215 protein-coding genes, 4 tRNA genes, 4 pseudogenes and 2 riboswitches (2 of these 225 running past the window's edge) are annotated in these 225,016 nt (G+C 65.9%); of the genes and pseudogenes, 140 read left to right on the top strand and 83 right to left on the bottom strand.

Features of this window, described 5'->3' with window-relative positions:
- The 3 genes from pbN1_RS11235 to pbN1_RS11245 all read left to right on the top strand — a co-directional run.
- Nucleotides 1-867 carry the 3' portion of an acyl-CoA carboxylase subunit beta gene (locus pbN1_RS11235; protein ID WP_169201728.1) on the top strand. The gene continues 666 nt to the left of window position 1, outside the view, so the window shows 867 of its 1,533 coding nt (coding positions 667-1,533); its start codon lies beyond the left edge, outside the window; it ends in the stop codon at nt 865-867.
- 147 nt (nt 868-1,014) lie between these two features.
- The gene (gene accC / locus pbN1_RS11240) at nt 1,015-3,003 is read left to right on the top strand and encodes an acetyl-CoA carboxylase biotin carboxylase subunit (RefSeq protein ID WP_169201727.1); all 1,989 of its coding nucleotides are present in this window, start codon (nt 1,015-1,017) and stop codon (nt 3,001-3,003) included.
- A 458-nt stretch (nt 3,004-3,461) separates the two neighbouring features.
- Entirely contained in the window at nt 3,462-4,850 is a 1,389-nt protein-coding gene (locus tag pbN1_RS11245; RefSeq protein ID WP_169201726.1) for a KamA family radical SAM protein, read from the top strand.
- Nucleotides 4,851-4,939: 89 nt separating this feature from the next.
- Here pbN1_RS11245 and pbN1_RS11250 read toward each other — a convergent pair whose 3' ends face one another.
- Nucleotides 4,940-5,416, bottom strand: coding sequence for a VOC family protein (locus tag pbN1_RS11250; protein ID WP_169117398.1), 477 nt, complete (start codon nt 5,414-5,416; stop codon nt 4,940-4,942).
- 127 nt (nt 5,417-5,543) lie between these two features.
- Nucleotides 5,544-6,371 carry an AraC family transcriptional regulator gene (locus pbN1_RS11255; protein WP_169201725.1) on the bottom strand — a complete coding sequence of 276 codons (828 nt, stop codon included), beginning with the start codon at nt 6,369-6,371 and terminating at the stop codon, nt 5,544-5,546.
- 117 nt (nt 6,372-6,488) lie between these two features.
- Between pbN1_RS11255 and pbN1_RS11260 the strand changes: the two genes are divergently transcribed.
- Together pbN1_RS11260 and pbN1_RS11265 are read left to right on the top strand one after the other, a co-directional pair.
- Nucleotides 6,489-7,727 (top strand): CynX/NimT family MFS transporter, encoded by a 1,239-nt coding sequence (locus tag pbN1_RS11260; protein WP_169201724.1) that lies wholly within the window; start codon nt 6,489-6,491, stop codon nt 7,725-7,727.
- A gap of 212 nt (nt 7,728-7,939) precedes the next feature.
- The gene (locus pbN1_RS11265; protein ID WP_169201723.1) at nt 7,940-9,076 is read left to right on the top strand and encodes a hypothetical protein; all 1,137 of its coding nucleotides are present in this window, start codon (nt 7,940-7,942) and stop codon (nt 9,074-9,076) included.
- A 272-nt stretch (nt 9,077-9,348) separates the two neighbouring features.
- Here the strand turns inward: pbN1_RS11265 and pbN1_RS11270 are convergent, their stop codons facing one another.
- From pbN1_RS11270 to pbN1_RS11290, 5 genes are all read right to left on the bottom strand, one after another.
- On the bottom strand, nt 9,349-9,474 hold the full coding sequence (locus pbN1_RS11270; RefSeq protein ID WP_210147476.1) for an AbrB/MazE/SpoVT family DNA-binding domain-containing protein: 126 nt from the start codon (nt 9,472-9,474) through the stop codon (nt 9,349-9,351).
- A 156-nt stretch (nt 9,475-9,630) separates the two neighbouring features.
- Entirely contained in the window at nt 9,631-10,605 is a 975-nt protein-coding gene (locus tag pbN1_RS11275; protein ID WP_169201722.1) for a virulence RhuM family protein/type II toxin-antitoxin system death-on-curing family toxin, read from the bottom strand.
- A gap of 159 nt (nt 10,606-10,764) precedes the next feature.
- Complete coding sequence (locus pbN1_RS11280; protein ID WP_169201721.1) at nt 10,765-11,490, bottom strand: response regulator transcription factor; 726 nt, start codon at nt 11,488-11,490, stop codon at nt 10,765-10,767.
- Entirely contained in the window at nt 11,487-13,592 is a 2,106-nt protein-coding gene (locus pbN1_RS11285) for a PAS-domain containing protein (protein WP_169201777.1), read from the bottom strand. Before pbN1_RS11285 ends, pbN1_RS11280 begins: the two co-directional genes overlap by 4 nt.
- A gap of 77 nt (nt 13,593-13,669) precedes the next feature.
- Nucleotides 13,670-14,806 (bottom strand): AraC family transcriptional regulator, encoded by a 1,137-nt coding sequence (locus pbN1_RS11290; protein WP_169201720.1) that lies wholly within the window; start codon nt 14,804-14,806, stop codon nt 13,670-13,672.
- Between the two features lie 142 nt (nt 14,807-14,948).
- On the opposite strand from pbN1_RS11290, the gene icmF reads away from it, so the two are divergent.
- Together icmF and pbN1_RS11300 are read left to right on the top strand one after the other, a co-directional pair.
- Nucleotides 14,949-18,236, top strand: a complete 3,288-nt coding sequence (gene icmF / locus pbN1_RS11295) for a fused isobutyryl-CoA mutase/GTPase IcmF (protein WP_169201719.1) — start codon at nt 14,949-14,951, stop codon at nt 18,234-18,236.
- A 96-nt stretch (nt 18,237-18,332) separates the two neighbouring features.
- A complete protein-coding gene (locus pbN1_RS11300; RefSeq protein WP_169201718.1) occupies nt 18,333-19,532 on the top strand; it encodes a J domain-containing protein in 1,200 nt (399 codons plus the stop codon).
- 171 nt (nt 19,533-19,703) lie between these two features.
- On the opposite strand, the gene pbN1_RS11305 is transcribed toward pbN1_RS11300, so the two are convergent.
- The 3 genes from pbN1_RS11305 to pbN1_RS11315 all read right to left on the bottom strand — a co-directional run bounded on the left by pbN1_RS11305 (nt 19,704) and on the right by pbN1_RS11315 (nt 22,977).
- Nucleotides 19,704-21,584, bottom strand: coding sequence for a putative bifunctional diguanylate cyclase/phosphodiesterase (locus pbN1_RS11305; protein ID WP_169201717.1), 1,881 nt, complete (start codon nt 21,582-21,584; stop codon nt 19,704-19,706).
- A gap of 258 nt (nt 21,585-21,842) precedes the next feature.
- Entirely contained in the window at nt 21,843-22,481 is a 639-nt protein-coding gene (locus pbN1_RS11310) for a DedA family protein (protein ID WP_169201716.1), read from the bottom strand.
- A gap of 73 nt (nt 22,482-22,554) precedes the next feature.
- On the bottom strand, nt 22,555-22,977 hold the full coding sequence (locus tag pbN1_RS11315) for a DUF4124 domain-containing protein (RefSeq protein WP_169201715.1): 423 nt from the start codon (nt 22,975-22,977) through the stop codon (nt 22,555-22,557).
- A gap of 411 nt (nt 22,978-23,388) precedes the next feature.
- On the opposite strand from pbN1_RS11315, the gene pbN1_RS11320 reads away from it, so the two are divergent.
- The 9 genes from pbN1_RS11320 to pbN1_RS11360 all read left to right on the top strand — a co-directional run bounded on the left by pbN1_RS11320 (nt 23,389) and on the right by pbN1_RS11360 (nt 34,192).
- Entirely contained in the window at nt 23,389-25,365 is a 1,977-nt protein-coding gene (locus pbN1_RS11320) for an AMP-dependent synthetase/ligase (RefSeq protein WP_169201714.1), read from the top strand.
- Nucleotides 25,366-25,376: 11 nt separating this feature from the next.
- Nucleotides 25,377-26,201, top strand: coding sequence for an ABC transporter ATP-binding protein (locus pbN1_RS11325; RefSeq protein WP_425305738.1), 825 nt, complete (start codon nt 25,377-25,379; stop codon nt 26,199-26,201).
- A 31-nt stretch (nt 26,202-26,232) separates the two neighbouring features.
- A complete protein-coding gene (locus tag pbN1_RS11330) occupies nt 26,233-27,159 on the top strand; it encodes a branched-chain amino acid ABC transporter permease (RefSeq protein ID WP_169201712.1) in 927 nt (308 codons plus the stop codon).
- 64 nt (nt 27,160-27,223) lie between these two features.
- The gene (locus tag pbN1_RS11335; RefSeq protein ID WP_169201711.1) at nt 27,224-28,291 is read left to right on the top strand and encodes a branched-chain amino acid ABC transporter permease; all 1,068 of its coding nucleotides are present in this window, start codon (nt 27,224-27,226) and stop codon (nt 28,289-28,291) included.
- Between the two features lie 94 nt (nt 28,292-28,385).
- Nucleotides 28,386-29,708 carry an ABC transporter substrate-binding protein gene (locus tag pbN1_RS11340; protein ID WP_169201710.1) on the top strand — a complete coding sequence of 441 codons (1,323 nt, stop codon included), beginning with the start codon at nt 28,386-28,388 and terminating at the stop codon, nt 29,706-29,708.
- Between the two features lie 167 nt (nt 29,709-29,875).
- Nucleotides 29,876-30,718, top strand: coding sequence for an ABC transporter ATP-binding protein (locus pbN1_RS11345; RefSeq protein WP_169201709.1), 843 nt, complete (start codon nt 29,876-29,878; stop codon nt 30,716-30,718).
- 74 nt (nt 30,719-30,792) lie between these two features.
- Complete coding sequence (locus pbN1_RS11350; protein WP_169201776.1) at nt 30,793-32,025, top strand: phenylacetate--CoA ligase family protein; 1,233 nt, start codon at nt 30,793-30,795, stop codon at nt 32,023-32,025.
- Between the two features lie 74 nt (nt 32,026-32,099).
- A complete protein-coding gene (locus pbN1_RS11355; protein WP_169201708.1) occupies nt 32,100-33,266 on the top strand; it encodes a CaiB/BaiF CoA transferase family protein in 1,167 nt (388 codons plus the stop codon).
- 35 nt (nt 33,267-33,301) lie between these two features.
- On the top strand, nt 33,302-34,192 hold the full coding sequence (locus tag pbN1_RS11360) for an AEC family transporter (protein ID WP_210147477.1): 891 nt from the start codon (nt 33,302-33,304) through the stop codon (nt 34,190-34,192).
- Nucleotides 34,193-34,210: 18 nt separating this feature from the next.
- Here the strand turns inward: pbN1_RS11360 and pbN1_RS11365 are convergent, their stop codons facing one another.
- The 3 genes from pbN1_RS11365 to pbN1_RS11375 all read right to left on the bottom strand — a co-directional run bounded on the left by pbN1_RS11365 (nt 34,211) and on the right by pbN1_RS11375 (nt 37,570).
- Nucleotides 34,211-34,648, bottom strand: coding sequence for a PhaM family polyhydroxyalkanoate granule multifunctional regulatory protein (locus pbN1_RS11365; protein WP_169201699.1), 438 nt, complete (start codon nt 34,646-34,648; stop codon nt 34,211-34,213).
- 64 nt (nt 34,649-34,712) lie between these two features.
- Entirely contained in the window at nt 34,713-36,644 is a 1,932-nt protein-coding gene (locus pbN1_RS11370; protein WP_244856923.1) for a hybrid sensor histidine kinase/response regulator, read from the bottom strand.
- Nucleotides 36,641-37,570, bottom strand: a complete 930-nt coding sequence (locus pbN1_RS11375; RefSeq protein WP_169201698.1) for an ABC transporter substrate-binding protein — start codon at nt 37,568-37,570, stop codon at nt 36,641-36,643. Before pbN1_RS11375 ends, pbN1_RS11370 begins: the two co-directional genes overlap by 4 nt.
- 576 nt (nt 37,571-38,146) lie before the next feature.
- Here pbN1_RS11375 and pbN1_RS11380 point away from each other — a divergent pair.
- Nucleotides 38,147-38,773, top strand: coding sequence for a response regulator transcription factor (locus pbN1_RS11380; protein ID WP_169117420.1), 627 nt, complete (start codon nt 38,147-38,149; stop codon nt 38,771-38,773).
- 17 nt (nt 38,774-38,790) lie between these two features.
- Here the strand turns inward: pbN1_RS11380 and pbN1_RS11385 are convergent, their stop codons facing one another.
- The 3 genes from pbN1_RS11385 to pbN1_RS11395 all read right to left on the bottom strand — a co-directional run bounded on the left by pbN1_RS11385 (nt 38,791) and on the right by pbN1_RS11395 (nt 41,840).
- Nucleotides 38,791-39,504, bottom strand: coding sequence for a P-loop NTPase family protein (locus tag pbN1_RS11385; protein WP_169117421.1), 714 nt, complete (start codon nt 39,502-39,504; stop codon nt 38,791-38,793).
- Nucleotides 39,505-39,599: 95 nt separating this feature from the next.
- Nucleotides 39,600-40,355: a class I SAM-dependent methyltransferase gene (locus pbN1_RS11390; protein WP_169117422.1), complete on the bottom strand. Its 756-nt coding sequence runs from the start codon at nt 40,353-40,355 to the stop codon at nt 39,600-39,602.
- 78 nt (nt 40,356-40,433) lie between these two features.
- Nucleotides 40,434-41,840, bottom strand: a complete 1,407-nt coding sequence (locus pbN1_RS11395; protein ID WP_169201697.1) for an FAD-binding oxidoreductase — start codon at nt 41,838-41,840, stop codon at nt 40,434-40,436.
- A gap of 119 nt (nt 41,841-41,959) precedes the next feature.
- Here pbN1_RS11395 and pbN1_RS11400 point away from each other — a divergent pair, with 119 nt between their 5' ends.
- The 48 genes and pseudogenes from pbN1_RS11400 to galE all read left to right on the top strand — a co-directional run bounded on the left by pbN1_RS11400 (nt 41,960) and on the right by galE (nt 75,804).
- A complete protein-coding gene (locus pbN1_RS11400) occupies nt 41,960-42,439 on the top strand; it encodes an Lrp/AsnC family transcriptional regulator (RefSeq protein ID WP_169201696.1) in 480 nt (159 codons plus the stop codon).
- 74 nt (nt 42,440-42,513) lie between these two features.
- Nucleotides 42,514-42,598: transfer RNA gene (locus tag pbN1_RS11405), tRNA-Tyr, on the top strand.
- Between the two features lie 73 nt (nt 42,599-42,671).
- A tRNA-Gly gene (locus tag pbN1_RS11410) sits at nt 42,672-42,745 on the top strand.
- A gap of 24 nt (nt 42,746-42,769) precedes the next feature.
- Nucleotides 42,770-42,844, top strand: a tRNA-Thr gene (locus pbN1_RS11415).
- Nucleotides 42,845-42,915: 71 nt separating this feature from the next.
- Nucleotides 42,916-44,106, top strand: coding sequence for an elongation factor Tu (gene tuf / locus pbN1_RS11420; RefSeq protein WP_169201689.1), 1,191 nt, complete (start codon nt 42,916-42,918; stop codon nt 44,104-44,106).
- Nucleotides 44,107-44,180: 74 nt separating this feature from the next.
- Nucleotides 44,181-44,256 (top strand) — tRNA-Trp (locus pbN1_RS11425).
- 25 nt (nt 44,257-44,281) lie between these two features.
- Entirely contained in the window at nt 44,282-44,629 is a 348-nt protein-coding gene (secE, locus tag pbN1_RS11430; RefSeq protein WP_011237960.1) for a preprotein translocase subunit SecE, read from the top strand.
- 2 nt (nt 44,630-44,631) lie between these two features.
- Nucleotides 44,632-45,165 (top strand): transcription termination/antitermination protein NusG, encoded by a 534-nt coding sequence (nusG, locus tag pbN1_RS11435; protein ID WP_169201695.1) that lies wholly within the window; start codon nt 44,632-44,634, stop codon nt 45,163-45,165.
- A gap of 102 nt (nt 45,166-45,267) precedes the next feature.
- Nucleotides 45,268-45,699, top strand: coding sequence for a 50S ribosomal protein L11 (rplK, locus tag pbN1_RS11440; RefSeq protein WP_169201694.1), 432 nt, complete (start codon nt 45,268-45,270; stop codon nt 45,697-45,699).
- 2 nt (nt 45,700-45,701) lie between these two features.
- Entirely contained in the window at nt 45,702-46,400 is a 699-nt protein-coding gene (gene rplA / locus pbN1_RS11445) for a 50S ribosomal protein L1 (RefSeq protein ID WP_169201693.1), read from the top strand.
- A 236-nt stretch (nt 46,401-46,636) separates the two neighbouring features.
- Complete coding sequence (rplJ, locus tag pbN1_RS11450) at nt 46,637-47,137, top strand: 50S ribosomal protein L10 (protein ID WP_169118083.1); 501 nt, start codon at nt 46,637-46,639, stop codon at nt 47,135-47,137.
- Nucleotides 47,138-47,176: 39 nt separating this feature from the next.
- The gene (rplL, locus tag pbN1_RS11455) at nt 47,177-47,551 is read left to right on the top strand and encodes a 50S ribosomal protein L7/L12 (protein WP_169118082.1); all 375 of its coding nucleotides are present in this window, start codon (nt 47,177-47,179) and stop codon (nt 47,549-47,551) included.
- A gap of 177 nt (nt 47,552-47,728) precedes the next feature.
- Nucleotides 47,729-51,862: a DNA-directed RNA polymerase subunit beta gene (rpoB, locus tag pbN1_RS11460; RefSeq protein WP_169201692.1), complete on the top strand. Its 4,134-nt coding sequence runs from the start codon at nt 47,729-47,731 to the stop codon at nt 51,860-51,862.
- 42 nt (nt 51,863-51,904) lie between these two features.
- A complete protein-coding gene (gene rpoC, locus pbN1_RS11465; protein WP_169201691.1) occupies nt 51,905-56,134 on the top strand; it encodes a DNA-directed RNA polymerase subunit beta' in 4,230 nt (1,409 codons plus the stop codon).
- Between the two features lie 131 nt (nt 56,135-56,265).
- Nucleotides 56,266-56,643 (top strand): 30S ribosomal protein S12, encoded by a 378-nt coding sequence (gene rpsL, locus pbN1_RS11470; protein ID WP_011237968.1) that lies wholly within the window; start codon nt 56,266-56,268, stop codon nt 56,641-56,643.
- Nucleotides 56,644-56,675: 32 nt separating this feature from the next.
- On the top strand, nt 56,676-57,146 hold the full coding sequence (gene rpsG, locus pbN1_RS11475; protein ID WP_011237969.1) for a 30S ribosomal protein S7: 471 nt from the start codon (nt 56,676-56,678) through the stop codon (nt 57,144-57,146).
- Nucleotides 57,147-57,252: 106 nt separating this feature from the next.
- A complete protein-coding gene (gene fusA, locus pbN1_RS11480; protein ID WP_169201690.1) occupies nt 57,253-59,349 on the top strand; it encodes an elongation factor G in 2,097 nt (698 codons plus the stop codon).
- Nucleotides 59,350-59,377: 28 nt separating this feature from the next.
- Nucleotides 59,378-60,568, top strand: coding sequence for an elongation factor Tu (gene tuf, locus pbN1_RS11485; protein WP_169201689.1), 1,191 nt, complete (start codon nt 59,378-59,380; stop codon nt 60,566-60,568).
- A gap of 59 nt (nt 60,569-60,627) precedes the next feature.
- Complete coding sequence (rpsJ, locus tag pbN1_RS11490) at nt 60,628-60,939, top strand: 30S ribosomal protein S10 (protein ID WP_011237971.1); 312 nt, start codon at nt 60,628-60,630, stop codon at nt 60,937-60,939.
- Between the two features lie 113 nt (nt 60,940-61,052).
- Complete coding sequence (gene rplC, locus pbN1_RS11495) at nt 61,053-61,697, top strand: 50S ribosomal protein L3 (RefSeq protein ID WP_169118077.1); 645 nt, start codon at nt 61,053-61,055, stop codon at nt 61,695-61,697.
- An 11-nt stretch (nt 61,698-61,708) separates the two neighbouring features.
- Complete coding sequence (gene rplD / locus pbN1_RS11500; protein ID WP_169118076.1) at nt 61,709-62,329, top strand: 50S ribosomal protein L4; 621 nt, start codon at nt 61,709-61,711, stop codon at nt 62,327-62,329.
- Nucleotides 62,326-62,631 carry a 50S ribosomal protein L23 gene (gene rplW / locus pbN1_RS11505; RefSeq protein ID WP_011237974.1) on the top strand — a complete coding sequence of 102 codons (306 nt, stop codon included), beginning with the start codon at nt 62,326-62,328 and terminating at the stop codon, nt 62,629-62,631. Before rplD ends, rplW begins: the two co-directional genes overlap by 4 nt.
- A 6-nt stretch (nt 62,632-62,637) precedes the next feature.
- On the top strand, nt 62,638-63,465 hold the full coding sequence (rplB, locus tag pbN1_RS11510; RefSeq protein WP_169118075.1) for a 50S ribosomal protein L2: 828 nt from the start codon (nt 62,638-62,640) through the stop codon (nt 63,463-63,465).
- Between the two features lie 10 nt (nt 63,466-63,475).
- The gene (gene rpsS, locus pbN1_RS11515; protein ID WP_053420931.1) at nt 63,476-63,751 is read left to right on the top strand and encodes a 30S ribosomal protein S19; all 276 of its coding nucleotides are present in this window, start codon (nt 63,476-63,478) and stop codon (nt 63,749-63,751) included.
- A gap of 9 nt (nt 63,752-63,760) precedes the next feature.
- On the top strand, nt 63,761-64,090 hold the full coding sequence (rplV, locus tag pbN1_RS11520) for a 50S ribosomal protein L22 (protein WP_169118074.1): 330 nt from the start codon (nt 63,761-63,763) through the stop codon (nt 64,088-64,090).
- Between the two features lie 9 nt (nt 64,091-64,099).
- Entirely contained in the window at nt 64,100-64,936 is an 837-nt protein-coding gene (rpsC, locus tag pbN1_RS11525) for a 30S ribosomal protein S3 (RefSeq protein WP_169118073.1), read from the top strand.
- Complete coding sequence (gene rplP / locus pbN1_RS11530) at nt 64,905-65,318, top strand: 50S ribosomal protein L16 (protein ID WP_053420934.1); 414 nt, start codon at nt 64,905-64,907, stop codon at nt 65,316-65,318. Before rpsC ends, rplP begins: the two co-directional genes overlap by 32 nt.
- A 2-nt stretch (nt 65,319-65,320) precedes the next feature.
- The gene (gene rpmC, locus pbN1_RS11535) at nt 65,321-65,515 is read left to right on the top strand and encodes a 50S ribosomal protein L29 (protein ID WP_053420935.1); all 195 of its coding nucleotides are present in this window, start codon (nt 65,321-65,323) and stop codon (nt 65,513-65,515) included.
- On the top strand, nt 65,512-65,781 hold the full coding sequence (rpsQ, locus tag pbN1_RS11540) for a 30S ribosomal protein S17 (protein ID WP_011237981.1): 270 nt from the start codon (nt 65,512-65,514) through the stop codon (nt 65,779-65,781). The genes rpmC and rpsQ overlap by 4 nt, the downstream gene beginning before the upstream one ends.
- A 142-nt stretch (nt 65,782-65,923) precedes the next feature.
- A complete protein-coding gene (rplN, locus tag pbN1_RS11545; RefSeq protein WP_053420937.1) occupies nt 65,924-66,292 on the top strand; it encodes a 50S ribosomal protein L14 in 369 nt (122 codons plus the stop codon).
- Nucleotides 66,293-66,304: 12 nt separating this feature from the next.
- Nucleotides 66,305-66,622 (top strand): 50S ribosomal protein L24, encoded by a 318-nt coding sequence (rplX, locus tag pbN1_RS11550; protein WP_169118071.1) that lies wholly within the window; start codon nt 66,305-66,307, stop codon nt 66,620-66,622.
- A gap of 9 nt (nt 66,623-66,631) precedes the next feature.
- The gene (rplE, locus tag pbN1_RS11555) at nt 66,632-67,171 is read left to right on the top strand and encodes a 50S ribosomal protein L5 (protein WP_011237984.1); all 540 of its coding nucleotides are present in this window, start codon (nt 66,632-66,634) and stop codon (nt 67,169-67,171) included.
- Between the two features lie 7 nt (nt 67,172-67,178).
- Entirely contained in the window at nt 67,179-67,484 is a 306-nt protein-coding gene (rpsN, locus tag pbN1_RS11560; RefSeq protein WP_053420940.1) for a 30S ribosomal protein S14, read from the top strand.
- A gap of 12 nt (nt 67,485-67,496) precedes the next feature.
- Nucleotides 67,497-67,892 (top strand): 30S ribosomal protein S8, encoded by a 396-nt coding sequence (gene rpsH / locus pbN1_RS11565; RefSeq protein ID WP_011237986.1) that lies wholly within the window; start codon nt 67,497-67,499, stop codon nt 67,890-67,892.
- A gap of 9 nt (nt 67,893-67,901) precedes the next feature.
- Nucleotides 67,902-68,435: a 50S ribosomal protein L6 gene (gene rplF, locus pbN1_RS11570; protein WP_169201688.1), complete on the top strand. Its 534-nt coding sequence runs from the start codon at nt 67,902-67,904 to the stop codon at nt 68,433-68,435.
- A 12-nt stretch (nt 68,436-68,447) separates the two neighbouring features.
- The gene (rplR, locus tag pbN1_RS11575; RefSeq protein WP_169201687.1) at nt 68,448-68,801 is read left to right on the top strand and encodes a 50S ribosomal protein L18; all 354 of its coding nucleotides are present in this window, start codon (nt 68,448-68,450) and stop codon (nt 68,799-68,801) included.
- A gap of 12 nt (nt 68,802-68,813) precedes the next feature.
- A complete protein-coding gene (gene rpsE / locus pbN1_RS11580) occupies nt 68,814-69,338 on the top strand; it encodes a 30S ribosomal protein S5 (RefSeq protein WP_053420944.1) in 525 nt (174 codons plus the stop codon).
- 3 nt (nt 69,339-69,341) lie between these two features.
- Entirely contained in the window at nt 69,342-69,524 is a 183-nt protein-coding gene (rpmD, locus tag pbN1_RS11585) for a 50S ribosomal protein L30 (protein ID WP_169118069.1), read from the top strand.
- A gap of 1 nt (nt 69,525) precedes the next feature.
- Entirely contained in the window at nt 69,526-69,963 is a 438-nt protein-coding gene (rplO, locus tag pbN1_RS11590) for a 50S ribosomal protein L15 (RefSeq protein ID WP_169201686.1), read from the top strand.
- Between the two features lie 15 nt (nt 69,964-69,978).
- Nucleotides 69,979-71,304: a preprotein translocase subunit SecY gene (gene secY, locus pbN1_RS11595; RefSeq protein WP_169118068.1), complete on the top strand. Its 1,326-nt coding sequence runs from the start codon at nt 69,979-69,981 to the stop codon at nt 71,302-71,304.
- A gap of 26 nt (nt 71,305-71,330) precedes the next feature.
- Nucleotides 71,331-71,525: pseudogene (gene infA, locus pbN1_RS11600) on the top strand (translation initiation factor IF-1).
- Between the two features lie 21 nt (nt 71,526-71,546).
- A complete protein-coding gene (gene rpmJ / locus pbN1_RS11605; protein ID WP_079432668.1) occupies nt 71,547-71,660 on the top strand; it encodes a 50S ribosomal protein L36 in 114 nt (37 codons plus the stop codon).
- A gap of 53 nt (nt 71,661-71,713) precedes the next feature.
- Nucleotides 71,714-72,076, top strand: a complete 363-nt coding sequence (rpsM, locus tag pbN1_RS11610) for a 30S ribosomal protein S13 (RefSeq protein WP_011237994.1) — start codon at nt 71,714-71,716, stop codon at nt 72,074-72,076.
- Between the two features lie 12 nt (nt 72,077-72,088).
- Nucleotides 72,089-72,478, top strand: a complete 390-nt coding sequence (gene rpsK, locus pbN1_RS11615; RefSeq protein WP_011237995.1) for a 30S ribosomal protein S11 — start codon at nt 72,089-72,091, stop codon at nt 72,476-72,478.
- Between the two features lie 14 nt (nt 72,479-72,492).
- Nucleotides 72,493-73,122, top strand: coding sequence for a 30S ribosomal protein S4 (gene rpsD, locus pbN1_RS11620; protein WP_169118067.1), 630 nt, complete (start codon nt 72,493-72,495; stop codon nt 73,120-73,122).
- A 39-nt stretch (nt 73,123-73,161) separates the two neighbouring features.
- Nucleotides 73,162-74,142, top strand: coding sequence for a DNA-directed RNA polymerase subunit alpha (locus tag pbN1_RS11625; protein ID WP_011237997.1), 981 nt, complete (start codon nt 73,162-73,164; stop codon nt 74,140-74,142).
- A 27-nt stretch (nt 74,143-74,169) separates the two neighbouring features.
- On the top strand, nt 74,170-74,574 hold the full coding sequence (gene rplQ, locus pbN1_RS11630) for a 50S ribosomal protein L17 (protein WP_169118066.1): 405 nt from the start codon (nt 74,170-74,172) through the stop codon (nt 74,572-74,574).
- A 210-nt stretch (nt 74,575-74,784) separates the two neighbouring features.
- Nucleotides 74,785-75,804, top strand: a complete 1,020-nt coding sequence (gene galE / locus pbN1_RS11635; RefSeq protein ID WP_169201685.1) for a UDP-glucose 4-epimerase GalE — start codon at nt 74,785-74,787, stop codon at nt 75,802-75,804.
- Nucleotides 75,805-75,894: 90 nt separating this feature from the next.
- On the opposite strand, the gene uvrA is transcribed toward galE, so the two are convergent.
- A complete protein-coding gene (uvrA, locus tag pbN1_RS11640) occupies nt 75,895-78,765 on the bottom strand; it encodes an excinuclease ABC subunit UvrA (protein ID WP_169118064.1) in 2,871 nt (956 codons plus the stop codon).
- Between the two features lie 139 nt (nt 78,766-78,904).
- On the opposite strand from uvrA, the gene pbN1_RS11645 reads away from it, so the two are divergent.
- Nucleotides 78,905-80,089, top strand: coding sequence for an MFS transporter (locus pbN1_RS11645; protein ID WP_169118063.1), 1,185 nt, complete (start codon nt 78,905-78,907; stop codon nt 80,087-80,089).
- A gap of 21 nt (nt 80,090-80,110) precedes the next feature.
- Nucleotides 80,111-80,608 carry a single-stranded DNA-binding protein gene (gene ssb / locus pbN1_RS11650; protein WP_169201684.1) on the top strand — a complete coding sequence of 166 codons (498 nt, stop codon included), beginning with the start codon at nt 80,111-80,113 and terminating at the stop codon, nt 80,606-80,608.
- Between the two features lie 53 nt (nt 80,609-80,661).
- On the opposite strand, the gene pbN1_RS11655 is transcribed toward ssb, so the two are convergent.
- Nucleotides 80,662-81,807, bottom strand: coding sequence for a MalY/PatB family protein (locus pbN1_RS11655; protein WP_169201683.1), 1,146 nt, complete (start codon nt 81,805-81,807; stop codon nt 80,662-80,664).
- A 114-nt stretch (nt 81,808-81,921) separates the two neighbouring features.
- Between pbN1_RS11655 and pbN1_RS11660 the strand changes: the two genes are divergently transcribed.
- The gene (locus pbN1_RS11660) at nt 81,922-82,890 is read left to right on the top strand and encodes an MBL fold metallo-hydrolase (protein WP_169201682.1); all 969 of its coding nucleotides are present in this window, start codon (nt 81,922-81,924) and stop codon (nt 82,888-82,890) included.
- A gap of 22 nt (nt 82,891-82,912) precedes the next feature.
- Here pbN1_RS11660 and pbN1_RS11665 read toward each other — a convergent pair whose 3' ends face one another.
- Nucleotides 82,913-83,578 (bottom strand): tetratricopeptide repeat protein, encoded by a 666-nt coding sequence (locus pbN1_RS11665; protein WP_169201681.1) that lies wholly within the window; start codon nt 83,576-83,578, stop codon nt 82,913-82,915.
- 103 nt (nt 83,579-83,681) lie between these two features.
- Here pbN1_RS11665 and pbN1_RS11670 point away from each other — a divergent pair, with 103 nt between their 5' ends.
- From pbN1_RS11670 to pbN1_RS11690, 5 genes are all read left to right on the top strand, one after another.
- A complete protein-coding gene (locus pbN1_RS11670; RefSeq protein WP_169201680.1) occupies nt 83,682-84,503 on the top strand; it encodes a tRNA threonylcarbamoyladenosine dehydratase in 822 nt (273 codons plus the stop codon).
- Entirely contained in the window at nt 84,500-84,886 is a 387-nt protein-coding gene (locus pbN1_RS11675; RefSeq protein ID WP_169201679.1) for a sirohydrochlorin chelatase, read from the top strand. Before pbN1_RS11670 ends, pbN1_RS11675 begins: the two co-directional genes overlap by 4 nt.
- Before the next feature lie 89 nt (nt 84,887-84,975).
- On the top strand, nt 84,976-86,025 hold the full coding sequence (locus tag pbN1_RS11680; RefSeq protein ID WP_169201678.1) for an efflux RND transporter periplasmic adaptor subunit: 1,050 nt from the start codon (nt 84,976-84,978) through the stop codon (nt 86,023-86,025).
- Between the two features lie 13 nt (nt 86,026-86,038).
- Complete coding sequence (locus pbN1_RS11685) at nt 86,039-89,293, top strand: efflux RND transporter permease subunit (RefSeq protein ID WP_169201677.1); 3,255 nt, start codon at nt 86,039-86,041, stop codon at nt 89,291-89,293.
- Nucleotides 89,290-89,514 carry a YgaP family membrane protein gene (locus pbN1_RS11690; RefSeq protein ID WP_210147478.1) on the top strand — a complete coding sequence of 75 codons (225 nt, stop codon included), beginning with the start codon at nt 89,290-89,292 and terminating at the stop codon, nt 89,512-89,514. Before pbN1_RS11685 ends, pbN1_RS11690 begins: the two co-directional genes overlap by 4 nt.
- Before the next feature lie 21 nt (nt 89,515-89,535).
- On the opposite strand, the gene pbN1_RS11695 is transcribed toward pbN1_RS11690, so the two are convergent.
- Complete coding sequence (locus pbN1_RS11695; protein ID WP_169201676.1) at nt 89,536-90,036, bottom strand: disulfide bond formation protein B; 501 nt, start codon at nt 90,034-90,036, stop codon at nt 89,536-89,538.
- 93 nt (nt 90,037-90,129) lie between these two features.
- Nucleotides 90,130-91,758: a methyl-accepting chemotaxis protein gene (locus pbN1_RS11700; RefSeq protein ID WP_169201675.1), complete on the bottom strand. Its 1,629-nt coding sequence runs from the start codon at nt 91,756-91,758 to the stop codon at nt 90,130-90,132.
- A 244-nt stretch (nt 91,759-92,002) separates the two neighbouring features.
- Here pbN1_RS11700 and pbN1_RS11705 point away from each other — a divergent pair, with 244 nt between their 5' ends.
- From pbN1_RS11705 to pbN1_RS11715, 3 genes are all read left to right on the top strand, one after another.
- A complete protein-coding gene (locus pbN1_RS11705; protein ID WP_169201674.1) occupies nt 92,003-92,602 on the top strand; it encodes an FMN-dependent NADH-azoreductase in 600 nt (199 codons plus the stop codon).
- A gap of 348 nt (nt 92,603-92,950) precedes the next feature.
- Nucleotides 92,951-93,976 (top strand): IS110 family RNA-guided transposase, encoded by a 1,026-nt coding sequence (locus pbN1_RS11710; protein ID WP_169201673.1) that lies wholly within the window; start codon nt 92,951-92,953, stop codon nt 93,974-93,976.
- A gap of 287 nt (nt 93,977-94,263) precedes the next feature.
- Entirely contained in the window at nt 94,264-95,151 is an 888-nt protein-coding gene (locus tag pbN1_RS11715; protein WP_169201672.1) for a pirin family protein, read from the top strand.
- 7 nt (nt 95,152-95,158) lie between these two features.
- On the opposite strand, the gene ybiB is transcribed toward pbN1_RS11715, so the two are convergent.
- Nucleotides 95,159-96,079: a DNA-binding protein YbiB gene (ybiB, locus tag pbN1_RS11720; RefSeq protein ID WP_169201671.1), complete on the bottom strand. Its 921-nt coding sequence runs from the start codon at nt 96,077-96,079 to the stop codon at nt 95,159-95,161.
- Nucleotides 96,080-96,129: 50 nt separating this feature from the next.
- On the opposite strand from ybiB, the gene pbN1_RS11725 reads away from it, so the two are divergent.
- Both pbN1_RS11725 and pbN1_RS11730 read left to right on the top strand, forming a co-directional pair.
- Nucleotides 96,130-97,023 carry a 2-hydroxy-3-oxopropionate reductase gene (locus pbN1_RS11725; protein WP_169201670.1) on the top strand — a complete coding sequence of 298 codons (894 nt, stop codon included), beginning with the start codon at nt 96,130-96,132 and terminating at the stop codon, nt 97,021-97,023.
- Complete coding sequence (locus pbN1_RS11730; RefSeq protein WP_169201704.1) at nt 97,023-97,910, top strand: NAD(P)-dependent oxidoreductase; 888 nt, start codon at nt 97,023-97,025, stop codon at nt 97,908-97,910. Before pbN1_RS11725 ends, pbN1_RS11730 begins: the two co-directional genes overlap by 1 nt.
- Nucleotides 97,911-98,008: 98 nt before the next feature.
- Here the strand turns inward: pbN1_RS11730 and pbN1_RS11735 are convergent, their stop codons facing one another.
- Complete coding sequence (locus tag pbN1_RS11735) at nt 98,009-98,674, bottom strand: class II aldolase/adducin family protein (RefSeq protein WP_169201669.1); 666 nt, start codon at nt 98,672-98,674, stop codon at nt 98,009-98,011.
- Nucleotides 98,671-99,759: an S-methyl-5-thioribose-1-phosphate isomerase gene (gene mtnA, locus pbN1_RS11740; protein ID WP_211161377.1), complete on the bottom strand. Its 1,089-nt coding sequence runs from the start codon at nt 99,757-99,759 to the stop codon at nt 98,671-98,673. Before mtnA ends, pbN1_RS11735 begins: the two co-directional genes overlap by 4 nt.
- A gap of 115 nt (nt 99,760-99,874) precedes the next feature.
- On the opposite strand from mtnA, the gene pbN1_RS11745 reads away from it, so the two are divergent.
- From pbN1_RS11745 to pbN1_RS11765, 5 genes are all read left to right on the top strand, one after another.
- The gene (locus pbN1_RS11745) at nt 99,875-101,032 is read left to right on the top strand and encodes a pyridoxal phosphate-dependent aminotransferase (protein ID WP_169201702.1); all 1,158 of its coding nucleotides are present in this window, start codon (nt 99,875-99,877) and stop codon (nt 101,030-101,032) included.
- A 50-nt stretch (nt 101,033-101,082) separates the two neighbouring features.
- Nucleotides 101,083-101,328 carry a PP0621 family protein gene (locus tag pbN1_RS11750; protein WP_169201668.1) on the top strand — a complete coding sequence of 82 codons (246 nt, stop codon included), beginning with the start codon at nt 101,083-101,085 and terminating at the stop codon, nt 101,326-101,328.
- Between the two features lie 15 nt (nt 101,329-101,343).
- Nucleotides 101,344-102,912, top strand: coding sequence for a sensor histidine kinase (locus pbN1_RS11755; protein WP_169201667.1), 1,569 nt, complete (start codon nt 101,344-101,346; stop codon nt 102,910-102,912).
- Complete coding sequence (locus tag pbN1_RS11760) at nt 102,909-104,276, top strand: sigma-54-dependent transcriptional regulator (protein WP_169201666.1); 1,368 nt, start codon at nt 102,909-102,911, stop codon at nt 104,274-104,276. Before pbN1_RS11755 ends, pbN1_RS11760 begins: the two co-directional genes overlap by 4 nt.
- Before the next feature lie 75 nt (nt 104,277-104,351).
- Nucleotides 104,352-105,161 (top strand): DUF3014 domain-containing protein, encoded by an 810-nt coding sequence (locus pbN1_RS11765; protein WP_169201665.1) that lies wholly within the window; start codon nt 104,352-104,354, stop codon nt 105,159-105,161.
- A gap of 29 nt (nt 105,162-105,190) precedes the next feature.
- On the opposite strand, the gene pbN1_RS11770 is transcribed toward pbN1_RS11765, so the two are convergent.
- On the bottom strand, nt 105,191-105,577 hold the full coding sequence (locus pbN1_RS11770) for a type II toxin-antitoxin system VapC family toxin (RefSeq protein ID WP_169201664.1): 387 nt from the start codon (nt 105,575-105,577) through the stop codon (nt 105,191-105,193).
- Nucleotides 105,574-105,807 carry a type II toxin-antitoxin system Phd/YefM family antitoxin gene (locus pbN1_RS11775; RefSeq protein WP_169201663.1) on the bottom strand — a complete coding sequence of 78 codons (234 nt, stop codon included), beginning with the start codon at nt 105,805-105,807 and terminating at the stop codon, nt 105,574-105,576. The genes pbN1_RS11770 and pbN1_RS11775 overlap by 4 nt, the downstream gene beginning before the upstream one ends.
- Nucleotides 105,808-105,939: 132 nt before the next feature.
- On the opposite strand from pbN1_RS11775, the gene pbN1_RS11780 reads away from it, so the two are divergent.
- A complete protein-coding gene (locus pbN1_RS11780) occupies nt 105,940-106,218 on the top strand; it encodes a toxin-antitoxin system TumE family protein (protein ID WP_244856926.1) in 279 nt (92 codons plus the stop codon).
- Complete coding sequence (locus tag pbN1_RS11785; RefSeq protein WP_169201661.1) at nt 106,215-106,592, top strand: HVO_A0114 family putative DNA-binding protein; 378 nt, start codon at nt 106,215-106,217, stop codon at nt 106,590-106,592. Before pbN1_RS11780 ends, pbN1_RS11785 begins: the two co-directional genes overlap by 4 nt.
- A 653-nt stretch (nt 106,593-107,245) precedes the next feature.
- Here pbN1_RS11785 and pbN1_RS11790 read toward each other — a convergent pair.
- The 4 genes from pbN1_RS11790 to pbN1_RS11805 form a co-directional block, all read right to left on the bottom strand.
- Nucleotides 107,246-107,893: a class I SAM-dependent methyltransferase gene (locus pbN1_RS11790; protein WP_169201660.1), complete on the bottom strand. Its 648-nt coding sequence runs from the start codon at nt 107,891-107,893 to the stop codon at nt 107,246-107,248.
- Nucleotides 107,890-110,838 (bottom strand): O-linked N-acetylglucosamine transferase, SPINDLY family protein, encoded by a 2,949-nt coding sequence (locus pbN1_RS11795; RefSeq protein WP_169201659.1) that lies wholly within the window; start codon nt 110,836-110,838, stop codon nt 107,890-107,892. Before pbN1_RS11795 ends, pbN1_RS11790 begins: the two co-directional genes overlap by 4 nt.
- Nucleotides 110,839-110,901: 63 nt before the next feature.
- The gene (locus tag pbN1_RS11800; protein WP_169201658.1) at nt 110,902-111,237 is read right to left on the bottom strand and encodes a hypothetical protein; all 336 of its coding nucleotides are present in this window, start codon (nt 111,235-111,237) and stop codon (nt 110,902-110,904) included.
- A gap of 62 nt (nt 111,238-111,299) precedes the next feature.
- On the bottom strand, nt 111,300-111,725 hold the full coding sequence (locus tag pbN1_RS11805) for a pilin (protein WP_169201657.1): 426 nt from the start codon (nt 111,723-111,725) through the stop codon (nt 111,300-111,302).
- Between the two features lie 200 nt (nt 111,726-111,925).
- On the opposite strand from pbN1_RS11805, the gene pbN1_RS11810 reads away from it, so the two are divergent.
- From pbN1_RS11810 to ampD, 3 genes are all read left to right on the top strand, one after another.
- Nucleotides 111,926-112,297: a nucleotidyltransferase family protein gene (locus tag pbN1_RS11810; protein WP_210147479.1), complete on the top strand. Its 372-nt coding sequence runs from the start codon at nt 111,926-111,928 to the stop codon at nt 112,295-112,297.
- Nucleotides 112,294-112,773, top strand: a complete 480-nt coding sequence (locus pbN1_RS11815) for a hypothetical protein (protein WP_169201656.1) — start codon at nt 112,294-112,296, stop codon at nt 112,771-112,773. The genes pbN1_RS11810 and pbN1_RS11815 overlap by 4 nt, the downstream gene beginning before the upstream one ends.
- Before the next feature lie 89 nt (nt 112,774-112,862).
- Nucleotides 112,863-113,450 carry a 1,6-anhydro-N-acetylmuramyl-L-alanine amidase AmpD gene (ampD, locus tag pbN1_RS11820; RefSeq protein WP_169201655.1) on the top strand — a complete coding sequence of 196 codons (588 nt, stop codon included), beginning with the start codon at nt 112,863-112,865 and terminating at the stop codon, nt 113,448-113,450.
- Nucleotides 113,451-113,454: 4 nt separating this feature from the next.
- Here the strand turns inward: ampD and pbN1_RS11825 are convergent, their stop codons facing one another.
- From pbN1_RS11825 to pbN1_RS11840, 4 genes are all read right to left on the bottom strand, one after another.
- Nucleotides 113,455-113,805, bottom strand: coding sequence for a hypothetical protein (locus pbN1_RS11825; protein ID WP_169201654.1), 351 nt, complete (start codon nt 113,803-113,805; stop codon nt 113,455-113,457).
- A gap of 124 nt (nt 113,806-113,929) precedes the next feature.
- Nucleotides 113,930-114,574, bottom strand: a complete 645-nt coding sequence (locus tag pbN1_RS11830) for a LutC/YkgG family protein (protein WP_169201653.1) — start codon at nt 114,572-114,574, stop codon at nt 113,930-113,932.
- On the bottom strand, nt 114,571-115,977 hold the full coding sequence (locus tag pbN1_RS11835; protein WP_169201652.1) for a LutB/LldF family L-lactate oxidation iron-sulfur protein: 1,407 nt from the start codon (nt 115,975-115,977) through the stop codon (nt 114,571-114,573). The genes pbN1_RS11830 and pbN1_RS11835 overlap by 4 nt, the downstream gene beginning before the upstream one ends.
- Nucleotides 115,977-116,765 (bottom strand): (Fe-S)-binding protein, encoded by a 789-nt coding sequence (locus pbN1_RS11840; RefSeq protein ID WP_169201651.1) that lies wholly within the window; start codon nt 116,763-116,765, stop codon nt 115,977-115,979. Before pbN1_RS11840 ends, pbN1_RS11835 begins: the two co-directional genes overlap by 1 nt.
- Nucleotides 116,766-117,103: 338 nt before the next feature.
- On the opposite strand from pbN1_RS11840, the gene pbN1_RS11845 reads away from it, so the two are divergent.
- From pbN1_RS11845 to pbN1_RS11870, 6 genes are all read left to right on the top strand, one after another.
- The gene (locus pbN1_RS11845) at nt 117,104-118,108 is read left to right on the top strand and encodes an efflux RND transporter periplasmic adaptor subunit (RefSeq protein WP_169201650.1); all 1,005 of its coding nucleotides are present in this window, start codon (nt 117,104-117,106) and stop codon (nt 118,106-118,108) included.
- Nucleotides 118,105-121,239: an efflux RND transporter permease subunit gene (locus pbN1_RS11850; RefSeq protein ID WP_169201649.1), complete on the top strand. Its 3,135-nt coding sequence runs from the start codon at nt 118,105-118,107 to the stop codon at nt 121,237-121,239. The genes pbN1_RS11845 and pbN1_RS11850 overlap by 4 nt, the downstream gene beginning before the upstream one ends.
- Nucleotides 121,240-121,284: 45 nt before the next feature.
- A complete protein-coding gene (locus tag pbN1_RS11855) occupies nt 121,285-121,695 on the top strand; it encodes a DUF2784 domain-containing protein (protein WP_169201648.1) in 411 nt (136 codons plus the stop codon).
- A 121-nt stretch (nt 121,696-121,816) separates the two neighbouring features.
- Complete coding sequence (locus tag pbN1_RS11860; RefSeq protein ID WP_169201700.1) at nt 121,817-123,943, top strand: YgiQ family radical SAM protein; 2,127 nt, start codon at nt 121,817-121,819, stop codon at nt 123,941-123,943.
- A gap of 163 nt (nt 123,944-124,106) precedes the next feature.
- On the top strand, nt 124,107-124,562 hold the full coding sequence (locus tag pbN1_RS11865; protein ID WP_169201647.1) for a DUF411 domain-containing protein: 456 nt from the start codon (nt 124,107-124,109) through the stop codon (nt 124,560-124,562).
- Nucleotides 124,563-124,595: 33 nt separating this feature from the next.
- Complete coding sequence (locus pbN1_RS11870) at nt 124,596-124,922, top strand: hypothetical protein (RefSeq protein WP_169201646.1); 327 nt, start codon at nt 124,596-124,598, stop codon at nt 124,920-124,922.
- 27 nt (nt 124,923-124,949) lie between these two features.
- Here pbN1_RS11870 and pbN1_RS11875 read toward each other — a convergent pair whose 3' ends face one another.
- Entirely contained in the window at nt 124,950-125,861 is a 912-nt protein-coding gene (locus tag pbN1_RS11875; protein ID WP_169201645.1) for a bestrophin family protein, read from the bottom strand.
- A 300-nt stretch (nt 125,862-126,161) separates the two neighbouring features.
- Entirely contained in the window at nt 126,162-127,328 is a 1,167-nt protein-coding gene (metK, locus tag pbN1_RS11880; protein ID WP_169203047.1) for a methionine adenosyltransferase, read from the bottom strand.
- 285 nt (nt 127,329-127,613) lie between these two features.
- On the opposite strand from metK, the gene pbN1_RS11885 reads away from it, so the two are divergent.
- From pbN1_RS11885 to pbN1_RS11910, 7 genes and pseudogenes are all read left to right on the top strand, one after another.
- Nucleotides 127,614-128,486 (top strand): lysophospholipid acyltransferase family protein, encoded by an 873-nt coding sequence (locus tag pbN1_RS11885; protein WP_169203046.1) that lies wholly within the window; start codon nt 127,614-127,616, stop codon nt 128,484-128,486.
- Nucleotides 128,480-129,379: a lysophospholipid acyltransferase family protein gene (locus pbN1_RS11890; RefSeq protein WP_169203045.1), complete on the top strand. Its 900-nt coding sequence runs from the start codon at nt 128,480-128,482 to the stop codon at nt 129,377-129,379. The genes pbN1_RS11885 and pbN1_RS11890 overlap by 7 nt, the downstream gene beginning before the upstream one ends.
- A 99-nt stretch (nt 129,380-129,478) precedes the next feature.
- Entirely contained in the window at nt 129,479-130,312 is an 834-nt protein-coding gene (gene dapF, locus pbN1_RS11895; protein ID WP_169203044.1) for a diaminopimelate epimerase, read from the top strand.
- A gap of 93 nt (nt 130,313-130,405) precedes the next feature.
- Nucleotides 130,406-131,056 carry a DUF484 family protein gene (locus pbN1_RS11900; protein WP_169203043.1) on the top strand — a complete coding sequence of 217 codons (651 nt, stop codon included), beginning with the start codon at nt 130,406-130,408 and terminating at the stop codon, nt 131,054-131,056.
- 28 nt (nt 131,057-131,084) lie between these two features.
- A pseudogene (gene xerC, locus pbN1_RS20800) lies at nt 131,085-131,186 on the top strand (tyrosine recombinase XerC); the annotation flags it as partial.
- 197 nt (nt 131,187-131,383) lie between these two features.
- Entirely contained in the window at nt 131,384-131,935 is a 552-nt protein-coding gene (locus pbN1_RS11905; RefSeq protein ID WP_244856928.1) for a helix-turn-helix domain-containing protein, read from the top strand.
- Nucleotides 131,936-132,032: 97 nt separating this feature from the next.
- On the top strand, nt 132,033-133,223 hold the full coding sequence (locus pbN1_RS11910; protein WP_169203042.1) for a class I SAM-dependent rRNA methyltransferase: 1,191 nt from the start codon (nt 132,033-132,035) through the stop codon (nt 133,221-133,223).
- On the opposite strand, the gene pbN1_RS11915 is transcribed toward pbN1_RS11910, so the two are convergent.
- From pbN1_RS11915 to pbN1_RS11985, 15 genes are all read right to left on the bottom strand, one after another.
- A complete protein-coding gene (locus pbN1_RS11915) occupies nt 133,211-133,567 on the bottom strand; it encodes a hypothetical protein (protein ID WP_169203041.1) in 357 nt (118 codons plus the stop codon). The genes pbN1_RS11910 and pbN1_RS11915 overlap by 13 nt on opposite strands.
- Nucleotides 133,568-133,576: 9 nt before the next feature.
- Nucleotides 133,577-134,638, bottom strand: coding sequence for a Holliday junction branch migration DNA helicase RuvB (gene ruvB, locus pbN1_RS11920; protein WP_169203040.1), 1,062 nt, complete (start codon nt 134,636-134,638; stop codon nt 133,577-133,579).
- A gap of 54 nt (nt 134,639-134,692) precedes the next feature.
- Complete coding sequence (gene ruvA, locus pbN1_RS11925; protein WP_169119599.1) at nt 134,693-135,292, bottom strand: Holliday junction branch migration protein RuvA; 600 nt, start codon at nt 135,290-135,292, stop codon at nt 134,693-134,695.
- A 32-nt stretch (nt 135,293-135,324) separates the two neighbouring features.
- Nucleotides 135,325-136,269, bottom strand: a complete 945-nt coding sequence (locus tag pbN1_RS11930; RefSeq protein WP_169119600.1) for a prenyltransferase — start codon at nt 136,267-136,269, stop codon at nt 135,325-135,327.
- Nucleotides 136,270-136,492: 223 nt separating this feature from the next.
- Nucleotides 136,493-137,542: a Fic family protein gene (locus tag pbN1_RS11935; RefSeq protein WP_169203039.1), complete on the bottom strand. Its 1,050-nt coding sequence runs from the start codon at nt 137,540-137,542 to the stop codon at nt 136,493-136,495.
- A 204-nt stretch (nt 137,543-137,746) separates the two neighbouring features.
- Nucleotides 137,747-139,201, bottom strand: coding sequence for a ribonuclease G (rng, locus tag pbN1_RS11940; RefSeq protein ID WP_169203038.1), 1,455 nt, complete (start codon nt 139,199-139,201; stop codon nt 137,747-137,749).
- 95 nt (nt 139,202-139,296) lie between these two features.
- A complete protein-coding gene (locus tag pbN1_RS11945) occupies nt 139,297-139,917 on the bottom strand; it encodes a Maf family protein (protein WP_169203037.1) in 621 nt (206 codons plus the stop codon).
- 65 nt (nt 139,918-139,982) lie between these two features.
- Entirely contained in the window at nt 139,983-140,453 is a 471-nt protein-coding gene (gene rlmH / locus pbN1_RS11950) for a 23S rRNA (pseudouridine(1915)-N(3))-methyltransferase RlmH (RefSeq protein WP_169119604.1), read from the bottom strand.
- Nucleotides 140,454-140,502: 49 nt separating this feature from the next.
- The gene (rsfS, locus tag pbN1_RS11955) at nt 140,503-140,874 is read right to left on the bottom strand and encodes a ribosome silencing factor (RefSeq protein ID WP_169203036.1); all 372 of its coding nucleotides are present in this window, start codon (nt 140,872-140,874) and stop codon (nt 140,503-140,505) included.
- Nucleotides 140,874-141,557, bottom strand: a complete 684-nt coding sequence (gene nadD / locus pbN1_RS11960; protein ID WP_169203035.1) for a nicotinate-nucleotide adenylyltransferase — start codon at nt 141,555-141,557, stop codon at nt 140,874-140,876. Before nadD ends, rsfS begins: the two co-directional genes overlap by 1 nt.
- The gene (locus tag pbN1_RS11965; RefSeq protein ID WP_169119607.1) at nt 141,538-142,314 is read right to left on the bottom strand and encodes a BPSS1780 family membrane protein; all 777 of its coding nucleotides are present in this window, start codon (nt 142,312-142,314) and stop codon (nt 141,538-141,540) included. Before pbN1_RS11965 ends, nadD begins: the two co-directional genes overlap by 20 nt.
- Before the next feature lie 5 nt (nt 142,315-142,319).
- Nucleotides 142,320-143,144 (bottom strand): BPSS1780 family membrane protein, encoded by an 825-nt coding sequence (locus pbN1_RS11970; RefSeq protein ID WP_169203034.1) that lies wholly within the window; start codon nt 143,142-143,144, stop codon nt 142,320-142,322.
- 3 nt (nt 143,145-143,147) lie between these two features.
- Nucleotides 143,148-144,089 (bottom strand): homoserine kinase, encoded by a 942-nt coding sequence (locus pbN1_RS11975; protein WP_169203033.1) that lies wholly within the window; start codon nt 144,087-144,089, stop codon nt 143,148-143,150.
- A gap of 33 nt (nt 144,090-144,122) precedes the next feature.
- Nucleotides 144,123-144,449, bottom strand: coding sequence for a DUF2782 domain-containing protein (locus pbN1_RS11980; RefSeq protein ID WP_169119429.1), 327 nt, complete (start codon nt 144,447-144,449; stop codon nt 144,123-144,125).
- Nucleotides 144,450-144,616: 167 nt separating this feature from the next.
- Nucleotides 144,617-145,342 (bottom strand): LOG family protein, encoded by a 726-nt coding sequence (locus pbN1_RS11985; RefSeq protein ID WP_169203032.1) that lies wholly within the window; start codon nt 145,340-145,342, stop codon nt 144,617-144,619.
- Between the two features lie 90 nt (nt 145,343-145,432).
- Here pbN1_RS11985 and polA point away from each other — a divergent pair, with 90 nt between their 5' ends.
- The 7 genes from polA to msbA all read left to right on the top strand — a co-directional run bounded on the left by polA (nt 145,433) and on the right by msbA (nt 156,699).
- A complete protein-coding gene (polA, locus tag pbN1_RS11990) occupies nt 145,433-148,159 on the top strand; it encodes a DNA polymerase I (protein ID WP_169203031.1) in 2,727 nt (908 codons plus the stop codon).
- A 171-nt stretch (nt 148,160-148,330) separates the two neighbouring features.
- Nucleotides 148,331-150,094 carry a carbamoyltransferase family protein gene (locus pbN1_RS11995; RefSeq protein ID WP_169203030.1) on the top strand — a complete coding sequence of 588 codons (1,764 nt, stop codon included), beginning with the start codon at nt 148,331-148,333 and terminating at the stop codon, nt 150,092-150,094.
- Complete coding sequence (locus pbN1_RS12000) at nt 150,087-151,247, top strand: glycosyltransferase (RefSeq protein WP_169203029.1); 1,161 nt, start codon at nt 150,087-150,089, stop codon at nt 151,245-151,247. Before pbN1_RS11995 ends, pbN1_RS12000 begins: the two co-directional genes overlap by 8 nt.
- Before the next feature lie 229 nt (nt 151,248-151,476).
- Nucleotides 151,477-152,433: a glycosyltransferase family protein gene (locus pbN1_RS12005; protein WP_169203028.1), complete on the top strand. Its 957-nt coding sequence runs from the start codon at nt 151,477-151,479 to the stop codon at nt 152,431-152,433.
- 5 nt (nt 152,434-152,438) lie between these two features.
- On the top strand, nt 152,439-153,308 hold the full coding sequence (locus pbN1_RS12010; protein ID WP_342343968.1) for a DUF6625 family protein: 870 nt from the start codon (nt 152,439-152,441) through the stop codon (nt 153,306-153,308).
- A gap of 161 nt (nt 153,309-153,469) precedes the next feature.
- Nucleotides 153,470-154,627: an O-antigen ligase family protein gene (locus tag pbN1_RS12015; protein WP_210147480.1), complete on the top strand. Its 1,158-nt coding sequence runs from the start codon at nt 153,470-153,472 to the stop codon at nt 154,625-154,627.
- Nucleotides 154,628-154,887: 260 nt separating this feature from the next.
- A complete protein-coding gene (gene msbA / locus pbN1_RS12020) occupies nt 154,888-156,699 on the top strand; it encodes a lipid A export permease/ATP-binding protein MsbA (protein WP_169203025.1) in 1,812 nt (603 codons plus the stop codon).
- On the opposite strand, the gene pbN1_RS12025 is transcribed toward msbA, so the two are convergent.
- The 9 genes from pbN1_RS12025 to pbN1_RS12065 all read right to left on the bottom strand — a co-directional run bounded on the left by pbN1_RS12025 (nt 156,696) and on the right by pbN1_RS12065 (nt 165,787).
- Nucleotides 156,696-158,132 carry a lipopolysaccharide kinase InaA family protein gene (locus tag pbN1_RS12025; RefSeq protein WP_244856931.1) on the bottom strand — a complete coding sequence of 479 codons (1,437 nt, stop codon included), beginning with the start codon at nt 158,130-158,132 and terminating at the stop codon, nt 156,696-156,698. The two genes, msbA and pbN1_RS12025, sit on opposite strands and share 4 nt — an antisense overlap.
- A gap of 35 nt (nt 158,133-158,167) precedes the next feature.
- A complete protein-coding gene (rfaP, locus tag pbN1_RS12030) occupies nt 158,168-158,995 on the bottom strand; it encodes a lipopolysaccharide core heptose(I) kinase RfaP (protein WP_169203023.1) in 828 nt (275 codons plus the stop codon).
- Nucleotides 158,992-160,113 (bottom strand): glycosyltransferase family 4 protein, encoded by a 1,122-nt coding sequence (locus tag pbN1_RS12035; protein WP_169203022.1) that lies wholly within the window; start codon nt 160,111-160,113, stop codon nt 158,992-158,994. The genes rfaP and pbN1_RS12035 overlap by 4 nt, the downstream gene beginning before the upstream one ends.
- The gene (waaC, locus tag pbN1_RS12040; protein WP_169203021.1) at nt 160,113-161,282 is read right to left on the bottom strand and encodes a lipopolysaccharide heptosyltransferase I; all 1,170 of its coding nucleotides are present in this window, start codon (nt 161,280-161,282) and stop codon (nt 160,113-160,115) included. Before waaC ends, pbN1_RS12035 begins: the two co-directional genes overlap by 1 nt.
- Nucleotides 161,282-162,337, bottom strand: a complete 1,056-nt coding sequence (gene waaF, locus pbN1_RS12045; protein WP_169203020.1) for a lipopolysaccharide heptosyltransferase II — start codon at nt 162,335-162,337, stop codon at nt 161,282-161,284. The genes waaC and waaF overlap by 1 nt, the downstream gene beginning before the upstream one ends.
- Nucleotides 162,337-163,296, bottom strand: coding sequence for an ADP-glyceromanno-heptose 6-epimerase (gene rfaD, locus pbN1_RS12050; RefSeq protein WP_169203019.1), 960 nt, complete (start codon nt 163,294-163,296; stop codon nt 162,337-162,339). The genes waaF and rfaD overlap by 1 nt, the downstream gene beginning before the upstream one ends.
- Before the next feature lie 21 nt (nt 163,297-163,317).
- Nucleotides 163,318-164,298, bottom strand: coding sequence for a D-glycero-beta-D-manno-heptose-7-phosphate kinase (rfaE1, locus tag pbN1_RS12055; protein WP_169203018.1), 981 nt, complete (start codon nt 164,296-164,298; stop codon nt 163,318-163,320).
- A 182-nt stretch (nt 164,299-164,480) separates the two neighbouring features.
- On the bottom strand, nt 164,481-165,032 hold the full coding sequence (cobC, locus tag pbN1_RS12060; RefSeq protein WP_169202514.1) for an alpha-ribazole phosphatase family protein: 552 nt from the start codon (nt 165,030-165,032) through the stop codon (nt 164,481-164,483).
- Nucleotides 165,017-165,787, bottom strand: coding sequence for an adenosylcobinamide-GDP ribazoletransferase (locus pbN1_RS12065; RefSeq protein ID WP_169202554.1), 771 nt, complete (start codon nt 165,785-165,787; stop codon nt 165,017-165,019). Before pbN1_RS12065 ends, cobC begins: the two co-directional genes overlap by 16 nt.
- A gap of 83 nt (nt 165,788-165,870) precedes the next feature.
- Between pbN1_RS12065 and pbN1_RS12070 the strand changes: the two genes are divergently transcribed.
- Complete coding sequence (locus tag pbN1_RS12070; RefSeq protein ID WP_244856933.1) at nt 165,871-166,110, top strand: type II toxin-antitoxin system CcdA family antitoxin; 240 nt, start codon at nt 165,871-165,873, stop codon at nt 166,108-166,110.
- A 1-nt stretch (nt 166,111) separates the two neighbouring features.
- Nucleotides 166,112-166,429 carry a CcdB family protein gene (locus pbN1_RS12075; protein ID WP_169202516.1) on the top strand — a complete coding sequence of 106 codons (318 nt, stop codon included), beginning with the start codon at nt 166,112-166,114 and terminating at the stop codon, nt 166,427-166,429.
- 6 nt (nt 166,430-166,435) lie between these two features.
- Here the strand turns inward: pbN1_RS12075 and cobT are convergent, their stop codons facing one another.
- The 3 genes from cobT to cobU form a co-directional block, all read right to left on the bottom strand.
- Nucleotides 166,436-167,470: a nicotinate-nucleotide--dimethylbenzimidazole phosphoribosyltransferase gene (cobT, locus tag pbN1_RS12080; RefSeq protein ID WP_169202517.1), complete on the bottom strand. Its 1,035-nt coding sequence runs from the start codon at nt 167,468-167,470 to the stop codon at nt 166,436-166,438.
- Nucleotides 167,471-167,550: 80 nt separating this feature from the next.
- A complete protein-coding gene (locus pbN1_RS12085; protein ID WP_169202518.1) occupies nt 167,551-168,477 on the bottom strand; it encodes a diguanylate cyclase domain-containing protein in 927 nt (308 codons plus the stop codon).
- A gap of 156 nt (nt 168,478-168,633) precedes the next feature.
- Nucleotides 168,634-169,179 (bottom strand): bifunctional adenosylcobinamide kinase/adenosylcobinamide-phosphate guanylyltransferase, encoded by a 546-nt coding sequence (gene cobU / locus pbN1_RS12090; protein ID WP_169202519.1) that lies wholly within the window; start codon nt 169,177-169,179, stop codon nt 168,634-168,636.
- A gap of 70 nt (nt 169,180-169,249) precedes the next feature.
- Nucleotides 169,250-169,501, top strand: a riboswitch (cobalamin riboswitch).
- A 128-nt stretch (nt 169,502-169,629) separates the two neighbouring features.
- On the opposite strand from cobU, the gene pbN1_RS12095 reads away from it, so the two are divergent.
- Genes pbN1_RS12095 through pbN1_RS12105 form a run of 3 tightly spaced genes read left to right on the top strand, consistent with a single transcriptional unit; the run spans nt 169,630 to nt 173,367 of the window.
- Nucleotides 169,630-171,570 (top strand): TonB-dependent receptor, encoded by a 1,941-nt coding sequence (locus pbN1_RS12095; protein WP_169202520.1) that lies wholly within the window; start codon nt 169,630-169,632, stop codon nt 171,568-171,570.
- 40 nt (nt 171,571-171,610) lie between these two features.
- Nucleotides 171,611-172,591 carry a FecCD family ABC transporter permease gene (locus pbN1_RS12100; RefSeq protein ID WP_169202521.1) on the top strand — a complete coding sequence of 327 codons (981 nt, stop codon included), beginning with the start codon at nt 171,611-171,613 and terminating at the stop codon, nt 172,589-172,591.
- Nucleotides 172,588-173,367 (top strand): ABC transporter ATP-binding protein, encoded by a 780-nt coding sequence (locus pbN1_RS12105; RefSeq protein ID WP_169202522.1) that lies wholly within the window; start codon nt 172,588-172,590, stop codon nt 173,365-173,367. Before pbN1_RS12100 ends, pbN1_RS12105 begins: the two co-directional genes overlap by 4 nt.
- Before the next feature lie 179 nt (nt 173,368-173,546).
- On the opposite strand, the gene pbN1_RS12110 is transcribed toward pbN1_RS12105, so the two are convergent.
- Nucleotides 173,547-174,728 (bottom strand): hypothetical protein, encoded by a 1,182-nt coding sequence (locus pbN1_RS12110; protein ID WP_169202523.1) that lies wholly within the window; start codon nt 174,726-174,728, stop codon nt 173,547-173,549.
- A gap of 59 nt (nt 174,729-174,787) precedes the next feature.
- Complete coding sequence (locus tag pbN1_RS12115) at nt 174,788-176,293, bottom strand: S8 family peptidase (protein WP_169202524.1); 1,506 nt, start codon at nt 176,291-176,293, stop codon at nt 174,788-174,790.
- Nucleotides 176,294-176,609: 316 nt separating this feature from the next.
- Here pbN1_RS12115 and pbN1_RS12120 point away from each other — a divergent pair, with 316 nt between their 5' ends.
- From pbN1_RS12120 to pbN1_RS20960, 10 genes and pseudogenes are all read left to right on the top strand, one after another.
- Nucleotides 176,610-177,224: an RNA-guided endonuclease InsQ/TnpB family protein gene (locus pbN1_RS12120; protein WP_211161452.1), complete on the top strand. Its 615-nt coding sequence runs from the start codon at nt 176,610-176,612 to the stop codon at nt 177,222-177,224.
- A gap of 59 nt (nt 177,225-177,283) precedes the next feature.
- Nucleotides 177,284-178,165 carry a uroporphyrinogen-III C-methyltransferase gene (cobA, locus tag pbN1_RS12125; RefSeq protein ID WP_211161449.1) on the top strand — a complete coding sequence of 294 codons (882 nt, stop codon included), beginning with the start codon at nt 177,284-177,286 and terminating at the stop codon, nt 178,163-178,165.
- Nucleotides 178,166-178,267: 102 nt separating this feature from the next.
- Entirely contained in the window at nt 178,268-179,020 is a 753-nt protein-coding gene (gene bluB / locus pbN1_RS12130; protein ID WP_169202525.1) for a 5,6-dimethylbenzimidazole synthase, read from the top strand.
- A gap of 320 nt (nt 179,021-179,340) precedes the next feature.
- Nucleotides 179,341-181,833, top strand: coding sequence for a sensor domain-containing diguanylate cyclase (locus pbN1_RS12135; protein WP_169202526.1), 2,493 nt, complete (start codon nt 179,341-179,343; stop codon nt 181,831-181,833).
- 64 nt (nt 181,834-181,897) lie between these two features.
- Nucleotides 181,898-182,488 carry an ANTAR domain-containing response regulator gene (locus pbN1_RS12140; RefSeq protein WP_210147481.1) on the top strand — a complete coding sequence of 197 codons (591 nt, stop codon included), beginning with the start codon at nt 181,898-181,900 and terminating at the stop codon, nt 182,486-182,488.
- Between the two features lie 67 nt (nt 182,489-182,555).
- A complete protein-coding gene (locus pbN1_RS12145) occupies nt 182,556-184,409 on the top strand; it encodes a PAS domain S-box protein (RefSeq protein ID WP_169202528.1) in 1,854 nt (617 codons plus the stop codon).
- A gap of 210 nt (nt 184,410-184,619) precedes the next feature.
- Nucleotides 184,620-187,541 (top strand): EAL domain-containing protein, encoded by a 2,922-nt coding sequence (locus tag pbN1_RS12150; protein ID WP_169202529.1) that lies wholly within the window; start codon nt 184,620-184,622, stop codon nt 187,539-187,541.
- 282 nt (nt 187,542-187,823) lie between these two features.
- Nucleotides 187,824-188,702 (top strand): LysR substrate-binding domain-containing protein, encoded by an 879-nt coding sequence (locus pbN1_RS12155; RefSeq protein WP_169202530.1) that lies wholly within the window; start codon nt 187,824-187,826, stop codon nt 188,700-188,702.
- Between the two features lie 12 nt (nt 188,703-188,714).
- A pseudogene (locus tag pbN1_RS21155) lies at nt 188,715-189,086 on the top strand (acyl carrier protein phosphodiesterase); the annotation flags it as partial.
- Complete coding sequence (locus tag pbN1_RS20960; protein WP_280516152.1) at nt 189,086-189,298, top strand: acyl carrier protein phosphodiesterase; 213 nt, start codon at nt 189,086-189,088, stop codon at nt 189,296-189,298. The pseudogene pbN1_RS21155 and the gene pbN1_RS20960, both read left to right, overlap by 1 nt.
- 68 nt (nt 189,299-189,366) lie before the next feature.
- Here the strand turns inward: pbN1_RS20960 and pbN1_RS12165 are convergent, their stop codons facing one another.
- Together pbN1_RS12165 and pbN1_RS12170 are read right to left on the bottom strand one after the other, a co-directional pair.
- Nucleotides 189,367-190,527 carry a mechanosensitive ion channel family protein gene (locus pbN1_RS12165; RefSeq protein ID WP_169202531.1) on the bottom strand — a complete coding sequence of 387 codons (1,161 nt, stop codon included), beginning with the start codon at nt 190,525-190,527 and terminating at the stop codon, nt 189,367-189,369.
- 90 nt (nt 190,528-190,617) lie between these two features.
- Nucleotides 190,618-190,767, bottom strand: coding sequence for a hypothetical protein (locus pbN1_RS12170; RefSeq protein WP_169202513.1), 150 nt, complete (start codon nt 190,765-190,767; stop codon nt 190,618-190,620).
- 584 nt (nt 190,768-191,351) lie between these two features.
- Between pbN1_RS12170 and pbN1_RS12175 the strand changes: the two genes are divergently transcribed.
- The 5 genes and pseudogenes from pbN1_RS12175 (at nt 191,352) to pbN1_RS12195 (ending at nt 196,178) form a co-directional block, all read left to right on the top strand.
- Nucleotides 191,352-192,071, top strand: coding sequence for a transglycosylase SLT domain-containing protein (locus tag pbN1_RS12175; RefSeq protein ID WP_169202532.1), 720 nt, complete (start codon nt 191,352-191,354; stop codon nt 192,069-192,071).
- 301 nt (nt 192,072-192,372) lie between these two features.
- Nucleotides 192,373-193,341, top strand: a pseudogene (locus pbN1_RS12180) (IS110-like element ISAzo28 family transposase); the annotation flags it as partial.
- Nucleotides 193,316-194,080 (top strand): 2-hydroxycyclohexanecarboxyl-CoA dehydrogenase, encoded by a 765-nt coding sequence (badH, locus tag pbN1_RS12185; protein ID WP_211161450.1) that lies wholly within the window; start codon nt 193,316-193,318, stop codon nt 194,078-194,080. The pseudogene pbN1_RS12180 and the gene badH, both read left to right, overlap by 26 nt.
- Nucleotides 194,081-194,124: 44 nt before the next feature.
- Nucleotides 194,125-194,907 (top strand): 2-ketocyclohexanecarboxyl-CoA hydrolase, encoded by a 783-nt coding sequence (badI, locus tag pbN1_RS12190; RefSeq protein ID WP_169202533.1) that lies wholly within the window; start codon nt 194,125-194,127, stop codon nt 194,905-194,907.
- 116 nt (nt 194,908-195,023) lie between these two features.
- Nucleotides 195,024-196,178, top strand: coding sequence for an acyl-CoA dehydrogenase family protein (locus pbN1_RS12195; RefSeq protein WP_169202534.1), 1,155 nt, complete (start codon nt 195,024-195,026; stop codon nt 196,176-196,178).
- A gap of 232 nt (nt 196,179-196,410) precedes the next feature.
- Here the strand turns inward: pbN1_RS12195 and pbN1_RS12200 are convergent, their stop codons facing one another.
- The 5 genes from pbN1_RS12200 to pbN1_RS12220 all read right to left on the bottom strand — a co-directional run bounded on the left by pbN1_RS12200 (nt 196,411) and on the right by pbN1_RS12220 (nt 200,239).
- On the bottom strand, nt 196,411-196,695 hold the full coding sequence (locus tag pbN1_RS12200) for a type II toxin-antitoxin system RelE/ParE family toxin (protein WP_169202535.1): 285 nt from the start codon (nt 196,693-196,695) through the stop codon (nt 196,411-196,413).
- Nucleotides 196,692-196,925, bottom strand: a complete 234-nt coding sequence (locus pbN1_RS12205) for a ParD-like family protein (RefSeq protein WP_169202536.1) — start codon at nt 196,923-196,925, stop codon at nt 196,692-196,694. Before pbN1_RS12205 ends, pbN1_RS12200 begins: the two co-directional genes overlap by 4 nt.
- Nucleotides 196,926-196,996: 71 nt before the next feature.
- A complete protein-coding gene (locus tag pbN1_RS12210; RefSeq protein WP_210147482.1) occupies nt 196,997-197,611 on the bottom strand; it encodes a phenylacetic acid degradation protein PaaY in 615 nt (204 codons plus the stop codon).
- A gap of 94 nt (nt 197,612-197,705) precedes the next feature.
- The gene (locus pbN1_RS12215) at nt 197,706-199,358 is read right to left on the bottom strand and encodes an electron transfer flavoprotein-ubiquinone oxidoreductase (protein ID WP_169202537.1); all 1,653 of its coding nucleotides are present in this window, start codon (nt 199,356-199,358) and stop codon (nt 197,706-197,708) included.
- A 77-nt stretch (nt 199,359-199,435) separates the two neighbouring features.
- Nucleotides 199,436-200,239, bottom strand: coding sequence for an IclR family transcriptional regulator (locus tag pbN1_RS12220; RefSeq protein ID WP_169202538.1), 804 nt, complete (start codon nt 200,237-200,239; stop codon nt 199,436-199,438).
- Between the two features lie 241 nt (nt 200,240-200,480).
- Between pbN1_RS12220 and pbN1_RS12225 the strand changes: the two genes are divergently transcribed.
- From pbN1_RS12225 to pbN1_RS12245, 5 genes are all read left to right on the top strand, one after another.
- Complete coding sequence (locus pbN1_RS12225; protein WP_169202539.1) at nt 200,481-201,251, top strand: enoyl-CoA hydratase; 771 nt, start codon at nt 200,481-200,483, stop codon at nt 201,249-201,251.
- 3 nt (nt 201,252-201,254) lie between these two features.
- Nucleotides 201,255-202,775 (top strand): 3-hydroxyacyl-CoA dehydrogenase, encoded by a 1,521-nt coding sequence (locus pbN1_RS12230; protein ID WP_169202540.1) that lies wholly within the window; start codon nt 201,255-201,257, stop codon nt 202,773-202,775.
- 26 nt (nt 202,776-202,801) lie between these two features.
- Nucleotides 202,802-204,010 (top strand): 3-oxoadipyl-CoA thiolase, encoded by a 1,209-nt coding sequence (locus pbN1_RS12235; RefSeq protein ID WP_169202541.1) that lies wholly within the window; start codon nt 202,802-202,804, stop codon nt 204,008-204,010.
- Between the two features lie 76 nt (nt 204,011-204,086).
- Entirely contained in the window at nt 204,087-205,613 is a 1,527-nt protein-coding gene (locus pbN1_RS12240; RefSeq protein WP_169202542.1) for a helicase HerA-like domain-containing protein, read from the top strand.
- Between the two features lie 104 nt (nt 205,614-205,717).
- Nucleotides 205,718-206,014: a hypothetical protein gene (locus tag pbN1_RS12245; RefSeq protein ID WP_169202543.1), complete on the top strand. Its 297-nt coding sequence runs from the start codon at nt 205,718-205,720 to the stop codon at nt 206,012-206,014.
- A 10-nt stretch (nt 206,015-206,024) separates the two neighbouring features.
- Here pbN1_RS12245 and pbN1_RS12250 read toward each other — a convergent pair whose 3' ends face one another.
- From pbN1_RS12250 to ahcY, 4 genes are all read right to left on the bottom strand, one after another.
- On the bottom strand, nt 206,025-206,807 hold the full coding sequence (locus pbN1_RS12250; RefSeq protein WP_169202544.1) for a DUF2182 domain-containing protein: 783 nt from the start codon (nt 206,805-206,807) through the stop codon (nt 206,025-206,027).
- Between the two features lie 79 nt (nt 206,808-206,886).
- Nucleotides 206,887-207,489: a DUF1326 domain-containing protein gene (locus tag pbN1_RS12255; protein ID WP_169202545.1), complete on the bottom strand. Its 603-nt coding sequence runs from the start codon at nt 207,487-207,489 to the stop codon at nt 206,887-206,889.
- 169 nt (nt 207,490-207,658) lie between these two features.
- Nucleotides 207,659-208,492, bottom strand: a complete 834-nt coding sequence (gene metF, locus pbN1_RS12260) for a methylenetetrahydrofolate reductase [NAD(P)H] (protein WP_169202546.1) — start codon at nt 208,490-208,492, stop codon at nt 207,659-207,661.
- A 12-nt stretch (nt 208,493-208,504) separates the two neighbouring features.
- Nucleotides 208,505-209,917 (bottom strand): adenosylhomocysteinase, encoded by a 1,413-nt coding sequence (ahcY, locus tag pbN1_RS12265; RefSeq protein ID WP_169202547.1) that lies wholly within the window; start codon nt 209,915-209,917, stop codon nt 208,505-208,507.
- A 74-nt stretch (nt 209,918-209,991) separates the two neighbouring features.
- Nucleotides 209,992-210,064: riboswitch (S-adenosyl-L-homocysteine riboswitch) on the bottom strand.
- 317 nt (nt 210,065-210,381) lie between these two features.
- Between ahcY and pbN1_RS12270 the strand changes: the two genes are divergently transcribed.
- Nucleotides 210,382-210,588: a cold-shock protein gene (locus pbN1_RS12270; RefSeq protein WP_041645847.1), complete on the top strand. Its 207-nt coding sequence runs from the start codon at nt 210,382-210,384 to the stop codon at nt 210,586-210,588.
- A 148-nt stretch (nt 210,589-210,736) separates the two neighbouring features.
- A complete protein-coding gene (infA, locus tag pbN1_RS12275; protein ID WP_053421334.1) occupies nt 210,737-210,997 on the top strand; it encodes a translation initiation factor IF-1 in 261 nt (86 codons plus the stop codon).
- A gap of 75 nt (nt 210,998-211,072) precedes the next feature.
- On the opposite strand, the gene pbN1_RS12280 is transcribed toward infA (pbN1_RS12275), so the two are convergent.
- The 5 genes from pbN1_RS12280 to pbN1_RS12300 form a co-directional block, all read right to left on the bottom strand.
- Nucleotides 211,073-212,458 (bottom strand): 4Fe-4S binding protein, encoded by a 1,386-nt coding sequence (locus pbN1_RS12280; RefSeq protein WP_169202548.1) that lies wholly within the window; start codon nt 212,456-212,458, stop codon nt 211,073-211,075.
- Between the two features lie 2 nt (nt 212,459-212,460).
- Entirely contained in the window at nt 212,461-213,273 is an 813-nt protein-coding gene (locus tag pbN1_RS12285) for an FTR1 family iron permease (protein ID WP_169202549.1), read from the bottom strand.
- Nucleotides 213,274-213,293: 20 nt separating this feature from the next.
- Nucleotides 213,294-213,632 (bottom strand): cupredoxin domain-containing protein, encoded by a 339-nt coding sequence (locus tag pbN1_RS12290; protein ID WP_169199668.1) that lies wholly within the window; start codon nt 213,630-213,632, stop codon nt 213,294-213,296.
- Between the two features lie 78 nt (nt 213,633-213,710).
- Complete coding sequence (locus tag pbN1_RS12295) at nt 213,711-215,198, bottom strand: carbohydrate porin (RefSeq protein WP_169202550.1); 1,488 nt, start codon at nt 215,196-215,198, stop codon at nt 213,711-213,713.
- Between the two features lies 1 nt (nt 215,199).
- Nucleotides 215,200-215,748 (bottom strand): iron transporter, encoded by a 549-nt coding sequence (locus pbN1_RS12300; RefSeq protein WP_169202551.1) that lies wholly within the window; start codon nt 215,746-215,748, stop codon nt 215,200-215,202.
- A 267-nt stretch (nt 215,749-216,015) separates the two neighbouring features.
- On the opposite strand from pbN1_RS12300, the gene pbN1_RS12305 reads away from it, so the two are divergent.
- The 3 genes from pbN1_RS12305 (at nt 216,016) to pbN1_RS12315 (ending at nt 221,550) form a co-directional block, all read left to right on the top strand.
- Nucleotides 216,016-218,778 carry a class I SAM-dependent DNA methyltransferase gene (locus tag pbN1_RS12305; RefSeq protein ID WP_169202552.1) on the top strand — a complete coding sequence of 921 codons (2,763 nt, stop codon included), beginning with the start codon at nt 216,016-216,018 and terminating at the stop codon, nt 218,776-218,778.
- A complete protein-coding gene (locus pbN1_RS12310; RefSeq protein WP_169202553.1) occupies nt 218,775-219,794 on the top strand; it encodes a virulence RhuM family protein in 1,020 nt (339 codons plus the stop codon). Before pbN1_RS12305 ends, pbN1_RS12310 begins: the two co-directional genes overlap by 4 nt.
- Before the next feature lie 328 nt (nt 219,795-220,122).
- Nucleotides 220,123-221,550, top strand: a complete 1,428-nt coding sequence (locus pbN1_RS12315) for a DEAD/DEAH box helicase (protein ID WP_244856936.1) — start codon at nt 220,123-220,125, stop codon at nt 221,548-221,550.
- 33 nt (nt 221,551-221,583) lie between these two features.
- Here pbN1_RS12315 and pbN1_RS12320 read toward each other — a convergent pair whose 3' ends face one another.
- On the bottom strand, nt 221,584-222,801 hold the full coding sequence (locus tag pbN1_RS12320; protein ID WP_169204317.1) for an IS256 family transposase: 1,218 nt from the start codon (nt 222,799-222,801) through the stop codon (nt 221,584-221,586).
- 125 nt (nt 222,802-222,926) lie between these two features.
- On the opposite strand from pbN1_RS12320, the gene pbN1_RS12325 reads away from it, so the two are divergent.
- Together pbN1_RS12325 and pbN1_RS12330 are read left to right on the top strand one after the other, a co-directional pair.
- Nucleotides 222,927-223,631, top strand: coding sequence for a hypothetical protein (locus pbN1_RS12325; RefSeq protein WP_210147483.1), 705 nt, complete (start codon nt 222,927-222,929; stop codon nt 223,629-223,631).
- The gene (locus pbN1_RS12330) at nt 223,624-224,820 is read left to right on the top strand and encodes a GIY-YIG nuclease family protein (protein ID WP_169204233.1); all 1,197 of its coding nucleotides are present in this window, start codon (nt 223,624-223,626) and stop codon (nt 224,818-224,820) included. Before pbN1_RS12325 ends, pbN1_RS12330 begins: the two co-directional genes overlap by 8 nt.
- Before the next feature lie 46 nt (nt 224,821-224,866).
- Here pbN1_RS12330 and pbN1_RS12335 read toward each other — a convergent pair whose 3' ends face one another.
- On the bottom strand, nt 224,867-225,016 hold the end of the coding sequence (locus pbN1_RS12335) for an efflux transporter outer membrane subunit (protein WP_244856938.1). The gene runs 1,326 nt beyond the window's last position; only the last 150 of its 1,476 coding nucleotides appear in the window; the start codon falls outside the window, past its right edge; it ends in the stop codon at nt 224,867-224,869.

Below are 225,016 nucleotides of genomic sequence, written 5' to 3' on the forward strand. Positions count from 1 at the left end.
GTCGCCGACCTCGCGTTCGAGGACGACGTCGAAGCGCTCGCCGGCTTGCGTCGCTTCATCGACTTCCTGCCGCTGTCGAACCGCGAGAAGCCGCCGGTCAAGCCGACCGCCGACCCGGCCGACCGCGTCGACGAGTCGCTCGACACGCTGGTGCCGGCAAACGCGAACCAGCCGTACGACATGAAGGAACTGATCGCGAAGATCGTCGACGAAGGCGACTTCTTCGAGCTGCAGCCGGACTACGCGAAGAACATCCTGATCGGCTTCGGCCGCATGGAAGGCCAGACAGTCGGCATCGTCGCGAATCAGCCGCTGGTGCTCGCCGGCTGCCTCGACATCAAGAGCTCGATCAAGGCGGCGCGCTTCGTGCGCTTTTGCGACGCGTTCAACATTCCGGTCGTGACGTTCGTCGACGTCCCCGGCTTCATGCCCGGCACCAGCCAGGAGTACGGCGGCATCATCAAGCACGGCGCGAAGCTGCTGTACGCGTACGCCGAATGCACCGTGCCGAAGATCACCCTGATCACGCGCAAGGCCTACGGCGGCGCCTACGACGTCATGAGCTCGAAGCACCTGCGCGGCGACGTGAACCTCGCCTGGCCGACGGCCGAGATCGCGGTGATGGGGCCGAAGGGCGCGGTCGAGATCATCTTCCGCGAGGAAAAGAATGACCCGGCGAAAATCTCCGCGCGCGAAGCCGAGTACAAGGAAAAGTTCGCGAACCCGTTCGTCGCGGCCCACCGTGGCTTCATCGACGACGTCATCATGCCGCACAACACGCGCAAGCGGATCTGCCGCTCGCTGGCGATGCTGCGCGACAAGCAGCTCGACAACCCGTGGCGCAAGCACGGCAACATCCCGCTCTGACCGTTCATCGCTCTGAATTGAGGTAAGAAATGTTCAAGAAGATTCTGATCGCGAACCGGGGTGACCAGCCGCGCAGCGGCGCAGCGACGAAGTCACATTGCCTTGCACGCGCAGCGTGCCGAGGCGATTTCACCGCGGAGACCGCCAATGTTTAAGAAGATCCTGATCGCAAACCGCGGTGAAATCGCCTGCCGCGTCATCAAGACCGCCCGCAAAATGGGCATCAAGACCGTTGCCGTGTATTCCGAGGCCGACCGCGACGCGCTGTTCGTCGACCTGGCCGACGAAGGCGTGTGCATCGGACCGGCGGCGTCCAAAGAGTCGTATCTGGTCATCGACAAGATCATCGCCGCGTGCAAGCAGACCGGCGCGGAAGCGGTACACCCGGGTTACGGCTTCCTGTCCGAGAACGCCGAGTTCTCGCGCCGGCTCGAGGAAGAAGGTATCGTTTTCATCGGGCCGAAGCACTACTCGGTCGGCCAGATGGGCGACAAGATCGCGTCGAAGAAGCTCGCCAAGGAAGCCAAGGTCAACACGATTCCGGGCTACGCCGACGCGATCGACACCGCCGAGCAGGCGGTCGAGATCGCCAAGGGCATCGGCTACCCGGTGATGATCAAGGCTTCGGCAGGCGGCGGTGGCAAAGGTCTGCGCGTCGCATTCAACGACCAGGAGTGCTTCGAAGGCTTCACGTCGTGCCGCAACGAAGCGAAGACCGCGTTCGGCGACGACCGCATCCTGATCGAGAAATACGTGCTCGAGCCGCGCCACATCGAGATCCAGGTGCTGGGCGACGCGCACGGCAACGTCGTGTACCTGCACGAGCGCGAGTGCTCGATCCAGCGCCGCCACCAGAAAGTCATCGAAGAGGCGCCGAGTCCGTTCCTCGACGCGGCGACCCGGCGCGCGATGGGCGAGCAGGCGGTCGCGCTCGCGAAGGCGGTGCAATACCAGTCGGCCGGCACGGTGGAATTCGTCGTCGGCGCCGACAAGTCGTTCTACTTCCTCGAGATGAACACCCGGCTGCAGGTCGAGCACCCGGTCACCGAGATGATCACGGGGCTCGATCTCGTCGAGCAGATGATTCGCGTCGCCGCCGGCGAGAAGCTCGCGTTCTGCCAGGAAGACATCCCGCTCAACGGCTGGGCGATGGAGTGCCGCATCAACGCCGAAGACCCGTTCCGCGGCTTCCTGCCGTCGACCGGGCGGCTCGTGAAATTCCAGCCGCCTGTTTCGGTCGAGGGCCAGGTGCGCGTCGATACCGGCGTGTATGAAGGCGGCGAGATCTCGATGTTCTACGATTCGATGATCGCGAAGCTGATCACGCACGGCGCGAACCGCGACCAGGCGATCGAGCGGATGCGCGACGCGCTCAACGCGTTCGTGATCCGCGGCATCAGTTCGAACATCCCGTTCCAGGCCGCGCTGATGCAGCATCCGCGCTTCGTCTCGGGGCACTTCAACACGGGGTTCATCGCCGAGGAGTACCCGAAGGGCTTCGACGCTTCGATGGTGCCGCACGACGACCCGACGCTGTTCATCGCGGCCGCCGCCGCGCTGCACCGCCATTTCGAGGACCGCGACGCGCAGATCTCCGGGCAGATGCCGGGCCACGAGCGGATCGTCAGCGACAAATACACGGTGATGCGCGGTGATGAACGCAGCCTTGTGACGGTCGTGCCGGCTGTGGGTGGCTACGACGTGAAGCTCGCCGGCGAGACGTTCGCGGTGCGCACCGACTGGAAGTTCGGCGACGCGCTGATGAACGGTACGCTCAACGGCAAGCCGTTCACGATCCAGGTCGCCCGCACCGGCCTGCGCTATCGCCTGTCGCACAACGGTACGCACGCGGTGCTGCTGGTGATGAGCGCCCGGTGGGCGGAATTGCAGGCGCTGATGCCGACCAAAGTGCCGCCGGACCTGTCGCGTTTCCTGCTGTCGCCGATGCCGGGGCTGCTGCGCGAGATCGCGGTGCGCGAAGGTCAGGAGGTCAAGGCGGGCGAGAAGCTTGCGGTCATCGAGGCAATGAAGATGGAGAACGTCCTCAAGGCCGAGCAGGACGGCAAGGTGAAGAAGATCGTCGCCACGGCTGGCGCCAGCCTCGCGGTGGACGAGGTGATCGTCGAGTTCGAGTAACGGCGGTTCCGCTGCGATAACCCGGCCGCGCGATCCTGGTGGGGGCGGTCTGGGAAAAGGGCTCCTCGAGGTGAGCCCTTTTCTTTTTCCTTTTTTCTTTTCCCTTTCCGCCTTTCTCTCTTTCCGCATCCGCGCCACACTCTTCTCGTTGACGTGATCATGATCGATGTGGCCGGAGAGTGATCCCGGGCAATCTCTTGGCAGCGCGGCGCCTGGTCGTGGCGTCGATGCTCGCATTTCAATATTTGCCCAAATATAAATTGTGAGATATTATGGCTGCGCTTCACGAACGCCTGCTGCGTGCCGGCGTTCGTTCCTGAACGGCAGCGGGTCGCTCACTTCTTCGCGACGTCCTGTACCGCCGCCACAAGACCAACGTTCGACGGACCGCGCATTACCCCTTGATCGCCTTCGCGGGGACTTCGCGTGCCGGTCCGGAACGAGATCAGGAGACATCCATGACGGCCCAAGCCCAGTCCCTTACCCGCCCGATCACTTTCAACGCCGCGCGCTTCGAGCCGGTGCCGTTCAAAGTCTACACGCAGCGCGACTTCGACCAGATCGTGCCGCTCGCGAAGCTCTCGGAGGCGCAGCGCTTCGAGATGAAAGTCGTGTCGTCGGTGCTGCCGTTTCGCGTCAACCAGTACGTCATCGACGAACTGATCGACTGGGACAACATCCCTGCCGATCCGATGTTCCAGCTGACGTTCCCGCAGCGCGGCATGCTCGCGCCGGAACATTTCGACCGCATCGCCACTTTGCTCGAGCGCGGCGCGGACAAGAAGGATGTCGACGCGGCGGTCGACGCAGTGCGCCACGAGCTGAACCCGCACCCCGCCGACCAGATGGAAATGAACATGCCGCGCGACGAGCACGGCAACCGCCTCGAGGGCATTCAGCACAAGTACCGCGAGACCGTGCTGTTCTTCCCGAGCCAGGGCCAGACCTGCCACAGCTATTGCACGTTCTGCTTCCGCTGGGCGCAGTTCGTCGGCGACAAGGAGCTGCGCATCGCGTCGTCCGAAGCCGAGACGCTGCACGCCTATCTGCGCCATCATCGCGAAGTCACCGACCTCTTGTTCACCGGCGGCGACCCGATGGTGATGAAAACGCGCCACCTGCGGGATTACCTCGAGCCGCTGCTCAAGCCGGAATTCGACCACATCCAGACGATCCGCATCGGCACCAAGGCGCTGACGTTCTGGCCGCACCGCTTCCTCGGCGCCGATGATGCCGACGAGCTGATCGCGCTGCTCGAACGCCTCACGGAGGCGGGCAAGCACGTCGCGCTGATGACGCATTTCAACCATTGGAAGGAACTCGACACCGAGGCGACGCAGGCCGCGGTGCGGCGGCTGCGCAAGGCCGGCGTCGTGATCCGTGGGCAGGGGCCGCTGATCGCCCACCTCAACGACGATCCCGACGTGTGGGCGCGGATGTGGAAGACGCAGGTGCGGCTCGGCATCGTGCCCTACTACATGTTCGTCGAGCGCGACACCGGCGCGCGCAACTACTTCGAAGTGCCGCTCGTGCGTGCGTGGGAGATTTACCGCGATGCGATGCAGCAGGTATCGGGCTTGGGGCGTACGGCCCGTGGCCCGAGCATGAGCGCGAGCCCCGGCAAGGTCGAGATCCAGGGCGTGACGGAAGTCGCCGGCGAGAAAGTCTTCGTGCTGCGCTTCATCCAGGGACGAAACCCGGACTGGGTGCAGCGGCCGTTCTTCGCGAAGTTCGACGCGCAGGCGACGTGGTTCGACCACCTGAAGCCGGCGTTCGGCGACGAAAAATGGTTCTGGGAGGACGAGTACGAGGCGATCCGCGACGACAAGCTGTCGGCCGCCTGCTGAAGTCTGCCTGCGTCGCGGGTCGTACATTCGCCGGCGTTCGGGTCAAACCGAAGGCCGGCGCCGTCTCGTCAAAGCGACGATCCTGCCGGTCAGCCCGCAAGGCGCGCGAATGCGTCGACGACTTCCGGCGGCGCCTGCACCAGTTCGACGAGCACGCCTTCGCCGCCGATCGGGAATTCGTCATTGCCTTTCGGATGCAGGAAAGTGATGTCGAAGCCCGCCGCGCCGCGGCGGATGCCGCCGGGCGCGAACCGCACGCCCTGCGCCGTGAGCCACTCGACCGCGACCGGCAGATCATCGACCCACAGGCCGACGTGGTTGAGCGGCGTCGCGTGCACCGCGGGCTTCTTTTCGGCATCGAGCGGCTGCATCAGGTCGACTTCGACCTTGAACGGCCCCTTGCCCATTGCGCAGATGTCCTCGTCGACGTTCTCGCGCTCGCTGACGAAGTTGCCGGTGACTTCCAGCCCGAGCATGTCCACCCACAGGGTCTTGAGCCGCTCCTTGCTCGGGCCGCCGATGGCGATCTGCTGGATGCCGAGGATCTTGAACGGGCGGTGGGTCATTTGGGGAATCTCCTGAATTCGGGCGAGGGAAGGAAACCAAAGCCGGAATTGTAGCGAACGGACGAGGGCGGTGCATGAGCCCCGTACCGGGCCGTCCGGTCCCGCACCGCCGTCCTGCTCCCCCATGTCACGGCCGGGACTCGCTCGTTGCGCGCCGCAGCCGCAGCGATTCCCCGCGTTCGACGAGATAGCGCGCCGGCGGCTTGCCGAGCACTTTCTTGAACATCGTGATGAAGGCGCTAACGGATTCGTAGCCGAGATCCTGCGCGACCACCTGCACCGTCATCCCCGCCGACAGGCGCTGCAGCGCGATGACGATGTGGAGCTGCTGGCGCCAGCGGCCGAAGGTCATGCCGGTCTCACCGACGATCAGGCGCGCCAGCGTGCGCTCGCCGATCGACACGCGCCGTGCCCATTCGGCCATCGTGCTGCGGTCGGACGGATCGTCCATCAGCGCGTCGGCGATGCGGCGCAGGCGCGGGTCGGCCATGATCGGCAGATGAAGCTGTTCGGCCGGCATCTGCACGAGCTCGTCGAGCAGCACCGCGACGAGGCGACCGGTCGGGCTGTCGGCCGAATAGCTGCGAGGCAGTTCGACGAGGCGCTGGATCAGCTCCCGCAGCAGGGGGCTCACCGACAGCGTGCAGCAACCTGCCGGCAACGCCGCCGCGTCGGGCTCGACGAACAGCAGGCAGATGCGGCCATTCAGCGACACCCGGTTGGTGTGCGGCATGCCGCCCGGGATCCACACCGCGCCGTGCGGTGGCACGATCCACAGGCCGGAGGGTACTTCGCACGTCACCGAACCGCGCGCCGCCAGGACGAGCTGCCCCTTGCGGTGCCGGTGCACCGGCAGCTCGCGGCTGTTGTCGCGGATGTCGACGGTCAGCGCCACGGCCGGGCTGTACAGCTCGTCCGGGTCGAAGCGCGCCAGGCTGTCAAGAAGGTCGGACATGAAGGGAAGGCTCGTGTGGAGGCAGGATCAAGATATTAACCGTCAAGATATCGAGATTCAGATAACCGGCCACCCTCTAGAATCGAATCCATCTCCCATTCTTCCACGTGGATTCGCATGAAACCGCACACCTCCGTCACGCCGCCTGCCGCCCAGGGCCTCCTCATCGTCGGCATCCTGCTGATCGCCGCGAACCTGCGCGCGCCGGTCACCGGCGTCGGCCCGGTGCTCGCCGATATCCAGCGCAGCTTCGGTTTCAACGCCACGCAGGCCGGCGTGCTGGCGACGCTGCCGCTGCTCGCGTTCGCGCTCGTCTCGCCGCTCGCCGCCGGCCTCGCGCGCCGGCACGGGCTCGAGCGCACGCTGTTCGGGGCGCTGCTGCTGCTGACGATGGGCATCGTCGTCCGTTCGTCGAATACCGCGTGGGGGCTGTTTGGTGGCACGGTGATACTGGGCAGCGCGATCGCGCTGTGCAATGTCCTGCTGCCGAGCCTGCTGAAGCGGGACTTCGCCGCGAAGGTCTCGACGATGACGTCGCTTTACGCGGTGACGATGAGCGTGACCGCCGCCTTGTGTTCGGCGGTGATGATTCCGCTGGCCGGCCTGTCGTCGTACGGCTGGACTTTCGCGCTGGGAATCTGGGCTGTTCTTGCCGCGTTCAGTGCGGTGGTGTGGCTGCCGCAACTGCGCAGCGCGACGCGCCCGGTGCAGCAGGCCGCGGCGTCGCCCGCCATCCCGATATGGCGCTCGCCGCTGGCGTGGCAGGTGACGGCCTTCATGGGGCTCAATTCGTTCGTCTACTACGTCGTCATCAGCTGGCTGCCCGCGATCCTGCAGCAAAACGGCTATTCCGCGGCGTCCGCCGGCTCGCTGCACGGGCTGCTGCAGCTCGCCACGGTGGTCCCCGGCGTGCTCGCGGTGCCGCTGATCCATCGCCTGACCGATCAGCGCGCCGCCGCGTTCCTGAGTTCGGCCCTCGCCGTGGCCGGCCTCGCCGGCTTCATCGCGCTGCCGGGCTGGAGCGTCGTGTGGTGCATCGTCTATGGCTTCGGCAGCAGCGCCTGCCTGATCCTCGCGCTGACCTTCATGAGCCTGCGCGCGGGCAGCGTGCACCAGGCGGCGGCGCTGTCGGGCATGGCGCAGGCGGTGGGCTACCTGCTCGCCGCGGTCGGCCCGACCCTCGTCGGCGCGCTCTACGACACCTTCGGCGGCTGGTCCGCCGCGCTGCTGCTGTGCGCGACGATATCCGCGATCCAGGCCGTGTTCGGACTGTACGCCGGCCGCCCGACGCAGATCGGCGCGCTGTCGCCGGGGGCGGTGGAGCCGGCGTCGGAACTGGCGGTGAGGCGGCGCTGACGAGGACTGCTGGTTACAGAGAATGGCTTCGCCGAGGAAAAGCCTTGATCCCTTGATTTCAGGGCATCAGTTACCACTTGCACGGATGCCTGAAATTCTGGTGGACGTTCTATCGATATGCATAAAAACACGGTTTCGTTGCGGACAATTTTACCGTCAGATATAATCTTTTTGGAATATTCGAACCGATTTATCATACTTGGAATAAAAGCGTGAAAATAAGTCCTCTGCTTGCTATTTTCTTGCCGCTCGCTGCTTCCGCGCAAGGCTATCTTGAGAATCCACAACCGGGGGCTAATGAATCTGGAATCTCCTTGGTGTCTGGATGGCATTGTAGTGCAAGCGAAGTCACCGTTTTCATTGACGGAGTATCTCTCGGGAAGTCAGGGGTCGGAAGCATTAGAAATGACACAGTGGACATTTGCGGTCACGCAGGTACCGGGTTCTCTCTTCTCTATAACTACAATATTCCAGAGCCAGGAGTTCACGAGATTTCCGTATTTTCGGATGGCGCTCTCATGGAGCGCAGAACGTTCAACACGGTACGATCAGGAGGAACTCCATTCCTAAGCGGTGCGACCAAAACTATTCAGGTCGAAAATTTCCCATCAGTGGGTCAGGCGGCGATCCTTGAGTGGAGCCAAGCAAAGCAAAGTTTTGTCGTTACGAATATAGAAGGCGGGGATGGCGCTTCGGGTCCCAACACTGCGGAGGGCATGTGGACTGGGGTATCTGAGGATAATCGGCGCATGACCGGCTTTGTCCTTGATGATGGTGCGTACTACGTCTTCTACACGTTATCTAATAATCATAGTTTTATGGGCGGAGTGGTTCAGGGCTCTGGTAATTCGGCTAACGGTACTTTCTCGTCGACGAACCTCCGTGACTTTAGCTTGGAAGAGTTAGATGTTTTTTCAGGATCCTTTTCAGCGAGCTATGATCCTCAGAACACAATGAATGGAACTGGGAGTTACAGTAACGGTGCGCAGTCGAAATTTTCTGCTACATATTCAACCGCTTGGGAGACACCAAGCAGCCTCGCCGGTATTGCGGGCCACTATGCTGGCTCGGTTGCGACAGAATTCGGCATCGAAGGGGCGACAGTCAGAATTTCGTCCTCAGGCCTTATAGCCGCTGCTGCTTCGGGCTGTCAGCTATCAGGCAATCTCACCCCGAGGTCACGAGGAAACGTCTTTAACATGACCCTGAAATTTGGATCCTCTCCGTGCGCCTATGCTGGGCAGACATTCCGCGGGATCGCAACTCTTGCAGGGTCCAGCGATACGTTGGTCGCGGCCGCACTAAATGGTGCGCGTACCGAAGGCGTCATGTTCATAGGGCAAAAATAGGAATTCGTTTATGACAATGGGGCACCTCGAAAAGCTCGGCTCGCCCGCCCTTGGTAAAATTACAGCATTCTGAATCTTGCTCTAGCCCGCAGCGCGGCGCCGAACTGCCCGCGCAGCAGCGATCCGGCGTAGTCGGGCAGATGCAGCGGGTTGGCCTGGCGGAAGGTGAAGTGGTAACGGGCGAGGGGGGAAGGTCATGAGGCGGACTTCGGGCGACCGCGAATATTCGATGTGTCAGATGCCCGCGAGCGACTCGAACTCGGGGATGGGCATCAGCATACCCCCTTGCCTTTCGGAATGAAGACGAATTCCTGCCCGGCTTGCCAGTGCTGTTCTTCGCGCACTGCCTTCGGGATGGAGATCTGGAACTTGTTTGACAGGGTGGCTGCAGCTTGCATGATGACCTCGGTGATCGATGAGGATTTGGTAAGAATTATAGGGATTGGCTGGATCAGGGGCGCATCCAGGCAAGCAGGGTCTGCTTGAGGTCGGGCAGTTCCCTCGCCTTGATCACGCGTACCGGGTATTGGCGAGCCCGCTCGGCTGGGAAGTAGTCATGTGCCGTTCCCGGCGAGCATGTTCATGAGCAGGCGGATCAGCACGTCCCGGTCGTCGGGGCGGGACTGGGCGACGAGGAGCGACAGGGCGGCGAGGCCGACGTCATTGATCACCGGGCTGCCGTCGGTGTCGAACAGGCGGCCGTTGCGATGCAGGAAGCCGGCGAAGAGGAAGGCGCCGATGCGCTTGTTGCCGTCGGTAAAGGGGTGGTTCTTGACGATGAAATACAGCAGGTGGGCGGCGCGCGACTCCAGCGTGGGGTAGGCCGGTTCGCCGAAGGCGGTCTGGTCCAGGTTGCCGAGGAGGGCGGCGAGGCCGTCTTCACGCTCGATGCCGAACAGCGCACTGGCCTGCCCCTTGGCCATCAGGTCGGTCTTGAGATTGGAGATCCCGGCACGCGCCTCGGTCACCGAAGGCAGCTCGCCGCCGGGATGGCCGCGCGGCTCGGTGAGCAGGCCCTCGTCATAGCGCTGCAGCCACAGGAAGGTCTGGGTGTAGCGCACGACGATTTCCGCCAGGCCGCGCCCGGCTTCCTGCCCCAGTTCGGGGTGGGCGAGGGTCCGGCGCACGAGCTGCAGCGCGGCTTCGAGTTCGCGGGCGTTGTGTTCCAGGCGCTGGCGGTCGAGGGCGTAGCCGCGGGTGAGGTACTCCTTGAGTACGCGGCTGGCCCATTGGCGGAACTGGGTGCCGCGCCTGGAGTTGACGCGGTAGCCCACGGACAGGATGGCATCGAGGTTGAAGAAGCGCGTCTGGTAGGTTTTTCCGTCGGAAGCAGTACGTGCAAAATTTGCACATACTGCCGCCTCGTCCAGTTCGCCTTCCCTGAACACGTTGCGCAGGTGCTTGGTAATCACCGAGCGGTCGCGTTCGAACAGTCGTGCGATCTGCTCCTGCGACAGCCAGACCGTTTCCTGCTCGATACGCACCTGGATGGATTCACCTTCGGCTTCGAAAAAGACCAACTCGTTCATCTGTGGCATTCCGTTGTGGCGGGCAGGTAGCTGAAGTTTATTTTTATGGCATTGAGAGGGCGTGCTTGCGTGACGAGGCAGTTCCTTCATGCAAGAAAACGCGTGACCCGTTGGGTTTTCTGGGACGGCTCGTCCTTGCCTGCACCCGTCGTCGTGCCGTCATTCCCATCGCACCTGCGCCGAGAATAGATAGCCCGCGCCATACACCGTCTTGATCAGCTTCGGCTGCTGCGGGTCGTCGTCGAGTTTGCGGCGCAGGCGCGAGATGCGCACGTCGATGCTGCGGTCGAACGGGTCGACGTCGCGCTCGCCGAGCAGCTGTTCGCGGCTCAGGATCTTGTTCGGCCGGCGCAGCAGCGTGAGCAGCAGCGCCGCTTCGGCAGCCGAAAGGCTGACTTCGGGTTCGCCGGGGCGGGCCAGCGCGAGCCGTCCGGTATCGAAGCGCCAGTTTGCGAAGACCGCGACATTGCGTTCGTCGGCGCCCGGATCGGGCGACGCGGCGCGCTGGTAGCGGCGCAGGATCGAGCGCACACGGGCGACGAGTTCGCGCGGTTCGAACGGCTTGACGAGGTAGTCGTCGGCGCCGAGCTCGAGTCCGAGGACGCGGTCGGTGACGTCGTTGCGGCCGGTGAGGATCAGCACCGCGCACGGGCTGCCGTCCTGCAGTTCGCGCACGACCTGCATGCCGTCCATGTCCGGCAGGCCGAGGTCGACGATCACCAGGTCGGGGGAAGCCTTCCGCGCGCGGGCGAGCAGTTCGCGACCGGTCGCGACGTGTTCGCTGCGGAAGCCGTAGTCGGCGAGCGCGCCGCAGATCAGGCGGGCGATGTCCGCTTCGTCCTCGAGAACCAGGATAAGCGGCGGCACAGACGCGTTGTCGGTCATCGGGGGGGCAGGTCCTCAGTGGTTGCCGGAACATCCAGGATCGCGGCGAGGCTCGTCGCGAGCGTGTCCTGGTCGAAAGGCTTGCGCAGCACCGGTACGTCGAGCTGCGCCGTGCCGGCGAGCGCATTGTCGCTGGCGTAACCGGTGATCATCAGGATCGGCAGCCGCGGACGCAGCGCGCGGGTACGTGCGACCAGTTCGCGACCGCCGATCGCGCCGGGCATCACGGTGTCGGTGACGAGGACCGCGATCTCCGGGACCGACTCGATCAGGCTCCACGCTTCGACGCCGTCGGCGGCCTCGATGACGGGGTGGCCGAGCGCGGTCAGCTGCAGCCGGATGACGCGGCGTACTTCGGGGTCGTCCTCGACGAGCAGCACCGGTCCGGCCACCTTGCGCTCGCGCTGCACCGGGGATGGGCGTTTATCCGTCGTCGGCGGCGTCGCGCCGACGGCGCGCGGCAGCACGAACGTCACTGTCGTTCCCGAGCCCGGCGTGCTGCGGATGCGGATGTTGCCGCCCGACTGGCGCACGAAGCCATACACCATCGCGAGCCCGAGGCCGCTGCCCTGGCCGAACGGCTTGGTCGTGAAGAATGGCTCGAACAGCCGCGGCAGCAGTTTCGCGTCGATGCCGCTGCCGGTGTCGGTGACGTCGATCTGCACGTAGTCGCCGGCCGGCAGCTCGATGAGCATCGCCAGGCTCGCGGGGATGTGGCGCTCGCTGATCGCGATCGTCAGCTCGCCGCCGTCCGGCATCGCGTCGCGCGCGTTGAGCGCGAGGTTCAGCAGCGCGTTCTCGAGCTGGTGCGGATCGACGAAGGCGTACAGCGGCGCCGGCGGCAGGCGCGTCTGCAGGCGGATGTTCTCGGTCAGCGAGCGTGACAGCAGTTGCGCCATGTTGAGCACCAGCGCGCCGACCTCGACCGCGGCCGGTTCGAGTCCCTGGCCGCGCGAGAACGTCAGCAGCCGCTTGATCAGGTCGGCGCCGCGCCGCGCCGCGTGCAGCGCCGGGTCGAGGTGCTCGCCGGCGGGGCCGCCCGGCGGCAGCTTCGATTTCAGTTCCGACAAGTTGCCGATGATGATCGTCAGCAGGTTGTTGAAGTCGTGTGCGAGACCGCCGGTGAGCTGGCCGACGGCTTCCATCTTCTGCGCCTGCACGAGCGCGGCCTGGCTCGCCTTCTGTTCGGTGATGTCGCTCGACAGCACGAAATAGCCGACCACCTCGCCCTGCGCGGATACTTCCGGCACGACGACGCTGCGCGCGTGCACGGTGCGCCCGTTGTCGAGCTTGCGCGAATATTCGTAGCTGACGCGCTCGCCGGTCGCAGCGACCTTCAACTGCTCGACGACCAGCGGGTACAGCGCGGCGCCGAACACGCTCTCGATGCTGCGGCCGACGATCGCGTCCTTGGTCAGGCCGAACCATTCGGCGTAGCCGCGGTTCGCGAACTGGTAGATCTCGCCGCGATCGACGTACGCGATCAGCGCCGGGATCGAGTCGATGATCAGCTTCAGCCGCTCTTCAGAGCGCCGCAGCGCGCCGGCGATCTCGTCGACCTCGGCGTGCGCCTGCGCGAGCCGCGCGTTTGCGCCCTCGAGTTCGGTCGTGCGCGCCTTGACGCGCGCCTCGAGTTCGGCGTTCTGCCGCTGGATGACGTCCTCGTAGCGGCGCTGCTCGGTGATGTCGGTCCATAGCGAGACGAAGCCGAGATTGGGGATCGGCACGCCGCGGATCGCGAGGATCTTGCCGTTCGGCCGCGCGCGCTCGGCGTAGTGCGGCAGGAACGCCCGCGCGGCCGCCATGCGTTCGGCGACGAGCTGGTCGACGTCGCCTTCGCCGTATTCGCCGCGTTCGGCATTGAACCGCGCGAACTCCTCGAACGGCGTGCCAACGTGGACCATCTTCTCGGGGAAGTCGAGCAGCCGCAGCATCGCCTTGTTCCACGTCACGAGCTTCGGCGTCGCATCGAAGACGGCGATCGCCTGGTCGAGCAGGTCGAGGCCGGCGAGCAGGAGATCGTAGCGGCGCAGCTCGTGGGACGACGGCTTCGGCGGCGGCGGGCCGCCTTTTGCAGGCGGAGTCGGCGTGTTGCGCAACATCAGGCGTGCATCCCCCGGGTCGGCTGGGTTGTAGGGCTTGCCCATTCTAGTCATCTCCGCTGGCGAGCACGCGCCGACTACCTCACGGGACGCACCGCAGGGCGCGGCGGCGCCGGAGCCTGGAGGTCCGCCCCCGCGCCCTGATTCAGCAACTGCTTCCGAAACCGCTCCGGCGACATCCCGGTCCAGGCGACCACGGCACGATAGAACGCCGAGGGATCGGCGTAGCCGAGCTCGGTGGCGATCTGCGCGATCGGCAGGGCGGTTTTCGTCAGCCGGGACAGCGCGATGTCGCGGCGCAGGGCGTCCTTGATCGTGCGAAAGCTCGAGCCTTCCTCCTCGAGCCGGCGGTGCAGCGTGCGCGGTGACAGGTGCAGCCGGTCGGTGACGGCCTCGAGCGACAGGTTGTCGGGCAGGGCGTCGCGCAGCAGGTCGCGCACGCGATACACCATGTCGCGGTCGCGCCGGTAAAGCATCGTGATCTTGCCCGGCGCGCCGTCGAGGAAGGTGGCGAGCGCGGCGTCGTCGCGGCGGACTGGCAGGTCGAGCAGGTTGTCGCGCAGCCGCGCGACGAGCGTGCCGGCGTCGAAGAACGAATGTTCCGTATAGACCAGTGTGTAGTCGTCGGCGTGCGGCGGGCGGGGGTAGGGGAAATGCACCGAGTCGAGCGCGAGCTCGCGGCTGACGAGCCAGCACGAAACCGCGTGGATCAGCCGCAGCAGCCACTCGAACGCGAACACGCGGGCCGGATCGCCGCGCCGATCCGCGAGCCGGCGCGTCTCCGAAATGCGCAGTTCGGCGCGCTCGTCGCCGTCGCCGCGCCGCACGCTCACCGCAAGATCGGGCAGCACGATGCGCAGGAAGCGCGCGGCGCGATCGAGCGCGTCGCCGAGCGTCGCCGCACCGAGCATGCTGCGGCACAGGAACTCGAAGCTGCCCGAGCGCATCGGCTGCGCGAACAGGCCAAAGCCCTCGTCGTCCATCTCGCGCCCGATCAGGTTGTACAGCGCCGCGTAGCGGTCGATCGGGATGCGTCTGGCAGCGTCTGCAAGGTCCACCCCCGTCTCGGCGAGCAACGGCGCGGGATCCCGCCCCTGCCGGACCATTCCCGACAGCATTCCCGTGACGAAGCCTCGCGCAACCGTCGCGCGGCGGCTGCGAGCGGGGCGCGGCGAGGCGGCGGCAAATGCGTCACCAGCGGAACGGGCGGGCATGTTCGGACTCGTGCAGCGCAAGGCGCGAGGTTGATCGGAAGGTTGGCGGATTTTGCACGATGGACGTCCGGCCGGGCAATGGCAATCGGTCGGTCGGCCCCCTAAGATGCAGGGCATCAGCGAACATCACGTGGAAAACGACATGACCAACCTCAGCGAAGCCAGGAAGCTCGTCAACTACAAGCCGAAGAACAAAGTCCGCTTCGTGACCGCGGCGGCACTGTTCGACGGTCACGACGCGTCGATCAACATCATGCGGCGGATCCTGCAATCGACCGGCGCCGAAGTGATCCATCTCGGGCACAACCGCTCGGTCGGCGAAATTGTCAACGCGGCGCTGCAGGAAGACGTGCAGGGTATCGCGATCACGAGCTACCAGGGCGGACACGTCGAGTTCTTCAAGTACATGATCGACCTTTTGCGCGCGAACGGCGGCGAGAACATCAAGGTGTTCGGTGGCGGCGGCGGCGTGATCGTGCCGTCCGAGATCCGCGAGCTGCACGACTACGGCGTCACGCGCGTGTATTCGCCCGAAGACGGCGCGATGATGGGGCTGCAGGGCATGATCAACGACCTTGTCGAGAATTCCGATTTCGACCTCACCGCGGTTGCGCCGCAGACTGCCGACGATATCGTCAGGCAGCTCACGACGGGCGAGCGCGCGGACCGCCAGCGCGTGCTGTCGCGTGTCATCACCGCGCTCGAGAACGGCGCCTATGGCGATGACGTCAGGAAGGCGATCATCGACGCGGCGGCGAAAGTCAGGACGCCGGCGCTCGGCATCACCGGCACCGGCGGCGCGGGCAAGAGCTCGCTGACCGATGAACTCGTGCGTCGTTTCCGCCTCGACCAGGCTGACCGCCTCAAGCTCGCGATCGTGTCGATCGACCCGTCGCGCAAGCGCACCGGCGGTGCGCTGCTCGGCGACCGCATTCGCATGAACGCGATCGAGCACGTCAACATCTACATGCGCTCGCTGGCGACGCGCGACACCGGCTCGGAGATCTCCGCGGCGCTGCCCGAAGTCATCGCCGCGACGAAGCTCGTCGGCTTCGACCTCGTCATCGTCGAGACTTCCGGCATCGGCCAGGGCAACGCCGCGATCGTGCCGTACGTCGACCTGTCGCTGTACGTGATGACGCCGGAATTCGGCGCGGCGAGCCAGCTGGAGAAGATCGACATGCTCGACTTCGCCGATTTCGTCGCGATCAACAAGTTCGACCGCAAGGGCGCCGACGACGCGCTGCGCGACGTGAGGAAGCAGTACCAGAGGAACCGCGAGCTCTTCAGCCAGCCGACCGACGCGATGCCGGTGTTCGGCACGATGGCGGCGCGCTTCAACGACGACGGCGTGACCGCCTTGTACCAGGCGATGTTCCCGAAGCTCGTCGAGAAGGGCCTCAAGGCCAAGCCTGGCGTGCTCCCGGCCGTGGTGACAAAGGCGTCCTCCCACGGCCGCGCGATCGTGCCGGCCGAGCGCACTCGCTATCTCGCGGAAATCGCCGACACCGTGCGCGACTACCACAGGCACGTGCAGCAGCAGGCGCGCGTCGCCCGCGAGCGTCAGTCGCTTCGAACCGCGAAGGCGCTGTTCGAGCAGTGCGGCAAGGACGCGGGCTCGCAGGTGACGTTCGACGAACTGATCGGCTGGAAGGACGGCGAGCTGACGCCCACGGCGAAGAAGCTGCTCGAGATGTGGCCGAAGACGAAGGAGCTCTACGCCGCCGACGAATACGTCGTGAAGATCCGCGACAAGGAGATCCGCACCAAGCTGACGAGCGAATCGCTGTCGGGCAGCAAGATCCGCAAGGTCGCGCTGCCCGCGTTCGACGACGACGGCGAATCGCTGAAATTCCTCATGAAGGAGAACGTGCCCGGCTCGTTCCCCTACACCGCCGGCGTGTTCGCGTTCAAGCGCGAAGGCGAGGACCCGACGCGGATGTTCGCCGGCGAAGGCGACGCGTTCCGCACGAACCGCCGCTTCAAGAAGGTCTCCGAAGGCATGCCGGCGCACCGGTTGTCGACCGCCTTCGACTCGGTGACGCTGTACGGCTGCGACCCGGATCTGCGCCCCGACATCTACGGCAAGATCGGCAACTCCGGTGTGTCGATCGCGACGCTCGACGACATGAAGGTGCTGTACGACGGCTTCGACCTCGTGGCGCCTTCGACCTCGGTGTCGATGACGATCAACGGGCCGGCGCCGATCATCCTCGCGTTCTTCTTCAACACCGCGCTCGATCAGCAGGTTGCGAAGTTCAAGGCGGACAACGGCCGCGAACCGACCGAGACCGAATTCCAGAAGATCAAGGAATGGACGCTGTCGTCGGTGCGCGGCACCGTGCAGGCCGACATCCTGAAGGAAGACCAGGGCCAGAACACCTGCATCTTCTCGACCGAGTTCGCGCTGAAGATGATGGGCGACATCCAGGAATACTTCGTCCATCACCAGGTGCAGAACTTCTACTCGGTGTCGATCTCCGGCTACCACATCGCCGAAGCCGGCGCGAACCCGATCTCGCAGCTCGCCTTCACGCTGTCGAACGGCTTCACCTACGTCGAGTCGTATCTCGCGCGCGGCATGCACATCGACGACTTTGCGCCGAACCTGTCGTTCTTCTTCTCGAATGGCATGGACCCGGAATACTCGGTGATCGGCCGTGTCGCACGCCGCATCTGGGCGGTGGCGATGAAGAACAAGTACGGCGCGAACGAGCGCAGCCAGAAGCTGAAGTACCACGTGCAGACTTCCGGGCGCTCGCTGCACGCGCAGGAGATGGACTTCAACGACATCCGCACGACGCTGCAGGCCTTGATCGCGATCTACGACAACTGCAACTCGCTGCACACCAACGCGTACGATGAGGCGATCACGACGCCGACCGAGGAATCGGTGCGCCGCGCGATGGCGATCCAACTCATCATCAACCGCGAGTGGGGCCTGGCGAAGAATGAGAACCCGAACCAGGGCGCCTTCATCATCGAGGAACTCACCGACCTGGTCGAAGAGGCGGTGCTGCAGGAGTTCGAGGCCATCTCCAGCCGCGGCGGCGTGCTCGGCGCGATGGAGACCGGCTACCAGCGCGGCAAGATCCAGGAGGAGTCGCTCTACTACGAGCACAAGAAGCACGACGGCTCGTACCCGATCATCGGCGTCAATACCTTCCTGAACCCCAAGGGCAGCGCGCAGCCGGAAATCGAGCTCGCGCGCTCGACCGAGGAGGAGAAGCAGGGGCAGTTGAAGCGCCTCGCCGACTTCCAGGCGCGCAATGCCGCGGAAGCGCCGAAGTGGCTCGCGAAGCTGCGCCAGGCCGTCATCGACGACGGCAACGTGTTCGAGGTGCTCGTCGACGCGGTGCGCTACTGCTCGCTCGGGCAGATCACGTCGGCGCTGTACGAGGTCGGCGGGCAGTACCGGCGCAGCATGTGACCCACCTAACGCCGACTCCGGCTCCCCGCATTTCAGGGCGGGGAGCCGGGGCACCGGTCTGAAGGCCGGCTCCGGGAAGTTGCTGCGAAATGGTCGATGCTGCCGCGACGCCCACATGTTGACCGGCGCGATGTGCGGCGCCAGACTTCAGAGTTTTATCGGCCCTCCGGATTCCAGACCATGCTTTTCGACTCGTCCAAGCCTTCGATCGTCATCGCTGGCGACAAGGGCGTATCAGGAACCTTGACTCGCAACCAGAAAACTTTCAACCGCCTGATCAAGCAGATCGAACAGAAGCGTCAACGCCTGGCGGCATGGGAAATACTCCTGCCGCGCTACCAGAAGAAGTACGCGGAAGAGCTTTTGCCCATTGAAGCCGAACTCGAAGGCCTGCAGTTGCAGATGGTGCGAAAGCTGGACCAGGCATATGGGCAGAAAGGCCTGACGCGCACCGAGCGCAAGGTCCTGGCCGAATTTATCGCCAATCTGGTGGCTCCGCTTCTCGAGAAGTCGGACGATCCGGAACTCAAGGAAATCTACAACCGGCACAGCGGGTCGGATTACGACGAGGATCTTGCGGCGGAAAAGCAGCAGCTCAAGGAAATGTTCGAGGGCATGATGGGCGTCGGGCTGGACGACGATATCGATTTCAACGACCCCGAATCCTTCCTGCGTCAGGCACATGAGAAAATGACCGAGCAGGCGGAAAAGGCGAGTGCCGAGCAGGCCTCACGCGCGGCGCGGCGCAAGAAAACGGCGAAGCAACTGGCCCGCGAACAGGCGCAGGAAACCGAGGAAAAGGAGATCAGCGCCTCGATTCGCGACGTTTACCGCAAGCTCGCCAGCGCGCTGCACCCCGATCGTGAGCCGGACCTGGCCGAGCGCGAGCGCAAGAACCTGCTCATGCAGCGCGTCAATCGCGCTTATGAAAGCCGGAATCTGCTGCAGCTTCTCGAACTGCAGCTGGAACTGGAGCACATTGACCCGGCCGATCTGGCCCAGATGAGCGAAGATCGTCTGAAGCGCTTCAATGCGATCCTGAAGGACCAGTCGAAGGAACTCGACATGGAGATCACGGGTATCGAACATGCGTTCACCCTGCGCTTCCAGGTCGATCCGCGGCAACGCCTGTCTCCCGAGAGCATGTTGTCCTTGCTCGACGTTCAGATCGTGCGGAAGAAGCAGACGTTCAGGTCCATGGAAGAGGATCTTGCGAAGTTCGACGACATCAAGGAAATCAAAGCGCTGCTCAAGGATCTGAAGTCCATGCGGTTTGACGAAGGGATGATGTTCTGAGCGGGTGGGGGCGCCAGTAAAGCATTGCCGGCGTCCCGTCGTGTCAGCCGACTGACGGCCCGATCCGGGCGGGCTGTGGGCAGACGCCGGGGTTTCCCGCTACGGCAGAGAGTTTCGGTTTCCTTGGCGGCGGAGCTGCGAACTTTCCGCCCGGGCCCGGCTCACGAACCGTCAGTGAGCAGTTGCCAGCGTTGTGTCCCCGGCCGGGGGGCGGTGCCTCCACTGGCAATGCGCCTCCCAGTCGACGAACTGTTCGGTCGGAATCGGAAAGCCGACGAAATGGCCCTGGGCGGTGTCGCAGCCGAGTGCCCGCAGGCTGTCCCACTGCGCCTCGCTTTCGACGCCTTCGGCGACGACGCCGAGCCCGAGGTTGTGGCCGAGTTCGACGGTCGAGCGCACGATGACCGCGGAGCCGGCGTTTGTCAGCATGCTTGCGACGAACGACTGGTCGATCTTCAGCGAGTCGACGGGCAGCTTCTGCAGGTAGCTCAGGCTCGAGTAGCCGGTACCGAAATCGTCGATGAAGAGATCGACACCCAGCGCCTTCAAGCGCTGGAGCGTCTTGAGCGCGCCGACCGGGTCTTCCATCAGCGCGCTTTCGGTCAGTTCGAACTGCATCATCTCGGGCGGCATCGCCCAGGTGGCGAACAGGCTCGAGATCCGGTCGACGAGGTGCGGATCGCGCAGGTCCTGTGCCGACAGATTGACCGACAGCGGCTGGCGGATGCCCTGTTCGAACCACGTGTGGCTCTGACGGAACGCGGTTTCGAGCACCCAGCGCGTCAGCGGCATGATCAGGCCGGCACGTTCGGCGAGCGCGATGAATTCGCCGGTCGCGATCATGCCGTGCTGCGCGTGCTGCCAGCGCACCAGCGCTTCCGCGCCGCATACTTCGCCGGACGAGATCGATACTTTCGGCTGGCAGTACAGCAGCAGTTCGTTCTTGTCGATCGCGCTGCGCAGGTCGCTCATCAGCGCGAGGCGGCGCGTGCATTCCTGATCGGCGGTGCCCTGGTAGAGCGCGAATTTCGCGGCGGTGCGTTTTGCCTGGACGGCGGCGATCTTCGCGCGGCGCAGGATCGCATCAGCAGTGTTGCCGTGGCCGGGAAACATCGCGACGCCGATGTAAGCGTGCGGGTCGACGGTCAGCGGGCCGAGCGGCACCGGGTCGCAGACTTCGCGCATGATCCGCTGCGCCAACCGGATCGCGACTTCGGCGCTGGTGTTCGGCAGGGCAAGCGCGAATTCGTCTTCACCGGCGCGCGCGACCGACTGACCTTCGCCGGCGAGTTGCGACAGACGCCTCGCCATCTCCCGCACCAGGAGGTCCGCCTCCTCGTAGCCCAGCGTGTCGCTGATCTCCTGGAAGTGCCCGATCTTGATGATCAGCAGCGCGAGCGGATTGTGCGCGGCGTGCACCGCCTCGATCGCGCTCGTCAGCTCCTGCTGCAGCGACGTGCGGTTCGGCAGCCCGGTGAGCGTGTCGAAGTAGGCCATGTGGCGGATCGTTTCTTCCGCCTCGCGGTGGCGCGCGCGCATCCGCAACGTGCCGATGCCGAAGCCCAGGTCATCGGCCATCTCGCCGAGCAGCGCGCATTCCTGTTCGTTGAAGGCGTCGGGCTCGGCGGCGAAAATCGTCAGGTTGCCTGCCACCCGGCCTTCGACCAGCAACGGAAAGGCCGCGACCGAACCATAGCCGCGATCGATGGCTTCGGTGATCGCGATCGGCAGGTGGGGCGCGGCCACCGTCTTGATGTCCTGCACCACAGCCGGTTTGCCGGTTCGCACCGCCTGCGCGGTCGGGCCGCCTTCCCCTTCGGCCCAGGTGAAATGCGCGATGTCGAAAAAGCCGTCTTCGAATCCTCGATGAGCGACCGGGCGCAATGTCTTCCCTTCATCCTGCTCGGCAAAGCCAACCCATGCCATGCGGTAGCGGCCGAGTTCGACGATGACCCTGCACATCTCCTGCAGCAGGCTCGTTTCGTCCTCGGCCCGCAGCAGTGTCCGGTTTCCGGCGCTCAACGTGCGCAATGCACGTTCGGCATAGTTCATGATCTTCCTTTTGTACCCCGCGCCCCGGGGGGCGCGCGGTCTCGCTGGATTCGATCGTGGCTGTCCTGCACGACGTGGCGATGGTTTGCCGGCGCGTCGCCCGATAAACAATAAGACCAGAGCTCTCGCAGATCGTGCCACCCTCCTGCCTTCAGGGTAGTGTCCGGAATGTTCTGGTGCAACGACGGTAGGTTGCCGGGTGGGCGGCGGCGCGAAACCGCTGTGCGAGGGCGATCCGCATGATCACCGGCCCCCATCTTACGCAGTCGAGCGTGATTTCCACGCGCCGAGCGCGACCGGCACCAGCGACAGGACGATGATCGCGACGATGACGAGCGTGAGGTTCTGCTTGATCCACGGCATGTTGCCGAACCAGTAGCCGGCGAACGTCAGCGACACGACCCATGACAGCGCGCCGATGACGTTGAAAAGCGTGAAACGTGCATACGTCATGTTGCCGATGCCGGCGACAAACGGGGCGAAGGTGCGGAACAGCGGCAAAAAACGCGAGATCACGAGCGTCTTGCCGCCGTGCTTCTCGTAGAAAAGGTGCGTCTTCATCAGCGCCGCCTTGTTGAAGAGGCGCGAGTTCTCCCACTGGAACACCTTCGGCCCGAAGTAGCGGCCGATGGCGTAGTTGACGGTGTTGCCGAGTACCGCGGCGATCGTCAGCACGGTGATCAGCAGGCCGATGTCCATGCCGCCCACCGCCGCGAGCGCGCCGGCGACGAACAGCAGCGAGTCGCCCGGCAGGAATGGCGTGACGACGAAACCCGTCTCGCTGAAGATCACCGCGAACAGGATCGCGTAGATCCATATCCCGTAAGCCTGGACGAGCGCCTCGAGGTGCTTGTCGAGGTGCATGACGATGTCGATGAGGAGATTGATGATTTCCATGGGCGGGGGCGCGTGCGCCGGTCGGCGAAGTTGGGGATTTTACCCGACGGCGTCCGCCCCGCCCTGCGGTGTTTCACCGGAGTCGCTCGGCGCGCCGGCACTCGAAAAACTCCCGCTCCGACAGCTTTTCCGCGGTTTCCCCTTCGCGCCGGGCATTGTCCGGGTGCCGCCGCGTTTTCGCCAGGCGCTGCGCCCTGGCCCTGTCTTCGCGGATCTGCAGGCAGCGGTCCGATTCGGCCTTCCGCTGCACCGCGTTCTCGACGGCGGCCTCGCGGCGCCGGGCCGCCCGCTCGTCGTCAATGCGCCTCAGTTCGACCCGGCCGGTCTCGGTTCGCGAGCGCGCCCGCAGGTCGTCGAGCCGGTCGTAGTCGCCTGCCGCCGGCTTCACTTCCAGCGGCGCTGAATCGGCGTCGCAGGGGGTGCCGGAAAACACCGTCCTGCCGCCTTCCCGGCATTTGTAGACCTGCCCGTGCGCGGGTGGATGGAGCGCCAGCACGGCGGCGCCGATGCATAGCGAAAGGAGGCGGAGGGTGAATGGACGTTCCTGCACGGTCGCTCCGTTTGAGGGGCCGCGTTCCGCCGGCTTCGTCCGCCCGCAGACGTGGTCGCCCTTCTGTGAAGCCCGATTCTAACGAATGGCGAAAACCATTCGGGTTATTCCATGTGGTTTTGTTTTTGGGCGGTGTGACGTTGTGCACTACCTCGCGGCGCCATTGCAATAATTGACTACATTTCCCAAACAGTTGCGCAAACATCGCTTGCGACACTACCCATCAACACGTTCCGCCCGGTCTCTCTGACCGGGCCGGGGCCCCGGCGCCAGCGCTGCGCCATCCCGCAGGCCTGCAGCGAACAGCAGGGTTCGGGCACATAAGCGAAAGGTATCGAACCGAAGGAGGAGGTGGGTATGTCCGAATCGACCGGGCAAGCCGTGCACTTGGCCGCGCTGGACACGTTCCCGCGGCTGCTGATGCACCACGCCAGCGTGCGGCCAAACCGGCCGGCGATGCGCGAGAAGGAATACGGCATCTGGCAGACCCATAGCTGGGCGGCCGTGGCGCAGAACGTCCGCGCGATCGCGTGCGGGCTCGCCGAACTGGGCTTCAAGCGCGGTGACCGGCTCGCGATCATCGGCGACAACCGGCCGCGGCTGTACTGGTCGGTCGCTGCGTGCCAGTGCCTCGGCGGCATTCCGGTGATGCTGTATCAGGATGCGGTCGCGCAGGAGATGATCTATGTGCTGCAGGATGCCGAGATCCAGTTCGCCGTCGTCGAGGACCAGGAGCAGGTCGACAAGATGCTCGAGATCCAGGCGGAAGTGCCGTTGCTGCGCCATGTCATCTACGACGACCCGCGTGGGATGCGGCATTACACGCAGACGCTCTTGATGGGGCTCGATGCGTTGCAGGAGATGGGGCGCATCCACGACCGCAACCACCCCGATTTCCTCGACGCCGAGATCGACAAAGGCGCCTCCGACGACATCTCGGTGATGCTGTACACGTCCGGCACGACCGGCAAGCCGAAAGGCGTGTGCCAGACGCATGGCGCATTCATCGCCGCGGCGACCGGCGGCATGGAGTTCGACCGGCTGACCGACCGGGAGGACATCCTGTCGTACCTGCCGATGGCGTGGGTCGGCGACCACCTGTTCTCGTTCGCGCAGGCGATGGTCGCGGGCTTCACGATCAACTGCCCCGAGTCGGGCGACACGGTCATGACCGACCTGCGCGAAATCGGTCCGACCTACTATTTCGCGCCGCCGCGCGTGTTCGAGAACCTGCTCACCCAGGTAATGATCCGCATGGAGGACGCGGGCGCGGTGAAGCGCAAGCTCTTCCACCATTTCATGGACGTCGCGCGCCGCTGCGGTGCCGACATCCTCGACGGCAAGCCGGTGCCGGTGGCCGACCGCGTGCAGTACGCGCTCGGCAACTTCCTCGTGTACGGGCCGCTGAAGAACGTTCTCGGCATGAGCCGCATCCGCGTCGCCTACACGGCGGGCGCGGCGATCGGGCCCGATCTGTTCCGCTTCTATCGCTCGATCGGCGTGAACCTGAAGCAGCTCTACGGCCAGACCGAGACCTGCGCCTACGTGTGCCTGCAGCCGGATGGCCAGATCAAGCTCGATTCGGTCGGCAAACCGGCGCCGTTCGTCGAAGTCAGGCTCGACGACAAGGGCGAGATCCTGGTCAAGGGACCGATGCTGCTGAAGGCCTACTACAAGCGCCCGGACGCGACCGCGGAATCGATCAACGCCGAGGGCTATTTCATGACCGGCGACGCCGGCTTCTTCGACGAGGACGGCCACCTGAAAATCATCGACCGCGCCAAGGACGTCGGCAAGCTCAACGACGGGTCGATGTTCGCGCCGAACTACATCGAGAACAAGCTGAAGTTCTTCCCGTACGTGAAGGAGGCGGTCACGTTCGGCAATCACCGCGAGTGCGTCACCGCGTTCATCAACATCGACCTCGAGGCGGTCGGCAACTGGGCCGAGAGGAAGGGCATGGCGTATTCGGGCTACACCGACCTCGCGTCGCAGCCGGCGGTGTATGAGCTGATTCGCGACTGCATCGAGAAAGTCAATGCCGACCTCGCTGCCGATCCGAAAATGAGTGGCTCGCAGATCCGCCGCTTCCTGATCCTGCATAAGGAGCTCGACGCCGACGACGGCGAGCTGACGCGCACGCGCAAGGTCCGCCGCAACTTCATCGCGGAACGCTACGGCGTACTGATCGAGGCGCTGTTCGAAGGACGGAAGAGCCAGCACATCGAGACGCTGGTGAAGTACGAGGATGGTCGCGAGGGCCGCATCAGCGCCGACCTGCGCATCGAGGAAACGAAGACTTTCGCGCCGCACGCGGCGACCCGCGCCGCGTGAGGAGAGGAGCGATGATGATGAACGACCTGATTCACGTGGCTCCCGTTGCGCAGGCCGAGCGGCACATCGGCGACGTGATCCTCGATCTGCAGGGCATCTCGCTGTCGTTCGGCGGCGTCAAGGCGCTGACGAACATCAGCTTCGACGTGCGCGAGCACGAGATCCGCTCGATCATCGGCCCGAACGGCGCGGGAAAAAGCTCGATGCTGAACGTCATCAACGGCGTCTATCACCCACAGGAAGGCCGCATCATGTTCCGCGGCGAGCTGCGCCAGAAGATGGAGCCGCACGTCGCCGCCGCGCAGGGCATCGCGCGCACCTTCCAGAACATCGCGCTGTTCAAGGGCATGAGCGTGCTCGACAACATCATGACCGGGCGCAACCTGAAGATGAAATGCAACCTCTTCCAGCACGCGCTGTACTGGGGCCGCGCGCAGAAGGAGGAGATCGAGCACCGCCTGAAAGTCGAGGAAGTCATCGATTTCCTCGAGATCCAGGGCATCCGCAAGACGCCGGTCGGGCGGCTGCCGTACGGCCTGCAGAAGCGCGTCGAGCTCGGTCGCGCGCTCGCCGCCGAGCCGTCGCTGCTGTTGCTCGACGAGCCGATGGCCGGCATGAACGTCGAGGAGAAACAGGACATGTGCCGCTTCATCCTCGATGTGAACGACCAGTTCGGCACGACGATCGTGCTGATCGAGCACGACATGGGGGTCGTCATGGACATCTCGGATCGCGTCGTCGTGCTCGACTACGGCAAGAAGATCGGCGACGGCGCGCCGGACGAGGTCAAGAACAATCCGGAAGTGATCGCCGCCTACCTCGGCACCTCGCATTGAGCGCGGACAAAAAAGAGATCGGGAGACAAGGATGGGATTCTTTTTCGAAGTGCTGATCGGTGGCCTGCTGTCGGGCGTGCTGTACGCGCTGGTCGCGCTTGGCTTTGTGCTGATCTACAAGGCGTCGGGGGTGTTCAACTTCGCCCAGGGCGCGATGGTGTTCTTCGCCGCGCTGACCTTCGTCGGCTTCCAGGAAGTGCTGCCGGGCTGGACCGGGCTCGACGCGGACAGCAATGTCGTGTTCTGGCTCGCGTTCGTGCTCGCGCTCGCGGCGATGGTCGTGCTCGGGATCCTGACCGAGAAGGTCGTGCTGCGCCCGCTCGTGAACCAGCCGCACATCACGCTGTTCATGGCGACGATCGGTCTGACCTTCCTCATCGAGGGGATCGCGCAAGCTTTGTGGGGTGCGAACGTGCGGGGGCTCAGCTTAGGCATCGCCGACGAGCCGGTCGGATGGATCATGGAGAGCGCCGACATCCTGGTGTCGAAGTTCGATCTCTTCGCCGCGACGCTCGCCGGTGCGCTCGTCGCGTCGCTCGCGCTGTTCTTCCAATACACGAAGGTCGGCCGCGCACTGCGGGCGGTCGCCGACGACCACCAGGCGGCGCTGTCGATCGGCATCCCGCTGCAGCACATCTGGGCGATCGTCTGGGCGGTGGCCGGTTTCGTCGCGCTCGTCGCCGGGCTGATCTGGGGCGCGCGGAGCGGCGTGCAGTTCGCGCTGACCTTCACCGCGCTGAAGGCGCTGCCGGTGCTGATCCTCGGCGGCTTCACGTCGGTGCCCGGGGCGATCGTCGGCGGGCTGATCATCGGCGCGTCGGAAAAGCTCGCCGAGGTGTATATCGGTCCGTTCGTCGGCGGCGGCATCGAAGGCTGGTTCCCGTACGTGCTCGCGCTCGGCTTTCTGCTGATCCGCCCCGAAGGGCTGTTCGGCGAGCGCCACATCGACAGAGTGTGAGCCCCCACGCTTGGGGCGGCCCGGCGGCGGGCGGGTTCCGACTAATGAAATTTGGAGACAATGCATGCTTTATCGTGAAGCGGGCCAGTTCAAGGTCAGTTACCAGGAGGATCAGCAGATCTTCCCGATCCGCCAGGACAGGGTCGGGTTCATCGCGATCCTCGGCTTCTTCTTCCTCGTCCTGCCGTTTCTCGCCAGCGAGTACTGGCTTCAGGCGATCCTCATCCCGGTGCTGATCTTCTCGCTCGCCGCGATCGGTCTGAATATCCTCACCGGCTATGCCGGCCAGCTGTCGCTCGGTTCGGCGGCGTTCATGGCGGTCGGCGCGTTCGGCGCGTACAACTTCATGCTGCGCGTCGACGGCATGCCGTTCCTCGTCGCGCTGGCGATCGGCGGGCTGTGCGCGGCGGTGGTCGGCGTCGCGTTCGGCCTGCCGAGCCTGCGCATCAAGGGTTTCTACCTCGCGGTGGCGACGCTCGCGGCGCAGTTCTTCATCGTCTGGGCGCTGGTGAAGTTCCCGTGGTTCTCGAACAACTCGTCCTCGGGCGTGATTTCCGCGCAGCAGATCGAGATCCTCGGCTTCGCGTTCGATACGCCGGTGTCGAAATACCTGCTGACGCTCGGCATCGTCGCGGTGCTCGCGCTCGCCGCGAAGAATCTCGTGCGCAGCACAACGGGGCGCTCATGGATGGCGGTGCGCGACATGGACGTGGCGGCCGAAGTCATCGGCATCCGGCCGATGTTCGCGAAGCTGTCGGCATTCGCGGTGTCGTCGTTCTATTGCGGCGTCGCCGGCGCGCTGTACGCGTACGCCTACCTCGGCACGGTCGAGCCGGAAGGCTTCAACCTCGACCTATCGTTCAAGATCCTGTTCATGATCATCATCGGTGGTGTCGGTTCGATCATGGGCTCCTTCCTCGGTGCGGCGTTCATCGTGCTGCTGCCGATCTTCCTGAACGTCACGATGCACTCGCTGTTTGCCGGCTCGATGCCGGCGGGGCTCGGCTCAAACCTCGAACTGATCATCTTCGGTGGCCTGATCATCTTTTTCCTCATCGTCGAGCCGCACGGACTCGCGCGGCTGTGGCAGATCGGCAAGGAAAAGCTGCGGCTGTGGCCATTCCCGCACTGAGTATCGAACCCTCGAATACCGGCCCGCAAGGGGGGGCGCCGGCCGGCGGTCAAGGTAGAACGCAGCACCATTACACACAAGAAGAGGAGGCAACATGAAACTGAAGCACACCGCACTGATCGGCGCCGCTGTCGCCGGATTGCTCGCCACCGGCTATGCCGCGGCCCAGGAACAGTTCATCGGCCTGCCGAGCTACCGCGTCGGCCCGTTCGGCGCGAATGGCGCGTCGCTGTATGGTGGCTGGATCGACTACATGGCGATGATCAACGCGCGCGACGGCGGCATCAACGGCGTCAAGCTGACGTGGGAAGAGTGCGAAACCGAATACAACAACGCGCGCGGCGTCGAATGCTACGAGCGGCTGAAGACGAAGGGCGCGACCGGCAACACGGTGTTCCAGCCGCTGTCGACGGGCATCACCTACTCGGTGCTCGAGAAAGTCGCGCAGGACAAGATCCCGATGGTGACGATCGGCTACGGCCGTACCGACGCCGCCGACGGGCGCGTCTTCCCGTGGGTCTTCCCGATGATCTCGACGTACTGGACGCAGGCGTCCGCGATCATCAACTACCTCGGCACCAGGGAAGGCGGCATCGACAAGCTGAAGGGCAAGAAGATCGGCCTGCTGTACCACGACTCGGCGTACGGCAAGGAGTCGCACGCGATCCTCGACAAGCTCGCGGCGAAGCACGGCTTCACGGTCGAGAAGATCGCGGTGGCGAACCCTGGCAACGAGCAGCAGGCGCAGTGGCTGCAGATCCGCCAGATGAAGCCGGACTACGTGATCCTGTGGGGCTGGGGCGTGATGAACCCGACCGCGCTGCGCACCGCGGCCAAGACCGGCTATTCGCGCGAGAAGATCGTCGGCGTATGGTGGTCGGGCTCCGAGGAGGACACGATCCCCGCGGGCGACGCGGCAAAAGGCTACACCGCGGCCGGCTTCAACGTCGCCGGGACGAACTATCCGGTCGTGCAGGAGATCCAGAAGCACGTCTATGCGAAGAACGCCGGCAACATGGCCGACAAGGACCGCGTCGGCTCGGTGCTCTACAACCGCGGCGTGGTGCACGGCATCATCACCGTCGAGGCGATCCGCAAGGCGCAGGAAAAATACGGCAAGGGCAAGCCGGTGACGGGCGAGCAGGTGCGCTGGGGTTTCGAGAACCTGGACATCGACAACGCGCGGCTGACCCAACTCGGCGCCGCCGGCTTCATGCCGGATCTGAAGATCACCTGCGCCGATCATGAAGGCGCGGGAAAAGTGAAGTTCCAGCAGTGGGACGGCACGAAATGGAAAGTCGTCACCGACTGGATCCAGGGCGACCAGTCCGTCGTGCGCCCGATGATCGAGGAGTCGGCCGCGGCCTACGCGAAGGAAAAGGGCATCACGCCGCGCGACTGCTCGAAGGAGAACTGAGCGCCCCCAGGAAACGGCTTTGCCGTTTCCGCCCCCCGCGGGGGACAAGAAAACTTGGGGGTGGCCCGGCGTTTTCTTGAGAGCGCAACGGACGGCGGGCGGGGTTTCTCCACTCGTCGCCGGTTCAGGCGCCCCGGGGCGCAGACCACAACAGGCGAAGACACAGCATGCAGACGAATACAGCCGCGGCCCCTGCCGTGCCGGCAGCAGCGCCGTACCTTAGCATCAACAACGTCGAGGTCATCTACGACCACGTGATCCTCGTGCTCAAGGGTGTGTCGCTCGACGTGCCGAAAGGCCGCATCGTCGCGCTGCTCGGCGCGAACGGTGCGGGCAAATCGACGACGCTGAAGTCGATCTCGAACCTGCTCGGCGCCGAGCGCGGCGACGTGACGAAAGGCAGCATCGAATTCAAGGGCGCGCGCATCGACCAGATGACGCCCAACGACCTCGTCCGGCGCGGCGTGATCCAGGTCATGGAAGGCCGCCACTGCTTCGGCCACCTGACGATCGAGGAGAACCTGCTGACCGGGGCCTATACGCGCTCGATCTCGCGCACCGAGCTGAAGGACAGCCTCGAGAAGGTTTACCACTACTTTCCGCGGCTGAAACAGCGGCGCATGTCGCAGGCCGGCTATACGTCGGGCGGTGAGCAGCAGATGTGCGCGATCGGCCGCGCGCTGATGGCCAAGCCCGAGATGATCCTGCTCGACGAGCCGTCGATGGGCCTTGCGCCGCAGATCGTCGAGGAGATCTTCGAGATCGTGAAGGACCTGAACGTGAAGGAGCAGGTGAGCTTCCTGCTCGCCGAGCAGAACACGATGGTTGCGCTGCGTTACGCCGACTATGGCTACATCATGGAAAACGGCCGCATCGTGATGGAAGGCGAAGCCAAGGGCCTGGCCGACAACGAGGACGTCAAGGAGTTCTACCTCGGCCTGTCGGGCGAGGGGAGGAAGAGCTTCCGCGATGTGAAGCATTACCGCCGGCGCAAGCGCTGGCTTTCTTGAGCGCGGACGGCCGAGGAGCCAGCGTGACGGCCGCGCGCCTGATCCGGTCGTCTTTCCGTACCAAGGACTTAATGATGAACTTCTACGACGCCCGAGAAACCCGTGATCCCGCCGCGCGCGAACGCGAGCTGTTCGCTCGCCTGCCGGCGCAGCTCGCCCATGCGAAGGCAAATGCGCCGGCTTTCGCGAAGCTGCTCGACGGGGTCAACGCGGACGCGGTGACGAGCCGCGAAGCGCTCGCGAAGCTGCCGGTGACCCGCAAGTCCGAACTACTCGAACGCCAGAAGGCGGCGCGCCCGTTCGGCGGCTTCGCGACGACGCGCTGGGGCGCCGGCTGCCGCCGCGTGTTCGCGTCGCCCGGTCCGCTGTACGAGCCGGAGGGCGCGCGGCCCGACTATTACCGCATCGCGCGGGCGTTGTTCGCAGCCGGTTTCGGTGAAGGCGACCTCGTGCACAACACGTTCTCGTACCATTTCACGCCGGCCGGCTCGATGATGGAAACCGCCGCGCACGCGCTCGGCTGCACGGTGTTCCCGGCCGGCACCGGTCAGACCGAGCAGCAGGTGGCGGCGCTCGCGGATTTGCGGCCGAACGCGTATGTCGGCACGCCGTCTTTCCTGCGCATCATCCTCGAGCGCGCCGATGAACTCGGCGTCGCCCACAGTTTCACGAAAGCTCTCGTCTCCGGCGAGGCCTTTCCGCCGAGCCTGCGTGAGGCGTTCGCGGCGCGCGGCATTCCGGCATTCCAGGCCTACGCGACGGCCGACGTCGGGCTGATCGCATACGAGACGCCGGCGCGCGACGGCATGGTCGTCGACGAGGACGTCGTGCTCGAGATCGTCCGCCCCGGTACCGGCGACCCGGTCGCCCCCGGCGAAGTCGGTGAAGTCGTCGTCACGACCTTCAACCCGGACTATCCGCTGATCCGTTTCGGCACCGGCGACCTCTCCGCGCTGTGGCCGGGGACGTCGCCATGCGGACGCACAAACGTGCGGATCCGGGGTTGGATGGGGCGCGCCGACCAGACGACCAAAGTGAAGGGCATGTTCGTGCATCCGGGCCAGATCGCCGACGTCGTGCGGCGCCATCCCGAAGTCAGGCGCGCGCGCCTCGTCGTCGACAACCCGGATCTGACCGACCGCATGATCCTGCATTGCGAGGTCGAGCAGGCCCAAGCGGGCCTCGACGCGGCGCTCGCGGCGAGCATCCGCGAGCTGACAAAGCTGCGCGGCGAAGTGAGCTTCTGCGCGCCCGGCAGCCTGGCCAACGACGGCAAGGTCATCGACGACGTGCGCACGTATGAGTGAGCGTCATGGTGCGGGACGCGCGCCGCGGCCGGCTAGAATGACGCCTCCGATCCCTTTCCGGTAATCCGCAAAGCATGCGACCGAAACCCCTGCACGGCCTGCGCGTCCTCGATCTCACACGCCTTCTGCCCGGCCCGCTCGCGACCCAGCACCTGGCCGATTACGGCGCCGAAGTCATCAAGATCGAAGACACCGGCGCCGGCGACTACGCGCGCACGATGGGTGCGATGAACGGCGCGACGAGCTATTTCTACCAGGTCGTCAATCGCGGCAAGAAGAGCCTGCGCCTCGACCTCAAGAACCAGGCGGGACGCGCGCTGTTCCTGCGCCTCGTTGCAACCGCCGACGTCGTCGTCGAAGGCTTCCGCCCCGGCGTCATGGACAAGCTCGGCCTCGGCTACGATACGCTCGCCGAGGCAAAACCGGCGATCGTCTACTGCAGCATCTCCGGCTACGGCCAGACCGGCCCGTACGCGCAGCGCGCCGGCCATGACATCAACTATCTCGGCTATTCCGGCGTGCTCGACCAGATCGGCGTGGCTGGAGGGCCGCCAGCGATCCCCAACCTGCAGATCGGCGACCTGCTCGGCGGCAGCCTGTCCGCGCTGCTCGGTCTGCTCGTTGCGGTCATCGATGCGAAGGCGACCGGGCGTGGTCGCCATGTGGACGTCGCGATGACCGACGCGGCGCTCGCGCATGCAATCTTTCCGCTCGTCGAGGTGCTCGCGCATGGCGGCGTGCGCCCGCGCGGCAAGGACCTGCTGACGGGCGGCGTGCCGTGCTACGGCGTGTATGAGACCGCCGACGGACGCCACATGGCGGTCGGCGCGCTCGAGGAGAAATTCTGGCTGCTGGTGTGCGACACGCTCGGCCGGCCCGATCTGAAGGCCGCCCACCTGGCGACCGGTGCGGACGGGACGCGTGCGCGCAATGAGATCGCGGCGATCTTTCGCGGCCGCACACAGGCCGAATGGGTGGCGATCTTCGACGCCGTCGATTGCTGCGTGACGCCGGTGCTGCGACTCGAGGAGAGCCTGGCGAACGCACACATCGCCGCGCGCGGCATGGTCGTCGAAGTCGGCGGCGTGCGCCAGTTCGCGCCGCCGGTCCGCCTGTCGGAGTTCGAGCCGGGGGCGGCGACGCCAGCGCCGGAGGCGGGCGGGAATGGCGACGAAATCCTTGCGGGACTCGGGCTCGATGCGGCGCAGATTGCGCGACTGCGTGCCGATGCGGTGATCTGACGCGGCCCGCCGTGCCGATCGGGTAAGCTCGGGGCATGCAAAGCCTGCTCCTGCTCCTGCCCGATTTCTCGCTGATTCTCCTCGGCGCGGGCCTGCGCCGGCGCCTCGTCCCTGACGGGGCGTTCTGGGCGGGCGTCGAGAGACTTGTCTATTTCATCCTGTTCCCGGCGCTGCTCTTCAACGCGATGGCGGGCGCAGACCTCGATCCCGGCAAGGCGCTGCCGCTGTTTCTCGCCGGGCTGGGCGTGATGGTCGCGGGTTTCGTCCTCGGCTGGCTCGGGCGCCCGCTGATGGGCCTGGACGCGATCGGCTTCGCGTCGCGGCTGCAGTGTGCGTATCGCTTCAATACCTATATCGGCATCGCCGTCGCGGGGAAGCTCCACGGCGCGGCGGGCGTGGCGATGATGGGCGCACTGTGCGGCGCGATGGTGCCGTTCGCGAACATCATGGCGGTCGGCATGCTCGCCCGACACGGCCAGGGCGGCCTGTTGCGCGAGCTGATGCGCAATCCGCTGGTGCTCGCGACCCTCGCCGGCCTGGCGGTCAACCTGTCCGGCGTGGCGCTCGCCGAGCCATTTCAGTTCTTCCTCAAGCGCCTTGGCGATGCGGCCGTCGCGCTCGGCCTGCTCGCGGTTGGGTCGGCCCTGCGCTGGGGCGAGGCGGGCGGGCGGTGGGCCGGCTCGGCATGGCTGGTCAGCGTGAAACTGATGCTGCTGCCGGCGCTCGCGTGGGCGCTCGGGCGCCAGTTCGGGCTCGCCGGCATCGCGTTCGACACGCTGGTGATGTTTGCCGCGCTGCCGTCGGCGAGTTCGGCGTACATCCTCGCGATGCGGATGGGCGGGGATGGGCCGGGCGTGGCATGGCTGATCTCCGTGACGACGCTGCTCGCGGTCGCGTCGCTGACGTTCTGGCTGCAGCTGCTCTAGTTCGTCGGTGCCGGCTGCTTACTTCGGCTGCGTCGTCGACTTGGCCGCCGCGGCGCCGGAAGGCTTCGGTTCGGCCTGCTTCTGGTCAGGCGCCGGGGGCGGCTCGCCGGCTGCAGGCGGCGAGCCGCCCATCAGATTCCATGGCCACATCGCCGCAGCGGCAAACGGGTTGTCCCCCTGCTGTGCGGGATTTTCCGTGGCCTCGCGCGCATGCTGGGTCATGGCCTGCACGGTGGCGATCGCGACGCGCTGCATCTCCAGCCCCTGGATCGTCATCTGCAGCATGTTCAGGTTCATCTTGAGCCAGTTTTCGACCGCCTTCATGTCGGCGATCCGCTTGTCGAGTTCATCGACGTCGAGCGTTGGCGTGACCATCCCGGGCAGCGAAAACCCCATGCTGCTCCACATGCCGCGCACGAACTCGAGGGGATCCTTGGATGACGTTTCTTTCGACACGGGAGTCTCCTGCGACGGATCGACAAGCACCGATCTTACCCTACTCCGTGCGGGCCGCGCGGCGTCAGAAGTCCCGCTCCGGGTCGGACAGGCGGTTGAGCAGCGCCCGCAGGCGCGCCGGACGGACCGGCTTGTGGAGCAGCGCCAGGCCTTCGCTCTGCGCCTGGCGCAGGGTCTCGGGGCCGGTGTCGCCGCTGATCAACGTTGCCGGGAGGCTTTCGCCGTATCGTGTGCGCGCCATGCGGATCGCATCGATGCCGTTCGAGGTGCCGTGCAGGCGGTAATCACTGATGACCAGCTGCGGTTCGTGGCCGGATCGCGCGAGTGCCGCCAGCACGCTTTCGATGTCGCTGCCCGCGCTGACTTCGCACCCCCAGGACGTCAGCAGGCTGCGCATGCCCGCTTGCGCGAGCGGATCGTCATCGACGAGCGCCACGCGTACGCCGAGCAGGTCTCCGGGCTGCCTGCGGGTCTCGCCGGGCTCGGCGTATTCGACCGGCTGCGCGGCCGGCACTTCGATCGCGAACACCGATCCCCTGCCCGGACGGGAGCGGACCGCGAGGCGATGACCGAGCAGGTCGGTGAGGCGCCGCACGATCGCGAGCCCGAGCCCAAGCCCCTTGTCGCGCGAGCGCGCCGGATTGTCGAGCTGGATGAACTCCTGGAAGATGATTTCCTGCGCCTCGGCGGCGATGCCGACGCCGTTGTCGCGCACTTCGATCCGCACCCGCTCGCCGCGCCGCCGGCACGCGATCAGGATGCGGCCCTTGCGCGTATAGCGCACCGCGTTGCTGACGAGGTTGCCGATGATGCGCTCGAACAGCACCGGGTCGCTCTCGACCCACAGCGGCGTCGGCCGGGTCCTGAGCAGCAGGTCCTGCGTGTCCGCGCGCGGACGCTGCTCGATGGCGATGCGGTCGAGGACCGGTTGCAGCGGAAAGATGCTGATGTGCGGCTCCAGCACGCCGGCGTCGAGTTTCGAGATGTCGAGCAGGCTGTCGAGCAGGTTCTCCATCGCTTCGGCAGAGGCCGCGATGCGCTCGACGAGGCGGCGCGACGCCGGCGCGTGCGTGTGTTGCGACAGCTCGGCGATGAACAGGCCCAGCGCATGCATCGGTTGGCGCAGATCGTGACTGGCGGCGGCGAGGAAGCGTGACTTCGACAGGGTCGCGCGTTCGGCTTCGTCCTTGCGGGCCCGCAGCTCCGCCGTGGCGTCCGCGATCTGGCGGCTCATGTCGTCGTGCGCACTCGCGAGCTTTGCCGCCATCTGGTTGACGCCTTCGGCGAGCGTGCGCAGGGTGCCGCCGCCGATGCCGGACAGCCGCGCGGAAAACTGGCCCCGCCCGATGCGTTCGACCGCCGACGCGACGCGCCGGATCGGCCCGGTGACGCCGCGGCTCATGTAGTGCGCGAGCACGAGGCTGCCGATCAGCACCATGAGGATCGCCGCGCTCCCGGTGATCAACAATTCATTCTGCCGCGCGTTGAGCTGCGCGCGCGAGATGTCGACGACGACCGTGCCCAGCACCGGCGGAGTCCCGGCGCCGGACAGCGTGTCGAGGGCCGCTTCGTCGAAACCGTCGTCGAGATCGAGCGACGTCGGCAGTACCGGCTCGATGACCCGCAGCGTCTCGCTCGCGGTGACGAGGCCCGGCGTCCACACCGCGCGCGGCGGCAACGGCAGCGTCGCATCGAGCCGTCCGCTTTGCGCGAGCGCGTCGCCGTTGCGGTCGCTGATCATCACGCCAAGGACGTCGGTCTCCGCGAGCATCGCCCCGGCAAGGCGCCGCAGCGATTCCCGGTTGCCGGAGAACACGGCATATTCGCTCGCTGCCGCGAGCTGCCGCGCAAACGCCTGGCCCCGGGCGAGGTGGGCTTCGCGGTGATCGGTGACCCGCGAGCCGGTGTAGAACGCGGTGAGCACGATCGCCAGCACGAGCGTCGGCAGCACTGCGACCAGCATCACGCGCGACCGGATGCCCCAGTTCCTGATCATGGCCTGGCGTCCCTGCGGATCATCCGCGCGGCGATGTCCTCCGCCGGTTCGAGCGTGATGCCCAGCGAGCGCGCGACGTTCTGGTTGATGCGGACCTCGAACTGCCGCGGCGCCTGTGGCGGCGGCAGCGCTCCGCCGGCGAGCACTGCACGGATCGCCTCCGCGGCCTGTTCGCTGATTTGCGCCGGTGTCGAAAACAGGCCGAGCAGCGCGCCCGCGCGAACGTAGGCGGGCGAAAAGCCGATCAGCGGCGAGCGGTGGCGGTAGCTCGTGAGCAAAATGTTCTGGATCGTGTAGCTGTTGAACACGACGCGATCGGGCAGCGCAAGCAGGATCGCACGCTCGGCCAGCAGACGCTCCAGCGCCGGATAGATTTCGCGGTCGGTGGCAATGTTCTCGATCGTCACCACCATCTGCTGCTCGCGCGCAGCAGCCGCTAACCGGGCGGCGAGAGGCTGGCTGCGGGGACCGACGAGCAGCGCGAGCTGGCGCCACTCGGGAAGGGCCTCGACAAGCAGCGCGATCTGCCGCTGCACCGGCTGGTCGAGGAACACCGCGGAGCGTCGGCCGGCTCCCGGCGGGGCAGGCAGGTTCTCGAAGCTCTCGCGAGGCAACAGCGTGTGCAGCACCGGCTGGCGCGGCGCCTGTTCGGCCACCGCCTGCGCCGCTTCGGCCCCGACTGTGACAATGATCCGGCTGCCGGCGAGCGCGCCCGGGGTCACCTGTTGCGTCTCCACGACCGCGATGTCGGCAGCGGCGACGCCCGGAGCAAGCGCTGTGCTGATCGCCGCGATCGTCTCTTCGTATGCTCCGCTGCGTTCGCTGCTTACGAACAGCACGCCCGCAGCCGCGACGGCTTCTCCCCGGCCGAGGGTGGCGGCGAGGAAAAGCAGGGTGGCAAGGAAAACGCGGGGGCCGCGGGGCATGATCGGTATCGGGTCGAAATTCAGGCACGCCCCCTGGGCACGGCCGAGTGGTTAAAGTAACGGGCTGCCGGGCCGCCCTGACGGCGGCGCTGTCGCAACGCGCCCCCGGACGGGCGCGCGGGCCGGTCCCGGGTTCCGGATGCAGACGCCGGCCTCGACGCTTGCGTCCGGACGGAGAGCGGAAGCGGGGCGAGATGGTGCCCGAAAAATCCTCTCGTGCCTTCCTCATGGGGCATGCGTGCCGGTTTTTTGTTGCGGACGGGGGGGCGAGCACATTTCGTCGTCGAAGGGTGCATCTTATGCATGAGGAATCGCTCGCGATGGATGTCTGCGGATTCGTCATAGCATGCCTCGGCGCACGGCGCCATGCATCGACCCTGGAGGGATGGGGCCCGCCGTCGCGGTTTCCACCGCTGGCGCTGTAACGTCATCACGGGCGGTCGTGCCGTAATCCGGTGTTTCCGCCTCCCGGAGCGCTGCTGCCCATGGCCGTCCCGGGTCGGGGGGTGCAAAACGTTTCGTTACATTTGCGCGTGCTATGCTTTCCGCCTATCGCCGCCTCCTCCGGAGCACGCAGTGACCCGAATACTCATCGTCGAAGACCATGCGCTCGTGCGCGAGGCGCTGGCGCAGACTCTCGCCCGACTCGGGGAAGACGTGGAATGCGTCGAGGCGAAAGGCTCGGAAGAGGCGCTTGCCAGACTCGAGGAGACCGCGGACTGGGATCTCGCGGTGATCGACCTGATGCTGCCCGACCTCAACGGTTTTGGTTTGCTTGCAGTGCTCGCGCGGCGTTTTCCCGACGTGCCGGCGATCGTCGTGTCGGCGCTTGACGATTCGGTGACGATCCGTCGCGCGATGAAAGGCGGAGCTTCGGGCTTCGTGTCGAAGGCGAGTTCGGGCGAAGTGCTGAGAAGTGCAGTCAGATGCGTGCTCGAAGGCGGCATCTATGCGCCCAGTGAGCCCGAGGGCGCAGGAAAGCGCTCCGGCGCGTCGGCCAGCGAGCGTTTCGGGCTCACTGCCGGGCAGACGCGGGTCATGGAATTGCTGGCGCAAGGAAAATCCAATCGCGAGATCGCCGATCTGCTCGGATTGTCGGAAGGGACCGTCAAGGTGCATATGTCGGCGATCTTCCGCGCATTGAACGTCAGCAGCCGGGCGCAGGCGCTGATCGTGATCGCCCGCTACGGGCCGCGGCTGTAGCCTGCGCCATCGATCCTTCAGTACGAGCGGCGGCTCGCCTGGCTCAGGCGCATCGGCATCTCGGCGGGCGAGAGCCGGCCGCCAAGCTGGTCCGTGTCGCCGCACACGGCTTCGGCCGGTTCTGCGCAGTCGATCTCCATGATCTCGAGCACCTGGCGAGCGAGTGAGCGGCAGGCATTGGCCAGCGGGGTCGGCAATTGTTCCGGCACTTTCTTGTGCACCAGCAGCTTCGACGCGGAAAGGGCGCAGACGGGATTCAGGATCCGCTCGCGATACGCTCCCATCAGCTGCGACACGCTGCGGTCTGCGGCATCGCGCTGCCAGGCGTTTGTCGGCCACTGGGCCGGCACCGCGTAGGCGCGCGGGAACATTTCGAGATCGCGCAGCACGGTGCGAATGTCTTCATGGGACTCGCGGAACGGCAGCAGCACGATGTCCGATAGCGCGTACAACTGGCGATCCATCTCGGTGCGGTTGCCGCCGCCGTCGATGATGCCGATCCATTCGTCGAGGGTGCGCAGCTTGTCCACGACTTTGGTCAGCGCGTCACGCGTGCGGGCGTCGGCGGTGATGTAGCGCCGCCCTTCCGGGCTCAGGGGCTCGCGCGTGGTGTCGGTCAGCACGCACGCCGAACGATGCCCGAGCAAGCCCAGTCCTTGCGAAAGCATGTGGGAAAGCGTCGTCTTGCCGGTTCCGCCCTTGTTGCCGATGACGCAGATGATTTCAGCCATTGCGGTGTTCCTCGTTCGCGGCCCCTTTTGGCACCCTGCCATTATCGGGGCTCGTTTCGGCTGCCGAGCGGGGAAAAAGGACGGGGAATCGGCCGCTATTCCGTCTGGAGCGCGGTCGATCCGAAGCGGTAGATGTAGAGGACGGTCGCGCGTGCGTCCGGTACCTGGACAATCCGCTCCGGGGCCTCTCCGGGCACCGGGAAACTATTGCTGATCAGCAGGCCGGTGCGGAGTTCCTCGCGCGCCTTGGCCCACACCTTGGCCATCGGCACCGGCGACAAAAAGGCGTAGACCACATCAAAATCAGACCATGAGCGGGCAAAGAAATCCCCGCGCTCGAAGCGCAGATTGAGTTGGTCCCGCGCCCGCAGGCGGCTCAGCAACCAGGGGCCGGGTGCAGCCTCGATGCCCCTGAAGCGGCAGTCCGGGCGCAACCGCGCGAGGGGGCAAAGCAGCGACCCGGTGCCGCTGCCGAGGTCGAGCAGCCGTGAGCGCCGGCCGGGCGGCAGCAGGTCGGCGACCGCGGCGACCGTTGCCCGGTTCGTCGGATACAGCGGGACCTGGGTGCGGAAGCTCGTCCAATACACCGCGAGCAGCAACCCGAATGCCGCGAGATACCAGCCCGGATCGGCGTCGAGCCGCCCGGCGAGCACCAGCAGCGGGACGAAGCCGAGATGGATCGGCAGCCACCACCGGGCGCTGCGAAGAACCGTCCCGGTTGCCGCGGCGCTGATCGCCTGGACGGCCACGAGCGGCCAGATGCCCGCGCCCAGCGGGGCGCTGCGGACAAGGGTGGCGGCGACGATGCAGCCGGCGAGCTGGGCAAACAGGGCCTTGAGGGCAGGAGGCATGAATCGTCGGCTCGGGCGGGAGCCGCCGATGATAACCGGTTGGCCCGGCACGATCACTTTGCATGAGCCATGGAGGCTTTATCCCGCAGGCACGATTTTCCCCGGATTCAGCAGGCCGTCCGGGTCGAGCGCCCGCTTGAGGGCGCGCATCGCATCGACCGCGTCGCGGCCATGCTCGGCGACGAGGAAATCCTGCTTGCCGAAGCCGATGCCGTGCTCGCCGGTGCAGGTGCCGCCCATCGCCAGCGCGCGCTCGACGATCCTGCGGTTGAGCGCCTCGGCGCGCTGGATCTCCGCGCCGTCGTCCGGGTCGACGAGGACGACGGTATGAAAGTTGCCGTCCCCGACGTGGCCGACGATCGGCGCGATCAGCCCGCTCGCGGCAATATCCTCGCGCGCACCGGCAATGCAGTCGGCGAGCCGCGAGATCGGCACGCATACGTCGGTCGTCAGTCCGCGGCAGCCCGGGCGCAGCGCGATGCACGAGAAATAGACGTCGTGGCGCGCTGCCCACAGGCGCGTGCGGTCCTCCGGATGCGTCGCCCATTCGAAGTCCTGGCCGCTGTTGTCGCGGGCGATTTCCTGGACCGTCTGCGCCTGCTCCTCGACGCTCGCCTTTGATCCGTGGAACTCGAAGAACAGCATCGGCGACTCGCGCAGCGTCGTCTTGCTGTAGCGGTTGATCGCCTGCACCGTGAGTTCGTCGAGCAGTTCGATGCGTGCGACCGGTACGCCGAGCTGGATCGTCTGGATCACGGTGCGCACCGCGCTGGCGACGTCCGGGAACGCGCAGACCGCCGCCGACACCGCTTCGGGCAGCGGATGCAGCCGCACGATCAGTTCGGTGATCAGTCCGAGCGTGCCTTCGGAGCCGATCATCAGGCGCGTCAGGTCGTAGCCGGATGAGGATTTTCGCGCGCGTCCGCCGGTGCGTATGACGCGGCCGTCGGCAAGCACCACCTCCATGCCGAGCACATTGTCGCGCATCGTCCCGTAGCGTACCGCGTTGGTTCCTGAAGCGCGGGTCGCGGCCATTCCGCCGAGGCTCGCATCCGCCCCCGGATCGACCGGAAAGAAGAGCCCGCTGCCGTGCAGCGCAGTGTTGAGCTGCTTGCGCGTGATCCCCGGCTGCACGACTGCGTCCATGTCTTCGCCATGAACCGCGAGCACCTTGTTCATTTCGGAGAAGTCGACGCTGATGCCGCCATGGAGCGGCAGGATGTGTCCTTCGAGCGAACTGCCGGCGCCGAACGGCACGATCGGCACGCGGTGCCTGCAGCAGGCTTCGACGATCGCGACGACTTCGGCGGTGTCGTGGGGCCAGACGACGGCATCGGGCAGCATGTCCGGGAAATGCGATTCGTCGTGGCCGTGATGCGCGCGAACCGCTTCGGTGGTCGAAAAGCGTGCACCGAAGCGGGCGCCGAGTTCGTCCGCGAATGCGGGGGGCAATGGCCGGCGCGCCGGGACGTGGGGCAGATTCATGCAGGTCTCCTTGTGATCGGGCGGCTCGTGCCGTACGCAATTATTACTCTCGTGACGGATCCGTCCAATCTGCGCGATCATCCGCTCCATTTCAGCCGGCACGCGGCGCGGAGCAGTTCATGAACGAATCGATCGACCGGACCGACCTGCGCATTCTCGAGCTGTTGCAGCGCGACGGCCGCCTTTCCAACGCGGACCTGGCGCAACAGGTTGCGCTGTCGCCGTCGCCGTGCCTGCGGCGCGTGCGCCAGCTCGAGCAGTCGGGAGTGATCCGTGGCTACGCCGCGCTGCTCGACCCGCGGCGCCTCGGGCTGGGCCTGCAGGCCTTCGTCACGGTGACCCTCGAGAAGCGGCGCGACACGCCGATGCATGCGTTTCACGCCGCGGTGCAATCAGCGCCCGAAGTGCTGTCGTGCTTCGCGCTGACCGGCGAGATGGACTACCTGCTGCACGTCGTCGCCGAGGATCTGGAGCATTTTTCGCGTTTCCTCATGGATCGCCTGCTCAAGCTCGACGGTATCGCGAACGTGAAATCCTCGTTCGTCCTCCAGTCGATCAAGGACACGACCGAGATGCCGCTCGCGCAGGTCGCACGTTGAACGAATCCTCGAGGAATTCTCGAAAAAAGATTTGACAGGGGCGTTTTGACCCTCTATAGTCCAGCGCTTCGCTTGGAGGGGTTCCCGAGCGGTCAAAGGGATCAGACTGTAAATCTGACGGCACTGCCTTCGAAGGTTCGAATCCTTCCCCCTCCACCAGCAAGTTTTGTTGCCGGCTTCAGTTCGGTCTGATGACTGGCATCGGGTGTAATGCGGTTCGTCTGCGTTGTATGCGGGTGTAGCTCAATGGTAGAGCAGAAGCCTTCCAAGCTTATGACGAGGGTTCGATTCCCTTCACCCGCTCCAGGTTCGGCGGTTGGTTGTTTCGGAGCCCATGTAGCTCAGTGGTAGAGCACTCCCTTGGTAAGGGAGAGGCCACGTGTTCAATCCACGTCATGGGCACCACAGCTTTTCTGCTGGTCTGGCGTAGCGGTCGATCGGTCCGGTTTTTCTGATTCTGAATATGAGGTGGCGGCATGGCGAAAGGCAAGTTTGAGCGGACGAAACCGCACGTAAACGTCGGGACGATCGGTCACGTCGACCACGGCAAGACCACCCTGACGGCGGCAATCACGACGATCCTGTCGAAGAAGTTCGGCGGCGAGGCGAAGGCCTACGACCAGATCGACGCGGCGCCCGAAGAGAAGGCGCGCGGCATCACGATCAACACCGCTCACGTCGAGTACGAGACCGCCAACCGTCACTACGCGCACGTCGACTGCCCGGGTCACGCCGACTACGTCAAGAACATGATCACCGGTGCGGCGCAGATGGACGGCGCGATCCTGGTGTGCTCGGCCGCGGACGGCCCGATGCCGCAGACGCGCGAGCACATCCTGCTTGCCCGTCAGGTCGGCGTGCCGTACATCATCGTGTTCCTGAACAAGTGCGACATGGTCGACGACGAGGAGCTGCTCGAGCTCGTCGAGATGGAAGTGCGCGAGCTGCTGTCGAAGTACGATTTTCCGGGCGACGACGTGCCGATCATCAAGGGCTCGGCGCTCAAGGCGCTCGAAGGCGACCAGAGCGACATCGGCGAGCCCGCCATCATGCGTCTGGCCGACGCGCTCGACAGCTACATCCCGACGCCGGAGCGCGCGATCGACCGCCCGTTCCTGCTGCCGATCGAAGATGTGTTCTCGATCTCGGGCCGCGGCACCGTCGTCACGGGGCGCGTCGAGCGCGGCATCGTCAAGGTCGGCGAGGAAGTCGAGATCGTCGGCATCAAGCCGACCGTCAAGACCACCTGCACCGGCGTCGAGATGTTCCGCAAGCTGCTCGACCAGGGCCAGGCGGGCGACAACGTCGGCGTGCTGCTGCGCGGCACCAAGCGCGAAGACGTCGAGCGCGGCCAGGTGCTGTGCAAGCCCGGTTCGATCAAGCCGCACACCCACTTCACCGGTGAAGTGTACGTGCTGTCGAAGGAAGAAGGCGGTCGCCACACGCCGTTCTTCAATAACTATCGTCCGCAGTTCTACTTCCGCACGACCGATGTGACCGGTTCGATCGAGCTGCCCGAAGGCACCGAGATGGTCATGCCGGGCGACAACGTCTCGATCACCGTCAAGCTGATGGCGCCGATCGCGATGGAAGAAGGTCTGCGTTTCGCGATCCGCGAAGGCGGTCGTACCGTCGGCGCCGGTGTCGTCGCCAAGATCATCGAGTAATTGCGTAGTGTCCTCATAGCGATTGCTTGATCGGCAGGCGTCTCGGAAGAGAGACGCCTCGTAGTCTCTGCTGCAGGGGCATAGCTCAATTGGCAGAGCGTCGGTCTCCAAAACCGAAGGTTGGGGGTTCGATTCCCTCTGCCCCTGCCACTCCTTTCCGGGTATTCATATTTCGATGGCCGATAAGTTGAAGGTTGCGCTGGCTCTCGCGCTGATTGCGGCCGGTGTGGTCGGCTTTTACCTGCTTTCCGAGCAGGCGCTGGTTCTCCGCGTGCTGTCGGTTCTTGCCGGTGTCGCCGCCGGGGTGGCGGTCGCCTGGCAGTCGGAGCCTGGGCGGCGTTTCGTCGCGTTCGCGCGCGAGTCGATCACCGAAACGAAGAAGGTCGTCTGGCCGTCGCGCAAGGAAACGGTGCAGACCACGGGTCTGGTGTTCGCCTTCGTTGTCGTGATGGCGGTTTTTTTGTGGGTCACGGATAAGAGTCTGGAATGGGTGCTGTACGACCTGATCCTGGGGTGGAAGTAATCATGACGAAGCGCTGGTACGTGGTACATGCCTATTCGGGCTTCGAGAAGTCTGTCCAACGCGCCTTGGTGGATCGGATCAATCGTTCCGGGATGCAGGATCTTTTCGGCCAGATTCTGGTGCCGGTCGAAGAAGTCGTCGAAATGAAGAGCGGCCAGAAGAGTATTTCCGAGCGGAAATTCTTCCCCGGCTACGTTCTCGTCGAGATGGAAATGAACGACGAGAGCTGGCACCTCGTGAAGTCGACGCCGAAGGTCACCGGCTTCGTCGGCGGTACGGCAAACAAGCCCTCCCCGATTTCTGAAAAGGAAGTCGAGAAAATCATGCAGCAGATGCAGGAGGGCGTGGAGAAGCCGCGCCCGAAAGTGCTGTGGGAGCTGGGCGAAGTCGTGCGCGTCAAGGAAGGCCCGTTCACCGACTTCCACGGTGCGGTGGAAGACGTCAATTACGACAAGAGCAAGCTGCGGGTGTCCGTGACGATTTTCGGACGTGCGACCCCCGTGGAGCTGGATTTCAGTCAGGTCGAAAAGACCTGACGCAGGCGGGCCTCCGGGCCCGGGCGTGCCCGATGAACCGGGCGTAGCGAGGAGCACCGGCCGCGGCTGGTGCGTTTGTACTCAAGACAGGAGCTAGCCGCAATGGCGAAGAAAATCACCGGCTATATCAAGCTGCAGGTGCCAGCTGGTAAAGCCAACCCCAGCCCCCCGATCGGTCCCGCACTCGGTCAGCGCGGCCTGAACATCATGGAATTCTGCAAGGCGTTCAACGCCCGGACCCAGGGTCTCGAGCCCGGTCTGCCGATTCCGGTGGTGATCACGGCGTTCGCGGACAAGAGCTTCACCTTCATCATGAAGACGCCGCCGGCGACGATCCTGATCAAGAAGGCTGCGAAGATCGCGAAGGGTTCGCCGAAGCCGCACACCGACAAGGTCGGTTCGATCACGCGTGCCCAGGTCGAGGAAATCGCCAAGGCCAAGATGGCCGACCTGACTGCTGCCGACATGGAAGCCGCGGTGCGCACCATCGCCGGTTCCGCCCGCAGCATGGGCATCACCGTGGAGGGGCTGTAATCATGGCGAAGCTTTCCAAGCGCGTTCAGGCGCTGCGTACCAAAGTTGATCGCAACCGCAGCTATCCCGTGACCGAAGCGCTGGCGCTGGTCAAGGAATGCGCGACGGCCAAGTTCGACGAGTCGATCGACATCGCCGTGAATCTCGGCATCGATGCGCGCAAGTCGGACCAGCTGGTTCGCGGTTCCGTCGTGCTGCCCGCCGGTACCGGCAAGAGCGTCCGCGTTGCGGTCTTCGCGCAGGGCGACAAGGCCGAAGCGGCGCGTGCAGCCGGGGCCGACGTGGTCGGTTTCGAAGATCTCGCCGAGCAGGTCAAGGCCGGCAACATCGATTTCGATTTGTGCATCGCCACGCCGGACGCGATGCGCGTCGTCGGCCAGTTGGGCCAGATTCTCGGCCCCCGCGGGCTGATGCCGAACCCGAAGGTCGGTACCGTGACGATGGACGTGACGACCGCGGTGAAGAATGCGAAGGCCGGTCAGGTGCAGTACCGCACCGACAAGGGCGGCATCATCCACGCGACGATCGGCCGTGCGTCGTTCAGCGCCGAGGCCCTGCAGCAGAACCTCGGCGCGCTGATCGATGCGCTCGTGAAGGCCAAACCGGCCGCGTCGAAAGGTATCTATCTGCGTCGAGTCGCGCTGTCGAGCACGATGGGTTCGGGCGTTCGCGTCGAGCCGTCGAGTATCAACGCCGCCTGACGAGGCTGGAACTAGAACTTTGGGTCGTCCCGGCGCCACGGTGCCGGGACGAATCGTCAAAGACCGCAGGTGTGGTCACTCCGGTGACCGCTTAAGCATTCAACAATGGCCTGCGCAGACGGTGTGCCCAGAACAGGATTCTGGCTGATTCTTCAGCCGCGCTCCTGATCCAGGTCGCCGTGGGTGCGAATCGCAGTTTTGCGGTTCGCGTGTGGACTTGAAAGGAGGAAAGGCCTGTGGGTCTCAATCTCGATGACAAGAAAGCCGTAGTGGCAGAGGTGTCGGCACAAGTGGCCAACGCACAGACCATCGCGGTGGCCGAGTATCGCGGCATAGCGGTGGGCGATCTCACCGGGCTGCGTGCCAAGGCCCGCGAATCTGGCGTTTACCTGCGTGTGTTGAAAAACACCCTGGTGCGCCGCGCGATCGCCGAAACGCCGTTTGCCGGGCTGTCGGACCAGCTGGTCGGTCCGCTGATCTACGGTATCTCGGAAGATCCGGTCGCTGCAGCCAAGGTGCTCAACGACTTTGCGAAGGGTAACGACAAGCTGGTGCTGAAAGCCGGTTCCTATGCGGGCAATACGCTCGACAAGGCCGGCGTGCAGGCGCTCGCGTCAATCCCGGGTCGCGAAGAGTTGCTCGCCAGGCTGTTGGGCGTGATGCAGGCGCCGGTGACCGGTTTCGCTTGCACGCTGGCTGCCCTCGCGAAGAAACGCGAGGAAGAAGTGGCCGCCTGAGCGTTTTCCGAATAGTTTTCGATTTAGGAGTGTTTTGAAATGGCAATCAGCAAAGAAGACATCCTCGAAGCCGTTGGCTCGATGACGGTGATGGAACTGAACGATCTGGTCAAGGCGTTCGAAGAGAAATTCGGCGTTTCCGCCGCCTCGATGGCCGTGGCCGCTCCGGGTGCCGGCGCTGCCGCTGCCGTGGTCGAGGAAAAGACCGAGTTCGACGTGATCCTGCTTGCCGCGGGTGAGAAGAAGGTCGAGGCGATCAAGGTTGTCCGTGCCGCCACCGGCCTGGGCCTGAAGGAAGCGAAGGACCTGGTCGACGGCGCGCCGAAGGCCGTCAAGGAAGGCATCTCGAAGGCCGACGCCGAAGCGATCAAGAAGCAGCTGGAAGACGCCGGCGCCAAGGTCGAGATCAAGTAATACCTGTTTGTTTTTCAGGGCTGGCGCTCTCCGGAGCGCCGGCCCTTTCGTGCTTTGTAACGCCAAGAAGCCAGAACCCAGTGCGAGCGCAGGTGTCTACTCGCCTCCCGCCCGGCCCGCACCCAACGGGGCGCTGCGTTCTGTCTCTTTGACGTCCGACCTCTACCCGGAGCATCCATGGCGTATTCCTACACCGAAAAGAAACGTATCCGCAAGAGCTTCGCCAAACGCGCGGCAGTGTTGAACGTACCTTTCCTGCTCGCAACCCAGATCGAATCGTTCGCCTCTTTCCTGCAGGCCGATACGCCTCCGCCGTCACGCCTGAACCATGGCCTGCAGGCCGCGTTCACGTCGATCTTTCCGATTTCCAGTCACAGCGGCAACGCGCGACTGGAATTCGTGCAGTACATGCTCGGCGAACCTGCTTTCGACGTCAAGGAGTGCCAGCAGCGCGGGCTGACTTTTGCGTCGCCGTTGCGCGCGCGCGTGCGGCTGGTGATTCTCGATCGCGATGCGCCGAAGGAGACGGTCAAGGAAGTCAAGGAGCAGGAAGTGTACATGGGCGAGATCCCGCTCATGACCACCACCGGGTCGTTCGTCATCAACGGGACCGAGCGCGTCATCGTCTCGCAGCTGCACCGCTCGCCCGGCGTGTTTTTCGAGCACGACCGCGGCAAGACGCATTCGTCGGGCAAGCTGCTGTTTTCGGCGCGCATCATCCCGTATCGCGGTTCGTGGCTCGATTTCGAGTTCGATCCGAAGGATGCGCTGTACTTCCGCGTCGACCGCCGCCGCAAGATGCCGGCGACGATCCTGCTGCGCGCGATCGGCATGGGGCCGGAGGAAATCCTCGCGACTTTCCATGACTTCGACGCGTTCCACCTCAAGGGCAACGAGGCGGCGTTCGAACTGGTGCCCGATCGCCTGCGCGGCGATGTGGCGAAGTTCGACATCACCGACGGCGCGGGCAACGTGATTGTAGCGCGCGACAAGCGCATCACCGCCAAGCACATCCGCGAGCTCGACCAGGCGGGCGTGAAGATGATTTCCGTTCCCGACGAGTTCCTGCTCGGCCGCATCATCGCGCGTAATATCGTCGACGCGGAAACCGGCGAGATCGTCGCGCGGGCGAACGACGAGATCACCGAAGACTTGCTCGACAAGCTGCGCGACGCGGGCGTCAAGGACATCGAAACGCTCTACGTCAACGATCTCGACCGCGGGGCGTACATCTCCCAGACGCTGCGCATCGACGAGACTGCCGACCAGTGGGCGGCGCGCGTCGCGATCTACCGCATGATGCGCCCGGGCGAACCGCCGACGGAAGACGCCGTCGAAGCCCTGTTCCAGGGCCTGTTCTATTCCGAGGAACGCTACGACCTGTCGTCCGTGGGCCGCATGAAGTTCAACCGCCGCGCCTATCCCGAGAAGATCGAGGACAAGGCGCCGGGCTGGCTGAAGCGCTTCTACGAGACCGTCGGTTCGCGTGGCGAGGAAGGGCCGGCGACGCTGTCGAACGAAGATATTCTCGCCGTCATCGGCGTGCTCGTCGAACTGCGCAACGGCCGTGGCGAGATCGACGACATCGACCACCTCGGCAACCGCCGCGTGCGGTCCGTCGGTGAACTCGCGGAAAACCAGTTCCGTGCCGGTCTGGTGCGCGTCGAGCGGGCGGTCAAGGAGCGGTTGAGCCAGGCCGAGTCCGACAACCTGATGCCGCACGACCTGATCAACGCCAAGCCGATTTCGGCGGCGATCAAGGAGTTCTTCGGCTCGAGCCAGCTGTCGCAGTTCATGGACCAGACCAACCCGTTGTCCGAGATCACGCACAAGCGTCGCGTCTCGGCCCTTGGCCCGGGCGGCCTGACACGCGAGCGCGCCGGCTTCGAAGTCCGCGACGTGCATCCGACCCACTACGGCCGGGTGTGCCCGATCGAGACGCCGGAAGGTCCGAACATCGGCCTGATCAACTCGCTCGCCGTCTATGCGCAGACGAACCGCCACGGTTTTCTCGAGACGCCGTACCGCAAGGTCGTCGATAGCAAGGTCACCGACCAGATCGACTTCCTGTCGGCGATCGAGGAAGGCCAGTACGTGATCGCGCAGGCGAACGCCGAGATCGGCGCCGACGGCATGCTGGAAGGCGACCTCGTGTCGTGCCGCCACAAAGGTGAGTTCGCGCTGTCGACGGCCGATCAGGTGCAGTACATGGACGTTGCGCCGGGCCAGATCGTGTCGGTCGCCGCGTCCCTGATCCCGTTCCTCGAGCACGACGACGCGAACCGCGCGCTGATGGGCGCGAACATGCAGCGGCAGGCCGTGCCCTGCCTGCGACCCGAGAAGCCGCTCGTCGGCACCGGCATCGAGCGCACCGTCGCGGTCGACTCCGGCACCGCGGTGCAGGCGATGCGCGGCGGCATCGTCGACTATGTCGATGCGAACCGGATCGTGGTGCGGGTCAACGACGACGAAACCCTCGCGGGCGAAGTCGGCGTCGACATCTACAACATGATCAAGTACACGCGCTCGAACCAGAACACGAACATCAACCAGCGTCCGGTGGTCAAGGTCGGCGATCATATCGGCAAGGGCGACGTCATCGCCGACGGCGCGTCGACCGATCTCGGCGAACTCGCGCTCGGCCAGAACATGCTGGTCGCGTTCATGCCGTGGAACGGCTACAACTTCGAGGACTCGATCCTGATCTCGGAGCGCGTCGTCGCCGAAGACCGCTTCACGTCGATCCACATCGAGGAACTGACGGTCGTCGCCCGTGACACCAAGCTCGGACCCGAGGAGATCACCCGCGACATCGCGTCGCTCGGCGAAGCGCAGCTCTCCCGTCTGGACGAGTCCGGCATCGTCTATATCGGCGCTGAAGTCGACGCCGGCGACGTGCTCGTCGGCAAGGTCACGCCGAAGGGCGAGACTCAGCTGACGCCGGAAGAAAAGCTGCTGCGCGCGATCTTCGGCGAGAAGGCCTCGGACGTGAAGGACACGTCGCTGCGCGTGTCGTCCGGCATGAACGGCACGGTCATCGACGTGCAGGTGTTCACGCGTGAAGGGATCGAGCGCGACAAGCGCGCGCAGAGCATCATCGACGACATGCTGCGCAGCTTCAAGACCGACCTCGCCGATCAGATGCGCATCGTCGAACGTGACGCGTTCGCGCGGATCCGCCGCCTGATCGTCGGCCAGAAAGCCAACGGCGGGCCGAAGAAGCTCGCCAAGGGGACCGCGATCACCGGCGAATATCTCGATTCGCTCGAGTTCTACCACTGGTTCGACATCCGCATGGCCGACGAGGAACTCGCCGGCCAGCTCGAAGCGATCCGCGAGGGTCTGGAAAAGACGCGCAAGGACTTCGACCAGGCTTTCGAGATCAAGAAGAAGAAGCTCACGCAGGGCGACGAACTGCCGCCGGGCGTGCAGAAGATGGTCAAGGTCTATCTGGCGGTGAAGCGCCGCCTGCAGCCCGGCGACAAGATGGCCGGTCGCCACGGGAACAAGGGCGTGGTGTCGCGGATCGTACCGGTCGAGGACATGCCGCACATGGCGGACGGCACGCCGGTCGACATCGTGCTCAACCCGCTCGGCGTGCCGTCGCGGATGAACATCGGCCAGATCCTCGAAACCCACCTGGGCTGGGCGGCGAAGGCGCTCGGCAACAAGATCGGCGCGATGCTGCGGGCGAACGCGGCCGCCGCGGAGGTGCGCGAGCTGCTCGAGCACATCTACAACGACAACGGCCGCCCGGAGGACATGGGGTCGCTGAAGGACGACGAGATCATCGAGCTGGCGTCGAACCTCACGAAGGGCGTGCCGTTCGCGACGCCGGTGTTCGACGGCGCGAAGGAAGAAGAGATCGAAGCGATGTTCGAACTGGCCGGCCTCGCTCCCGGCGGACAGGTGACGCTGTATGACGGGCGCACCGGCGAAGCGTTCGACCGCCAGGTGACCGTCGGCTACAAGCACGTGCTGAAGCTGCATCACCTCGTCGATGACAAGATGCACGCCCGCTCGACCGGCCCGTACTCACTCGTCACACAGCAGCCGCTCGGCGGCAAGGCGCAGTTCGGCGGCCAGCGGTTCGGGGAAATGGAAGTGTGGGCGCTTGAAGCGTACGGCGCGGCCTACACGCTGCAGGAAATGCTGACGGTGAAATCCGACGACGTCACCGGCCGGACGAAGGTGTACGAAAGCATCGTCAAGGGCGAACACAAGATCGATGCGGGCATGCCCGAGTCCTTCAACGTGCTGGTGAAGGAAATCCGCTCGCTCGCGATCGACATCGATCTGGACAGCATCTGAACCGGGGCTATGCCCAAAACGCATGCCTCGATGGAGTGATTTATGAAAAGCCTGCTCGCTGACCTGTTCAAACAAACCCTGCCGAACGAAGACCAGTTCGACGCGATCACGATCGGCCTCGCGTCGCCGGACAAAATCCGCTCGTGGTCGTACGGCGAAGTCAAGAAACCCGAGACGATCAACTACCGCACGTTCAAGCCCGAACGCGACGGCCTGTTCTGCGCGAAGATCTTCGGCCCGGTCAAGGACTATGAGTGCCTGTGCGGCAAGTACAAGCGCCTCAAGCACCGTGGCGTGATCTGCGAGAAGTGCGGCGTCGAGGTGACGCTGTCGAAGGTGCGCCGCGAGCGCATGGCGCACATCGAACTCGCAAGCCCGACCGCGCACATCTGGTTCCTGAAGAGCTTGCCGAGCCGTCTCGGCATGGTGCTCGACATGACGCTGCGCGACATCGAGCGCGTGCTGTACTTCGAAGCCTTCGTCGTCGTTGAACCGGGCATGACGCCGCTCAACCGCGGCCAGCTGCTGACCGAGGACGACTACCTCGCGAAGGTCGAAGAGTACGGTGACGACTTCGATGCGCTGATGGGCGCCGAGGGCATCCGCGGTCTGCTGCGCACGCTCGACGTCAAGCTCGAGATCGAGAAGCTGCGCGGCGACCTCGAGACGACCGGCTCCGAAGCGAAGATCAAGAAGTTCTCGAAGCGCCTGAAAGTGCTCGAGGCGTTCATGCAGTCGGGCATCAAGCCCGAGTGGATGATCCTCGAAGTGCTGCCGGTGCTGCCGCCGGACCTGCGTCCGCTGGTGCCGCTCGACGGCGGCCGCTTCGCGACGTCGGACCTCAACGACCTCTACCGCCGCGTTATCAACCGCAACAACCGCCTCAAGCGTCTGCTCGAGCTGAAGGCGCCCGAGATCATCGTGCGCAACGAAAAGCGCATGCTGCAGGAGTCGGTGGATTCGCTCCTGGACAACGGCCGTCGCGGCAAGGCGATGACCGGCGCGAACAAGCGTCCGCTGAAGTCGCTCGCCGACATGATCAAGGGCAAGGGCGGCCGCTTCCGCCAGAACCTGCTCGGCAAGCGCGTCGACTACTCGGGCCGTTCGGTCATTGTCGTCGGCCCGCAGCTCAAGCTTCACCAGTGCGGCCTGCCGAAGCTGATGGCGCTCGAGCTCTTCAAGCCGTTCATCTTCAACAAGCTCGAACTGATGGGGTTGGCGACGACGATCAAGCAGGCGAAGAAGATGGTCGAGAGCCAGGAACCCGTCGTCTGGGACATCCTGGAAGAAGTCATCCGCGAACATCCGGTGATGCTGAACCGCGCGCCGACGCTGCACCGCCTCGGTATCCAAGCCTTCGAGCCGGTGCTGATCGAAGGCAAGGCGATCCAGCTGCATCCGCTCGTCTGCGTCGCGTTCAACGCCGACTTCGACGGCGACCAGATGGCCGTCCACGTGCCGCTGTCGCTCGAAGCGCAGATGGAAGCACGCACGCTGATGCTGGCGTCGAATAACGTGCTGTCGCCGGCGAACGGCGAGCCGATCATCGTGCCGTCGCAGGACATCGTGCTGGGTCTGTACTACGCGACGCGCGAAGGCGTGAACGTTGCTGGCGAAGGCATGGCGTTCTCCGACGTCGGCGAGCTCAAGCGCGCGTACGAGTCGAAGCAGCTGTCACTGCACGCCCGCGTGTCGGTGCGCCTGAAGGAAGTCGAAGTGTCGGCCGACGGCGAGCGGCGCGACAAGATCACGCGCTACAACACCACCGCCGGTCGCGCGATGCTGTCCGAGATCCTGCCGCCGGGACTGCCGTTCAGCGTGCTCGACAAGCCGATGAAGAAGAAGGAAATCTCGAAGCTGATCAACGCTTCGTTCCGTCGCTGCGGTCTGAAGGAAACGGTCGTGTTCGCCGACCGGCTGATGCAGTTCGGCTTCCGTCTGGCAACGCGCGCTGGCATCTCGATCGCGGTCAAGGACATGCTCGTGCCGAAGCAGAAGGACGTGCTGATCCATGCCGCCGAGCAGGAAGTGAAGGAAATCGCGCGGCAATACACATCCGGTCTCGTGACCGACGGCGAACGCTACAACAAGGTCGTCGATATCTGGGGTCGCGCCGGCGACCAGGTCGCGAAGGCGATGATGGACCAGCTCGGCCAGGAAGACGTCGTCAATCGCCACGGCGACACGGTGAAACAGGAGTCCTTCAACTCGATCTACATGATGGCGGACTCGGGCGCGCGCGGTTCCGCAGCGCAGATCCGCCAGCTCGCCGGCATGCGCGGCCTGATGGCGAAGCCGGATGGTTCGATCATCGAGACGCCGATCACGACGAACTTCCGCGAAGGTCTGAACGTCCTGCAGTACTTCATCTCGACGCACGGTGCGCGTAAGGGTCTGGCCGATACCGCGCTGAAGACCGCGAACTCGGGTTACCTGACGCGCCGCCTCGTCGACGTGACGCAGGATCTGGTCGTCACCGAGGACGATTGCGGCACGCGCGACGGCTTCGTGATGAAGGCGCTGATCGAGGGTGGCGAGGTCATCGAGCCGCTGCGCGACCGGATCCTCGGCCGCGTTTGTGCCGAGGATGTCGTGAACCCGGAGTCGCAGGAAACGGTCATCGAGGCCGGCTCGCTGCTCGACGAGGATGCGGTGGACCTGATCGAGAGCCTGGGTATCGACGAAGTCAAGGTGCGTACTGCATTGACGTGCGAAACCCGCTACGGCCTGTGCGGCAAGTGCTACGGTCGTGATCTCGGCCGCGGCTCGCAGGTGAACGTCGGCGAAGCGGTCGGTGTCATCGCCGCCCAGTCGATCGGTGAGCCGGGCACGCAGCTGACGATGCGGACGTTCCACGTCGGCGGCGCGGCGTCGCGGGCTGCCGCCGCGAGCGGCGTCGAGTCGAAGTCCGCCGGTACGGTGCGCTTCGCCGGCAACATGCGTTACGTCTCGAATGCGAAGGGTGAGAAAGTCATCATTGCGCGCTCGGCCGAGATTGTCGTCGCCGATGACATGGGCCGCGAGCGCGAGCGCCACAAGCTGCCGTACGGCGCGACGCTGCTGGTCGACGACGGCGCGCCGGTCAAGGCCGGGGTGCTGCTGGCGACGTGGGACCCGCACACCCGCCCGATCGTCACCGAATATTCCGGTACGGTGAAGTTCGAGAATGTCGAAGAGGGCGCGACCGTCGCGAAGCAGATCGACGAAGTGACCGGTTTGTCGACACTGGTCGTCATCGACGGCAAGCGGCGCACGAGCGGCGCGTCGTCGAAGGGTGTGCGTCCGCAGGTCAAGCTGCTCGACGAGCGGGGCGAGGAAGTCAAGATCGCCGGCACCGACCATTCGGTGGCGATCACCTTCCAGGTCGGCTCGCTGATCACCGTCAAGGACGGCCAGGAAGCGAGCGTCGGCGACGTGCTCGCGCGGATTCCGCAGGAATCGGCAAAGACCCGCGACATCACCGGTGGTCTGCCGCGCGTGGCGGAGCTCTTCGAGGCGCGCCCGCCGAAGGACGCTGGCGTGCTGGCGGAATACACCGGCACGGTGTCGTTCGGCAAGGACACCAAGGGCAAGCAGCGTCTCGTCATTACCGAAGCCGACGGGACGGCGCACGAATTCCTGATCCCAAAGGACAAGCACGTCATGGTCCATGACGGGCAGGTCGTCAACAAGGGTGAGCTGATCGTCGATGGACCGGCCGACCCGCACGACATCCTGCGTCTGCAGGGAATCGAGGCGCTGGCGCGCTACATCATCGACGAGGTGCAGGACGTCTATCGCCTGCAGGGTGTGAAGATCAACGACAAGCACATCGAAGTGATCGTTCGCCAGATGCTGCGCCGCGTGGTCATCAACGACGCGGGCAACTCGCGCTTCATTCGCGAGGAGCAGGTCGAGCGTTCCGAAGTGCTCGACGAGAACGACCGCATCGAGGCCGAGGGCAAGCTGCCGGCACAGTACCAGAATGTCCTGCTGGGTATCACGAAGGCGTCGCTGTCCACCGATTCGTTCATCTCGGCGGCATCCTTCCAGGAAACGACGCGTGTTCTGACCGAAGCGGCAATCATGGGCAAACGCGACGATCTGCGCGGACTGAAGGAAAACGTCATCGTCGGCCGCCTGATTCCGGCGGGTACCGGCATGGCATATCACCGCAACCGCAAGGCGCAGAACGCAGGGGAGGACCTGGGCCCCGAGCACGCATGGGCGGAAATGCAGGAAGTACCGCCGGAGGTGCCGACCGACGTCTCGCAGGGCGTGCAGGCCGGTTGACGCAGAACCATATTTCAGGATAACATCCGGCCTCTTTTTGTGGGCTGACCAATCGTAGTCAGTCGCAGCCGGAATCAACCGCCCGAGGCGGCCCGTGGGGGCGCCTCGGTATAATGGAAAATTCTCAAGCTATGCCAACAATTAATCAGCTCGTCCGCAAGCCGCGGCAACTGGCCGTCATCAAAAGCAAGGTGCCGGCACTCGATGCATGTCCGCAAAAACGCGGCGTATGCACGCGGGTCTATACGACCACGCCGAAGAAGCCGAACTCCGCGCTCCGGAAGGTCGCCAAGGTGCGCCTGACCAACGGCTTCGAGGTCATCTCCTATATCGGTGGTGAAGGCCACAACCTGCAGGAGCACTCGGTGGTCCTGATTCGTGGTGGCCGGGTCAAGGACTTGCCGGGTGTGCGTTACCACATCGTGCGCGGTTCGCTTGACTTGCAGGGCGTCAAGGATCGTAAGCAGTCCCGCTCGAAGTACGGCGCGAAGCGCCCGAAGAAAGCCTAATTGTCGGCATTCAGAAATAGCTAGAGGTTGTCATGCCCCGTCGTCGCGAAGTACCGAAGCGTGAAATCCTGCCCGATCCGAAATTCGGCTCGCAGGACGTATCCAAGTTCATCAATGTGATCATGCAGGCCGGCAAGAAGTCCGTCGCCGAGCGTATCGTCTATGGCGCGTTTGCGCAGATTTCCGGCAAGGCTGGCAAGGATCCGCTCGAGGTGTTCTCGTCGGCTGTTGCCAACGTCAAGCCGGTTGTCGAAGTCAAGAGCCGCCGCGTCGGCGGTGCGAACTACCAAGTGCCGGTCGAGGTGCGTCCGTCGCGCCGCATGGCCCTGTCGATGCGCTGGCTGCGTGAAGCCGCCCGCAAGCGCGCCGAGAAGTCGATGGCCCAGCGCCTCGCCGGCGAACTGCTCGAGGCCGCTGAAGGGCGCGGTTCGGCGATGAAGAAGCGCGAAGAAGTGCACCGCATGGCCGAGGCGAACAAGGCGTTCTCTCACTACCGTTTCTAAGTTTCCGGAACGGTGGTTAATCGGGCCCTGGCAAGGGCTCGATTGTTTTGTGACAAGACAAATGGATTTTCGCGCAGCGCGCGAATTCTCGAAGGCAGGATAGATCGTGGCTCGCAAGACTCCCATTGAGCGTTACCGCAACATCGGTATTTCGGCTCACATTGACGCCGGCAAGACAACGACGACCGAGCGCATCCTTTTTTATACCGGCGTGAACCACAAGATTGGTGAAGTTCACGACGGCGCCGCGACGATGGACTGGATGGAGCAGGAGCAGGAGCGGGGGATCACGATCACCTCGGCCGCGACCACCTGCTTCTGGAAAGGCATGGAATTGTCTTATCCGGAGCATCGATTCAACATCATCGATACGCCGGGACACGTCGATTTCACGATCGAAGTCGAACGTTCGATGCGTGTTCTCGATGGCGCATGCATGGTGTACTGCGCGGTCGGTGGCGTGCAGCCGCAGTCCGAAACCGTGTGGCGTCAGGCGACGAAGTACAAGGTGCCGCGTCTCGCGTTCGTCAACAAGATGGACCGCCAGGGGGCAAACTTCTTCAAGGTCGTCGACCAGATGAAGCAGCGCCTCAAGGCCAATCCGGTGCCGATCGTGATTCCGATCGGGGCGGAGGAGAATTTCGTTGGCGTCGTCGACCTGATCCGCATGAAGGCCATCTATTGGGACGAAGCTTCCCAGGGCATGAAGTTCGACTACCGCGAGATTCCGGCCGAACTTCAGGCGTCGGCCGAGGAGTGGCGCGAGAAGATGCTCGAGGCCGCTGCGGAAGCCAGTGAAGAGCTGATGAACGAATATCTCGAGAACGGCGACCTGTCGCACGAGAAGATCGTTGCCGGCCTGCGTCAGCGCACGATCGCCTGCGAAATCCAGCCGATGTTGTGCGGTACGGCGTTCAAGAACAAGGGCGTTCAGCGGATGCTCGACGCTGTCATCGAATTGCTTCCGTCGCCGGTCGATATTCCCCCGGTTTCCGGCGTCGATGACTACGAAAAGCACGTCGAGCGGCGTGCGGACGATTCCGAGAAGTTCGCCGCGCTCGCGTTCAAGCTGATGACCGACCCGTTCGTCGGCCAGTTGACCTTCGTGCGTGTGTATTCGGGCGTGTTGAAATCCGGCGAGACGGTGCTGAACTCGGTCAAGGGCAAGAAGGAGCGCATCGGCCGGATCCTGCAGATGCACGCAAACGAACGGCAGGAAATCAAGGAAGTGCTGGCCGGCGACATCGCGGCGTGTGTCGGCCTGAAGGAAGTGACTACGGGTGAAACGCTGTGTGATCCGTCGGCGCCGATCATCCTCGAGCGCATGATCTTCCCGGAGCCGGTGATCCACGTCGCCGTCGAGCCGAAGACCAAGGCGGACCAGGAAAAGATGGGTATCGCGCTCGGCCGCCTGGCGGCGGAAGATCCGTCGTTCCGTGTCCGGACCGACGAGGAGTCGGGCCAGACGATCATCTCCGGCATGGGCGAATTGCACCTCGAAATTCTCGTTGACCGGATGAAGCGCGAATTCAACGTCGAAGCGACGGTCGGCGCACCGCAGGTGGCGTACCGCGAAGCGATCCGCAAGCCGGTCGAGCAGGAAGGCAAGTTCGTCAAGCAGTCCGGCGGTCGCGGCCAGTTCGGTCACGTGTGGATCAAGCTCGAGCCGAACGAAACCGGCAAGGGCTACGAGTTCATCGACGCGATCAAGGGCGGTGTCGTCCCGCGCGAGTACATCCCGGCGGTCGACAAGGGTCTGCAGGAGACGCTGCCGAATGGCGTGTTGGCCGGCTTCCCGGTCGTCGACGTCAAGGTCACGCTGTTCGACGGTTCGTACCACGATGTGGATTCGAACGAAAACGCGTTCAAGATGGCCGCTTCGATGGCGTTCAAAGACGCGATGCGCAAGGCGAGCCCCGTGCTGCTCGAGCCGATGATGGCAGTGGTCGTCGAAACCCCCGAGGACTACATGGGCAACGTCATGGGAGATCTTTCCGGTCGTCGCGGCATCGTCCAGGGTATGGACGATCTGCCCGGGGGTATGAAAGAGGTCAAGGCCGAAGTGCCGCTCGCCGAGATGTTCGGCTACGCGACGCAGCTGCGGTCGCTGACGCAGGGCCGCGCGACGTACTCGATGGAATTCAAGCACTATTCCGAGGCGCCGAAGAGCGTTGCGGAAGCGGTGATCAACAATCGCAAGTAATCAACGAACTGAAGCGAGGAATTGAGCAATGGCGAAAGGCAAGTTTGAGCGGACGAAACCGCACGTAAACGTCGGGACGATCGGTCACGTCGACCACGGCAAGACCACCCTGACGGCGGCAATCACGACGATCCTGTCGAAGAAGTTCGGCGGCGAGGCGAAGGCCTACGACCAGATCGACGCGGCGCCCGAAGAGAAGGCGCGCGGCATCACGATCAACACCGCTCACGTCGAGTACGAGACCGCCAACCGTCACTACGCGCACGTCGACTGCCCGGGTCACGCCGACTACGTCAAGAACATGATCACCGGTGCGGCGCAGATGGACGGCGCGATCCTGGTGTGTTCGGCCGCGGACGGCCCGATGCCGCAGACGCGCGAGCACATCCTGCTCGCCCGTCAGGTCGGCGTGCCGTACATCATCGTGTTCCTGAACAAGTGCGACATGGTCGACGACGAGGAGCTGCTCGAGCTCGTCGAGATGGAAGTGCGCGAGCTGCTGTCGAAGTACGATTTTCCGGGCGACGACGTGCCGATCATCAAGGGCTCGGCGCTCAAGGCGCTCGAAGGCGACCAGAGCGACATCGGCGAGCCCGCCATCATGCGTCTGGCCGATGCGCTCGACAGCTACATCCCGACGCCGGAGCGCGCGATCGACCGCCCGTTCCTGCTGCCGATCGAAGACGTGTTCTCGATCTCGGGCCGCGGCACCGTCGTGACCGGGCGCGTCGAGCGCGGCATCGTCAAGGTCGGCGAGGAAGTCGAGATCGTCGGCATCAAGCCGACCGTCAAGACCACCTGCACCGGCGTCGAAATGTTCCGCAAGCTGCTCGACCAGGGTCAGGCGGGCGACAACGTCGGCGTGCTGCTGCGCGGCACCAAGCGCGAAGACGTCGAGCGCGGCCAGGTGCTGTGCAAGCCCGGTTCGATCAAGCCGCACACCCACTTCACCGGTGAAGTGTACGTGCTGTCGAAGGAAGAAGGCGGTCGCCACACGCCGTTCTTCAACAACTATCGTCCGCAGTTCTATTTCCGCACGACCGACGTGACCGGTTCGATCGAGCTGCCCGAAGGCACCGAGATGGTCATGCCGGGCGACAACGTCTCGATCACCGTCAAGCTGATGGCGCCGATCGCGATGGAAGAAGGCCTGCGTTTCGCGATCCGCGAAGGCGGTCGTACCGTCGGCGCCGGTGTCGTCGCCAAGATCATCGAGTAATTGTTCGTATCCGCCCGGGGCTCGTTGCCCCGGGTTTTCGCTCTTTCAGGATTTCATCCATGCAAAACCAGAAGATTCGCATCCGTTTGAAGGCGTTCGACTACCGGCTGATCGATCAGTCCGCCCTCGAGATCGTCGATACCGCCAAGCGTACGGGTGCGGTGGTTCGCGGCCCGGTGCCGCTGCCGACCCGTATCGAGCGTTTCGACCTGCTGCGCTCGCCGCACGTCAACAAGGCGTCGCGCGACCAGTTCGAGATCCGCACTCACCAGCGCCTGATGGACATCATCGATCCGACCGACAAGACGGTCGATGCGCTGATGAAACTGGATCTCCCCGCCGGGGTTGATGTCGAGATCAAGTTGCAGTAAGCCGCTCTAGTTGCGGAGCTTTGCGAAAGGCCGGTATAATCCGGCCTTTGCGCCTTTGGGCGCAATTTACGTGATAGGGCCCGGTCAATCGTAACCGGGGACAGGAGAAGAAGATGAGTCTAGGCCTTGTGGGACGCAAGGTTGGCATGACTCGCATCTTCGCCGAGGACGGCAGGAGTGTCCCGGTGACGGTGCTTGACGTGTCCAACAATCGTGTGACCCAAATCAAGACGCCTGAAAACGACGGTTATGCCGCCGTGCAGGTGACTTTCGGCAAACGCCGCGCGAGTCGGGTTGGAAAGCCCCTTGCCGGGCACCTTGCCAAGGCCGGCGTCGAAGCCGGTCACATGCTCAAGGAATTCCGTGTCGAAACCGAGCAGGTCGCTGGCTTCAAGGCCGGTGACGTCGTCGGGGTCGACCTCTTTGCGGTCGGGCAGAAGGTGGATGTCACCGGTACGTCGATCGGCAAGGGTTTTTCCGGGGTGATCAAGCGGCACAACTTCTCGTCGAACCGCGCGTCGCACGGCAACTCCGTGTCGCATAACGCGCCGGGCTCGATCGGCATGGCTCAGGATCCGGGTCGGGTCTTTCCCGGCAAGCGGATGGCCGGACAGTACGGCAACACCACGTGCACCACTCAGGGTCTCGAAGTGGTCCGCGTCGATGTTGAGCGTCAGTTGCTCCTGGTAAAGGGGGCTGTACCCGGCTCGAAGGGCGGCGACGTGATCGTCCGCCCGGCGGTCAAGGCCCGTGGCTGAGCGAGGGCGTAATGGAACTTAAATTATTGAATGATCAGGGCGCGCAGGCGGCAACGCTGCAGGCCTCTGATGCGCTGTTCGGGCGCGACTACAACGAAGCCCTGATCCATCAGGTCGTCGTGGCGTACATGGCCAATGCCCGCTCGGGTAACCGCGCGCAGAAAGGCCGTTCGGAAGTTTCCAAGTCGACGCGCAAGCCGTGGCGCCAGAAAGGCACCGGCCGCGCTCGTGCCGGTATGGCGTCGAGCCCGCTGTGGCGCGGAGGCGGCCGGATTTTCCCGAATTCGCCCGAAGACAACTTCTCGCAGAAGCTGAACCGCAAGATGTACCGCGCCGGTGTGGCGTCGATCCTTTCGCAGCTCGCGCGTGAAGATCGCCTCGCGGTCGTCGAGAACTTCAGCGTCGAGGCGCCGAAGACCCGCCTGCTGTCGCAGAAGCTGAAAGGCATGGGGCTCGATTCGGTGCTGGTCATTACCGACGAGTTCGATGAAAACCTGTTCCTGTCGTCACGGAACCTGCACAAGGTGCTGGTTCTCGAGGTCAGCGAGACGGATCCGGTGTCGCTTGTGCACTACGACCGGGTCATCGTGACCAAGGGTGCGCTGGCCAAGATGGAGGAGGCCTGGCAATGAGCGGATTTAGCCAAGAGCGTCTGATGCAGGTGCTGCTCGCGCCCCAGATCTCCGAAAAGGCGACGTATGTCGCCGACAAGAACGAGCAGGTTGTGTTCAAGGTTGCGTCGACCGCGACCAAGCCCGAAGTCAAGGCGGCTGTCGAATTGCTCTTCAAAGTTGAAGTGAAGTCGGTGCAGATTGCGAACGTGAAAGGCAAGGTCAAGCGTTTCGGCAAGATGACCGGCCGCCGCAAGGACTGGAAGAAGGCGTTCGTTTGCCTCAAGCCGGGCCAGGAAATCAATTTCGCGGCCGGGGAGTGAGGAATCATGGCACTGGTAAAACTTAAGCCTACGTCTGCCGGCCGTCGCGCGATGGTCAAGGTCGTCAATGCGGATCTCTACAAGGGACGTCCGCATGCCGCACTGGTCGAGAAGCAGTCGAAGAACGCCGGCCGCAACAACAGCGGCCGCATCACCGTCCGCCATCAGGGCGGCGGGCACAAGCAACATTACCGTCTGGTGGATTTCCGTCGCAACAAGGACGGCATCGCAGCACGCGTGGAGCGCGTCGAGTACGACCCGAACCGTTCCGCGAACATTGCGCTGATCTGCTATGCCGACGGCGAACGCGCCTACATCATCGCGCCGAAGGGGCTCGAAGTGGGTCAGACGGTTCTCAGCGGGCCGGAAGCGCCGATCAAGGCGGGCAATGTGCTGCCGATCCGGAATATTCCGGTTGGTTCGACGATCCACTGCGTCGAGCTGATGCCGGGCAAGGGGGCGCAGATCGCGCGTGCCGCAGGCACCTCGGCGCAGCTGCTCGCCCGTGAAGGCGCGTATGCCCAGATCCGGCTGCGCTCCGGCGAAGTTCGCCGGGTGCACGTCGAGTGCCGTGCCGCCATCGGCGTGGTCGGCAACGAAGAGCATGGCTTGCGCAAGATCGGCAAGGCGGGTGCGAACCGCTGGCGCGGTATTCGTCCGACCGTGCGCGGCGTGGCGATGAACCCGGTCGATCACCCGCACGGCGGCGGTGAAGGCCGCACCGGCGAAGGTGGTGTGCCGCGCAGTCCGTGGGGCCAGCCTGCCAAGGGCTACCGCACGCGCAGCAACAAGCGCACCGACACGATGATCGTGCAGCGTCGTCACAAGCGTTAAGGGGTAACAAATGGCACGTTCTATTAAAAAAGGCCCGTTTGTCGACGCGCACCTGCTCAAGAAGGTCGACGCCGTGCGGGCGAGCAACGACAAGCGTCCGATCAAGACCTGGTCCCGTCGCTCGACGGTGTTGCCGGACTTCGTCGGCCTGACGATTGCGGTCCATAACGGTCGCCAGCATGTTCCGGTCTTCGTGTCGGAAAACATGGTCGGCCACAAGCTCGGCGAGTTTGCCCTGACCCGTACGTTCAAGGGTCACGCGGCGAGCAAGAAGGCGAAGAGGTAAGGAGTCATCATGGAAACCAGAGCAATTCTCCGCGGCGTTCGCCTGTCTGCCCAGAAGGGGCGGCTGGTGGCGGACCAAGTGCGGGGCAGGCCGGTTGATCAGGCACTCAACATCCTTGCCTTCTCGCCGAAAAAGGGCGCGCAGATCATCCGCAAAGTGGTGGAGTCGGCGATTGCCAACGCAGAACACAACGATGGCGCAGATATCGACGCCCTCAAGGTCAAGACGATCTACGTCGAGGAAGGCACGTCGCTGAAGCGCTTCGCGGCGCGGGCAAAGGGACGCGGGGCCCGCATTCTCAAGCCGACCTGCCACATCTACGTGACCGTCGGGGAATAAGGGGTACATATGGGTCAGAAAATTCATCCGACCGGGTTCCGCCTTGCGGTCACCCGTGATTGGAGTTCCCGTTGGTTCGCATCGAGCGGCGATTACTCGAGAATGTTGCACGAGGACCTGAAGGTCCGCGATTTTCTCAAGAAGCGTCTTGCTCACGCATCGGTGGGGCGCATCGTCATCGAGCGCCCGGCGAAGAACGCACGGATCACCCTTTTCAGCGCACGTCCTGGTGTCGTGATCGGCAAGAAGGGCGAGGACATCGAGCTGCTCAAGCGCGAGCTTCAGAAGATCATGGGCGTGCCGGTGCACGTCAATATCGAAGAAGTGCGCAAGCCGGAAATCGATGCCAAGCTGATCGCAGATTCGATCGCCCAGCAGCTCGAAAAGCGGATCATGTTCCGTCGCGCAATGAAGCGCGCGATGCAGAACGCAATGCGGCTCGGTGCGCAGGGTATCAAGATCATGAGCGCCGGACGACTGAACGGCGCGGAAATCGCGCGCACCGAATGGTACCGCGAAGGCCGCGTTCCGCTGCACACGCTGCGTGCCGATATCGACTATGGCGTATCCGAAGCGAAGACCACTTACGGCATCATCGGTATCAAGGTGTGGGTGTACAAGGGTGAGATGCTCGGGCGCAACGAGCGGCCTGCGGTCGTCGAGAACGAGAACGAGGCTCGTCGCGGTCGCCGCGCGCCTCGCAATGATGCCGGTGACAACCGCGGCGCCAAGCGCCCCGCACGTCGCACCGGTGCCGAACAAGCGGGTGCTGGCGACAAGGCCGGCATCCGGACCAGGAAAGCGGGAGTAGACGATGCTGCAGCCGTCGAGAAGGAAGTATCGTAAGGAGCAGAAGGGCCGAAACACCGGGGTCGCGACACGCGGTGCCAAGGTCAGCTTCGGCGAGTTCGGGCTCAAGGCGATCGGCCGCGGTCGTCTGACCGCCCGTCAGATCGAGTCCGCACGGCGGGCGATGACCCGGCACATCAAGCGGGGCGGCCGCATCTGGATCCGGATTTTCCCGGACAAGCCGATCTCGAAGAAGCCGGCTGAGGTGCGGATGGGTAACGGCAAAGGGAACCCGGAATACTGGGTCGCCGAGATACAGCCCGGCAAGGTGTTGTATGAGATGGACGGTGTCGACGAGACGCTCGCCCGCGAAGCGTTCCGGCTTGCCGCTGCGAAGCTTCCGCTCGAGACGGTCTTTGTTCATCGTCAGATGGGGTGAGCATGAAAGCGAGTGAACTCCGCGCGAAGAGCGCCGGTGAATTGAATCAAGAATTGCTTGAACTGCTGAAAGCGCAGTTTTCGTTGCGCATGCAACTTGCGACCCAGCAGCTCGGCAATACGAGCCAACTCGGGAAAGTGCGCCGCGACATCGCGCGCGTCCGTACTCTCCTGCGGGAAAAGGCGGTGCAGAAATGACCGAACAGATCGAAAAGGTTAGGCGCGCGCTTGTTGGACGTGTGGTCAGCGACAAGATGCAGAACACGGTGACCGTTCTCGTTGAACGTCGTGTGAAGCACGAGCTCTACGGCAAGGTGATTACGCGGTCCGCGAAATATCACGCGCACGTCGAAGACGGTGGTGCTGCAGCTGGCGATCTGGTTGAAATCGAGGAATGCCGTCCGATTTCAAAGACCAAGTCGTGGCGTGTGGCCAAGGTGCTCGAGAAGGCTCGGGTCATCTGAGCGTAATGTAGGTCTTCGGACAGCTTGGCAATACAACGCCAAGCTGTTATAGTTTTTATCTTTGCTTTTCGCTCTTCGGGGCTTTCTACCCGTACGGGTTCCAAGACTGACCGCTGTAGCGGGGCAAGTTGGAGATAAATTCATGATTCAAATGCAGTCCAGGCTGGACGTTGCCGACAATACCGGCGCACGTTCAGTGATGTGCATCAAGGTTCTTGGTGGTTCCAAGCGCCGCTACGCGAGTATCGGCGACATCATCAAGGTCACCATCAAGGATGCGGCGCCCCGTGGGCGTGTAAAAAAGGGCGATATCTACAGCGCCGTCGTTGTGCGCACCGCAAAGGGCGTGCGTCGTCCCGACGGTTCGCTCGTCAAGTTCGATGGCAATGCCGCAGTGCTGCTCAACAACAAGCTCGAGCCGATCGGCACGCGCATCTTCGGACCGGTGACGCGCGAGCTGCGCACCGAGCGGTTCATGAAGATTGTTTCGCTGGCGCCTGAAGTGCTCTAAGGGGGGCGTGAGATGAACAAGATCCGCAAGGGTGATGAAGTGGTGGTTCTGGCCGGCAAGGATCGCGGCCGGCGCGGCGTCGTGCTGGGTCGCGTCGATGACGAGCGGCTGGTTGTCGAAGGCGTGAATCGGGTCAAGAAGCACGTGCGTCCGAACCCGCTCAAGGGTGAAGTGGGCGGCATCGTCGAGAAAGAGATGCCTCTGCATATTTCCAACGTCGCATTGTTCAATCCCGCGGCCCAGAAGGGCGATCGCGTGGGAATCCGGGTGCTTGAGGATGGTCGCAAGGTGCGCTTCTTCAAGTCGAATGGCGAACTGGTGGACGCGTAAGGAGTGGCAATGGCGCGCTTGCAGGAATTTTACAAAGAAACGGTGGCTCCGGACTTGCTCAAGCAGTTCGGATACAAATCCGTGATGGAAGTGCCTCGTATCACCAAGATCACCTTGAACATGGGTGTCGGTGAGGCTGTCGGCGACAAGAAGATTCTCGAACATGCGGTTGGCGACATGGTCAAGATTGCCGGGCAGAAGCCGGTGGTGACGAAAGCTCGCAAATCGATTGCAGGGTTCAAGATTCGTGACGGCTACCCGATCGGCTGCATGGTGACGTTGCGTGGCGCAAAGATGTTCGAGTTCCTCGATCGCCTGGTGACGGTAGCGATGCCGCGGATCCGCGACTTTCGCGGCATTGGTGGCAAGGGTTTCGACGGTCGTGGCAACTACAACCTCGGCGTCAAGGAACAGATCATTTTTCCCGAAATCGAGTACGACAAGATCGATGCCCTTCGGGGAATGAACATCAGCATCACGACGACCGCCAAGAGCGATCAGGAAGCTCGGGCCCTGCTCGTCGCGTTCAAGTTCCCGTTCAAGAATTGAGGATGTTATGGCGAAACTGTCCCTGATCAATCGAGAAGAGAAGCGCCGCAAGACGGTCGAGAAATTTGCCGCCAAGCGGACCGCGCTGATCGCTCAGATCAACGATTTCAAGCTGCCGGAAGAGGAGCGCATGGCTGCTCGTCTGAAGCTGCAGCAGTTGCCGCGTAATGCAAGTCCGGTTCGGGAGCGTAATCGCTGTGCCTTGACCGGGCGTCCGCGCGGTGTGTTCCGCAAGTTCGGCTTGTGCCGTAACAAGCTGCGCGACCTGGCGTTCCGCGGCGAGGTGCCCGGCATGACCAAGGCGAGCTGGTAAGGAGATTATCGTATGAGTATGTCCGATCCTATCGCCGACATGCTGACCCGTATCCGTAACGGTCAGCAGGCTCAGAAAGTGAGCGTGTCGATGCCTTGCTCGAAGCTGAAGGTCGCGATCGCGAAAGTCCTGCAGGACGAAGGCTATATCGACGGCTATTCCATTCGCGAAGCGGGTGGCAAGCCGGAACTGGATGTTGCGCTCAAATACTACGCTGGCCGTCCGGTCATCGAGCGGATCGAGCGCGTCAGCCGCCCCGGTCTGCGCGTGTACAAGGGCAGCGGCGATCTTCCCCGTGTCATGAACGGACTGGGTGTCGCGATCGTGTCGACGCCGCGTGGCGTCATGACGGACCGTGCGGCGCGAGCCGGCCGGGTCGGCGGCGAAGTCATTTGTTACGTCGCATAAGGGGGGATCATGTCTCGTGTAGCTAAGAATCCGGTGGCAATCCCCCAGGGCGTCGAGGTCACGATCGGGGCCGATGAAGTTTCCGTCAAGGGACCGCTGGGTGTCGTGAAACAGTACATCGGCAACGCGGTGACGCTCGAGCGCGACGGTGATGCGCTGCTGTGCAAGGCGCGCGAAGGTGTCGCAAACAGCCGGGCGATGTCCGGCACGGTGCGCGCCCTCGTCAACAACATGGTCACCGGGGTGACGAAAGGCTTCGAGCGCAAGCTCACGCTCGTCGGCGTCGGCTATCGGGCCCAGGCACAGGGCGACAAGCTCAACCTGACGCTCGGTTTCTCTCACCCGGTGGTGCATCAGATGCCAGCCGGCGTGAAGGTGGAAACTCCGACTCAGACCGAGATCGTCATCAAGGGCATCGACAAGCAGCAGGTCGGTCAGGTCGCAGCCGAGGTGCGTGCATACCGCGAACCCGAGCCGTACAAGGGCAAGGGCGTCCGTTATTCGGACGAAGTGGTTGTGCTTAAGGAAACCAAGAAGAAGTAAGGGCGGTTCGTCATGAACAAGAAAGAAGTTCGTCTGCGTCGTGCTCGTAAAACCCGAGCCAAAATCGCGGAGCTGAAGTCGGTGCGCCTAACCGTGTTCCGTACCAACTCCCATATCTACGCCCAAGTCATTGACGGTAGCGGTTCGCGGGTGTTGGCGGCGGCATCGACCGTCGAGGCCGACGTGCGCTCGCAACTGGCAAACGGCGGCAACAAGCAGGCCGCGCAAGTCGTCGGCAAGCTCATCGCCGAGCGGGCGAAGGCCGCCGGAATCGAAGCGGTGGCGTTCGACCGTGCCGGCTTCCAGTATCACGGTCGCGTCAAGGCGCTGGCCGAGGCCGCCCGCGAAGGCGGACTCAAGTTCTAAGCGAGGTTTCGAATGGCTAAGCAACAAAGCAAGCGACCGCAAGCGGCGGATGAGCGCGACGACGGCCTGCGGGAGAAAATGGTCGCGATCAATCGCGTGACCAAGGTTGTCAAGGGCGGCCGCATCCTCGGTTTTGCGGCGCTTACGGTTGTCGGTGATGGTGACGGCGGCGTCGGAATGGGCAAGGGCAAGTCGCGCGAAGTTCCTGTGGCTGTGCAGAAGGCGATGGACGAAGCGCGTCGCAAGCTCAAGAAGATTTCGCTCAAGAACGGCACGTTGCAGCACTCGGTTGTTGGCAAGCACGGCGCGGCCTCCGTACTGATGCAGCCGGCTCCGAGCGGCACCGGCATCATCGCTGGCGGTCCGATGCGGGCGGTGTTCGAAGTGATGGGCGTAACCGACGTGACCTGCAAGTGCCTCGGCTCCGCCAACCCTTACAACGTCGTGCGTGCGACGCTCAACGGTCTTCTGGCGATCAACACGCCGGCCGAGATCGCTGCCAAGCGTGGCAAGTCGGTCGAAGAGATTCTGGGGTAAGCGATGTCCGAGAAAACGATCAAGGTCACGCTCGTGAAGAGCGTGATCGGCACCAAGCAGTCGCACCGTGCAACCGTTCGCGGTCTCGGCCTGCGGCGCATGAACCACTGTGTCGAACTGCAGGACACGCCTGAAGTTCGCGGCATGGTGAACAAGGTGTCGTACCTGGTGAAGTGTGAGGGTTGATATGCGACTCAATACGATAAAGCCCGGCGCCGGCTCGAAATCGGCGGCGAAGCGCGTGGGCCGCGGCATTGGCAGCGGCTTGGGCAAGACCTGCGGGCGCGGTCACAAGGGCCAGAAGTCTCGTGCCGGTGGTTTCCATAAAGTCGGTTTCGAGGGCGGGCAGATGCCGCTGCAGCGCCGGCTTCCGAAGCGCGGCTTCGTGTCGCTGACGGCCGCGCGCAAGGTCGAGGTACGCCTGTCGGAACTCGACAAACTGCCCGTCGACGACATCGATCTGCTGGTGCTGATGCAGGCCGGCGTCGTTCCTGCCGATGCGCTGTCCGCAAAAATCGTGCTGTCGGGGACGATCGGACGCAAGATCACGCTGCGCGGCATCGGCGCGACCAAAGGCGCGCTGGCGGCGATCGAGGCTGCCGGCGGCTCGGTAGCGACCGCGTAACCAAGGGAAAGCGAAGTGGCCAATCCTGCTGCCACGCTGGGGACGTCCGGGCGTTTCGGGGATCTGAAACGCCGTGTCCTGTTCCTGCTCGGTGCACTCATCGTGTACCGGATCGGCGCGCACATTCCCGTTCCCGGTATCGACCCGGCGCGACTGTCCGAGCTTTTCCAATCGCAGGCGGGCGGCATCCTCGGCGTATTCAACCTGTTTTCCGGTGGTGCGCTGTCACGGTTCACGATTTTCGCGCTCGGCATCATGCCGTATATCTCGGCGTCGATCATCATGCAGCTGATGACGGTCGCGGTGCCGCAGATGGAAGCGCTGAAGAAAGAGGGTGAGGCAGGGCGGCGCAAGATCACACAATACACGCGCTACGGGACGGTCGCGCTGTCTCTCGCGCAATCGCTGGGCATTGCGATCGCGCTCGAGAGCCAGCCCGGACTCGTGCTCGATCCGGGGCTCACGTTCCGTTTCGTGACCGTCGCGACGCTGGTTACGGGCACGATGTTCCTGATGTGGCTGGGCGAACAGATCACCGAACGCGGCATCGGCAATGGCATTTCGCTGATCATTTTCGGTGGTATCGCGGCAGGCTTGCCGAGCGCCATCGGCGGGCTGTTCGAGCTGGTGCGCACCGGAGCGATGCATCCTTTCACGGCATTGCTGATCTGTGTACTCGTGGTGCTGGTGACCGGCTTTGTCGTGTTCGTCGAACGCGGTCAGCGCAAGATCTTGGTGAATTACGCAAAACGCCAGGTCGGGAACAAGATCTATGGAGGGCAGAGTTCGCATTTGCCATTGAAGCTCAACATGGCAGGGGTCATACCGCCGATTTTTGCTTCGAGCATCATCTTGTTTCCTGCGACGCTGGGGCAATGGTTCGGCGCCACCGAAGGCATGGGCTGGCTTCGCGATATCTCCTCGACGCTGGCGCCAGGACAGCCGATCTACGTGATGCTTTATGCGGCAGCCATCATGTTTTTCTGTTTCTTCTACACGGCGCTGGTGTTCAATGCCCGGGAGACGGCGGACAACCTGAAGAAGAGCGGTGCTTTCGTTCCGGGGATTCGGCCCGGCGATCAGACCTCGCGCTATATCGACAAGATTCTTACGCGGCTGACCCTCGTGGGAGCGGTGTACATCACTCTGGTGTGCCTGCTGCCCGAGTTTCTGATCCTTCGATGGAATGTTCCGTTCTACTTCGGCGGGACGTCGCTGCTGATCATCGTCGTCGTGACGATGGATTTCATGACGCAGGTACAGGCTTACGTGATGTCCCATCAATATGAGAGTTTGCTGAAGAAGGCGAACTTCAAGGGTGCGGGCCTTCCCACCAGGTAAGTCATGGCGAGGGGGGCGTAATCGAGATGCAGGGCGAGGTGACCGAGAACCTGCCCAACGCAATGTTCCGTGTCCGGCTCGAAAACGGACACGTGGTTCTCGGATACATCTGAGGAAGAATGCGGATGCACTACATCCGCATTCTTCCTGGCGGCAAGGTCACTGTGCAACTGACGCCCTACGACCTGACGAAGGCCCGGATTGTTTTCCGGACCAGGTAATCAAGAAACTGGAGTAACAAAATGAGAGTTCAGGCTTCGGTAAAGCGGCTTTGCCGCAACTGCAAAATCGTGCGTCGTAAAGGCGTGGTTCGCGTGATCTGCACCGACCCGCGTCACAAGCAGCGTCAGGGTTGATTCTCTGACGTTCACGTATTATTATTTAATGTTTCGCTTTTTGGGGTAATCGAATGGCCCGTATTGCTGGGGTAAACATTCCCAACCACAAGCATGCCGAGATCGCGCTGACCGCCATCTATGGAATTGGCCGTTCGCGTGCTCAGAAGATTTGCGATGCTGCCAACGTCGTGCGTTCCGTCAAGATGAAGGATCTCACCGAGTCCGACATGGAACGGTTGCGTGACGAAGTGGCGAAATTCATTGTCGAGGGTGATCTTCGTCGTGAGACGACGATGAACATCAAGCGACTGATGGATCTTGGTTGCTACCGTGGTGTTCGTCATCGTCGCGGCCTGCCGCTTCGTGGCCAGCGCACCCGCACCAATGCGCGTACCCGGAAAGGGCCGCGCAAGGCAATCGCCGGCAAGAAGTGATAGGAATAGATAATGGCTAAAACTGCTGCGAAAGTTCGCAAGAAGGTCAAGAAGAACGTCGCCGAGGGTATCGCCCACGTGCACGCGAGCTTCAACAACACGATCATCACTATCACCGACCGTCAGGGCAATGCGCTGTCCTGGGCGACCTCTGGTGGTGCCGGCTTCAAGGGCTCGCGGAAGAGCACCCCGTTTGCCGCCCAGGTCGCGGCCGAAGCTGCCGGCAAAGCTGCACAGGAATGTGGCGTCAAGAACCTGGAAGTTCGCATCAAGGGCCCGGGGCCCGGGCGCGAATCTGCTGTCCGCGCGCTCAATGCGCTGGGCATGAAGATCTCCAGCATTACCGACATCACGCCGATCCCGCATAACGGCTGCCGTCCGCCGAAAAAGCGCCGCATCTGACAAGGAGTTGAAACGTGGCTCGTAATCTGGATCCCAAGTGCCGTCAGTGCCGTCGCGAGGGCGAAAAGCTGTTTCTGAAGGCCGAGAAGTGCTTCACCGATAAATGTGCCATCGAGCGCCGTGCGTATGCGCCCGGCCAGCACGGCCAGCGTTCCGGCCAACGGATGTCCGGCTACGGCGTGCAGTTGCGCGAAAAGCAGAAGATCCGTCGCCTGTACGGCGTGCTCGAAGCGCAGTTCCGCAAAGTCTACGCCGAGGCCGAGCGCCGTCGTGGCCAGACCGGCGAGAACCTGCTGCAACTGCTCGAAGGGCGCCTGGACTCGGTCGTCTATCGCATGGGCTTTGGCGGTTCGCGTGCCGAATCGCGCCAGCTCGTGCGGCACAACGGCATCCTCGTGAACGGCAAGCGGGTGAACATCCCGTCGTACGTCGTTCGTCCGGGCGATGTCGTCGAACTCACCGAAGGATCGCGCGCTCAGCTGCGCGTCAAGGCCGCGCTCGAGGCAGCTGCTTCCCGTGGTTTCCCCGAATGGCTGGATGTCGATGCAAAGGCTGGCAAGGGCACCTTCAAGGCATATCCGCAGCGCGCTGAACTGCCGCCGACGATCAATGAAGGCCTGGTCGTCGAACTGTATTCCCGCTAACGGGTTCGCCTGAAGAATCAAAGATCCGAGGAACTGCTGATGCAAAGCAATTCGCTGCTGAAACCCCGCATCATCGACGTCCAGAGTGTGTCGCCGGTCCAGGCCCGCGTCACGATGGAGCCGTTCGAACGCGGTTTCGGCCATACCCTGGGGAATGCGCTGCGGCGCATTCTCCTGTCCTCGTTGCCGGGCTATGCGCCGACCGAAGTGTCCATCGAAGGCGTGCTGCATGAGTATTCGACTCTTGACGGCGTGCGCGAGGATATCGTCGATCTGCTGTTGAACCTCAAGGGCGTGGTGCTCAAGCTCCATAGCCGCAGCGAGGCGACCCTGCGCCTGGCGAAGTCTGGCGATGGTGTGGTCACCGCTCGCGACATCGAGGTTGGGCACGACGTGGAAATCATCAACCCGGATCATGTGATTGCGCACCTCGCGCCGGGGGGAAAGCTCGACATGCAGATCAAGGTCGAGGAAGGCCGCGGTTACGTGCCGGGCAACGTTCGTCCGGCTGCCGGCGACACCAAAACCATCGGCCGCGTCGTGCTCGACGCGTCCTTCAGCCCGGTGCGACGCGTGAGCTACCTGGTCGAGAGCGCCCGGGTGGAACAGCGGACCGACCTCGACCGGCTGGTGATCGACATCGAAACGAACGGCGCAGTGGATCCCGAGGAGGCCATCCGCTACGCGGCGCGCGTCCTCATGGATCAGCTGTCGGTGTTTGCCGATCTCGAAGGCACGGCGCCGGTCGTCGAACAGTCGGCGGCGCAGACGATCGACCCGGTGCTGCTGCGCCCGGTGGATGATCTGGAGTTGACGGTTCGGTCGGCCAACTGCCTGAAGGCGGAGAACATTTACTACATCGGCGACCTGATCCAGCGCACTGAGACGGAGTTGCTGAAGACTCCGAATCTGGGCCGCAAGTCGTTGAATGAAATCAAGGAAGTGTTGGCCTCCCGTGGGCTGACTCTCGGGATGAAACTGGAAAACTGGCCGCCGGCCGGGCTCGAAAAGCTCGGTTGAGGCGCGTCAGTGGAGTGAGGAAGAAAAATGCGTCACCGCAACGGTCTTCGCAAACTTAACCGTACCAGCAGCCACCGCCAGGCGATGTTTCGCAACATGGCCAATTCGCTGCTGCGTCACGAAGTCATCAAGACGACTCTGCCCAAGGCCAAGGAATTGCGCCGCGTGGTCGAGCCGCTGATCACCCTCGGCAAAAAGCCGAGCCTGTCGAATCGGCGTCTGGCATTCAACCGGATGCGCGACCGCGAGATGGTGGTCAAGCTGTTCGACGTGCTGGGTCCGCGTTTTGCCGAGCGTAATGGCGGCTATCTGCGCATCCTGAAGTTCGGTTTCCGCGACGGCGACAATGCGCCGATGGCGTTGATCGAACTGCTCGACCGGCCGGCTGAAGGCGAGGAAGGGGCGAATGTGAGCGAGGCGGCTGCGGCCTGAGTCGGGTCGCCGTAACGTTTTGCAGGTGAATGGGCCGGGAAACCGGCCCATTTTTTTGCCTCGGCCCCCATTCCTTGGCTCAGCAGCGAACAGCGCCGTTCGGATCCCCGTGCACCGGGCTGCGGAGGTGTCGCGATCGATCCGGGTCGGTCAGGAACCGCTCGGCAACGGCTCATCTCGGGATGGCGGAAGACAAGACAGGAGAAGGCGATGGGCTTGGTGCTGGTGACCGGCGGGGCTGGATATATCGGCTCCCATACTTGCGTGGAATTGCTGCAGAGCGGCCATGACGTCGTGGTCGTCGACAACCTGTGCAACAGCAAGTCCGAGGCGCTCGCGAGGGTCGAGCAGATCGCCGGGCGCAAGCTTGCGGGTTTCCACGAGATCGATGTCCGCGAACCCGGTGGTCTGAGGGCCATTTTCGGCGCTTATCGGGTTGATGCGGTGATCCACTTCGCCGCTCTGAAAGCGGTCGGGGAATCGGTGCGCGAGCCGCTGGAGTACTACGACAACAACATCGGCGGGACGATCGCGTTGACGCGGGCGATGGCGGAAGCCGGCGTGCGCCGGCTCGTGTTCAGTTCCTCGGCGACAGTGTACGGCGATCCGCAAAGCGTGCCGATCGCGGAAAACGCCCCCGCTGCGCCGACCAACCCGTACGGCCGGACAAAGTGGATGACCGAGCAGGTCCTGTCGGACGTTGCCGCGGCCGATCCGCGCTGGCAGGTGGTGCTGCTCCGCTACTTCAACCCGGTCGGCGCCCATCGGAGCGGTCGAATCGGGGAAGATCCCAACGGAATACCGAACAACCTGATGCCCTATATCAGCCAGGTCGCGGTGGGACGCCTGCCGCTGCTGCAGGTATTCGGCGGCGATTATGCGACGCCGGACGGGACAGGCGTTCGCGACTACATCCACGTCGTGGACCTCGCGCGCGGCCACGTGCAGGCGGTCGAACGCATCGAAGGGCTGCCGGGCGTGACGTGCCTGAATCTCGGGACGGGGCGGGGATACAGCGTGCTCGAAGTCATTCGCAGCTTCGAGGCTGCGTCCGGTCGCCCGGTCCCGTACCGCATCGTCGACCGCCGTCCTGGCGACATCGCCGCCTGCTGGGCGGATGCCGGCCGGGCGGAAAAGATGCTGGGTTGGAGTCCGGAGCACGACCTCGAGGCGATGTGCCGGGATGCCTGGCACTGGCAGACGAGCAATCCGGATGGCTATCCGGGCTGACGGCAACGGGGTGGGGGCGATGCACAAGGTGCGACTTGGCGGCAGAACTGGTCGCCTGTGGCGATCTGCGACGCAATCACCCCGATCGTGTCACGAACTGGATTGGGCTGCCATCCTCGCCGAGGCCGGTCGCGCCTCGTCCCGCGCCATCGCGTTCTTCAGGTAGTGGCCGGTGTGGCTTGCCGGGTGGGCGGCGATAGCTTCCGGGGGCCCGCTGCAAAGGATTTCACCGCCACGCCCGCCTCCTTCCGGGCCGAGGTCGATCAGCCAGTCGGCGGTCTTGATGACGTCGAGGTTGTGCTCGATGACGACGATGGTGTTGCCATGGTCGCGCAGGCGATGCAGCACGCCGAGCAGCAGTTCGATGTCGCGAAAGTGCAGGCCGGTCGTGGGCTCGTCGAGGATGTATAGGGTACGGCCGGTGTCGCGTTTCGACAGTTCGAGCGCCAGCTTGACCCGCTGCGCTTCCCCGCCGGAAAGCGTCGTCGCGCTCTGGCCGAGGCGAATGTAGCCGAGGCCGACGTCCACGAGCGTTTCGAGTTTGCGCGCGACGGCCGGAACGGCGCGGAAGAACTCCAGCGCGTTTTCGACCGTCATGTCGAGCACCTCGAAGACCGTCTTGCCCTTGTAGCGGATCTCCAGCGTTTCACGGTTGTAGCGCTTGCCGTGGCAGACGTCGCACGGCACGTACATGTCGGGCAGGAAGTGCATCTCGACCTTGATCAGCCCGTCACCCTGGCAGGCTTCGCAGCGCCCGCCCTTGACGTTGAACGAGAAGCGCCCCGGGCCGTAGCCGCGCGCGCGCGCCTCGGGCACGCCGGCAAAAAGTTCGCGCACGGGGGTCAGCAGGCCCGTGTATGTCGCCGGATTCGAGCGCGGCGTTCGGCCGATCGGCGACTGGTCGACGTTGATGACCTTGTCGAAGAACTCCAGCCCGTCAACTGACGTATAGGGGGCGGGCTCGGCGTTCGATCCGTAAAGATGCTTCGCCGCGATCGCATACAGCGTGTCGTTGATCAGCGTCGATTTGCCCGAGCCTGAAACGCCCGTCACGCACGTGAGCAGGCCGACCGGCAGCTCCAGGACGACATCCTTGAGGTTGTTCCCGCTGCAGCCGCGAAGTCTGAGCATGCGTTCCAGATCGGGGGCGGTGCGCCGTCGCGGGCTCGGGATGGCAAGGCGTCCCGCGAGATACGCGCCGGTCAGCGACGTCTCGCTGGCGATGATTTCCGCCGGCGTGCCGCGGGCGACGATCTCGCCGCCGTGCACGCCGGCGCCCGGGCCCATGTCGACGACGTAGTCCGCCGACCGGATCGCGTCCTCGTCATGCTCGACGACGATCACCGTGTTGCCGAGGTCGCGAAGCTGGCGCAGCGTGCCGAGCAGCCGGTCGTTGTCGCGCTGGTGCAGGCCGATCGACGGCTCGTCGAGCACGTACATGACGCCGGTCAGGCCCGAACCGATCTGGCTCGCGAGGCGGATGCGCTGGGCCTCGCCGCCCGACAGCGTGTCGGCCGAGCGGTCGAGCGACAGGTAGTCGAGCCCGACGTTGATCAGAAAGCTCAGGCGGTCCGAGATTTCCTTGACGATCTTGCCGGCGACGAGTCCGCGGTGGCCGCTCAGCGCGAGCCCGTCGAAAAAGCGCTTGCAGTCGCCGAGCGGCATCCGGCCCACGGCGTGGATCGGCTGCCCGCCGATCAGCACATTGCGGGCTTCAGTGCGCAGCCGCGTGCCGCCGCAGCTTGGGCACGGGTGCGTCGCGCGGTACTTGGCGAGTTCCTCGCGCACTGCCGTCGAGTCGGTTTCGCGATAGCGCCGCTCGAGGTTCGGGATGATGCCTTCGAACGGATGTTCCTTCGCGACCATGCGCCCGCTGTCGGAGAGATAGCGAAACGTGATCTTGCGCCGCCCGGAACCGTGCAGCACGACGTCGCGCACCTCTTCCGGCAACTCGCTGAACGGCGTATCGACGTCGAAATCGTAATGCGTCGCGAGGCTCGCAAGCATCTGGAAGTAGAACTGGTTGCGCCGGTCCCAGCCGCGGATCGCCCCGGCCGACAGCGACAGATCGGGATGCGCGACGACGCGGGCAGGATCGAAGAAATCGACCTGGCCCAGACCGTCGCACTTCGGGCACGCGCCGGCAGGATTATTGAACGAAAACAGGCGGGGTTCGAGTTCGGCGAGCGCATAGCTGCAGACCGGACACGCGAAGCGGGCGGAAAACAGGTGCTCGGTGCCGTTATCGATCTCGACCGCGATCGCGCGACCGTCGGCATGGGTCAGCGCCGTCTCGAAGGATTCGGCGATGCGCCCGCGCTGGTCGCCGCGCACCTTGAGCCGGTCGATGACCACCTCGACCGTGTGCCGCCGGCCTTTCTCGAGCGCGGGCAGGGCGTCGAGTTCGCTGACGGCGCCATCGACTCGCACGCGCACGAAGCCCTGCGCGCGCAGTTCGGCGAACAGGTCGTGCTGCTCGCCCTTGCGGTACGCGACGACCGGCGCGAGGATCATCAGCCGCGTGTCCTGCGGCAGCGCCAGCACGTGATCGACCATCTGCGAGACCGTCTGCGCCTCGAGCGCCTGGTCCGGGTGGTCCGGGCAGTGTGGCGTGCCGGCCCGCGCATACAGCAGGCGCAGGTAGTCGTGGATCTCGGTGACGGTGCCGACCGTCGAACGCGGATTGTGGCTGGTCGCCTTCTGCTCGATCGAGATCGCTGGCGAAAGCCCCTCGATCAGGTCGACGTCGGGCTTCTCCATCAACTGCAGGAACTGCCTCGCGTACGCCGACAGCGACTCGACGTAGCGGCGCTGGCCTTCGGCGTACAGCGTGTCGAACGCGAGCGAGGACTTGCCCGACCCCGACAGGCCGGTGATCACGGTCAGCCGGTTGCGCGGCAGGTCGAGGCTGATGTTCTTCAGATTATGGGTGCGGGCGCCGCGGATGCGGATTTCGTCCATGGGGCGGGGGAATTGCCGGAGGGGGAACGCGCCACTATACGAGAGAACACCGGTCGATCCAAACCGGATGACGGCGAATGCTAGAATCGCCGCTTTGATCCGCCGCCTCCCCCTAATGTCCCGATTCGAGCACGATTCCATGACCCCCGCGGAGAAGCGGGCCGGCATGAGCCTCGCGGCGATCTTCGCGCTGCGCATGCTCGGCCTGTTCCTGATCCTGCCGGTGTTCGCGGTTCATGCCCACGAGATTCCCGGCGGGGATGACCTGACGCTGGTCGGGCTGGCGATCGGCGCGTACGGGCTGACGCAGGCATTCCTGCAGATCGCCTACGGCGCCGCATCCGACCGCTTCGGGCGCAAGCCGGTAATCGTATTCGGCCTGCTGCTGTTCGTCATCGGCAGTGCCGTCGCCGCGCTGGCCGACAGCATCTACATCGTGATCGTCGGCCGGGTCCTGCAGGGCGCCGGCGCGATTTCCGCCGCAGTGACCGCGCTCGCCGCGGACCTCACGCGCGACCAGCACCGCACCAAGGTGATGGCGATGATCGGGTCGAGCATCGGCCTGGTGTTCGCGATTTCGATGGTCGCGGCGCCGCTGCTCTACACGATGGTCGGCATGAGCGGGATTTTCTGGTTGACCGCGGTACTGGCCTTCCTTGCGATCGGCGTCGTCATCTACGTCGTGCCGACGGTACCGGTCATTCCGCGCGCCGCCGGCGGCAGGCTCGTCGATGTCCTGCGCGACGGGCAGCTGATGCGGCTGAACGTCGGCGTGTTCGCGCTGCACCTGATCCAGACCGCGATGTGGGTGCTCGTGCCCGCCGCGATCGTCGCCGGCGGCGCATTGCCGCTGCCCGAGCACTGGAAGGTGTATCTTCCCGCAGTGCTGCTGTCGTTCGCGTTGATGGTGCCGGCGGTGATCGTCGCCGAGCGCCGCGGCATGATGAAGGTGATCTTCAATGCGGCGATCGCGCTGCTCGTCGTCGTGCAGGTCGGCCTGTATGCGTTCGGCGAGAGCCTGCTGGCGCTCGGCTTGTGGCTGACGCTGTTTTTCGTCGCCTTCAACGTGCTCGAGGCGGTCCTGCCGTCGTGGATATCGAGGATCGCGCCGCCCCATGCCCGGGGCTCCGCGCTCGGCGTCTACAACACGCTGCAATCCGTCGGCCTGTTTCTCGGCGGAATGGTCGGCGGCTGGATCGCGCAGAACTACGGACCGTCGGCCGTCAACCTGGCCTGCGGGTTGCTCGCGCTGGTCTGGCTGATGGTGGCGGCGACAATGAACTCACCTCCCCGCCGCGTCGTGGCGGCCCCGGCGGCACGTTAACCCCTACATGAGGAGAATCGCATGGCATCCCTGAACAAAGTGATCCTGATCGGCAATCTCGGCAAGGATCCCGAAACACGCTATGCCCCCAGCGGCGATGCGATCTGCAACATCACGGTGGCGACGAGCGAGACCTGGAAGGACAAGGCGACCGGCGAAAAGAAAGAGCAGACTGAATGGCACCGCGTCGTGTTCTTCGGCCGGCTCGCCGAGATCGCGGCGCAGTACCTGCGCAAGGGCAGCCAGATCTATGTCGAAGGCCGGCTGCAGACCCGCAAGTGGCAGGACAAGGAAGGGCAGGACCGCTACACGACCGAGATCCGTGGCGACGAGATGAAGATGCTCGGTTCGCGCCAGGGCGCGGGCGAAGCATCCGGCCGCCAGTACGACGCAGGCGGCTACGACGCGCCCGCCGCGTCGCGCCCGAGCCCGCAGCCGGCCGCGCCGGCGAAGGCTCCGACGAAGAGCGGCGGCGGCGGTGCCGGTTTCGGCGATTTCGACGACGACATTCCGTTCTGACGGGCTGCTTTGACGCGATGCCGACCGCCTGCAAGGGCGGTTTTTTCTTTCGCTCAGCCGCCCAGTGCCTGTCGCATGCGCGCGAGGGCTTTGCCGAGCAGTGCGCGTGTGCAGCCGAAATTCAGGCGCACGAACCCGGGCATCCCGAACGGTGCGCCGTCGGACAGCCCGACGCCGGCGGCTTCGAAGAACTTCGCCGGTTCTTCGAGCCCGGCGCCGCGGCAGTCGATCCACGCGAGGTAGGTCGCCTGCGGGCGGGCGGCCGTGAGCCCGGGCATCGTGTCGATCGCGGCCATCACGAGGTCGCGGTTGCCGCGCAGGTAGTCGAGCAGCGCCGTGCGCCACGGGTCACCGTCCCGGTAGGCCGCTTCGGCGGCGACCATCCCGAGGACGTTGGGGTGCGGCACGATGCCGCGCATCGCGTGACAAAAGCGCCGCCTCAGGCTGCTGTCGGAAATGACGGCGAAGGCACAGTACAGCGCCGGAATGTTCCACGTCTTCGACGGCGCCATCAGCGTGATCGTGCGTTGTGCGACCGACGCATCGAGCGCGGCGATCGGGAGGTGCGGGGCGTCGTCGTCGAGCACCAGGCCGCAGTGGATTTCGTCGGAACAGATCGTCAGGTCGTGCCGCTCGGCGAGGTCCGCGAGCCAGCGCAATTCATCCCGGTCGAACACGCGGCCGACCGGATTGTGCGGGTTGCACAGCATCAGCAGGCGGCTACGCGGTGTCAGCGCGGCTTCGAACGCGTCGCGATCCCAGTTCCAGCGGCCGTCGGCAAAGGCGAGCGGACGCGTCACGAGGCGACGATCGCTGTTGCCGGGCGCAGCGAGGAAAGGCGGATAGACGGGGGTCGCGGTCAGCACCTCGTCGCCGGCTTCGCCAGTGATGCGGCAGGCGAGATTGAAGCCGGTCACCACTCCGGGCAGCCACACCAGCCAGTCGGGTTCGATCCGCCACGCGTGGTCGCGCGCAATGCCTTCGATCACCGCTTCGGCCAGGCCGGGCCATGCGTCGGTGTAGCCGAAGACGCGGTGATCGAGGCGACGCCGGAGCGCTTCGACGACCGGCGGCGGCGCGGCGAAATCCATGTCGGCGACCCATAGCGGAAGGATGTCGCGGCCTTCATAGCGTCCCCATTTTTCGCCGGGAACGCGCCGCCGGTCTATCTCCGTGTCAAAGTCGAAAATCGGATTCATCGTCGTCAGTCCTGTTGCGATGCAATAAAAGCTTGCGGTTCGATGCCGGGTCTTTATCCCGTGCAGCGGATACAATTGCGGAAAACTAACCGACTGTGCAGGAGGAAGACAATCGTGCAGCACGTCACCGCCCACCCCGACGGCATTCTTGCGGTCGATGCCGGCTACGGCCGGCCCGGCGTCGCGGCGATCCACCTGGTCATCCATCAGGGGCACGCGGCGGTCGTCGACACCGGCACGAACGCGTCCGCCCCGCGCGTGCTGGGCGCCCTCGTCGCCGCCGGCATCGCGCCCGAAAACGTCGACTGGGTCATCCTCACCCACATTCACCTCGACCACGCGGGCGGCGCCGGCAGCCTGATGTGCGCGTTTCCGAACGCCAAGCTGGTCGTCCATCCGCGCGGCGTGCGCCACATGGTCGACCCGGCGAAACTGTGGGAAGGCACCTCTGCGGTGTACGGCGCGGAGCGGGCGTTCGCGCTATACGGGCGGCTCGCACCGGTGCCGCCGGAGCGCATCGTGGCCGCCGCAGATGGCACGGAAATCGATCTCGCGGGGCGCCGCTTCCTCGTCCTCGAGACACCGGGACATGCGCGGCATCATATCTGCGTGTGGGACGAGACGGCCCGCGCCTTCTTCACCGGCGACACGTTCGGGCTTTCCTACCGCGAACTCGACGTCGACGGCCGCGCTTCGATTTTCCCGACAACGACGCCGACGCAGTTCGATCCGGACGCGTTGCATGCGTCGATCGACCGCCTGCTGAGTTTCCTCCCCGAGGCGATGTATCTCACCCACTACAGCCGCGTGACCGACGTCGAACGCCTCGCCGCGGACCTGCACCGGCTGATCGGCGCCCATGTCGCGGTCGCGCAGGCGGCGCGGGGCGAGGGCGTCGCACGCCACGTCGAGATCCTTGCCGGGCTGGAGCAGATCGTGCGCGAGGAGGCCGAGCGCCAGGGCTGGACGCACCCCGAAGCGGAAGTGCTCGATCTGTTCCGGCAGGATCTGGAACTCAATGCGCAAGGGCTCGGAATATGGCTCGATTTCACCGCCGGGAAGGAGCCGGCGCCGACGCAGTAGTGTCGCCTGCGCCGGGGCCTGCTCACGGCGTGGTGGCATCGATCTGCGACATCAGCGCGGTGTGCTTCTCCCGCGCGGCCGCGTCGCCCTGCTGCGCCGCCTGCAGGTACCAGTGCGCCGCCAGCCGCCGATCCGCAGCGACGCCGTTGCCGGTCTCGTACAGGCTTGCGATGATGTGTTGCGCGCCGACGTGACCGGCGCGCGCGGCGGCAAGATACCAGCGTGCCGCAGTCGCAGCATCGAGCGGGACGCCGTGGCCGACGGAATACATCGACGCCAGGCTCACCTGCGCCTCGACGTGTCCCTGTCCGGCGGCCCGCCGATACCACTCCGCCGCGGTCGGCAGCGACTTCGGGACGCCGTCGCCGCGTTCGTATAATCGCGCCAGCGTGAACTGCGCCTGCGGCAAACCGGCCCCCGCAGCCCGTCGCAGCCAGCGCCACGCGGCGTTCGCGTCGCGCGACTGCGCCTCGTTGCGGTACAGCATCATGGCGTAATTGAACTGGGCGAGGCGGTTGCCGGCGCGCGCGGCGCGCTCGAACAGTCGGGCAGCTTCGTCGTGGCGCCCCGCCTCGTAGGCGCCGATCGCGTTCTGGGCGAGGGCCGCTGCCGGAGTGTCCGCAACCGCATGCGCGCACCCGAACGCCAGCGTGATGCAGAACAGTGCCCGGCATAGCGGTCGATGCATGATCGTTCCCCCTGTCGCCGGTTGGAGCAAGACAGGCGCGATTCAGTTCAGGCGGACGCCCGCTGAGGTAACATCGGCGCTCCCCCATCCGCTTGCAGGTTTCATGTCGGCTTCGATCACTTCCACCTTTCCGGACGTCGACCGGGAACGACGCTTCGGTGGCATCGCCCGCCTTTATGGCAACGATGCGCTGCCGCGGCTCCATCGCGCGCGCGTCTGCGTCGTGGGCATCGGCGGAGTCGGTTCCTGGGCGGTCGAGGCGTTCGCGCGCAGCGGCGTCGGCCACCTCACGTTGATCGACCTCGACCACGTCGCCGAATCGAACATCAACCGGCAGAGCCACGCGCTCGACGCCACGCTCGGACAGGCGAAGGTCGTCGCGATGGCCGAGCGCCTGCGCGCGATCAATCCGCTCGTGAACGTCGCCGTCGTCGAGGACTTCATCGGCGAGGACAACGCGGCGGCGCTGCTGCGGGATTTCGACGTCGTCATCGACGCGATCGACAACGTGCGGGCCAAGGTCGCGATCGTGCTGGCGTGCCGCGCGCGCCGCATTCCACTGATCGTCGCCGGCGGCGCGGGCGGCAAGGCCGACCCTTTGATGATCCGCGTCGACGACCTGTCGCGCACCGAACAGGATCCGCTGCTGGCAAAAGTGCGCAAGCGGCTGCGCAGCGAGCACGGCTTTCCGCGCAACCCGAAGCGGCCGTTCGGCATCGAGGCCGTGTATTCGAGCGAAGCGCTGCGCCTCGACGGGGCGGCGTGCGACCTGCCGCATGGGCCGCAGGGGCTCGCCTGTGCCGGCTATGGGTCAAGCATGATGATGACGGCCAGCGTCGGCCTGTTCGCCGCGGCACGCGCGCTCGAACGGCTCCTGGCGTGCCCGGCCGGCGACGCGCCCGATGCGCAGGAGGAACAGGCATGACTCATGACAGGGCAGTAGTGCTGTTTGGCCACGGCGCGCGCGATCCGGCGTGGGCGCAGCCGATGGAGCGCGTTCGCGACACGCTGCGCGCGCTGGCGCCGGAGCTCGGGGTCGAGCTCGCGTTCCTCGAGTTCCTCGCGCCGACGCTCGACGAGGCGATCGATGCGCAGGTCGCCAGGGGCGCGCGGCGGATTGTCATCGTGCCGATGTTCATCGCCCGTGGCGGCCACTTGAAAAACGATCTGCCGAAGCTCGTCGCCGCGGCCTGCGAACGCCATCCCGGGTGCGAGATCGTCCAGACGCTCGCCGTCGGCGAGGCGGAACCCGTCGTCGCGGCGATGGCAAGCTACGCCTGGCAATGCGCGATCGAAGGCGATGGCTGAACGCTGACGCACCTTTCCGCACCTTTGCAGGGAGTATGCGCAGAGGTGGCAGTGTTGACTTGCCTAAATATTAGAATAAACTAATATTCATGATCAATCAGCTCCTCGCCCGCCTCCTGCTGATTCCGCTGGTGCTCGCCGCTGCCGGAATCGCGCACGCCGAATTGTCCACAGTCCGGGTCGAGGCTCGCGTCGTGGCGCGCTCCCACCCGGCCGAAGCGACGCTCGAAGCGGTTCACCAGGTTGCGCTCGCGGCGCAGGTGCCGGGCCGCATCGTCGCCTTGAACGTCGATGCCGGTGACCGGATCGCGAAGGGCGAGATGCTGTTGCGCATCGATGCCGTCGAGGCGGCGCAGGCCGTTGCCGGCGCGGAAGCCGGCATCGCCGAGGCGCAGGCGAACCTGATCAATGCGAAAGCGGCATTTGAGCGCACCGCCCGCCTGGTCGAGCGCCGCTTCGTCAGCTCCGCCGCGCTCGACCAGGCGAAAGCAGCATACGACTCGGCCGAGGCGCAGTTGCGCGCGGCACGTGCCGGGCGCGGCCAGGCGGGCGCGGTGCAGGGCTACACGACGATCGTCTCGCCCTTGACGGGGCTGGTCGCGGCGCGGCACGTCGAACCGGGCGACATGGCGCAGCCCGGGCGCGTGCTGCTGACCGTCTATGACCCGGCCGCGATGCGCGCGATCGTCGACGTGCCGCAATACCGCATCGCCGGCGTCACCGGGGAGCATCTGACGGCGCGCATCGAACTGCCGGAATCGGGGCGCTGGTTCGACGCGGCCGGCGTCACCGTGCTGCCCGCGGCCGACCCGCGCACGCATACCGTCCGGGTGCGTGTCGATCTGCCACCGCAGGCGACCGGGCTGGTGCCGGGAATGTTCGCGCGCGTCCATTTCACGAGCGGCGAGGAGCGGCGCATCGCGGTTCCGGCCGAGGCGATCCTGCGGCGCGGCGAGATCACCGGCGTATATGTCGCCGACGGCAGGGGCGGTTTCGGCCTGCGGCAGATTCGCGCCGGCGAGGCGTTGGCGGACGGCAGCGTCGAAGTGCTCGCCGGGCTCGCCGGCGGCGAGGAGGTGGCGCTCGATCCGGTGCAGGCAAGCATCGCCGGCCGCGCCACGCGCGCCGCGAGCCGCTGACGGGAACGCGACGATGAGCACCCCGCTCGGGATCTCCGGCCGCATCGCCGGCGCGTTCCAGCGCAACGCGCTGACTCCGCTGCTGGCGCTGATCCTGTTGCTGATGGGCGTGTTCGCGACGCTCGTCACGCCGAAGGAAGAAGAACCGCAGATCGACGTGACGATGGCGAACGTCCTCGTGCCGTTTCCAGGCGCCTCCGCCCGCGACGTCGAGGCGCTCGTCGCGCGCCCGGCCGAGCAGGTGCTGTCGCGCATGGCGGGCGTCGAGCACGTGTATTCGGTGTCGCGCCCCGGCATGGCAGTCATTACCGTGCAGTTCGAGGTCGGCGTGCCGAACCAGGACGCGCTCGTGAAGCTCTACGACACGATCCATTCGAACCGCGACTGGCTCAGCCCGCAGCTCGGCGTCGGCGAACCGGTCGTCAAGCCGAAGGGCATCGATGACGTGCCGATCGTCGCGCTGACCTTCTGGACCGCCGACCCGGCCCGGGCCGGCTTCGACGTGCAGCAGGTGTCGCGCGCGGTCGAACTCGAATTGAAGCGCGTCGCCGGCACGCGCGACGTCGCGACGATCGGCGGTCCCGGCCACGTCGTGCGCGTGCTGATGGACGCCGAGCGGATGAATGCGCACGCGGTCACGGCGCAGGACGTGCGCGCCGCGCTGCAGCTCGCGAACGCGTCGCAACCGGCCGGCAACCTCGTCGCCGCGAACCGCGAAGTGCTGGTGCAGACGGGCACGTATCTCGAATCCGCCGACGACGTGCGCGCCCTCGTCGTCGGTGTCGCCGGCGGCCGGCCGGTGTTCATGAGGGATGTCGCGACGATCGAGGACGGTCCGGACCAGGCGACGCAATACGTGTGGTTCGGCACCGGTGCGGCGGCCGCGCGGGCAGGCGTCGCCGAATCCGGCGTGTTCCCCGCGGTGACGCTCGCGGTGTCGAAGAAGCCCGGCGCGAACGCCGCCGATGTTGCCGAGGACGTCCTCGCGCGCGCCGAATCGCTACGCGGCGAGATCATCCCGGAAGGCGTCGAATTCACGGTCACGCGCAACTACGGCCAGACCGCGAACGACAAGGCGAATACGCTGATCGGCAAGCTCGTTTTCGCGACCGCCGCGGTGGTGCTGCTGGTGTTCTTCGCGCTGGGGCTCCGCGAGGCGCTGATCGTCGGCGTCGCAGTCGGCCTGACGCTCGCGGCGACGCTGTTCGCGTCGTGGGCGTGGGGCTTCACGTTGAACCGCGTGAGCCTGTTCGCGCTGATCTTCTCGATCGGCATCCTCGTCGATGACGCGATCGTCGTCGTCGAGAACATCCACCGCTGGCACGCGCTCGAGCCCGACACGCCGCTGTGGCAGCTGATCCCGCGCGCCGTCGACGAGGTCGGCGGGCCGACGATCCTCGCAACTTTCACCGTGATCGCCGCGCTCCTGCCGATGGCCTTCGTCACCGGGCTGATGGGGCCGTACATGAGCCCGATTCCGATCAACGCGTCGATGGGGATGTTCATCTCGCTCGCGGTCGCGTTCGTCGTCACGCCGTGGCTCGCGCAGCGGCTGCTGAAGTCGGTCGACGCGCACCATCACGAAGGCGAGGATAAGCTCACTGCGCGGCTCGACCGCTTCTTCCGTCGCGTCATGACGCCGATGCTCGATCCGGTCAAGGGCGGGCGTGCGCGGCTCAGGCTGTGGCTGGTCGTCGGCGCGCTGATCGTCGCGTCGGTCGCGCTGCCCGCGGTGCAACTTGTCGTCATGAAGATGCTGCCGTTCGACAACAAGAGCGAGTTCCAGGTCGTGCTCGACATGCCGGTCGGCACGCCGGTCGAGGAGACCGCGCGCGTGCTGCGCGAGATCGGCGAGCACGTCGGCGATGTCGCGGAAGTCAGCGACTGGCAGGCGTATGCCGGCACTGCGAGCCCGATCAACTTCAACGGCCTGGTGCGCCAGTATTACCTCCGCAGCGCGCCGGAGCAGGGCGACGTGCAGGTCAATCTCGTCGACAAGGCGCACCGTTCGCGCAAGAGCCACGAGATCGCGGTGTCGGTGCGCGACGAGGTGACGCGGATCGCCCGCGCAGCGGGAGGCAACGCAAAAGTCGTCGAAGTGCCGCCGGGCCCGCCGGTGCTGTCACCGATCGTCGCCGAAGTGTATGGGCCGGACTACGCCGGCCAGGTCGCGGTCGCCGGCCGCGTGCGCGCGGCGTTCGAGGGTGCGGCCGACATCGTCGGCGTCGACGACACCGTGGACGAAGCGGCGCCGAAGCTCGTGCTGCGCGTCGACCAGGCGAAGGCTGCGCGCATGGGCGTCGCGCAGGCGGACATCGTCGAAGTCGTGCGCCTGGGGCTCGCCGGAGAAGATGTCACGCCGATCCACGGCGGCGACAACAAGTACGAGATTCCAGTGCGCATCCAGCTGCCGTCCGAACGGCAGTCGAGCGTCGATCCGCTCTTGGCGATGAAAGTGCGGGCGCGCGACGGCACGCTGGTATCGGTATCGGAACTCGTGCGGGCGCAGGAGACGGTGCGCGAACAGGTGATCCACCGCAAGGACCTGCTGCCGGTTGTGTATGTCACCGGCGACATGGGCGGACGGCTCGACTCGCCGCTGTACGGCATGTTCGACATCCGCTCGAAAGTGAAGGACCTCGCGCTCGACGGGGCGCCGGGGCTCGGCGGCACGCTCGGCGAATGGTTCATCCGCGCGCCGGCCGACCCGTACGCGGGCTACAGCCTGAAGTGGGACGGCGAATGGCAGGTCACGTACGAGACGTTCCGCGACATGGGCGCCGCCTACGCGGTCGGCCTGATCCTGATCTACCTGCTCGTCGTCGCGCAGTTCCGCAGCTATCTCGTGCCGCTCGTCATCATGGCGCCGATCCCGCTGACGATCATCGGCGTGATGCCCGGGCACGCGCTGCTCGGCGCGCAATTCACCGCGACGTCGATGATCGGCATGATCGCGCTCGCCGGCATCATCGTGCGCAACTCGATCCTGCTCGTCGATTTCGTCAATCAGCAGGTGCGCGCAGGCATGGATCTGGGCGAAGCGGTGATCCGCGCTGCGGCGGTGCGCGCGAAGCCGATCGGGCTCACTGCGCTCGCGGCGATGATCGGCGCGCTGTTCATCCTCGACGACCCGATCTTCAACGGGCTGGCGATCAGCCTGATCTTCGGCATCTTCGTCTCCACCGTGCTGACGCTGGTCGTCATCCCGGTGCTGTATTTCGCCGCGATGCGCAGCCGCGTCGCCCAACTGCAAGGAGAAATGCCATGAACCTGACCGTCAACCAGTTCGTCCGCATCTTCGCTGGTGCCTTTGTGCTGATCTCGCTCGCGCTCGGTGCCGAAGCCTCGCCGCTGTTCGTCAGCGCGAATTTCCTGTGGTTCACCGCCTTCGTCGGAGCGAACCTGTTCCAGAGCGGCTTCACCGGCATCTGCCCGCTGGAAACCATCCTTCGCAAGTTCGGCGTCAGGGACGCGGTCGCCTGCCGGTGAGCGGCTGGGCAGCAGGGCGTTTCAGCCGCCGCGTTTGCGCGCCATCATCGCGATCGCGAACACCGCGACGAGCGTCAGGCATACCAGCGACCAGTTCGCGATCGACAGGCCGAGGAAAGCCCAGTCGACTTTCGAGCAATCGCCGGCCCCCTGGAAGATCATCGGCAGCGCATCGGCCAGCGGAAAGCTGCCGAGCATGAATTCGAGGTCGGGCCCGCATTCGGCGAATTCCGGCGGGTAGAGCTGCATCCACGTCTGGCGCAGCGCCACGCCGCCTCCGGCGAGCGCCAGCAGCAGGATCACGGCCGCGTAGGCGCGCGTGCCGCTGCGTCGCGGCGCATGCAGCCCGGCGACCAGCGCCGTCAGCGCGATCGCGACGAAGGCATAGCGCTGCATGATGCACATCGGGCAGGGTTCGAGCCCGACGGCGTGCTGCAGGTACAGGCCGAAGCCGAGCAGCCCGGCGCATACCGCGAAGAGGCCGAGGAACAGCGCGCGGGAGGAAAAGGCGAAAGCTTGCATGTTCGGCACGCGAGTGGTTGGGCAGGGCCGGATTGTAGGTCAGGACCGGCTTTCGTCGCCGCGTCGCATGAAAAGTTCGTCGCGCGCCGCCGCTCAGACCTTGAAGCGCCCGACGGACCCTTCCAGCGCGCGCGACAGTTCCGCGAGTTCCCGTGCATGGCTGGCGGATTCGACCGCCGCGGCGTGGTTGCGCGAGGCCATGTCCGCGACTTGCTCGACGTTGCGCGCGATGTCTTGGCCGGCGGTGTTCTGTTCGTCGAGGGCGTGCGTGATCTCGCCCACTGCCCGCGCGGCGCTGCCCGCGACGTCGGCGACCTGGCGTATCGCTTCGCCCGCGGCCTGAGCCAGTCCGACGCCGCTTTTCACTCGTTCGACCCCGTCTTCCATGCTGCTGACGGTGTTCCGCGTGCCGCTCTGGATCTGCGTGACGATGCCGATGATCTCCTGCGTGGACTGGGTCGTGCGTTCGGCCAGTTTGCGCACCTCGTCGGCCACGACGGCGAATCCCCGCCCCTGTTCGCCGGCGCGCGCCGCTTCGATTGCGGCGTTGAGGGCCAACAGGTTGGTCTGGTCGGCGATGTCCTTGATCGCCTGGACGATGCTCGAAATCGCCTCCGCGTCCTTGCCGAGGGCCGTGATCGACGCCGCGGCACTGCTGACTGCCGCCGAAATGCGCTGGATCGCGTCCGACGCGTCGCCCGCGACCGATACGCCGTCGCGCGACAGGCGCCCGGACTCGGTCGCCGCGCTCGCCACTTCGCGCGCATGCTCGGAGATCTGGCGAATGCTCACGGTGAGCTCTTCGACCGTCGCGGCCATCGCGCCGGCCGCCTCGTTCTGGCTGGAACTCGTGTCGAGCGCGATGCCCGAAACATCGACGAGGCGTGCGCTGCGCTCGGCGATGCGGCTGCCGCTCGCGCGCACGTCGCGGACGATGCCCTGCAGGTTTTCGAGCAGGTCATTGAAGGCTTCGACCGCATGCCCGATTTCGTTGTCGCCGGCCGACGGCGCGCGCAGCGTCAGATCGCCGCTTGCGCGGATGCCGTTTGCCGTACGCGCGAGCGCGCTCAGCGGCGGGACGATGTGGCGATAGGTCAACGTGCACAGCGTTGCGGTCAACAACGCCGCCAGGAGCACTGCGGCGGCGATCGCCCACTGGCTGAACCGCATCGTGTCGTGCGCGGCGGCGCGCGTGCTGGCGGCTTCGGCCTCGATGCGGGCGGCGAGCCCGTTCATCTCGGTCTCGAGCGCGCTGAAGTCCTTCATGAATTCGATCTGCAGCAAAGTGATGTTGTCGTAGTCGCCGACCAGCTTGCCGACGATCCGCTTGGCGTTCGTCGCGTAGCGCTCGAGCGCTGGGCGCATCGACTCGATTGCGGCCCCGACTGCCGGGCCGAGTTCCTGCCCGGCGTTGCCGGCGAACGCTTCTTCGAGCGCGCCAACGTTGGCATGCAGCCGGCGGCCGGCCTCCTCGATCGCCGCGTAATCGCTCTGTTCGGCGGCTAGCAACGCGGCGAGGACATCGCTGCGAATCGTGCCGCGCAGCACGTCGGCTTCCACCTGCCGCCGCGCGGCCGCTGCGGCTTCGTAACTGCTCGTGACCGATCCTTCCAGGCTCGTGACGCTGCGCAATCCGATTCCGCCCACTGCGAGCAGCATCGCCAGCACCACCAGCGACAGCGCAATCAACGCCGCCCTTATCGATAGAGCCTTCGGTTTCATGTCTCCTCCAGGTGTTCCGATCGTCGTGATACATTTTTTCGACCGGTTTTTTCGGTCTTGTAATGATTGATTAGCGTCCCGAAGGCGCCGAACTTGAGGAAAATCTTGCTGGGCGGCGAATGGGGGTCGGGAGCACAGCGCAATTCGTGCAATAACAGGAACAGTGTTGTCAGGTTTCGTGGCTTTCCAGGCAACAGTTCAGCCAATAAAGTAGAGCCCGCAAAACACTCACATGGAGAACGCAATGAACATCCTGCAAGTCAATTCGAGCGCCCGCAGCGACGCCTCCAACTCCACCCGCGTCGCGAACAGCATCGTCGAGCGGCTGCGCGCGTCGCACCCGGGCGCCGCGGTCGTCGTTCGCAGCCTCGCGCACAACCCGCATCCGGTGCTCGACGAAGCGGCGCTCGGCGCGCTGTTCACGCCGGCCAACAAGCGCACGCCCGAGCAGGCGGCTCGCGTCGCGCTTGACGACGCGCTGATCGCCGAGATCCAGGCCGCCGACGCCGTCGTCATCGGCGTGCCGATGTACAACTTCGGCGTGCCGGCGCAACTGAAGCACTGGATCGACGCAATCACGCGAGTGAAGGTCACGTTCCGCTACACCGCGAACGGTCCCGAAGGCCTGCTGAAGGGCAAGAAGGTGTACGTCGCGTTCGCCCGCGGCGGCCGCTATCGCGACACCGCGGCCGATTCGCAAGTGCCGTATCTGAAGACGATCCTCGGTTTCCTCGGCATGACCGACGTGCATTTCATCTTCGCCGAAGGGCTCGCGATGGGCGCCGACGCCGAACAGCAGGCTTTCGCCGAAGCCGAGCGCGATATCGAGGCGGCGCTCGCCTGACGCACCCTCGCAGTGCGCCGGCCTGAACCCGGCGCTGCGGCCTCGCGCCGCACCTCTACTGATCGCTTCCGCAAAGACGGACGCCGCCCGCAGCCCGTGCGGGCGGCACAAGCGAACCCCCCGACCCCGCCAGGAGAATGAAATGGACGCCTCCCGCCCCGTGAGCGCTGAACCCGAGTTATGCACCGCGCCGGTCGCCTGCGGTGATAGAGGGACCTCCGGCGCCCGGCGCGGTGGATAACTCTGCGGAGGTGGTCGATTGAGAGGTGGACCCTCACGGGCCGACGGCATCGAAGTGCCCAAGGTGGAAGATACGAAGATCTCCACAGGCAAACCGGAGGGTCCGAAATGAATGTTAGCAAAAGCGTGCTCGGCGTCGATATCGCCAAGCGGGTGTTCCAGTTGCACTGGATCGACAGGGAGACCGGAGAGATCGTGAGTCTGCAGCTCAAGCGCGAGCAGTTTCTCGAGCACTTTGCCAACCGGCAGCCGTGCCTGATCGGCATGGAGGCCTGCGGCGGGGCGCAGCACTGGGCGCGCCAGCTCACGGCGCTGGGGCACCGGGTCAAGCTCATGCCGGCCAAGGCGGTCAAGCCCTTCGTGACGGGCAACAAGAACGACCGGCACGATGCGCGGGCGATCTGGACGGCGGTGCAGCAACCGCACGTCAAGGCCGTCGCGATCAAGACCGAGGAACAGCAGGCGATCCTGGCCCTGCACCGGATGCGTAGCCAGCTGGTCAAGTTCCGCACCGCCCAGATCAACGGCCTGCGGGGCTTGCTGACCGAATACGGCGAAGTGATGGCGCAGGGCAAAGCAGCCGTCAGCAAGGGCATCACGCAAGCCCTGGCACGGCTGTCGGATCGGTTGCCGGCGATGGTCATCGACACCCTGCGCGAGCAGTGGGCCCGCATCGAGAAGATGGATGCCGAGATCGCCACCATCGAGCGGCGCATCAAGGACTGGCTCAAGCAAGACGCCGCCTGCCGGCGGATTGCCGAGATTCCCGGCGTGGGGCCGCTGACCGCCACCGCGGCGGTCGCCATCATGGGTGATGCCAAGGCGTTCAAGTCCGGGCGGGAGTTCGCCGCTTTCGCAGGACTGGTGCCACGACAGACGGGCACGGGCGGGCGCATCAAGCTCCTGGGCATCAGCAAGCGCGGTGACACCTATCTTCGAACGCTGCTGATCCACGGCGCCCGGGCGGTCCTGACAACCGCGAAGGATCCGGGCGCGTGGGTGACCGAATTACGCCAGCGCCGACCGCTGAACGTCGCGGTGGTGGCCTTGGCCAACAAGATGGCGCGCACGATCTGGGCCCTTCTTGCCCATGAGCGGACGTACCAGAGGGAGTTTGTGAGTCAGCCGGCATGACGCTGACCCACAACATGTATCCACCACTTTGAAAAAGGAGTGGCCGCCGTAAAGGTTGCGCAAGGTCGATAAAAGTGTGATGGCAAACAGGTCAGACCGTGACCCGCCAAGCCTGTATCGCGGGATGGACTTCGAGTCCTTCAGGAGAATGAGGCGCGGGTCAGCGGATTCCATCAGGGCCAGCAGGTCTATTCCTGCACCACAGGCCGGATATAGAACTGCAGCCTATCTGCTCCAGCACACCAAAACCGATCTTGGCAAACGGGAGGCGTCCATATAGAACCGCGATGCCTACCGAACTCCATGAAGCGACCGCCGAACACGTCACACAGAGCCGCGCCGTCGAGCGCCTCGTTGCCGGACAGGCGACGTCCGATGGTGCCGGCGTGAAGCTGACCCGTGTGCTGGCACAGCCGCTGCAGCGTCGCCTCGATCCGTTCCTGATGCTCGATGCGTTCGGCAACGAGAACCCCGATGATTACCTCGCCGGTTTCCCCGACCATCCGCATCGCGGCTTCGAGACCGTGACCTACATGATCGCCGGACGCATGCGCCACCGCGACAGCGCGGGCCACGAAGGGCTGCTCGAGAACGGCGGCGTGCAGTGGATGACCGCCGGCCGTGGCGTGATCCACTCCGAAATGCCGGAGCAGGAAGAGGGCGTCATGGAGGGCTTCCAGCTGTGGCTGAACCTGCCGGCGCGCGACAAGCTCTGCGAGCCGTGGTACCGCGACTTCGCCGCCGCCGAACTGCCGCGGTTCACGACGGCGGACGGCATCGAGGTTCGCGTGATCGCCGGCGCGAGCCACGGCATCGCCGGTGCGGTGACACGTGACACGACCGCGCCGCTGTACCTCGACGTCCACCTGCCGGCCGGGACGCGCTTCGCCCAGACGCTGCCGCCGGCGCACAACGCGTTCCTGTACGTTTATCGCGGCGAGGTCGCGGTCGGTGGCACGGCGGTCGCCGAACAGCGCATGGCGATCCTCGCCAACGCGCCGCAGGCCGACGGCGTCGTCGTCGAGGCGGGCGCGGCGCCCGCGCGCATGCTGCTGATCGCCGGTCGGCCGCTGAACGAGCCGATCGCGCAGTACGGCCCGTTCGTCATGAACACGCAGGACGAGATCCACGCGGCGCTCGCCGACTACCGCGACGGGCGCTTCGCGGCACGCTGACGGCCGGTCAGTCTTCCCGCGCGAGCTGCACGAGCGCCGCAACCTGGTCGAGGATGGGCTGCGGCGTCGCGACGTTGCCGGCGAGCATCGCGCGGATCAGCACCGCATTGGCGACGATGCCGGGCGCGTCGGCGACTCCTTCGAGCGGCGGCGCGCCACCGCCTTCGGCCGGCCACGCGAGGCTGGCGACGCCTTCACGGAACGCTTCCATCGCCGGACGCCGGCGCGGATTCGCGTAAGCTTCGCCTTCGGTGCCGCGCATCAGCATCGCCCGGCCGCCATCGACGAGCAGGAATTCGTGCATCCGTTCGAGATATTCGGGGTGCGTGACCGCGACGACGCGCACGCTGCGGCCGACGCACGGGTCGATCAGCTTCGCCATCGTGTGGCCGCTGCCACGCACGCCGAGGCGTAGCCGCAGGCTGAGCAGGCGATCGAGGCCGGGCAGCAGCTGCGGCAGCGTCAGGCACGCGAGGTGGCGGTCGGCGAGCGCGCGGGCCGCGTCGTCGGCGTTCGCCGCCGGGACGATGTCGAGCGCGGCGAGGAGCTCGAACGGGCTGACGCGCGACTCGAAGTCGTGCCGCCCCTGGATCAGCACCGGCACGCCTTCGCGCGCGACGAGCAGCGCGACGAGCGGCATCAGGTTCGCCTGGCGACGTGCGCCGTTGTAGGTCGGCAGCACGACGCAGCGCGGGCCGGGCGGCACCATGATCTGCGGGCAGCGCACATCCATCGCGCGCTTGAAGCCGAGCAGCTCGTCGAGCGACTCGCTCTTGATCCGCAGCGCGATCAGCATCGCGCCGAGTTCGAGGTCCGGCACCTTGCCGTCGAGAATGTCGCCGAACAGCGCTTCGGCCAGCGGCCTGTCGAGGGAGCGCGCGCCCTTGGCGCCGCGTCCGATTTCCTTGATGATCGGGGCGTAGGTCATGGCGCGATTATCCGTCGCCGTGCGCATTCCAGCCAGCCAGGAGTACAAGAATGGAAGTCGGATTTATCGGACTCGGCCTGATGGGCCGTCCCATGGCGCTGAACCTGATTCGCGCCGGTCACCGCGTGCACGTCTGGAGCCGGCGCCGCGAATCGATGCAGCCGCTGCTCGACGCCGGCGCGGGCGACTGCGCGAGCGCGGCGGACGCGGCGTCGCGCGCCGAGGTCGTCATCAGCATGGTCGCCGATGCGCCCGACGTCGAGCAGGTCGCGCTCGGCCCGCAGGGCGTCGCCGACGGCGCTCGGCCGGGACTGATCTTCGTCGACATGAGCACGATCGCGCCGGCCGCCGCGCAGGCGATCGCGGCGCGCCTGCAGGAGCGCGACATCGCGATGCTCGATGCGCCGGTGTCCGGCGGCGAAGTCGGCGCGATCAACGCGACGCTGACGATCATGGTCGGCGGCGACGCCGCGGCGTTCGAGCGGGTGAAGCCGCTGTTCGAGGCGATGGGCAAGACGGTGTCGCTGATCGGTGCGAGCGGTGCCGGGCAGGTCGCGAAAGCGTGCAACCAGATCCTCACCGGCGTCGGCGTCGCGGCGGTCGCCGAAGCGATGAACTTCGCGCACAGGAGCGGCGTCGATGCGGCGAAGGTGCGCGAAGCGCTGCTCGGCGGCTTCGCGTATTCGCGCATCCTCGAAAACCACGGCCAGCGGATGCTGGACCGCAACTTCAAGCCCGGCTTCAAGGCGTGGATGCACCAGAAGGACATGCGCATCGTCATGGAAGAGGCGCACCGCCTCGGCCTCGCGCTGCCGTCGGCGGCGGCGACCGCGCAGATGTTCAACGCGATGGTCGGCAGCGGGCTCGGCGACGACGACTCGGTCGCGATGCTGAAGCTCCTCGAACGCATGAGCGGCGGCGAGACCGGGCAGGAGGGGAAATGATGGATGTCGGCTTCGTCGGCCTCGGCGTGATGGGCCTGCCGATGGCGCGGCATCTGCAGCATGCCGGCCATCGCCTGCACCTGTGGGCGCGGCGACCGCAGAGTGTCGCGCCGTTCGCGGGCAGCGATGCGGTGGTGCACGACAGTCCGGCTGCGCTCGCTGCGGCGACCGACGTCGCGTTCTCGGTCGTCACCGGGAGCGCGGACGTCGAACGGCTCGCGCTCGGTGCGGACGGCCTGATCCACGGCGCGCGCCCCGGCTGGGTGCAGGTCGACATGAGCACGATCGCTCCGGCCAGCGCGCGCCGCATCGCGGCAGCCCTCGAGGCGCGCGGCGCGGCGATGCTCGATGCGCCGGTGTCCGGTGGCGCACAGGGGGCGCAGGACGCGACGCTCGCGATCATGGTCGGCGGCAGCGCCGACGTGCTCGAACGGCTGCGCCCGCTGCTCACGTGCCTCGGGCGGACGATCGTGCATGTCGGCGACAGCGGTGCCGGCCAGGTTGCGAAAGCGTGCAACCAGATGATCATGGTCGCCGCGATCGAGGCCTGCGCTGAAGCGATGCACCTGGCGAACGCGCACGGTGTCGACCTCGCGGCGGTGCGCAGCGCGCTGCTCGGCGGCTCGGCGGCGTCGCGGGTGCTGGAAGTGATGGGCGAGCGGATGGTGCGGCGCGACTTCACCGCCGGCATCGAGTCGCGCCTGCATCACAAGGATTTCGGCATCCTCATGGACGAGGCGGCGAGGCTCGGCGCGCCGCTGCCGATCGCCGCGCAGGTGTGGCAGCAGTTGAACGCGCTGATGGCGGGCGGCGGCGGGCGGGACGACACGTCGAGTTTGTTGCGCGTGCTGGAAGCGAGCACCACCGAGCAGAGCGCACGATCGTAGGGCGGATGAGCCGAAGGCGTTATCCGCCACGTCTTGCCGCGATGCGTGTCCCGGCGTCGAAGTGGCGGAAGGCGCTGCGCTTTTCCGCCCTACGGCCGCTACGGCTGCTGTTCCGCCGGCCTGCCGTACCAGCGGAAGCGCTCGACGGCTTCTTGCATCTCTTCGTCCGACAGCAGCACCGGTTCGCCGAGCTGCCGCGTGCGCCAGTATTGCTCGCACAGGCTCTCGAACTCGAGCGCGAGCGCGAGCGCGTTGGCGAGGTTGCGGCCGAACACGAGCATGCCGTGGTTCGCCATCAGGCACGCGCTGCGTCCTTCCATCGCCACCGAGATGTTGTCCGACAGCGCCTGCGTGCCGAACGTCGCGTACGCGGCGCAGCGCACGGTAGGGCCGCCGAAGCGCGCGATCATGTAGTGGAACGGCGGGATCTCGAGCCGCTGGCACGCCAGCGCCGTCGCGAACGGCGCGTGGGCGTGGATGATCGCGCCGGCTTCCGGCCGCAGCGCGTAGAGGTCGTGATGCAGCCGCCATTCGCTCGATGGTGCGAGGCGGCCGGTCGGCGTGCCGTCGGCGGCGACGACGACCATGTCGTCGGCGCTGCATGATTCGGGCGCCAGCCCGCTCGGCGTGATCAGCATGCCGCCGCGCGTGCGCACGCTCGCATTGCCGGAGCTGCCGGTGTTCAGGCGCGCGGCACTCGTCGCCAGCGCGGTCGCGAGCAGTTCGGCGCGCAGGTCGGCGCCGTGGGCATCCGGCGGGCTCATGGCGCCTCCGGGAACAGGTCGCGCAGTCGTCCCGGCGCGCTCGATCCGCGCTCGGTGACGATGCTCGTGATCAGGCGGGCCGGCGTCACGTCGAACGCCGGGTTCGCGGCGCCGGTGGTGTCCGGCACGAGCGCGACGTCCTGCACGCTGCCGTCGGATGCGACGCCCTGCACGCTGCGCACTTCGGCCGGGCCGCGGTCTTCGATCGGGATCGCGGCGCCGTCCGGGCAGGCGAAATCGATCGTCGACAGCGGCGCGGCGATATGGAACGGCACGCCGTGTTCGCGCGCCGCGAGCGCTTTCAGGTACGTCCCGACCTTGTTCGCCGAGTCGCCGTTCGCCGCGACGCGGTCGGCGCCGGTGATCACGAGGTCGACTTCGCCGCGCGCGAGCAGGATTCCCGCGGCATTGTCCGCGATCACGCTGTGCGGCACGCCCGCTTCGCGCAGTTCCCAGGCGGTCAGCAGCCCCTGGTTGCGCGGCCGCGTCTCGCTGACCCATACATGCACTGCGATGCCGCACGCATGGGCCGCGTAGACCGGCGCGAGCGCGGTGCCGGCGCCGCAGGTCGCGAGCCAGCCGGCATTGCAGTGGGTCATGACGCGTACCGGCCCGTTGCGCCGCGCGACGACGGCTTCGAGCAGTGCGACGCCGTGGGCACCGATCGCGGCACAGGTCGCGGCGTCGCCGGCCCGGATCGTTTCGGCTTCGGCCCACGCCGCGTCGAGCCGCGCCGAGGCGGGCAGCGGGCGCAGCCGCGCCGCCATGCGGCCGAGCGCCCAGTGCAGGTTCACGGCGGTCGGGCGCGTCGCGGCGAGCGTCCTCAGCGCAATGTCGAGCTGCGCGTCGCTGGCGTCGCCGCCCAGCGCGATCGCGACGCCGAACGCGGCGGTCGCGCCGATCAGCGGCGCGCCGCGCACCTGCATCGAATGGATCGCGGTGGCGACCTCGGCGAGGGTGGCCAGCCGGCGCTGTTCGCTGCGGTATGGCAGCCGCGTCTGGTCGAGGACCACGATCGCGTCGCCGTCGCGGGCCAGCGTCGGCACGGGTTGAGTGAAGATCGGAAGGGTAGGCATGACGCGCATTTTAACGCTTCGCGGCGCCGCCGCCGCGCACGGGTTCCCGCGCTGGCCCCGCATTGGCCCTTCTGGCGCACTCTGCCAGAATGCGGCGATCCAGTTCTCGCGCGCGCCGCCCACCATGCCCACTTTCCCCGCCCGCATCGACTCCCGCCTGCCGGATGTCGGCACGACGATCTTTACGGTGATGTCCCGGCTCGCGCAGGAATGCGGCGCGATCAACCTGTCGCAGGGCTTCCCCGACTTCAACGCCGAGGACGTGCTGTTCGAGCGCGTCGCGCACTGGATGCGCGCCGGATTCAACCAGTACGCGCCGATGGCAGGGGTCGCGCCGCTGCGCGAGGCGATCGCGCACAAGGTCGCGGCGCTGTACGGCACCGCGTACGACCCGGAAACCGAGATCACGGTCACTGCCGGGGCGACGCAGGCGCTCTTCACTGCGGTCGCGGCGCTCGTGCATCCGGGCGACGAGGTCATCGTGTTCGAGCCGGTGTACGACTCGTACGCGCCGGCGATCGAACTGCAGGGCGGACGCGTCGTGCGGCTGCAGCTTGCCGCCCCCGGCTACCGGCCCGACTGGGACGCGGTCGCCGCCGCGATCACGCCGCGCACGCGGATGATCATGATCAACAGCCCGCACAACCCGACCGCGACAGTGTGGTCGGCCGACGACTTGGCGCGGCTGGCGGCGCTGACGCGCGGCACCGGCATCGTCGTCGTGTCCGACGAGGTCTATGAGCACATCGTCTTCGACGGCAGGCGGCACGAGAGCTGCGCGCGCGACGCCGAACTCGCTGCGCGCAGCGTCATCGTGTCGAGCTTCGGCAAGACGTATCACATCACCGGCTGGAAAGTCGGCTACGTCGTCGCGCCGCGCGAGTTGATGGCCGAGTTCCGCAAGGTGCACCAGTTCAACGTGTTCACCGTCAACACGCCGGTGCAGCTCGCGCTCGCCGACTATATGGCCGACGCATCGCGACACGAAGGGCTCGCAGCGTTCTATCAGGCCAAGCGCGATTTCTTCCGCGCCGCGCTCAGCGGCTCGCGCTTCGAACTGCTGCCGTCGGCCGGCACGTATTTCCAGCTCGCCCGTTATCGCGCCATCTGCGACGAGCCCGACACCGCTTTCGTCGAACGCCTGACGCGCGACAGCGGCGTCGCCGCGATTCCGGTCTCCGCGTTCTTCGCCGACGGTCGCGACGAGCGCGTGATCCGCTTCTGTTTCGCCAAGAACGAGGCGACGCTCGCCGCGGCCTGCGAGCGGCTGTGCCGGGTGTAGCGCGGGCTGCGTGCTAAACTCGCCGCGCTTCATTCCTGATAGATCCGCTCGTGCGAAACCTGCTCATCTTCATTCTCGTCCTCGTCGTCATCTGGTGGGTGCGCCGCGCGTTGAGCAAGCCCGGTGGAGGCGATGCGCGCTCGGCCGGCGGCCGGCGGGCCGGGCCGAAGAACGCGCCGGAACCGATGCTCGCGTGCGACCAGTGCGGCGTGCATGTGCCGGAGAGCGAAGGCGTGCGCGACGGCGACGCGTTTTTCTGCTGCGAGGAACACCGGCGCCTCGGCGTGCGGCGCTGACGGCGTGTGCGCCCGATGCCTGTGGCGGCATTCCCCGATCCCGATCTGGACCCGTCGCGCTGGGTTCCGCTGCGCTACCTGAACTTTTTCCGGCTCGTCATCGCCGGGCTGTTCCTCGTCGCCGGCAGCGAGCTGCAGCTCGGCCATGAAGCGCCGAAAATCCTCGTCGCGGTCGCGTTCGCCTATATCGCCGCGGTCCTGACGCTGGGGTTCCCGGACGCTGCGCGGCGCATCGGCCTGGACCGGCTGATCATGCTGCAGGTCGTCATCGACATCGCCGTGCTCGCGACGATCATGTGGGCGAGCGGCGGCTACCGCAGCGGCATCCCGGTGCTGATGATGGTGATCCTCGCCGGCGCCGGGCTGGTCGCCCAGGGGCGGGCAGTGCTGTTCTTCGCCTCACTCGCGACCGTCGTCGTGCTCGCCGAGAACAGCTGGCGGTTCTTCAGCGGACGCTCCCCGGCGGATTTCCTGCAGGTCGGCTTCGTCTGCATCGGGTTCTTCGGCATTGCGATCGTCGCGCGCCTGCTCGCGCTGCGCGCCAAGGCCAACGAATCGCTCGCGACGCTGCGCGGCGAAGCGCTGGTGAAGCAGCAGGCCGTCAATGAACGCATCATCCGCGACATGCAGGACGGCGTATTGGTGCTCGGCGCCGACGGCCGGGTGCGCCAGGCCAACCCGAGCGCCGCGCTGCTGCTCGGCGTCGATTCGCTCGAAGGCCGGCTGCTCGCCGAACTCGACGAGAGCTTTTCCGATTTCCGCGTCCGCTGCGCGAGCGCAGACGGCGCGCTGCAGCGGATGCGCGCGTCCGGCAAGTTGCTGCGCTGCCGCGCCGTCGGCGCCGGGGAAGATGGCGAAGGCGGCGGAGGCGAAGGCGCCACGCTGGTCTATCTGACCGATTTCGAAGAGATCCTGCAGCGCATGCAGCAGATGAAGCTCGCCGCGCTGGGGCGCCTGACGGCGAGCATGGCGCACGAGATCCGCAACCCGCTGTCCGCGGTGATGCAGGCGGCCGAGCTGCTGACCGAGGAAAAGCGCGCCGACGTCCAGGTCCGGCTGGTGCGCATCATCAACGACAATGCGCGACGCATCGAGCGCATGGTGCGCGACGTGCTGGCGCTCGGCCGGCGCGAGGAAGCGCTGCCCGAGGCGCTCGTCCTTGCGCCTTTCGTCGCCGGCGTGATCGACGAATCGACGCTCGGCGGCGGTGCGGAACGGGACGTTTTCCGCGTCGAAATCCCGGCGCGGGCGACGCTCGGCATCGACCGCGCGCATCTGCACCAGATCCTCGACAACCTCGTCGCGAACGCGCGGCGCTATTGCTCCGGCCAGCCCGGCGCGGTGCGCGTGTTCGCCGTCGACGCGGGCGGGCGTACCGCGCTCCACGTGCTCGACGACGGACCCGGTATCGGCGCCAGTGAGCGGCTGCGCGTCTTCGAACCCTTTTTCACGACGCATCCGAAAGGCACCGGCCTCGGGCTCTATATCGCGCGCGAACTCGCCGAAGCCAACGGCGCGACGCTCGAGCTGGCGGACAACGCCCCCGGCGCCCACTTCGTGCTCACTGGACGTACCCAGCCATGAACTACCCCGAACGACGCCAACGCCCCCGCACCGACGTCCTCGTCGTCGACGACGAGGAAGACATCCGCGAAGTGCTCGAACTGTCGCTGATGCGCATGGGCCTCGGGTGCGACACCGCCGGCACGATCGCCGATGCGCGCCGGTTGCTCGGCGACCGGGCTTATCGGCTGTGTCTCACCGACATGCGCCTGCCCGATGGCGACGGCATCGAGCTCGTCGCCCACATCCAGGCCCACCAGCCCGGCCTGCCGGTCGCCGTCGTGACCGCCTACGGCAGCATCGAAACTGCGATTCGCGCGCTCAAGGCCGGCGCTTTCGACTTCGTCACCAAGCCCGTCGAGCTGAAGGCGCTGCGCGAACTCGTGAGTCATGCGCTCAGGCTCGACGCGCCGGCCACCGCCGCGCCGGCCGCGAGCGGCCGCAGTCTGATCGGGCGCTCGGCGGCGCTCGCGCATTTGCGCGTCCAGGTCGAAAAGCTCGCCCGCAACCAGGCTCCGGTGTTCATCCACGGCGAATCCGGCACCGGCAAGGAAGTCACCGCGTGCCTGATCCACGAGCTCGGCCCGCGCGTCGCCGGACCGTTCGTGCCGGTCAACTGCGGCGCGATCTCGCCGGAGCTGATGGAAAGCGAGTTCTTCGGCCATCGCAAAGGCAGCTTCACCGGCGCGGTGTCGGACAAGGACGGCCTGTTCCAGGCGGCGCGCGGCGGTACGCTGTTCCTCGACGAAGTCGCCGATCTGCCGCTGGCGATGCAGGTGAAGCTTTTGCGCGCGATCCAGGAGCGCGCGGTGCGCCCGGTCGGCGCGCACGCCGAAGAGTCGGTCGATGTGCGCATCCTGTCGGCGTCGCATCGCGACCTCGCGCAGCTCGTCGCCGCAGGCAAGTTCCGCCAGGATCTGTACTTCCGCATCAACGTCATCACGCTGCGCGTGCCGCCGCTGCGCGAACGCCCGGAAGATATCCCGGAGCTTGCCGCGCACATCCTCGCCCGGCTCGCCGAGCGCGAAGGCGGCGCGCCCCGCCGTCTGAGCGCGGATGCGGCCGCCGAACTGCGCCAGCACGCTTTCCCCGGCAACGTGCGGGAGCTCGAAAATCTTCTCGAACGCGCCTGCGCGTTGTGCGACGGCGACGAGATCGGCGTCGAGGACGTCAAGCTGCACGCGACGACAGGCATCGGTCAGCCGCTGCGCTTCGACTTTGGCGACCACCCCGATGACGAGCACGCCGGCGACGGCGACGACGAGCGCCTGCGCGTGCTGCGCATGCTCGACGAGACCCGCTGGAACCGCTCGGAGGCCGCACGCCGGCTCGGCATGACGCTGCGGAAGCTGCGTTACCAGCTGCAGAAATGGGGAATGGAGTAACGGGAAACGGGCGTACGGAACGGATTCGCCGGCACCGACTCACACCCCACGTCCGGGCAACGACAGGGGGATTCCATGAACGCATCGAAAAGCTGGGGGCTTGCCGCGGTGATCACGCTCGTCGCCGTGGCCGGGTATTTCGCCCTGCGGGGAGCAGGCTCGCAGCCCGATCCGCAGGTCGCGGTCGAAGAGCCGTCCGCGCCCGCGCCGCTCACCGCCGAGCCGTCGATCCGCTACCCGATCGAGGCCGCCATCGACCCGGCCGCTGAGGTGCCCGACGCCGGGCCGCTGCCGGCACTGGACGAAAGCGACGCAGCCATCGGCGCCTCGCTCGACGCGCTTCTTGCCGGAGGCGCCCGGCCGGACCTGCTGCTGCTCCAGGACGTCATCCGCCGCATCGTCGTCACCGTCGACAACCTCCCCCGCGAGCGCTTCGCGCGGCGCCTGTCGCCGGTGAAATCGGTCGAGGGCAGACTGCTCGTGAGCGGAGACGGCGACGAGCTGGTGATCAGCGCAGACAACCGGGAGCGCTACGCGCCCTACGTGACGCTGGCCGAAGCCGTCGACATCCGCTATCTCGCGGCGCTCTACGCGCGCTTCTATCCGCTTTTCCAGCAGGCGTACCAGGAACTCGGCTATCCGCAGGGGTATTTCAACGACCGCCTCGTCGCAGTCCTCGACCACCTGCTCGCGACGCCCGAACCCGCCGGGCCGCTGCGCGTCGTCCAGCCGAAGGTGCTCTACCAGTTCGCCGACCCCGAACTCGAACGGCTGTCGGCCGGGCAGAAGATCCTGGTGCGCATGGGGCCGGACAATGCGGCGCGGGTCAAGGCGCGGCTGCGGGAATTGCGGCGGCGGGTCGCGGGAGGAGTGGGCGCGCCGTGAAAACGGTCTGACTCGAATGCACTCGTTTGTTACCAGAGCGTCGCAGTGCCGAATAAGGCGAAAGCCGGGTCGCAGGTAATCAGCTGCACGGACTCCAGTTCGCTCTGTGCCGCGAGCATCCGGTCGAACGGGTCGCGGTGTTCGACCGGGTAGCCGCCCGCTTTGAGGGCGTGAAAATGACAAACGGGTAGATGCTGGAATCCGTCGAGCGCAACCAGTTCGTCGAAACGGCGGACCGCGTCGGCCGCTTCGTTCAACTTGCCGAGGCGATGTTTGGTGGCGATTTCCCATGCGCTTGCTGCGCTGACGAGGACCACATTCGCGTCGTCCGCGATCGCCTCGCGTGCGACCGGCGACAGTCGCGGGTCGTCGGTGAACCACCAAAGCAAAGCGTGGGTATCGAGCAGATATCTCATCGCCCCTCCCACGCGTCGAGTTCGCTGTCGGGCAGCGGCTCGAAGAATTCGTCCCCGATGTGCCCCGCAAGGCGTCCCGGCCGGCGGACCGAAGTTGCCGGAGCGAGAGGCATCAGCCGCGCATACGGCTTTCCCGCCTTGGCCAGAATGATCTCCTGCCCCGCGTGGGCCTGTTCGAGCAATCGGGAAAAGTGCGTCTTGGCTTCATGGACGTTGACGACAACCGGCATCGGGTACTCCGTTTAATGGTTGAGCTACTGGACTAAGTCTAGAACGAAAACGTGGCCTGTCCCCGGTTTTTCTCCCCGGTTTTCCACGTATGGCGCTTGAAACCATAGCGAGGCCATGGCAGCATGCCTCTCATGCAAGCGACACTCGTCAGGAAGACCAGGGAGCGGTATGGCATCGGCATCGTGGAGGTCGTGATCTGGCTGGTGCCCGAGCCGGTGCCGCCTTCGATGCATCATTACAAATACCGGCTGGTCTATGTCGTCGAGGGGCTGCGTGTCGTGGGCTACGACAACGAGCGCGGCAAGGGCGACCACCGTCACTTGGGCGCGCGTGAGGAGCCCTACCGTTTCGCCGGTCCGGACGAGCTGATCGCTGATTTCTGGCGCGACGTGAAAGGAGCCATGCCATGAGCGAATCGATTCTGCACGTGCGAGTCGGGGTACCGGTCGAGGAAAGTCTCGGCGCGGCGGCCGAGACGATGAAGGCCCTCGACCGGGGCGAAGCGCCCGAGCCCTATTTCGGGGTGGGGTTCGAGGATATGAGCCAAATGCTGGCGGTCTTCACGCCCAAGCGCTGGGAACTCATCGGGGCGCTGCGGGCCGCCGGGCCGCTGACCGTGGCCGAGCTCGCCCGCCGGCTGCGGCGCAACTACAAGAACGTGCACGGCGACATCGCGGAGCTCATGGAATGGATGGCCGTGGAGCGCGACGAGGCCGGAAAGGTGTTCGTGCCCTGGTCGGAGATTGTGGTGGACATGCGTCTGCCGCATCAGGCAGCCGCGTAGCCCGGATACAGCGCAGCGGAATCCGGGAACGGCCGCCATCAGTGGCCACGGGCTTCCCCGGATTCCGGCCTGCGGCCTTCATCCGGGCTACGCGGCTGTTCGGCCAGTTGTTCGAGGTAATAGCGGAAGTTGTCCTCGCAGAAGAAGCAGGCGGAGCGATTGTTACCGCGCTGGATCAAGTGTAGCGGCACCCCAGGGATAAGAATTCGGTGGCGTCGTGGCATAGTCTGGCTGAAGGTGAACCGGGACGTTCGAACATACCACCATATCGCCTGAAAATGCTGAAAGCATTATAGGGGGCTTCGAGAGAGGCGGAAAACGAAGAAGACCGCCGGGGCGGTCTTCTTCGATGCAGCGTGGGTCAGGAGAAAAACATGTCCCCGGTTTCCAACCGGAGGCGCCCATTGAACACGCGCATGGAGATCGGCGCGCGTGATTGACGCCAGAGCCTCAAAAGGTCGCCCGACTGTCGTTCCTGTCACGCGTCGTGCACCGAGAGTGCGAACATCTCGTAGCCACGGATGGGAGCCTGTTACAGGCGCCACGCGGCGACGGGCAAGAGGCAAACTTGACCCTCATCGCCCGTAATCACCTCGTGACCCCGTCACATCCTCCTACGGATTTGCGCGGCGGGCCATCCAGCAGTTTGGTTGTCACACCGACGGGGTATAACAACCGAAACGCAGCCGCTCCAGTACGTACTCGTCCGCGGGGTGCAACGCATCTATCAGGTTCTTGATCAAAGCCTCGTCCCAAGCGTTTTTCGTCGCGACCGAATAAAGGCCAAAGCCGCGATCGCGCGCCACTGCGGAACCCGCAAAGCCTCCCGCCGCCAACGCAGCGGCCAAGGTCTGCGCGGTGAACGCCGTCTTGTGCGCCATGAATAGGTTGCCCTTTTCGATGTCGTGTTGAAACCCGTACATGATGTCGATGGCGGAAATCGGCCCCGCCGGCGACATGTAAAGGGTTTGTCCCAGAAACCCTTTCGTGATGGCCTGTGCCACCGAAAGAATATCGGGGCACAGCACCACGGCGAAACCGTCCGGTTTCAGCACGCGCATGAATTCGGCCAGCACCTGAGGTACTTCGAAGGACCATACGTGTTCAATATTGTGCGACGAGTAAATCGCGTCGATCGTGCCGTCCTCGATCATCGACATGTCCTGCAGCGTCCCGATCAGGTCGGGCTCGACCGCTTCGTTGATGTCGTAGCGCAACTCGTCCCAGCTTCCATCCTGGAAATAAGCCGGCAGATGCCGAATATCGAACGAACCGCAGCCCACATGCAGCAGCACTTTCATACAGAGTCCTCGAAAAAAAGCTGTTGAACCGCAACGCCCTCGTCCGGTGATCCAACCGGGACCGAGATTATCGTACGGTCCTCGTCCCGCAGGGTCAGCGGGTCGAAGCCATAGTGCTGTGTCAGCTGCCAGCGCACTTCGCCGAGGTGCTGGTTTCGCAAGGCTAGCCGCCAGTCCATGACCACCCCCAGGCTCTGGTGGACCGCCAGGCGAAGTCCCGCCAGATGCGCGCGATGGCTCAGGTCCTCCTCCATCAGCGCGGCGCCGTCCTCGAGCAGGGGGTCAAACTCGCCGAGCCCGGCAATGCCGGCCAGCCGGGCGCGATTGAGGGCAAGCACGGAGCCGTCCAGCACGCTCAGCCCGTGGACTGCGGCGCTGCGCTCCAGCCCCATCTGTTGCATCTCGAAGCACCCCTCCTTTTCGCCCGAGGGGACCATGAAGCTTGCGGCCTTGTTATCGGCCGGGGAGTGCCGCCAGTCGAGCCGGTCCCAGCTCCGTGCCCCTGCGATGCCGAGCAGGTCGCAGTGCGCCAGCGTCGAAACCACATCCCGGAAAAAACTCGCGGAGTGAATATCGATGTTCTTATGAACGATCACCACGATGTCTGCGCTGGGCTCGCGCAAGACGGCGCTGTAGACCCGGGTCTTGTGCTGCTCGGAACAGCGCAGAAAGTCGAGCCCGACCCCGGCGGGAAGCTCGCACCGGCTTGCGATGTCGTCGCGCTTGCGTTCGAAGGCCGCCGGGTCATCGACGACGATCAGGACCATGATGCGCATCGCGGCGACCGAGGGCTGGCGTGCGCCGGCGACCGCACGATTGCCTGCGCGCACCTTCAGGCAAGTCTCGAGCATGCGCAGCTGAGCCCGGTCGCTAGCGTCCTCGCCGACGGCCGTCGCCGCCAGCGCGACGACTTTTCTGCATTCCTCGTCGCGGCCCAGCAGCAGCTGGAAGCGCGCGATGTTGACCCAGACCGCAAACCGGTCACCCGCGTCGAAACCCTCGACCCGCTCGAGCAGGTAAGCGGCCGCTTCGTCGTACTTGCCGTCGGCGGTCAGGCGCTGGGTGTTCAGGATGTGGGCGGTGCCGCACGCCGGGTACGCCCGCAGGCAGTAGTCGACGATCCGCTGCGCCGCCTCGTACTGGCCGAAACGCAGCACACCATAGGCTCTCCTGACCAGTTCCTGCGCCGGCAGTGGCGCGACTGCGTCCTCGTGGCACGGCACGCCGTCGCGCTTTGCCTGCAGCAGCTCGGTGCAGCTGTGTTCGAGTTGCTCCGCGAACAGCTTTCCGTTGCCGAGCGCGGTCCGCGAAAAGCGCTCGCGCGCCTCGACGCGGAAGCGGGCAAGAAACGACACGTCGGCAGCGCCGGCTACCGCACGCTCGACGTAAGCCGCGGCATCGTCCACCACCCAGTCCGCCAGATCGAGATTGTTCAGGATCGATCTGCCCATCCGCGAGATCAGCGATTTGCCGGCCAGGCTGACGATGGGTACACCCATGTAGGTCGCAAAGCACGAAGTCGTGCCGCCGTTGAACGGATAAGTGTCGAGAACGATGTCCACGTCGTTGTACGACGCGAAAAAATCGGCACCGCCGGCGGGGCCGCGGAAATCGACGCGTTCGAGCGCAATGCCGGCGTTCCCGACTCGCTCGCGCATCGCGTCCAGCGCCGCCGGATCGTTGAAGCTGATCGAGCGCAGCAGCAACCTGGCGTCGGGCACGCGGTGCAGGATTTCCGCCCAGCAGGCCAGCGTCCGGTCGCCGATTTTTGCAATGTTTCCGATACATGCAAACGTCGGATAGCCGTTACGCACCGCGGCAGGCACGGGCTCGATCGGGGCTTCCTCCATCGGATCGAAGCACCAGAAAGAATTCGGCAGCACCAGCGGCATTTCCGCGTAGTAGCGGGCGCTGTCGGCGTCCGCAAGGTGGATGTCGAGGAATTTTCCGTCGATTGTGCCCAGCCCGGTCGTCGGCGGATAGCCGAGGCCGCTCAGCTGCACCGTGGCCAGGCACTCCTGCAGCAGATTCACGCGGTTGTTCGAGGTGTGTCCGGCGAGCTCGATCAGCACGTCCAGCTGATGCGATCGAATCAGCGCCACGAAACGGGCATCGGGCAGGTCGCTGACGTCGATAAAGTGATCGGCTTTTTCCCGGATCCGCGCCGTGTATTCGTCGGACTTCGGAATGTCGTGGTAGAGAACGATTTCGAAGCGGTCGCGGTCGTGATTCTCGAGCAGCGGCCTGAAGAAGTAGCGAACCGAGTGATTGCGAAAATCCGGCGACCAGTACCCGATGCGGATCTTCGAGCTGCGTTCCGGCAAAGCCGTCAGCGACGCGTCGCAGGTTTCGGCGTCGTCGGCCTGCGCGCGGGGGGCGAGGGTCTCGGCCCAGAAGCGGTGCTCGGCCGCGAGCTGCGCTTCATCGATGTCGTGATAGGCGCAGTTCAGCAGGTAGCAATTGGCCAGACGCAGATTGTCGAAGGATGCGAGCCACGCGCGCTTGGCGCGCTGACAGGCGAGTTCCGCGTTGCCCATCGCCAGGGCAATCGCGCCGAGCACCGCGTCGGACGCATAGAAGTCAGCATCGTAGACTTTCGCCTGCCGCAGATAGGGCAGGGCTTCGCCACTCATCTGGCGGTCTGCGATCGCTTTCGCATGGTTGACGACGACCGGCAGGTAGGCGTCGTCGAGGGAGAACGCCTGATCGAACACCGCCGCCGCACCGGCGTCGTCTCCGGTATTGGCAAGGCAGCAACCGAGGTCGTTCAGGGCGAGGACGTCGTGTGGAAATTCTTCCAGGTAGCTGCGGTACGCCAGGATCGCGGAGCGGAAGTCGCCGCGGTGAAACAGGGTCTGGGCTTGCTCCTGCGTGGAAATCGGCTTTGAACTGTGCGCGCTCGTCGCGGGACGCGCAAAAAGATTTTTAACGAGACGTAGCAGCATCGGCGGCGGGAAATCCGGGCAGGGTTGCGGTTCGAGGCGGGCTTGCGCGCAGGCCGCCGCGACTCACTTGGCGTTTCGCGACTGCCGTGCTTTCGACAACTCGACCACCAGCCCCTCAGTGGCGACATTGATGAAGTCCTTGGGGTAGCCTTTGGCCTGGAGTTCCCACTTGAAGCTGTTCGCAAGGATGGCGCGTTTCATGAAGCCCATGCCGGTTTGCAGTTGATGCTCTTTCGCGGTTTCGAAAGCCTGCTCGAGCAGACGCGACACCCGGTTTGCCGACAACACCTGGCGGCCCTTGTCCATCAGCTTCGGCGGGATGTTCTTGGCCAGGTGCTCCGCCAGCTTGCGCGCCAGCGCTTTTTCCGGCGCGCTCGTAAATAGCCCGAATAGGCTCATGCCCTCACCCCATTAAAAATAAAAAGCCCCTCTCACAGAGGGGCCTGACTTGAGTGCCCTTTTTAGGCGCGGCAGGATGCGGGGACGTACTTGGTGTCGGAGCCGGTGCATTTCCAGGTCAGCGTACCGGCAGCCGACTGGACCGCCGGCGTTAGTGTAACTGTGACGGCGGCGCCGACGGAAGTCGTAGCGGTGCTGCCGGCCACCGAGACGACGCCGCCGTCCGTCACCGTTGCGCCGGTTACCTTTCCAGTGGCGGTGATAGCGCAGTCGGCTGCAACGGTCGTCGGGACCGACGCGCCGCCGACCGATTGATAGACCTCGGTGATGCAGGTGCGCGCGCTACTGGCAGCCAGCACCAATTCCGAGACCTTGGCGCGAATCGTGTAGTTCTGGTATGCAGGCAATGCGACTGCCGCAAGAATGCCGATGATTGCCACAACAATCATCAGTTCGATCAGCGTAAAACCCTGTTGAACCTTCTTCATGATGTTCCCCTTTGAACAGCGGAAAGCCCGCTTGGCAGGGATAAGGCAACGGCCGTGCCAGAAGTCCTGAGGCCGGAATTACAGGGGCATGCCCCCGAAAAGCCGGTCTGGAGCGTCAAGGTGTGACGAGAGGGCGTAACGGATTGTCAAAAAGTGACAAAACTAGAATCGCGACGGAAACCGGGGGGACGGACCACAACTTGGAAGCGATCCATGTCCGGCCCCTGCTCCTTGTCCCCCGCGCGGCGGAACCGGCACCTATAATTTCCACTATGCGACTCACCGACACTCAAGCGACGACGATTCGGCAATTGACTGCGGAACTGGCCGGCCCGTCTGCCAGCGTCCGCCTTTTCGGCTCGCGGCTCGACGACGGAGCGCGGGGGGGCGACGTAGACCTTTTTCTCGAGGTGCCGACGCCGGTCGATGAACCGGCATTGCTCGCTGCAAGGCTTGCCGCCCGTGTGTCGCGCGCTCTGGACGATCGCCGCGTCGACGTGCTGATCAGCGCGCCGAACCTCGCTCGTTTGCCGATCCATGAACTCGCATCGAAAACGGGGCAGAGCTTATGACGATCGATCCGGGTCGTTTGCTTCGGCTGCAGTTTCTCGTCCGCGTGGTGCGCCGCGAATGTGCCCATCTCGCGACGACCGACCATCGTCTTTTTGATCAGCCGTTTACGCCGGACCGCGCACGGCAGCTCGCTACCGACCCGGACCTTGCGGAACGGGTGGATGCTTTCGTAGGACGCTTTGCCCGGCTTCAGGACACACTCGGCGACAAGTTGCTGCCGCAGATTCTTGTCGCCCTCGATGAAAAGCCGGGTGCCGCGATCGATAACCTGGATCGTGCGGAGCGTTTGGGTTTTATCGAGTCTACCGACGAATGGATCACCATTCGAAAGCTCAGAAACCAGATGGTCCACGAGTATGTGGAGGACATGCTCGTCCTGTCGGACGCATTGCAGGCCGGCCACCGGTTCGTTCCGGTGTTGATCGGCGCAGCCGACGCGATGGAGGCTGAAGCGCAGCGTCGCGGGTGGGTCTGATTGCGGAAAGTCAGGGGGGAGCGATTCGGCTGAATCAATGGAATGACCAGCGACCGGTTTCTGCAGGCTTTTCGGAGGCGCATGAAAACGTGAAACACCTCACCGACGGTTGGCTCGCGGGCGCCGAGTGCTGCGCGTCGCCGAATTTCGACGTGCGGCCCGACTGCTGCGACGTGCGGCTCGTCGTCGTGCATGCGATCAGCCTGCCGCCCGAGGAGTTCGGCGGGCCGGGCGTGTCACAGCTCTTCACGAACGCGCTCGACCCGGCTGCGCACCCGTACTTTGCGACGATCTGCGACCTGCGGGTGTCGGCGCATTTCTTCATCCGCCGCGACGGCCTTGTCATGCAGTTCGTGTCGACGGACATGCGCGCGTGGCATGCAGGCGTGTCGAACTGGCGCGGGCGCGAACGCTGTAACGATTTCTCGATCGGCATCGAGCTCGAAGGCTCGGACACGCAGCCGTTCGAGCCGGTGCAGTACGAGCGGCTCGCGGCGCTCGTGAAGGTGCTGCGTGCGCATTACCCGATCGACGACGTCGTCGGGCATTCGGACATCGCCCCGGAGCGCAAGACCGATCCGGGGCCGTTCTTCGACTGGGAGAGGCTGCGGGGGCTGCTCGCAGCCCCCCTGGGTGCACCGCCGCGACCGGACGCAGGCGGTGGAGTGCCCGGCTGAGCGCTCAGCGGATCGGGATGACGATCGGCGGGACGCTGACGCCGATGACGATCGCGGGATCGCGCGAATATACCGGTGCCGGCGGCACGTAGTACGACGGGCGCTCGTAGTAGCGGTATTCGCGCACCACCGGGCGGCGTTCGACGATGCGTTCGCGGATCACGACGCGCTCGTGGTCGTGCTTCCAGTGCTTCTTGTAGTGACCGTGGCGGTGGCCGCGATCATGGTCGCGCCATTCCCGGTCATGGTCGCGCCATTCGCGGTGGTCGCCGCGGTCGGCGTGGGCCGGTAACGCGGTGAGCATTGCGCCGCCGGCGACGAGTGCGGCGAGCAGTTTGAGCGTGTGCGATTTCATGGCTGTCTCCTTGTTGGGCCGGATACGAGCAGCCGGCGCGTGTCGCACCGGGATCCTCTTGCCAATTAAACGCGAGCCGCAGACGAAAGGTTGGCGTGGAGTTGTAAGTGAATATGGGTATGGCTCAGCCGACGAGGATCACATGCACGCGGCGCGGGCCGTGCGCGCCGAGCTGGATCGTCTGCTCGACGTCGGCGGTGCGCGACGGGCCGGAGATGAGGTTCGTCGCGCGCGGCATGCCTTGCGGGCGGGCGCGCAGCAGGTCCCACGCGTCCTCGAAGTGGTCGACGATGCGAGCGGTTTCGAGCACGACGACGTGGTCGTCGGGGACGAAGTTGTGCGTCGTCGGGCTGTCCGGGCCCGACGCGAGCATCAGGCTGCCGGTCTCGGCGATGCCGCACAATGCGGGCGACACCGCGAGCGCCTCGGTGATGCCGGCTGCTTCATGATGGATCAGCCAGCCCTCGGGCCACGCGAGATCCTTCAGCGCGGCGCCCACTGCGGCGCGCTGCGGCAGGCGGTGCGCGAGCCGGTAGGCTTCGACCGCGGCGGGAACCGCGTCGCGGGAGGCGACGTGCTCGACCGTGCCGGCGCGGCTTTCGAACTTGCGCATGAAGCGGGCGACGAGGTCTTCGTCGTGCGCCGGACGGGTGTGCCGCGGCACGCGTGCGTCGAGCGCGGCAACCTGCGTGGCGTCGAGCGGACCGCGCCGCAGCGCGTCGCGGACGGACTGGAGGATGGCCGCTCTTGCGTTCTCTCTTGCGTTCATTTCTGGCCTCGCTTTCCTTGCCACAGTTCGAGAAAAGTGCGTCCGGGCGGCGCCGGCAGGTCGCGCGAGTCGGTCCAGCCGCCCGCGAGCGGCAGGCGGCGGATGCGGCCGCGGCGACTGAGGGCCGACAGCGCGCGCGCGGCGACCTGCTCGATCGCGTGGTACAGCTTCGGCCGCGTCGCGACCCAGCGCCAGACATTGAGCGCGCGCTTCTGCATCACCGGCGTGATGTTCTGTTGGTGCTGCAGGTGGCGCAGCTCGCGCAGCAGTTCCGGCAGCGGGATCTTGACCGGGCACACCGACTGGCAGCGGCCGTTCAGCGTGCAGGCGTTCGGCAGGTCGTACGCGGCGTCGAGGCCCTTGATCAGCGGCGTCAGCACCGAGCCCATCGGCCCCGGGTAGACCCAGCCATAGGCGTGACCGCCGACCGCGCCATACACCGGGCAGTGGTTCATGCACGCGCCGCAGCGGATGCAGCGCAGCATGTCGCGGAAGCGCCCGGCGAGCATCTTCGAGCGGCCGTTGTCGACCAGCACGACGTGGTATTCCTCGGGCCCGTCGAGGTCGTCGGCGCGGCGTGGGCCGGTCGAGATCGTCGTATAGGTCTCGGTCTCCTGGCCGGTCGCGCTCCTCGCCAGAAGGCGCAGGAACAGCGTCGCGTCGTCGAGCGTCGGCACGACGCGCTCGATGCCGGACGTGACGATATGCACTTTCGCCAGCGTCTGCGTGAGGTCGCCGTTGCCTTCGTTGGTGACGATGATCGACGAGCCGGTCTCGGCGACGAGGAAGTTGCCGCCGGTGATGCCGACGTCGGCGCGGAAATACTTGTCGCGCAGCACGCGGCGCGCCTCGTCGACGAGGTCCGGCACTTCGGTCTTGCGCGGGCCGCCGTGCGCCGCTTCGAAGAGGTCCGACACCTGGTCCTTCGTCTTGTGCACCGCCGGCGCGATGATGTGCGACGGCGGCTCGTGCGCGAGCTGGATGATGTATTCGCCCAGATCGGTCTCGACGACTTCCATGCCGTTGTCGATCAGCGCCTCGTTGAGGTCGATTTCCTCGGACACCATCGACTTGCCTTTCGTGACCGTCTTCGCGTCGACGCGCTTGCAGATGCCGAGGATGATCTTCCGCGCTTCCTCGGCATCGCGCGCCCAATGCACCTGGCCGCCCGCCTTCGTCACCGCCGCCTCGTAGCGTTCGAGGTAGTGGTCGAGGTTGTCGAGGACGTGGTTCTTGAGGTTCTTCGCTTCCTCGCGCAACTGCTCGAATTCCGGCAGCTCGGCGACCTGCAGCGCGCGCTTGCCGACGAAGCCGTAGCGCGCGCGCCCGAGCGCGGTCTGCAGGTTCGCGTCGTGGATCGCGAAGACCGAGCGTTCCTTGAATTCATCCGAGCGGATCTGCATCAGCGCGACTCCTTCGGGGCGTCGGCGAGACCCGCCCCGTCGGCGAAGCCGGCGAGCACTTCGGCGGTGTGGAACACCTTGACCGGGGCGTGAATGCGCTTCAGCCGGCCGGCGATGTTCATCAGGCAGCCCAGATCGCCACCGAGCAGCGTGTCGGCGCCGGTGGCGAGGATGTTGCGCACTTTGTCATCGACCATTTTCTCGGAAATTTCCGGGTATTTGACGCAGAACGTGCCGCCGAAGCCGCAGCACACTTCGGCGTCTTCCATCTCCTTGACCTTGAGTCCGTCGACTTCGCCGAGCAGCGCGCGCGGCTGGCCTTTGATGCCGAGCCCGCGCAGTCCGGAGCACGAGTCGTGGTAAGTCGCGGTGCCGGCGTAGCGCGCATCGACCGTGACTGCCGCGCCGCGCACGTCGGCGAGGAACGACAGCAGCTCGAAGCTCTTCCTCGACAGCGCTTCGGCGCGCGGTAGCCACTGCGGGTCGTCAGCGAAGAGCGCGGGGTAGTCGTGGCGGATCGTCGCCATGCACGAGCCGGACGGCCCGACGACATAGTCGAAATGCTCGAACGCCTCGATGACCTGCCGCGCCAGCGCGCGCGCCGCGTCATAGTCGCCGCTGTTGTAGCCGGGCTGGCCGCAGCACGTCTGGCTCGCCGGCACCTCGACGCTGCATCCCGCGTCTTCGAGCAGCTTGACCGCGGAAAAACCGACGTTCGGGCGGAACAGGTTCATCAGACACGTGGCGAACAGTCCGACGCGGGGCCCGGCGGTGGGCGATGAGGTCATGAAGCGGTCTCCGGTTCTTGTTCTGGGCAGGTGAGCGATGAGGGCAGAGCGATGTTAGCAAGCGCTGCCGCGATGCAGGGCGAGGGATTTTCAGGCCGGCGATGAGCGCGTTTCATGCCAGCGGCAGCATAGCAGAGGCCCGCGGCGGCGACGGGCCACCGGCGGTGCCGCGGCCGGGCGCGTTTCTGCCGGGCGTGGCACACTGCGCCGGTCGCGCCGGCCGGATCGTGCCCACTGGACGATTACCGGCCGGGCGATGACAATCCCGTTGCGCGCCCGCACGTCCGGCGTCCGCCGTGATCGCTGCGCGCGTTGACTGAACGAGAAGAAGATCCCGCATGAAGCGTCTCCTGTGCCTTGCCTTGATATTCTCGGCGTTATTGCCCCGCTTTGCGACGGCTGCCGAATGGTCGGCCCGCCCGTTGTCCGAAGTCGCGGTGTATCCCGAATTCCGCGCCTCGGCGCACGTGGTGGCGGTTGACGAGGCGCGCATCGCCGCCGAAGTCTCCGGCCGCATCGAGAGCCTGCCGAGGCGCGTCGGGCAGGCGGTCGCGAAAGGCGCGGAGCTCGCGCGCATCGACGCCGCCGCGTACCGCATCGAGGTGGAGCGTGCCGCAGCGCAGAGCCGGCTGATCGGCAATCGCGTCAAGCTCGCCGAGGCGCAGCTCGACCAGGCCCGCGCGCTCGCGAACCAGGGTTTCATCAGCGCGGATGCGCTCAGGATCCGGGAAACCGAACTCGCGGTGCTGAAGAGCGAACTCGGCGCGACGCGCCAGGGAGTTGCCGCGGCGCGCCTGCAGCTTGCGCGCACGACGATCCGCGCGCCGTTCGCCGGTGTCGTGCGCGAGCGCCTCGCGAGCGTCGGCGACCTCGCGGTGCCGGGCACGCCGCTGCTGGTGCTGTCGGCGACCGGCAACACCGAGCTGCGGGCGCGCGTGCCGACCGCGCAGATCGGCAGCCTGCGCGCGGCCGGCAAGTGGGAGCTCGCGGCCGGTGGCGCGACGCACACGCTGCGCCTGCTGCGCGTGTCGCCGGTCGTCGAGCCGGGCGGGCAGGCCCAGGAGGCGGTGTTCTCGTCGAACGCAGCGCTCGCGCCGGGGCTCGCCGGGGAGGTGCGCTGGCGCAGCCAGGTGCCGCATCTGCCGCCGGCCTTCCTGCAGCAACGCACTGATGGGCTCGGCGCCTACGTCGAGCGTGACGGCAAGCCGGTATTCGTCGCGCTGCCCGACGCCCAGGCAGGGCGGCCGGCGGCCGTCGACTGGCCGGCCGATACTGCGGTGATCGACGAGGGGCGCTTTGCGATCGGCCTGAACGCCAACGGCGCGGCAGGAAACGGCAAATGAGCGGCTGGTACCGGCGGCTGATCGACAATCACCCGCTCGCGAACATCGCGTTCGCCCTGGTGCTGCTCGGCGGCATCGTCACTTACCTGACGATGCCGCGCGCGCAGGACCCGGAGATCAATTTCAACTGGGTCAATATCATCACGACCTTGCCGGGAGCCTCCGCCGAGGATATCGAGCGCGAGCTCACCGGCCCGCTCGAAGACGCGATCAAGCAGGTCAAGGACATCAAGTTCGTGTCGTCGTCGAGCCGCGAGGGCGTGTCGTCGCTGCTGGTGCGTTTCGAGGAGATCGGCGAGCAGGAGTTCGACAAGCGTGTGAACGACCTGCGCCGCGAGGTGCAGAACAAGGCCGAGGCCGAACTGCCAGCGGAGGCGACCGAGCCGGCGATCGTCGAGATCACGACGTCGAACGGCTTCCCGACGGCGATGCTGGTGCTCTACGGCGCCGGCGGCGGCGAGACGCTGCGCAGCGCGGCTTTCGGCATCAAGAAGGATCTGGAGCGGCTCGCCGACGTCGATAGGGTCATCGCGGTCGGTTTCGATGAGCCGGAGCTGCACGTCGACTTCGACCCGGATCGCGTCGCTGCGGCGGGCCTGTCGCCGGTGCAGGTGTCGGACAGCGTCGCGGCGTGGTTCCGCAACACGCTCGGCGGGCGCATGCGGGTGCAGGACCGCGAGTGGCTGGTGCGCCTCGAAGGCAAGACGCCGGACCCGGAAGTGCTCGCGCAGGCGGCGGTCGTGACGCCCGATGGGCGGGTCGCGCTCGGCGAAGTCGCGCGGGTCGCGCGCGGCCACGAGCGCACCGGCCAGCTCGTCAGCTACAACGGCCAGCCGGCGGTGATGATGTCGATCACGAAGCAGGCCGGCAGCAACACGCTTGAGCTCGTCGACCGGTTGAAGCGCTTCGTCGCCGAACGCAATCCGCTGCTGCTCGGCGAAGGCGTGCAGCTGGTGATGATCGACGACCAGACGCACATGACGCGCGACGCGATCGGCGTCATGGAGTCGAACGCGCTGTTCGGCCTGGTGCTGGTGCTCGGGCTGTGCTGGCTGTTCCTCGGCCCGCGACTCGCGCTGCTCGTCGGGCTCGGCGTGCCGTTCTCGCTCGCCGGCACGTTCCTGCTCGTCGATCTGATCGGCTCGACGCTGAACCTCACGGTGCTGCTCGGCGTCGTCATTGCGCTCGGCATGCTCGTCGACGACGCGGTGGTGATCGTCGAGGCGATCTATTACCGGCTGCAGCGCGGTGACCCGGCGGAGGTTGCCGTCGTCGAAGGGGTGCGCGAAGTCGCGCTGCCGGTGATCTCGTCGGTGCTGACGACGATCGCCGCGTTCCTGCCGCTGATGCTGCTGCCCGGCATCCTCGGCAAGTTCATGTTCCTCGTACCGTTCGTCGTCACGGCGGGCCTGGCGGTCAGTCTCGTCGAGGCGTTCTGGATGATCCCCGCGCACATCCTCGCGCTGCGCCCGGATTTCACACAGCGCCGCAGTCGCATGCAGGCGAGGCGCGAGTACTTCACGCACTGGTTGCGCGTGAAGTACTCGCGCCTGCTGGTGCGCGTATTTCGCCGGCCGAAGACCGCGCTCGCGGCGCTGGCGCTGGTGATGGCCGGTGCGGTCGGGGCGCTGGCGGGGGGGCTCGTGAAGATCCAGTTTTTCGCCTTCGACCCGGTGCGCCTGTTCTATGTCAGTTTGGACATGCCGGCCGGGGCCACGCTGGAGCGCACGCTGGCCGAGGCCGAGCGGGCGGCGCAGGTCGTGCAGCAGACGCTCGACCCGGCCGAGGTGCGTTCGGTCACCGCGTATGCGGGCATCAAGTTCACCGACACCGAGCCGCTGTACGGCGACCAGTACGGCCAAGTGATCGTGTCGCTGAATCCGCGCCGGGGCGAACTGCGCGACACTGCCGAGGTAATCGCCGCGGTGCGCGAGCCGGTGCTGGCGCTGCAGGGCGAGGGGAAGTTCTCGTTCCTCGAGTTGAAAGGGGGGCCGCCGACGGCGCGGCCGATCAGCGTCAAGGTCAAGGCCGACAACTACGAGGAATTGCGCGCCGCCGCCGACGCGCTGTTCGCCGAAGTCGCGAAGATCCCCGGCGTGAAGGACCTCACCGACGACGACGTGGCGGGCCGCGCCGAACTGCGGCTGGTGTTGAACCGCGAGAAGCTTGCGCGGGCCGGCGTCGCGCCGGGCGAAGTCGCGCGCCTGCTGCGCCTGTATGGCGAAGGCGAGATGGTCGCGACGACGCGCGACGAGGGCGAGAAAGTCGAAGTCGTCGTGCGCGCGCGCCCCGAGACGCTGACCGATGTCAGCGAACTGTTGCAGCGGCCGGTGCCGCTGCCACGCGACGCAGGGGATGTGCGGCGCAGCGTGCAGCTCGGTTCGCTCGTCGACGCGGAAACGCGCATCTCGAAGGGCTACATACGGCACTATCAGCTGACGCGCGCGATCACGATCGAGGCCGGCCTCGACCAGGACGAGATCGATACGCTGACGGCGAACAACCGGTTGAAGGCGGCCTGGGCCGAGCTGCAGCCGCGCTTCCCGAACGTCGAGCTCGATTTCTCGGGCGAACTCGACGACATCCAGGAAAGCCTGGACTCGATGGCAGCGCTGTTCTCGCTGGGCGTCGGCCTGATCTACCTGATCCTCGCGACGCAGTTCCGTAGCTATTGGCAGCCGCTGATGGTCCTCGTCACCGTGCCGCTCGCGTTTACCGGCGTGCTGCTCGGCCTTCTCGTATCGGGCAACCCGCTGTCGCTGTACACGATGTACGGCGTCATCGCGCTCGCCGGCATCGCGGTGAACTCGGCGATCGTGCTGATCGACGCGGCGAACGAGCGGCGCGCGGCCGGCATGACGGTGCAGCACGCAGCGATTTACGCGGCGAGGCGGCGCGTGGTGCCGATCCTGATCACGTCGACGACGACCATCGCCGGCCTGTTCTCGCTCGCCGCGGGCCTCGGCGGCAAGTCGCTGATGTGGGGGCCGGTCGCGGCGAGCATCGTGTGGGGGCTCGGCTTCTCGACCTTGCTGACCTTGTTCGCGATCCCGCTGATCTACCGCCTGGCGATGGGAAGGAGACGGCCGGACCGCGGCGTTTCCGCCGCCCGCCCCGCCCCGATGGCTTAGATGCCGTGAGCGCGGCGAGCGGGGCGGCAGTTGTTGGAGGCGCAGATGCTTGCGAGTTTCGCTGCCGATTTCGTCGTCCTGGTCCATTTCGCGTTCATCCTGTTCGTCGTCGCGGGCGGCGTGCTGGTGCTGCGCTGGTCGCGCCTCGCGTGGCTGCATCTGCCGGTGGTCGCATGGGGTGCGGGTATTGAATTGATCGGCGGCATGTGTCCGCTGACGCCGCTCGAAAACGCGTTGCGCCGCGCAGCGGGCGAGGCAGGCTACGCCGAGGGTTTCATCGAGCATTACCTGCTGCCGCTGATCTATCCCGCGGGGCTGACGCCGGCGATCGGCACGCTGCTGGGCGTCTTCGTGCTGGCCGTCAATGCCGTGTTCTACGCGGTGCTGTGGCGGCGGCGCCGGCAGCGACGGCGCGCGCGAAGCGCCTCGGACGCCCGCCCGGGAGCCGGCGATTGAACCGAAGCGCCGGTCGGTGCGTCCCAGTACAATGCCCGCTATCATGCCTTCCAGCCCCGTTCCCAGCATTTTCGCCCGCGCCCGCGCCCGCCCCGCGACCAGACCCGCCCCGTTCCTGCCGATGTCGCGCGCGGAGATGCGCACGCTCGGCTGGGACGAGTGCGATGTCGTGCTCGTCACCGGCGACGCGTACCTCGACCACCCGAGCTTCGGCATGGCGCTCGTCGGGCGGCTGCTCGAAGCGCAGGGCTTTCGCGTCGGCATCATCAGCCAGCCGGACTGGAAGAGCGCCGAGCCGTTCCGCGCGCTGGGCCGCCCGCGGCTGTTCTTCGGCATCACCGCGGGCAACATGGATTCGCTCGTCAACCGCTATACCGCCGAGCGCAAGATCCGCTCGGAAGACGCCTATACGCCGGGCGCGGAGGCCGGTCGCCGGCCCGACCGCGCGGTGACCGTCTACGCCCAGCGCGCGCGTGAAGCCTTCCCCGGCGCGAATGTCGTCATCGGCAGCATCGAGGCGTCGTTGCGCCGCATCGCGCATTACGACTACTGGTCGGACAAGGTGCGCCGCTCGGTGCTCGCGGACTCGAAAGCCGACCTGCTGCTGTTCGGCAACGCCGAGCGCGCGCTGGTCGCGCTCGCGCACCGCCTCGATAGCGGCGAGCCGATCGAGGCGATCCGCGACCTGCGCGGCACCGCGTTCATGGTCCGGCCGGGCTGGTTGCCGGATGGCGGCTGGTCAGAGCAGGACTCCACCACGCTCGACCGCCCCGGCCGCGTCGAGCCGCATCCCGACCCGTACGCGATGGAGCCCGAAAAGCCGGCTGCGGCCGGCGAAGGCGCCGCGCAGCCGGTGCGCATCGTCCCGGCCGCGGAACGCGCCGCGGCGCGGCGGCAGGTGCGTGGCAGGACCGTCGTGCGCCTGCCGTCGTTTGAAACGGTCGTCGCCGACCCGGTGATGTATGCGCACGCCTCGCGCGTGTTCCACCTCGAATCGAACCCCGGCAACGCTCGCGCGCTGGTCCAGGCGCACGGCGACGGGCCGGGACGGCGCGACGTGTGGCTTAACCCGCCGCCGCTGCCGCTCGCCACGCCCGAGATGGATTTCGTCTTCGGCCTGCCGTACGCGCGCCGGCCGCATCCGTCGTACGGCGACGCGCGCATCCCGGCGTGGGACATGATCAAGTTCTCGATCAACATCATGCGCGGCTGCTTCGGCGGCTGCACCTTCTGCTCGATCACCGAGCACGAGGGGCGCATCATCCAGAGCCGCTCGGAAGAATCGATCCTGCACGAGATCGAGGAGATCCGTGACCGGACGCCGGACTTCAAGGGCCACATCACCGACCTCGGCGGCCCGACCGCGAACATGTACCGCATGGCGTGCCGGGACCCGCAGATCGAGTCCTCGTGCCGGCGGCTGTCATGCGTCTATCCGGGCATCTGCGAGAACCTGAAGACCGACCACGCGCCGCTGATCTCGCTGTACCGCAAGGCGCGCGCGATTCCCGGCGTCAAGCGCGTGACGATCGGCTCGGGGCTGCGTTACGACCTCGCGGTGCGCTCGCCGGAGTACGTCAAGGAACTCGTCACCCACCACGTCAGCGGCCTCCTGAAGATTGCGCCCGAGCATACCGAGGAAGGGCCGCTGTCGAAGATGATGAAGCCGGGCATCGGCAGCTACGAGAAGTTCGCCGGGATGTTCGAGAAATACTCGCGCGAGGCCGGCAAGAAGCAGCACCTCGTGCCGTACTTCATCGCCGCGCACCCGGGCACGACCGACGAGGACATGCTGAACCTCGCGCTGTGGCTGAAGAAGAACGGCTTCCGGCCCGACCAGGTGCAGACCTTCATGCCGACGCCGATGGCGATGGCGACGACGATGTACCACAGCCGCAGGAATCCATTGCGCCGCGTGTCAGCGGATTCCGAAATCGTCGACACCGCGCGCGCCGGCAAGCTGAGGAAGCTGCACAAGGCGCTGCTGCGCTGGCACGACCCGGAGAACTGGCCGCTGATCCGCGAAGCGTTGCTCGGCATGGGCCGCGCGGAGTTGATCGGCAACGGCCCGAACTGCCTCGTGCCGCGCCACCAGCCGGGCGTGCCGCTCGCCGTCGAACGCTCGGGACGTCGCCCCGCCGCGCGCTCCTGCGCCAGCGAGCGCCGCGCGACGCCGGCGCACAAGGGCAGCGGTGGCGCGACTGCCGCCCCGCCGGCGACACCGGGCCGGCGCAAAGCTCGCTCCTGACAGCCGTGGCGGACGCCCCGCTTTCGCGGCGTTTGTCGCCGCTCAAGGCTGATCGCCTGCGGCAGTGGAGACAATGGCACGGCAATGACGAAGTGATCGCGAAGCCTTCACGGCAACGGTCCCGGCGCCGAAAATACCTCACCCCTCTGCAACAGGAGTCGATATGAACACCCGTCCCGCCTTCCTCCGTCTCGTGTCCGCCCTCGGGCTGGTCGCTGCATTCGCGGGCGGCCCCGTCTTCGCCGCCGGCGAGGAAGTCGTCATGTACAAGGACCCGAATTGCGGCTGTTGCAGCAAGTGGGCCGAGCACATGCGCGCGAGCGGATTCGCCGTGAAGGAGGTTCGCAGCACCGCGATGAGCGCCGTCAAGCGCGAAGCTGGCGTGCCGCAGGCGCTCGCTTCGTGCCACACGGCGAAGATCGGCGGCTACGTCGTCGAAGGCCACGTGCCTGCGGCGGACGTGCGGCGCCTGCTCGCCGAAAAGCCGAAAGTGGCCGGCATCGCAGCGCCTGGAATGCCGGCGGGTTCGCCGGGCATGGAAGGGGCGTATCCTTCCGAGCGTTACGACGTCGTCAGCTTCGATGCGGACGGCAAGCACCGGCCGTTCGCGTCGCACTGACGCCGGTGCCAGGAGTTGACCAGGGAGTCAGTCATGAAAAAACTGTTCATCGCGAGCCTGGCAGCGGGCTTTCTTTCGTGGTCGTCGGCGCCGGCGTTCGCCCAGGCCGATGATCCGGTGCTCGGCGACCGGGGGAGCGACATGATCGTCGATCTCGTCCTCGTGCGGCCGCTGACCTTCGTCGGTTCGGTGGTCGGGATCGCAGCCTTCATCGTTTCGCTGCCGTTCACCGCCCCGACCGGCTCGGCTCCCGATGCTGCGCGCGAACTGGTCGGCAAGCCGCTCGAGTACACCTTCAACCGCCCGCTCGGCGATTTCCGCAGCTGCGGCGCGGACCGGCACCCCTGCGGCGGGCGATGATCCTGTCGCTGGCGCAGGAGTCCGGCATTACACGAGCAGGAAGTTCTCGTCGGGGACAGGCGCCGGCGGCGGCTCTTCGCCGAGCATCTCGCGCAGGCTCGCATTGACGCCGGCGACGAGCGCGTCGAGCGCCAGATCGTTCGCCATCGTGCCGAAAGGTTCCTCGATCTCGTCGCTGAGCGCTTCGAGCGCGAAGAACGTGTAGGACACGAAGCTCACGACCAGCGGCGTCATGAGGCCGATCGAATCGACCAGCCCGAAAGGCAGCAGCGCGCAATAAACATAGGCGCTGCGGTGCAGGATCACCGTATAGGTGAAGGGCAACGGTGTATTGGCGATGCGCTCGCAGCCGCCGAGCGACGACGACAGCCCGTTCAGCGACTGCTCCATCTGCTGCGCGAGCATGAAGTCGAGTTGCCCCGCTTCGCGGCGCTCGCGCAGCCATTGGCCGAGCCACAGCAACACCAGCGCCGGCGCCGAGCGGGCGACGCGGGCGCGCTCGATGACGACAGCGGGAAGCAGACCGAGCAGGTCGGCGTCGCGCGGCTGGTGGCGCAGCTGGTTGCGCATCGCCGCGGCAAAGCCGATGAGGCCGAGCACGAACGGGCGGCTCTCGACGTTGCGGGCCGTCAGCGTCAGGGCCTGCCGCGCGAGGTTGCGCGTCTCGACGAGGACGTCGCCCCACAGTTTGCGCGCTTCCCAGTAGCGGTCGTAACTCGCGTTGATGCGAAAGCCGAGGAAGATCGCGAGCGCGACCCCCATCAGCGAGAACGGGTTCGCGTTGAGCGTCACCTTGAAGTGGAAAAGCTGGCCGTGCATCAGCACGACGCCGCACGACAGCGCGAGGATGAACAGCTGCTGCGGCAGGATGCGGGAAACGAGCGACCCGCGGCGAACGAACAGCAAATGCATCCAGTGCGGACGAGGGCGGACGATCACGGCTGGGAGAGGGGGAGGGCGGGCGACGGCGGGGGTGCGATTCTCTCAGGTTTTGGTGCAATGCGGACGGCGATTTGTTGCGCTGCACGAAAAACTCTTCGCCTACTCGCTTGACGGCGAGCGCACGGATTTCGTGCTCGCGGATTCTGCCGTCGAATGTTCAGCGTCAGGAGTGCTGCGCCGCACTCCCGTTGCATGTATCAATCACCGGTCAGCAACGCCTTGCAAGAAAACGTCGGGCCGCCCCAAGTTTTCTTGTCCCCTCGGGGGCGGAAACGGCAAAGCCGTTTCCTGGGGGGCTCAAAGGCCTGCGTCGGCGCGCAGCGCCGCGGCCTTGTCGGTCGCTTCCCACGTGAATTCCGGCTCGTCGCGGCCGAAGTGACCGTAGGCGGCGGTCTTGCCGTAGATCGGGCGCAGCAAGTTGAGCTCCTGGATAATCGCCTTCGGGCGCAGGTCGAAGTGCTTGCCGATCAGCTCGACGATGCGCTCGTCGCTGACCCTGCCGGTGCCGAAGGTCTCGACCATCATCGACACCGGCCTGGCGACGCCGATCGCATAGGCGACCTGCACTTCGCAGCGATCGGCGAGCCCTGCTGCGACGATGTTCTTCGCGACCCAGCGCCCGGCATACGCGGCGGAGCGGTCGACTTTCGACGGGTCCTTGCCGGAGAACGCGCCGCCGCCGTGGTGCGCCGCGCCGCCGTAGGTGTCGACGATGATCTTGCGCCCGGTCAGGCCGCAGTCGCCGTGCGGGCCGCCGATGACGAAGCGTCCGGTCGGGTTGATCAGGTAGCGCACTTCGCCCTGCATCAGCGCCGAAGGCAGCACCGGCTTGATGATCTCCTCGATGACGAGCTCGGTGATCTGCGCGTGTGAGACTTCGGGGCTGTGCTGCGTCGACACGACCACGGTGTCGATCGCGACCGGCTTGCCGTCGACGTATCGGACCGTCAGCTGGCTCTTCGCGTCCGGGCGCAGCCAATTGAGCCGGCCGTCCTTGCGCAGCTCGGACTGGCGCTGCATGATGCGGTGAGCATAGTAGATCGGCAGCGGCATCAGCGACGGCGTCTCGTTGCAGGCGTAGCCGAACATCAGTCCCTGGTCGCCCGCGCCCTGGTCGAGGTCGAGGCCTTCGCCTTCATTGACGCCCTGCGCGATGTCGGACGACTGGCGGTTGATCGCGGTGAGGATGGCGCACGACCTGTAGTCGAAGCCGATCGCCGAATCGTCGTAGCCGATGCGGCGGATCACGTCCTGCGCGATCTCCTTGTAGTTCGGGTGCGCGCTTGTCGTGATCTCGCCGGAGATGACCACCAGGCCCGTCGATACCAGCGTTTCGCATGCGACGCGCGCATGGGGGTCGTCGGTGAGGATTGCGTCGAGGACGCCATCGGAGACCTGGTCGGCAACCTTGTCGGGATGGCCTTCGGACACCGATTCCGAGGTGAAGAGGTATTCCCTGCTCATGCGCTGCTCCTGAAAACGAAAAATCCCCAGAGTTCTCCGGCGTGGCCGGCTCCGGGGATTTCGTCGAGCAGGCGACGCTTTAGCAGTACTTGTGTGCCGTGACCGGTTAGGTGCGTTCGCGGCGCCGCCCTGCAAGTTGTCGTATTAACTCGGCGGCTGGGCGATAATTATATGCTTTGTGATCCGGCGGTCAAATGTGCGGGATCCGGAGCGGGCGATTGAGCCTGTGTCCGGGCCTGTGCCGATTCGACCGGTGCCGATGCCCCCTCGATGTGACCTCTTCGCGTGACCTTCCTCGTCAATCTGTCATTCCGCATTCTCGCCGGCCTGCCGCTGTCGTGGCTGCATCGGCTCGGCGGCTGGGCCGGCTGGGCCATCTGGCGCTTGTCACCGTCATATCGTCGTCGCCTGGAGGACAATCTCGCCCAGGCAACCGGTCGCCGCGACGCCGCGCTGCGCGACGCGGCGATCGCCGAAGCCGGGCGACAGGCGCTCGAACTGCCGTTCGTGTGGCTGCGACCGCAGGACGAGGTGCTGTCCTGCATCGTGCGGGTCGAAGGGCAGGAGCTGATCGCTCGGGCGCAGGCCGAGGGCGCCAGCGTGCTGCTGCTGACGGCGCACCTCGGCTGCTTCGAGATGTGCGCGCAGTATTGTTCGACGCATGGACCGATCACGGTGCTGTTCCGCCCGCCGCGCAAGGCGGCGCTGCGGCCGCTGATGGAAGCCGGGCGCGCGCGCGGCGCGATCCGCATCGCCCCGGCCGACGTGTCCGGCGTGCGCCGCCTCGTGAAGGCGCTGCGCAGCGGCGAGATGGTCGGCATGCTGCCGGACCAGGCGCCGGCCGAAGGCGAAGGCGTGTGGGCGCCGTTCTTCGGCCGGCCGGCGTGGACGATGACGCTCGCGGCGCGCCTGTCCGAAGTGAAAGGCGTCAAGGTGGTGATGGTATGGACCGAGCGGCTGCCACAGGGCGCGGGCTATGTGCTGCGGCTTTCCGAACCCGTGGAGCCGATCGCGGGCTCGCTCGAAGAGCGCTGCGCGGCGATCAACCGCGAAATCGAACGCCTCGTGCTCGCATGCCCGGCGCAGTACCTGTGGGGCTACAACCGCTACAAGCGTCCTTCGGGCGTGCCGCCTCCGCCGGGTGAAGCGCGATGCTGAGCCGCGCCCTGAGCCGCATTGCGAGTCACGCCGCGGTCGCGGTGTTCTGGCTGCTGCACTGGCTGCCGCTGCCGGTGCTGGCGTTCCTCGGGCAGGCGGTCGGCGAGGCGCTGTACTGGCTGGCGCGCTCGCGGCGACATATCGCCGCCGTCAATCTCGCGCTGTGCTTTCCGGAACTCGACGACGCGGCTAGGCGCCGGCTCGCGCGGGCGCATTTTCGCGCGGTCGGCCGCAGCCTGCTCGAGCGCGGCCTGCTGTGGTGGGCGAGCCAGCGGCGGCTGATGAACCTCATCCGCCTCGACGGTGCCGAGCGGGTCAGGGCGCTGCTCGACCAGGGGCGGCCGGTGATCCTGCTCGCGCCGCACTTCGTCGGCCTCGACACCGGCGGTTCGCGCGTCGCGATGGATTTCGATTCGGTCAGCATCTACGCGCAGCAGAACAACCCCGTGTTCGACCGCTGGCTGTTCCATGGCCGCAGCCGCTTCGGCGACCAGCGCCTGCTGTCGCGCCAGGACGGCGTGCGCGGCACGGTCAAGGCGATGAAGGCCGGGCGCCCCTTCTACTATCTGCCCGACATGGATTATGGCCGCAAGGACGCGGTGTTCGTGCCGTTCTTCGGCGTGCCGGCGGCGACGATCACCGGCCTGCCGCGGCTCGCGCGGCTCGCCGGGGCGGCGGTCGTGCCGTGCGTGACGCGGATGCTGCCCGGCGGGCGCGGCTATGTCGTCGAGTTCGGCGAGCCGTGGCAGGATTTCCCGACGACGGACGCCGAAGCGGATACCGCAGCGATGAACCGCTGGATCGAATCCGTGGTGCGGACGATGCCCGAGCAGTATTACTGGGTGCATCGGCGCTTCAAGACGCGTCCGCCGGGCGAGGCGCGGCCGTACTGAAAGTGCATGCGGCGTGCTGTCGCTGGACCTTCCCCGGCGGCTGGGCCAGAATTCGGCGAGCCACCGCTTCCCTTACTCCCACCTGAGCTGCGATTCCCCATGCGTCTGCGCTTCACGAAAATGCACGGCCTCGGCAACGATTTCGTCGTCATCGACGCCATCCGCCAGCCTGTCGACCTGACGCCGGAGCGGGTCCGCCGTCTTGCCGACCGCCATTTCGGCGTCGGCTGCGACCAGCTGCTGGTGGTCGAGGAAGCGACCCGGCCGGACGTGGATTTCCGCTACCGGATCTTCAACGCCGATGGCGGCGAAGTCGAGCAGTGCGGCAACGGCGCGCGCTGCTTCGTGCGTTTCGTGCACGAGCAGGGGCTGACCGCGAAGCGCGAGATCCGCGTCGAGACGCGCTCCGGGATCATCGCGCCGCGGCTCGAAGACGATGGTCTCGTGACGGTCGATATGGGGGTGCCGGTGCTCGAAGCCGCGCGCGTGCCGTTCGTGTCGGATTCGGACGCCGTCGTCCAGCCACTGCAGGTCGGTGACGCGAGTGTCGCGATCACCGCGGTGTCGATGGGCAACCCGCACGCGGTGCAGGTCGTCGCCGATGTCGACGCGGCACCCGTCGAAGTGCAGGGAGCGCTGATCGAACGCCATCCGCGCTTTCCCGCGCGGGTCAATGCCGGCTTCGTGCAGGTCGTCGACGCCCACCGCATCCGCCTGCGCGTGTTTGAGCGCGGCGCGGGAGAAACGCTTGCTTGCGGCACCGGCGCGTGCGCGGCGGTCGTGACCGTGATCCTGCGCGAACTCGCGCAGTCGCCGGTGCGCGTCGAGACGCGTGGCGGAGAACTCGACATCGCGTGGGGAGGGCCGGGGCAGCCGGTGCTGATGACCGGCCCGGCGGTGACTGTTTTTGCGGGCGAAATCGACATCGACTGAGCGACCTCCAGTGAGCGACCTCGAGCGAGCCGTTTCGCCGATTGCAACGAATACGAGGAGGCGCGCACGCGCCTGACGGGGAGCAGCTTTTCCATGAATGCCGCTGATGTCGCACGCTATCTGAAGGAACATCCCGACTTTCTTGCCGAACACGGCGAGCTGTTCACGCAGCTGACTGTTCCGCACCCGCACGGCGGGCAGGCCATCTCGCTTGCCGAGCGACAGCTTCATGCGCTGCGCGACAAGATCCGGCAGCTCGAAAGCAAGCTCGCCGAACTGATTCGCTACGGCGAGGAAAACGACGAGATCGGCGAAAAAGTCCATCGCCTGACGCTCGCGCTGGTCGAAGCCGAAGACTACGATGCGCTGCGTTTTGCGCTGCTCGAAAATGTGCGCGACAACTTTTCGGTGCCGAACGTCGCGCTGCGCGTGTGGGCCGACGCGCAGCTTCGCGAAGGCGAGGATTTTTCGCCGGTGACCGAAGAGCTGCGCTTGTTCGCCACCGACCTGGGCCACCCGTATTGCGGTGCGCCGGCGAATCTCGAAGTGATCGACTGGTTCGGCCCCGCCGCTTGTCATATCCGTTCGGTGGCGCTGGTACCGCTGCGCCGCGACGACCAGGTGCTCGGCCTGCTCGCGCTCGGCAGCGAAGAGGCCGAGCGCTTCTACTCCGGAATGGGAACGCTCTACCTGGCGCGCATCGGCGATCTGGTCGCGGCGGCGCTGCGACGGCAACTGGGCTGAAGGTGAGCGCCGCGGGTCGGGAGGCCGCGGCGCCGCGAGTATTTGCAGCACACCGGTCCCTACGCACCCCGACTTCCTGCATCTGGCCAAGGTGCACGACGCGGCGCACCCCCGCGCAAGGAAGCGCTGAACCGACGACGGGGCGAACGGACCGTCCCGGAGGCCGCAATGGGTGTCGCATGCCCTGGATCAACGGTCGTTCGTGACTTTTTACCCAAACCGGGCAGCAAGATCTCAAGTCGCTTGCGGCCATTCAGCTATCCTGAAACATCTCTTAACAAATCTTCCCTCGGGTCCAGCGCCGCAGACTGTGGGAGCAAGGCAGCAATGCCAGACATTCCTGATCCTGAAACTCCTGGCGCCGATGCGCCCGACAGCCCCGACGCCGGGCCCGGGCAGGGTCGGGCTCGCGGGCTGCGCAATGCGGCGGTCCTGCTCGCCCGCTACCAGGTTCGCAGTCTGAGGCGCCTGTTCGAGGAGTTCGAGCGGGATATCCTCCTGCCGATCCTGCTCGGCGAGATCGCGCTGCACAACATCGGCGCGCTCGAACATGGCGACGAAAGCGATCGCCTCGCGGCGGACGAAGCCGAGAGCGACTCCGACGAGGTGCATATGTCCCGGCTGCGGCCGTGCAACGCTTATTCGATTGCCGCGGCAACCGGCTTGCCGCGCGAGACGGTCCGGCGCAAGATCGGGCGCCTCGTCGATCTGGGCTGGATCCGCAAGCAGCAGAACGGGCACCTGTATCTCACGCCGCGGGCGCTGAAGCATTTCGGCACGCTGCTGTGCTCGCGCGATCTGCCGGAGTTCCTCGAAACCGCCGATCGCGTGCGGAATCTGCGGCACGACCGGGGCCGGGCCGATCGCGACAAGGCGTGAAGCTGCGGCGGCAGTGCTGGTGAGCGGGCGCCGCTCGCCTTACACTCTCGCGCCTGACTCCTGACTTCTGACTCATCTCCCTCCGGTCCGCCTCCCGATGTCCAAGCTCGTCCTCAATCCCGGCAAGGAGCGTTCGCTCCTGCGCCGTCATCCCTGGGTCTTCGCCGGTTCGGTGGCCCGCCTCGAAGGGCGCGCGCGGCCGGGCGACACCGTCGAGGTCGTCGCCGATGATGGCCGCTTCCTCGGCCGCGCGGCGTGGTCGCCGGAATCGCAGATCCGCGCCCGGATGTGGTCATTCGCCGCCGACATCACGATCGACCACGCATTCTTCAAGCGCCGCGTCGCCGAATCGGTCGCGCGCCGGGCGACGCATCCGCTGCTCGCGGGCGAGAGCGGCCTGCGGCTGATCCATGGCGAGTCGGACGGCCTGCCCGGCGTCATCGCGGACCGCTTCGGCGACGTCGTCGTCGTGCAGCTGACGAGCGCCGGCGCCGAAAAATGGCGCGAGGCGATCGTTGCCGGGCTGGTGCAGGCGACCGGCTGCACGGCGGTGTACGAGCGCTCCGATTCCGACGTGCGCGGCCTCGAAGGGCTCGGGCCGAAGACCGGCTGCGTGCATGGCGAACTGCCGAAGGACGTGCTGACGATCGTCGAGAACGGCGTGCGCATGGAAGTCGATGTCATCAGTGGCCACAAGACCGGCTTCTACCTCGACCAGCGCGACAACCGCCGCCTGACGGGCCTGCTCGCGGCCGGACGCAGCGTGCTGAACTGCTTCTGCTACACGGGAGGGTTCTCGCTGCAGGCGCTGGCCGGCGGCGCAACGTCGGTGCTGTCGATCGACTCGTCCGCGCCGGCGCTCGACGGGGCGCGGCGCAATCTCGCGATGAATCCGCAACTGGACGCGAGCCGCGCCGAATGGCTGCAGGCCGACGTGTTCGAGGCTTTGCGCGCGTTGAAGAGCGAGGGGCGACGCTTCGACCTGATCGTGCTCGATCCGCCGAAGTTCGCACCGTCTGCCGCGCACGCCGATCGCGCGTCGCGCGCGTACAAGGACATCAACCTGTTCGGCTTCCGCCTGCTCAATCCCGGCGGCATCCTGATGACGTATTCCTGTTCCGGCGGCATCGGCCTCGAACTGTTCCAGAAGATCGTCGCCGGTGCGGCGAGCGATGCCGGCGTCGATGCGCGCATCCTGCACCGGCTGTCGGCGGCGGCCGATCACCCGATCGGCCTTGCGGTGCCCGAAGGCGAATATCTGAAAGGGCTCGCGCTTCAGGTCGGCTGAACGCCTTCGCTCGCTGGCGCACGCCAGTCCGGGTTCGGCCCGCGCTCGCCGATCGTGAAGGCAGCGCTGGCGAGACCCAGCGCGAGCAGGATCAGCAGGAAATAGCGCAGCTGCCAGCGGGGCGGCGCGGCCCGGCCGTCGCCGCGCCCGGCTTGCCGGCCGGCCATCAGGCCGAGCGCGGCGACGACGACGAGGCCGGCGCCGAGCAGCCGCGACGACAGTCCGCCGAGAAGCACGCCGTGGGACGGATCGAAGCGATCAGGCCAGAAGAACGCCGGCCCCTGCAGCAGGTGGATCGCGCCGAACACGCACAGCACGATCGCCAGGGCCTGGAACGTGCGCATCGCGGCCGATCAGGGTGTGGAGAACAGTTCCGCGCCTTCGTCGCCGGCGCGCCGCGGCAGGGCGAGGCCGAAATGCTGCCAGATCGAGGCGCTCGCGATGCGCCCGCGCGGCGTGCGCTGCAGGTAACCCTGCTGGATCAGGTACGGTTCGAGCACGTCCTCGATCGTGTCGGACGACTCGCCGATCGCCGCCGCGAGGTTGTCCAGGCCGACCGGACCGCCGCCGAACTTCTCGAGCATCGCGCCGAGCAGCTTGCGGTCCATCAGGTCGAGGCCGAGGTGATCGACGTCGAGCATCAGCAGCGCGGCATCGGCGACGGCGGCGGTGATGTCGCCGTCGGCTTTGACCTGCGCATAGTCGCGCACGCGGCGCAGCAGCCGGTTCGCGATCCGCGGCGTGCCGCGCGCGCGCCGCGCGATCTCGACCGCCCCGGCGTCGTCGATCGCGACGTCGAGCAGGCCGGCGGAGCGCCCGACGATGTATGCGAGCTCCTGCGGCGTGTAGAACTCGAGCCGCGCCGCGATGCCGAAACGGTCGCGCAGCGGGTTCGTCAGCATCCCGGCGCGCGTCGTCGCACCGACCAGCGTGAAGGGCGGCAGGTCGAGCTTGACCGAGCGCGCCGCCGGGCCTTCGCCGATCATGATGTCGATCTGGAAGTCCTCGAGCGCCGGGTAGAGGATCTCCTCGACGACCGGCGACAGGCGGTGGATCTCGTCGATGAACAGCACGTCGTGCGGTTCGAGATTCGTCAGCAGCGCGGCGAGGTCGCCGGCGCGCTCGAGCACCGGCCCCGAAGTCTGGCGCAGGTTCACGCCCATCTCGGCGGCGACGATATGCGCGAGCGTCGTCTTGCCCAATCCCGGCGGACCGAACAGCAGCACGTGGTCGAGCGCCTCGTTGCGGTTGCGCGCGGCCTGGATGAAGATCTCGAGCTGTTCGCGGATCTTCGCCTGGCCGACGTATTCGGCCAGGCGCTTCGGACGCAGCGCGCGCTCGACAGCGTCTTCCTGGCGGTCGGAGGTCTGCGCAGAAATCACGCGTGGCGCCTGCAGTTTGTCGGTTTCGATCATCGCGAGAGTTTAGCCTGAGCGGCGCGTACGGCGGAACTCGCTTGCCTCGCCGCCTCAGGCTTTCGACAGCAGCTTCAGCGCCTGGCGGATGCCGTCGGAGACGCCCGCCTCCGGCGGGATCGCCTTCAGCGCCGATTGCGCTTCCTTGTCGTTGTAGCCGAGCGCGAGCAACGCATTGAGGATGTCGCTGCGGCTGTCCGCGGGCTGCGCCGTAGCGCCCGGAACAATGCTTGCGCCGAGCCCGGGCAGCGCCCTGCCGAGCTTGTCGCGCAGTTCGAGCAGCAGGCGCTCGGCGGTTTTCTTGCCGATGCCGGGGATTTTCACGAGGCGACCGGTTTCCTGCAGCGCGACCGCCTGCGCGAGGTCGCCGACCGACAGGCCCGAGAGCACCGACAGCGCGGTGCGCGCGCCGATGCCGGACACCTTCAGCAACTGGCGGAACGCGGCGCGTTCGTCGGCGGTCGCGAAGCCGTACAGGAAATGGCCGTCTTCGCGGATCGCCAGATGCGTGAACAGCGACAGCGACTGGCCGGTCGCGGGCAGGCCGTAGAACGTGCTCATCGGCACGTCGATTTCGTAGCCGACGCCGTGCGTGTCGACGACGATCTGCGGCGGGTTCTTTTCCAGCAGGATGCCGGTGATGCGTCCGATCATGGGTGGTGGTCCGGAAGTATGGGTTTGCCCGGTCAGCTGTGCGCGCCGAACGCGAGCGTCGCCGCGAGCACCAGGCCGTGCAGGTTCGTTGCGGCGATCGTCAGCCTGATCGCAGGCGCGAGTTCGGACGGTTCACCGGCGTGCTCGCGCAACTGCCGCGCAGCGTGAAATGAGAGGACCAGCGTCAGCGCCGCGGCGGCGCACGCCTGGGGCAGGTTGTTGCGGCCGATCTGCAGCACGAGCCAGCCGTAGGCGACCAGCGCGATGCCGAAATAGCCCCATTTCGCGGTGTCGGCGCCGAGGCGCACGACGAGCGTGCGCTTGCCTGCTGCGGCGTCGGCGGCGCGGTCGGGGAACTGGTTGATGTAGAGGAGGTTCGCGACGAGCAGCGCAAACGACAGTCCGGCCGCGACCGGCGTCCATGCGAACGCGCCGCGCTGGACGAAATCGGCCCCGACCGCGACGAGCAGCCAGCACGCCGCGACGGCAAATTCGCCCAGCCCGCGGCTCGCGAGCTGCAGCGGCGGCGCCGAATATGCCCAGCCGAGCACCAGTCCGGCGAATCCGATTGCGATCAGGCCGGCCCCCGCGCCGAGCGCGAGCCACAGCCCGGCCGGGATCACCAGCGCGAACAGTGCGTAGCCGAATGCCGCCGTCTCGCGCAGCGTGAGCACGCCGTTCTGGATGAAGCGGCTGCCGCCGGTGAACGGATAGATGCGCTCCGAGTTCGCGGCGTCGGCGCCGCTCGCCGCATCATGGTAGTCGTTGAGCACGTTCGCGCCGGCATGCGCGAGCAGCGCGAACAGCACCGTGATCACCGCCCGCACGCCATCCAGCGCGACGCCGTCGGCATGTGCCGCGGCAAGTCCGATCAGGCAGCCGGCGAGCGTGACGCTGAGGAACGCCGGGCGCGTCGCCGCGAAATAGCGCCGCGACGCGCTCGCGTAGCGTTGCGGCGTCGGCTCGGCGGGACTCACCGCAGTATGATGTCGAATAGATAGGGAGTGCCGCACATTATTCTTGCAATATCAATATGTTGCGACGCATGCACGCCTCTTGATCTGCCGCCAGCTGCCCATCTGGCTACCCGCAAGCTGCGGGCTCCCGATGGACCGTCTGCGACGATTTGAGTCGAACCCAGCATTGAGGGCAGTTTGCGGTTCCCTGAGGACATTACCCTCTTTATTACATCCTTTCACGCTAATTACCTCTTCTTTGCCAAAGCGCACCGGGGCCTCGGCCGATGCAGTCGACCGACTGCCCCTTCTGCGTATTGAGCACCCGCCGGATCATGTCGCGGCTCACCCCCGGGCAGGCACGCTCCAGGTCGGCCAGGGAAAACGTTCCCGGCATCTTGGCGATCGCCTCCAGCACCATCTGGGTTTTCGATCCCCGCGGCTCCGAGGTTTCCCCAACGCGCTCGACGAATTCGCGATAAGCGCTCTTGAGAATGAACAGCACGTAATTGATGTAGGGCCATGGGTCGTGCTTGCCCTCGTGCCAGCGCTGCGAGCTCAGTTCCAGGGTCTCGTAGTAACGCTCCTTGTTCTGCTCGACCAGGCGCTCAAGGCTGATGTAGCGGCCGACCTCGAAACCCAGTTGGTAGCTCTGCAACAGCCAGAGCAGTCGGGACACCCGGCCATTGCCATCGCGGAACGGATGGATGCACAGGAAGTCGAGATTGAACGCGGCCAGCGCGATCAGCGGCGGAACCCAGCGCTCTTCGAGGCAGGCCTGCCAGTCGCCGACCAACCGGGCCATGGCTGCCGGCGTTTCCTTGGCCGGTACGGTGCGAAAGCGCAGCCGCTCGCGCCCATCGGGATAGCGCTCGATGATGTCGCCATCCTTCTCCTTGTACAGACCGGCATCCCAGATCTCTCCCCGCGTCATCGCGTGGAGGCGCTGGATGGTTTCATTGGCAACCGGGAGGCGCTGGGCATCCTGGTGAATCCAGGTCAGGGCGTCGCGGTAGCCGCGCACTTCTTCCTCGTCGCGATCCCGGAACAGCGGTCTGGGCGATACGAGCACATCGCGCACCCGCGACGGCTCGACGGAAACACCCTCGATGCGGTTCGACGAGACGGCGCTTTCGATCAGCGCATGTTCGCGCAAGGCTTTGAGGCGCTGCGGCGACTGCCGGGTGTAAAGCTCCTGCTTACCGCGGAATTCGCCGAGGTCGGAGAGATACCAGGCCGTGGCGGGAAGTATAGACGATCTTCCAGCGGCAAACATTTTCAGCGTACTCGTCATGGCTTATCCTCTTCTGCCGATTCGACAGACAGGTTGAAGAGGAATAAATGAACAGTGACCTCATGCCCATCGTCCTCGGGAGAGCGAAAAAGCATTCGCCACTCCCCTTGGGCAGAATCACTCGATATGTTTTGCAGAAACAACTTCCTTGTTTTATTGGCGTTTCCGGGTGGAAAGTGAGACGTGGTGAGACGCCATGAAACCTCACAGCAGAACAATGTCGAACTGTTCCTGCGAGTAGCTCGCTTCCGGATGCAGCGAGATCTGCTTGCCGATGAAGTCCGACAGCATCGCGAGTGACTGCGACTCTTCGTCGAGGAAGAGGTCGATGACGTTCGGCGCGGCGAGCACGCGGAACTCGCGGGCGTTGAACTGGCGCGCTTCGCGCAGCAGTTCGCGCAGGATTTCATAGCATACGGTGCGCGCGGTCTTGACTTCGCCGCGGCCGTCGCAGGTCGGGCAGGGTTCGCACAAGAGGTGGGCGAGCGACTCGCGCGTGCGCTTCCTCGTCATCTCGACGAGGCCCAGCGCGGTGAAGCCGTTGACCGTCATCTTGGTGTGGTCGCGCGCGAGCGCCTTCTTGAACTCGTCGAGCACCATGTCGCGGTGCTCGACGTTTTCCATGTCGATGAAGTCGATGATGATGATGCCGCCGAGGTTTCTCAGGCGCAGCTGGCGGGCGATCGTCTGCGCCGCCTCGAGGTTGGTCTTGAAGATCGTGTCGTCGAAATTGCGTGCGCCGACGAAGCCGCCGGTGTTGACGTCGACGGTCGTCATCGCCTCGGTCTGGTCGATGATCAGGTAGCCGCCCGACTTGAGGCTGACGCGGCGCGCGAGCGCCTTCTGGATCTCGTCCTCGACGTTGTGCAGATCGAACAGCGGCCGCTCGCCGCCGTAGTGCTCGAGCAGCGGCAGCACCTTGGGGCTGTACTCGGCGGCGAAGGCCATGAGCTTCTGGAAGTTCTCGCGCGAATCGACGAGGATGCGCGAGGTGTCGTCGTCGACGAGGTCGCGCAGCACGCGCTGGCCAAGGCCCAGGTCTTCGTACAGCACGGCGGGCGGGAAGCGCCCGGTCGCGCTGTTGCGGATCTCGCCCCACAGCTTGCGCAGGTAGGCGATGTCGGCGGCGAGTTCGTCGTCGGAGGCGGATTCGGCCATCGTGCGCACGATGAAGCCGCCGGCTTCGTCTTCCGGCACCAGCCGCGTCAGCCGTTCGCGCAGCGCCTCGCGCTCGGATTCGTCCTCGATGCGCTGCGAGATGCCGATGTGCTTTTCCTGGGGCAGGTACACGAGCAGCCGCCCGGCGATGCTGATCTGCGTCGACAGCCGCGCGCCTTTCGTGCCGATCGGATCCTTCAGCACCTGCACCGTGAGGTTCTGGCCTTCGGCGAGGATGCGCTCGATCGGCCGGCCGGCGTCGCCGTTGTGGCGATCGCTCCAGATGTCGGCGACATGGAGAAAGGCGGTGCGCTCGAGGCCGATGTCGATGAACGCGGACTGCATGCCGGGCAGCACCCGAACGACGCGGCCGAGGTAGATGTTGCCGACGATGCCGCGGCTGGCAGTGCGCTCGACGTGCAGTTCCTGTACCACGCCCTGCTCGACGATCGCGACGCGCGTCTCCTGCGGCGTGAAGTTGATGAGAAATTCGATGCTCATTGGAAAACCGGTAATGGGAAATGCGCAATCGATGACATCGCGGTCATCGATTGCGCATTGCCCATCGCGCCTCGCGGGCGAGCCGCCGCCAGCGGCTACAGAGGATAGCCGAAGCTTTCGAGCAACTGGGCGGTTTCGAACAGCGGCAGGCCCATGATCCCGGTGTAGCTGCCGCGGATCTCCTCGATGAACAGCGCCGCTCGCCCCTGGATGCCATATGCGCCGGCCTTGTCCAGGGGTTCGCCGGTGGCGACGTAGTGGCGGATCTCGGCGTCGTCGAGAGGACGAAAACGCACTTCGCTGATGTTCGTCCGGCTGCGCGTGCGACTGCCGTCGCTCAGCGCGACCGCGGTCAGCACGCGGTGCGTGCGTCCCGACAGCCGCCGCAGGATCGCCGCGGCATCGGGGCCGTCGACCGGTTTGCCGATGATCTGGCCGTCGAGTTCGAGCGTCGTGTCGGCGGCCAGCACCGGCTGATGCGGCAGCGAGCGCCACTGCAGGCGCCGACACCCCGCTTCGGCCTTGGTCAGCGCGAGACGCTCGACGTAACGCTCGACGGGCTCGCCCGCCTGCGGGGTTTCGTCGACATCCGCATCCTCGCCGCGCTCGCCGCCGCGGAACACGAGCAGTTCGAATTGAACGCCGATCTGGCGCAGCAGCTCGCGCCGGCGCGGGCTGCGCGATGCGAGGTAGATGCGGGCTTGCAGGGTCGTCATGGGGCGAAGGGCGGCAGGGCGCCGAGTGGCTGCAGACCCGGCGAGTTTACCGCGTGCGGGTTGTGCTACTCGCGATGATAGGGATGATTTTTCAGCACGCTCCACGCGCGGTACAAGGCCTCGGCGAGCAGCGGGCGGACCAGCGCATGCGGCAGCGTCAGGCTCGACAGGCGCAGGCGTTCGTGCGCCGTCGCCTTGAGTGCGGGTGACAGTCCGTCCGGGCCGCCGACGATCAGCGCGAGATCCTCGCCGCCGCTCTGCCAGGCTTCGAGGCGACGTGCGAGGCCCATCGTCGTCAGGTCTGCGCCGTGCTCGTCGAGGATCACGCGCCGGCAGCGCGCCGGCAGCGCCGCTTCGATGCGCGTTGCTTCGGCCGCCATCATCGCGTCGACGGTCTTGCCGGTCGTGCGTGGCTCGGCCTTCACTTCGACGAGCTGCAGCGGCAATTCGCGCGGCATTCGTCGCGCGAACTCGTCGAAGCCGGCCTCGACCCACGCCGGCATGCGCGTGCCGACGGCGACGATCAGCAGCTTCATCGGCGACGGCGGCCGCGGCAGCCGGTGGTGTCGCGCCGCGGACCGCGGTTCATTCGGGCGCCAGGTGAGCCGTGCCCGCGGCGACGCGCGAGCGCTTCGGCGTCGTTGCCCACAGTTCCTCGAGGTTGTAAAAGTCGCGGGTGGCCGGCTGCATGATATGCACGACGATGTCGCCGAGATCGACCAGCACCCATTCGCCGGTCTCCTCGCCTTCGACGCTGACGACGTGGCCGCCGGCTGCCCTGACCTTGTCCTGCACGTTGCGCGACAGCGCCCGTGTCTGCCGGTTCGAGTCGCCGCTGGCGACGACGATGCGGTCGAACAGCGATGTGAGTTTGGTGGTGTTGATGACCTCGATGTCCTTGGCCTTGATGTCTTCGAGGGCGTCGACGACGGTTTTCTGCAGTTTGCGTATGTCCATCAGGTTCCGCGATAAAGGTGATGCCGCTCGATATAGTCGAGGACCGGATCGGGCAGCAGATAGCGGGCACTGTGTCCCGCCTGGATCAGACTGCGCACCTGCGATGCAGAGATCGCGAGCGGCGTCATGTCGAAGGGAACGATCCGGCCGGCGGGTGACTCGCGCACGGCTCCCGGATCGTTGCCCATGTGATCGCTGCAGACGGCGTCGAGTTCCGGCGACAATGCGCCCGGGCGGCGATGGCCCTGCGGCGCATAGCCCGGGCGGTTCGCCACTGCGACATGCGCGAGTTGCAGGATGTCGCGCCAGCGGTGCCATGTCGGCAGGCCCTGGAACGCATCGGCGCCGAGGATCAGCACCAGCGGGCGCTGCGGGCCGAGCGCCGCGCGCAGGCGCTCGAGCGTCAGGGCGGTGTAGCTCTTGCCTTGCGCAAACACTTCGCTGTCATCGACCGTGAAGGCCGGATTGCCGGCGGTCGCCAGCCGCACCATCGCCAGCCGGTCGGCGGCGCGGGAACGCGGCGCGCCGCGGTGAGGCGGCTGGCCGGCGGGAACGAAGCTGACATGGCTGAGCCGCAGTGCTTCGTGCGCCTCTTGCGCGAGGCGCAGGTGACCGATATGGATCGGGTCGAAGGTGCCGCCGAAGATGCCGAGCGGCCCGGGCTCAGGGCTCGCGGCGCTCATCGAGGGCGTCACGGAAGACGTCGCGGGCGTTAGCATAGAAGCTCGCGAACACGATCGGGATCAGCAGCACCGGCAGCGGCACCGAAAACAGCGTCGCGAGCGTCGGCGAGACCAGCCCCAGCATGCCGATGACGAGGCCCGGCAGGAGCACGCAGAAGACCATCAGCGCGACCGAATATGCCAGGAACGGGCGCCAGTTGCGCAGGCACGCGATGAAGCTGAAGAACATCGCCTTCTGCGGCGGAATGTTCCACCAGCCGGCGAGGATCGGCGCGAACCAGTAGGCCATCATCACCGGCGTCGACAGCGCGATCGCGATCAGCAGCGCGAACGTGAAGCCGGGCGCGACGGCCGCCGCTTCGGGATCGACTTTCTCGCCGCCGGTCATGATCTGCAGCAGCGTGCCGCCATCGGCGATCGAGGTCAGGAACAGCACCAGCAGGCTGCCGGCAAGGTACAGCGCGCCGATCGTGACGAGCCCGCGCAGGTTCTGCTGGAAGCCGGAGAACAGCACGTCGGGCCCGGCCTTGCGGCCCGCGTCGATCTCGCGGCAGGTGTTGAGCACGCCGAGCGAGAACACCGGCATCAGTAGCGATGCGAGCGGCTGGCCGATCAGCGGCACGACGCTGAGCAGGACCAGCATCAGCAGGTAGCCGAGCGAGGCGAAAGTCAGCAGCGCCGGGTTGCGGCGCCAGATCACGAGGCCTTCCCCGAGCCAGGCGAAGCCGCGGGCGAGCGGCAGTTGTCGTACTTGCATGCGGTCTATGACTCGTGGTCGGGGTCGGGCGCCGGACTGCGGTCCGGTGCGGAGGTGGGGGCAGGGGGCGGTAGCGCGGGGTGCTCGGCAAACGTGTCCTGCCAGGCGGCGTAGAGCGCGCCGGCGAGCACCGGGACGAGGATCAGCATGCCCAGTCCGGCAGGAAGCATCGCGACCCACGTCAGGACATACAGGATGACGCCGAGGACGACGAAAGTCAGCAGGTTCGACAGGCAGGCCTGCGCCGACAGCTTCATCGCGTCGAGCGGCGACACGTCCTGCAGCATCACCAGCGCCGGCGCGAACCACAGCGCCATCACGAGCAGTACCCACAGCACGGTGAACACGACGACCGCCAGCATCATGCCGCCGGCGGCCAGCCCCATGCCGGCGAATGCGCCGACGAGCATGCCGGTGAGCGCCGCGCTGCCGCCGACTGCCGCGGCGATGAGCGCCGCAAGCAGCGCGCCGAACAGATGGAAGGCGCCGATCATCAGCAGGTTGCCGGCGTGGCGGCGCAGCCCGTCGAAGAGATGGTCGATGCGCAGGGCCTGGCCGCGGTCCACCGCCTGAGCGCCGGCGAGCATGCCGGCGACCAGCACCGGGAAGGCCAGCGGCGCCACCGCCCAGCCGAGAAACGGCACGAAGCCGAGCGCGCTGAGGATGACGATCAGGATCACGGTCTGGATCATCCATACGCCGGGCCGGGCGGTGAACATCCGCCAGCCGGCGGCGAGCCACTGCAGCGTCTGCGCCGGCGTGACATGGCCCGGTTCGGGTAGCGGATGGCGTCGCCGCGAAGCGCAAGCGCCGGGATGCGGATCGGTCATCGTTCAGACGGGGAGGGAGTGGGGGGCGGCAATGTGCCGCCGCAAGATGTCGCGGTATTCGGCAGGCGGCTTGACGAGCACCATCTCGCCCGCTTTCGGCAGATGGAAGTCCTCGGCGCGCGACAGCCAGAACCGCAACGCCGCGCCGCGCAGCATCGCCGGCCAGCCGTCGCGCTCCGCGGCTTCGAACGGCCGCTCGGCGTGGTAGGCGGCGAGCAGCGCTCCGGCGCGGGACGTGTCGAGTTCGCCGCCAGGTGTTGTGCACCAGTCATTGACGGTGACTGCGACATCGAACAGCAGCGCGTCATGGCCGGCGAAGTAGAAATCGATGACGCCGCCGATATGGCCGTCGTCCCACAGCACGTTGTCGCGGAAGAGATCCGCGTGGATCACGCCCTGCGGCAGCCGGTCGTAGGCGACGCGCGCCTGGAATGCGAGCTCGGCGTCGAGCAGCGCCTGTTCGTCGGCCGGCAGGAAGGGACGCACGCGTGCCGCCGCGGCATCGCGCCAGGCGGCACCCCGCGGGTTGTCCTGCCTGCGGCCGTAAGACAGGCCCGCCAGGTGCAGCCCGGCGAGCATCGCGCCGACGCGTGCGCAGTGGCTCGCGCCGGGAGTCATCTCGGAACGGCCGGAGAGCCTCCTGACGAGTGCGGCGGGCCGGCCGCTAAGAGTGCCGAGGTATTCGTTGTCGCGGTCGGCGATCGGCGCCGGCACCGGCAGGCCGTGACGCGCGAGGTGCGCCATCAGGTGCAGGTAGAACGGCAGCTCGGCGCGCGGAATCGCTTCGAACAGCGTCAGCACGTAGCGGCCGAGCGTCGTCGTGACGAAGAAGTTGCTGTTCTGCACGCCCCCCGAAATGCCCTGCAGCCCGACCAGCCGGCCAACCGCATAGCGACCGAGCCACGCGGACAGCTCCTCGGGCGAAACGGGGGTGAAGACGGACATGGGCTGGTGGGGTGCCGGTTCAGCGGACGTGCGTCACCAGGACTTGATGACCCACATCGGCACCGACAGCGTCGGCATGACGTCCTGGCGCGCCATGACGCCGTTGCCTTCGTGGTCGACGAGATAATAGGGCACGCCGTGCGGCGGCGTCACCTTGATCATGTAGAGGCGACCGCGGATGCGGTATTCCTGCACCGTGTCTTCGCCGCTTTTCTTGATCGTGACTTCCGGTTCGAGCGATTCGTCGCTCATGCCCGGCGGAATCGGCGGGGGTTCGGGAATCGGTTCGAGTTGCGGCGGCTGCTGGGCGGCAACCGGGGCGGCGATGGCCATCAGCAGGACGATCAGGGTGCGGCGCATGGGACTCTCCTTGGATGACGGCGATTCTAGCAGAGGCGCGCCGAAACGCCCGTGGCCCAAGGCGCTCGCGCCGGCGCAGGCCTCGCATGGCATGCCGCAGGCAAGGGCGCGCCTGCGGCGCCGGCGCGGGATTCTCTCGTCGCCCGTCTGCCCGGGCGGACGGACGCTCACAGGTTCAGCATCAGCTCGTGCTCTTCGGGCAGCGGCAGGAAGCCGCGGGTTTCGTAATGCTTGAAGATCGCCTCGACGACGTCTTCAGGCTTGTCGATCAGCTGGATGAGGTCGAGGTCCGCCGGGTTGATCATGCGTTCGGCAATGAGGCGGTCGCGGAACCAGTCGAGCAGCCCTCTCCAGAACGGCTCATGAACGAGGATGATCGGGATGCTGCGGCTTTTTCCCGTCTGGATCAGTGTCATCGCTTCCATCAGCTCGTCGAGCGTGCCGAAGCCGCCAGGAAGCACGACGTAGGCCGACGCGAACTTCACGAACATGAACTTGCGCGCGAAGAAGTGCTGGAACGTCTGCGAGATGTCCTGGTAAGGATTTGCCGCCTGCTCGAGCGGCAGCTGGATGTTGAGGCCGATCGACGGGCTCTTGCCGAAATACGCGCCCTTGTTCGCGGCTTCCATGATGCCGGGACCGCCGCCCGAGATCACCGCGAAGCCGGCGTCCGACAGCAGCCGGCTGATGCGCTCGGTGAGCATGTAGTACATGTGGTCGGGCGGCGTGCGCGCGCTGCCGAAGATCGACACCGCCGGGCGGATCGCGTTGAGGCGTTCGGTGGCTTCGACGAACTCTGCCATAATTCCGAAGATTCGCCACGACTCGCGCGCATTGAAGCGCGGGGCCGTGCTGCTCGGGGCACTGGGGGGAATTTTTTCTTTCGCCGTCATGTTGTTCTCGATTCTCGTCTCACGGGATCTGCCCGGGTCTCGGTTTGATTCCCGTCGCATCGACCCCGTTCTCCGAAGGATGTTTTTCCGATGCCCGTGCTGCTGCTCGTCGATGGTTCCAGCTACCTTTACCGCGCGTTCCATGCCTTGCCGGACCTGCGGACGTCGAAGGGTGAGCCGACGGGCGCGATTCGCGGTGTGCTGTCGATGCTACGTCGCCTCGAAAGCGACTACAAGGCGGAGTTCCGCGCCTGCGTGTTCGACGCGAAAGGCAAGACTTTCCGCGACGACTGGTATCCGCAATACAAGGCGCACCGGCCGTCGATGCCGGATGACCTGCGCGCCCAGGTCGAACCGCTGCACGAGGCGGTCAAGGCCGAAGGCTGGCCGTTGCTGTGCGTCGACGGCGTCGAGGCGGACGATGTCATCGGCACGCTGACGCGCCGCGCCCTCGAGCGCGGCTGGGAAGTGGTGATCTCGACCGGCGACAAGGATCTCACGCAGCTCGTGCGCCCCGGCGTGCGGTGGGTCAACACGATGAGCGACGAAGTGCTCGACGAAGCCGGTGTCACCGCGAAGTTCGGCGTGCCGCCGACGCGCATTGTCGACTATCTCGCGCTCGTCGGCGACACCGTCGACAACATCCCGGGCGTCGAGAAATGCGGCCCGAAGACGGCGGTGAAATGGCTCACCGAATACGGCACGCTCGACAACCTCGTCGCCAACGCGGACAAGGTCGGCGGCAAGGTCGGCGAGAACCTCAGGAAGCATCTTGAATTCCTGCCGCTCGGCAAGCGGCTCGTGACCGTCGCGACCGACCTCACGCTGCCGATCCAACTCGAGGATCTGCCGGCGCGCGACGACGACAAGGCCGCACTGCGCGCGCTGTACGAGCGCTTTGAATTCCGCGGCTGGCTGCAGGCAATCGACGACGCCGCGAAATCGGGTGCTGGTGCCGATTTCGCAGGAAAAAACGATGGCCTGTCCCCGGTTGCGGAGCCCGGCGCGCACCGCGCCGGCTACGAGAGCATCCTCGACTGGCCGACGTTCGACCGCTGGCTGGCGAAGCTGGACGCCGCCGACCTCGTCGCGTTCGACACCGAGACGACCAGCCTCGACCAGATGGCCGCGAAGCTCGTCGGCATGTCGTTCGCGATCGTCGCGGGCGAAGCCGCATACCTGCCGCTTGCGCACACTTATCCGGCGGCGCCGGCGCAGCTGCCGCTCGCCGAAGTGCTCGCGAAGCTCGGGCCGTGGCTCGAGTCCGACGCGCACGCGAAGCTCGGGCAGAACCTCAAGTATGACGCCCACGTGCTCGCGAACCACGGCCTGCGGCTCGGCGGCATCGCGCACGACACGCTGCTGCAGTCCTACGTGCTCGAGAGCGACAAGCCGCACGACATGGATTCGCTCGCGAAGCGCCACCTCGGCCTCGACACGATTCCCTACACCGCGGTGTGCGGCAAGGGCGTCGGCCAGATCTGCTTCGACCAGGTCGCGATCGAGCGTGCGACCGAATATGCCGCCGAGGACGCCGACATCACGTTGCGGCTGCACCGCAAGCTGTGGCCGCAGCTGGAGGCGGCGCCGGCGCTCGCCGCGCTGTACCGCGACATCGAAATGCCGGCGATGGCCGTGCTGTTCGACATGGAGCGCACCGGCGTGCTGATCGACGCGTTCCTGCTCGCGCAGCAGAGCGAAGAGCTCGGCCGCCGGCTGATGACGCTCGAGCGCGAGGCCCACGACCTCGCCGGCCAGCCGTTCAACCTCGGCTCGCCGAAACAGCTCGGCGAGATCCTGTTCGGCAAGCTCGGGCTGCCGATCGTCAAGAAGACCTCGACCGGCCAGCCGTCGACCGACGAGGAAGTGCTCGCCCAGCTCGCCGACGACTACCCGTTGCCGAAGCTGCTGCTCGAGCACCGCGGGCTTTCGAAGCTGAAGAGTACCTACACCGACAAGCTGCCGCGCATGGTCAATCCGAAGACCGGCCGCGTGCACACGAGCTTCTCGCAGGCGGTCGCGGTCACCGGCCGGCTCGCGAGCTCGGAACCGAACCTGCAGAACATCCCGATCCGCACCGCGGAAGGACGCCGCATCCGCGCCGCGTTCATCGCGCCGCGCGACCACGTCATCGTATCGGCCGACTATTCGCAGATCGAGCTGCGCATCATGGCGCACCTGTCGAATGATGCGCGGCTGCTGCAGTCGTTCGCCGAAGGGGAGGACGTGCACCGCGCGACCGCCGCGGAGATTTTCGGCACGATGCCCGGCGAGGTCACGAGCGAGCAGCGCCGCTACGCGAAAGTCATCAACTTCGGCCTGATCTACGGCATGAGCGCGCACGGCTTGGCGAAGAACCTGGGCCTCGAACGCGCCGCGGCCGCGGCCTACATCGACCGCTACTTCGCGCGCTACCCCGGCGTTGCCGCGTACATGGAACGGACGCGCAGCGAGGCGAGGGCGCGCGGCTACGTCGAGACGGTGTTCGGCCGCCGGCTGTATCTGCCGGAGATCCGCGCGAGCCAGGCCGGGCGCCGCCAGGCCGCCGAGCGCGCGGCGATCAACGCGCCGATGCAGGGCACGGCCGCCGACCTGATCAAGAAGGCGATGATCGCGACACGGCGCTGGCTGGCCGACGCGCAGCTGCGTTCGCGGCTCGTGCTGCAGGTGCACGACGAACTCGTGCTCGAAGTGCCGCGCGACGAACTCGAAACGGTGAAGGCGACGCTGCCCGGTGTGATGGCCGGTGTCGCCGACCTGTCGGTGCCGCTGCTCGTCGAGGTCGGCAGCGGCGACAACTGGGACGAGGCGCATTGAGGACCGGCTGGCCTTCAAGGCCGGGCGATCGTCGATTCTTGCGGTAGTCGGCGTTGCGGATACCGGACCGTTCGGCGATTTGTGCGGGCAAGGTATACTTTCGCCTTTTGTTCGCCTGCACGTCGCCATTTCCGGTAGTCATCGGGCGATGCGAACCATGAGGCCTCCCCCTTGGCTCTGACCATACTCGGATTATCCGGCGCGCTGACCCACGACCCTTCGGCGGCGCTCTATATCGGCGGCCAGCTCGTGGCCGCAGCCGAAGAAGAGCGCTTCGTGCGCGACAAGCACGCGAAGAACCGGATGCCGTACGAAGCGGCGAAGTTCTGCCTCGAGTTCGCCGGCATCGGGCCCGACGACGTCGACGCGGTCGCGATCCCGTTCGCGCCGATCAGCATCATGGAGCCGGCGCGCTGGCACTACGCGAAGCGCTACTGGTACGCCCCCGACCGCGGGCTCGACGCGATCCTGACCGGCAACCGGCGCTTCCACCGCTACAGGAAGCGCATCGAATGGTGCCTGCAGCAGCTCGGCTTCGATCTGAAGAAGACGAAGATCGTGCCCGTCGAACACCACCTCGCGCACGCGTCGAGCGCCTATCACTGCTCCGGCTTCAAGGAGAAGACCGCGATCCTCGGCATCGACGGCAAGGGCGAATACGCGACGACTTTCTTCGGTTACGGCGAGAACGGCCGCATCCACAAGATCAAGGAGTTCTACGACCCCGATTCGCTCGGCGGCCTGTACGGCGCGATCACCGAGTACCTCGGCTTCGAGATGCTCGACGGCGAATACAAGGTCATGGGCATGGCGCCCTACGGCGACCCGGGCAAGTACGACTTCTCGCGCCTGGCGAAATTCGACAACGGCGAGCTCGTCATCGATACCGACTACGCGAACGTGATCGGCTTCCGGCGCTACAAGGAAAACGGCAAGGGCTATTACTTCTCGCCGAAACTCATCGACTGGCTCGGGCCGAAGCGCGCCGGCGACATCGCCGACGAGCCGTACATCCATTACGCCGCGAGCATGCAGAAGCTGTTCGAGGACCTCGCGCTGCAGATGATCGACTACTACCTCGGCGACATCCTGCGCGACACCGGCCGGCTCGCGTTCGCCGGCGGCGGCGCGTTGAACGTCAAGCTCAACCAGAAGATCATCGCGCGCCCCGACGTGCGCGAGCTGTTCGTGCAGCCGGCGTCCGGCGATTCGGGCACTGCCGTCGGCGCTGCATCGTATGTATCGGTCGCGCGTGGCGTGCCGGTCGAGAAGATGGAACACGTCTACTTGGGCCCGCGCTACACGAACGAGGAGGTCATCGCCGCGTGCGCGAAGCACCCTGCGCAGCCGCAGTGGCAGAAAATCGCCAACGGCGACGCCGAAGTGCCTGCCCGCATCGCGAAGATCCTCGCCGACGGCAACCCGGTCGCGTGGTTCCAGGGGCGCATGGAATTCGGCCCGCGCGCGCTCGGCGGGCGCTCGATCCTCGGCTGCCCGAGCGCCGCAGGGGTCGCCGACCGCATCAACGAGCAGATCAAGTTCCGCGAACGCTGGCGCCCGTTCTGCCCGAGCATGCTCGACACCGTCGGCCCGCAGATGCTGCAGACCGACCACCCCGCGCCGTTCATGACCTTCACGTTCGAAGTCGCCGACGAATGGAAGCGCCGCGTGCCTGAAGTCGTGCACGAGGACGGCACGTCGCGCGCCCAGGTCCTGAAGCGCGAATTCAACCCGCGCTACTACGACCTGATGCTCGAACTCGAAAAGCTCACCGGCAACGGCGTCGTGCTCAACACCTCGCTGAACCGCCGCGGCGAACCGATGATCTGCTCGCCGACCGATGCGCTGAACATGTTCTTCGGCTCGGACCTGCAGTACCTGGTGATGGAGGATGTGCTGGTGGTGAAAACGGAAGCGGAGGACGCCGTTGGGTGAGCGCCGCATCCTGCAGTTTTGCCACTGCCATTACGGCCCGTTCGCCGATGTCGCCCGGCAGTACGCGGTTCTGTTCCGGGATTCGCCGTACAAGGTCACGACGGTCTTTCTGACAGATCCGCCGAGCGACGAGGCCGCGGCGCAGGCCGCATCCGACGAGGTGATCTTCCTCGACTACGCGGGTAAGGACGTGCGCGGCCTGAAGCTCGACGCGATTCAGCGCATTCGCCGCATCGTCGCCGAGCGGGAGTTTGCTCTGGTCATCGCGCACCGCTTCAAGCCGATTTACATCTCCTGTCTCGCAACGGGTTTGCCGGTGATCGGTGTGCACCACGCGTTCGGAGACTACCGCCGGCCGGCGCGCCGGCTCTTCGCGAATTTCTTTCGCAAGCGCTTATCTCTGCTGGGAGTCTCCGACGCTGTCCGGGATGATATTCGTGCGTGCCTGCCGTCCTGGCCCGCGGACCGCATCGAGACCCTGTACAACCGTATCGATGCGGAGGCGGTGCGACGCGATTTGCTGCCGCGCGCCACAGCCCGAGAGGCGCTCGGGCTGCCACAGGACACGTTTGTAATCGGCAACGCAGGCCGCCTGCACCCGGACAAGGATCAGGCGACGCTGATCCGCGGTTTCGCGAAAGCCCTGCCAAGCCTTCCGCCCAGCAGTCTGCTCGCAATCATGGGGCGTGGGCCGCTGGAAGCAGACCTGAAAGAGTTGGCGCGTCAATTGAACGTCGCTTCCCGGGTGTGCTTTCTCGGCCAGATTCCGAACGGCCGCCGCTACTTCAAGGCCTTCGATCTGTTTGTCCTGACTTCCGACCACGAGCCGTTCGGTATGGTGCTGCTGGAAGCATTCGCGGCGGGGGTGCCGGTAGTGTGCTCGGACTGTGGGGGAGGCAGGGAAGTCGTCGAGGGCGTTGGACGTCTGTTTGCATTCGGAGACGAAGGCAGTCTGGCGATCGAATTGCAGCAAAGCATCGGGCAGACGGAAACGTGCGGGGGCGAGCGGCTTGAGCGTTGTTTTTCGGATCGCGCGGCTCGGCAAAGCTTCTGGCAGCTTCCGATGTGCGAGCAACTGCTTGGCGAAAACGGATATCTCAAGAGCGCGACTCGTCCTTCGGCCTCCCGCCCTGGATTTCCGAGGAATAGATAGCTTGATCGGACTGCTACGAGCGTATCGCTGCAAGCGCTGGCTACGCAAGCGCGGCTTCAAGCTTGCGGTCAACCTAACCGAGTTCCCCCAGGACGCCGTCCTGTCGCTCGAAGAGGGAGCTTCCGTCGGACACGTCCTTCCGGGCTTCAGGCACCTGCGAATCGGAAGCGGGTAAAGGTGTGCCGGGGAGGCTGTCGCGAATTGCCGGCTGGGTGAAGGGATCGAAAACATGAAAGTGCTGTTTCTGGTTCAACGCGAGCAGCGGGCCATTCTGGATCGCTTGTATGAAGGGGTGCAGCATCATTGCGACTGCGACCTCCGTTGGCTGGGCCGTGACGAGCAAGCCGACCTGCGCGGTTATTTCCGGGCGAATGTCGAGGTCGAGCGCTACGACCGCATTCTGTTCTTCCTCCGTTTCAAGCAGGAAATCCGGCAGGTGTCTTTCATTCGCAGCGTGCCTAATCTGGTGATACTCGAGCATGACGCCTATCAGAATTACATCCGCTGCAAGTACCGAGGACGCTTTTCGGAGCACTATCGAAAGCTGCCCTGGGCGCGGGTGATCAGCTCCGGCTACGGGGTCACGCGCCGCTTGCAGGCTGAAGGTTTTGATGCGGTTTTCGTTCCGAAGGGGTACGACCAGAGCCTGCTGCGGGATCTGGGGGGCATACGGGACATCGAACTGGGATTCCTCGGCAGCACCAAGAGCGACGCATACAGCGGCCGCAAGGAGCTGCTGGATGAACTCGGAAAATGCGAGAACTTGACGGTCGCTCGGACGAATTCCGGAGAGGATTATCTGAGGACGCTCAATCGCATCCGCTTCTTCGTGAGTGCCGATGTCGGCATGGGTGAATACATGATCAAGAACTTCGAGGCCATGGCCTGCGGGTGCGTGCTTTTTGCCTACGATCAGAGTGAGGAGGAGAACCGCGCGCTCGGATTCGTGGATATGGAGAATCTGGTGCTCTACACAAGCGTGGACGAACTGCGCCGCAAACTGGCTGTTCTGCGTGCCGACCCTGGCCGCGCTGCCCGCATCGCGGCGCTAGGGCACACCTTGGCGGTCGAGCGGTACAGTTTCGAGCGGATCGGAGCGGACGTTGTGAAGGCACTATCAGCCCCGTTGCGGACCCTGGCGCCGACAAACTGGTTCACGCGCTTGCGCAGCCGCTGGGGGCTTTGAGCATCGTGCAGCCTCGTATCCGTTTCATCATTCCCTATTTCGGTCGCTGGCCATTCTGGATGGGGTTCTTTCTCCGGAGCTGCCGAAGCAACCCGGACATCGAATGGCTGTTCTTTACGGACTGTGGCGTACCCGCAGACGCTCCGGGAAATGTCGAGTTTCGCGAGTGCAGTTTCAATGACTACTGTCGTCGGGTGTCCGCTCGCCTGGACATCGATTTCCAGCCCTCGAGCCCTTACAAGTTATGCGATCTGAAACCCGCACTGGGCTACATTCACGCAGACGAGCTGACTGGTGTCGGTTACTGGGGCTTCGGTGACATCGACCTCGTCTACGGCGAGCTGCGCCGTTATCTGAACGCCGTGAACCTGACGCGTTTCGAGTTATTGTCGACACACGCGAATCGGGTATCGGGGCATCTGTGTCTCATGCGCAATTCGACTCGAATGCGCGAAGCGTTCATGGCAGTCCTCGATTGGCGGGAAAAGCTGCAAGATCCGCAGCATTGCGTGTTCGACGAGAGCGCGTTCAGCCGGTTGTTCATTCGTCACAAGAACTGGCCGATGTCGCTCCGGCGCCTTTACGACATCTGCAACCCGTGGCGGCGCCACAGCGAATTCGTCGAGGCTTTCACGACACCAAACGGACGCGTGCCGTGGGTGGATGGCTCACACGCCTTTCCCACTCGGTGGATCTGGCGCGAGGGCCGCCTGACGAACAACCGCGACGGGGAACGCGGATTTCCCTATTTCCATTTCATCGGCTGGAAATGCGACGCCTGGCCCGCGTATTCGACGGAACAACTCCTGCCGGATCCGCAACTCGCACTGCAAGGCGCGTGGAGCATTACGAGCGAGGGTTTTCGGGAGGTATGAGCCTTGGAATTTTCGAACGGCAGTGACGTGAAAGTCGTCGTTACCCGTTGCGGCCGCTTCGATCTGCTTGGGCGAATCTTGGTTGGCGTAGATGCCTTCGATACGGCATTCCAGCGGGGGTCGCCGGTTTTCGTCAGCGGCTTGTTATGTGGAGTGCGGCTGTGAGATTTCTAGACGGTTTTTCGCGCGATGGACGCGAAGCCGTTTACTTCACGTTCGCACTGCTACTGTTCATTGCGAGCTTTCTGCTCCTTCCGACCACGAAGATGGTCAATAACGTTTATTACGTGTTTCTGGCGGTGCCGGCGCTCGTGGCGGCGGTCAGGAGGCGCGGACGGGGGCTCCGATGGGCTCCGGATCTCTTGTTGTGGACCATGTTCATCGCCTGGTTCGTCATTGTCGGAGTCTGGTCGGGAGACGGCCAGTATTTCAAGCACGTGCTGTACGTGGCCCTGTTCGTATTGCTCGTCCGGGTGTTCGCGGACCCGGCCATCTTTCGCAAGCCGGTCTTTGCGCGGGGCCTGTTCTGGGTCCTGACGGTCTACGTGATGGGGTCAGCCGTGATTTACTGGATCGTGGGGCGCTATGCGGTCGGGGAACGTGTCCTCTGGCTGCCGGCGCGGATGACCGGACCGATCTACACGAGCATGTGGCTCGCCTGCTGTTTTGCCCTTGCTCTACCCGTCTGGCTGCGCGAATGCCGCAGATTGGAGATGGGGGTGGCGCTGTCGGTGGCGGTGTTCTGCATCGCTTATGTGCTGCAGAGCAGGTCCGGTCTCTTCGGACTCGCGGTGCTGCTGATCCTGCTCGGAGCAAGCGCCGTCTGGCGGCGCAGCGTTCATTCGTTCTCGCTTATCGGCCTCGCGGCAGCGATCGGGGGAATCCTGTTTCTCTTGGGAAGCCAGGTTCCCGAACTGGCCAGTCTTGTGCAGCGGGCGGACTCGGGTCGCTTCGAACTGTGGGCGATCCTGATCGCTGAGTGGATGGAGTGCGGCCTCTGGACAGGCTGTGGAATGGACCATGGGATTCAAATACAGTTGAGCCAGGGGATGCTGCTGCACCATCCACACAACATATTTCTCGCATTGGGGCTTTTTAGCGGAGCGGTCGCCCTCTTCATCTTCCTGGCCCTGATGTTTACGTTGCTGCGACGGGCGTGGAGCCGACGCGATCCATGGGGGCTGTATCTGCTGACTGCCCTCGTCATGTTGAACTTCGACGGGACCAAGCTGGTCGGCAACCCGGACGAGCTATGGCTGCTCGTGTTGCTGCCGGCAGCACTGATTGGAAATGACCGTGGCCGGCACGCGACTGAATAGGGTTGGACGCGCACCGCACCCCCGATTAGTCACCAGAGTCGTCGACCGGCGTCCGTCCTCTGAGCCGTCGCAATGGTCCCACAGCTCGATCATGCGGTCGATCGTCATCGGGGACAGGGGGCGAGTCGAGGCGATGCGCGATCAATCATGGAAGGGGCGCGGCGGCGGGATTTGGGAGTGGATCGAGAGATTCCATTGGGGGCGGACGGGGGAGCGGCCATTGCTCTAAGATAGGCGCCCTTTCGTAATCGAGAGCCCTAATGAAAGAGCATGCGGGACAAAAGCCGGTGTCCAGCCTCAAGATCTATCTTCGTCTGCTCGGCTACGTCCGGCCCTACACGGGCAAATTCGCGATCAGCATCCTCGGCTTCCTGATCTTTGCGTCGTCGCAGCCCATGCTCGCAGGCATTTTCAAGTATTTCGTCGACGGCCTGATCGACCCGTCGGTGTCGCCTTTCCCCGGACTGCCGCTGCTCGCAGATATGCCGCTGATGCACACGGTGCCGGTGCTGATCGTGCTGATAGCAGCTTGGCAGGGTGTCGGGTCCTATCTCGGCAATTACTTCCTCCAGAAGGTGTCGCTCGGCCTCGTGCACGACCTGCGAGTCGCGCTGTTCGACAGTCTGCTGCGGCTGCCGAACCGCTATTTCGACGAGAATAGCTCCGGGCATCTGATCTCGCGGATCACCTTCAATGTGACGATGGTCACTGGCGCCGCGACTAATGCGATCAAGATCGTGATCCGCGAGGGGCTGACCGCCGTTTTCCTGTTCGCGTACCTGCTGTGGATGAACTGGAAGCTCACGCTCGTGATGGTCGCGATCCTGCCGGTTATCGGCGTACTCGTCAGCAGCGCGAGCCGGAAGTTCCGCAAGCAGGCGAAGAAGATTCAGCTGGCGATGGGCGACGTCACGCACGTCGCGTCCGAGACGATCCAGGGGTACCGGGTCGTGCGCAGTTTCGGCGGCGAGCCGTACGAGTCACGGCGCTTTCGGGCGGCGAGCACGGACAACACAAGCAAGCAGCTGCGCATGGTCAAGACCGGCGAGATCTTCACGCCGACGCTGCAGCTCGTGACCTACATCGCGATGGCGTTCGTGCTGTTCCTCGTGCTGTGGCTACGTGGTGATGCGACCGCTGGCGATCTCGTCGCGTTCATCACCGCAGCGGGCCTGCTGCCCAAACCGGTGCGTCAACTATCGGAGGTCAGCTCGACGATCCAGCGCGGGGTGGCCGGCGCCGAGAGCATCTTCGAGCAACTCGACGAGGCGCCAGAAACGGATCATGGTACCGTCGAGCGCGAGCGGGTCACCGGACGGCTCGAAGTGCGCGATCTGACTTTCCGTTACCCCGGCGGCGCCCGGCCGGTGCTAGAGAAGGTCAGTTTCGCCGTCGAACCCGGCCAGATGGTCGCGCTCGTCGGGCGTTCGGGCAGCGGCAAGTCGACGCTCGCGAACCTGATCCCGCGCTTCTACCATCACGACCAAGGGCAAATCCTCATCGACGGCGTCGATGTCGAGGACTACACGCTGCGCAACCTGCGCCGGCATATCGCGCTGGTGACACAGCAGGTAACGCTGTTCAACGACACGGTCGCTAACAATATTGCCTACGGCGACTTGGCCGGGGCGCCGCGCGGGGCGATCGAGGCGGCCGCAGAAGCGGCGTACGCGAAGGAGTTCATCGACCGGTTGCCACAGGGTTTCGACACGCTGATTGGCGAGAATGGCGTGATGCTCTCGGGGGGGCAGCGGCAGCGCCTCGCGATTGCGCGCGCGCTGCTGAAGGACGCGCCGATCCTGATTCTCGACGAGGCGACGAGCGCACTCGACACCGAGTCGGAGCGTCACATCCAGGCGGCGCTCGACCGTGCGACGCGCGGGCGCACGACTCTCGTGATCGCCCACCGGCTGTCTACGATCGAAAAGGCCGACGTGATCCTCGTGATGGAGCAGGGGCGGCTTGTCGAGCGCGGTTCGCATTCGCAGCTGCTCGCGGCTGGCGGTGCGTACGCGCGGCTGCATGCAATGCAATTTCACGACGACGCACCGGCCGACGTCGGCCGACGCTAGCTTGGAGGAACGTTCGCTTCAAGCCAGCCGCGCAGCGCACAGCCCTCCGGCCAGTTGCGCATCAGCCGCGCGCGGTCCTTGCGCCACGCCTTGGCGTGCGCGGCGATGCTGGCGTGCTGGCGCATCGCGTCGAGGTCGATCAGTTTCACCGCTCCCTGGTTCCACAGCAGGTTCGTCGCCTTGAGGTCGCCATGGCTGATGCGCTCGCGATGCAGCGCGGCGAAAAGCTCGCGCAGCGCTCGCGCCTCGGCTGGCGGCGGTTCGCGTCCGGCGTCGAGATGCTGCAACAGGTGGGGCCCGTCGCAGGATTCGGCGACGAGCCACGCCCGGCCGCGCAATGGCCCGAAGCGGCGCTCGATCAGCGCCAGCGGCTGCGGCGTCGCGATGCCGAGAAAAGCGAGCCGGTGCCCCTCGATCCACGAATGCCAGGCGCGGCTCGGCCGCCAGAAGCGCGACAGCGCGTGCGCTGTGTCCTTGATGTTGTAGCGCTTGATGACGAGCTTGCGGCCGCTGACGTCGATCCGGGCGACGGTGCTGCTGCCGCCGCCCTTCAGCAAGCATCCGGCGGCGAGGAAGAGGTCGGGATCGGCGAGGACGCGAGCGAGCCGCTCGGCTTCATGGCGGACGACCGAAACGAAGCGGTCGCGGCGCTGCTCGACGTGGAACAGGCTGCAGTCGCGCAGCGTCTTCGCGAGATAGTCGCGCAGACGCCAGCTCCGCACCCGGGCGACTTCCCGGCGAAGCAATGCGGGATCGAACGATATATCCGGATTTCCCGCGTGGTAGTCGGCAAGCAGGTCCGGCAGCCGTGCATCAGCGTCGCGCGGCAGTTGCGCCAGCAGGATCGCGAGGTTGCGCAGTGCGTCGCCGGCGCCGAGAGAGAGACCGGGGCGGCGCGCACGGATCGCATCGCCGTCGATCGCATAGAGCACGCCACGCTGGCGCAGGAAGTTGCCGAGATGCAGGTCGGACTGTGCGAGCCCTCGCGCATGCATGCGGCCGAGCGTCTTGAGTGCGGGAGAGAGCACGCCGAGCGCGGCGCCGATGTCGCCGGGGTGCGCGCCGAGCGCTGCCTGCCAGCAATCGGCAAGATTCTCGGCGTTGTCGAGGAACTCGGTCAGCAGGTAATGCCCGCCGTCCAGCGTGCCGGCACCGAGCAGCCGTGGCGTCGCAATCGCCTGCGCGGCAAGCGCCGCGATCCCCTCCCGTTCCTGCTCGAAGTGCCGCGCACAGCCCCTGCGGGCGATGAAAAACTTCGCCAGCACCGCCTGCCCACCGACTTCCGCTTCGCCCACCAGGCGCTTGCCCGGCAACACGCGCAGCAGGCGCTTGACGGTCGCGACACGTCCGTCGTCGAGCGCGATGCGGAACGGCACGACCGGGTGCCGGCCGGCCTGGCGCAGGGTTGCGGCCGTCACGAGCGGAACGTTCATTTGCCGAGGGGTCGGTCCGTCGAGTGGCCGCACGCTCAACGCGCGCCCTCCGGCGCGTATTTGCGCAGATAACGGGCGTGCAGGCGCCCCGCTTCCGCTTCGAGACGAGCAAGCAGGGCCGCTTCGTTGCGCAGCACCTCGCGCAGCGGCCGGCCGAAGTATCGCCGCACGAAGCGCAGCTTGTCGCGCCGGGTGAGGCCGATGCCGAGTGCCGAAAAATACAGCGCCGCGAGGTCCTTGTCGCGCCAGCGCCGCGGGGTGCGGGCGCGGATCTGTGAGCGGTGCAGGTCGATCAGCGACAGGCGCAGCGCGGCCGCTGTGGGCGCCGGCTCGAGGTGCAGCAGGAAATGGCAGATGTAGAGGTCGCGATGGTTCATCCCGCCTTCGTGCATCTGTCGCACCATGTCGGCAACCCGGTCGATCAGCGCGCGCTTCAGCGCGCTGTCCGGCGGGCACTGCGGCCAGTCGCGGCAGAAATCCTCGAGGCTCACCGTCGGCGTGAGTTCCTCGGTGACGATGAACGAATGCTGCCGGGCCGGGTTGCATCCGCGCTCGCCATAGGCGACCGCTTTCATCGTCGCCACGCCGAGCTCGTCGAGCTGCCGTATCGCCTGCCACTCGTTGCGCGCTCCGAGCACCGGCAGTCGTGCCGACAGCAGGTTCTTGAAGATTTCGCGCCAGCCGACGCCGCGGTGGATCTTGACGAAATAGCCGCGCCCGCCGGCTTCAACGCGCAGCGTGCGGCGTCCCTCGAGTTCGCGGAACACTTCGCCCTGCAGCGCCTCGACCATGTCGAACGGATCCCGTCCGGCCCACCGCGAGCGGAACGGTTCATCGACGAAGACCGTGCCGGATGCGCTCATCCGCGCCCCCGCAGGATCACGTCCGCAGCGCGCTCGGGCAGGCTATAGAGGTCGGCGTGCGCCGCGAACGCGAGGCCGTTGGCGCTCCAGCGTGCGCGGCCTTCGGTGTCCGCGAGCATCGCGGCGAGCAGGCGATCGAGCGCGGCCTGTTCGAACGGTGCCGGCACGATCCTTCCCGCATCGGCGTCGGCAATGTAGTGCGCGTAGCCGCAGGCGGCGCTCGTGAGCACCGGTAGGCCGGCGACGAGCGCTTCGAGCAGCACCGTCCCCGTGTTCTCGTTGTAGGCGGGATGAATCAGCAGGTCGGCGCCGAGCAGAAAGCGCGGAATGTCGTCGCGTCCCTGCAGGATGCTGACGCGGTTCCCGAGGCCGAGCGTGTGCAACTGCACGAGGAACGGCTTGGGGTCGTCCTGTCCGATGGCGATCAGGCGCGTGCGCCGCTTCAGCGTTTCGGGCAGCGCGGCCAGCGCCCGCAGGCTGCGGTCGAGGCCCTTGGTCTTGAAGCCGGAGCCGATCTGCACGACCAGCAGGTCGTCCTCTCCCAAGCTGAACTCGCGCCGGAAGGCGGCACGGATCTGCGCGGCGTCGGGCGGAGCACGCCGGTCGGGGGCGATACCGGGCGGCAGCAGGTGGAAACGGCGCGCCGGGGTGCCGTAGTGCGTCATGAAGAGCGGCTGTTGCGCGGCCGAGATCAGCAGGATCTCGGTGTGGACTTCGGGCGCGAACACCGCCCGCTCGTATGCGGAAAAGTGCCGGTAGCGCCCGCTGACGCGGTACAGCGGGTTGCGCAGCGTGCGCGCCTTGTCCTCGAAGCACGGGTCGGCAGCGTAATAGACATCGAGCCCGGGCATCTTGTTGAAGCCGACGACCCGGTCGGCGGGGCGGCGCGCGAGGTCCTGCTGCACCCATTTGGTGAATTTTTCGTTGCGGCGCGGGTTCGTGATCGCCCGCACCGGGACCCGCAGCACCTCGAAGCCGGCCGGGATTTCGCCGTGCCATGCGAGCGTGTAGACGCGGATCGCGTGGCCGCGCTCCTGGCACGCCAGTGCGATGCGCAGGAAGTCGCGCTGCAGGCCGCCGAACGGGAAGTACTTGTACAGGCAGAACGCGAGCTGCATCAGCCGGAGGCCTTGCGGTCGAACATCGTGTGGACGAGCGGCGGAGGCGACGGGTCGAAGCCGCCGAGCGCGCCGTCGGCGGCGAGCGGGGGGACGGCCGGCGCGGCGTCCGCGGACGTTTTGCCGTCGAGGATGCGCTGCAGTGCGCTCCACACCTGCTCCGGGCCGATGCGCGTGAAGCATAGCGGCTGTTCGGCGACGAGATCGAAGCGTGCGCGCTCGTCGGCAGTCGGCACGTGTGTGCAGCGCCGCTGCAGGCAGGGGGCGCACGGCAGGTTCGACGCGAGGTGGAACTGGTTCGGGCCCCAGGCGCCGGTGAAGCCGGGATTGGTCGGGCCGAACAGCGACAGCGTCGGCACGCCGAACGCGGCGGCGAGGTGGCCCAGCCCGGTGTCGACGGCGACGCACGCGCGTGCGCCGGCGATCTCGGCGGCGATGCCGGCGAGCTTCAGCTGCGGCAGCACCGTGACGGCCGGCTGGCCGGCAGCGAGCCGCCGCGCGCGCGCCTCTTCGCCGGCGTTGCCCCACGGCAGCCGGATCGCCCAGCCCGCCGCGGTCGCAAGCGCAATCAGCCGCCGCCAGTAGAGCTCCGGCCAGTGCTTGGTCACCCAGGTCGTGCCGTGCAGCAGCAGCAGGTACGGTTCGGGGTCGTCCGCGCCGGTGAGCCGCTGCCGATCGAGTCCGTACGTGACCGGCCCTTCCGGCAGCGGATAACCAAGCGCTTTTGCGAACAGTTCACGCACCCGCTCAACGGCGTGGCGGCCGACCGGCACCGCATGCGCGTGCGTGTAGAAGCGGCTTGCGATCGGCTCGCGGGCGGAGTCCTGGTCGAGGCCATGCACCGGCTTGCTGCCGTAACGCGTCAGCAGCGCGCTCTTCAGCAGGCCTTGCGCGTCGATCGTCGCATCGTAGCGGGTCGCGGCGACCGCGCGCTTGAAGCGGCGCCACTCGCCGCTGACCAGCGCCTTCACCGGCGCCTTGCGCCAGCGCCGCACCGCGACCGGAATCACGCGGTCGACCGCCGGATGCCAGGACGGGATTTCGGCGAAGGCTTCCTCGACGACCCAGTCGAAGCGGATTCCGGGGATCGCGCGGGCGGCGTCGGTCAGCGCGGGAAGCGTGTGGATGACGTCGCCGAGCGAGGACGTCTTGACGATCAGCACGCGCATCAGGCGGTTCCAGCGGACCGGGCGAGGCGGAGCGGCGTGCCGAGGGCGAGGCTGTCCAGCGCGTTCAGCACGCTCTCGGGCGTGACCTCCGTGAGGCAGCGCGTGTGGCCGAGCGGGCACACCCGCGCGAAGCACGGCGAGCATTCGAGCCGCAGATAGCGCACCACGACACGGTCGGCGAGCGGCGGCGTGTGGTCCGGCGTCGACGAGCCATACACCGCGACCAGCGGCCGGTCGAGCGCCGCGGCGACGTGCATCAGGCCGGAGTCGTTGGTGACCGCGGCCTCGCTCATCGCGAGGAGATCGACCGCGTCGGCGAGCTGGGTGCGCCCGCACAGATTGACGACGCCGTCGCCGGCCGCCGCGACGATCTCGTCTCCGGCCGGCGCGTCCTTCGCCGAACCGAGCACCCACACCTGATGGCCGCGGGCGACGAGCGCGCGCGCCAGCGCGGCGAAATGCGGCAGCGGCCATTGCTTGGCCGGGCCGTATTCGGCGCCCGGCATGAAGCTGATCGCCGGCCGCTCGGCCGCGAGGCCGTGCGTGGCGCGCAGCTGCGCCTGGTTGGCTGCATCGGCGACGAGCCGCGGGCGCGGCAGCGGCCGGGGCAGGGCGGCGCCCGCCGGCAGGCCGAGCGCGACGAAGCGCTGCACCGTCATCGGCAGCGCTGCCTTGTCGAGCGCGCGCATGTCGTTGACCAGGCCGTAACGCATCTCGCCGCGGAACGCGGTGCGGCGCGCAATGCCGGCGAAGAACGGCACGAGTGCGGACTTGAGCGAGCCGGGAAGGACGATCGCCTGGTCGTAACGGGCCTGCGCGAGTTCGCGGCCGAGGCGCCAGCGCATGCCGAGGCCGAACTGGCCGTGGCCGAGCGGCATCGCAATGCCGCGCCGCACTTCGGGCATGCGTTCGAGGATCGGCAGCGACCAGCCCGGCGCGAGTACGTCGATCGCGCACGGGTCTTCGGCCTGCAGCGTCATGAAGAGGCTCTGCGCCATCACCATGTCCCCGACCCACGACGGGCCCACGACGAGAATCCGGCGAGTCGGCGGCATCAGTCGCGCAGCGCGAGCCATTCCAGGTAGCGCGGCACGCCGACTTCGACCGGCATGAACTCGCGCTCGTAGCCGGCCTGGCGCAGTGCCGTGATGTCGGCCTGCGTGTAGCTCTGGTAGCGCCCTCTCAGGTGTTCCGGGAACGCGATGTAGTCGATGCCGCCGCCGCCCGCGCTGCCCTTGTGCCAGCTCAGCGCGGCATGGGCGACTTCGTTGAAGCTCTGCGCGCGGCCGGTGCCGACGTTGAAGATGCCGCGCACGCCGGGGTTGTCGAGCAGCCACAGGTTCACCGCGACGACGTCGTCGACGTGGATGAAGTCGCGCTGCTGCTCGCCCGGGCCGTAGCCGTCGGCGCCTTCGAACAGGCGCAGGCGGCCGCTGTCGTTCAACTGGTTGTGGAAATGGTACGCGACGCTCGCCATGCTGCCCTTGTGCTGCTCGCGCGGGCCGTAGACGTTGAAGTAGCGCAGGCCGACGACTTGGCTGTCGATGCCCGGCGCGAACCTGCGCAGGTGGCAGTCGAACAGGAACTTCGAGTAGGCGTACATGTTCAGCGGACGCTCGAACTCGCGCGATTCGCGGAACGTCGGACCCATGCCATACACCGACGCCGACGACGCGTACAGCAACGGCACTTTCCGCGCCACCGCCCAGCCGAGCAGCGACTTCGTGTATTCGTAGTTCACCGCCATCACGAAGCGGCCGTCCCACTCGGTCGTCGAGGAGCACGCGCCCTCGTGGAAAATCGCCGCGACCGGTCCGAAGTCCTCGTCGGCGCGGATGCGGCGCAGGAATTCATCCTTGTCCATGTAGTCGCGGATGTCGGCGTCGGCGAGGTTCAGGCACTTGTGTCCGTCGCTGAGGTCGTCGACGACCAGGATATCCGTGATGCCGCGGGCGTTGAGCCCCTGCACGATGTTGCTGCCGATGAAGCCGGCGCCGCCTGTGACGATGATCATGTTTTCTCCTGAATCGCCCGCTCAGCCTGGCATAGCGGCGGGGCGGTCGGCTGCGATCGCCGCGCGCAGCGCGAGGTCGAGCTCGGCGGTGCTGACCGTCGCCGTGCCGAGCTTGCCGACGACGACGCCGGCGGCGAGGTTCGCGAACGCGGTCGCGTCCGCGAGGGACAGGCCGCACGCGAGCCCGGCACCGAGCACCGCGACGACGGTGTCGCCCGCGCCGGTCACGTCGAACACGTCGCGTGCCTGCGTCGGCAGGTTCAGCGGCGCCGTGTCTTTCTGCAGCAGCGTCATGCCGCGTTCGCTGCGCGTGATCAGCAACGCGTCGAGCCCGAGGCTGTCGCGCAGCGCCTCGCCGCGGGACACCAGCGTCGCCTCGTCCGCGCAATGCCCGACCACCGCCTCGAACTCGCTGAGGTTCGGCGTGATCACGGTCGCGCCGGCGTAACGGCCGAAATCCGTGCCTTTCGGGTCGACCACGATCGCGACCGCGTGTTCGCGCGCGACGCGGATCAGCTGGCCAACCTGCGCGAGCGTGCCCTTGCCGTAGTCCGACAGCACGACCGCGGCGCTGGCGTCGAGCGCGTCCTCGAACGCCTGCTCGATGCCGGCGCTCTCGAGCATCGCGAAGTTGTCCTCGAAATCGAGCCGGATCAGCTGCTGGTGGCGGCTGATGATGCGCAGTTTCGTGATCGTCGGGTGCTGCGGTGCGTCGAGCAGGCGGCACACGACGCCGCCGCCTTCGAGCCGTTCGCGCAGCAGCCGCGCCGCCTCGTCGCAGCCGACCAGTCCGACGAGCTCGGCCCGGGCGCCGAGCGACGCAGCGTTCAACGCCACGTTGCCGGCGCCGCCGGCGCGGAACTCGTCCCCTTCAACCTTGACGATCGGCACCGGGGCTTCCGGCGAGATGCGCGTCGTCGAGCCGTGCCAGTAGCGGTCGAGCATCACGTCGCCGACGACGAGGACGCGGCCTTTGGAGAAATCCGGCAGGGGGGGCGGCATGAGGCGGTAGGCGTCGCTAGCGTGTCGAAAAGTCCGCAATTATCCCACGAACGGCGGCGTCCAGCGTGTGCACGGGGCGGGCAGCGTCGTCGGGCGGGGAGCGAGGCCGGGCGAAAATGCTGTCCGGATCGTCGCGCCGGCGCGGCCGCACCGGCTCCCGTTGCCGCGCCGGCGTTCCGGTTTCAGCGGTTGAACCACTTCAGCACGACGCCCCAGTCCTCGATGTCGAGCCGCGTCGCGTGGCCGCAAGCGAAGTCGAGCGAGAGCCAGCGCTGCGGCGGCAGGCCGAGCAGGTGGCCGGCGATCGCGCGCAGCGGCCCGCCGTGCGCGACGACGACGACCGGATCGGCGGCGCGGGCCGCGACGATCTCGTCGAGCCATTGCAGCACGCGCGTCGACATGTCGCGCGCCGACTCGCCGCCGGGGGCGCAGAAGCCGAGCGGGTCCGTCACCCACACGTCGATCGCGTCGCCGAGCTCGGCGTACGGTCGCAGCTCCCATGCGCCGAAGTGCATTTCCCTGAGCCGGTCGTCGAATACCGGCGTGCCGAGTTCGAGCGCGAGCAGGCGGGCGCGCGCGAGCGGGCTCGCATGCAGCGCGTAGCGCGGCGGCAGCAACGGACGCAGGCGGGCGGCGACCGTTGCGGCGCATTCGGCGAGGCCGACGTCGGACTGGCCGTAGCAGACCCCCGCCGCGACGTCCGGCCGCGGGTGGCGGATCAGATGAAGTTCCATGCCGCCAGGATTCCGAGATAGCACGCGAGTTCGCTGCCCTGCTGCGCAGCGCCGAGGCAGTCGCCGGTGTAGCCACCAAGGCGGCGGGCGAACACGCGTGCCGCCCACAGTGTCGCCGCTGCCGTCGCGGTGAGCGCGGCAAGCGCTTCGGCCGGGGCGAGCAGCGCCAGCGGTGCGAGGCCGAACACCGCCGCGACCACGAGTTCGGTGGCGGACAGCCGGCGTGCGAGGGGCTTCGATTTCGCGCTCTCGTCCTCGCGCACGTACTGCATCGTGTGGATCAGGCTCGTCGAGGCCAGGCGCGACAGCGGGTGGGCGGCGAGCAGCGCGAACGCGACCTGCAGGTCGCCGCGGGCGGCCAGTTCGACGAGCGCCGCAGCCTTTGCGAGCAGCATCAGCACGAGGCCGGCCGTGCCGTAGCTGCCGATGCGCGAGTCCTTCATGATCGCCAGCACCTGCAGCCGGTCCCAGCCGCCGCCCAGCCCGTCGCAGGCATCGGCCCAGCCGTCCTCGTGGAACGCGCCGGTCGCGCGGATCGTCACCGCCATCGACAGCAGCACCGCGAGCGTCGGCGGCAGCACCTGCACGAACGCGAGATAGCTCGCCGCCCCGATCGCGCCGACGACCCAGCCGACGAGCGGGAAAAAGCGCGCGGCGTGATTCAACCGCTGCGGCGACCACGGCACCCACGCCGGGACCGGCAGGCGCGTGAAGAAGCCGAGCGCGGTGAAGAACAGTTCGAACTGGTAGCGCATCGTCGTCATGTGGATTCTGGCTTCATGGGTGTTGTCGAACTATGATGCGCATGGATAATGCGCTATTTATATGGAGGCTTGAGATGCAGGCTCACGCAGTTTCTTCCAAGAAAGCAACCAATCTAAGTCTTTCCGCCGACGTCCTGGTGGAAGCCAAGCGCTTGGGCATCAACATTTCCCAGGCCTGCGACGAATTCCTGCGCGACCTCGTGCGGCGCGAGCGCGCCCGGCGCTGGAAGGAGGAGCACGCGGAATTCATCCAAGTGTACAACCGTATCGTGGAGACCGAAGGCGTGCCGCTGGCCGAATGGAGAAGCTTCTGACATGGCGCGCTTCGATGTTTACCGGAATCCTTCGGCTGGCGCCGCCGATACGCCCTATCTGCTCGATGTCCAGGCCGACCTGCTCGGTGACCTCGAGACCCGCGTCGTGATCCCGTTGCGGCGCCGCGACCGGTTTCCGGCGGTCCGGCTGCCTTCGGACCTGATCCCCTGCGTCGACGTCGAGGGCGAGTCCTGCCTGGTCGAAACCTCGAAACTTGCGGCCCTTCCCCGCCGTGAATTGAAGTCGCCGATCTGCTCGCTCGCGGACCGCCGGGACGACATCACCCGGGCCCTCGACTTCCTGTTCCAAGGCTACTGAACCCGCTCACGACTTGTCGTCGACGCCGGCCGAATCGAAGCTCGCCATGTCGTTGAGGAAGTTCGCCGCCGCCTGCACCAGCGGGAACGCGAGCGCGGCGCCGGTGCCTTCGCCCAGGCGCAGGTCGAGTTCCATCAGCGGTTCGACGCGCAGATGGGCGAGCTGGGCGGTATGTCCCGGCTCCTTCGAGCGGTGCGCGAACACGCAGTACGGCAGGATCGCCGGCGCGATCGCCTGCGCGACGAGCAGCGCGGAGGTCGTGATGAAGCCGTCGATCAGCAGCGTCATGCGCTTTTCGGCGGCGCCGAGCATCGCTCCGGCCATCATCGCGATCTCGAAGCCGCCGTATTCGGCGAGCGCGCCCAGCGGGTCGGCGTGACGGCCGCCGCGGGCGAGGGCCTGCGCGAGCAGCCCGTGCTTGCGCGCGAGGCCGGCGTCGTCGAGGCCGGTGCCGCGGCCGGTCACGGTGGCGAGGTCGATGCCGGTGAGGCAGTGCGTCAGCAAGGATGCCGACGCGGTGTTGCCGATGCCCATCTCGCCGAAGCCGACCAGGTTGCAGCCGTTCGCGGCGAGCGCGTGCGCGAGTTCGCGGCCGCGCGCGAGGGCCGCGTCGCGCTGCTGCGCGTTCATCGCGGGCGTCTCGATGTAGTTCGCAGTGCCGGGGGCGATTTTCGCGTCGACCAGTCCGTCTCGTTGGCCGAAATCGTGGTTCACGCCGCTGTCGATGACGGTCAGCGCCAGCTCCATCTGCCGGCAGAACACGTTGATCGCGGCGCCGCCGGCGAGAAAGTTCTCGACCATCTGCCACGTCACGTCCTGCGGAAACGCGGAGATCCCGGCGCGCGCGGCGCCGTGGTCGCCGGCGAACACCAGGATGTGCGGCTGGCGGATCTGCGGCGCCGCGGTCTGCTGGATCAGGCCCAGTTGCAGCGCGAGCGCTTCGATCCGGCCGAGCGCGCCGAGCGGCTTGGTCTTGCGGTCGATGCGGTGCTGTATCGCCGCCGTGAGGCCGGGGTCGGGCAGGGAAATCGCGAAGTCCATGAGGGTCGTGACAATGTCCTGAGGGGGGCCGATCTTAGCACGGCGCCGGGGCGAGTCTGGCGGGGCTGTCGCGGTCTCCGTCAGGCCGCCGAAGCAGCCGGGTCCGCCTGCCGGGGGGGCAGGCCCTTGCCGCGCTTGGCGCGGCGCATCAACTTGCCGGCGTGGCGCAGCAGCCCGTCGGCGTCGGTCCCGCCGTCGGGATAGATCGCGCAGCCGATCGAAGCGCTGAGGATGACCGCATGGCCGCGCGCCTCGAATTCCTGCGCCAGCGCGGTGGCGGCCGCGCTCGCGACACGCTGCACGTCCTGCGCGTCGAATACCTCTTCGAGCACGATGACGAACTCGTCACCGCCGGGGCGCGCGACCGTGTCCTGCTCGCGCACGATGCTGCGCAGCCGTGCCCCGACGGCCTTCAGCACTTCGTCGCCGAGCGCTTCGCCGAATGCCGCGTTCACCCCCTTGAAGTCGTCGATGTTGACCAGCACGACGGCGGTGCGGCAGTTGTGCCGCTTCGAGCGCGTGATGCCCTGGGCGATGCGGTCGCCGAGCAGCAGGCGGTTCGCGAGCCCGGTCAGCGGATCGTTGTGCGCGGCGTATTGCAGGCGAAGCTCGGTTTCCTGCAGGCGCCGGGTCGCCGCTTCGAGTTCCTGGCTGCGCTGGGCGAGACCCTGGGTCAGCGCCTGCTCGGATGCCTGCAACGTCCGGATCAGCTGTTCGCGGCTCGCGAGGGCCTCGGCCTGGAGGCGCGCCTGTTCGCGCGCGAGCGACCGCCGGCGTACGATGAGCGCGATCGACAGCAACAGCACCGCGAGCGCGCCGGCATAGAACGCGAGGCCGAGGTGAGCCGCTTCGAGGCACTCGACAAGCCGCGCCGCAGGTTCCGCCGCGCGCGCGCCGGGCGCCGCCGCGAGCACGACGACAGTCGTGACGGCGATGCCGCTTCGCCCCGGCGACCGGGGCGCCCGGATGTCGGAATTGCTCTTCAGTCGTGCCGCACGATCTCGCATCATCCCTCCCGGCAAACAAATTGTTACACGACCTTTATTGTATGAGGCATTGCGCGCAGTGCCGTGTGAAAAGGCGCGGCTCGGGCAACAAATCGATCGTGCGCGACTGCGAGACCGGCGCGACGCGTCGCAGGGGGCTGGGATTGAGGCAGGGGTTCAGCGCTTCAACGCCAGCGGCAGGCCGGCGGCCACGAAGGTCACGCGCCCGCACAGCGCGGCGACGGACTGGTTGAGCCGTCCGGCCTCGTCGCGGAAGAGCCGCCCGAGCGGCGTTTCGGGCACCAGCCCAAGACCGACTTCGTTCGCGACGAGCAGCACGTCGCCGCGCAGCCCCGGCAGGCAGTCGAGCAGTGCGGCGCGTTCGGCGAGCAGTCGCGGTAGGGCGTCGGCATCGAGCGCAGAGGCCAGCGTGTCGGCGTCCGCCATCAGGTTCATCAGCCACAGCGTCAGGCAATCGACGATGACGCAGCGCCCGGGCTGCGCTTCGCGGCGCAGCGCGTCGGCGAGCGCCAGCGGCGTCTCGACGGTGCGCCACGCGTGCGGGCGGTCCTGCTGGTGGCGGCGGATACGGGACGCCATTTCGGCGTCGAGCGCTTCGGCGGTGGCGATCACGGTGACCGGCAGCCCGGTCCCGAGCGCGAGGGTTTCAGCGTACCGGCTCTTGCCGGAGCGGGCGCCGCCGAGGATCAGGTGTGCGGGCATGGTGCGGATTGCGCGGCCTTCGCTGCGGGAAGTTGCGGAACGCGCTATTATCCGCCCCGCATCCGGTTTCCGGGTGCGACGTGTTTCAGGTGCCCGAAGGCGAACCTCGCCGGAAGGTTAAACGGGAAACAGGTGCGCGAACGGTCGTCCGACAGGGCCTTCGCCATGCCTGTGCTGCCCCCGCAACGGTAAGTGGACGCAAGGCGCATCCAACCGCCACTGGACGACCAGTCCGGGAAGGCGATGCGACCGGTCCGGCATTCCCCGACGGGACGCCGGTCAGCCCACGAGCCCGGATACCGGCCCGAACGCGCTATGGCTGAAGTGCCGCGGGGTGGCGGCGACGGGCGCGGCTTCGTGCCGCTCGAATCGTGCTCCCGGATGCGGCGCTTCCTGGTGAAACATGCCACGGTAAGCGGGGACGCTACTGTTGGCGCAGGGAGAATCCCGATGAATATCCGCTTGTCCGCGACGGCCGTCGCGGTTGCTGCCGCTTTTCCGTTTGCCGCGCCCGCCCCCGTATTCGCCGCCGCAGAAACCACTGGCGAGACCGTCATCGTCTCGGCGACCCGCATCGACACGCCCGACGTCGCCGCGACCTATGCCTCCGAAGTGCATACCCGGCGCGACATCGAGCGCTCCGGCGCGACGACGCTGGTCGACTATCTCGCGCGCCAGACTTCGATCCAGATCGCGCCGTATTTCGGCAACCGCTTCACGCCGAGCATCAACATGCGCGGCTATGGCACTGCCGATGGGCACCAGAACGTCGTCATTTCGCTCGACGGGCGTCGGCTCAACAACATCGACCTCGTGCCGCAGCTGCTCGGCGCGATCCCGCTCGCCGACATCGAGCGCATCGAGATCGCGAAGGGCAGCGGCTCGGTGATGTACGGCGACGGCGCGACCGCCGGGACGATCCAGATCTACACGCGGCCGCGCACCGGGGCGAGCCTCGACTTGAACGGCGGCAGCCACGGCGCTGTGGGTGCGACGGCGAGCGCCGGGATCGCGCGCGAACGCTTCTCCGCTTCGGCGACCATTGACCGCAGCGAGCACGACGGCTTCAGCGACAAGGATCCGTCCGGACACACCGACGAATCGCGTGCCGACAACTGGCGCGTCGCGCTGTCGGGCAAGCCCGCCGATGCGCTGAAGCTGAATCTGGATGCGGGCAGCTCACGCATCGACACGCGCTACCCGGGTGCGCTGACGCTCGCGCAGTTCCGCCACGATCCGGCGCAGAACAACGGCCGCAACTACACGCACCAGAAGTTCGACTCCGACTACTGGGGCGTCGGCGCCGACTATGACCTGACGCAGGCCTGGCGCCTGTCGGCGCGGCACCACGACGAGGACAAGGCGTCCGAGTTCGTGCAGTTCCGCTTCGAGTCCGACTACCGCTACGTGTCGAACGACTTTTCGCTGCAGTATCTCGGCGACGCGCTGTCGCTGACCGCCGGCGTCCAGTCGTTTGACGGGCTGCGCGAAGACGCAGTCAGCGAGACCTCCAAGCGCAATCTCGGCTGGTTCGTGCAGGGGCAGTATGAACTCGCGCGACTGACGCTGTCGGCCGGTGCCCGGCGCGAGCGGATCGAATACGAGCACGATCCGGACTTCGGCGCGCACATCGAGGACGACGAGACGCTCTCGTCGTGGGACGTCGGCGCGAACTTCCGCTTCGACGATGCCTGGTCGGTGTTCGGCAACTACAACAGCGCGTTCCTCGCACCCGACATCGACCGCTTCTTCGTCACCGATTTCTTCACCGGCGAAACCAGCTTCAACGGCTTCATCGAGCCGGCGAGGGTGCGCACCGTGACGCTCGGCCTGAATCACGTCGTGCCGGCGAACCGCCTCAAGCTCAGCGTATTTCACGCTGACCTGAAGAACGAGATCTTCTTCGAGCCCTTCACCTTCACGAACACCAACATCGACGAGTCGCACAAGTACGGGCTCGAGCTGCAGGACACCTGGCCCATCACGCCGACGCTGACCGGGCTGCTGAACTACACATGGACGCGCGCGATCATCGACCGCGACGGGGCGGGCGGCGGCGCGTTCGACGGACGCCAACTGCCCGGCGTGCCGCGGCACAACGCGGTCGTCGGCCTCAACGTGAAAGTGGGCGAGCAGGGCAACCTGAACCTGTCCCACAGCTGGCGCAGCAAGGCGCGGGCGGCGAACGACTTCGACAACAATAATGCGCAGAAGCAACGCGAGTATCAGTCGACCGATCTCGCGTATCGTCATCGTGTCAGGGACGTCGAGCTCTACGCTGCGGTGACGAACCTCTTCGAACACGAGAACGGCGTGTGGGTCGCCGACGACGCGATCTATCCGGTCGATTTCGAGCGTACCTGGAAGCTCGGCGCGAAGCTCTCGTTCTGACGCCATTTCGCGTTTTTCGCCGTTGACGGAGGTTTTGGAATTGCGACGTGCTCCGGCAGCCCTGCCCGTCATCGCCGCGCTGCTGGCGGCGGGGTGCCTGGCGATCGGCTGGGCGCTGTCGGCCGGCGACCTGCGGATCCCGCTGGGCGACGTCGTCGGCGCGCTGTTCGGCGGCGCCGACGGCATGGCCGCGAGCGTCGTGCGCGAGCTGCGCCTGCCGCGCGCGGTCGCGGTGTTCGCGTGCGGCGGCCTGCTCGCGATCGCCGGCGCGCTGATGCAGGTGCTGCTCCGGAATCCGCTCGCCGACCCGTACGTGCTCGGCATCTCGGGCGGCGCGGCGGTCGGGGCGCTCGGGGCGATGCTGCTGGGCCTCGCGCCGTGGCTCGTCGACGCCGCGGCGTTCGCCGGTGCGCTCGGTGCGATGCTGCTGGTGTTCGGGCTGGCGCACGGCGACGGTTCGTGGACGCAGACGCGCCTGCTGCTGACCGGCGTCATCGTCGCCGCCGGCTGCGGCGCGGCGGTGACGCTGATGCTGTCGCTCGCGACCGACACGCGGCTGCAGTCGATGCTGTTCTGGCTGATGGGCGACGCGTCGGGTGCCTCCCGGCCGTGGCCGGCGCTGGTGCTGATGGTTGTGGGGCTGGTCGCGGTGCTGCCGTTCGCGCGCGACCTCAACGTGCTCGCGCGCGGCGAACTGTCGGCGCGTGCGCTCGGCGTGCGCGTCGAGCGGCTGCGCTATCTGCTGTACGTGCTCGCGTCGCTGCTGACCGCGGCGGCGGTGACGCTGATCGGTTCGGTCGGTTTCGTCGGCCTGATCGTCCCGCATCTGGTGCGCTTCGTCATCGGCAACGACCAGCGCGTGCTGCTGCCCGCCGCGATGCTCGCCGGCGGCACGCTGCTGACGGTCGCCGACACGGCAGCGCGCACCGTGATCGCGCCGATGCAGCTGCCGGTTGGCGTGCTGACGGCGCTGATCGGCGTGCCGGTGTTCCTGTTCCTGCTGTCGCGCCACCCGCGATGAACGCCGCTGCCGAATTCCTCCTCGAAGCGGACCGCCTCGCACTGAAAGTCGGCGAGCGCTGGCTGTGCTGCGAATTCAGCCTGCGGCTGGCTGCCGGCGAATGCCTCGTGCTGCTCGGGCCGAACGGCGCCGGCAAGACGACGCTGCTGCATACGCTCGCCGGATTGCGCCTGCCGTCGGTCGGCGAAGTGCGGCTCGGCGGACAGCCGTATGCCCAGTGGGACGCGCTCGCCGCGGCGCGCTTTCGCGGCTTGCTGCCGCAGCAGCAGCCGGACCATTTTTCCGCGACGGTGCTGCAGACTGCGCTCGTCGGCCGCCATCCGCATCTCGGGCGCTGGGGCTGGGAAAGCGACGACGACGTCGCCCTTGCACGTGCCGCGCTCGCCGAAGTCGGGCTCGCCGACATCGCGGAGCGCGACATCCTGAACCTGTCCGGCGGCGAGCGGCAGCGGGTGTCGATCGCGGCGCTGCTGACGCAGGCGCCCCGGCTTTTCCTGCTCGACGAGCCGACGAATCATCTCGACCTGCACTACCAGGTCGCGACACTCGAACTCTTCGCCCGGCTCGCCCGCGGCGGACGTGGCGTCGTGATGGTGCTGCACGACATCAACCTCGCCGCGCGCTTTGCCGATCACGTGATCCTGCTCGACGGCCGCGGCGGCGTCGCTGCCGGGAGTCGCGATGAGGTGCTGCAGGCGGACCGCCTGAGCCACGCCTACAACCATCCGATCCGGCGCGTCTGCGGCGACGGCCGCAAGGTGTTTCTTCCGGACTGACCGGGCGACAAACCCCGTCCTTCAAGGCATTCCATTACACGCAACTCCATTGTCATCATGATCGTCGCGCGCGTATTTTAGCCCTGCCGCGAAGTCCATGACGCGCTGCAGGCCGGTCCAGAGCGTCCAAGGGTACCCTTGTCACCATTCATTGTCATTTGATGGCACCCCCTCTATGGCTACTCTGGAGCACACATCACGATCCCTTCATCTACCCAACCGTGTTGGGTGACCATTTCTTGGATGTCTGCCTGTGACGTCGAGAGTCGATGATTGGAGTCCCATGCCTGCTTGCCCTGGCTATTCCAAGCAGCGTTATACGCACGGTACACCGGGATTGAGGCCGTGGGGCACGTTGAAAATCCTTTTGGGGTATCTGCAATGATTGCGGCATTCATTGCGAAGGCTAGCCCCTCATAGTTCCACTGCTGCTCGGCACTTGGGACCGGGCTGCGTTGAATGCTGTTGAGGAAGGCGCACTCCTCTTCACTTGCCGTGAAGAAGTGTGAATTGGGGCCGGGTGTAACACTGCCGTAGAAGCGACATATGGTAACGTATCCACCAGACTTGAATGTACGTCCTGTACGAACGAAGGCGCCCGCAGCCCCGCTGTCGACGATCCCTTGCTCCTCGCCGGTGGCGCTGTAGAAGAAGTGTCCTCCGGGCGCCCCGGGAAAGTCTTTAGTATTGCGGTATTCGATCACCGTCCCTTCTTCCTGGGGAGGAGGGAGAGACTCAAGGAGAAAATCCGCCCAGGACAGATCCGCTGCGAATGGGTCTGTAGCGGGATCGGCGAGATTGGCTACCAAGCCCAGCCTATAGCCGAAATAATAGCTATGCTGAGGTGCCCCGTTGATCTCCAGGACGATCGGCAGGACCTGAACAACGCCGCCGTTAGATGCTGAGAGGTCTTGAAGAGGAAGGGCCTCCAGGCGATACCCCAGCGCCGATGGCTCTGGACCAACGTTCCCCGCACAGTCCCTGGCGCGACTCATTGTTTCCACTACCTGCCCTGGAGCATCCGGCAGAACCAATGGCGGATCGTAGCAGTTCTGTCCGTACTCAGACGCGATGGCAACAAAGCGCCCGCCCTGCATGACGAACTCGGCCATCTCGAAACCGACCTGCACCTGGTCGTCCGGGACAACGCGGATGACGTAGGTATCGTTATCCGTTGTCTCGGCCTGCAACTGCGCCGAAGCGGGCATGGATCCGCCCGGCGTGTGCACTACGCGAAGCGCTGGCGGACTCGCGTAAGGCGCCAAGTAGTCTGCAGCGTCAAAAGCGTAAGCATGGCCGAGCATCAATGTCGACGAAATGGCCAGGCAAGCGAGGCGGGGGTTCAAGTGCATGCGATCCATGAAAGGGTCCTCTACTGCGAGCGGTGACGAGCTTGATCGGGTATAAGGCAGGCCGCGCGCTAGGGCAACCGAACCAAGTTTACCGGCAGGCCCGCGCTGTCGACTCGCCCGGTCTGGTAGAAGAGGCTGCGCACGGCAGTTTCAATCTCACCGGGACTCACCAGCCCTCGCGTCTCCGCAAGATAGGCAGCAACGGCCGCGATATGCGGAGCCGCCATCGACGTTCCCGATAGAGGCACGTAATTGTCGTACGTCACGGACTGCATCTGCCAAGTGCTGCTATCCGTACTACTGAATCCCACCATCGGCCCCCACGTTGACAACAGCGATTTCCCTGGCGCCCAAACCTCAACGCATGATCCGTAGTTCGACCCGTACTCGTTCCCAGCATAGGGCATGTTGACGAAGCCGTAGCCGGAACTCGGCCTTACGACGGGCGCTCCGCTGCTGTCGATGGCGCCGACCACCATAATGCCGTCAGACGATAGGGGAACACCGCCGGTGTAACCGAACGCAACGTTGCAGGCAGACTGGAATTGGTTACCGGCCGAATGTGTGATGAACGCCCCAGGGTATACGTAGCCGCCTGAGTAATTGGGTTTAGCAAGGCTGGTCATCTTAAGCTGGAGTGTTTCACCAGGCTTGAACGCAGTTGAGTTCCACGAAAGATTCACGATTCCGGCTGCTGTGCGGCTGTTCAGGATAATGTCCCACTTGACCCAATCCATTGCGGTCGCGACGCTAGCGCTATTAAAGAATTTGTTGCCATACTGGTCTTGCGGGCGGGCGCACGTAGTCGGATAGGCGGTATCGGTAAGAAATGAAACTGAGAGAATTTTCGCTCCCGCATTCACCCCGGCGACCCCCTTGTTTCTATAGGCGGCCCCGATGATGCCTGCAACATGCGTCGCGTGAGGGTAGCACCCAACTGGTGACCGCCCGTCACAGCCCATGTTATTGGTACCGCAGGAAGCATTGACCCGGCTGACCACATTTTGCAAATCAGCGTGATAGCCAACGCCCGCGTCGAGTACGTACACTCGCCGACTATTGGTACTTTGTTTCCCATTCACCGCGTTCCGGCCCCATGGGTGGGTCTCGTAGTAGGGCGAGACAGAGGTCGAGATCGTCGTGTCGTACCACGGTGGCCCACTGAATTCGCCGGTTTCCACTTCGCTGATTGCGACCACATAAGGGTCTTCCTGCAACCGTCGGACTTGCCCCTCGGTGAGGTGAGCGCTGAAGCTGTTCCCGACGTAGCTCGTCATCTCCTCGTATTCGAACCCATAGGTCTGCTCATACCACTCGACCATGTTTCGGGCACGTCGAGAGTGACGTTCGTGAAACCGATCTTGCCCTCGAACCGAACGGGAGTCCGAGAACGCAAGTTGGGCATCCTCCACGAGGTCGACCATGTAATAGCTCCGACCAGTGGTGTCCACAATCGGTTTGCTACCGCGCGCTTCGGCCTGCAGCACGGGCGCGAGATCTGCTTCTGCAGACGCAGCGCAAACAGCGCCACAAAGGGTCGTTGCAATCAGTGCACAAATAGCTCTCTTCAGCATAGATGTCCTATCCGGTCATTGAATTGTGAGCGGCTTACAGCCATCAGGCCTCCGGATCCAGGAGCAGCAGCACCGCTAGTAGGCGCTAAAGGCACCAGTTGGATGCGCCAATGTTGGGTTCGGTCAGACTGAAGGGATATGTTCCGATACGTATTCGATCTTCATACTCAAGGCCGTCTGAACTATACAGAATACGTATGTCATCGGCAATCAACATGGGAGATATAGTGAAGACTCCAGTTCATCCACTTGGCCTTCCTGCTGCTACGGAGATCGTGAACAGGCTCTCAAGAGCTTCAAGCGGCACGAGGCTCGCCTGCGCCGCACCCAGCGGGCGATGAGCCGCAAGACCAAGTTCAGCAGCAACTGCAAGAAGGCCAAGGCCCGCATCCAGCACATCCATGACCGCATTGGCAATGCCCGCCGCGACTACCTGCACAAGGCCACGACCACGATCAGCAAAAACCACGCGATGGTGTGCATCGAGGACTTGCAGGTACGGAACATGTCCAGGTCGGCGACCGGTACCCCCGAAGCACCGGGCAGAAACGTGAAGGCCAAATCCGGCCTGAACAAAGCCATCCTCGATCAAAGCTGGTTCGAGTTCCGCCGCCAACTGGACTACAAGCTGGCGTGGACCGGCGGCTGGCTCGTCACCGTGCCACCGCAGAACACCAGCTGGACGTGCCCGGCCTGCGGCCATGTGTCGGCGGACAATCGGCGTATACAGGAGCGGTTCGAGTGCGTGGACTGCGGCTTCGGGGAAAACGCCGATGTGGTCGGCGCGGTCAACATCCTGGCGCGGGGACACCGCGTCGCAGCCTGTGGAGAGCCGGCGCAGTCAGGCCGCTCGGTGAGGCAGGAACCCACCGAAGCGACTTGTTCAGGCTTAACGCCTGCAATGAGCGCCGTAGGAATCCCCTGCTTTTAGGCAGTGGAGGATGTCAACCAGCGTAGAGTAATGGCACTGCAAGCCTGTGCCAGACACCCATGCCCATTCCCCTACCCATCCCCATACCCGATATCGCGCATCCCCGGCCCGGCCCGACAGCCGGCCATGTCTATCTCGTCGGCGCAGGGCCCGGCGACCCCGAGCTGCTGACCCTGCGCGGCGCGCGCCTTGTCGCCGGCGCCGACGCGGTCGTGTTCGACAACCTCGTCAGCCCGGCGATCGTCGACCTCGCCCCGGCCGGCGCCGAGCGCCATTACGTCGGCAAGAAGGCATCCGACCACACGCTGCCGCAGGAGGAAATCAACCGCCTCCTCGTGCGCCTCGCCCAGGCCGGCAAATGCGTGGTGCGACTGAAAGGCGGTGACCCGTTCATCTTCGGTCGCGGCGGCGAGGAGATGGAGGCGCTCCTCGAAGCCGGCATTACCGTCGAAGTCGTGCCGGGCGTCACCGCGGCGGCCGGCGTCGCGGCGTTTGCCGGCATCCCGCTGACGCATCGCGAACATGCGCGCTCGGTGGTCTTCACGACCGGCTTCCTGAAGGGTGGCGCGCTCGACCTCGACTGGCCGATGCTCGCCCGTCCCGGCCAGACGCTGGTGATCTACATGGGCATCTCGCGGCTCGCCGAGATCTGCCGCCAGCTCGTCGCGCACGGCCTGCCGCCCGCAACGCCCGCGTGCGTCGTCGAACGCGGCACGACGCAGGCGCAGCGGGTCGCGCCCGGCACGCTCGCGACGCTCGCGGAGGTCGTGCGCGAGGCCGACATCCGGCCGCCGGCGCTGACGATCGTCGGCGACGTGGTCAGCCTGTATCCGCGGCTCGCGTGGTTTTTGCCGGCTGCGCCGGACGACATTCCGCATCCCCCGCATGTCGGCTGCACGGCAGTCCATCCGGATAAATCGCGGCCGGGGTCGATTTCATGAAAATCGCGGACGAGTCGATCCTCAATCGGAAGACCGGCCGCGAAACATCCGGCAGCCGCCTGGACCGCGGCGCCTCCACTGCTTCCACAAAGGGAAATATCCATGAGCAGTTCGATGCAGGCAAAGCAGGACCAACCTTCGTTCAGCGACGACGAGCGTGCCGCCGTCTATCGCGCGATCTACACGCGGCGCGACGTGCGCGGCCAGTTCACGCCGGAACCGGTGCCGGATGCGGTGCTCGCGCGCATCCTCAATGCCGCGCACCACGCGCCGTCGGTGGGCTTCATGCAGCCGTGGGACTTCGTCGTCGTGCGTTCGCCGGAGGTCAAGCAGCGGGTGCATGACGCGTTCCGCACGGCCCACGCCGAGGCCGCGCTGATGTTCGAAGGCGACAAGCGGGACACCTATCGCAGCCTCAAGCTCGAAGGCATCCTCGAAGCGCCGGTCAACCTCTGCATCACCTGCGATCGCAGCCGCAACGGCCCGGTCGTCGTCGGCCGCACGCATATCAAGACGATGGACGTCTACAGTTCGGTGTGCGCGGTGCAGAACCTGTGGCTCGCCGCACGTGCCGAAGGTCTCGGCGTCGGCTGGGTCAGCATTTTCCACCAGAAGGCGCTGCGCGAGGTGCTCGGCATCCCGTCCGGCATCGTCCCGGTGGCCTATCTGTGCATCGGCCACGTGAGCCATTTTTACCAGAAGCCGGAGCTGGAATCCGCCGGCTGGCTGGCGCGCCAGCCGCTCGAAGCGTTGCTGCATTTCGACCGCTGGCAGGGGGCCGCGGACGATTCGGCTGCCGCGCTCGTGGAATCCGTTCGCGAAGCGCAGGCGGCCATCGGCGCCGCCAGCCGCTGATGCGGCGCGGGTGGCGATGACGGCGCACGCTGTCGAAACCGGAAGTGCCGGCTAACCAAAAGGTGGTATCCAGGCGGCGATGCTTATCGCGATCAGCGCGATCAGTTGAATCCTGACCCTTACGGGCCGCAAGGCGGCCTGTTAAAATTTCCCCAGCTGTAGTTCATCGGGCCCCAGACCCCCGCCCCGCTGTGCTTGCCATTCCACGCTTCGCGTGGCGCCGAGGCGGTTGATGTTCGCGCGGGTTCTGGCCGGAGCCGCGCGGAGCAGGTTGAAGAAAATTCGACGCTTGCCCTTGCATGCCGCACCGGATCGATGACATGACCCTCAGACGCACGTTCTTCATGCTGCTCGGCGCCTTCGCCGTGCTGTCGGCGATCGCCGGCCTGTGGCAGCTGGCCGACAGCCGCGACAAGGCGGCGGCCGCCGAATGGATCGACCTGACGGCGCGCCTGAGTGACGCTGCCCAGCGCGCCGGCGCCCAGCTGGCGATGGAGCGCGGCCTCACGGCGGTGATGCTGGCCCGCCCGGCCGATGCCGGCGGAAGGCTGCAGGTCGAGCTGCGGCAGCGGCGGGCCGCGGTCGACGCGCTTCACGCGCAGCTCACCGCGCTCGCCGACGAGCTTGCGCGGCGCGCGCCGGAGCACCCGATCGTCGCGGCGCTGGCGCGGGTGCGGCAGGACCGCAGCCAGATCGAGCGCCGGCGCACAGAGCTCGACGCGCAGCTGCAGGGCAGCGCCGGCGCACCCGACGCTGCCGGGCAGTGGGTGGCGCTGACGACCCGCGCGATCGAGAATCTGGAAGGCCTGATCACGGTCGGCATGCTGCCGCTGCGCGACAACCTCTACACCTACGCCTCGCTGCCCGTGATCAAGGACCTGCTGTTTACGCTGGCCGAACATCTCGGGCGCGAGCGCGCGCTGCTCGGCGTCGCGATCGCCCAGGGCGTGCCGCTCGGCGAAGCGGACCAGACCCTGCTGTGGACCCATCGCGTGGTGGCCACCCACGCCCGCCGCCGCATCGAGGTCATCGTCGAGCACCTGCCGGCGAGCCCCGCGCTGAGCCGGGCGCGCGAGGCGTTCGCGCAGGACCTGCTGCTGCACTATGAGGCGGTGCGCGCCGGCGTGTACCAGAACGGCGTCGAAGGGCTCGCGTATCCGCTGAGCGCGGAGCAGTGGTACCGCGAAGCGAGCCGCGGCATCGACGCTGTCACCGGGCTGGCAGACGCCATCGCGGCGCAGTCCGCGCGCGACATCGAGCGCCTGCGCCAGAGTGCGCGAAACACGCTGGGGCTGCTCGCGCTCATCGTCGTCATCCTGACCGCGCTGTTCGCGCTGGCCATGCGCACGCTGTGGCGGCGCGTGCTCGAACCGCTGAAAGTCCTCGAGGACGCCGCCCGGCGCATCTCGGACGGGGACCTGGCGCAGCCGCTGGCGGGCGGCCGCGACGACGAATTCGGCCACCTCGCGCGCACCTTCGAGCAGATGCGCCAGGCCCTGCTCGACGACATCGCCCGGCGCGAGGCCGACGCCCGCCTGCGCAGCGTACTGCTCGACCGCAGCGCCGCCGCCATCGCGCTTTTTTCCAGCGATCGCGAAATCCTCCACCTCAATGACCGTGCCCAGGCACTTTTCGCGAAATCGAATGAAAACCTCGTCGGCAGGAAGGTGAGCGAACTCGATCTGCACCTCAGCGAGGCCCACTATCAGGCCCTGGAGCAGCACTACGCCACCCTGCGGAACGAGGGGCAAGTCCGTTTCGAACACCCCTTGCGGGATGCTCGGGGACGGGTGCGCTGGTTCGACATGCAGGCCGCACTGAATGAGCCGGGCAATCCCGACAGCGATGTCGTATGGACCCTGATCGATATCACCGACCGCCGCGAAGCCGAAGCCGTGCTCGCCATCGAACGCCAGCGCATGAAAGTCCTGTTGCTGCGCTTCCCCGGTGGTGTGCTGCTGGAAGACGCCGCCGGCGTGGTGGTGACGGCGAACCAGTCCTTGTGCGACCTGCTCGCACTCGACGTCGCTGCACCGAGCCTGAAAGGCCTGACCCACGCCGAACTGTGCCGGCGGCTGGACGAAACCCGCGCCGGCTGGCTGCATCTGCCGGACCGCGGACACGGCAGAGAAAAACGCCGCATCATCGAAGTCAGCGACGGACCCGAGCGGACCCTCGCGATCGAATGGGTGCCCATCGTGGGTGGCACGGAGCCCATGGGCCGTGTCTGGTTTTTTCACGATATCAGTGAGCGCAAGCAGCGCGAGACCGAGCTGACGCGCCTCGCGACCACCGACACCCTCACCGCCCTGCCCAATCGGCGCAGCTTCATGGCTGGTCTCGAAGCGGCCGCTGCCGACGCCCGTCGCCATCCGGAACGCAGCGGCGGCGTGTTGCTGATGATGGACATCGACCACTTCAAGCGCATCAACGACACCTGGGGGCATCCGGTCGGCGATGTCGTGCTGCAACACGTTGCGCAGGTGATCCGCAGCAGTCTGCGCCAGGCCGACATCGCCGGGCGCCTGGGGGGCGAGGAGTTCGGCGCCGTGTTGTATGCAATCGACCTGAAGGATGGCGAGGCGCTGGCCGAGCGACTGCGCGCGACCCTGGCCGACACTCCGGCCCCGACGGCAGCCGGCAACATCGACGTGAGGATCAGCATCGGCGTCGCGCCGCTGACGGGCGATGACACCAGCCAGATCCTGAGTTATGCCGACAAGGCCTTGTACGCGGCAAAAGCCGCGGGGCGCAATCGGGTTTGGGTGTGGTCGACCAGTCACGAGAACAAGCTGGCCTCACCTGTCGTCTAACGTTTGTTGTTGCGGGAGTTGACGGCGTCATCCGAAGCATAGCCCTATAAAAGTGTGCACGACCATGAAAAGCGTATTGATCGTCGACGATGACAGAGTGATTCTGAATCTGCTCGCCGAAGGGCTGCGCAATCTTGATTATGTGGTTGCGACAGCCATCTGCGGGGAAGACGCGCAGCACCTGGCTGTAACGCAGACATTCGATCTTGCGATGCTCGACGTTCGCATGCCGGGCATGTCGGGGCTCGAGCTTGCCCGGTTGTTCCGGGCCCAGGGCGGTCCGCCCTTCGTGTTCCTGTCCGCCTTCGGTGACGAGGCCGTGGTGCACGAGGCGGCCGCGGCTGGCGCCCTGGGCTATCTCGTCAAGCCGGTCGATATACGCCAGATCGTGCCCCTGATCGAGTCGGCCAGCGCACGGGCACGGGAAATCCAACAGCTGCGCGACGCTGCCATTCACCTCGAAAAGGCATTGTCGAGCGAGCAGAAGACTCGCACTGCCGTCGGCGTCCTGATGCTGGACAAAGGGCTCGATCGCGAGGCGGCCTTCGAATTGTTGCGCTCTCAGGCCCGCTCGCAACGCCGCAGGATCGGCGAACTGTCCGAGGAGTTGATCGCCGCGGCCGAGGCCGGCAACCGTTCGAGGCGCAAGGCATGAAACCGCTCCTGCCGCCTCCTGCAACGCAAGCACCGCTCGGCATCGGTCCGCCTGCGCGGGGACATCCGTGCTCGGCAGCCTGAGCCGCGCGCGCCGTTTCGGCTTGGGGGCCGGGTTCGTCTTGCTGTTGCTCGGTGGTGGCATCCTTTTCCTGGAACTCGGGCAACTCGCCACGGAGCACGCCATCGCCGAGCGCCTCATCAGCCGCGACTGGAACAACATCGTGCTGACGAACCGGATGGCCGCCATGACGAATGCGCAGGGCCAGGACCTCTTCCTGCTGTTCCATGTCACCGATCAGCGCCCCGTCAGGGAGCGGATCTCTGAACGCGCGATGGCGATCGACAGGCTGCTCGAAGAACTCGAGGGACGGCTGGACGACGCGCGAGGCCGGGAGCTGCTTGCCGAAGTCGGCTCCCGGCACCGGCACTACTTGAGCTCGGTGGGGGAGGTGTCCGGCCTGCTCGCCGCCGGTCAGCACGAAGCCTCGTCCCGGCGCCTGGTCGGCGAAGCCGTTCCGGCCCTCGGCGTGCTGCAGGCTTCCGTCAGCACCCTGAACCAGTCGCAGGCCGCCATGCTGACGCAGGCCGGCCGGGCATCCCTGACCGTCTCGGAGAGCGCTCGCCGGATGTTGGGCATCGTGCTGTTGGCCTCCGCCGCCGTGATGGTGATTCTTTCAACATGGGTCATCCGTTCGGTGATACGTCCGCTCGACAAGGAACTGCAGGAAGCCCGGGCGATCGTCGAGCAGATCGCAGGGGGGCATCTGAATCAGGGGCCTGCCGCGCAGCGTGGGCAGACAGGCGGGCTGCTCGCCGCGATGTACGACATGCAGCGCACGCTCGGTGGCCAGATCCTGGCGAGGACCGAAGCCGAAAACGCCCTGCGCGAGAGTCAGCAGCGCTTCCAGGGACTGATCGAAACCTTGCGCGATCAGGTCTGGGAAGTCGATACCGCGTGGCGCTACACTTACCTCAGCCCGCAGGTCGAGGAAATCCTCGGCTACAAGGCAGAAGAGCTGCTCGGCGCAAGTTTTTTCGACCTGATGCCCCCCGACGAGGCGCTGCGGATGACCGGCATCATCGAGGCCATCGGCGCCCGCTGCGCGGCGATCGTGGCGCTGGAAGGCCAGCACCTGCACCGCAATGGCAACCGGGTGGTGCTGGAGCGCAGTGGCCGGCCGTTTTTCAACGAGTGCGGCCGGCTGCTCGGCTACCGTGGCCTCGACCGGGACATCACGCAACGCAAGGAGGCCGAGGCGACCCGCCTGGCCGAGGCGGGGCAGTTGCGCGATACGCTGGTGCGCGAGGTCCATCATCGGATCAAGAACAATCTTCAGACCGTGACGAGTCTGCTACGGCGTCAGGCCGAGGCGCATCCCGGAGCTGCGCCGGTCATCGATGCTGCTCTTGCGCAGGTTCAGGCGGTGGCCGTCGTGCATGGACTCTACGGCCGAGTCACGCAGCACCGTGTATTGCTCGATGAACTGCTGTCGACCCTCGCCAGCAACGTGCAGGAACTGAGCGGCGTATCCATCGCCCGAGATGTTCCCGCCCCACAACAGGGCAGGCTGCTCGTCCGGGAAAACGAAACCGTCGCCCTCGCGCTGATCCTCAACGAGTTGCTGACCAATGCCGTCAAGCATTCGACGGTGCAGCTGCCGGGCGCCGGACCGCACGTGGTCCTGAGCCAGGAGGGCCGGCAGGGATTCATCCGCATCCTCAATGCCGGCCGACTGCCATCGGATTTCGACTTCGCTGCGGCACGCGGCCTCGGCTCCGGCCTTGGTCTGGTGCGTGCGCTGATGCCGGCTTCCGGTATGTCCATCGATTTCCGTCAGGCAGGGCCACGGATCGAGGTCGAGGTTCGGGTCGGTCCGCCCGTGCTCGACACCAGCCCGCGCAGCCTGGCATATGCGTGATATATGATCTTTACGGCTTGCAAGGTCGCCTGTTACAGTTTCCCAGCTGTAGTTCATCGGGCCCCAGACCCCCGCCCCGCTGTGCTTGCCATTCCACGCTTCGCGTGGCGCCGAGGCGGTTGATGTTCGCGCGGGTTCTGGCCGGAGCCGCGCGGAGCAGGTTGAAGAAAATTCGACGCTTGCCCTTGCATGCCGCACCGGATCGATGACATGACCCTCAGACGCACGTTCTTCATGCTGCTCGGCGCCTTCGCCGTGCTGTCGGCGATCGCCGGCCTGTGGCAGCTGGCCGACAGCCGCGACAAGGCGGCGGCCGCCGAATGGATCGACCTGACGGCGCGCCTGAGTGACGCTGCCCAGCGCGCCGGCGCCCAGCTGGCGATGGAGCGCGGCCTCACGGCGGTGATGCTGGCCCGCCCGGCCGATGCCGGCGGAAGGCTGCAGGTCGAGCTGCGGCAGCGGCGGGCCGCGGTCGACGACGCTCACGCGCAGCTCACCGCGCTCGCCGACGAGCTTGCGCGGCGCGCGCCGCAGCACCCGATCGTCGCGGCGCTGGCGCGGGTGCGGCAGGACCGCAGCCAGATCGAGCGCCGGCGCACAGAGCTCGACGCGCAGCTGCAAGGCAGCGCCGGCGCGCCCGACGCTGCCGAACCCTGGGTGGCCCTGACGACCCGCGCGATCGGGAACCTCGAAAGCCTGATCGCGGTCGGCATGTTGCCGCTGCGCGACAACCTCTACACCTATGCCTCGCTGCCCGTGATCAAGGATCTGCTGTTCACGCTGGCCGAACATCTCGGGCGCGAGCGCGCGCTGCTCGGCGTCGCCATCGCACACGGGGCGCCGCTCGGCGAAGCGGACCAGAGCCTGCTCGGGGCCTATCGCGCGGTGTCCACCCATGCCCGGCGCCGTGCCGAGGCCATCGTCGAACACCTGCCGGCGAGCCCCGCGCTGGGGCGGGCGCGGGAGGGGTTCAGGCAGGAGCTGCTGCACTATGAGGCGGTGCGCGCCGGCGTGTACCAGAACGGCGTCGAAGGGCTCGCGTATCCGCTGAGCGCGGAGCAGTGGTACCGCGAAGCGAGCCGCGGCATCGACGCCGCCACCGGGCTGGCAGATGCCATCGCGGCGCAGTCCGCGCGCGACATCGAGCGCCTGCGCCAGAGTGCGCGAAACACGCTGGGGCTGCTCGCGCTCATCGTCGTCATCCTGACCGCGCTGTTCGCGCTGGCCGTGCGCACGCTGTGGCGGCGCGTGCTCGAACCGCTGAAAACCCTCGAGGTCGCCGTCCGGCGCATCTCGGGCGGGGACCTCGCGCAGCCGCTGGCGGCCGGCCGCGACGACGAATTCGGCCACCTCGCACGCGCTTTCGAGCAGATGCGCCAGGCCCTGCTCGACGACATCCGCCAGCGCGATGCCGACGCCCGCGAGCTGCGCAAGCTCAACACCGTCGTCGAGCGCAGCGCGAGCGCCGTGACCGTCACCGACGAGCAGGGCATCATCAGATACACCAATCCGCGCTTCTCTGCGCTGACGGGCTACTCGAACAGCGAAGCACTGGGGCGCAAGGCGGGATTCTGGCGCTCCGGGTTGAACTCCCCTGAGCAGTACCGGGACATGTGGGAGACGATCCGCAAAGGCCGGGTCTGGGAGGGCGAGCTCATCAACCGGTGCAAGGATGGCAACCTGTACTGGGCAGCAGTCCACGTCAGTCCGGTCGCCGACGACAACGGCGCGCTGACGAATTTCATCGGCGTGCAGCATGACGTCAGCGAGCACAGGGAACTCAAGAATCGGCTCGCCTTTCTCGCCAGCTACGATGAACTCACCGAATTGCCAAACCAGAACCTGCTGCGGGAACGGTTTGCGCAAGCCGCCGCGCAAGCACGCAATGACGGTTCGTGGATCGCGCTGGTATCGCTGGGGCTCGGCCGCTTCAAGCAGATCAACGACAGCCTGGGCCGCAAGGCGGGCGATGATCTGCTCAGGATCGTTGCCCGCCGCCTGCGCCAGTGCATTCGTGAGCAGGACGCCGTCTCGCGCCAGGAGGGCACCGAATTCATCCTGATGCTCACCGGGCTCGGGCAGGCGCGTGAAGTGCAGGCCCTGCTCGAGCGCATCATCGACATCGTCCGCACGCCGGCCGTGGTCAAGGGCGAAAAGCTGCAGCCGTCGGCGGCAGCGGGCGTGAGTCTGTTGTCGGACGACGGCGACACCTTCGAAGCGCTGCTGCACAAGGCGACGATCGCGCTGCACCATGCCGAAGCGCAGGGTCTGAAGTATTGCGTGTTCAGCGAAGAGCTCGACCGCGAAACCCGCGAGCGCATGTCGATGGAAAGCGCGCTGCGCCTTTCCCTCGCCGCCAACGCGCTGGAGCTCCACTACCAGCCCAAGGTCGATCTGGCGACGGGGCGCGTCGTCGCCGTCGAAGCTCTCGCGCGCTGGCGCCACCCGGTCAGCCGCGAATACATCTCGCCGGCCCGCTTCATCCCGATCGCGGAGGAAAGCGGCCTGATCCAGCAGCTCGGCGCCTGGGCGCTGGGCGAGGCTTGTCGTCAGAACAAGGCCTGGCAGGACGCCGGCCTGCCGGTCATCATCGTCGCCGTCAATCTGTCCGCCGCCCAGCTGCATCAGCCCGATCTGGTCGAAATCGTTGCCGATGTGCTGGCCCGCAGCGAGCTGGACCCCGCCCTGCTCGAACTGGAACTCACCGAAAGCGCACTGATGGAGGACCCCCGTCAAGCCAATCTCACGCTAACCCGCCTCAAGCAGCTCGGCCTTCAGCTGGCTATCGACGATTTCGGTACCGGCTACTCCAGTCTGAGTTATCTGTGCGAATTCCCCATCGATCAGCTCAAGATCGACCGGAGCTTTGTCATGGATCTACTCATCAAACCCGCAGCAGCAGCGATTTCAAGCTCCGTGATTACCCTCGCCCACAGGATGGGGCTGAAGGTCGTTGCCGAAGGAGTCGAAACTGCAGAGCAGCTCACCTTCCTGGAGCGCCACCATTGCGACGAAATGCAGGGTTACTATTTCAGCAAGCCCCTGCCGGCGGACGAGCTTGCCGCATTGTTGCGCAGCGGCCGCCGTCTCGCCAGTCCGGCTCAGGCGAGCGGGTGCACAGTGCTGTCGTAGCGGTCAACCAGAAGGCGGATGGGGATCCCGGCTCCGCGCGCTGTCCGATGCGCCCAAACGCCAGGGATTGAACGGTACAATCGAGCTCCGCCGCACCCTCCGCAGCGCCGATACTGGCGTTCGCGTGTTCCGTGTGCACGTCCCCGTCGATGATCCACAAGGGCTTTGCTCAAGACTGGTGCCATTGGTGTCCGCCCCCGCCCCCGACCCCGATCTCGATGACCATCCGGTCGACCGTTTTTGCCCTGATGCGGTCGCACGACTTGCCGGGGACGGTGGACGATGAGCAGCGTCGTGCGCCGCGTCCCGCCGATGCATGCGCTGGCCGCTTTCGAAGCCGCGGCGCGGCTCGGCGGTTTCGCGCCGGCGGCCGACGAGCTGTGCGTGACGCCGAGCGCCGTCAGCCACCGCATCCGCCAGCTCGAAGCGATGCTCGGCACGCCGTTGTTCGAACGCACGCCGGCCGGGGTGCGCCCGACTACGGTGGGGCGGCTGTATCTCGAGAGCGTGCGCGAGGCATTCGACAAGCTCGCGCAGGCGGGCGCCGTGCTGCAGCCCGAGCGCGAACGGCTGCGCGTGTCGCTGCCACCGACTTTCGCGCGGCAATTGCTGATGGCGCGCCTGCCCGAATACCTGCGCTCACACCCGGAAGTCGAAGTCGAGATGCATCTGTCGATCCCGCTGCAGGACGTCACGGCCGAGACCGCGGACGTCGAGGTGCGCTGGGGGCGTGGCGATTATCCGGAGCGCACCGTGTGCAAGCTGTTCGACGACGTCGTCATGCCGCTCGCCGCGCCGTCGTGGGTGGCGGCGCGCGCGCTGCGCGGCATCGCCGATCTCGGCCGCGCCGAACTGCTGCGCTCGCCCCTGCTGCCGTGGCGGCCGTGTTTCGCCGCGGCCGGGCTCGACTGGCCGGAGCCCGAGCGCGGCGCCGTGTTCAACGATCTGGGCATGCTGTTCGAGGTCGCCGCGGCAGGCCTCGGCGCCGCCGTCGGCACCCGCAGGCTGTCGGCAGCGTGGGTCGACACCGGCCGGCTGGTGCCGCTGTTCGGCGTGACCGCGCCGGCGCCCTTCACGTATTACGCCGTGGCGACGCCGGCGCAGCACAAGCGGGCGGTGGTGCGGGATTTCATCGCCTGGCTCGCCGGCATCTTTGCATAAACCTGTCCGACGATGAACTTCCTTGCGCATGCCTATCTGTCCGGTGATTCGCCGGCGGACCGGCTCGGCGGCCTGATTGGCGACTTCGTCAAGGGGCCGTTGCCCGCCGGCCTGCCGCCGGATGTCGCCGCCGGGGTACGGCTGCATCGGCAGATCGACGTCTTCGCCGACGCGCAGCCGGCTTTCATCCGCAGCCGCTCGCGCGTGTCACCGGGGCGGCGCCGCGTCGGCGGCGTGATTGTCGACATGTTTTACGACCACTTCCTCGCCCGCCACTGGGACGAGTTCCACGACATTCCGCTCGAGGACTTCGCTGCGCAGATGTACCGGCTAATGGACGAGCATGCCGCGCTGCTGCCGCCGCGTCTGCTTGATATCCTGCCGTGCATGCGCGAAGCGGACTGGCTCACGTCGTATCGATCTGCGCCTGCGACAGCGCAGGCGCAGATCGGATCGCGCTGCGCCTGCGGCGCGCAAACACGCTTGCGGGCAGCGGCGCCGAACTGCAGTCGGACTATGCCGGCTTCGAGGCGGATTTCTTCGAGTTCATCGCGGACGCGCAGCGCTACGCTGAAAGCTGCCGCGCGCAGCGGTAACAGGTGCCTCACTGTTTTGTCCCGCCGCTCGCGGCGAAAACCGCTCCGTCGAGCAGCGCGGAAAACCGCTATCGTGTGCCTGCTTTCGCCGAGGATTGCAGCGCTTCCGACGCCGGCGACAGCCGCCGCTCCTCGGGTTTTCCCCTGTCGGGCTCGGCCGCCTGCAAACCGCCTTCGACTTGCAGGCGGCCGTCGACATGCAGCGTCTGCGTCGGGAACGCGAACTCGATATCGCGCTCGGCGAAGGCGCGCACGAGGTGCAGGTTGATGCCCTGCTGGACGTCCATATAGACGAGGAAATCGGCCTTGAGGACGTAGTAGACCGCTTCGAAGTCGAGTGACGACGCGCCGAAGCCCTTGAAATGCGCGCGGTCGAAGCGCACCTCTTGCTGGGCCTCGATTGCCTGACGGATCAGGCCTGGAATGACTTCGAGCCGGTCGGCCGGCGTGTCGTAGGTGACGCCGATCGGGAACGCGATGCGCCGCTCCTGCATGCGCTTGTAGTTGCGGATGCGGCTCTTCAGCAGATCGTTGTTCGAGAAGATGATCTGCTCGCCGCTGAGACTGCGTACGCGGGTCGTCTTGAGGCCGACGTGCTCGACGGTGCCCATGAGATCGTCGACGATGATGAAGTCGCCGATCACGAAAGGCTGGTCGACCGCGATCGACAGCGACGCGAAGAGGTCGCCGAGGATGTTCTGCACCGCGAGCGCGACCGCGATGCCGCCGATGCCGAGGCTCGCGATCAGTGCGGTGACGTCGAGCCCGAGATTGTCGAGGATCAGCAGCAGCACCAGCGCCCACAGTACGACGCGGCCGATGAACGTGAGCAGCGAGCGCGTCATCGCGCGCGCGCCTGGGTCGCCCGGCTCGGTAACGCTGAAACGGCGCCGCAGCCAGAGATCGAAGCCGCGGTTCGCCCAGAAGCCCGCCTGCAGCAGGAGCAGGCTGACGAAGAGGCGGTTGACGACGGTCGTGAGCGCTTCGGGCAGCGTCAGGAAGCGCGTCGCGACATAGAGGCCGATCGCGGCGCCGAGCAGGATCCGGGTCACCGAAAGGAGTTCGACGAGGAAATCGTCGATGCCATTGTCAGTTGTAGGCGCGACCGCGGTCAGGCGCGCGAGCAGCACCCGGCGCACCGTGTGCAGGACCAGCATGCTGCCGATGACGGCGAGCAGCGCGTAGCTCCAGTCCTGGAGCGTGTTGTCGTTGATCAGTTCGCGGAACATGATTACTCGTCGGGAGGGGCGGGAAGGTGTTCGTGCCGGTCCGGCGTCTGCATTTCGCCGGGGGAAGCCGCTCGCTGGGGTCGATGATTTTCAGCGTCGGTGAGCGAAGGCGATGCGGCCCTGCTGGAAGGCTCCGCTCGCGTCGGGGCCGCGGGGGCGCAAGGTCTCGGCTATGCGGCCAACCGCGGAAGCGTCGACTTCCTTGGTGTCGAAACGGATTTCTCCGGCGATTCCACACATCGATTCGTCTCCTCAGGCTGTTCGAGGGACGAAAGAGTGTATGTTGAAAAGTAGTTTTGGCCAAATATATAGGCCGGTGTGCACGAGGCAACTGAATCCACCAGGCTTAGCTCGGGGAAAAAACATCCGGTCAAGCGGCAAGGCGCATTTTGGCGCAAAAACAACATTTCCTCACAATTGGCAATCCCGCGCTGTGCCGCGCTTTGGGCCCGAAATCGGGTGGAACAGGCCCCGATCTTGCACCGCGCGCGTTGACAGAAAACCTTCCTGTAAATACATTGCAACCGTTGTTGCGTTGCAGCAGCTGGCAGCAACATTCTGATTCGATTGATCTGGTTAGGTGCGGCGCCGGGATTTCCCTTCCCACATGGCGCAGACAAGCATGGCCGCGCGCACCGCGGGGGCACGTCGTCAAGTTGCGTCGGCTTGCCTGAACGACCACTGAAGACCGAGTACCTCGATAGCCTGTCGCGACATTCCGTCCGCGGCCGGTTCCCAGCCCGACGCAATACCCGGGGCTCCGTTACGCCGATTTTCGGCCCACGGCGGGACATCGATGTGCCTGATCACAGCACGGAGGAACCATGGTCCACGCAACTCCTAGCGACGGGCGCAAGCGCACTACTGCCAACGTCGTTGTTCATTTTGCCCAGGCTTCGCTGGTGGCGGCGGGGATGCTCGCAGCAGGATGGCTCGGCAGCGCCTATCTGAAGCATGAGCCCGTCACGTTTGTCGACATCGGCGTGTTGCCTGGCAATGAAGCGGCAGTCGAGGTCGCTGCCGTCGTTCTGCCAACTCCCGCGATGCTGCCGGCCCAGCGCAACGCGATCGCCGAGGGGGTACTTTCATCCGAGATGAGGCGGGTACGGGACTACGTCGCGAGGCGCTACAAAGTGCCGACGACGATGCTCGAGCCGGTGCTTGTAGCCGCGGAGCATCACGGGCGGACCTCCGGCATCGATCCCCTGCTGATCGTCGCGATGGTGGCGATTGAGTCGAGCTTCAATCCGGTTGCGGTGAGCAGCATGGGCGCGCAGGGCCTGATGCAGGTGATCCCGCGCTTTCACATGGACAAGATCGGCGACGTCGACCGAAAAAATCCGCTTTTCGATCCGCAGTTGAACGTGCGCGTCGGAACGCAGGTGCTCGCCGAAGGCTTGCGCCGTTTCGGCAGCCTGCAGGCTGCGCTGCAGTACTACGGCGGCGCGCGCAGCGATCCGCAGGCGCGATACGCCAACAAGGTGCTGGCGATGAAGCGGCGTCTCGTCGTCGCAGCCGGCCGGGGTACGGGCACCGACGTCTGACGCCTGGCGGCACGCCTCGCGGCGGCACGGATTTTCCTTGCGCGGGGATACGCGGAATTCAGGCGGCTGAAAATCGGGATAGGGGCGGTCAGGAGTCCTGACCGTTCCCCTCCCACACCACCCGGCATGCGGGTCCGCACCGGGCGGTTCGAGCAGTTGAGGTTATGAGAGCCGCGGCACGCCGAGCCGGTCGAAGTAGGCGATGGGGATTGCTCGGTTCAGCGCCATGCGGCTGTTTCGCCATGTCAGTTGCTCCACCGCGCTGCACGCGTCCCACGACGCATGAAACGGGCGTTAAATAGCGGCACACGTCAAGAACGTGCCCGGGCGCAAGACCGACGTCAATGACGCGACGTGGCTGGCCGACCTGCTGGCCCATGGCCTGATCCGCACGAGCTTCGTGCCGCCCGTGGCGGTGCAGGAACTGCGTTCGCTCACCCGCACCCGCAAACAGTTCGTGCGCGAGCGCAGTGCGCACATCCAGCGCATCGAGAAAGTGCTCGAAGACGCCAATCTCAAACTCGGCGTCGTGCTCAGCGACATACTCGGCCAGAGCGGGCGCGCGGTGCTGCAGGCCATCATCGCGGGGCAGAACGATCCCCACCGCCTGCTCGCGTGCGTGAGCACGCGCGTGAAGGCGACTCGCACCGAGCTGCTCGAAGCCCTGCGCGGCCACGTCAGCCCGCACCACCGTTTCATGCTCAAGCTGCACCTCACGCACATCGATGCGCTCGATCACGCCATTGCCGCCATCGAGAAGGAGGTCGGCCAGGGGCTCGAACCCTTTCGACAGGCGGCCGCGCTGCTGAGCACGATGCCGGGTTTGAGCGCGGTCAGCGCCCACGTGGTGGTGGCCGAAATCGGCATCGACATGTCGCGCTTCGCCACGCCCGGCCATTTGCTGTCCTGGGCCTGCCTGTGCCCGCGTAACGACGAGAGCGCCGGCAAACGCCGCAGCACCCGGTTGCGTCGCGGTGCCAACTGGCTCAAGACCACGCTGGTACAAGCGGCCTGGGCCGCCATCAAGGTCAAGGGCAGCTACCTGCAGGCGCAGTTCCATCGCCTGCGCGCTCGCCGCGGTGCCAAGAAGGCCATCATCGGCGTGGTCGCCTCGATGCTCACCGCCGCCTGGCACATGCTGCGAGACGGCACCGAATGGCAGGACCTGGGCGCCGCACACTTCGATCGTGCCGATGCTCACAAGACCGCCAACCGACTGATCCGAAGGCTTCAACAGATCGGTTATGCCGCGAGCGTCGTGCCCGTTTAAAAGACTGGGTTTCATCCTAGGAATCAAGGACAAAGTCGCGATCGTCACCGGCGGTGCAGGCGGCATCGGTTCGGCAATCTGCCGCCGCTTCGGCGAAGAAGGCGCGAAAGTCGCAGTGTTCGATATCAACCGCGAAGCGGCCGAAACGGTCGCTGCGGATATCCGTGCGAAAGGTGGTAACGCCCAGGCGTTCGCGGTCGATCTGACGAACCAGGATTCGGTGATCACCGCGGTGACGGCCGCCGAGCAGGCGCTCGGCCCGACCGACGTGCTGGTCAATAACGCTGGCTGGGACAAGATCGTCGCGATCAACCTGTACGGCGCGCTGTACATGCACCACGCCGTCGCCAAGGGCATGGTCGAGCGCGGCTCGGGCCGCCTCGTCAACATCGCGTCCGACGCCGGCCGCGGCGGCTCCTCGGGCGAGGCGGTGTATTCGTTCTGCAAGGGCGGTCTGATCGCGTTCTCGAAGACGATGGCGCGCGAACTTGCCCGCCAGCAGATCAGCGTCAACGTCGTGTGCCCCGGCCCGACCGACGCGCCGCTGCTCGACGACATCTGCGGCGAAGGCGAGCGCGGCGAGAAGCTGCGCACCGCCTTCACGCGCGCGGTGCCGTTCGGGCGCCTCGGCCAACCCGACGACCTGCCCGGCGCGATTCTGTTCCTGTCGAGCGACGACGCGTCCTTCATCACCGGCCAGGTGCTGAGCGTGTCGGGCGGCCTGATGATGGCCGGCTGAGCGCGGACTCGCGATCCCCAATCGAACATTCAGAGGAAATCAAAATGGAATACCAGGACATTCTGTACACGAAGGAAGACGGCATCGCGACGATTACGATCGACCGGCCCGCGCAGTACAACGCGTTCCGCGCGCAGACCTGCGAGGAGATGATCCACGCGCTGAAGGACGCGGACTACGACCGCCAGATCGGCGTCGTCGTGCTGACTGGCGCCGGCGACAAGGCGTTCTGCACCGGTGGCGACCAGGGCACGCAGGACGGCGGCTACGGCGGTCGCGGCGTCATCGGCCTGCCGATCGAGGAAGTGCAGAGCGCGATCCGCGACATCGCGAAGCCGGTGATCGCGCGCGTGAACGGTTTCGCGATCGGCGGCGGCAACGTGCTCGTGACGATCTGCGATCTGGCGATCGCTTCCGACCGCGCTCAACTCGGCCAGGCCGGCCCGCGCGTCGGCTCGGTCGACCCCGGCTTCGGCACCGCGCTGCTCGCGCGCGTCGTCGGCGAGAAGAAGGCGCGCGAGATCTGGTATCTGTGCCGCCGCTACACTGCGCAGGAAGCGCTCGCGATGGGCCTCGTCAACGCCGTCGTGCCGCACGACCAGCTCGACGCCGAAGTGAAGAAGTGGTGCGACGAGATCGTCGAGAAGAGCCCGACCGCGATCGCGCTGGCGAAGAAGTCGTTCAACGTCGACACCGAGATGATCCGCGGCATGGGTGGCCTCGCGATGCATGCGCTGAAGCTGTACTACGAGACGGCCGAATCGGCCGAAGGCGGCAACGCGTTCCGCGAGAAGAGGAAGCCGGAGTTCCGCAAGCACGTCAAGTAAGCCTTGTCTTGGCGCAGGCGCCGCCGTCCCTGTTGGTCACGATCGCCGGCGGCGGCGTCTCGCAGCACCACCCTGAAAACCACAACGCACCATCACGACCGGAGAGGGAACAGGACATGATCCGCGATCAGGAGACTCTGAACATTCTGCTCGACACGATCTCGCGCTTCGTGCGCGAGCGCCTCGTGCCACAGGAAGCCCACGTCGCCGAAACCGACCAGATTCCGCAGGAACTCGTCGACGAGATGAAGGAACTCGGCCTCTTCGGCCTGTCGATTCCCGAGGAGTACGGCGGCATGGGGCTGACGATGGAAGAAGAAGTCCTCGCGACCTTCGAGATCGGCAAGACTTCGCCGTGCTTCCGTTCGCTGTTCGCGACCAACAACGGCATCGGCGCGCAGGGCATCGTCATCGACGGCACGCTCGAGCAAAAAAGCCATTACCTGCCGAAGCTCGCGTCCGGCGAGATCATCGGCTCGTTCGCGCTGACCGAGCCGGACAGCGGCTCGGACGCCGCCAGCCTGCGCACCAGCGCGCGCCGCGACGGCGACTGCTACGTGCTCAACGGCACCAAGCGCTACATCACGAATGCACCGGAAGCGGGCATCTTCACGGTGATGGCGCGCACGACACCGGACTCGCGCGGCGCGCACGGCATCTCGGCCTTCATCGTCGAGCAGGGCACGCCGGGGCTCGCGCTCGGGCCGATCGACAGGAAGATGGGCCAGAAGGGTGCGCACATCTGCGACGTGATCTTCGAGGACTGCCGCGTGCCGGCCGCGAACCTGATCGGCGGGCGCGAGGAAGTGGGCTTCAAGACCGCGATGAAGGTGCTCGACAAGGGCCGCATCAATATCGCCGCAGTGTGCGTCGGCGTCGCGGAACGCATGCTCGACGATGCGCTGCGCTACGCGATGGAACGCAAGCAGTTCGGCAAGCCGATCGCCGAGTTCCAGCTGATCCAGGCGATGCTCGCCGACAGCAAGGCCGAGATCTATGCCGCGCGCAGCATGGTGATCGACGCCGCACGGCGCCGCGACGACGGGCTCGACGTCGGCACCGAGGCCGCGTGCGCGAAACTCTTCGCATCGGAGATGTGCGGCCGTGTCGCCGATCGTGCGGTGCAGATCTTCGGCGGCGCCGGGTATCTGGCCGAATACGGCATCGAGCGCTTCTACCGCGACGTGCGCCTGTTCCGCATCTTCGAAGGCACGACGCAGATCCAGCAGCTCGTGATCGCCCGCAACATGATCCGCGCGCAGGCGGGCTGACGAAACCCCGACTGAAATCGCGGCCGCCGATGTGGCGTTCGTCGTCGACGACGAGTCGGTCCGGTATTCCCTGAACTGGTTGCTCAGTTCGATTGCACTCGATGTGAAAATGTACGACTCGGCGCAAGCATTTCTCGACGCCGATATTTCCTGTTCCTTCCCGCCCTGGCAAGCAAGGCTTTCGGAGTTGGAGTTCAACTCCACTCCGACTATTTCAGCCATCCTCGCGGGGTCATTTTCCCTTCAAGTCGCGATAGAAGTTCTCGTGCGGCCCAACAGCTTCGAGATAGACCAGGCGCACCTGGTCAGCGACGGTATAGCCGAGAAGGTAGAGCTGGCCCTGGCTGCGGAACTTCACGACCCGCAAGTCCGCGAGGTCGCCCTTCTTGCGTTCCCCGCTGTTCGGGTCGGCGGCCACCCCTGCCACGGCTTGGTCGACGTCGGCCGCGATGTTGTCGTGGAGCTTCTTGTACTGGCGACCAAACCGGCGTGTCTGGACGACTCCGTAATCACTCACTGCTGCCGGCTTCGTGGCACGAACGGGGTGGCGTCCTCACGGGGCTCCGCCATCGAGACCAAGGCCTCGGCGACAAAGCTGACCGGCAAGTCGGGGTTGTCCAGGGCAGCCCGGCCAACCTTCGCCCAGAACTCAATCTGGCCGGCAATGGTGCGATGCTCGGCGGCGGCATCAACCTTCGCCTGGTTGTAGAGGGTCTGGTCAATTCGAATCGAGGTGGTGGCGGACATGGCAGGCTGTTACTACAATTGTGGCAAATCAATCGTAGCTTAGGCCTGCCCCCATGTCGAGCTGGTTACCGTCACGAGCGCTGTTTCTGCTCGCTCAGCGGGACGATTTCCGGCATCACGATGCGCTTGCGGTCGGCCTCGACCGCCGCGAGCGCGTCGGTCTCGACCATCGTCGCGAGGCAGCGGCGGGTGAGGTTCTGGTAGATGCCGGTGCCCTGGACCTTCCACGCCATCTCCTGTTCGGTCAGCGGGCGGACGACTTTCGCCGGCGTGCCGGCGACGAGGGTGGCCGGCGGCACCTGCATGCCGGCCTTGACGAAGCTGCACGCGGCGACGAACGCGTTCTCGCCGACGACCGCGTTGTCCATGACGACGGCGTTCATGCCGACGAGCGCGTTGCGGCCGATCGTGCAGCAGTGCAGCACCGCGCCGTGGCCGATGTGGCCGTTCTCGTTGATCACCGTGTCGTGGTCCGGAAAGCTGTGGATGACGCAGGTGTCCTGCACGTTGACGCCGGCCATCAGGATCAGCCGGCCGAAGTCGCCGCGCAGGCTCGCGCACGGGCCGACGTAGCAGCCGGGGCCGACGATGACGTCGCCGATCAGCACCGCGGTGGGATGGACGTAGGCGCTCGGGTCGACGACCGGCACGACGCCGTCGATGGCATAGACGCGGGGCGGTTTCATGATGTCTCCTTGCTGCCCGCGCTCGTGCGGGCGAAATGGGTCGGGGTGGCGCGGCGGCTTCACGACACGCGCCGCGGGCCGCGCCGGTTCGCGCTCACATGTTCGGGTAGGTCGGCCCTTCGCCGCCCTGCGGCACGACCCACGTGATGTTCTGCGTCGGGTCCTTGATGTCGCAGGTCTTGCAGTGCAGGCAGTTCTGCGCATTGATCTGCAGGCGCGCGCTGTTGGCAGATGAGGCGCCCGCGTCGCGCACGATCTCGTAGACGCCGGCCGGGCAGTAGCGTTGCTCCGGCGCGTCGAACTGCGCGAGATTCACGTCGATCGGCACTGCCGCATCGCCGAGCGTCAGGTGGCAGGGCTGGTCTTCCTCGTGGTTCGTGTTCGAGATGAACACCGACGACAAGCGGTCGAACGTCAGCACGCCGTCGGGCTTCGGATAGGCGATCGGCGCACTTTCGGCCGCGGGCCGCAGCTTGTCGTGGTCGGCGCTGTTCTTCAGCGTCCACGGCGCGCGCCCGCGCAGCACGATCTGGTCGATGCCGAACATCAATGAGCCGGTCTTCAGGCCCTTGCTCATCCACGGCTTGAAGTTGCGCGCCTTGTGCAGTTCCTCGTACAGCCAGCTGGCGCGGAACGCTTCGGGGTAGGTGGCGAGCTCGTCGTGTGCGCGGCCCGCGGCGAGCGCGGCGAAACAGGCTTCCGCGGCGAGCGAGCCGGACTTGATCGCACAGTGCGAACCCTTGATGCGGCTCGCGTTGAGGAAGCCCGCGTCGTCGCCGATCAGCGCGCCGCCCGGGAACACCAGCTTCGGCATCGACTGCAGGCCGCCGGCCGCGATCGCGCGCGCACCGTAGGCGACGCGCCGCGCGCCGGCGAAGAAGTCCTTCAGCAGCGGGTGGGTCTTGAGCCGCTGCATCTCGTCGAACGGCGACAGGTGCGGGTTGCGGTAGCCGAGGCCGACGACGAAGCCGACCGACACCAGGTTGTCTTCCATGTGGTACAGGAAGCCGCCGCCGTAGGTGTCCGGCTCGAGCGGCCAGCCGCCGGTGTGGATCACGAGGCCCTGGCGGTGCCGTTCGGGCTTGAGTTCCCACAGCTCCTTGATGCCGATGCCGTAGGTCTGCGGATCACAGTCGCGGCGCAGGTCGAACTTCGCCTCGAGCTGCTTGCCGAGGTGGCCGCGGCAGCCTTCGGCGAACAGCGTGTATTTCGCCTGCAGCTCCATGCCCGGCTGGAAGTTCGGACCTTCCGAGCCGTCCTTCAGGCGCCCCATGTCGCCGGTCGCGACGCCTGTCACGCGGTCTTCGGCGTCGTACAGGATTTCGGCCCCGGCGAAGCCGGCATAGACGTCGACGCCCAGCGCTTCGGCCTGCGTCGCGAGCCAGCGGCACACGTTGCCAAGGCTGACGATGTAATTGCCGTGGTTCTGGAAACAGTCGGGCAGCAGCGCGTTCGGCAGCTGCCGGCCGCCAGTGTCACTGAGCAGCAGGAAGCGGTCTTCGGTGACCGCGGCTTTCAGCGGCGCGCCGAGCGCCTGCCAGTCGGGGAAGAGCTCGGCGAGCGCGCGCGGGTCCATCACCGCGCCCGACAGGATGTGCGCGCCGACTTCCGAGCCCTTCTCGATGACGCAGATCGACAGCTCGCTGCCGGCATCCGCGGCGAGCTGCTTCAGGCGGATCGCCGCAGACAGCCCGGCCGGGCCGCCGCCGACGATCACGACGTCGAATTCCATTGCTTCACGACTCATCTTTTCATCTCCACAGGCTGCATTTCGTTGCGTTCCGCCGCTGCGAGCGCGGCGGAACGACTCAATTCCGGGTGGCTTCAGGCGCGGCCGAGATCGGCTTCCACCTTGCGCACGAGCTCGACGAGACGCGGGCCGACCTCGTCGATGAGCCGCTCGCGCGACAGCAGGAAAGCCGGGCCGCCGCAGTTGAATGCCATCGCGCGCTCGCCGTCGACGCCGGTCATCGGCACGCCGACCGCGTGTACGTCCTTCTGCCAGTCGCCGGCGGACACGACGAAACCGCGCTCGTGGTAGTCGCGCAGCGCCTGCTCGATGCCGGCTTTGACGCGCGGCCAGTTTTCCTCGTCGCGCAGGCGGATGTGATCCATCAGGTAGTCGCGCTCGCCCTGCGGCAGGCCGCACAGCAGCGCGCGCCCGACCGCGGAGGTCGCGAGCGGGATGCGCGAGCCGACGTCCAGGCGCAGCGTGACGTTCGCGCTGCTGCGGCAGCTCTCGATATAGACGACGCTCAGGCGGTCGCGCGCGCCGATCGACACCGACACCTGCGCGTACTCGGACAGCTCTTCCATGTACGGCCGCGCGACCTTGCGCACGTCGAGGTTCGACAGCAGCGCGTAGCCGAGTGCGAGCACACCGGCGGCGAGACGGTAGGTGCCGCGGCTCTCGGAAAAACCGAGGTAGCCGAGCTTGGTCAGCGTGTGGGTGAGCCTTGATACGGTCGGTTTCGGCAGACCGGTGCGGCGCGCCAGTTCGGCGTTGCTCAGTTCGGTATCGCCGGGGCGGAAGCAGCGCAGCAACTCAAGGCCGCGCGCGAGCGCGTTGACGAACTGGCGGTCCTTGCTTTCCTCGTCGTCGGCAAATACCTGGATGTCGTCATCCATAAGAAAAGTCCCAGGGTTCCGCGTAGCGGTTTTCAGTTTCGTTTTCGCCGGCATGGTGGCACGGCGAATTCGCACGTGTCAATTCAAATGCGGCACCATGATTCGCACAGCGAAACAGATAGCTGACGCGGCCAATATCCTCCTTCGCCGCAGTATTTACAGAGGGAGGTAAAGATCGTATCGTTCATTTTATCGCGTTGTGCAAACTCACCGTTCGCAGAGCGAAACAAAAGGGAAAGCCATGGACGAAGTCCTCATCGAGCGCCCGGGGCCGGGCATCGTGCTGCTGCGCCTGAACCGGCCCGACGCCCGCAATGCGCTGAACCAGGAAGTCCGGCAGCAGCTCGCCACGCATTTCACCGCGTTCGGGCAGGATCCGGACGTGCGCTGCATCGTGCTCACCGGCGGCGACAAGTTCTTTGCGGCGGGGGCCGACATTCGCGCGATGGCCGATGCCGGGGCGATCGACATGATGCTGCGCCATACCCATCGGCTGTGGCAGGCGATCGCGAGCTGCCCCAAGCCGGTGATCGCCGCGGTCACCGGCTACGCATGGGGCGGCGGCTGCGAGCTCGCGATGCACGCCGACATCATCGTCGCCGGCGAATCCGCGTCGTTCTGCCAGCCGGAAGTGAAGGTCGGCATCATGCCGGGTGCCGGCGGCACGCAGCGTCTCACCCGCGCGGTCGGCAAGTTCAAGGCGATGAAGATGGTCCTCACTGGCCAGCCGGTCAGTGCGCGCGACGCGCTGGAGATGGGCCTGGCGAGCGAAGTCGTCGCGGACGCGGACGTACAGGCGCATGCTCTCGAGCTTGCCGCGCAGATCGCCGCGCTGCCGCCGCTGGCGATCGCGCAGATCAAGGAAGTGCTGATCGCGGGCCAGGACGCCTCGCTCGAGACGGCGCTGATGCTCGAGCGCAAGGCATTCCAATTGCTGTTCGCGAGCCGGGACCAGAAGGAAGGCATGCAGGCCTTTCTCGAGAAACGGAAAGCCAACTTTGAAGGAAGGTGAATCATGCTCGATGCGACACGCCAGAACCTGACTCTCGGAGTCGTCGGCACCGGCCTGATGGGCCGCGGTATCGCGCAGATCGCGGTGCAGGGCGGCGTGCAGGTGCGGCTTTTCGACAGCCGCCCGCGCGCCGCGGCCGAAGCGTGCGACGCGGTCGCGCAGATGCTCGCGAAGCTCGCCGAGAAGGGCAAGCTCAGCGCCGATGACGCGCAGGCCGCGGTGGCGCGGCTGCACATCGCCGATACGCTGCAGGATCTCGCCGACTGCGAGATCGTGATCGAGGCAATCGTCGAGGATCTCGACGCCAAGCGCCAGCTGTTCCGCGACCTCGAAACGATCGTCCCCGACGCGTGTCTGCTCGCGACGAACACGTCGTCGCTGTCGGTGACATCGATCGCCGCCGGCTGCCGCGTACCCGAACGCGTCGCCGGCTTCCATTTCTTCAGCCCCGTGCCGCTGATGAAGATCGTCGAAGTCATCGACGGCGCCTTGACCGCGCCGTGGGCCGGCGAGGCGCTGACGGTGCTCGCGCGCCGCATGGGCCACACCCCGGTGCGCGCGAAGGACACGCCGGGATTCATCGTCAATCACGCCGGGCGCGGCTATCTGACCGAAGCGCTGCGCGTCCTCGGCGAAGGCATCGCCGAAGTCCCGGCGGTCGATGCGATCCTGCGCGATGCGGCGGGTTTTCGCATGGGGCCGTGCGAACTCCTCGACCTCACCGGGCTCGATGTTTCGCATCCGGTCATGGAGTCGATCTACGCGCAGTACTACCAGGAGCCGCGTTTCCGTCCGTCGCCGCTGACGCGCACGCGCCTCGCCGCAGGGCTGCTCGGGCGCAAGAGCGGGCGCGGCTTCTATACGTATACGAACGGCCAGGCCGAGCCGGTCGCGACGCCGGCGGTGCCCGCCCTGACGCAGACGCCGATCTGGGTCAGCCCGAGCGATCCGGTGCGGCACGCCCGCGTGCTGACGCTGCTCGCCGGGCGCGGCATCCCGATCGATTACGGCGAGCGGCCGGGCGACAGCTCGGTGTGCCTCGTGCTGCCGGTCGGCTTTGATACCACGACGACCGCGCTCGCCGAAGGGCTCGACCCGTCGCGCACGCTCGCGCTCGATCCGCTGTTTCTCGACGGCCACCTGACGCTGATGACGAACCCGCTGACGACGTCCGCGGCGCGCGACGCCGCGTGGGCCGCGCTCGCAGGCGAAGACACCGTGGTTTCGGTGATCCACGACAGCCCGGGCTTCGTCGCGCAGCGCGTCGTCGCGATGATCGTCAATATCGGCTGCGACATCGCCCAGCAGCGCATCGCCACCCCCGACGACATCGACTGCGCAGTCCGGCTCGGCCTCGGCTACCCGAAAGGCCCGCTCGCGATGGGCGACGCACTCGGCGCCGCCACGGTGCTGACGATCCTCGAGCGGCTCCACGATTTCTACCACGACCCGCGCTACCGCCCGAGTCCGTGGCTGATCCGGCGCGCGCGTCTTGGCGTGTCGCTGCTGACTCCCGAAAACTGAACCTGCTCTCCCTACAAGGACTATTGATGCTCGACGCTTACATTTACGCTGGTCTGCGCTCCCCGATCGGCCGCCACGCCGGCAAGCTCGCCGCGGTTCGCCCCGACGACCTCGTCGCGACCGTGATCCGCGAAGTGCTCGCCCGCTCGCCGTTCCAGGGCGCCGACGTTGAGGACGTGATCCTCGGCTGCGCTGCCCAGGCCGGGGAGGATTCGCGCAACGTCGCACGCCATGCGGCGCTGCTCGCCGGCCTGCCGACCACGGTTGCCGGCCAGACGATCAACCGCCTGTGCGGCAGCGGCCTCGCCGCCGTGCTTGACAGCGCGCGCGCGGTGACCTGCGGCGAAGGCGATCTCTACCTCGCCGGCGGCGTCGAAAGCATGAGCCGCGCGCCTTTCGTCGTCGCGAAGGCCGAATCCGCGTACAGCCGCGATTTCAAGGTGTTCGACACGACGATCGGGGCGCGCTTCCCGAATCCGCGCCTCGTCGAGCAGTACGGCAACGACAGCATGCCGGAGACCGGCGACAACGTCGCCGCCGAGTTCGGCATCACGCGAGACGCAGCGGATCGCTTCGCCGCCGCGTCGCAGGCGAAATACGCTGCAGCGAAAGAAGCCGGCTTCTATGCCGGCGAGATCCTTCCGATCTCGGTGCCGACCGGGCGCAAGACACCGCCGCTGGTCGTCGCCGAGGACGAGCATCCGCGGCCCGAATCGACGTACGACGCGCTCGCGAAACTGAAGCCGCTGTTCGCCGACGGCGTCGTCACCGCCGGCAACGCGTCGGGCATCAACGACGGCGCGGCCGCGCTGATCGTCGGGAGCCGCGCAGTCGGCGAGCGGGCGGGCGCGGCGCCGATGGCGCGCATCCTCGGCGGCGCGGTCGCCGGCGTCGAGCCTCGCATCATGGGCGTCGGACCGGCCTACGCGATCCCGAAGGCGCTCGCGCGCGCCGGGCTGACGCTCAAGGACATGGACGTCATCGAGATCAACGAGGCGTTCGCGCCGCAGGTGCTCGGCTGCCTGAAGCTGCTCGACGTCGCGTTCGACGATCCGCGCGTCAATCCGAACGGCGGCGCGATCGCGATCGGCCATCCGCTCGGCGCGTCCGGCGCGCGGATCGCGCTGTCGGCCGCGCGCGAACTCGAGCGCCGCGGCGGGCGTTACGCAGTCGTCAGCCTGTGCATCGGCGTCGGCCACGGCATTGCGCTGGTCATCGAACGCGTTCCGGCGTGATCGCCGCAGGATGCCGGGGGCCCGCGCCCCGGCATCCTGCTAAACTCGGGCGAATTCATCCATCAAGGATTTCGCCATGGTCGAGCCGCTCTTGATCGCCCGGACCGGGAACAAGGACATCAACCTGCTGCCACGGCTCGCCAACCGGCACGGCCTGATCGCCGGCGCGACCGGGACCGGCAAGACGGTGACGCTGCAGAAAATGGCCGAATCCTTCGCGAGCATCGGCGTGCCGGTGTTCGTTGCCGACATCAAGGGCGACCTGTCCGGCATCGGGGCGCCCGGCGTCGCGAGCGACAAGCTGCTGCAGCGGCTCGCCGCGATCGGCATCACCGACTACATGCCGCGCGCCAACACCGTCGTGTTCTGGGACGTGTTCGGCGAGTCCGGCCACCCGGTGCGCGCGACGGTGTCCGACATGGGGCCGCTGCTGCTCGCGCGCCTGCTGAACCTCAACGACACGCAGTCCGGCGTGCTGCAACTGGTGTTCCGCATCGCCGACGACAACGGCCTGCTGCTGCTCGATCTCAAGGACCTGCGCGCGATGGTCCGCCACGTCGGCGACAACGCGAAAGCCTTCACGACCGAATACGGCAACGTCTCGGCGGCGTCGATCGGCGCGATCCAACGCGGCCTGCTGGCGCTTGAGGAGCAGGGCGGCGACCGGTTCTTCGGCGAGCCGATGCTCGATCTGGCCGATCTGATGCAGACCGACGCCGAGGGCCGCGGCGTCATCAACGTGCTCGCCGCCGACAAGCTGTACCACTCGCCGGCGCTGTATTCGACTTTCCTGCTGTGGATGCTCGCGGAGCTTTTCGAGCAGCTGCCCGAAGTCGGCGACCTCGACCGGCCGAAGCTGGTGTTCTTCTTCGACGAGGCGCACCTGCTGTTCGACGACGCGCCGAAGGCCCTCGTCGACAAGGTCGAGCAGGTCGTGCGGCTGATCCGCTCGAAAGGCGTCGGCGTGTATTTCGTCACCCAGAACCCGCTCGACGTGCCCGAGTCCGTGCTCGGCCAGCTCGGCAACCGCGTCCAGCACGCGTTGCGCGCTTTCACGCCGCGCGACCAGAAAGCCGTCAAGACCGCGGCCGAGACGATGCGCGCGAACCCGACGTTCGACGCCGCAACGGCCATCACTGAGCTGGGCGTCGGCGAAGCGCTGGTGTCCTTCCTCGATGAAAAAGGCCGTCCCGAAATCGTCGAACGCGCTTCGGTCATCGCGCCCGCGTCGCGGCTCGGCGCGCTGACGGCCGACGAGCGCAGCCAGGCGATCCGCGGCTCGGTGCTGTACGGCCATTACGAGAAGCTGCTCGACCGTGAATCCGCGTACGAAATGCTGCGGGCGCAGGCGGCTGCCGCGACCGCGGCGGATGCAGCGCAGGCTTCCGGGTCCGGCCCGGCGGAAGGTTCGGGGCCGGGCGGCCTGATGGGCGGAATGGGCGACATCCTGTTCGGCTCGACCGGCCCGCGCGGCGGCCAGCGCGACGGTCTCGTCGATATCGCGGCGAAGACCGTCGCGCGCACGATCGGCAGTTCGGTTGGGCGGCAGATCGTGCGCGGCCTGCTCGGCTCGCTGTTCGGCGGAAGCAGCCGCAAGCGCTGATATCCGCGTGCGCCAGTCCCGCAGCGGGCGGGTGGCGGGTCGGCGGGCACTGATGACGGGTGGCGCGGGTCCAATCGCCACCCATTGTCAGCTGGAGGTCCGCGATGACGCCACAATCCGTTGAATCATTGATTGCCGAGATCGAGGCCGAAGACCGGGTTGATCTGGGTGGCCTTGCCCTCGACGAGCATGAAGCGCGCAGCCTGATGGCGAACCACTTCTGCGAGCTCGACCGCAAGCTCGCCGAGCACGGCCTCAGTATCGAAGCGCGGCTGGAAGTGATGGCGGCGATCGCCGCGCACACCATGGTCGAGAACATGGCGCTGCACTTGGGTCGGCTGCGCAGCGCGGCGGGGCGCGAGGATTTTCATCGCTGGATGCGACGGCACGGCATCGGCTGAGCGGTCGCGGCTATTGCCAGCTCCACGCGTGATCGAGCGCGATCGCCGCCGCCCACAGCAGCAGTGCGAGGCCGAGCGGGGTCGATAGCCGCCGACCCCATGCGACGTTCTTCTCGATCGCCATGATCGCGGCGAGCGCGAGCATCCAGCCGATGCTTCCGGTGCCGACCGCGAACATCAGCAGCATCAGCGCCCAGCAGCAGCCGACGCAGAACACTCCGTGGTGCGCTCCGATCGCCAGCGACTGCACGACCGGGTTGCCGCCGCGCCAATGCTGGATCACGAACCCGACGGGCGCACGACAGCGTTCGAGGCAGCGGTATTTCAGCGTCGAGAACTGGAAGGCGCCGGCGACGGCGAGCGGTCCGGCGCCGAACACCCAAGGGTTCGCCTGCAGCCACGCGACGCGCTCGAGCAGCGCGTGCAGCCTGAGGTCGAACAGGTGCGCTGCGAGGCCGAAAGCGAGCCATACGGCGAGATAGCCGGCGACGACGAGGGCGACGAGCTGCCCCGCGTCGGTGCGCCGGGCGGTCATGCGGCGGAACGCGTCGAGCAGCGGCAGCGTCGTCGGGAGCATCATCGCCGTCGTCATCAGCAGCCAGCCGGTGACATATACCGACGACTGCAGCAGCACGGACGACCACGCCGCGTCGTGCACGAGACCGCCGAGTTCGGCGTGGTTCAGGTAGCGCCCATAAGGCGAGCGCTCCCACAGCCACAACGCGAGCCATGCCAGGATGATCAGCACGGCGAACGCGGCATTGAACGCGCCGCGGCGGGAGATCGGTTCCATCAGCGATGCTCCGCGGATCGGCCCCGTGCCGTCCGCCGGAGGTTGATTCGCATCGGGGACAGGCGGCACGCCGGCGGACTCAGCCTGCGAAGCGGAAGCTGCCCTGCGCCGAGTTGTGTCCCTGAAGATCGACGTTGATGCCGAGCGCATCAGCTTTGGCCCAGTACTTCGGCGCCCGCCCGACGTAGGTCGGCGAGCCGGGGATCGTTGAGAAGATCGTGTCGCTCAGCACCGTCGGCCGGTTGTCTGCGCCGCGCGCGACCTCGAGATCCGCTTCGACCTTGTCGCCGATGCGCAGCCGCCCCGAGCCTTCCGTGACGTCGAACTGGATTTTGACGCGTTCGACGGCGACGACCTCGCCGACCAGTTGCGCGAGGTCGGCAATCGGCCCGCCGAGCTTGCCGGTGAACACCGACAGCAAGGCCTCCTCCTGTGCCGGGCTCGCGTTTTCGTCGACGAACGCGAGGGCGCGCCAGTTGCCCTTCAGCACATTGCCGGGGATGTGCGCGAGCATGCCGAAAGTGAGACCGGAAACGTCGGTACCCGCGACGTCGCCCTTGTCGATATGCCAGGCTAGGGTGCCGTCGCAGGTTCCGCCATCCGGGTCGTCGCCGATCCAGCACGGGCAGACGGCCTTGCAGGTGCACACTTCGAGCATCCGCCCTTCGATCTGATATGCCATGACGATTCTCCTTGCTCGTGCATGCATCGCGATGTGGGCATGTGCAACGCTCTCGTCGATCAGAATGAGGGTCGGCGGGGGCAGGGGCCGCGCCCGTTGGGGGGTAAGAAGCGCTCTCCTCTCACCCAATCCCGTTATAGCCGCGGCCCTGACCCTGTCAATACGCGCTTCAGGCCAGCTTCAGCCGCTCGCAGATCGCCGTCGTCAGGCTCGCCTGGTTCATGCTGTAGAAGTGCAGGCCCGGCGCTCCGGCGGCGAGCAGGCGTTCGCACAGCTCGGTGACGACGTCGAGACCGAACGCGCGGATCGACTCCGCGTCGTCGCCGTAGGCTTCGAACTTCTTGCGCATCCAGCGCGGGATCTCGGCGCCGCACGCGTCGGAGAAGCGCGCGAGCTTCGAGAAGCTGCCGATCGGCATGATGCCGGGGACGATCGGGATGTCGAGGCCCATCGCGCGGACTTCACTGACGAAGTGGAGGTATGCGTCGAAGTTGTAGAAGTACTGCGTGATCGCCGAATCGGCGCCGGCCTCGGCCTTGCGCTTGAACGCGAGCAGGTCGTCGCGCGGACTTTTGGCCTGCGGGTGCCATTCGGGATAGGCCGCGACCTCGATGCGGAAGCGGTCGCCGGTCTCCGTGCGGATGAATTCCACCAGCTCGCTGGCGTAGCGGAACTCTCCCGCGTCGCCGACGCCAGACGGCAGGTCGCCGCGCAACGCGACGATGCGGCGGATGCCGGCGGCGGCGTAGTCGGCGAGGATCTCGCGGATGCCTTCGCGCGTCGAGCCGATGCACGACAGGTGCGGCGCGGCCTCGAAGCCGTCGGCGGCGATTTCCCTGACGGTCGCGAACGTGCGTTCGCGCGTCGAGCCGCCCGCGCCGTAGGTCACCGAAAAGAACGCCGGCTTGAGGCGCGCGAGTTTCGCGCGCGTCGCGGCGAGCTTGTCGACGCCGTCGGGCGTCTGCGGCGGGAAGAATTCGATCGAAAGTTCGGGTCTGTGCATGATGCGCCCCGATCAGTAGCGGTAGTGGGCCGACTTGTACGGCCCTTCGACCGGCACGCCGATGTAGGCCGCCTGGTCCGGGCGCAGCTCGGTGAGCTGCGCGTTGAGCTTCTGCAGCTGCAGCCGCGCGACTTTCTCGTCGAGGTGCTTCGGCAGCGTATAGACGCCCACCGGGTAGTCCGCGGTGCGCGTGAAGAGCTCGATCTGCGCGATCGTCTGGTTCGCGAACGAGGAGGACATCACGTAGCTCGGGTGGCCGGTCGCGCAGCCGAGGTTAACGAGGCGGCCCTTCGCGAGCAGGATGATCCGTTTTCCGTCCGGGAAGATGACGTGATCGACCTGCGGCTTGATCTCTTCCCACTCGTAACCTTCGATCGACGCGACGTCGATCTCGTTGTCGAAGTGGCCGATGTTGCAGACGATCGCCTGGTCCTTCATCCTCGCCATGTGGTCGTGCGTGATCACGTGGTAGTTGCCGGTGCAGGTGACGAAGATGTCGGCATGTTCGGCGGCGTAGTCCATCGTCACGACGCGGTAGCCTTCCATCGCCGCCTGCAGCGCGCAGATCGGGTCGATCTCGGTGACCCACACTTGGGCCGACAGCGCGCGCAGCGCCTGCGCCGAGCCCTTGCCGACGTCGCCGTAGCCGCACACCACCGCGACTTTGCCGGCGACCATCACGTCGGTCGCGCGCTTGATGCCGTCGACGAGCGACTCGCGGCAGCCGTACAGGTTGTCGAACTTCGACTTCGTCACCGAATCGTTGACGTTGATCGCCGGGAACCGCAGCTCGCCGCGCTCGTGCATCTGGTACAGGCGATGCACGCCGGTCGTCGTCTCCTCGGTGACGCCCCGGATCGCGGCAAGCCGCACCGAGTACCACGTCGGATCGCTCGCGAGCTTCGCGCGGATCGCGGCGAACAGCACGCGCTCCTCTTCCGAACCGGGCTTCGCGAGCACCGAAGCGTCCTTCTCGGCGCGGGCGCCCAAGTGCAGCAGCAGCGTCGCGTCACCGCCGTCGTCGAGGATCATGTTCGAGTAGCCGCCGTCCCGCCACTCGAAGATCCGGTGCGTGTAATCCCAGTAGTCGGCGAGCGACTCGCCCTTGACCGCGAACACCGGCACACCGGACGCGGCGATCGCGGCCGCGGCGTGGTCCTGCGTCGAGAAGATGTTGCACGACGCCCAGCGCACTTCGGCGCCGAGCGCAGTCAGCGTCTCGATCAGCACCGCGGTCTGGATCGTCATGTGCAGCGACCCGGTGATGCGTGCACCCTTGAGCGGCTGCACGACAGCGAACTCCTCGCGGATCGCCATCAGGCCGGGCATCTCGGTCTCGGCGATGCGGATTTCCTTGCGGCCCCAGCCGGCGAGCGCGAGGTCGGCGACGACGTAATCAGTGAAGTTTTCAGCCACAGAGTTCATGTGAGTTCCTTGAACGTGTGGCCGGGAAGGGGTGCTGCGGTGAGCTCACCTTGTCACCCCGTGCCCGGCACGGGTTAAGGTGAGCGCAGTTGCGGAAAATGAGCCGAGCCTGGGACGAAAGAAAGTCTCGCAGCGCTCCTCGGCAGGGCGGGATTATAACTGTCCGCGACGGCGCGTGGAGCACCGCTTCGATTTGCAGCCGCCGCTCTTTGGGCGGACCCGGAGCAGCGAGAACCGGAGATGCGACAGGCGTCCATCCGAAAGTGCGCAGATGTAAGAATGTACGTTCCGTTTGCAAAACCCGACGATCCAGTCCACAGTGCACCGCAGCGATCTTCAAGTAGCACCGTTGTTGTCCGGTTCAGTATCTGCTTTTCTGCGGTATCTCTCCCTCATCACCCTGCCGTCTTGAGCTTCGCCCTCACCCCAGGGCACGTCCCTTCATTTTTCAGGATATTCAAGACATGGCAACAGGTACCGTAAAGTGGTTTAACGACTCCAAAGGCTTCGGTTTCATCACCCCGGAAAGCGGTGGCGACGATCTTTTCGCGCACTTCTCCGCGATTCAGGGACAGGGTTTCAAGACCCTGGCGGAAGGCCAGCGCGTCAGCTTCGACGTCACCTCCGGCCCGAAAGGCCAGCAGGCGTCGAACATCCGTCCGGCTGACTGAGCATTCCCGGCGCGGCATGGCAGCAATGCCATGCCCTCGGCCCCGCGGGGCCGGGACCCCGGCATTCCTTCAAGAACGCCTCCCCGAGGGAAAAATCACGGCGCATGCCGGACTTTTCCCTTTCTGCTTTCCTTCTGGAGACATCGTCATCGCCAAGGAAGAACTGATCGAAATGAGCGGGATGGTAGTTGAAGTCCTGCCCGACTCCCGTTTCCGCGTCACCCTCGACAACGGCCACAACCTCGTCGCCTATTCCGCGGGCAAGATGCGCAAGCACCATATCCGCATTCTGTGCGGCGACAAGGTTTCCCTCGAACTCTCCCCCTACGATCTGAGCAAGGGGCGCATCACTTTCCGCCACATCGAAGGCCGCGGGCCTCTCGGTCCACAGCAGCGGCGCAGACGCTGATCGCGTCCGGCATTCAGGGCCTGGCCGCCTGAATGCGTCGGGGCGAGGGACTGCCGTCATCCCCCACTCCACGTCTTACCAGATAAAGAACATCGTCACCCACGGCGCGACCGCGCCTGCGGCTGCAGCGCAAAAAGCGAGCAGCGCAGCGACCCGGCGTGCGCCGGACGATGCCGCTCGCCGCACGTGCAGCGCACCGAGCACGAGGCTCGCGCCGGCCGCAGCGGCGAGCAGCAGTCCGCGCACCAGCGGCAGGCTCGCGAGCACGACTCCTTCGGCCGACAGCAGTGTGACGGTCAGCGCCGACAGGCCGAGGAACACGCCGACGCCGCCGAGCGGAATCAGCGCGTAGGCGAGCCGCCGATGCGCCGCCGCCTCGCCGATGAGCCACCCGGCGGCACGCAGCCATAGCGTGATCCAGCCGCCGATGACGAGCGCCGTCGTGCCGATGTAGCCGAGAATCATCAGGCCGTCGAGCCACGTGAACACGTCGTTTGCTTCGGGGTAATGCGTCAGCAGCCACCACGGGATGTCGCTGTCGAGCAGCGCGAAGGCGTCGCGCTCGACGAGCCATTCGGCGGCGGCGAGCTTGGCCTGCACGAACCACGGCGACGCCGACCACTGGAATGCGCCGATCGCGGTGCCGATGACGCCGAACACCAGCAAGCGCGCTTCCCAGACGTCGGTTTCCTCGCTGCGCAGGCTCGCGACTTCGGCGCCGGGCAGGCGGCCGACCAACTGCACCGCGTCGCGATGACCGCTGCAGCGCCCGCACATGTGGCACGCGGCGGCGCTTTCCATACGGCGGATGTCGACCAGCGGCGCGCAATTGACCGGGATCACCCGCTTTGCCGGATGCGCCTGCCACGCTTCGCGGTCGGTGCGGAAATGCACCGGCGCGAGCCGCGCGAGCAGGCCGAACACGCCGCCGACCGGGCACAGGTGGCGGCACCACACGCGCTTGCCGCGGCCATACACGAGGCCGACCGCAGCGGCTGCGACGGTCGAGCCGCCGAGCACGAGCAGCACGGCTTTGGGGTATTCATACACGCTGACGAGCTGTCCATACACCGTCGTCGCGAGGAACGCGACGAACGGCCAGCCGCCCCACTTGATCCAGTGCGGCACGGGACGGCCGAGGCCGACGCGCGACACCTGCTCGGCGACGAAGCCTTCCGGGCACAGCACGCCGCACCACACGCGCCCCATCAGCATCATCGACACCAGCACGAATGGCCACCAGATGCCCCAGAACACGAACTGCGCGAACAGCGTGAGGTTGTCCCACAGGTGCGCGCCGGACTCTGGCAACGGCAGGAAAGCCGGCGTGACGACGAGGAAAACGTAGGCGACGAGCACTGCCCACTGGACCCCGACGATCCAGCTGCGGTGACGGCGCATCAGGTCGCCGAGGCGGGCGAGCCGCGGCGGGCGCATTGCGGGCAGCCTGCAGCTCGTCATGGTCAGGTTCTCCGCGGCGGGCGGCCGAACCATGCGAACAGCGCCCAGTAGCCGAACCACGCGATCAGCACGGTCAGCGACGGTTGCGCGCGGTAGCCGGCGAATGCCGCGGCGATGCCGCCGGCGGTGCTGCCGTCGGCGAGCAGCGCGGAGCTGTCCCACACCGGCTCGAGCAGCGGCGGCAGCCATTCCATGTTGATCAGCCGTTCGACACCCGAGACAAGCAGCGCAGCGGCAAGCAGGCACAGCACGATCTCGGTCGCGCGGAAGAACACCCGGCTCGGCAGCCAGTGCGAGCCGCGCTGGATCAGCCACGCCGTCGCCAGCGCCAGCACGAAGCCGAGGCCGGCGCCGGCGAGCATGCGGTTCAGCGCCTCGCCGGACTGCTCGACGCCGAGGCCGTACAGGAACAGCACGGTTTCGGCCCCTTCGCGGCCGACCGCGATCGCCGCGAGCAGCGCGACCGACACCCCGCCCGCGGCGTCGGCGGCTTTCGTCAGTCCCGCTTCGAGCTCGCGCTTCAGGTGCCGGCCGTGCGCGCGCATCCACAACACCATGTGCGTGATCAGGCCGGCGGCGACGATGACGATGGCGGCCTGGAACGCCTCCAGCGCGTCGCCGGCGAGCTGGCTCTGCAGCCCGAGCATCGCCAGCGCGAGCACGCCGGCGAGCAGCAGCCCGCCGGCCACGCCCGCCCACAGGTGATGGACGCCGATGCGGCCGTCGCCGCGGGCGTGAATCCACGCGTAGAGGATGCTGATCACCAGGATCGCTTCGACGCTCTCGCGCCACACGATGAAGAGTGAATTACCCATGATGTTTCCTGAGCGTCCGGTTACTGGGCGACAAACCGGCCTTTTGCCGTGTCGGGGTGGAACTCGCCGAAGAACGGGTAGGTGCCGGGCTTCAGCGGCGGAAAGATGGTGCTGCGCGTCACGCCCGGCGCGACGACGAGTTCCTTGAACGGGCTCGTCGTCTCGAACTCCTCGGGGCCGGCGTTGCGGTTCGTGAGCTGCAAGCGAAAGCGGGTGTTGGCCGGCACCGTTATCGTGTCGGGCGTGAAGCGGCCGTTTTCGGCCACGACTTCGAACGTCGGCAATTCGGCTTGCACGGCGCTCGACGCCGTCAGGGCCAGGATGCCCAGTACACGGGCGAGCAGGCGCGGAACAATCACGATCGGGAATTCCTGTGCTGAAAATGACGAAAACCCCGCGCGGCGGGGAGCCGGGCGGGGCAGGAGGGGCGTGCAGGTCTAGAACGCATACAGCCCGCGCAGGCCGACGACGGTGATCGCTTTCGCGTCCGGGTCGGCGGCGGCACGACGCACGTATTGCAGGTCCGGCGTCAGCGACAGCTGGTCGTTCAGGTGCCAGCGGTAATACAGCTCGGCAACCTGCTCGGCGCCGCGCGCGGCGAAGCCGAAATCGTCGAGCAGCGGGGCGGCGTCGCGGAACTCGTCGCTCGCGCGCAGCCAGCCCCACGCGAGCCCGACGCTGTCGGCGCCGCGTCCCCAGGCGTTGCCGGCGATCTCGGTGCCGATCGTCACGGCGCGGTCGAACGCGGCCTTGCCGCTGCTCGACTGACCGTAGCGCGCGAACAGCGTCACGTCCTCATGCACGCGCTGGTCGACGCTCGCGCCCCAGCCGGTGGCGCTGCGAGTCGTCGCATCGAAGCCTTCGTACTGGCCGTTGCGCCACGCATACAGGCGGTACGTGCCGTCGAAGCCGTGGCTCTTGCGCCCGTACTCCAGCTGGCCGATGACGAACGGCTTGTCGAAGCTGCGGCCGAAGCGCGCGCCTTCGCCGGCGCCGAACGCCGCGATCGACGCCTGCCACCAGTCGGGCGCGCCGCTTTCATTGCGGTACGCGAGGCGCAGGCCGGGCGTGAAGCCGTAGCTGTCGGCGCCGACCGCGCCGCCCGAGTCGAGCATCGGGTTATGCACGAAGACGTTGTTGAGGAACTTCTCGGCTTCGTTGTCGGCGATCGCGTTCTGGTCGAAGAACACGAACGGGTCCATCTTGCCCACCGTCAGCTGCAGGCTGTGCGGCGAATTCGCGCCGCGATCGCCGAGCGGCGTCGTCAGCTGGTACCAGGCCTGCGCGACGATCGCGTAGGTTTCCTCCGAGCCGCCACCGGCCTGGAACGCGAGGCTGTTGAACGCGCCGGTGAAAGTCGGCTTCAGTCCGGTGAAGCTGTCGCCCTGGCCCATCCGCAACTGCGTGTAGAACTCGCCCTGGCCCTGACCGATGTCGCCGGCCGGCAGCGTGATGCCGAGGTCGCCGCGCCATGACAGTTGCGATTCGTGCCTGCCGTCTTCGCGCGCGTCGCCGTCGATCCGCTGCGCGACGGTGGCGACGCTGCCTTCGATGGCGATGCCATCGAGGGCTTCCGCCTGGCGCGATGGCGCGCCCATCGCGTTGGTCCGTTCCTCGATCGCCTTGAGCCGGATCGCGAGCTCGGGTTCACGCTCGCTGAGGCGGTCGCTGCCGAGGCTCGCGGCGAGATCCTGGTTCGCCTGTTCCAGCGCTTCGACGCGCTGCGCGAGGGCCGGAGCGGGTTTGGCTGTCGCCGCGAGCCGGGCTTCGAGTTCGCTGTTGCGCTGTTCGAGTTTCTCGATCCGTTCGGCGAGGCGCTTGAGTTCGGCAAGCACCTTGTCCTGGCCGGGCGCGGCGTGGCCCGCACCGGTTGCGCCCAGCACCGCGAGCGCGATGGCGGTCCGGGCAAATCGGGTCAGCGCCATTTCAGTAGCCGCCCTTCTTGCCGACGCCGACGTAGGTGAACTCGTTCTCGACCTCGAACTCCTTGAACCACGGCCGCACCCCGGTTGCACGGTCGGTGTGGCGGCCGAAGTGACTGCCGTGGTGGGCGGCGCCCGGCGGCAGGATCGTGTATTTGACCTTGTACTTGCCCGGGCCTGCGAGCTTGATGTTGTCGCCGTAATGCGGGCCGTCGCTCGCCACCATCGGCATGAACTCGCCCGACTGCTTCCAGTCGCTGCCGACCTTCGCGATCTCGAACTTGACCGTCAGGTACGGAATCCAGCTGCCTTCCTCGAAGCCGTTCGGGTTGCTTGCCAGCGCGCGGATGTCGGCCTCGATGTGGATGTCGGACTCCGAGGCTTTCTTCATCATGCCTTCCGGCTCCATCTCGACGGGCTGGAGATAGACGGCCGCGATTTCCATGCCGTTGCGGTGTTGCGGCGCGCCGATGGGATATTCCAGGGCGTGGGCGGCGAACGACAGGCTGACCAGCGCGGCGACGGCGAGGGGGCGAAGCGGGAAACGGTACATCGGGAATCCTTTCGAAAATTGCAGTGGGCAGGGTGCGGCGTGCATGAGTTGGAACGTGCGAGAATGATAAGAAGAATGAGAAGAGTTCGCAATAGCGAAATCGAGATTTTGTCCTTGTCGAACGCATATGCCAGAGCCGGCGGACGTCGTCCAGGCGTCGATCGAGGATCAATGTGCTGATTTCGAAGTCGATCCCTTCAGCCTTGGCATCGTCGATAATCTCCCACCAAGCGCTACCGCCCTGACGCCACATAGGCAAGATGCTTCATGAATGCAGTAGAAATCGAACAAGCCATCTCGGAACTGGCTCAGCAGCCCTTCGATGCGGCGGAGTTTCCCTTCGCCTTCCTCGCCGCGTTCGGCAACAAGGACACGGCCCTGAGGCGCCTGCGCGCCGGTAACAACAACGCTTCGGATGTGCCCGGTGGCGTGCTCCAACGCAACAACATCCACATCGCCGTGTGCGAAGCGGGCGCGGCGGGCGAAACCCTCAAGGTCTTGCGTGCCAGTCCCGCTACCACGAAGGCGAAAGCCAAGTTCATCCTCGCCACCGACGGGCAGACCCTCGAAGCCGAAGCGCTGGCCGGTGAGGGAGAAACCATTGCCTGCGCCTATCCGGACTTCCCCGAGCACCTCGGCTTTTTCCTGCCTCTGGCCGGCATCTCCACCATCAAGGAGATCAAGGACAACCCCATCGACGTGCGCGCCACCGGGCGCCTGAACAAACTGTACGTCGAACTGCTGCGCGAAAACCCGGACTGGGCCACGGACGAGCGCCGTGCTGACATGAACCACTTCATGGCGCGCCTGATCTTCTGCTTCTTCGCCGAAGACACCGATATTTTCAAAGCCCGCGGCATGTTTACCCAGACCGTGAAGGAAATGGGCGAGCCTGATGGCGCCAACACCCATGAGGTGCTGGCCGAAATTTTCCGCGCCATGAACGTCAAGGAGACCGAGCGCGCCTCGGCCCATCCTCGTTTGCCGAACTGGGCCAGCCGCTTCCCCTACGTCAATGGCGGATTGTTTTCCGGCAGCACCGAAGTGCCGCGCTTCACGCGCATGGCAAGGACCTATCTGATGCACGCGGGCGCCCTGAACTGGCGCGAGATCAACCCGGACATCTTCGGCAGCATGATCCAGGCCGTGGCCGACGACGAAGAGCGCGGCGCATTGGGCATGCACTACACCAGCGTGCCCAACATCCTCAAGGTGCTGAACCCGCTGTTCCTGGACGAACTGCGCACGCAGTTGAACGAGGCCGGCGACAACGAACGCAAGCTGCTGAATTTACGCCGCCGCATGGCGCGCATCCGCGTGTTCGATCCGGCCTGCGGTTCGGGAAATTTCCTCGTCATCGCCTACAAGCAGATGCGCGCCATCGAGGCGGAAATCAACCGCCGCCGGGGCGAATCGCATCTGGGCAGCAAAATACCGCTGACCAACTTTCGCGGTATCGAACTGCGCGACTTCCCGGCGGAGATCGCCCGCCTGGCGCTGATCATCGCCGAGTTCCAGTGCGACGTGCTGTATCGCGGGCAGAAGGATGCGCTGGCTGATTTCCTGCCGCTGGATTCGCAAAACTGGATCATCTGCGGCAATGCCTTGCGGCTGGACTGGCTGAACATCTGCCCGCCGACAGGGAGGGGAGTGAAGGTCGTGGCCGACGATCTGTTCGGTACGCCGCTCGATCAGACGGAAATTGATTTTGAGAACGAAGGCGGGGAAACGTATATCTGCGGGAATCCGCCATATGTCGGCGACAAATACCAGACGAAGTACCAGAAAGATGACCTGAAAACTCTAGCTGCAAAAGACGTTCGCGCAGTTGATTACATCGCCGGCTGGTTCTGGAAGGCTTCTGAATACATTAGGCACGGCGGCCGCTTTGCCTTCGTCTCTACCAATTCCATCTGCCAAGGAGTTCAGGTTCCGTTGATATGGCCGAAAATCATTGCTGCTGAGCAGGCAATTTTTTTCGGCCACAAGGACTTCCTGTGGGGCAATAACGCCGCCAAAAACGCGCAGGTTACGTGCATTATCGTCGGCGTGGCGAGAATAGGAATCAAGCCGAAATACATATTTGACGGGGAAGAGCGCAAAGAGGTTGAAAGCATCAGCTTCTATCTGACGCCCGGCAAGAACGTTATCGTCGAAAAGGCGAATGAACCGATCTCAGATGTCGCGGTCATGTTTGGCGGCAACATCCCCCGGGACCAGGGAAATCTTTTGCTCTCACCCGATGAGGCGAGGGACTTGGCAATCTCGCACCCGACGGCAGCGGCATTGCTAAAGCCCATCTTGGGTTCAAACGAGTTCATCAATGGGTTGGAGCGATATTGCCTTTGGATCACTGACGCACAGGCACCGCTCGCTTTCTCTATCCCGCCGATCAAGGCACGGCTCGATCGTATCCGCCAATATCGTTTGCATGGTAGCGAGCGCGGGCGTGCGGGCCTCGACACGCCTTATAAGTTTGAGCGCACGATCATCGGGAATGACCATACGATCATCATTCCCAGCGTTTCATCAGAACGCCGCGCCTACCTTCCATGTGGATTGTTACCCGCCGAGGTGCGCGTCTCCAACCTCGCGCTCGCCCTCTACGACGCCCCCCTCTGGAACATGGCGCTCATCGCCTCCCGCCTGCATCTGGTCTGGATTGCAACAGTCTGCGGAAAACTAGAAACCCGATACCGCTACTCCAACACCCTCGGCTGGAACACCTTTCCCGTCCCCTTCCTCACCGAGCAGAACAAGGCTGACCTGACCCGCTGCGCCGAAGCCATCCTGCTCGCCCGCGAAGCCCATTTCCCCGCCACCATCGCCGATCTGTACGATCCGGACGCCATGCCGGACAACCTGCGCCACGCCCACGAGAAGAACGACGAAACACTGGAGCGCATCTATATCGGCCGCCGCTTCAAGAATGACACCGAGCGGCTGGAAAAGCTGTTCGAGCTGTATACGAAGATGACGGCGGAGGCGGCCGGCAACGCACCCAGGAAAACGGGAAGAGGGAAAAAATGAGCGAACTCATCCTCTACAGCAGCGACGATGGCCGGACCCGGATTCACCTGCGGGCGGAAGGCGAAACGGTATGGTTGAGCCAGTTGGAAATTGCCGAACTGTTCCAGACCAGCAAGCAGAATGTCTCTCTGCATGCCAGGAATATCTTCGAGGATGGGGAGCTGAACCCGCAGGCAACCGTCAAGGAATCCTTGACAGTTCAAAACGAAGGCGGGCGGCAGGTGCGGCGCAAGCTCATTCATTACAACCTCGACCTGATCCTGGCCATTGGCTACCGTGCGCGTTCGCCGAGGGGCGTGCAGTTCCGTCAGTGGGCCAGCGCGCACCTCAAGGAGTTTTTGCGCAAGGGCTTCGTGCTGGATGACGAACGCCTGAAAAACCCAGGCGGTTGGGATCATTTCGATGAGCTGCTGGCTCGCATCCGCGAGATTCGTGCTTCGGAAAAGCGTTTTTACCAGAAGGTGCGCGAGCTTTTCGCCCTGAGTTCCGACTACCGGGTGCGCGAACACGAAACCGCCCTGTTCTTTGCCGAGGTACAGAACAAGCTGCTGTATGCCACCACGGGCCATACCGCCGCGGAACTGGTGGTCAAGCGTGCCGATCCCGGCCAGCCGAACATGGCACTGATGACCTGGAGCGGGTCTCGCGTGCGCAAGCAGGATGTGATTGTTGCCAAGAACTACCTGACCGCCGATGAAATCGACACGCTCAACCGCCTGGTGGTGATTTTTCTGGAGCAGGCCGAGTTGCGGGTCAAGCAGCACAAGGATTTGAGCCTGGATTTCTGGCGCAGCAATGTGGACAAGATGCTGGCTTTCAACGATCAACCGATTCTCTCGGGCGCAGGGTTGATCAGCCGTGAGCATATGGAGCGCGTTGCGCATGAACGCTATGTATTGTTCGACCAGCAGCGGCGTGAGGCAGAGCGTGCCCAGGCGGATGCCGACGACCTGAAGGAAATCGAGGAGATTGAGCACGTCATCAAGCAAGCCGACAAAAAAGGGAAAAGTGGATGAGTTCAGCAGCGAATGACACCCCCGCCAGCCTGATCCCGTCTGCCGACCCGGTCCACCCCCGTTCGGGCTACGTCCCGTTCTGGGCCTAGTCGATCAAGTTTTGATCGGGTTTTGATGATGCCGCGCCCGCAGCTTCCTCCATGCGACCGAAGATTTGAGAAATCCTTATCGAACATGGGTTTACCCAAGCGACCTGAACACTCTGAATTTTGATCCGGTTTTGATCGATGCCACACTTGTACCGTGCCATCTCCGCTGGAACCCCATTTGTCCAACAAACTGTTGGACAAGTCACGGACGGTAGTTCTCCAATAAACAGCGAATCGCCATGACCGAACAGACCAACCCGACCAACGCCTGCACCATCCCGTCCGTATCCATCACCACGGCCCGCACCGGAGCTTCCAGCAAGGCCAACGAGCTGGGCATGCGCGCCATGCAGGAGCGCGCCTACGCCAAGCGCGGCGAGCAGTACCTGCTGATCAAATCGCCGCCCGCCTCGGGCAAGTCCCGCGCGCTGATGTTCATTGCCTTGGACAAGCTCCACAACCAGGGCCTGCGGCAGGCCCTCATCGTCGTGCCGGAGCGCTCCATTGGCGGCAGCTTTGCCGACGAACCCCTGAGTCAGCACGGCTTCTACTGGGATTGGCAGGTCGCTCCCCAGTGGAACCTGTGCAACGCTCCGGGAATCGACGAGCCCCGTGTGGCGAAGTCCAAGGTCGATGCGGTACGCAAGTTTCTTGAAGGCACCGACAAGGCGTTGGTCTGCACGCACGCGACGTTCCGTTTTGCCGTGGAAGAGCTGGGCGTGGCGGCTTTCGACGACCGGCTGATCGCCATCGACGAGTTCCATCATGTTTCAGCCAATCCGGGCAATGTGCTGGGCAGCCAGTTGGGCGCGTTCATCACCCGCGACAAAGTGCATCTGGTGGCGATGACCGGCTCCTATTTCCGCGGCGACAGCGAGGCCGTGCTGGCCCCGGCGGATGAGGCCCGCTTCGAGACGGTCACGTATACCTACTACGAGCAGCTCAACGGTTACCGCTGGCTCAAGTCGCTGGATATCGGCTACTTCTTCTACACCGGTCCTTATGTGAATGCCGTGGCCAGGGTGCTGGACCCGGCGCTGAAAACCATCGTGCACATTCCCAATGTGAATGCCCGCGAAAGCCTCCAGGACAAGGAACGCGAGGTCAACGAGATCATGCACGCGCTGGGCGAATGGAAAGGGATCGACCCGGCCACCGGCTTCCACCGCGTCGAAACCCGGCATGGCCGCACGCTGAAAGTGGCGGACCTGGTGGACGACAGCGATCCGGCACAACGCTCCCGCGTGCTGGCGGCGCTGAAAGACCCGGCGCAAAAAGGCAACCGCGACCATGTGGACATCATCATCGCGCTGGGCATGGCAAAGGAAGGCTTTGACTGGATCTGGTGCGAACATGCCCTGACCATTGGCTACCGCAGCAGCCTGACCGAGATCGTGCAGATCATCGGCCGCGCCACCCGCGACGCGGAAGGCAAGGAACGCGCGCGCTTCACCAACCTGATCGCCGAGCCCGCGGCGGAGCAGGCCGCCGTGGCCGAGGCGGTGAATGACATGCTCAAGGCCATTTCCGCCAGCCTGCTGATGGAGCAGGTGCTGGCCCCGCGTTATGAATTTACGCCCAAGAACATCGGCCCGTTGCCGGGCTTTACCTACGGCCCGGATGGCTACCGAGAGGGTCAGACCAGTCAAGTCCAAAATCTGCTGTAAATTCTCTTCAGCCCGGATGATGACGAATGGTTTTTATCCGGCGAGAGCAACAACGTTGTTGCTCTCGCCGGCGGCGGCGCGGGCGGCGACCCACTCCGCGAATTCATCCATATCCAGATATCGTCTTTCCTGCCAGACCTCGTTCTGCTCGGCCAACAGGGCGCCGATCAGGCGCAGGGCGGATTCGTCGTTGGGGAAGATGCGGATCACCCGCTCGCGACGGCGAATCTCTTCGTTGAGCCGCTCCTGCATGTTGGTCGTGCGCAGCCGCCGCCGGTATTTCTCTGGCAGCGCCATGACCGCCATTGCGTCGGCGAAACCTTCCTCGATGCACGCCACGGCCTTTGCCGCCGTTTTCTCGAAGCGCTCGACGAATTCGGCGAGCCGGCGCTTGGCCTCGGCCATGTCCGCCGCCTGGAAGACGAGTTTGGCTGCCGCCGCCACGTCGGCCCGGATCTTGGCGCTGCAGCTCCCCAGAATGTTGCGCATCAGATGCACCTGGCAGCGCTGCCAGGTCACCCCCTGAAAATGCTTTGCGACCGCCTGCGTCAGCCCGCCGTGGCTGTCGGAAACGACGAACATGACGCCTTTCAACCCCCGGCCTTTGAGCCAGCGGAACGTCTCATCCCAAGTGGCGAAACTCTCCGTGTCGCCGATCTTCACGCCGAGAATTTCGCGGTAGCCGTCACTCCTGATGCCCGACACGACCAGTGCGGCGCGCGATACGACGCGGTCGCCTTCCCTGCTCTTGATGAACAGCGCATCGACCAGAACAAACGGGTAATCGCCTTCGAGCCGTCGCTCGTTGAAGGCACCGACACGTCCGTCCAGTCCGGCGCAGAGCGCGCTGACCGTCGATTTGGAAAAGCTCGTGCCGCACAGCTCCTCGGTGATCGCCGATACTTTCCGCGTCGAGACGCCTTGCACGACCATCTCCATCAGCGCCAGTACAAACGCCTGCTCGCTCCTCTGGTAACGCTTGAAGATCTCTGTCGAGAAGCTGCCATCCCGCGTCTGCGGCACCAGCAGCGTCACCGGCCCCACCCGTGTGTAGAGCGTGCGTGCTCGCGTGCCGTTGCGGTAGCCGGCGCGCTCTTCCGTGCGTTCGTGCCGCTCCGCTCCCAACGCTTCTGTCACTTGCGCCTCCAGTATCTGGTTCAGAACCGCTTCTACCAGTTTCGCCAGCCCGTCCTGACCGCTCAACAGCCCTGGCAACAAATCACGCCCTACGCTAACATCATATCCAGCCATCGCTTCGCCTGCCTTTCTTCGGTTGATCAACGCTTCGACAACGTCATCGTACCGAACTGAAGCGGTGGCTACCTGCCACTCGATTTACAGCAGTTTACGGACTCAATCGTCAGACCAACGTCGGTGTGAATGAAGCCACCGGCCAGTATCACGTCGAGATCAACGGGCTGGCTAAGCCGGAAACGGCCGAGGCAACGCGTATCTGCAGAGAGGATTTGAACGAAGTCGTCACCAGTTTCCTGCAGGACAAGACCGCGCTGGAGCGCGGCCTGTTCGACCAGGAAAACACCCTGCCCGAAGAGCTGACCCAGTTGCGCATGGGCAAGATCGTGCGCGAGCGTTATCCGGAGTTGAGCGCGGCCGATCAGGAGGCCATCCGGCAGCACGCCATCGCGGCGATGAACGTCACGCAGCAGGCCAAGCTGGCGTTGGCACAGGCTGATGCCGAGGGCAGCGATGCCGTGCAAGGCAGTACGGCCTTGCTGGAGGGGGTGCGCAAGTTCGTCAACGTGCGCGAGCTGGATATCGACCTGATCGACCGCATCAATCCCTTCGATGCGGCCTATGCGGTGCTGGCGAAAGCGATGGACGAAAAATCGCTGCGCCAGGTGCAGGCCAGCATTGCCGCCAAGAAGGTGAGCATTCCTGAAGACGAGGCCCGTGAGCTGGCGAAGCGTGCCTTGTCGTTCAAGAACGAGCGAGGCCGCCTGCCCGATATCAATTCTGCCGATGCGTGGGAAAAACGCATGGCCGAAGGGGTGGCTGCGCTGGCGCGTTGCCGCGCCCAGGCCAGGGCGGCGCAGGAAAAGGAAGAGTCCGCCAATGGCTGAAATGGATGACGACGAACTGCTGGATGCGCTGGGGGTGGAAGTCACGCCGCTCAAGATCTCCAGCCGAACCCCGCGCGAGGAACGCATCGTCGCCGGCTTCGAGGATATTCTGCGCTTTCATCAGACTCATGGCTGCGCGCCGCTGCATGGTGAAGGCCGCGACATCTTCGAGCGCCTGTATGCGGTTCGCCTGGACCGGTTGCGCAAATTGCCGGAAGCGCGCGCCTTGCTGGCCGAGATGGATGCGCCCGGTCTGCTGTCTCCTGGCGCAGCGGCAAGCTCCGCCGATGCCGACGCCTTGGACGAAGACGCCTTGCTGGCCGAACTCGGCGTCACCCACACGCCCACCGGGCAGAACGACATCACCGTGCTGCGCCATGTGCGCTCCAGCGCTGAGAAGCGTGCCGCCGAGGAGATCGCCGAGCGCACACCCTGCGCCGATTTCGATAAATATCAACCGCTCTTTGAGCAGGTAGAACGGGAGCTGAAAACCGGCATCCGCAAAACGCTACGCTTCGGACGTGATGCCAGCATTGCCATAGGCAACTTTTTCATCCTTGGCGGGCAATTGGCATATGTGGCCGAAATGGGCGATCAGTACCGCACGCCTAACAAGGAGACAAATGCCCGCCTGCGCGTCATCTACGCCAACGGCACCGAAAGCGATCTGCTACTGCGCTCCCTGCAGCGCGCCCTATACAAGGATGAGACAGGCCGCCGCCTGACCGATCCGGACATGGGCCCGCTGTTCGGCGAGGCGGTCGAGCCCGACGACATCGAATCCGGCACCATTTATGTGCTGCGCAGCCTGTCAAAGCACCTGTTCGTTGCCGAGCACCGTGAGCTGATCCACAAGATCGGCGTGACCGGCGGCAAGGTGGAAAGCCGCATCGCGGCCGCGTCCAAGGACGCGACCTACCTGCTGGCCGACGTGCAGGTGGTTGCCACCTACAAGCTGCACAACCTCAATCGCACCCGGTTGGAGAACATCTTCCACCGTCTGTTTGGCGCAGCACAGCTCGATTTGACCATCGAAGATCGCTTTGGAAATCCAGTGAAACCAAGGGAGTGGTTCCTGGTACCCCTTCATGTCATTGACGAAGCGGTTCAGCGCATACGGGATGGGTCGATTACTGACGTGGTCTATGACCCGAAAAGCGCACAGCTGATCGGCCAGGTTCAGCAGTAATTGCTGTTGAACGCGTGGACAACTGCAATGGCCGCCTTTGCCTTGTTCAACCCGAATTACTGCGAGTCCCTCGCTCGCCGGAAGCTGTCGGGCCGAAATGTTCCCACCCGCCGCCGAGTGCCTTGAAGAGGTCGAGCGCGGCGGACAGGCGCGCGAAGCGCAGCTGCGCGAGCTGGTCCTGCGCCTGGAACAGCGT

It is taken from the genome of Aromatoleum bremense, from assembly GCF_017894365.1.
GTDB lineage: Bacteria > Pseudomonadota > Gammaproteobacteria > Burkholderiales > Rhodocyclaceae > Aromatoleum > Aromatoleum bremense.

Coding starts and splice junctions, on each gene's coding strand:
- accC (WP_169201727.1), top strand. CDS start 1,015: ATGTTTAAGAAGATCCTGATCGCAAACCGCGGTGAAATCGCCTGCCGC.
- pbN1_RS11245 (WP_169201726.1), top strand. CDS start 3,462: ATGACGGCCCAAGCCCAGTCCCTTACCCGCCCGATCACTTTCAACGCC.
- pbN1_RS11250 (WP_169117398.1), bottom strand. CDS start 5,416: ATGACCCACCGCCCGTTCAAGATCCTCGGCATCCAGCAGATCGCCATC.
- pbN1_RS11255 (WP_169201725.1), bottom strand. CDS start 6,371: ATGTCCGACCTTCTTGACAGCCTGGCGCGCTTCGACCCGGACGAGCTG.
- pbN1_RS11260 (WP_169201724.1), top strand. CDS start 6,489: ATGAAACCGCACACCTCCGTCACGCCGCCTGCCGCCCAGGGCCTCCTC.
- pbN1_RS11270 (WP_210147476.1), bottom strand. CDS start 9,474: ATGCAAGCTGCAGCCACCCTGTCAAACAAGTTCCAGATCTCCATCCCG.
- pbN1_RS11275 (WP_169201722.1), bottom strand. CDS start 10,605: ATGAACGAGTTGGTCTTTTTCGAAGCCGAAGGTGAATCCATCCAGGTG.
- pbN1_RS11280 (WP_169201721.1), bottom strand. CDS start 11,490: ATGACCGACAACGCGTCTGTGCCGCCGCTTATCCTGGTTCTCGAGGAC.
- pbN1_RS11285 (WP_169201777.1), bottom strand. CDS start 13,592: ATGTTGCGCAACACGCCGACTCCGCCTGCAAAAGGCGGCCCGCCGCCG.
- pbN1_RS11290 (WP_169201720.1), bottom strand. CDS start 14,806: ATGCCCGCCCGTTCCGCTGGTGACGCATTTGCCGCCGCCTCGCCGCGC.
- icmF (WP_169201719.1), top strand. CDS start 14,949: ATGACCAACCTCAGCGAAGCCAGGAAGCTCGTCAACTACAAGCCGAAG.
- pbN1_RS11300 (WP_169201718.1), top strand. CDS start 18,333: ATGCTGCCGCGACGCCCACATGTTGACCGGCGCGATGTGCGGCGCCAG.
- pbN1_RS11305 (WP_169201717.1), bottom strand. CDS start 21,584: ATGAACTATGCCGAACGTGCATTGCGCACGTTGAGCGCCGGAAACCGG.
- pbN1_RS11310 (WP_169201716.1), bottom strand. CDS start 22,481: ATGGAAATCATCAATCTCCTCATCGACATCGTCATGCACCTCGACAAG.
- pbN1_RS11320 (WP_169201714.1), top strand. CDS start 23,389: ATGTCCGAATCGACCGGGCAAGCCGTGCACTTGGCCGCGCTGGACACG.
- pbN1_RS11325 (WP_425305738.1), top strand. CDS start 25,377: ATGATGATGAACGACCTGATTCACGTGGCTCCCGTTGCGCAGGCCGAG.
- pbN1_RS11330 (WP_169201712.1), top strand. CDS start 26,233: ATGGGATTCTTTTTCGAAGTGCTGATCGGTGGCCTGCTGTCGGGCGTG.
- pbN1_RS11335 (WP_169201711.1), top strand. CDS start 27,224: ATGCTTTATCGTGAAGCGGGCCAGTTCAAGGTCAGTTACCAGGAGGAT.
- pbN1_RS11340 (WP_169201710.1), top strand. CDS start 28,386: ATGAAACTGAAGCACACCGCACTGATCGGCGCCGCTGTCGCCGGATTG.
- pbN1_RS11345 (WP_169201709.1), top strand. CDS start 29,876: ATGCAGACGAATACAGCCGCGGCCCCTGCCGTGCCGGCAGCAGCGCCG.
- pbN1_RS11350 (WP_169201776.1), top strand. CDS start 30,793: ATGAACTTCTACGACGCCCGAGAAACCCGTGATCCCGCCGCGCGCGAA.
- pbN1_RS11355 (WP_169201708.1), top strand. CDS start 32,100: ATGCGACCGAAACCCCTGCACGGCCTGCGCGTCCTCGATCTCACACGC.
- pbN1_RS11360 (WP_210147477.1), top strand. CDS start 33,302: ATGCAAAGCCTGCTCCTGCTCCTGCCCGATTTCTCGCTGATTCTCCTC.
- pbN1_RS11370 (WP_244856923.1), bottom strand. CDS start 36,644: ATGATCAGGAACTGGGGCATCCGGTCGCGCGTGATGCTGGTCGCAGTG.
- pbN1_RS11375 (WP_169201698.1), bottom strand. CDS start 37,570: ATGCCCCGCGGCCCCCGCGTTTTCCTTGCCACCCTGCTTTTCCTCGCC.
- pbN1_RS11385 (WP_169117421.1), bottom strand. CDS start 39,504: ATGGCTGAAATCATCTGCGTCATCGGCAACAAGGGCGGAACCGGCAAG.
- pbN1_RS11390 (WP_169117422.1), bottom strand. CDS start 40,355: ATGCCTCCTGCCCTCAAGGCCCTGTTTGCCCAGCTCGCCGGCTGCATC.
- pbN1_RS11395 (WP_169201697.1), bottom strand. CDS start 41,840: ATGAATCTGCCCCACGTCCCGGCGCGCCGGCCATTGCCCCCCGCATTC.
- pbN1_RS11400 (WP_169201696.1), top strand. CDS start 41,960: ATGAACGAATCGATCGACCGGACCGACCTGCGCATTCTCGAGCTGTTG.
- tuf (WP_169201689.1), top strand. CDS start 42,916: ATGGCGAAAGGCAAGTTTGAGCGGACGAAACCGCACGTAAACGTCGGG.
- secE (WP_011237960.1), top strand. CDS start 44,282: ATGGCCGATAAGTTGAAGGTTGCGCTGGCTCTCGCGCTGATTGCGGCC.
- nusG (WP_169201695.1), top strand. CDS start 44,632: ATGACGAAGCGCTGGTACGTGGTACATGCCTATTCGGGCTTCGAGAAG.
- rplK (WP_169201694.1), top strand. CDS start 45,268: ATGGCGAAGAAAATCACCGGCTATATCAAGCTGCAGGTGCCAGCTGGT.
- rplA (WP_169201693.1), top strand. CDS start 45,702: ATGGCGAAGCTTTCCAAGCGCGTTCAGGCGCTGCGTACCAAAGTTGAT.
- rplL (WP_169118082.1), top strand. CDS start 47,177: ATGGCAATCAGCAAAGAAGACATCCTCGAAGCCGTTGGCTCGATGACG.
- rpoB (WP_169201692.1), top strand. CDS start 47,729: ATGGCGTATTCCTACACCGAAAAGAAACGTATCCGCAAGAGCTTCGCC.
- rpoC (WP_169201691.1), top strand. CDS start 51,905: ATGAAAAGCCTGCTCGCTGACCTGTTCAAACAAACCCTGCCGAACGAA.
- rpsL (WP_011237968.1), top strand. CDS start 56,266: ATGCCAACAATTAATCAGCTCGTCCGCAAGCCGCGGCAACTGGCCGTC.
- rpsG (WP_011237969.1), top strand. CDS start 56,676: ATGCCCCGTCGTCGCGAAGTACCGAAGCGTGAAATCCTGCCCGATCCG.
- tuf (WP_169201689.1), top strand. CDS start 59,378: ATGGCGAAAGGCAAGTTTGAGCGGACGAAACCGCACGTAAACGTCGGG.
- rpsJ (WP_011237971.1), top strand. CDS start 60,628: ATGCAAAACCAGAAGATTCGCATCCGTTTGAAGGCGTTCGACTACCGG.
- rplC (WP_169118077.1), top strand. CDS start 61,053: ATGAGTCTAGGCCTTGTGGGACGCAAGGTTGGCATGACTCGCATCTTC.
- rplD (WP_169118076.1), top strand. CDS start 61,709: ATGGAACTTAAATTATTGAATGATCAGGGCGCGCAGGCGGCAACGCTG.
- rplW (WP_011237974.1), top strand. CDS start 62,326: ATGAGCGGATTTAGCCAAGAGCGTCTGATGCAGGTGCTGCTCGCGCCC.
- rplB (WP_169118075.1), top strand. CDS start 62,638: ATGGCACTGGTAAAACTTAAGCCTACGTCTGCCGGCCGTCGCGCGATG.
- rpsS (WP_053420931.1), top strand. CDS start 63,476: ATGGCACGTTCTATTAAAAAAGGCCCGTTTGTCGACGCGCACCTGCTC.
- rplV (WP_169118074.1), top strand. CDS start 63,761: ATGGAAACCAGAGCAATTCTCCGCGGCGTTCGCCTGTCTGCCCAGAAG.
- rpsC (WP_169118073.1), top strand. CDS start 64,100: ATGGGTCAGAAAATTCATCCGACCGGGTTCCGCCTTGCGGTCACCCGT.
- rplP (WP_053420934.1), top strand. CDS start 64,905: ATGCTGCAGCCGTCGAGAAGGAAGTATCGTAAGGAGCAGAAGGGCCGA.
- rpmC (WP_053420935.1), top strand. CDS start 65,321: ATGAAAGCGAGTGAACTCCGCGCGAAGAGCGCCGGTGAATTGAATCAA.
- rpsQ (WP_011237981.1), top strand. CDS start 65,512: ATGACCGAACAGATCGAAAAGGTTAGGCGCGCGCTTGTTGGACGTGTG.
- rplN (WP_053420937.1), top strand. CDS start 65,924: ATGATTCAAATGCAGTCCAGGCTGGACGTTGCCGACAATACCGGCGCA.
- rplX (WP_169118071.1), top strand. CDS start 66,305: ATGAACAAGATCCGCAAGGGTGATGAAGTGGTGGTTCTGGCCGGCAAG.
- rplE (WP_011237984.1), top strand. CDS start 66,632: ATGGCGCGCTTGCAGGAATTTTACAAAGAAACGGTGGCTCCGGACTTG.
- rpsN (WP_053420940.1), top strand. CDS start 67,179: ATGGCGAAACTGTCCCTGATCAATCGAGAAGAGAAGCGCCGCAAGACG.
- rpsH (WP_011237986.1), top strand. CDS start 67,497: ATGAGTATGTCCGATCCTATCGCCGACATGCTGACCCGTATCCGTAAC.
- rplF (WP_169201688.1), top strand. CDS start 67,902: ATGTCTCGTGTAGCTAAGAATCCGGTGGCAATCCCCCAGGGCGTCGAG.
- rplR (WP_169201687.1), top strand. CDS start 68,448: ATGAACAAGAAAGAAGTTCGTCTGCGTCGTGCTCGTAAAACCCGAGCC.
- rpsE (WP_053420944.1), top strand. CDS start 68,814: ATGGCTAAGCAACAAAGCAAGCGACCGCAAGCGGCGGATGAGCGCGAC.
- rpmD (WP_169118069.1), top strand. CDS start 69,342: ATGTCCGAGAAAACGATCAAGGTCACGCTCGTGAAGAGCGTGATCGGC.
- rplO (WP_169201686.1), top strand. CDS start 69,526: ATGCGACTCAATACGATAAAGCCCGGCGCCGGCTCGAAATCGGCGGCG.
- rpmJ (WP_079432668.1), top strand. CDS start 71,547: ATGAGAGTTCAGGCTTCGGTAAAGCGGCTTTGCCGCAACTGCAAAATC.
- rpsM (WP_011237994.1), top strand. CDS start 71,714: ATGGCCCGTATTGCTGGGGTAAACATTCCCAACCACAAGCATGCCGAG.
- rpsK (WP_011237995.1), top strand. CDS start 72,089: ATGGCTAAAACTGCTGCGAAAGTTCGCAAGAAGGTCAAGAAGAACGTC.
- pbN1_RS11625 (WP_011237997.1), top strand. CDS start 73,162: ATGCAAAGCAATTCGCTGCTGAAACCCCGCATCATCGACGTCCAGAGT.
- rplQ (WP_169118066.1), top strand. CDS start 74,170: ATGCGTCACCGCAACGGTCTTCGCAAACTTAACCGTACCAGCAGCCAC.
- galE (WP_169201685.1), top strand. CDS start 74,785: ATGGGCTTGGTGCTGGTGACCGGCGGGGCTGGATATATCGGCTCCCAT.
- uvrA (WP_169118064.1), bottom strand. CDS start 78,765: ATGGACGAAATCCGCATCCGCGGCGCCCGCACCCATAATCTGAAGAAC.
- pbN1_RS11645 (WP_169118063.1), top strand. CDS start 78,905: ATGACCCCCGCGGAGAAGCGGGCCGGCATGAGCCTCGCGGCGATCTTC.
- ssb (WP_169201684.1), top strand. CDS start 80,111: ATGGCATCCCTGAACAAAGTGATCCTGATCGGCAATCTCGGCAAGGAT.
- pbN1_RS11655 (WP_169201683.1), bottom strand. CDS start 81,807: ATGAATCCGATTTTCGACTTTGACACGGAGATAGACCGGCGGCGCGTT.
- pbN1_RS11665 (WP_169201681.1), bottom strand. CDS start 83,578: ATGCATCGACCGCTATGCCGGGCACTGTTCTGCATCACGCTGGCGTTC.
- pbN1_RS11670 (WP_169201680.1), top strand. CDS start 83,682: ATGTCGGCTTCGATCACTTCCACCTTTCCGGACGTCGACCGGGAACGA.
- pbN1_RS11675 (WP_169201679.1), top strand. CDS start 84,500: ATGACTCATGACAGGGCAGTAGTGCTGTTTGGCCACGGCGCGCGCGAT.
- pbN1_RS11680 (WP_169201678.1), top strand. CDS start 84,976: ATGATCAATCAGCTCCTCGCCCGCCTCCTGCTGATTCCGCTGGTGCTC.
- pbN1_RS11685 (WP_169201677.1), top strand. CDS start 86,039: ATGAGCACCCCGCTCGGGATCTCCGGCCGCATCGCCGGCGCGTTCCAG.
- pbN1_RS11690 (WP_210147478.1), top strand. CDS start 89,290: ATGAACCTGACCGTCAACCAGTTCGTCCGCATCTTCGCTGGTGCCTTT.
- pbN1_RS11695 (WP_169201676.1), bottom strand. CDS start 90,036: ATGCAAGCTTTCGCCTTTTCCTCCCGCGCGCTGTTCCTCGGCCTCTTC.
- pbN1_RS11700 (WP_169201675.1), bottom strand. CDS start 91,758: ATGAAACCGAAGGCTCTATCGATAAGGGCGGCGTTGATTGCGCTGTCG.
- pbN1_RS11705 (WP_169201674.1), top strand. CDS start 92,003: ATGAACATCCTGCAAGTCAATTCGAGCGCCCGCAGCGACGCCTCCAAC.
- pbN1_RS11710 (WP_169201673.1), top strand. CDS start 92,951: ATGAATGTTAGCAAAAGCGTGCTCGGCGTCGATATCGCCAAGCGGGTG.
- pbN1_RS11715 (WP_169201672.1), top strand. CDS start 94,264: ATGCCTACCGAACTCCATGAAGCGACCGCCGAACACGTCACACAGAGC.
- ybiB (WP_169201671.1), bottom strand. CDS start 96,079: ATGACCTACGCCCCGATCATCAAGGAAATCGGACGCGGCGCCAAGGGC.
- pbN1_RS11725 (WP_169201670.1), top strand. CDS start 96,130: ATGGAAGTCGGATTTATCGGACTCGGCCTGATGGGCCGTCCCATGGCG.
- pbN1_RS11730 (WP_169201704.1), top strand. CDS start 97,023: ATGGATGTCGGCTTCGTCGGCCTCGGCGTGATGGGCCTGCCGATGGCG.
- pbN1_RS11735 (WP_169201669.1), bottom strand. CDS start 98,674: ATGAGCCCGCCGGATGCCCACGGCGCCGACCTGCGCGCCGAACTGCTC.
- mtnA (WP_211161377.1), bottom strand. CDS start 99,759: ATGCGCGTCATGCCTACCCTTCCGATCTTCACTCAACCCGTGCCGACG.
- pbN1_RS11745 (WP_169201702.1), top strand. CDS start 99,875: ATGCCCACTTTCCCCGCCCGCATCGACTCCCGCCTGCCGGATGTCGGC.
- pbN1_RS11755 (WP_169201667.1), top strand. CDS start 101,344: ATGCCTGTGGCGGCATTCCCCGATCCCGATCTGGACCCGTCGCGCTGG.
- pbN1_RS11760 (WP_169201666.1), top strand. CDS start 102,909: ATGAACTACCCCGAACGACGCCAACGCCCCCGCACCGACGTCCTCGTC.
- pbN1_RS11765 (WP_169201665.1), top strand. CDS start 104,352: ATGAACGCATCGAAAAGCTGGGGGCTTGCCGCGGTGATCACGCTCGTC.
- pbN1_RS11770 (WP_169201664.1), bottom strand. CDS start 105,577: ATGAGATATCTGCTCGATACCCACGCTTTGCTTTGGTGGTTCACCGAC.
- pbN1_RS11775 (WP_169201663.1), bottom strand. CDS start 105,807: ATGCCGGTTGTCGTCAACGTCCATGAAGCCAAGACGCACTTTTCCCGA.
- pbN1_RS11780 (WP_244856926.1), top strand. CDS start 105,940: ATGCAAGCGACACTCGTCAGGAAGACCAGGGAGCGGTATGGCATCGGC.
- pbN1_RS11785 (WP_169201661.1), top strand. CDS start 106,215: ATGAGCGAATCGATTCTGCACGTGCGAGTCGGGGTACCGGTCGAGGAA.
- pbN1_RS11790 (WP_169201660.1), bottom strand. CDS start 107,893: ATGAAAGTGCTGCTGCATGTGGGCTGCGGTTCGTTCGATATTCGGCAT.
- pbN1_RS11795 (WP_169201659.1), bottom strand. CDS start 110,838: ATGCTGCTACGTCTCGTTAAAAATCTTTTTGCGCGTCCCGCGACGAGC.
- pbN1_RS11800 (WP_169201658.1), bottom strand. CDS start 111,237: ATGAGCCTATTCGGGCTATTTACGAGCGCGCCGGAAAAAGCGCTGGCG.
- pbN1_RS11805 (WP_169201657.1), bottom strand. CDS start 111,725: ATGAAGAAGGTTCAACAGGGTTTTACGCTGATCGAACTGATGATTGTT.
- pbN1_RS11815 (WP_169201656.1), top strand. CDS start 112,294: ATGACGATCGATCCGGGTCGTTTGCTTCGGCTGCAGTTTCTCGTCCGC.
- pbN1_RS11825 (WP_169201654.1), bottom strand. CDS start 113,805: ATGAAATCGCACACGCTCAAACTGCTCGCCGCACTCGTCGCCGGCGGC.
- pbN1_RS11830 (WP_169201653.1), bottom strand. CDS start 114,574: ATGAACGCAAGAGAGAACGCAAGAGCGGCCATCCTCCAGTCCGTCCGC.
- pbN1_RS11835 (WP_169201652.1), bottom strand. CDS start 115,977: ATGCAGATCCGCTCGGATGAATTCAAGGAACGCTCGGTCTTCGCGATC.
- pbN1_RS11840 (WP_169201651.1), bottom strand. CDS start 116,765: ATGACCTCATCGCCCACCGCCGGGCCCCGCGTCGGACTGTTCGCCACG.
- pbN1_RS11845 (WP_169201650.1), top strand. CDS start 117,104: ATGAAGCGTCTCCTGTGCCTTGCCTTGATATTCTCGGCGTTATTGCCC.
- pbN1_RS11850 (WP_169201649.1), top strand. CDS start 118,105: ATGAGCGGCTGGTACCGGCGGCTGATCGACAATCACCCGCTCGCGAAC.
- pbN1_RS11855 (WP_169201648.1), top strand. CDS start 121,285: ATGCTTGCGAGTTTCGCTGCCGATTTCGTCGTCCTGGTCCATTTCGCG.
- pbN1_RS11860 (WP_169201700.1), top strand. CDS start 121,817: ATGTCGCGCGCGGAGATGCGCACGCTCGGCTGGGACGAGTGCGATGTC.
- pbN1_RS11865 (WP_169201647.1), top strand. CDS start 124,107: ATGAACACCCGTCCCGCCTTCCTCCGTCTCGTGTCCGCCCTCGGGCTG.
- pbN1_RS11870 (WP_169201646.1), top strand. CDS start 124,596: ATGAAAAAACTGTTCATCGCGAGCCTGGCAGCGGGCTTTCTTTCGTGG.
- metK (WP_169203047.1), bottom strand. CDS start 127,328: ATGAGCAGGGAATACCTCTTCACCTCGGAATCGGTGTCCGAAGGCCAT.
- pbN1_RS11890 (WP_169203045.1), top strand. CDS start 128,480: ATGCTGAGCCGCGCCCTGAGCCGCATTGCGAGTCACGCCGCGGTCGCG.
- dapF (WP_169203044.1), top strand. CDS start 129,479: ATGCGTCTGCGCTTCACGAAAATGCACGGCCTCGGCAACGATTTCGTC.
- pbN1_RS11900 (WP_169203043.1), top strand. CDS start 130,406: ATGAATGCCGCTGATGTCGCACGCTATCTGAAGGAACATCCCGACTTT.
- pbN1_RS11905 (WP_244856928.1), top strand. CDS start 131,384: ATGCCAGACATTCCTGATCCTGAAACTCCTGGCGCCGATGCGCCCGAC.
- pbN1_RS11910 (WP_169203042.1), top strand. CDS start 132,033: ATGTCCAAGCTCGTCCTCAATCCCGGCAAGGAGCGTTCGCTCCTGCGC.
- pbN1_RS11915 (WP_169203041.1), bottom strand. CDS start 133,567: ATGCGCACGTTCCAGGCCCTGGCGATCGTGCTGTGCGTGTTCGGCGCG.
- ruvB (WP_169203040.1), bottom strand. CDS start 134,638: ATGATCGAAACCGACAAACTGCAGGCGCCACGCGTGATTTCTGCGCAG.
- ruvA (WP_169119599.1), bottom strand. CDS start 135,292: ATGATCGGACGCATCACCGGCATCCTGCTGGAAAAGAACCCGCCGCAG.
- pbN1_RS11935 (WP_169203039.1), bottom strand. CDS start 137,542: ATGACGAGTACGCTGAAAATGTTTGCCGCTGGAAGATCGTCTATACTT.
- rng (WP_169203038.1), bottom strand. CDS start 139,201: ATGAGCATCGAATTTCTCATCAACTTCACGCCGCAGGAGACGCGCGTC.
- pbN1_RS11945 (WP_169203037.1), bottom strand. CDS start 139,917: ATGACGACCCTGCAAGCCCGCATCTACCTCGCATCGCGCAGCCCGCGC.
- rlmH (WP_169119604.1), bottom strand. CDS start 140,453: ATGAAGCTGCTGATCGTCGCCGTCGGCACGCGCATGCCGGCGTGGGTC.
- rsfS (WP_169203036.1), bottom strand. CDS start 140,874: ATGGACATACGCAAACTGCAGAAAACCGTCGTCGACGCCCTCGAAGAC.
- nadD (WP_169203035.1), bottom strand. CDS start 141,557: ATGAGCGCCGCGAGCCCTGAGCCCGGGCCGCTCGGCATCTTCGGCGGC.
- pbN1_RS11965 (WP_169119607.1), bottom strand. CDS start 142,314: ATGCAAGTACGACAACTGCCGCTCGCCCGCGGCTTCGCCTGGCTCGGG.
- pbN1_RS11970 (WP_169203034.1), bottom strand. CDS start 143,144: ATGACCGATCCGCATCCCGGCGCTTGCGCTTCGCGGCGACGCCATCCG.
- pbN1_RS11975 (WP_169203033.1), bottom strand. CDS start 144,089: ATGTCCGTCTTCACCCCCGTTTCGCCCGAGGAGCTGTCCGCGTGGCTC.
- pbN1_RS11980 (WP_169119429.1), bottom strand. CDS start 144,449: ATGCGCCGCACCCTGATCGTCCTGCTGATGGCCATCGCCGCCCCGGTT.
- pbN1_RS11985 (WP_169203032.1), bottom strand. CDS start 145,342: ATGACGGCGAAAGAAAAAATTCCCCCCAGTGCCCCGAGCAGCACGGCC.
- polA (WP_169203031.1), top strand. CDS start 145,433: ATGCCCGTGCTGCTGCTCGTCGATGGTTCCAGCTACCTTTACCGCGCG.
- pbN1_RS12005 (WP_169203028.1), top strand. CDS start 151,477: ATGAAAGTGCTGTTTCTGGTTCAACGCGAGCAGCGGGCCATTCTGGAT.
- msbA (WP_169203025.1), top strand. CDS start 154,888: ATGAAAGAGCATGCGGGACAAAAGCCGGTGTCCAGCCTCAAGATCTAT.
- pbN1_RS12025 (WP_244856931.1), bottom strand. CDS start 158,132: ATGAACGTTCCGCTCGTGACGGCCGCAACCCTGCGCCAGGCCGGCCGG.
- rfaP (WP_169203023.1), bottom strand. CDS start 158,995: ATGAGCGCATCCGGCACGGTCTTCGTCGATGAACCGTTCCGCTCGCGG.
- pbN1_RS12035 (WP_169203022.1), bottom strand. CDS start 160,113: ATGCAGCTCGCGTTCTGCCTGTACAAGTACTTCCCGTTCGGCGGCCTG.
- waaC (WP_169203021.1), bottom strand. CDS start 161,282: ATGCGCGTGCTGATCGTCAAGACGTCCTCGCTCGGCGACGTCATCCAC.
- waaF (WP_169203020.1), bottom strand. CDS start 162,337: ATGCCGCCGACTCGCCGGATTCTCGTCGTGGGCCCGTCGTGGGTCGGG.
- rfaD (WP_169203019.1), bottom strand. CDS start 163,296: ATGATCATCGTCACAGGCGGCGCCGGCTTCATCGGCAGCAACATCGTG.
- rfaE1 (WP_169203018.1), bottom strand. CDS start 164,298: ATGCCGCCCCCCCTGCCGGATTTCTCCAAAGGCCGCGTCCTCGTCGTC.
- cobC (WP_169202514.1), bottom strand. CDS start 165,032: ATGGAACTTCATCTGATCCGCCACCCGCGGCCGGACGTCGCGGCGGGG.
- pbN1_RS12065 (WP_169202554.1), bottom strand. CDS start 165,787: ATGCGCTACCAGTTCGAACTGTTCTTCACCGCGCTCGGCTTCTTCACG.
- pbN1_RS12070 (WP_244856933.1), top strand. CDS start 165,871: ATGCAGGCTCACGCAGTTTCTTCCAAGAAAGCAACCAATCTAAGTCTT.
- pbN1_RS12075 (WP_169202516.1), top strand. CDS start 166,112: ATGGCGCGCTTCGATGTTTACCGGAATCCTTCGGCTGGCGCCGCCGAT.
- cobT (WP_169202517.1), bottom strand. CDS start 167,470: ATGGACTTCGCGATTTCCCTGCCCGACCCCGGCCTCACGGCGGCGATA.
- pbN1_RS12085 (WP_169202518.1), bottom strand. CDS start 168,477: ATGCGAGATCGTGCGGCACGACTGAAGAGCAATTCCGACATCCGGGCG.
- cobU (WP_169202519.1), bottom strand. CDS start 169,179: ATGCCCGCACACCTGATCCTCGGCGGCGCCCGCTCCGGCAAGAGCCGG.
- pbN1_RS12095 (WP_169202520.1), top strand. CDS start 169,630: ATGAATATCCGCTTGTCCGCGACGGCCGTCGCGGTTGCTGCCGCTTTT.
- pbN1_RS12105 (WP_169202522.1), top strand. CDS start 172,588: ATGAACGCCGCTGCCGAATTCCTCCTCGAAGCGGACCGCCTCGCACTG.
- pbN1_RS12110 (WP_169202523.1), bottom strand. CDS start 174,728: ATGGATCGCATGCACTTGAACCCCCGCCTCGCTTGCCTGGCCATTTCG.
- pbN1_RS12115 (WP_169202524.1), bottom strand. CDS start 176,293: ATGCTGAAGAGAGCTATTTGTGCACTGATTGCAACGACCCTTTGTGGC.
- cobA (WP_211161449.1), top strand. CDS start 177,284: ATGCCCATTCCCCTACCCATCCCCATACCCGATATCGCGCATCCCCGG.
- bluB (WP_169202525.1), top strand. CDS start 178,268: ATGAGCAGTTCGATGCAGGCAAAGCAGGACCAACCTTCGTTCAGCGAC.
- pbN1_RS12135 (WP_169202526.1), top strand. CDS start 179,341: ATGACCCTCAGACGCACGTTCTTCATGCTGCTCGGCGCCTTCGCCGTG.
- pbN1_RS12140 (WP_210147481.1), top strand. CDS start 181,898: ATGAAAAGCGTATTGATCGTCGACGATGACAGAGTGATTCTGAATCTG.
- pbN1_RS12150 (WP_169202529.1), top strand. CDS start 184,620: ATGACCCTCAGACGCACGTTCTTCATGCTGCTCGGCGCCTTCGCCGTG.
- pbN1_RS12155 (WP_169202530.1), top strand. CDS start 187,824: ATGAGCAGCGTCGTGCGCCGCGTCCCGCCGATGCATGCGCTGGCCGCT.
- pbN1_RS12165 (WP_169202531.1), bottom strand. CDS start 190,527: ATGTTCCGCGAACTGATCAACGACAACACGCTCCAGGACTGGAGCTAC.
- pbN1_RS12170 (WP_169202513.1), bottom strand. CDS start 190,767: ATGTGTGGAATCGCCGGAGAAATCCGTTTCGACACCAAGGAAGTCGAC.
- pbN1_RS12175 (WP_169202532.1), top strand. CDS start 191,352: ATGGTCCACGCAACTCCTAGCGACGGGCGCAAGCGCACTACTGCCAAC.
- badH (WP_211161450.1), top strand. CDS start 193,316: ATGCCGCGAGCGTCGTGCCCGTTTAAAAGACTGGGTTTCATCCTAGGA.
- badI (WP_169202533.1), top strand. CDS start 194,125: ATGGAATACCAGGACATTCTGTACACGAAGGAAGACGGCATCGCGACG.
- pbN1_RS12195 (WP_169202534.1), top strand. CDS start 195,024: ATGATCCGCGATCAGGAGACTCTGAACATTCTGCTCGACACGATCTCG.
- pbN1_RS12205 (WP_169202536.1), bottom strand. CDS start 196,925: ATGTCCGCCACCACCTCGATTCGAATTGACCAGACCCTCTACAACCAG.
- pbN1_RS12210 (WP_210147482.1), bottom strand. CDS start 197,611: ATGAAACCGCCCCGCGTCTATGCCATCGACGGCGTCGTGCCGGTCGTC.
- pbN1_RS12215 (WP_169202537.1), bottom strand. CDS start 199,358: ATGAGTCGTGAAGCAATGGAATTCGACGTCGTGATCGTCGGCGGCGGC.
- pbN1_RS12220 (WP_169202538.1), bottom strand. CDS start 200,239: ATGGATGACGACATCCAGGTATTTGCCGACGACGAGGAAAGCAAGGAC.
- pbN1_RS12225 (WP_169202539.1), top strand. CDS start 200,481: ATGGACGAAGTCCTCATCGAGCGCCCGGGGCCGGGCATCGTGCTGCTG.
- pbN1_RS12230 (WP_169202540.1), top strand. CDS start 201,255: ATGCTCGATGCGACACGCCAGAACCTGACTCTCGGAGTCGTCGGCACC.
- pbN1_RS12235 (WP_169202541.1), top strand. CDS start 202,802: ATGCTCGACGCTTACATTTACGCTGGTCTGCGCTCCCCGATCGGCCGC.
- pbN1_RS12240 (WP_169202542.1), top strand. CDS start 204,087: ATGGTCGAGCCGCTCTTGATCGCCCGGACCGGGAACAAGGACATCAAC.
- pbN1_RS12245 (WP_169202543.1), top strand. CDS start 205,718: ATGACGCCACAATCCGTTGAATCATTGATTGCCGAGATCGAGGCCGAA.
- pbN1_RS12250 (WP_169202544.1), bottom strand. CDS start 206,807: ATGGAACCGATCTCCCGCCGCGGCGCGTTCAATGCCGCGTTCGCCGTG.
- pbN1_RS12255 (WP_169202545.1), bottom strand. CDS start 207,489: ATGGCATATCAGATCGAAGGGCGGATGCTCGAAGTGTGCACCTGCAAG.
- metF (WP_169202546.1), bottom strand. CDS start 208,492: ATGCACAGACCCGAACTTTCGATCGAATTCTTCCCGCCGCAGACGCCC.
- ahcY (WP_169202547.1), bottom strand. CDS start 209,917: ATGAACTCTGTGGCTGAAAACTTCACTGATTACGTCGTCGCCGACCTC.
- pbN1_RS12270 (WP_041645847.1), top strand. CDS start 210,382: ATGGCAACAGGTACCGTAAAGTGGTTTAACGACTCCAAAGGCTTCGGT.
- pbN1_RS12280 (WP_169202548.1), bottom strand. CDS start 212,458: ATGACGAGCTGCAGGCTGCCCGCAATGCGCCCGCCGCGGCTCGCCCGC.
- pbN1_RS12285 (WP_169202549.1), bottom strand. CDS start 213,273: ATGGGTAATTCACTCTTCATCGTGTGGCGCGAGAGCGTCGAAGCGATC.
- pbN1_RS12295 (WP_169202550.1), bottom strand. CDS start 215,198: ATGGCGCTGACCCGATTTGCCCGGACCGCCATCGCGCTCGCGGTGCTG.
- pbN1_RS12300 (WP_169202551.1), bottom strand. CDS start 215,748: ATGTACCGTTTCCCGCTTCGCCCCCTCGCCGTCGCCGCGCTGGTCAGC.
- pbN1_RS12305 (WP_169202552.1), top strand. CDS start 216,016: ATGAATGCAGTAGAAATCGAACAAGCCATCTCGGAACTGGCTCAGCAG.
- pbN1_RS12310 (WP_169202553.1), top strand. CDS start 218,775: ATGAGCGAACTCATCCTCTACAGCAGCGACGATGGCCGGACCCGGATT.
- pbN1_RS12315 (WP_244856936.1), top strand. CDS start 220,123: ATGACCGAACAGACCAACCCGACCAACGCCTGCACCATCCCGTCCGTA.
- pbN1_RS12320 (WP_169204317.1), bottom strand. CDS start 222,801: ATGGCTGGATATGATGTTAGCGTAGGGCGTGATTTGTTGCCAGGGCTG.
- pbN1_RS12330 (WP_169204233.1), top strand. CDS start 223,624: ATGGCTGAAATGGATGACGACGAACTGCTGGATGCGCTGGGGGTGGAA.